Source organism: Curtobacterium sp. MCJR17_055, from assembly GCF_003224335.1.
In the GTDB taxonomy this organism is placed as follows: Bacteria; Actinomycetota; Actinomycetes; order Actinomycetales; family Microbacteriaceae; genus Curtobacterium.
The window spans coordinates 1-229105 of record NZ_QKLF01000001.1 but is presented as its reverse complement, the minus strand read 5'-3'; the positions used below and the strand labels follow the sequence as shown (position 1 = coordinate 229105).

The 229105-nt window shown below is 72.1% G+C and carries 216 protein-coding genes, 6 tRNA genes and 1 riboswitch (1 of these 223 cut by a window edge); of the genes, 137 read left to right on the top strand and 85 right to left on the bottom strand.

The window, feature by feature from the left end:
* Positions 1-2419 carry the 5' portion of a malto-oligosyltrehalose synthase gene (treY, locus tag DEJ16_RS01105; RefSeq protein ID WP_110823749.1) on the bottom strand. Its footprint begins 56 nt before the window's first position, so only the first 2419 of its 2475 coding nucleotides appear in the window; it begins with the start codon at positions 2417-2419; its stop codon lies off the left edge, out of view.
* Positions 2416-4788 (bottom strand): glycogen debranching protein GlgX, encoded by a 2373-nt coding sequence (gene glgX / locus DEJ16_RS01100; protein ID WP_110823750.1) that lies wholly within the window; start codon positions 4786-4788, stop codon positions 2416-2418. Before glgX ends, treY begins: the two co-directional genes overlap by 4 nt.
* Before the next feature lie 84 nt (positions 4789-4872).
* Between glgX and DEJ16_RS01095 the strand changes: the two genes are divergently transcribed.
* The 4 genes from DEJ16_RS01095 to DEJ16_RS01080 all read left to right on the top strand — a co-directional run bounded on the left by DEJ16_RS01095 (position 4873) and on the right by DEJ16_RS01080 (position 9131).
* The gene (locus tag DEJ16_RS01095; RefSeq protein WP_110824005.1) at positions 4873-5202 is read left to right on the top strand and encodes a hypothetical protein; all 330 of its coding nucleotides are present in this window, start codon (positions 4873-4875) and stop codon (positions 5200-5202) included.
* 100 nt (positions 5203-5302) lie between these two features.
* A riboswitch (TPP riboswitch) is annotated at positions 5303-5414 on the top strand.
* 6 nt (positions 5415-5420) lie between these two features.
* Entirely contained in the window at positions 5421-6050 is a 630-nt protein-coding gene (locus DEJ16_RS01090) for an ECF transporter S component (RefSeq protein ID WP_110824006.1), read from the top strand.
* On the top strand, positions 6047-8554 hold the full coding sequence (locus DEJ16_RS01085) for an ATP-binding cassette domain-containing protein (RefSeq protein WP_181419399.1): 2508 nt from the start codon (positions 6047-6049) through the stop codon (positions 8552-8554). The genes DEJ16_RS01090 and DEJ16_RS01085 overlap by 4 nt, the downstream gene beginning before the upstream one ends.
* On the top strand, positions 8547-9131 hold the full coding sequence (locus DEJ16_RS01080) for an ATP-binding protein (RefSeq protein ID WP_258365733.1): 585 nt from the start codon (positions 8547-8549) through the stop codon (positions 9129-9131). Before DEJ16_RS01085 ends, DEJ16_RS01080 begins: the two co-directional genes overlap by 8 nt.
* A gap of 18 nt (positions 9132-9149) precedes the next feature.
* Here the strand turns inward: DEJ16_RS01080 and DEJ16_RS01075 are convergent, their stop codons facing one another.
* The 5 genes from DEJ16_RS01075 to DEJ16_RS01055 all read right to left on the bottom strand — a co-directional run bounded on the left by DEJ16_RS01075 (position 9150) and on the right by DEJ16_RS01055 (position 12150).
* Positions 9150-9494, bottom strand: coding sequence for a metallopeptidase family protein (locus DEJ16_RS01075; RefSeq protein WP_110823752.1), 345 nt, complete (start codon positions 9492-9494; stop codon positions 9150-9152).
* 147 nt (positions 9495-9641) lie between these two features.
* Positions 9642-9717: transfer RNA gene (locus tag DEJ16_RS01070), tRNA-His, on the bottom strand.
* 73 nt (positions 9718-9790) lie between these two features.
* Positions 9791-10441: an oligoribonuclease gene (gene orn / locus DEJ16_RS01065; protein WP_110823753.1), complete on the bottom strand. Its 651-nt coding sequence runs from the start codon at positions 10439-10441 to the stop codon at positions 9791-9793.
* Positions 10442-10477: 36 nt separating this feature from the next.
* Complete coding sequence (locus DEJ16_RS01060) at positions 10478-11719, bottom strand: MFS transporter (RefSeq protein ID WP_110823754.1); 1242 nt, start codon at positions 11717-11719, stop codon at positions 10478-10480.
* Positions 11716-12150 carry a MarR family winged helix-turn-helix transcriptional regulator gene (locus DEJ16_RS01055; protein WP_110823755.1) on the bottom strand — a complete coding sequence of 145 codons (435 nt, stop codon included), beginning with the start codon at positions 12148-12150 and terminating at the stop codon, positions 11716-11718. Before DEJ16_RS01055 ends, DEJ16_RS01060 begins: the two co-directional genes overlap by 4 nt.
* Before the next feature lie 84 nt (positions 12151-12234).
* Here DEJ16_RS01055 and DEJ16_RS01050 point away from each other — a divergent pair, with 84 nt between their 5' ends.
* Both DEJ16_RS01050 and DEJ16_RS01045 read left to right on the top strand, forming a co-directional pair.
* Positions 12235-12525: a hypothetical protein gene (locus DEJ16_RS01050; RefSeq protein WP_110823756.1), complete on the top strand. Its 291-nt coding sequence runs from the start codon at positions 12235-12237 to the stop codon at positions 12523-12525.
* 164 nt (positions 12526-12689) lie between these two features.
* Positions 12690-12953, top strand: a complete 264-nt coding sequence (locus DEJ16_RS01045) for a thioredoxin family protein (RefSeq protein ID WP_110824008.1) — start codon at positions 12690-12692, stop codon at positions 12951-12953.
* Here the strand turns inward: DEJ16_RS01045 and DEJ16_RS01040 are convergent.
* Genes DEJ16_RS01040 through DEJ16_RS01030 form a run of 3 tightly spaced genes read right to left on the bottom strand, consistent with a single transcriptional unit; the run spans position 12894 to position 16026 of the window.
* Positions 12894-14306 carry a DUF6716 putative glycosyltransferase gene (locus DEJ16_RS01040; RefSeq protein WP_110823757.1) on the bottom strand — a complete coding sequence of 471 codons (1413 nt, stop codon included), beginning with the start codon at positions 14304-14306 and terminating at the stop codon, positions 12894-12896. The two genes, DEJ16_RS01045 and DEJ16_RS01040, sit on opposite strands and share 60 nt — an antisense overlap.
* Positions 14303-15181, bottom strand: a complete 879-nt coding sequence (locus DEJ16_RS01035; RefSeq protein ID WP_110823758.1) for an N-acetylneuraminate synthase family protein — start codon at positions 15179-15181, stop codon at positions 14303-14305. The genes DEJ16_RS01040 and DEJ16_RS01035 overlap by 4 nt, the downstream gene beginning before the upstream one ends.
* Complete coding sequence (locus DEJ16_RS01030; protein WP_110823759.1) at positions 15178-16026, bottom strand: cytidylyltransferase domain-containing protein; 849 nt, start codon at positions 16024-16026, stop codon at positions 15178-15180. Before DEJ16_RS01030 ends, DEJ16_RS01035 begins: the two co-directional genes overlap by 4 nt.
* Positions 16027-16162: 136 nt before the next feature.
* On the opposite strand from DEJ16_RS01030, the gene DEJ16_RS01025 reads away from it, so the two are divergent.
* Both DEJ16_RS01025 and DEJ16_RS01020 read left to right on the top strand, forming a co-directional pair.
* Positions 16163-16747, top strand: a complete 585-nt coding sequence (locus tag DEJ16_RS01025) for an AAA family ATPase (RefSeq protein ID WP_110823760.1) — start codon at positions 16163-16165, stop codon at positions 16745-16747.
* Positions 16738-16810, top strand: a tRNA-Arg gene (locus tag DEJ16_RS01020). The genes DEJ16_RS01025 and DEJ16_RS01020 overlap by 10 nt, the downstream gene beginning before the upstream one ends.
* A 58-nt stretch (positions 16811-16868) precedes the next feature.
* On the opposite strand, the gene DEJ16_RS01015 is transcribed toward DEJ16_RS01020, so the two are convergent.
* Complete coding sequence (locus tag DEJ16_RS01015) at positions 16869-17975, bottom strand: hypothetical protein (protein WP_110823761.1); 1107 nt, start codon at positions 17973-17975, stop codon at positions 16869-16871.
* Between the two features lie 92 nt (positions 17976-18067).
* Complete coding sequence (locus DEJ16_RS01010; protein ID WP_110823762.1) at positions 18068-18334, bottom strand: hypothetical protein; 267 nt, start codon at positions 18332-18334, stop codon at positions 18068-18070.
* A 154-nt stretch (positions 18335-18488) separates the two neighbouring features.
* On the opposite strand from DEJ16_RS01010, the gene msrA reads away from it, so the two are divergent.
* From msrA to DEJ16_RS00985, 5 genes are all read left to right on the top strand, one after another.
* The gene (msrA, locus tag DEJ16_RS01005) at positions 18489-19016 is read left to right on the top strand and encodes a peptide-methionine (S)-S-oxide reductase MsrA (RefSeq protein WP_110823763.1); all 528 of its coding nucleotides are present in this window, start codon (positions 18489-18491) and stop codon (positions 19014-19016) included.
* A gap of 37 nt (positions 19017-19053) precedes the next feature.
* On the top strand, positions 19054-19275 hold the full coding sequence (locus tag DEJ16_RS01000) for a methyltransferase (protein ID WP_258365732.1): 222 nt from the start codon (positions 19054-19056) through the stop codon (positions 19273-19275).
* A 136-nt stretch (positions 19276-19411) separates the two neighbouring features.
* Positions 19412-20062, top strand: a complete 651-nt coding sequence (locus tag DEJ16_RS00995; RefSeq protein WP_110823764.1) for a single-stranded DNA-binding protein — start codon at positions 19412-19414, stop codon at positions 20060-20062.
* A 114-nt stretch (positions 20063-20176) separates the two neighbouring features.
* Positions 20177-21862 (top strand): energy-dependent translational throttle protein EttA, encoded by a 1686-nt coding sequence (ettA, locus tag DEJ16_RS00990; protein WP_110823765.1) that lies wholly within the window; start codon positions 20177-20179, stop codon positions 21860-21862.
* A gap of 5 nt (positions 21863-21867) precedes the next feature.
* Positions 21868-22350 carry a thioesterase family protein gene (locus DEJ16_RS00985; protein ID WP_110823766.1) on the top strand — a complete coding sequence of 161 codons (483 nt, stop codon included), beginning with the start codon at positions 21868-21870 and terminating at the stop codon, positions 22348-22350.
* Positions 22351-22415: 65 nt separating this feature from the next.
* Here the strand turns inward: DEJ16_RS00985 and DEJ16_RS00980 are convergent, their stop codons facing one another.
* The 3 genes from DEJ16_RS00980 to DEJ16_RS00970 form a co-directional block, all read right to left on the bottom strand.
* Positions 22416-23276: an acyl-CoA thioesterase II gene (locus DEJ16_RS00980; RefSeq protein WP_110823767.1), complete on the bottom strand. Its 861-nt coding sequence runs from the start codon at positions 23274-23276 to the stop codon at positions 22416-22418.
* On the bottom strand, positions 23273-23680 hold the full coding sequence (locus DEJ16_RS00975; RefSeq protein WP_110823768.1) for a hypothetical protein: 408 nt from the start codon (positions 23678-23680) through the stop codon (positions 23273-23275). The genes DEJ16_RS00980 and DEJ16_RS00975 overlap by 4 nt, the downstream gene beginning before the upstream one ends.
* Before the next feature lie 121 nt (positions 23681-23801).
* Positions 23802-24269 carry an Hsp20/alpha crystallin family protein gene (locus DEJ16_RS00970; RefSeq protein WP_110823769.1) on the bottom strand — a complete coding sequence of 156 codons (468 nt, stop codon included), beginning with the start codon at positions 24267-24269 and terminating at the stop codon, positions 23802-23804.
* A gap of 162 nt (positions 24270-24431) precedes the next feature.
* On the opposite strand from DEJ16_RS00970, the gene DEJ16_RS00965 reads away from it, so the two are divergent.
* Positions 24432-25133 (top strand): hypothetical protein, encoded by a 702-nt coding sequence (locus tag DEJ16_RS00965; RefSeq protein ID WP_110823770.1) that lies wholly within the window; start codon positions 24432-24434, stop codon positions 25131-25133.
* 80 nt (positions 25134-25213) lie between these two features.
* On the opposite strand, the gene DEJ16_RS00960 is transcribed toward DEJ16_RS00965, so the two are convergent.
* From DEJ16_RS00960 to pepN, 3 genes are all read right to left on the bottom strand, one after another.
* Positions 25214-25693 carry a globin gene (locus tag DEJ16_RS00960; protein WP_110823771.1) on the bottom strand — a complete coding sequence of 160 codons (480 nt, stop codon included), beginning with the start codon at positions 25691-25693 and terminating at the stop codon, positions 25214-25216.
* Positions 25690-26760, bottom strand: a complete 1071-nt coding sequence (locus DEJ16_RS00955) for a mechanosensitive ion channel family protein (protein WP_110823772.1) — start codon at positions 26758-26760, stop codon at positions 25690-25692. The genes DEJ16_RS00960 and DEJ16_RS00955 overlap by 4 nt, the downstream gene beginning before the upstream one ends.
* A 76-nt stretch (positions 26761-26836) precedes the next feature.
* A complete protein-coding gene (gene pepN, locus DEJ16_RS00950; protein WP_110823773.1) occupies positions 26837-29416 on the bottom strand; it encodes an aminopeptidase N in 2580 nt (859 codons plus the stop codon).
* 122 nt (positions 29417-29538) lie between these two features.
* On the opposite strand from pepN, the gene DEJ16_RS00945 reads away from it, so the two are divergent.
* Positions 29539-30189, top strand: a complete 651-nt coding sequence (locus tag DEJ16_RS00945) for a DsbA family protein (protein ID WP_309146401.1) — start codon at positions 29539-29541, stop codon at positions 30187-30189.
* Between the two features lie 86 nt (positions 30190-30275).
* Here DEJ16_RS00945 and DEJ16_RS00940 read toward each other — a convergent pair whose 3' ends face one another.
* Entirely contained in the window at positions 30276-30794 is a 519-nt protein-coding gene (locus DEJ16_RS00940) for a GNAT family N-acetyltransferase (protein WP_110823775.1), read from the bottom strand.
* Between DEJ16_RS00940 and DEJ16_RS00935 the strand changes: the two genes are divergently transcribed.
* The 3 genes from DEJ16_RS00935 to DEJ16_RS00925 all read left to right on the top strand — a co-directional run bounded on the left by DEJ16_RS00935 (position 30793) and on the right by DEJ16_RS00925 (position 33053).
* A complete protein-coding gene (locus DEJ16_RS00935; RefSeq protein WP_258365731.1) occupies positions 30793-31464 on the top strand; it encodes an XRE family transcriptional regulator in 672 nt (223 codons plus the stop codon). The two genes, DEJ16_RS00940 and DEJ16_RS00935, sit on opposite strands and share 2 nt — an antisense overlap.
* 67 nt (positions 31465-31531) lie before the next feature.
* The gene (locus DEJ16_RS00930) at positions 31532-32020 is read left to right on the top strand and encodes a ribose-5-phosphate isomerase (protein ID WP_110823777.1); all 489 of its coding nucleotides are present in this window, start codon (positions 31532-31534) and stop codon (positions 32018-32020) included.
* 19 nt (positions 32021-32039) lie between these two features.
* Positions 32040-33053, top strand: a complete 1014-nt coding sequence (locus tag DEJ16_RS00925) for an Fpg/Nei family DNA glycosylase (protein ID WP_110823778.1) — start codon at positions 32040-32042, stop codon at positions 33051-33053.
* Positions 33054-33062: 9 nt separating this feature from the next.
* On the opposite strand, the gene DEJ16_RS00920 is transcribed toward DEJ16_RS00925, so the two are convergent.
* Positions 33063-34517, bottom strand: coding sequence for an amidohydrolase (locus tag DEJ16_RS00920; protein ID WP_258365730.1), 1455 nt, complete (start codon positions 34515-34517; stop codon positions 33063-33065).
* A gap of 32 nt (positions 34518-34549) precedes the next feature.
* On the bottom strand, positions 34550-35194 hold the full coding sequence (locus DEJ16_RS00915; RefSeq protein ID WP_110823780.1) for an FMN-binding negative transcriptional regulator: 645 nt from the start codon (positions 35192-35194) through the stop codon (positions 34550-34552).
* A 33-nt stretch (positions 35195-35227) separates the two neighbouring features.
* Here DEJ16_RS00915 and DEJ16_RS00910 point away from each other — a divergent pair, with 33 nt between their 5' ends.
* On the top strand, positions 35228-36634 hold the full coding sequence (locus DEJ16_RS00910) for a serine hydrolase (RefSeq protein WP_110823781.1): 1407 nt from the start codon (positions 35228-35230) through the stop codon (positions 36632-36634).
* A gap of 110 nt (positions 36635-36744) precedes the next feature.
* Here DEJ16_RS00910 and DEJ16_RS00905 read toward each other — a convergent pair whose 3' ends face one another.
* The gene (locus tag DEJ16_RS00905; protein ID WP_110823782.1) at positions 36745-37329 is read right to left on the bottom strand and encodes a hypothetical protein; all 585 of its coding nucleotides are present in this window, start codon (positions 37327-37329) and stop codon (positions 36745-36747) included.
* A 152-nt stretch (positions 37330-37481) separates the two neighbouring features.
* On the opposite strand from DEJ16_RS00905, the gene DEJ16_RS00900 reads away from it, so the two are divergent.
* The 3 genes from DEJ16_RS00900 to DEJ16_RS00890 are packed head-to-tail and all read left to right on the top strand — an operon-like array spanning position 37482 to position 40714.
* The gene (locus tag DEJ16_RS00900; RefSeq protein WP_110823783.1) at positions 37482-39173 is read left to right on the top strand and encodes a sensor histidine kinase; all 1692 of its coding nucleotides are present in this window, start codon (positions 37482-37484) and stop codon (positions 39171-39173) included.
* A gap of 30 nt (positions 39174-39203) precedes the next feature.
* Positions 39204-39866: a response regulator transcription factor gene (locus DEJ16_RS00895; RefSeq protein ID WP_110823784.1), complete on the top strand. Its 663-nt coding sequence runs from the start codon at positions 39204-39206 to the stop codon at positions 39864-39866.
* Positions 39863-40714: a DMT family transporter gene (locus DEJ16_RS00890; protein WP_110823785.1), complete on the top strand. Its 852-nt coding sequence runs from the start codon at positions 39863-39865 to the stop codon at positions 40712-40714. Before DEJ16_RS00895 ends, DEJ16_RS00890 begins: the two co-directional genes overlap by 4 nt.
* A 120-nt stretch (positions 40715-40834) precedes the next feature.
* Here the strand turns inward: DEJ16_RS00890 and DEJ16_RS15615 are convergent, their stop codons facing one another.
* Together DEJ16_RS15615 and DEJ16_RS00885 are read right to left on the bottom strand one after the other, a co-directional pair.
* Complete coding sequence (locus DEJ16_RS15615; RefSeq protein WP_181419398.1) at positions 40835-40987, bottom strand: hypothetical protein; 153 nt, start codon at positions 40985-40987, stop codon at positions 40835-40837.
* A gap of 112 nt (positions 40988-41099) precedes the next feature.
* Entirely contained in the window at positions 41100-41471 is a 372-nt protein-coding gene (locus DEJ16_RS00885) for a hypothetical protein (protein WP_110823786.1), read from the bottom strand.
* A 423-nt stretch (positions 41472-41894) separates the two neighbouring features.
* Here DEJ16_RS00885 and DEJ16_RS15415 point away from each other — a divergent pair, with 423 nt between their 5' ends.
* Positions 41895-42074, top strand: coding sequence for a hypothetical protein (locus tag DEJ16_RS15415; protein ID WP_146232771.1), 180 nt, complete (start codon positions 41895-41897; stop codon positions 42072-42074).
* A gap of 84 nt (positions 42075-42158) precedes the next feature.
* Here DEJ16_RS15415 and DEJ16_RS00875 read toward each other — a convergent pair whose 3' ends face one another.
* Complete coding sequence (locus DEJ16_RS00875; protein WP_110823788.1) at positions 42159-42656, bottom strand: GNAT family N-acetyltransferase; 498 nt, start codon at positions 42654-42656, stop codon at positions 42159-42161.
* A 123-nt stretch (positions 42657-42779) separates the two neighbouring features.
* Between DEJ16_RS00875 and DEJ16_RS00870 the strand changes: the two genes are divergently transcribed.
* A complete protein-coding gene (locus DEJ16_RS00870) occupies positions 42780-43139 on the top strand; it encodes a hypothetical protein (protein WP_110823789.1) in 360 nt (119 codons plus the stop codon).
* A 22-nt stretch (positions 43140-43161) separates the two neighbouring features.
* Here the strand turns inward: DEJ16_RS00870 and DEJ16_RS00865 are convergent, their stop codons facing one another.
* Complete coding sequence (locus DEJ16_RS00865) at positions 43162-44205, bottom strand: LacI family DNA-binding transcriptional regulator (protein ID WP_110823790.1); 1044 nt, start codon at positions 44203-44205, stop codon at positions 43162-43164.
* A gap of 102 nt (positions 44206-44307) precedes the next feature.
* Between DEJ16_RS00865 and DEJ16_RS00860 the strand changes: the two genes are divergently transcribed.
* The 15 genes from DEJ16_RS00860 (at position 44308) to DEJ16_RS00790 (ending at position 60913) form a co-directional block, all read left to right on the top strand.
* Positions 44308-45606: a sugar ABC transporter substrate-binding protein gene (locus tag DEJ16_RS00860; RefSeq protein ID WP_110823791.1), complete on the top strand. Its 1299-nt coding sequence runs from the start codon at positions 44308-44310 to the stop codon at positions 45604-45606.
* A 36-nt stretch (positions 45607-45642) separates the two neighbouring features.
* Complete coding sequence (locus tag DEJ16_RS00855; RefSeq protein WP_110823792.1) at positions 45643-46521, top strand: carbohydrate ABC transporter permease; 879 nt, start codon at positions 45643-45645, stop codon at positions 46519-46521.
* Entirely contained in the window at positions 46518-47495 is a 978-nt protein-coding gene (locus tag DEJ16_RS00850) for a carbohydrate ABC transporter permease (RefSeq protein ID WP_220032699.1), read from the top strand. Before DEJ16_RS00855 ends, DEJ16_RS00850 begins: the two co-directional genes overlap by 4 nt.
* The gene (locus DEJ16_RS00845; RefSeq protein WP_110823793.1) at positions 47495-48850 is read left to right on the top strand and encodes a glycosyl hydrolase; all 1356 of its coding nucleotides are present in this window, start codon (positions 47495-47497) and stop codon (positions 48848-48850) included. Before DEJ16_RS00850 ends, DEJ16_RS00845 begins: the two co-directional genes overlap by 1 nt.
* An 88-nt stretch (positions 48851-48938) precedes the next feature.
* Positions 48939-51974, top strand: coding sequence for a glycoside hydrolase family 38 C-terminal domain-containing protein (locus DEJ16_RS00840; protein WP_110823794.1), 3036 nt, complete (start codon positions 48939-48941; stop codon positions 51972-51974).
* A 124-nt stretch (positions 51975-52098) separates the two neighbouring features.
* Positions 52099-53070: an endo-beta-N-acetylglucosaminidase H gene (locus tag DEJ16_RS00835; RefSeq protein ID WP_110823795.1), complete on the top strand. Its 972-nt coding sequence runs from the start codon at positions 52099-52101 to the stop codon at positions 53068-53070.
* A gap of 15 nt (positions 53071-53085) precedes the next feature.
* Complete coding sequence (locus DEJ16_RS00830) at positions 53086-56376, top strand: GH92 family glycosyl hydrolase (protein ID WP_110823796.1); 3291 nt, start codon at positions 53086-53088, stop codon at positions 56374-56376.
* 67 nt (positions 56377-56443) lie between these two features.
* A complete protein-coding gene (locus DEJ16_RS00825) occupies positions 56444-57304 on the top strand; it encodes an alpha/beta fold hydrolase (RefSeq protein WP_110823797.1) in 861 nt (286 codons plus the stop codon).
* Positions 57297-57866, top strand: a complete 570-nt coding sequence (locus DEJ16_RS00820; protein WP_110823798.1) for a TetR/AcrR family transcriptional regulator — start codon at positions 57297-57299, stop codon at positions 57864-57866. Before DEJ16_RS00825 ends, DEJ16_RS00820 begins: the two co-directional genes overlap by 8 nt.
* Positions 57863-58246 (top strand): hypothetical protein, encoded by a 384-nt coding sequence (locus DEJ16_RS00815; RefSeq protein WP_110823799.1) that lies wholly within the window; start codon positions 57863-57865, stop codon positions 58244-58246. The genes DEJ16_RS00820 and DEJ16_RS00815 overlap by 4 nt, the downstream gene beginning before the upstream one ends.
* 92 nt (positions 58247-58338) lie before the next feature.
* Positions 58339-58956, top strand: coding sequence for a hypothetical protein (locus DEJ16_RS00810; RefSeq protein ID WP_110823800.1), 618 nt, complete (start codon positions 58339-58341; stop codon positions 58954-58956).
* Between the two features lie 60 nt (positions 58957-59016).
* Positions 59017-59559 (top strand): GNAT family N-acetyltransferase, encoded by a 543-nt coding sequence (locus DEJ16_RS00805; RefSeq protein ID WP_110823801.1) that lies wholly within the window; start codon positions 59017-59019, stop codon positions 59557-59559.
* The gene (locus DEJ16_RS00800; RefSeq protein ID WP_110823802.1) at positions 59556-60095 is read left to right on the top strand and encodes a GNAT family N-acetyltransferase; all 540 of its coding nucleotides are present in this window, start codon (positions 59556-59558) and stop codon (positions 60093-60095) included. Before DEJ16_RS00805 ends, DEJ16_RS00800 begins: the two co-directional genes overlap by 4 nt.
* Before the next feature lie 33 nt (positions 60096-60128).
* Complete coding sequence (locus DEJ16_RS00795) at positions 60129-60599, top strand: hypothetical protein (RefSeq protein WP_110823803.1); 471 nt, start codon at positions 60129-60131, stop codon at positions 60597-60599.
* On the top strand, positions 60599-60913 hold the full coding sequence (locus DEJ16_RS00790) for a transcriptional regulator (protein ID WP_110823804.1): 315 nt from the start codon (positions 60599-60601) through the stop codon (positions 60911-60913). The genes DEJ16_RS00795 and DEJ16_RS00790 overlap by 1 nt, the downstream gene beginning before the upstream one ends.
* 18 nt (positions 60914-60931) lie before the next feature.
* Here DEJ16_RS00790 and DEJ16_RS00785 read toward each other — a convergent pair whose 3' ends face one another.
* Together DEJ16_RS00785 and DEJ16_RS00780 are read right to left on the bottom strand one after the other, a co-directional pair.
* Positions 60932-62053: a HAMP domain-containing sensor histidine kinase gene (locus tag DEJ16_RS00785; protein ID WP_110823805.1), complete on the bottom strand. Its 1122-nt coding sequence runs from the start codon at positions 62051-62053 to the stop codon at positions 60932-60934.
* Positions 62050-62736, bottom strand: a complete 687-nt coding sequence (locus tag DEJ16_RS00780) for a response regulator transcription factor (protein WP_110823806.1) — start codon at positions 62734-62736, stop codon at positions 62050-62052. The genes DEJ16_RS00785 and DEJ16_RS00780 overlap by 4 nt, the downstream gene beginning before the upstream one ends.
* A gap of 87 nt (positions 62737-62823) precedes the next feature.
* On the opposite strand from DEJ16_RS00780, the gene DEJ16_RS00775 reads away from it, so the two are divergent.
* The 3 genes from DEJ16_RS00775 to DEJ16_RS00765 are packed head-to-tail and all read left to right on the top strand — an operon-like array spanning position 62824 to position 65598.
* On the top strand, positions 62824-63471 hold the full coding sequence (locus tag DEJ16_RS00775; protein WP_110824011.1) for a M15 family metallopeptidase: 648 nt from the start codon (positions 62824-62826) through the stop codon (positions 63469-63471).
* Positions 63468-64610, top strand: coding sequence for an alanine racemase (gene alr / locus DEJ16_RS00770; RefSeq protein ID WP_110823807.1), 1143 nt, complete (start codon positions 63468-63470; stop codon positions 64608-64610). The genes DEJ16_RS00775 and alr overlap by 4 nt, the downstream gene beginning before the upstream one ends.
* Positions 64603-65598, top strand: coding sequence for a D-alanine--D-alanine ligase (locus DEJ16_RS00765; RefSeq protein WP_110823808.1), 996 nt, complete (start codon positions 64603-64605; stop codon positions 65596-65598). Before alr ends, DEJ16_RS00765 begins: the two co-directional genes overlap by 8 nt.
* A 7-nt stretch (positions 65599-65605) precedes the next feature.
* On the opposite strand, the gene DEJ16_RS00760 is transcribed toward DEJ16_RS00765, so the two are convergent.
* Both DEJ16_RS00760 and DEJ16_RS00755 read right to left on the bottom strand, forming a co-directional pair.
* The gene (locus tag DEJ16_RS00760; protein WP_110823809.1) at positions 65606-66331 is read right to left on the bottom strand and encodes a GDSL-type esterase/lipase family protein; all 726 of its coding nucleotides are present in this window, start codon (positions 66329-66331) and stop codon (positions 65606-65608) included.
* A 124-nt stretch (positions 66332-66455) separates the two neighbouring features.
* Positions 66456-66529 (bottom strand) — tRNA-Gly (locus DEJ16_RS00755).
* Between the two features lie 53 nt (positions 66530-66582).
* Here DEJ16_RS00755 and DEJ16_RS00750 point away from each other — a divergent pair.
* The 5 genes from DEJ16_RS00750 to DEJ16_RS00730 all read left to right on the top strand — a co-directional run bounded on the left by DEJ16_RS00750 (position 66583) and on the right by DEJ16_RS00730 (position 69927).
* Positions 66583-66846 (top strand): hypothetical protein, encoded by a 264-nt coding sequence (locus DEJ16_RS00750; protein WP_110823810.1) that lies wholly within the window; start codon positions 66583-66585, stop codon positions 66844-66846.
* A 128-nt stretch (positions 66847-66974) separates the two neighbouring features.
* Positions 66975-67051, top strand: a tRNA-Pro gene (locus tag DEJ16_RS00745).
* 36 nt (positions 67052-67087) lie between these two features.
* Positions 67088-68431 carry a trigger factor gene (gene tig / locus DEJ16_RS00740; RefSeq protein WP_110823811.1) on the top strand — a complete coding sequence of 448 codons (1344 nt, stop codon included), beginning with the start codon at positions 67088-67090 and terminating at the stop codon, positions 68429-68431.
* Between the two features lie 180 nt (positions 68432-68611).
* The gene (locus tag DEJ16_RS00735; RefSeq protein ID WP_110823812.1) at positions 68612-69241 is read left to right on the top strand and encodes an ATP-dependent Clp protease proteolytic subunit; all 630 of its coding nucleotides are present in this window, start codon (positions 68612-68614) and stop codon (positions 69239-69241) included.
* 26 nt (positions 69242-69267) lie between these two features.
* Complete coding sequence (locus DEJ16_RS00730) at positions 69268-69927, top strand: ATP-dependent Clp protease proteolytic subunit (RefSeq protein ID WP_110823813.1); 660 nt, start codon at positions 69268-69270, stop codon at positions 69925-69927.
* Between the two features lie 66 nt (positions 69928-69993).
* Here DEJ16_RS00730 and DEJ16_RS00725 read toward each other — a convergent pair whose 3' ends face one another.
* Positions 69994-70605: a copper resistance CopC family protein gene (locus DEJ16_RS00725; protein WP_258365727.1), complete on the bottom strand. Its 612-nt coding sequence runs from the start codon at positions 70603-70605 to the stop codon at positions 69994-69996.
* 59 nt (positions 70606-70664) lie between these two features.
* Complete coding sequence (locus DEJ16_RS00720) at positions 70665-71417, bottom strand: YcnI family protein (protein WP_110823814.1); 753 nt, start codon at positions 71415-71417, stop codon at positions 70665-70667.
* Between the two features lie 185 nt (positions 71418-71602).
* Here DEJ16_RS00720 and clpX point away from each other — a divergent pair, with 185 nt between their 5' ends.
* The gene (gene clpX / locus DEJ16_RS00715; protein WP_110823815.1) at positions 71603-72883 is read left to right on the top strand and encodes an ATP-dependent Clp protease ATP-binding subunit ClpX; all 1281 of its coding nucleotides are present in this window, start codon (positions 71603-71605) and stop codon (positions 72881-72883) included.
* A 63-nt stretch (positions 72884-72946) separates the two neighbouring features.
* Here clpX and DEJ16_RS00710 read toward each other — a convergent pair whose 3' ends face one another.
* From DEJ16_RS00710 to valS, 4 genes are all read right to left on the bottom strand, one after another.
* On the bottom strand, positions 72947-74974 hold the full coding sequence (locus DEJ16_RS00710; RefSeq protein ID WP_110823816.1) for a M3 family metallopeptidase: 2028 nt from the start codon (positions 74972-74974) through the stop codon (positions 72947-72949).
* Positions 74975-75000: 26 nt separating this feature from the next.
* Positions 75001-75582 carry a TetR/AcrR family transcriptional regulator gene (locus DEJ16_RS00705; RefSeq protein ID WP_110823817.1) on the bottom strand — a complete coding sequence of 194 codons (582 nt, stop codon included), beginning with the start codon at positions 75580-75582 and terminating at the stop codon, positions 75001-75003.
* 102 nt (positions 75583-75684) lie between these two features.
* Positions 75685-75936 (bottom strand): hypothetical protein, encoded by a 252-nt coding sequence (locus DEJ16_RS00700; RefSeq protein WP_110823818.1) that lies wholly within the window; start codon positions 75934-75936, stop codon positions 75685-75687.
* A gap of 103 nt (positions 75937-76039) precedes the next feature.
* Positions 76040-78637: a valine--tRNA ligase gene (gene valS, locus DEJ16_RS00695; RefSeq protein WP_258365726.1), complete on the bottom strand. Its 2598-nt coding sequence runs from the start codon at positions 78635-78637 to the stop codon at positions 76040-76042.
* A 217-nt stretch (positions 78638-78854) separates the two neighbouring features.
* On the opposite strand from valS, the gene proP reads away from it, so the two are divergent.
* Positions 78855-80441: a glycine betaine/L-proline transporter ProP gene (gene proP, locus DEJ16_RS00690; protein WP_258365725.1), complete on the top strand. Its 1587-nt coding sequence runs from the start codon at positions 78855-78857 to the stop codon at positions 80439-80441.
* A gap of 115 nt (positions 80442-80556) precedes the next feature.
* Here proP and DEJ16_RS00685 read toward each other — a convergent pair whose 3' ends face one another.
* From DEJ16_RS00685 to DEJ16_RS00670, 4 genes are all read right to left on the bottom strand, one after another.
* Positions 80557-82224 (bottom strand): ABC transporter ATP-binding protein, encoded by a 1668-nt coding sequence (locus DEJ16_RS00685; RefSeq protein WP_181419397.1) that lies wholly within the window; start codon positions 82222-82224, stop codon positions 80557-80559.
* Entirely contained in the window at positions 82221-83177 is a 957-nt protein-coding gene (locus DEJ16_RS00680; RefSeq protein ID WP_258365724.1) for an ABC transporter permease, read from the bottom strand. Before DEJ16_RS00680 ends, DEJ16_RS00685 begins: the two co-directional genes overlap by 4 nt.
* Positions 83174-84094, bottom strand: a complete 921-nt coding sequence (locus tag DEJ16_RS00675) for an ABC transporter permease (RefSeq protein ID WP_258365723.1) — start codon at positions 84092-84094, stop codon at positions 83174-83176. The genes DEJ16_RS00680 and DEJ16_RS00675 overlap by 4 nt, the downstream gene beginning before the upstream one ends.
* Positions 84095-84231: 137 nt before the next feature.
* Positions 84232-85884 (bottom strand): ABC transporter substrate-binding protein, encoded by a 1653-nt coding sequence (locus DEJ16_RS00670; protein WP_110823822.1) that lies wholly within the window; start codon positions 85882-85884, stop codon positions 84232-84234.
* Between the two features lie 31 nt (positions 85885-85915).
* Here DEJ16_RS00670 and DEJ16_RS15610 point away from each other — a divergent pair, with 31 nt between their 5' ends.
* Both DEJ16_RS15610 and DEJ16_RS00660 read left to right on the top strand, forming a co-directional pair.
* Positions 85916-86515, top strand: coding sequence for a TetR/AcrR family transcriptional regulator (locus tag DEJ16_RS15610; RefSeq protein WP_181419396.1), 600 nt, complete (start codon positions 85916-85918; stop codon positions 86513-86515).
* Between the two features lie 248 nt (positions 86516-86763).
* Positions 86764-87489, top strand: coding sequence for a hypothetical protein (locus DEJ16_RS00660; protein WP_110823823.1), 726 nt, complete (start codon positions 86764-86766; stop codon positions 87487-87489).
* A 12-nt stretch (positions 87490-87501) separates the two neighbouring features.
* Here DEJ16_RS00660 and DEJ16_RS00655 read toward each other — a convergent pair whose 3' ends face one another.
* Entirely contained in the window at positions 87502-88569 is a 1068-nt protein-coding gene (locus DEJ16_RS00655; protein WP_110823824.1) for a cation diffusion facilitator family transporter, read from the bottom strand.
* 251 nt (positions 88570-88820) lie between these two features.
* Here DEJ16_RS00655 and ileS point away from each other — a divergent pair, with 251 nt between their 5' ends.
* The 4 genes from ileS to ndk are packed head-to-tail and all read left to right on the top strand — an operon-like array spanning position 88821 to position 94398.
* On the top strand, positions 88821-92078 hold the full coding sequence (gene ileS / locus DEJ16_RS00650) for an isoleucine--tRNA ligase (protein ID WP_110823825.1): 3258 nt from the start codon (positions 88821-88823) through the stop codon (positions 92076-92078).
* Entirely contained in the window at positions 92075-93532 is a 1458-nt protein-coding gene (locus DEJ16_RS00645; RefSeq protein ID WP_110823826.1) for a folylpolyglutamate synthase/dihydrofolate synthase family protein, read from the top strand. Before ileS ends, DEJ16_RS00645 begins: the two co-directional genes overlap by 4 nt.
* Positions 93529-93945, top strand: coding sequence for a DUF4233 domain-containing protein (locus DEJ16_RS00640; RefSeq protein ID WP_110823827.1), 417 nt, complete (start codon positions 93529-93531; stop codon positions 93943-93945). The genes DEJ16_RS00645 and DEJ16_RS00640 overlap by 4 nt, the downstream gene beginning before the upstream one ends.
* A 33-nt stretch (positions 93946-93978) precedes the next feature.
* Positions 93979-94398 (top strand): nucleoside-diphosphate kinase, encoded by a 420-nt coding sequence (gene ndk / locus DEJ16_RS00635; RefSeq protein ID WP_110823828.1) that lies wholly within the window; start codon positions 93979-93981, stop codon positions 94396-94398.
* A 98-nt stretch (positions 94399-94496) separates the two neighbouring features.
* Here ndk and DEJ16_RS00630 read toward each other — a convergent pair whose 3' ends face one another.
* Positions 94497-95363: a thioredoxin domain-containing protein gene (locus tag DEJ16_RS00630; protein ID WP_110823829.1), complete on the bottom strand. Its 867-nt coding sequence runs from the start codon at positions 95361-95363 to the stop codon at positions 94497-94499.
* A 100-nt stretch (positions 95364-95463) separates the two neighbouring features.
* On the bottom strand, positions 95464-96069 hold the full coding sequence (locus DEJ16_RS00625) for a vitamin K epoxide reductase family protein (protein WP_110823830.1): 606 nt from the start codon (positions 96067-96069) through the stop codon (positions 95464-95466).
* A gap of 324 nt (positions 96070-96393) precedes the next feature.
* On the opposite strand from DEJ16_RS00625, the gene DEJ16_RS00620 reads away from it, so the two are divergent.
* The gene (locus DEJ16_RS00620; protein ID WP_110823831.1) at positions 96394-99567 is read left to right on the top strand and encodes an Rne/Rng family ribonuclease; all 3174 of its coding nucleotides are present in this window, start codon (positions 96394-96396) and stop codon (positions 99565-99567) included.
* 1 nt (position 99568) lies between these two features.
* Positions 99569-100219, top strand: coding sequence for a hypothetical protein (locus tag DEJ16_RS00615; RefSeq protein ID WP_110823832.1), 651 nt, complete (start codon positions 99569-99571; stop codon positions 100217-100219).
* 65 nt (positions 100220-100284) lie between these two features.
* Here the strand turns inward: DEJ16_RS00615 and DEJ16_RS00610 are convergent, their stop codons facing one another.
* Positions 100285-100554 carry a DUF4031 domain-containing protein gene (locus DEJ16_RS00610; RefSeq protein ID WP_110823833.1) on the bottom strand — a complete coding sequence of 90 codons (270 nt, stop codon included), beginning with the start codon at positions 100552-100554 and terminating at the stop codon, positions 100285-100287.
* A gap of 209 nt (positions 100555-100763) precedes the next feature.
* Between DEJ16_RS00610 and rplU the strand changes: the two genes are divergently transcribed.
* The 15 genes from rplU to DEJ16_RS00530 all read left to right on the top strand — a co-directional run bounded on the left by rplU (position 100764) and on the right by DEJ16_RS00530 (position 116977).
* Positions 100764-101072, top strand: coding sequence for a 50S ribosomal protein L21 (rplU, locus tag DEJ16_RS00605; RefSeq protein WP_110823834.1), 309 nt, complete (start codon positions 100764-100766; stop codon positions 101070-101072).
* Between the two features lie 15 nt (positions 101073-101087).
* Complete coding sequence (gene rpmA, locus DEJ16_RS00600) at positions 101088-101339, top strand: 50S ribosomal protein L27 (protein WP_071257351.1); 252 nt, start codon at positions 101088-101090, stop codon at positions 101337-101339.
* Between the two features lie 86 nt (positions 101340-101425).
* Complete coding sequence (gene obgE, locus DEJ16_RS00595; RefSeq protein WP_110823835.1) at positions 101426-102991, top strand: GTPase ObgE; 1566 nt, start codon at positions 101426-101428, stop codon at positions 102989-102991.
* Between the two features lie 13 nt (positions 102992-103004).
* On the top strand, positions 103005-103820 hold the full coding sequence (proB, locus tag DEJ16_RS00590; protein WP_110823836.1) for a glutamate 5-kinase: 816 nt from the start codon (positions 103005-103007) through the stop codon (positions 103818-103820).
* A gap of 88 nt (positions 103821-103908) precedes the next feature.
* Positions 103909-105174, top strand: a complete 1266-nt coding sequence (locus DEJ16_RS00585; RefSeq protein WP_110823837.1) for a glutamate-5-semialdehyde dehydrogenase — start codon at positions 103909-103911, stop codon at positions 105172-105174.
* A 41-nt stretch (positions 105175-105215) separates the two neighbouring features.
* Positions 105216-105416 carry a hypothetical protein gene (locus DEJ16_RS00580; protein ID WP_110823838.1) on the top strand — a complete coding sequence of 67 codons (201 nt, stop codon included), beginning with the start codon at positions 105216-105218 and terminating at the stop codon, positions 105414-105416.
* An 11-nt stretch (positions 105417-105427) separates the two neighbouring features.
* Positions 105428-106027 (top strand): nicotinate-nucleotide adenylyltransferase, encoded by a 600-nt coding sequence (gene nadD / locus DEJ16_RS00575; protein WP_110823839.1) that lies wholly within the window; start codon positions 105428-105430, stop codon positions 106025-106027.
* Positions 106024-107565 (top strand): hypothetical protein, encoded by a 1542-nt coding sequence (locus DEJ16_RS00565; RefSeq protein WP_110823840.1) that lies wholly within the window; start codon positions 106024-106026, stop codon positions 107563-107565. Before nadD ends, DEJ16_RS00565 begins: the two co-directional genes overlap by 4 nt.
* Before the next feature lie 130 nt (positions 107566-107695).
* The gene (rsfS, locus tag DEJ16_RS00560; RefSeq protein ID WP_110823841.1) at positions 107696-108088 is read left to right on the top strand and encodes a ribosome silencing factor; all 393 of its coding nucleotides are present in this window, start codon (positions 107696-107698) and stop codon (positions 108086-108088) included.
* Positions 108089-108202: 114 nt separating this feature from the next.
* A tRNA-Ala gene (locus DEJ16_RS00555) sits at positions 108203-108278 on the top strand.
* A gap of 89 nt (positions 108279-108367) precedes the next feature.
* Positions 108368-109306 (top strand): aldose 1-epimerase family protein, encoded by a 939-nt coding sequence (locus tag DEJ16_RS00550; protein ID WP_181419395.1) that lies wholly within the window; start codon positions 108368-108370, stop codon positions 109304-109306.
* Positions 109285-110910, top strand: a complete 1626-nt coding sequence (locus DEJ16_RS00545; protein WP_110823843.1) for an anthranilate synthase component I family protein — start codon at positions 109285-109287, stop codon at positions 110908-110910. The genes DEJ16_RS00550 and DEJ16_RS00545 overlap by 22 nt, the downstream gene beginning before the upstream one ends.
* Before the next feature lie 64 nt (positions 110911-110974).
* Entirely contained in the window at positions 110975-111832 is an 858-nt protein-coding gene (locus tag DEJ16_RS00540; protein WP_181419394.1) for a hypothetical protein, read from the top strand.
* 89 nt (positions 111833-111921) lie between these two features.
* A complete protein-coding gene (locus DEJ16_RS00535) occupies positions 111922-113550 on the top strand; it encodes a DNA polymerase Y family protein (RefSeq protein WP_110824015.1) in 1629 nt (542 codons plus the stop codon).
* Between the two features lie 13 nt (positions 113551-113563).
* Entirely contained in the window at positions 113564-116977 is a 3414-nt protein-coding gene (locus tag DEJ16_RS00530) for an error-prone DNA polymerase (protein ID WP_110823844.1), read from the top strand.
* Between the two features lie 84 nt (positions 116978-117061).
* On the opposite strand, the gene DEJ16_RS00525 is transcribed toward DEJ16_RS00530, so the two are convergent.
* A complete protein-coding gene (locus DEJ16_RS00525) occupies positions 117062-118564 on the bottom strand; it encodes a cell wall metabolism sensor histidine kinase WalK (protein WP_110824016.1) in 1503 nt (500 codons plus the stop codon).
* A 28-nt stretch (positions 118565-118592) separates the two neighbouring features.
* Positions 118593-119270 (bottom strand): response regulator transcription factor, encoded by a 678-nt coding sequence (locus DEJ16_RS00520; protein ID WP_110823845.1) that lies wholly within the window; start codon positions 119268-119270, stop codon positions 118593-118595.
* 205 nt (positions 119271-119475) lie between these two features.
* On the opposite strand from DEJ16_RS00520, the gene DEJ16_RS00515 reads away from it, so the two are divergent.
* Positions 119476-119793 (top strand): hypothetical protein, encoded by a 318-nt coding sequence (locus DEJ16_RS00515; protein ID WP_110823846.1) that lies wholly within the window; start codon positions 119476-119478, stop codon positions 119791-119793.
* A gap of 14 nt (positions 119794-119807) precedes the next feature.
* On the opposite strand, the gene DEJ16_RS00510 is transcribed toward DEJ16_RS00515, so the two are convergent.
* Positions 119808-120869 carry an aromatic acid exporter family protein gene (locus DEJ16_RS00510; protein ID WP_258365722.1) on the bottom strand — a complete coding sequence of 354 codons (1062 nt, stop codon included), beginning with the start codon at positions 120867-120869 and terminating at the stop codon, positions 119808-119810.
* 79 nt (positions 120870-120948) lie between these two features.
* On the opposite strand from DEJ16_RS00510, the gene DEJ16_RS00505 reads away from it, so the two are divergent.
* Together DEJ16_RS00505 and DEJ16_RS00500 are read left to right on the top strand one after the other, a co-directional pair.
* Positions 120949-122190: an aminoglycoside phosphotransferase family protein gene (locus DEJ16_RS00505; RefSeq protein WP_146232770.1), complete on the top strand. Its 1242-nt coding sequence runs from the start codon at positions 120949-120951 to the stop codon at positions 122188-122190.
* Positions 122191-122712: 522 nt separating this feature from the next.
* Complete coding sequence (locus DEJ16_RS00500; RefSeq protein ID WP_110823848.1) at positions 122713-124839, top strand: DEAD/DEAH box helicase; 2127 nt, start codon at positions 122713-122715, stop codon at positions 124837-124839.
* Between the two features lie 158 nt (positions 124840-124997).
* Here DEJ16_RS00500 and DEJ16_RS00495 read toward each other — a convergent pair whose 3' ends face one another.
* On the bottom strand, positions 124998-125270 hold the full coding sequence (locus DEJ16_RS00495; protein WP_110824018.1) for a mycoredoxin: 273 nt from the start codon (positions 125268-125270) through the stop codon (positions 124998-125000).
* A 126-nt stretch (positions 125271-125396) separates the two neighbouring features.
* Here DEJ16_RS00495 and DEJ16_RS00490 point away from each other — a divergent pair, with 126 nt between their 5' ends.
* Positions 125397-126926: a CYTH domain-containing protein gene (locus tag DEJ16_RS00490; RefSeq protein ID WP_110823849.1), complete on the top strand. Its 1530-nt coding sequence runs from the start codon at positions 125397-125399 to the stop codon at positions 126924-126926.
* A gap of 70 nt (positions 126927-126996) precedes the next feature.
* Here DEJ16_RS00490 and DEJ16_RS00485 read toward each other — a convergent pair whose 3' ends face one another.
* Both DEJ16_RS00485 and DEJ16_RS00480 read right to left on the bottom strand, forming a co-directional pair.
* Positions 126997-129168, bottom strand: coding sequence for a S9 family peptidase (locus tag DEJ16_RS00485; RefSeq protein ID WP_110824019.1), 2172 nt, complete (start codon positions 129166-129168; stop codon positions 126997-126999).
* 53 nt (positions 129169-129221) lie between these two features.
* The gene (locus DEJ16_RS00480; protein ID WP_181419393.1) at positions 129222-130313 is read right to left on the bottom strand and encodes a Fic family protein; all 1092 of its coding nucleotides are present in this window, start codon (positions 130311-130313) and stop codon (positions 129222-129224) included.
* Positions 130314-130696: 383 nt separating this feature from the next.
* On the opposite strand from DEJ16_RS00480, the gene DEJ16_RS00475 reads away from it, so the two are divergent.
* Positions 130697-131899 carry an amidohydrolase gene (locus tag DEJ16_RS00475; protein WP_110823851.1) on the top strand — a complete coding sequence of 401 codons (1203 nt, stop codon included), beginning with the start codon at positions 130697-130699 and terminating at the stop codon, positions 131897-131899.
* A gap of 64 nt (positions 131900-131963) precedes the next feature.
* Here the strand turns inward: DEJ16_RS00475 and DEJ16_RS00470 are convergent, their stop codons facing one another.
* Both DEJ16_RS00470 and DEJ16_RS00465 read right to left on the bottom strand, forming a co-directional pair.
* A complete protein-coding gene (locus DEJ16_RS00470; protein WP_110824020.1) occupies positions 131964-132854 on the bottom strand; it encodes an aminodeoxychorismate lyase in 891 nt (296 codons plus the stop codon).
* Between the two features lie 20 nt (positions 132855-132874).
* On the bottom strand, positions 132875-133225 hold the full coding sequence (locus DEJ16_RS00465) for a tryptophan synthase subunit alpha (protein ID WP_110823852.1): 351 nt from the start codon (positions 133223-133225) through the stop codon (positions 132875-132877).
* Between the two features lie 65 nt (positions 133226-133290).
* Here DEJ16_RS00465 and DEJ16_RS00460 point away from each other — a divergent pair, with 65 nt between their 5' ends.
* Positions 133291-133809, top strand: a complete 519-nt coding sequence (locus tag DEJ16_RS00460; RefSeq protein ID WP_110823853.1) for an 8-oxo-dGTP diphosphatase — start codon at positions 133291-133293, stop codon at positions 133807-133809.
* Positions 133810-133860: 51 nt separating this feature from the next.
* Here the strand turns inward: DEJ16_RS00460 and DEJ16_RS00455 are convergent, their stop codons facing one another.
* The 3 genes from DEJ16_RS00455 to DEJ16_RS00445 form a co-directional block, all read right to left on the bottom strand.
* Complete coding sequence (locus DEJ16_RS00455) at positions 133861-134145, bottom strand: hypothetical protein (RefSeq protein WP_146232769.1); 285 nt, start codon at positions 134143-134145, stop codon at positions 133861-133863.
* Positions 134146-134175: 30 nt separating this feature from the next.
* Positions 134176-135504, bottom strand: coding sequence for an ABC transporter permease (locus DEJ16_RS00450; RefSeq protein WP_110823855.1), 1329 nt, complete (start codon positions 135502-135504; stop codon positions 134176-134178).
* Between the two features lie 82 nt (positions 135505-135586).
* Positions 135587-137275: a sodium:proton antiporter gene (locus tag DEJ16_RS00445; RefSeq protein ID WP_110824021.1), complete on the bottom strand. Its 1689-nt coding sequence runs from the start codon at positions 137273-137275 to the stop codon at positions 135587-135589.
* Between the two features lie 116 nt (positions 137276-137391).
* Between DEJ16_RS00445 and DEJ16_RS00440 the strand changes: the two genes are divergently transcribed.
* The 3 genes from DEJ16_RS00440 to DEJ16_RS00430 all read left to right on the top strand — a co-directional run bounded on the left by DEJ16_RS00440 (position 137392) and on the right by DEJ16_RS00430 (position 140542).
* The gene (locus tag DEJ16_RS00440; RefSeq protein ID WP_110823856.1) at positions 137392-138648 is read left to right on the top strand and encodes an inorganic phosphate transporter; all 1257 of its coding nucleotides are present in this window, start codon (positions 137392-137394) and stop codon (positions 138646-138648) included.
* A gap of 40 nt (positions 138649-138688) precedes the next feature.
* A complete protein-coding gene (locus tag DEJ16_RS00435) occupies positions 138689-138985 on the top strand; it encodes a hypothetical protein (RefSeq protein ID WP_110823857.1) in 297 nt (98 codons plus the stop codon).
* A gap of 75 nt (positions 138986-139060) precedes the next feature.
* The gene (locus DEJ16_RS00430; protein WP_110823858.1) at positions 139061-140542 is read left to right on the top strand and encodes an aspartate ammonia-lyase; all 1482 of its coding nucleotides are present in this window, start codon (positions 139061-139063) and stop codon (positions 140540-140542) included.
* An 84-nt stretch (positions 140543-140626) separates the two neighbouring features.
* On the opposite strand, the gene DEJ16_RS00425 is transcribed toward DEJ16_RS00430, so the two are convergent.
* Entirely contained in the window at positions 140627-141946 is a 1320-nt protein-coding gene (locus tag DEJ16_RS00425) for an MFS transporter (RefSeq protein WP_110823859.1), read from the bottom strand.
* A gap of 69 nt (positions 141947-142015) precedes the next feature.
* Here DEJ16_RS00425 and DEJ16_RS00420 point away from each other — a divergent pair, with 69 nt between their 5' ends.
* From DEJ16_RS00420 to DEJ16_RS00410, 3 genes are all read left to right on the top strand, one after another.
* Positions 142016-142387, top strand: coding sequence for an FKBP-type peptidyl-prolyl cis-trans isomerase (locus DEJ16_RS00420; protein WP_110823860.1), 372 nt, complete (start codon positions 142016-142018; stop codon positions 142385-142387).
* Positions 142387-143229 (top strand): aldo/keto reductase, encoded by an 843-nt coding sequence (locus DEJ16_RS00415; RefSeq protein WP_110823861.1) that lies wholly within the window; start codon positions 142387-142389, stop codon positions 143227-143229. Before DEJ16_RS00420 ends, DEJ16_RS00415 begins: the two co-directional genes overlap by 1 nt.
* Positions 143230-143300: 71 nt before the next feature.
* A complete protein-coding gene (locus DEJ16_RS00410) occupies positions 143301-145559 on the top strand; it encodes an ATP-binding domain-containing protein (RefSeq protein WP_110823862.1) in 2259 nt (752 codons plus the stop codon).
* A 70-nt stretch (positions 145560-145629) separates the two neighbouring features.
* On the opposite strand, the gene DEJ16_RS00405 is transcribed toward DEJ16_RS00410, so the two are convergent.
* The 3 genes from DEJ16_RS00405 to DEJ16_RS00395 all read right to left on the bottom strand — a co-directional run bounded on the left by DEJ16_RS00405 (position 145630) and on the right by DEJ16_RS00395 (position 148155).
* Positions 145630-145947, bottom strand: a complete 318-nt coding sequence (locus DEJ16_RS00405) for a protealysin inhibitor emfourin (RefSeq protein WP_110823863.1) — start codon at positions 145945-145947, stop codon at positions 145630-145632.
* A 63-nt stretch (positions 145948-146010) separates the two neighbouring features.
* Entirely contained in the window at positions 146011-147063 is a 1053-nt protein-coding gene (locus tag DEJ16_RS00400; protein ID WP_110823864.1) for a M4 family metallopeptidase, read from the bottom strand.
* Positions 147064-147132: 69 nt separating this feature from the next.
* Positions 147133-148155, bottom strand: coding sequence for a glycoside hydrolase family 6 protein (locus DEJ16_RS00395; protein WP_110823865.1), 1023 nt, complete (start codon positions 148153-148155; stop codon positions 147133-147135).
* Positions 148156-148285: 130 nt separating this feature from the next.
* Between DEJ16_RS00395 and DEJ16_RS00390 the strand changes: the two genes are divergently transcribed.
* From DEJ16_RS00390 to DEJ16_RS00380, 3 genes are all read left to right on the top strand, one after another.
* Positions 148286-148735, top strand: coding sequence for a VanZ family protein (locus DEJ16_RS00390; protein ID WP_181419392.1), 450 nt, complete (start codon positions 148286-148288; stop codon positions 148733-148735).
* A 141-nt stretch (positions 148736-148876) separates the two neighbouring features.
* On the top strand, positions 148877-149146 hold the full coding sequence (rpsO, locus tag DEJ16_RS00385; RefSeq protein ID WP_110823867.1) for a 30S ribosomal protein S15: 270 nt from the start codon (positions 148877-148879) through the stop codon (positions 149144-149146).
* Between the two features lie 184 nt (positions 149147-149330).
* Positions 149331-149951, top strand: coding sequence for a CE1759 family FMN reductase (locus DEJ16_RS00380; RefSeq protein ID WP_110823868.1), 621 nt, complete (start codon positions 149331-149333; stop codon positions 149949-149951).
* A gap of 22 nt (positions 149952-149973) precedes the next feature.
* Here DEJ16_RS00380 and DEJ16_RS00375 read toward each other — a convergent pair whose 3' ends face one another.
* Positions 149974-151227, bottom strand: a complete 1254-nt coding sequence (locus tag DEJ16_RS00375; RefSeq protein ID WP_146232768.1) for a hypothetical protein — start codon at positions 151225-151227, stop codon at positions 149974-149976.
* Positions 151228-151505: 278 nt separating this feature from the next.
* On the opposite strand from DEJ16_RS00375, the gene DEJ16_RS00370 reads away from it, so the two are divergent.
* On the top strand, positions 151506-153794 hold the full coding sequence (locus tag DEJ16_RS00370) for a polyribonucleotide nucleotidyltransferase (protein ID WP_110823870.1): 2289 nt from the start codon (positions 151506-151508) through the stop codon (positions 153792-153794).
* Positions 153795-153909: 115 nt separating this feature from the next.
* Here DEJ16_RS00370 and DEJ16_RS00365 read toward each other — a convergent pair whose 3' ends face one another.
* Positions 153910-154437: a YbhB/YbcL family Raf kinase inhibitor-like protein gene (locus DEJ16_RS00365; RefSeq protein WP_110823871.1), complete on the bottom strand. Its 528-nt coding sequence runs from the start codon at positions 154435-154437 to the stop codon at positions 153910-153912.
* 55 nt (positions 154438-154492) lie between these two features.
* Positions 154493-155164: a TetR/AcrR family transcriptional regulator gene (locus DEJ16_RS00360; protein ID WP_110823872.1), complete on the bottom strand. Its 672-nt coding sequence runs from the start codon at positions 155162-155164 to the stop codon at positions 154493-154495.
* A gap of 246 nt (positions 155165-155410) precedes the next feature.
* On the opposite strand from DEJ16_RS00360, the gene DEJ16_RS00355 reads away from it, so the two are divergent.
* Both DEJ16_RS00355 and DEJ16_RS00350 read left to right on the top strand, forming a co-directional pair.
* A complete protein-coding gene (locus DEJ16_RS00355) occupies positions 155411-156745 on the top strand; it encodes a pitrilysin family protein (RefSeq protein ID WP_110824022.1) in 1335 nt (444 codons plus the stop codon).
* Between the two features lie 8 nt (positions 156746-156753).
* The gene (locus DEJ16_RS00350; RefSeq protein ID WP_110823873.1) at positions 156754-157356 is read left to right on the top strand and encodes a histidine phosphatase family protein; all 603 of its coding nucleotides are present in this window, start codon (positions 156754-156756) and stop codon (positions 157354-157356) included.
* Here the strand turns inward: DEJ16_RS00350 and DEJ16_RS00345 are convergent.
* Complete coding sequence (locus DEJ16_RS00345; protein WP_110823874.1) at positions 157353-157850, bottom strand: GNAT family N-acetyltransferase; 498 nt, start codon at positions 157848-157850, stop codon at positions 157353-157355. The two genes, DEJ16_RS00350 and DEJ16_RS00345, sit on opposite strands and share 4 nt — an antisense overlap.
* 22 nt (positions 157851-157872) lie before the next feature.
* Between DEJ16_RS00345 and DEJ16_RS00340 the strand changes: the two genes are divergently transcribed.
* Complete coding sequence (locus DEJ16_RS00340; protein WP_110823875.1) at positions 157873-158619, top strand: 4-hydroxy-tetrahydrodipicolinate reductase; 747 nt, start codon at positions 157873-157875, stop codon at positions 158617-158619.
* 48 nt (positions 158620-158667) lie between these two features.
* Entirely contained in the window at positions 158668-159075 is a 408-nt protein-coding gene (locus tag DEJ16_RS00335) for a tetratricopeptide repeat protein (RefSeq protein ID WP_110823876.1), read from the top strand.
* A gap of 16 nt (positions 159076-159091) precedes the next feature.
* Here the strand turns inward: DEJ16_RS00335 and DEJ16_RS00330 are convergent, their stop codons facing one another.
* Complete coding sequence (locus DEJ16_RS00330; protein WP_110824023.1) at positions 159092-159994, bottom strand: TIGR01777 family oxidoreductase; 903 nt, start codon at positions 159992-159994, stop codon at positions 159092-159094.
* A gap of 112 nt (positions 159995-160106) precedes the next feature.
* Between DEJ16_RS00330 and DEJ16_RS00325 the strand changes: the two genes are divergently transcribed.
* From DEJ16_RS00325 to dapF, 14 genes are all read left to right on the top strand, one after another.
* Positions 160107-160910, top strand: coding sequence for a thymidylate synthase (locus tag DEJ16_RS00325; protein WP_220032700.1), 804 nt, complete (start codon positions 160107-160109; stop codon positions 160908-160910).
* An 83-nt stretch (positions 160911-160993) separates the two neighbouring features.
* Positions 160994-161494 (top strand): dihydrofolate reductase, encoded by a 501-nt coding sequence (locus DEJ16_RS00320; RefSeq protein WP_309146399.1) that lies wholly within the window; start codon positions 160994-160996, stop codon positions 161492-161494.
* 91 nt (positions 161495-161585) lie between these two features.
* Positions 161586-162563, top strand: a complete 978-nt coding sequence (dapA, locus tag DEJ16_RS00315) for a 4-hydroxy-tetrahydrodipicolinate synthase (protein ID WP_110823877.1) — start codon at positions 161586-161588, stop codon at positions 162561-162563.
* 48 nt (positions 162564-162611) lie between these two features.
* On the top strand, positions 162612-164288 hold the full coding sequence (locus DEJ16_RS00310; RefSeq protein WP_110823878.1) for a ribonuclease J: 1677 nt from the start codon (positions 162612-162614) through the stop codon (positions 164286-164288).
* 100 nt (positions 164289-164388) lie between these two features.
* Positions 164389-167340: a DNA translocase FtsK gene (locus DEJ16_RS00305; protein WP_110823879.1), complete on the top strand. Its 2952-nt coding sequence runs from the start codon at positions 164389-164391 to the stop codon at positions 167338-167340.
* A gap of 4 nt (positions 167341-167344) precedes the next feature.
* Positions 167345-167977, top strand: coding sequence for a CDP-diacylglycerol--glycerol-3-phosphate 3-phosphatidyltransferase (gene pgsA, locus DEJ16_RS00300; protein ID WP_110823880.1), 633 nt, complete (start codon positions 167345-167347; stop codon positions 167975-167977).
* Positions 167974-168480: a CinA family protein gene (locus DEJ16_RS00295; protein WP_110823881.1), complete on the top strand. Its 507-nt coding sequence runs from the start codon at positions 167974-167976 to the stop codon at positions 168478-168480. The genes pgsA and DEJ16_RS00295 overlap by 4 nt, the downstream gene beginning before the upstream one ends.
* Positions 168481-168634: 154 nt before the next feature.
* Positions 168635-168943 (top strand): helix-turn-helix domain-containing protein, encoded by a 309-nt coding sequence (locus DEJ16_RS00290; RefSeq protein WP_110823882.1) that lies wholly within the window; start codon positions 168635-168637, stop codon positions 168941-168943.
* A gap of 66 nt (positions 168944-169009) precedes the next feature.
* The gene (locus DEJ16_RS00285; RefSeq protein ID WP_110823883.1) at positions 169010-169234 is read left to right on the top strand and encodes a DUF3046 domain-containing protein; all 225 of its coding nucleotides are present in this window, start codon (positions 169010-169012) and stop codon (positions 169232-169234) included.
* Between the two features lie 261 nt (positions 169235-169495).
* A complete protein-coding gene (gene recA, locus DEJ16_RS00280) occupies positions 169496-170554 on the top strand; it encodes a recombinase RecA (protein WP_110823884.1) in 1059 nt (352 codons plus the stop codon).
* A complete protein-coding gene (locus tag DEJ16_RS00275; protein WP_110823885.1) occupies positions 170551-171492 on the top strand; it encodes a regulatory protein RecX in 942 nt (313 codons plus the stop codon). Before recA ends, DEJ16_RS00275 begins: the two co-directional genes overlap by 4 nt.
* A 62-nt stretch (positions 171493-171554) precedes the next feature.
* Positions 171555-173048, top strand: coding sequence for a tRNA (N6-isopentenyl adenosine(37)-C2)-methylthiotransferase MiaB (gene miaB / locus DEJ16_RS00270; RefSeq protein WP_110823886.1), 1494 nt, complete (start codon positions 171555-171557; stop codon positions 173046-173048).
* A 106-nt stretch (positions 173049-173154) separates the two neighbouring features.
* The gene (gene miaA, locus DEJ16_RS00265; protein ID WP_110824026.1) at positions 173155-174099 is read left to right on the top strand and encodes a tRNA (adenosine(37)-N6)-dimethylallyltransferase MiaA; all 945 of its coding nucleotides are present in this window, start codon (positions 173155-173157) and stop codon (positions 174097-174099) included.
* Positions 174096-174986, top strand: coding sequence for a diaminopimelate epimerase (dapF, locus tag DEJ16_RS00260; protein WP_110823887.1), 891 nt, complete (start codon positions 174096-174098; stop codon positions 174984-174986). The genes miaA and dapF overlap by 4 nt, the downstream gene beginning before the upstream one ends.
* A gap of 126 nt (positions 174987-175112) precedes the next feature.
* Here dapF and DEJ16_RS00255 read toward each other — a convergent pair whose 3' ends face one another.
* Positions 175113-175724 (bottom strand): class I SAM-dependent methyltransferase, encoded by a 612-nt coding sequence (locus DEJ16_RS00255; RefSeq protein WP_110823888.1) that lies wholly within the window; start codon positions 175722-175724, stop codon positions 175113-175115.
* Positions 175725-175785: 61 nt separating this feature from the next.
* Here DEJ16_RS00255 and hflX point away from each other — a divergent pair, with 61 nt between their 5' ends.
* Positions 175786-177330 carry a GTPase HflX gene (gene hflX, locus DEJ16_RS00250; protein ID WP_110824027.1) on the top strand — a complete coding sequence of 515 codons (1545 nt, stop codon included), beginning with the start codon at positions 175786-175788 and terminating at the stop codon, positions 177328-177330.
* Between the two features lie 142 nt (positions 177331-177472).
* Here the strand turns inward: hflX and lexA are convergent, their stop codons facing one another.
* A complete protein-coding gene (gene lexA / locus DEJ16_RS00245) occupies positions 177473-178117 on the bottom strand; it encodes a transcriptional repressor LexA (RefSeq protein ID WP_110823889.1) in 645 nt (214 codons plus the stop codon).
* Between the two features lie 256 nt (positions 178118-178373).
* Between lexA and DEJ16_RS00240 the strand changes: the two genes are divergently transcribed.
* The 17 genes from DEJ16_RS00240 (at position 178374) to DEJ16_RS00165 (ending at position 193628) form a co-directional block, all read left to right on the top strand.
* On the top strand, positions 178374-178736 hold the full coding sequence (locus DEJ16_RS00240) for a LysM peptidoglycan-binding domain-containing protein (RefSeq protein ID WP_110824028.1): 363 nt from the start codon (positions 178374-178376) through the stop codon (positions 178734-178736).
* Between the two features lie 95 nt (positions 178737-178831).
* Entirely contained in the window at positions 178832-179938 is a 1107-nt protein-coding gene (locus tag DEJ16_RS00235; protein ID WP_110823890.1) for a histidinol-phosphate transaminase, read from the top strand.
* Positions 179935-180537: an imidazoleglycerol-phosphate dehydratase HisB gene (gene hisB, locus DEJ16_RS00230; RefSeq protein ID WP_110823891.1), complete on the top strand. Its 603-nt coding sequence runs from the start codon at positions 179935-179937 to the stop codon at positions 180535-180537. Before DEJ16_RS00235 ends, hisB begins: the two co-directional genes overlap by 4 nt.
* A complete protein-coding gene (hisH, locus tag DEJ16_RS00225; RefSeq protein WP_110823892.1) occupies positions 180534-181172 on the top strand; it encodes an imidazole glycerol phosphate synthase subunit HisH in 639 nt (212 codons plus the stop codon). The genes hisB and hisH overlap by 4 nt, the downstream gene beginning before the upstream one ends.
* Before the next feature lie 20 nt (positions 181173-181192).
* The gene (gene priA / locus DEJ16_RS00220) at positions 181193-181939 is read left to right on the top strand and encodes a bifunctional 1-(5-phosphoribosyl)-5-((5-phosphoribosylamino)methylideneamino)imidazole-4-carboxamide isomerase/phosphoribosylanthranilate isomerase PriA (protein ID WP_110823893.1); all 747 of its coding nucleotides are present in this window, start codon (positions 181193-181195) and stop codon (positions 181937-181939) included.
* 3 nt (positions 181940-181942) lie between these two features.
* Complete coding sequence (locus tag DEJ16_RS00215; RefSeq protein WP_110823894.1) at positions 181943-182773, top strand: SseB family protein; 831 nt, start codon at positions 181943-181945, stop codon at positions 182771-182773.
* A gap of 106 nt (positions 182774-182879) precedes the next feature.
* Complete coding sequence (locus tag DEJ16_RS00210) at positions 182880-183758, top strand: ParA family protein (RefSeq protein ID WP_110824029.1); 879 nt, start codon at positions 182880-182882, stop codon at positions 183756-183758.
* The gene (locus DEJ16_RS00205) at positions 183742-184635 is read left to right on the top strand and encodes a segregation and condensation protein A (protein ID WP_375232119.1); all 894 of its coding nucleotides are present in this window, start codon (positions 183742-183744) and stop codon (positions 184633-184635) included. The genes DEJ16_RS00210 and DEJ16_RS00205 overlap by 17 nt, the downstream gene beginning before the upstream one ends.
* Complete coding sequence (scpB, locus tag DEJ16_RS00200; protein WP_110823895.1) at positions 184625-185359, top strand: SMC-Scp complex subunit ScpB; 735 nt, start codon at positions 184625-184627, stop codon at positions 185357-185359. Before DEJ16_RS00205 ends, scpB begins: the two co-directional genes overlap by 11 nt.
* Positions 185356-186258 (top strand): hypothetical protein, encoded by a 903-nt coding sequence (locus tag DEJ16_RS15885; RefSeq protein ID WP_258365717.1) that lies wholly within the window; start codon positions 185356-185358, stop codon positions 186256-186258. The genes scpB and DEJ16_RS15885 overlap by 4 nt, the downstream gene beginning before the upstream one ends.
* 521 nt (positions 186259-186779) lie before the next feature.
* A complete protein-coding gene (locus tag DEJ16_RS15880; protein WP_258365797.1) occupies positions 186780-187532 on the top strand; it encodes a pseudouridine synthase in 753 nt (250 codons plus the stop codon).
* 94 nt (positions 187533-187626) lie between these two features.
* Entirely contained in the window at positions 187627-188766 is a 1140-nt protein-coding gene (locus DEJ16_RS00190) for a prephenate dehydrogenase (RefSeq protein ID WP_375232120.1), read from the top strand.
* Between the two features lie 161 nt (positions 188767-188927).
* Positions 188928-189623 carry a (d)CMP kinase gene (gene cmk, locus DEJ16_RS00185; RefSeq protein WP_110824031.1) on the top strand — a complete coding sequence of 232 codons (696 nt, stop codon included), beginning with the start codon at positions 188928-188930 and terminating at the stop codon, positions 189621-189623.
* A 72-nt stretch (positions 189624-189695) separates the two neighbouring features.
* Entirely contained in the window at positions 189696-191216 is a 1521-nt protein-coding gene (gene der / locus DEJ16_RS00180) for a ribosome biogenesis GTPase Der (RefSeq protein ID WP_110823898.1), read from the top strand.
* Between the two features lie 177 nt (positions 191217-191393).
* A complete protein-coding gene (locus DEJ16_RS00175; protein ID WP_146232767.1) occupies positions 191394-191945 on the top strand; it encodes a hypothetical protein in 552 nt (183 codons plus the stop codon).
* A gap of 198 nt (positions 191946-192143) precedes the next feature.
* Positions 192144-192674 carry a hypothetical protein gene (locus tag DEJ16_RS00170; protein ID WP_258365716.1) on the top strand — a complete coding sequence of 177 codons (531 nt, stop codon included), beginning with the start codon at positions 192144-192146 and terminating at the stop codon, positions 192672-192674.
* 78 nt (positions 192675-192752) lie between these two features.
* Positions 192753-193628, top strand: a complete 876-nt coding sequence (locus DEJ16_RS00165; RefSeq protein ID WP_110823901.1) for an oxidoreductase — start codon at positions 192753-192755, stop codon at positions 193626-193628.
* A 70-nt stretch (positions 193629-193698) separates the two neighbouring features.
* Here DEJ16_RS00165 and DEJ16_RS00160 read toward each other — a convergent pair whose 3' ends face one another.
* Together DEJ16_RS00160 and DEJ16_RS00155 are read right to left on the bottom strand one after the other, a co-directional pair.
* Positions 193699-195894 (bottom strand): ATP-dependent DNA helicase RecQ, encoded by a 2196-nt coding sequence (locus tag DEJ16_RS00160; RefSeq protein WP_258365715.1) that lies wholly within the window; start codon positions 195892-195894, stop codon positions 193699-193701.
* Between the two features lie 71 nt (positions 195895-195965).
* Complete coding sequence (locus DEJ16_RS00155) at positions 195966-197429, bottom strand: hypothetical protein (RefSeq protein ID WP_110823902.1); 1464 nt, start codon at positions 197427-197429, stop codon at positions 195966-195968.
* A 69-nt stretch (positions 197430-197498) separates the two neighbouring features.
* On the opposite strand from DEJ16_RS00155, the gene DEJ16_RS00150 reads away from it, so the two are divergent.
* The 7 genes from DEJ16_RS00150 (at position 197499) to DEJ16_RS00120 (ending at position 201420) form a co-directional block, all read left to right on the top strand.
* A complete protein-coding gene (locus DEJ16_RS00150; protein WP_110823903.1) occupies positions 197499-198335 on the top strand; it encodes an endonuclease/exonuclease/phosphatase family protein in 837 nt (278 codons plus the stop codon).
* Entirely contained in the window at positions 198332-198982 is a 651-nt protein-coding gene (locus tag DEJ16_RS00145; RefSeq protein WP_110823904.1) for a hypothetical protein, read from the top strand. Before DEJ16_RS00150 ends, DEJ16_RS00145 begins: the two co-directional genes overlap by 4 nt.
* A 138-nt stretch (positions 198983-199120) precedes the next feature.
* Positions 199121-199194, top strand: a tRNA-Pro gene (locus tag DEJ16_RS00140).
* Positions 199195-199260: 66 nt separating this feature from the next.
* Positions 199261-199494: a hypothetical protein gene (locus DEJ16_RS00135; RefSeq protein WP_258365712.1), complete on the top strand. Its 234-nt coding sequence runs from the start codon at positions 199261-199263 to the stop codon at positions 199492-199494.
* An 84-nt stretch (positions 199495-199578) separates the two neighbouring features.
* Positions 199579-200139: an MOSC domain-containing protein gene (locus tag DEJ16_RS00130; RefSeq protein ID WP_110823905.1), complete on the top strand. Its 561-nt coding sequence runs from the start codon at positions 199579-199581 to the stop codon at positions 200137-200139.
* A gap of 94 nt (positions 200140-200233) precedes the next feature.
* Positions 200234-200788, top strand: coding sequence for a GNAT family N-acetyltransferase (locus DEJ16_RS00125; protein ID WP_110823906.1), 555 nt, complete (start codon positions 200234-200236; stop codon positions 200786-200788).
* A gap of 122 nt (positions 200789-200910) precedes the next feature.
* The gene (locus tag DEJ16_RS00120) at positions 200911-201420 is read left to right on the top strand and encodes a DUF3592 domain-containing protein (protein ID WP_181419390.1); all 510 of its coding nucleotides are present in this window, start codon (positions 200911-200913) and stop codon (positions 201418-201420) included.
* A 17-nt stretch (positions 201421-201437) separates the two neighbouring features.
* Here DEJ16_RS00120 and rbsD read toward each other — a convergent pair whose 3' ends face one another.
* From rbsD to DEJ16_RS00090, 6 genes are all read right to left on the bottom strand, one after another.
* Entirely contained in the window at positions 201438-201821 is a 384-nt protein-coding gene (gene rbsD / locus DEJ16_RS00115) for a D-ribose pyranase (RefSeq protein WP_110823908.1), read from the bottom strand.
* The gene (locus tag DEJ16_RS00110; protein WP_220032701.1) at positions 201818-202798 is read right to left on the bottom strand and encodes a ribokinase; all 981 of its coding nucleotides are present in this window, start codon (positions 202796-202798) and stop codon (positions 201818-201820) included. The genes rbsD and DEJ16_RS00110 overlap by 4 nt, the downstream gene beginning before the upstream one ends.
* A complete protein-coding gene (locus DEJ16_RS00105) occupies positions 202795-203748 on the bottom strand; it encodes a substrate-binding domain-containing protein (RefSeq protein WP_110823909.1) in 954 nt (317 codons plus the stop codon). Before DEJ16_RS00105 ends, DEJ16_RS00110 begins: the two co-directional genes overlap by 4 nt.
* A 50-nt stretch (positions 203749-203798) precedes the next feature.
* A complete protein-coding gene (locus DEJ16_RS00100) occupies positions 203799-204770 on the bottom strand; it encodes an ABC transporter permease (protein ID WP_110823910.1) in 972 nt (323 codons plus the stop codon).
* Positions 204771-204865: 95 nt separating this feature from the next.
* Entirely contained in the window at positions 204866-206407 is a 1542-nt protein-coding gene (locus DEJ16_RS00095; protein ID WP_220032702.1) for a sugar ABC transporter ATP-binding protein, read from the bottom strand.
* Between the two features lie 16 nt (positions 206408-206423).
* A complete protein-coding gene (locus DEJ16_RS00090; RefSeq protein ID WP_110823912.1) occupies positions 206424-207527 on the bottom strand; it encodes a LacI family DNA-binding transcriptional regulator in 1104 nt (367 codons plus the stop codon).
* Positions 207528-207704: 177 nt separating this feature from the next.
* Here DEJ16_RS00090 and DEJ16_RS00085 point away from each other — a divergent pair, with 177 nt between their 5' ends.
* Positions 207705-208484: a hypothetical protein gene (locus DEJ16_RS00085; protein ID WP_258365710.1), complete on the top strand. Its 780-nt coding sequence runs from the start codon at positions 207705-207707 to the stop codon at positions 208482-208484.
* 28 nt (positions 208485-208512) lie between these two features.
* Here the strand turns inward: DEJ16_RS00085 and DEJ16_RS00080 are convergent, their stop codons facing one another.
* From DEJ16_RS00080 to DEJ16_RS00035, 10 genes are all read right to left on the bottom strand, one after another.
* Positions 208513-209733 (bottom strand): MFS transporter, encoded by a 1221-nt coding sequence (locus tag DEJ16_RS00080; RefSeq protein WP_110823913.1) that lies wholly within the window; start codon positions 209731-209733, stop codon positions 208513-208515.
* A 78-nt stretch (positions 209734-209811) separates the two neighbouring features.
* Positions 209812-210276 carry a MarR family winged helix-turn-helix transcriptional regulator gene (locus DEJ16_RS00075; RefSeq protein WP_110823914.1) on the bottom strand — a complete coding sequence of 155 codons (465 nt, stop codon included), beginning with the start codon at positions 210274-210276 and terminating at the stop codon, positions 209812-209814.
* Between the two features lie 94 nt (positions 210277-210370).
* Positions 210371-212026, bottom strand: a complete 1656-nt coding sequence (locus DEJ16_RS00070) for a catalase (protein ID WP_110823915.1) — start codon at positions 212024-212026, stop codon at positions 210371-210373.
* A 196-nt stretch (positions 212027-212222) separates the two neighbouring features.
* On the bottom strand, positions 212223-214628 hold the full coding sequence (locus tag DEJ16_RS00065) for a polysaccharide lyase 8 family protein (protein WP_110823916.1): 2406 nt from the start codon (positions 214626-214628) through the stop codon (positions 212223-212225).
* An 11-nt stretch (positions 214629-214639) separates the two neighbouring features.
* A complete protein-coding gene (locus DEJ16_RS00060; RefSeq protein WP_110823917.1) occupies positions 214640-215953 on the bottom strand; it encodes a transporter in 1314 nt (437 codons plus the stop codon).
* Between the two features lie 2 nt (positions 215954-215955).
* The gene (locus DEJ16_RS00055; protein ID WP_220032703.1) at positions 215956-216624 is read right to left on the bottom strand and encodes a hypothetical protein; all 669 of its coding nucleotides are present in this window, start codon (positions 216622-216624) and stop codon (positions 215956-215958) included.
* Positions 216621-218762 carry a hydantoinase/oxoprolinase family protein gene (locus tag DEJ16_RS00050; RefSeq protein ID WP_110823918.1) on the bottom strand — a complete coding sequence of 714 codons (2142 nt, stop codon included), beginning with the start codon at positions 218760-218762 and terminating at the stop codon, positions 216621-216623. Before DEJ16_RS00050 ends, DEJ16_RS00055 begins: the two co-directional genes overlap by 4 nt.
* Positions 218763-218863: 101 nt before the next feature.
* Complete coding sequence (locus DEJ16_RS00045) at positions 218864-220528, bottom strand: FAD-dependent oxidoreductase (RefSeq protein WP_110823919.1); 1665 nt, start codon at positions 220526-220528, stop codon at positions 218864-218866.
* 37 nt (positions 220529-220565) lie between these two features.
* Positions 220566-221627 (bottom strand): LacI family DNA-binding transcriptional regulator, encoded by a 1062-nt coding sequence (locus tag DEJ16_RS00040; RefSeq protein ID WP_220032704.1) that lies wholly within the window; start codon positions 221625-221627, stop codon positions 220566-220568.
* A gap of 128 nt (positions 221628-221755) precedes the next feature.
* Positions 221756-222256 carry a RimK/LysX family protein gene (locus DEJ16_RS00035; RefSeq protein WP_110823920.1) on the bottom strand — a complete coding sequence of 167 codons (501 nt, stop codon included), beginning with the start codon at positions 222254-222256 and terminating at the stop codon, positions 221756-221758.
* Between the two features lie 18 nt (positions 222257-222274).
* Here DEJ16_RS00035 and rimK point away from each other — a divergent pair, with 18 nt between their 5' ends.
* Together rimK and DEJ16_RS15605 are read left to right on the top strand one after the other, a co-directional pair.
* Positions 222275-223465 (top strand): 30S ribosomal protein S6--L-glutamate ligase, encoded by a 1191-nt coding sequence (gene rimK, locus DEJ16_RS00030; RefSeq protein ID WP_110823921.1) that lies wholly within the window; start codon positions 222275-222277, stop codon positions 223463-223465.
* Between the two features lie 247 nt (positions 223466-223712).
* Positions 223713-223886 carry a hypothetical protein gene (locus tag DEJ16_RS15605; protein WP_181419389.1) on the top strand — a complete coding sequence of 58 codons (174 nt, stop codon included), beginning with the start codon at positions 223713-223715 and terminating at the stop codon, positions 223884-223886.
* A 51-nt stretch (positions 223887-223937) separates the two neighbouring features.
* Here DEJ16_RS15605 and DEJ16_RS00020 read toward each other — a convergent pair whose 3' ends face one another.
* Positions 223938-225746, bottom strand: a complete 1809-nt coding sequence (locus tag DEJ16_RS00020) for a PLP-dependent aminotransferase family protein (protein WP_110858019.1) — start codon at positions 225744-225746, stop codon at positions 223938-223940.
* On the opposite strand from DEJ16_RS00020, the gene DEJ16_RS15875 reads away from it, so the two are divergent.
* The 3 genes from DEJ16_RS15875 to rlmN all read left to right on the top strand — a co-directional run bounded on the left by DEJ16_RS15875 (position 225745) and on the right by rlmN (position 228828).
* Positions 225745-226245 (top strand): pyridoxamine 5'-phosphate oxidase family protein, encoded by a 501-nt coding sequence (locus tag DEJ16_RS15875; protein ID WP_258365795.1) that lies wholly within the window; start codon positions 225745-225747, stop codon positions 226243-226245. The two genes, DEJ16_RS00020 and DEJ16_RS15875, sit on opposite strands and share 2 nt — an antisense overlap.
* A gap of 146 nt (positions 226246-226391) precedes the next feature.
* On the top strand, positions 226392-227504 hold the full coding sequence (locus DEJ16_RS00010; RefSeq protein ID WP_181419387.1) for a C40 family peptidase: 1113 nt from the start codon (positions 226392-226394) through the stop codon (positions 227502-227504).
* Positions 227505-227586: 82 nt separating this feature from the next.
* The gene (rlmN, locus tag DEJ16_RS00005) at positions 227587-228828 is read left to right on the top strand and encodes a 23S rRNA (adenine(2503)-C(2))-methyltransferase RlmN (protein WP_110823926.1); all 1242 of its coding nucleotides are present in this window, start codon (positions 227587-227589) and stop codon (positions 228826-228828) included.
* Positions 228829-229105: the final 277 nt, after the last annotated feature.

Here is a 229105-nt window from a genome sequence, read left to right as displayed (position 1 = left end):
CGGTGGTGGTGTTCGTGTTCGCGGTGTCCGTGGCGTCGTGTCCGGCGCCGTCGACGACGTCGGCCGGCACGAGGAGCGCGACCGGGAAGTCCGCGAGCAGCTCGCCGAGCAGCAGGTCGCGGTCCGCCGGGAACCGGCGACCGGTCAAGAGGTCGACGCGCTCGACGGGGACGACGTGCAGCAGCGTGTCCGCCCAACCGCCCACGGCCTCCAGACCGAGCGGCAGCCGGGTGGCGATCGTCACGGCGCCGCCACGGTCGAACGCGACCACGTGGTCGGCGGCCGGACCGGTCGCGTCGAGCGGGACGTACCGGCTGAAGAGCTCCGGGTGGTCCCGGCGGGCGCGGAGGGCACGGCTCGTGACGAGCGTCTTGGCAGCGGCGTCGAGGTCGATCGCCGGGAGCGCGTCGGGCCCGTCGTCGTCCGCCCCGTCGAGCGTCGCGAGGACCCGGCGGCGCTCGGCGTAGTCGACCGGACGACGGTTGTCGGGGTCGACGAGCGAGCGGTCCCAGGCCTCCGTGCCCTGGTAGACGTCGGGGACGCCGGGCGCGGTGAGGTGCAGGATCTTCGCGCCGAGGCCGTTCGACCAGCCCGCCGCGGTGATCCGCTCGTCGAGGGCGTCGAGCTCGGCGACCACGGCGGGGTCGTCGAACGACGCGTCGACGAGGGCGTGCATCTGCTGCTCGAACGCCTCGTCCGGCTCGGTCCACGTCGTGCTGTCGCCGGCTTCGCGCGAGGCCTTCTCGGCGTAGGCGTGCAGCCGCTCGCGGGAGGCCGGGCGGGCGCCGACGATCGCCTGCCAGAGCAGGTTCGCGAACACTCCGTCCGCGAGCGGGGCGAGGGCGTTCAGCCGGTCGAACGTCGCCGTCCACTCCTCGCCGAGCTCGGCGAGGACCGCGATGCGGGCGCGGGTGTCCTCGCTGCGCTTCGTGTCGTGCGTGGTGAGCGTGGTCATCGCGAGCGGCCAGCTGGCGAGGCGCTCCCGCTGGGCGGCGTGGAACTCGTCGAGGGTGACCGAGAAGATGCTCGGGTCGCCGCCGACCTCGCTCAGCGAGGACAGTCGGGAGGTCCGGTAGAACGCGGTGTCCTCGACGCCCTTCGCCATCACCATGCCGCTGGTCTGCTGCAGGCGGATCGCTGCGGCGTCGTCCCCGTCGCACAGCGCCGGAGCGATGCGGTCGATGACGTCGGCGAGGTCCGGTCGGGACTCCGCCGCGACCTCGAGGGCCTCGACGAGGTGGTGGATGCCCTCGGGCAGGTAGGTCCGGTAGACCTCGAAGCTCGCGACGACCTCGGCGACGGCGTCGACGATGCGGTCCTCGGCGAGGGGCGCACCGTCGGCCTGCACGACCGGGTCGACGACGAGCAGGCGGGCGAGACGACGCACCTCGCTGTTGAGGATGCCGTCGGCGATGCCTCGACGGGTGCCACGGGTCAGGTCCTGCCAGGCGACGTGCTCGCCGCGCAGGCGGTCCTCGAGCGCGGTGAGGGGTGCCTCGCCCGCGGGGTCGACGAACACGCGGTCGATGAAGCCGAGCGCGTCGTAGCCGGTCGTGCCGTCGACGGGCCACGACGACGGCAGGAGTTCGCCGGGCTCCAGGATCTTCTCGACGAGCGTGTAGGCGCCGCCGGTCAGGTCGGCGAGGTCGTCGAGGTAGCCGGCCGGGTCGGTCAGGCCGTCCGGGTGGTCGATGCGCAGCCCGTCGACGAGCCCGTCGCGGAACCACGAGCCGATGACCCCGTGCGAGGCGGCGAACACCTCGGGCTCCTCGACGCGGATCGCCGCGAGGGTGTTCACCGCGAAGAACCGGCGGTAGTTCAGCTCCGAGTCGGCGCGCTTCCAGTGCACGAACTCGTAGTGCTGCCGCGCGTGCACGGTCGCGACGTCGTCGCCGTCGTGCACGGTGCCAGGAGCGGTCGGGTACGCGGTCTCCCCGACGAGCAGGCGCGGCGCGTCGTCGGCGCTGCCGGTGTCGAGCGTGACACTGTCGAGCAGCCGGTCGTCGAGGACCGGGATGCGGATGCGTCCGCCGCCGGCCGCCCAGTCGACGTCGAACGCCCAGGCCATCGGTGACTCCTGGCCGTGCTCGAGCAGCGACCACCACCACGGGTTCACGGCCGGCGTGGCCACGCCGACGTGGTTCGGCACGACGTCGACGAGGACGCCGAGCCCGGCCGCGTGCGCGGCCTCGGCCAGTGCCCGGAGGGCGTCGTCGCCACCGCGGTCGGTGTCGACGTGGCTGTGGTCGACGACGTCGTACCCGTGGCCGGAGCCGGGCTCCGCCTGCAGGACGGGGGAGAGGTACAGCCAGTCGGCGCCGAGGTCACGGACGTAGTCCACGACGTCGCGCGCGGCGTCGAGGTCGAAGTCGGCGGTGACCTGGAGGCGGTACGTGGAGGTCGGGTTGCGGCGGGTCATGCGGCACTTCCAGGGGTGTCGGATCCGGCGGCGGGAGCGTCGCGCTCGGACGCAGCGTCGTCGGAGGGGGGTGTGGCGGGGGTCTCGGTGCCGGTCGTCGGCGTCCCGGCGGTGTCCGCTGCCGGTGCCGGGGCGACGCCGGCGGCGCCGGCCGTCCCCGCCGCGCTCGGTGTCGCGGACGCTGCGGGGTTCGCGGGGGTGGCGGTCGGGTGCTCCGGCTCGCTCTGCTCCGCGGTGTCGACGGGCGTGCGCTGGATCTCGTGCTCCGGCTCGGCACGCAGCACGATCATCGACCGCGCGGGCACGTCGAGCGCGTCGCCGGCCTCGAGCACTTCGTCGCGGGCCCCCGGCTCGGCGGTGTCGATGCGGACGGTCCAGCCGGGGGAGTACTCCTCCGGCGGGAGGGTGAACGTGACGACACCGTCGTGCGCGTTGAAGTAGGTCAGGAAGGCGACGTCGGTGACCCGCTCGCCGCGGGCGTCACGCCCGCGGATGCCCTCGCCGTTCAGGTACATGCCGACGCTCTTGCCGAAGCCGGAGTCCCACTCCTCGGGCTGCATGGCGTCGCCGGCGGGCGTCAGCCACACCACGTCGGGCAGCGGCTCGCCCTCGCCCCGACGCACCGGACGGCCGTTGAAGTACCGGGTGCGGCGGAAGGTCGGGTGGTCGTGCCGGAGCTTCACGACGTCGGCGGTGAACTGGATGAGTTCGTCGTCCGCCGTGGACCAGTCGATCCAGCTCAGCTCGGAGTCCTGCGCGTAGACGTTGTTGTTGCCCTGCTGGGTGCGACCGAGTTCGTCGCCGTGCGCGATCATCGGCACGCCCTGGCTGAGCAGCAGCGTCGCGAGGAAGTTCCGCTGCCGCTGGAGTCGGAGCGCGTTCACGTCCGGGTCCTCCGTCGGCCCCTCCACGCCCGAGTTCCAGGACCGGTTGTGGCTCTCGCCGTCGTTGTTGTCCTCGCCGTTCGCCTCGTTGTGCTTCTCGTTGTAGGAGACCAGGTCGTACAGCGTGAAGCCGTCGTGCGCGGTGATGAAGTTGATGCTCGCCTTGGGCGTGCGGCCGTCGTGCTCGTACAGGTCGGCGGAGCCGGAGATGCGGGACGCGAACTCACCGAGGGTCGACGGCTCGCCGCGCCAGAAGTCACGGACGGTGTCGCGGTACTTGCCGTTCCACTCCGACCACTGCGGCGGGAAGTTGCCGACCTGGTAGCCGCCGGGGCCGACGTCCCACGGCTCGGCGATGAGCTTCACCTGCGACACGATCGGGTCCTGCTGGACGAGCTCGAAGAAGGCCGCGAGCCGGTCGACTTCGTAGAACTCACGGGCCAGGGCGGCGGCGAGGTCGAAGCGGAAGCCGTCGACGTGCATCTCGGTGACCCAGTAGCGGAGCGAGTCCATGATCAGCTGCAGCGAGTGCGGGTGCCCGACGTTGAGCGAGTTCCCGGTGCCCGTGACGTCCATGTAGTACCGCTTGTCGTCGTCGACGAGGCGGTAGTACGCCGCGTTGTCGATGCCGCGGAACGACAGGGTCGGTCCGAGGTGGTTGCCCTCGGCGGTGTGGTTGTACACGACGTCGAGGACGACCTCGATGCCGGCGCGGTGCAGCTCGCGGACCATCGTCTTGAACTCCTGCACCTGCTGGCCACCGTCGCCCGAGGACGAGTAGTGCGCGTGCGGCGCGAAGAACCCGATGGTGTTGTAGCCCCAGTAGTTCGACAGCCCCTTGTCCTGCAGGGTCGAGTCGTTCACGAACTGGTGCACCGGCATGAGCTCGAGCGTCGTGACGCCGAGTCGCTTGAGGTGCTCGATGACGGCCGGGTGCGAGACGCCCGCGTAGGTGCCGCGCTGCTCCTCGGGCACGTCGGGGTGCGTCTCGGTGAGGCCCTTGACGTGCGCCTCGTAGATGACCGTCTCGCCGTAGGGGATGCGCGGCGGGCGGTCGCCCTGCCAGTCGAAGAACGGGTTGATGACCACGCCCTTCACCATGTGCGACGCGGAGTCCTCGTCGTTCGTGGAGTCCGGGTCGCCGAACGTGTACGAGAACAGGGACTGGTCCCAGTCGATGTCACCGCTGGTGGCCTTGGCGTACGGGTCCAGGAGGAGCTTCGCCGGGTTCGAGCGCAGCCCGTTCGCCGGGTCGTACGGGGCGTGCACACGGAAGCCGTACTGCTGGCCCGGGCCGACGGTCGGCAGGTACGCGTGCCAGACGTGGGCGTCGACCTCGACGAGGCGGACGCGCTCCTCGGTGCCGTCGGCGTCGAACAGGCAGAGCTCGACCCCTTCGGCGACCTCGCTGAACACGGCGAAGTTCGTGCCGCTGCCGTCGTAGGTCGCGCCGAGGGGGTAGGGGTTGCCGGGCCAGGTGTGCAAACGTGCCTCCAGAAGGGGTGAACCCGGCCAACGTATCGAGGGACCCCTGTGATGTCCGCGGCCCCGCCGAGTAGCGTCACCGCCATGACCAACATCGTCACGCAGATCGCAGACAAGGTGCGGCCCGTCGGCGTCGCCTCGAACTACGGCGACCCGGTGGACGTCGGGGACAGCACGCTGATCCCCGTCTCCGTCAATTGGTACGGCTTCGGCGGCGGGTCCGACGCCGACGAGGACGGCGCCGGTGGCGGTGGCGGCGGTGCCGTCTCGCTCCCCGTCGGCGCGTACGTCCGCCGTCCCGGCCAGGACCTCGCGTTCGAGCCGAACCTCATCTCGCTCCTCACCGTGAGCATCCCGGTCATCTGGGTCACGGGCAAGGTGCTCGCGAAGCTCATCCGCGCGCTGAAGAAGTGACGGACTGACCGGACGACGGACGGGAGGCACGGTGCGGACCCGCACCGTGCCTCCCGTCCGTCGCGGGTCGCGTCCCGCGTCCACATCGCCACTACACTGGCGGGACACACACGGGAGTCCGGGTCCACCGGGCTGAGAGGGAGCGAACGGCGCTCCGACCGTCGAACCTGATCCGGATCATGCCGGCGCAGGGAGGAGTCCAGGTCATGCCTGCTGTCATGCAGTCTGCTGTCCCGTCCACCACGCCCACCCGCTCGCTGCGGTGGCGGGTCGTGGACATCGTCGTCGCGAGCGTCCTCGCCGTCGCGATCGGCGTCGTCTTCAAGCTGTGGGAGTTCGGCTACGAGCCGATCAGCGCCGCCAGTGCGCTCGTGCTCCCCGGCACCCAGTCGCTCTTCGGCGGCGTCTGGCTGCTCGCCGGTCCGATCGTCGCGATCGTCGTGCGGAAGCCCGGCGCGGCTCTGTACGCCGAGATGGTCGCGGCGTCGGTCGAGGCCCTGCTCGGCACGCAGTGGGGGTGGCTCACGCTCGAGGCCGGGCTCGTGCAGGGCCTCGGCGCCGAGCTCGTCCTCGCGCTCTTCCTGTACCGCGTGTACCGGCTGCCGGTCGTCGTCCTCGCCGGGGCCGCTGCGGGACTCGCGCTCGGCGTCAACGACTCGTTGCTCTGGTACGCGGGGCTCGACGCCGGCTTCAAGGTCGTCTACGTGATCTGCGCCGTCATCTCCGGTGCCGTCATCGCCGGACTCGGCTCGTGGCTCATCGTCCGCGCCCTCGCCGCCACCGGCGTGCTCTCGTCGTTCGCCGCGGGCCGCGAGCACACCAAGCGTGCGGCTCGCGCCTCGGCGTGACGTCCGCACCGTCCGCCGCCGCCGGGCCCCTGTCCGACACCACGGCGTCCGCGGCACGGATCACCTTCCGCGACTGGGGGTGGCGGTACGCGTCCCGTGAGCGGTGGGCCGTGCGCGGGGTGGACCTGACCGTCGAGCCCGGCGAACGCGTCGCGGTCGTCGGGCCCTCCGGTGCCGGCAAGTCCACCCTGCTCCGGGCCGTCGCGGCCGTGCTGCCCGACGAACCCGACCCGGACGACGACACCGCCGCCGCGGTCCAGGGCGAGGTGCTCGTCGACGGGGTGGCCCCGGGCAGCGCCCGCGGCCGGGTCGGCCTGGTCATGCAGGACCCCGAGGTGCACACCGTGATGTCCCGGATCGGGGACGACGTGGCCTTCGGGTGTGAGAACACCGGGGTGCCGCCGGAGGAGATCTGGCCGCGGGTCCGCGCTGCGCTCGACGTCGTGGGACTCGACCTGCCGCTCGACCGGTCCACCGCGGCGATGTCCGGCGGGCAGCGGCAGCGGTTGGCGCTCGCCGGGGTGCTCGCGATGCGCCCGGGTGCCCTGGTGCTCGACGAACCGTGCGCGAACCTCGACCCGGACGGGGTCGCGCAGGTGCACGACGCCGTCCGCGCCGTGCTCGACGAGACCGGCGCCACGCTCCTGGTCGTCGAACACCGGATCGGCACCTGGCTCGACCTCGTCGACCGCCTGGTGCTGCTCGAACCGGCCGGCGGCGTGGTGGCCGACGGGCCCCCGGCCGAGGTGCTCGCCGCACACGGACCGGCGCTCACCGCGGCCGGCGTCTGGGTGCCGGGCAGCGAACCCGCACCCGGCTCCGCACGACACGGTGCGACCCGGAGCGTCACCGCGGACCGGCAGGGAGGCACGGATCGCCTCGTCGCATCGGCCCTCGGCACGGCGCGGGGCCGGGGACCCCGCATCGGCAGCGGGATCGACCTCTCCGTGCGCGCCGGGCAGGTCATCGCGGTCACCGGACCGAACGGCGTGGGCAAGTCCACGCTCGGACTGACCCTCGGTGGGCTCCTCCGACCCGCCGCGGGCTCCGTGCACGCGACCGCGGCACTGCGGGGCGACGCGGCCGAGGACCCGTCGGCGTGGTCGAGCCGCGAGCTCGCCGCCCGGATCGGCACCGTCTTCCAGGACCCCGAACACCAGTTCATCGCGCGGACCGTCCGTGAGGAACTCGCCGCCGGTCCGCGTGCCGTCGGCCGGTCGGACGTGGACGCCCGGGTCGACCGGGTGCTCGCCGACTTCGACTTGGCGCACCTCGCCGACCAGCACCCGTTCACGCTGTCCGGTGGCGAGCAGCGCCGGCTCGCGATCGGGGCCGTCATCGCCGCCGAGCCGCCCGTGCTCGTGCTCGACGAACCGACCTCGGGGCAGGACCGGGCGACGTGGCAGGCCGTGGTCGACCGGCTCGGCGAACTGGCGGACGGCGGGACCGCGGTCGTCGCCGTGACGCACGACCGCGACCTCGTGCGGGCGCTCGACGCGGACGAGGTCGTCCTCGGGTCCGACGGCGTGCGCGCTGCGGTGGCGGACGAGCACGACGGTCCGCCGCACGTGGCGCCGGCAGCGTCGGCCGCGACCGGATCGGCCGGCACCGGATCGGCCGCCCGGACCGACGCGGTCACGTCGACCGCGTCGACCCGCTCGGCGGACGAGCACAGCAGCACGGGCCGCGAGCGCACCCGCGCGACGACCGCCGGGGCCGCGGCCGGACCGCCCGTGCGGGCCGAGCCTCCCGTCCGGCCCCGCGGGATCCGCGGTGTGCAGCCGGTGGCGTCGCTGCTCGGCGTCCTGGCGCTCGGCCTGTGCCTCGTGCTCAGCCTGGACGTCGTGTCCGCCGCGGTCGCGCTCGGACTCGAGGTGCTCCTGCTCCCGCTCCTGCGGATCCCGCCGCGGACGTTCCTGCTGCGGACCGCACCGCTGCTCGCGGCGGTGCCACTGACAGCCGTGAGCATCGCCCTGTACGGCCGGCCGTCCGGGCGCGAATGGTTCGACGTCGGCTTCGCGCACGTGACCGACGGATCGCTGACCCTCGCACTGGCGACCGCGCTGCGCGTGCTCGCGGTGGGGCTGCCGGCGATCGCGCTGTTCGTGCGGGTGGACCCGACCGACCTCGCCGACGGGCTCGCCCAGCTGCTCCGGTTGCCCGCGCGCTTCGTGCTCGGCGCGCTCGCGGCGATCCGGATGACGACCCTGCTCGGCGATGACTGGCGGCAGCTCGGCAACGCACGGCGGGCCCGGGGCGTGGCCGACACCGGGCGGCTGCGGCGCGGTGCGTCCATGGCGTTCGCGCTGCTCGTGCTGGCGCTCCGGCGGGCGACGACGCTCGCGGTGGCGATGGAGTCGCGCGGGTTCGGTGCGCCCGGACGGCGGACGTGGGCGCGGAGCGTCCGGTTCGCCGGACCGGAGTGGGCGATGGTCGGGGTGCTCGTCGGCATCGGCGCCGTCGCGGTCGCCGTGGCGGTGGCGGCGGGGACGTGGCGTGTCTGACGAGCTGACCGGTCACACGACCGACCCCGCGGGGGTCGTCGCCGACGTGGTGGCACGCGTCCGCGCCGCGGTGGCGGGCGCGGTCGGTGGTGGTGCGGGTGCCGGTCGCCCTGGGCGGGTGGTGGTGCTCGTCGACGGGCGGTCGGGCACGGGCAAGACCACGCTCGGCAATGCCCTCGCGGTCGCACTCGGAGCGCAGGTGGTGCACCTCGACGACGTCTACCCCGGGTGGGACGGTCTGCGTGCCGCCGCGGACGCCGTCGTGACGGACGTGCTCGGCGCGCCGTCCGGGTACCGCTCGTGGGACTGGCAGGCGGACCGACCGGCCGCGTGGCGCACGGTCGACCCCGATGCACCACTCGTCATCGAGGGGTGCGGGGCGCTCTCCCGCGCATCCGCTCCGCTGGCCACCGTGCGGGTGTGGCTCGAGGCCGACGACGCCGTGCGGTGGGATCGGGCGATCGGTCGCGACGGAGCGACGTTCGAACGCGAGTGGGCGCGGTGGGCAGCCCAGGAGGACGCGTTCATCCGGGCGGAGCAGCCGGCAGCGCTCGCGGACGTGGTACTGCGGACCTGACCGCAGGTCGGCGGGGAACTACGCCCAACCGAGCTCGTGCAGGCGCTCGTCGTCGATGCCGTGGAAGTGGCCGATCTCGTGCACGAGCGTGGTGTGCACCTCGTCCTTGAGCTCGTCGAGGGTGTCGCACTCCGCCAGGTGCTGCTTCCGGAAGACGACGATCCGGTCGGGCAGCTCGCCGAAGCCGTACTGCCCGCGCTCGGTCGCCGCGACGCCGTCGTACACGCCGAACAGGTCGGAGCCGTCCTCGGGTTCGTCCTCGACCACGAAGACGACGTTGTCCAGGCCGTCGACCATTTCGTCCGGCAGCTGGTCGAGCTCGTCGGTCACGAGCTGCTCGAAGTCCTCGGGCGACATCTCCATCACGGGAGCGATGGTGACACACGAGGCCGGGGGAGAGCTGGTCGCCCGGTCCTTCGACCCCTCGGGACCGGGAGACGTGCAGAAGGCCCCCGTCCACCGGACGGGGGCCTTCGTGACGCGTTCCGCTCGACGGAGCGTGTGCGCTGTTGGGGTGAGTAACGGGGCTTGAACCCGCGACCTCCTGGACCACAACCAGGCGCTCTACCAGCTGAGCTATACCCACCATGTGTCGGTCCGGCGAGCCGGAGCAACCACTCGATTGTAGTACATCCGAGCGCCTGCCCGGACCACGATCGCTACTCGGCGGGTGCCGGGCTCGGCTGCAGGGTCAGGCGCGGCTCCCACTTCGCCACGACCTCGGCCGCGATGGCCTTCACGTCGTCGCTTGCCGGCCCGGGTTCCGGTGTGAAGCCGGCACGGCGGTAGTACTCGAGCTCGCGGATCGACTCGAGGATGTCCGCGAGGGCACGGTGCCCGCCGTGCTTCGCCGGGGAGTTGAAGTACACGCGCGGGAACCAGCGACGGCAGAGCTCCTTGATGCTCGACACGTCCACGCTCCGGTAGTGCAGGTGGCTGTCGATGCGGGGCATGTACTTCGCCAGGAACGCGCGGTCGGTGCCGATCGTGTTGCCGGCCAGGGGCGCGGTGCCCTCGGCGGGGACGTGGGCGAGGATGTACTCGAGCACCTGGTACTCGGCGTCGGCCAGGGACACTCCGTTCGGGATCTCCTCGATCAGGCCCGACGTCGTGTGCATGTTCGTCACGAACTCGTTCATGTTGTCCAGGGCGGACTGGTCCGGCTTGATCACGATGTCGAACCCGGGGTGCACCGGGTTGAGGTCGAAGTCCGTGACGACGACCGCGACCTCGACGAGTTCGTCGACGGCGACGTCGAGTCCCGTCATCTCACAGTCGATCCAGACGAGACGGTCATTCCCTGCAGACATGCCCCGATCCTACTTCCGCGCTCCGACGCCCCGGGACTAGGCCATCTCGCCGGCCGAGATCGCCTCGGCTTCGACGCGCTCGGGCTCGGCCCCGTCGTCCACGCGGCGCAGCACCTTCGTGGTGAGCACGACGACCAGGAACGCGATCGCCACGGACACGCCGGCGAAGACGTAGGCGGCACTCGGCGAGTACGCGTCGGCGAGCAGCGTCGCGACGGGCGGTGCGATCGCGCCGCCGATGAAGCGGACGGCGGAGTACGCGCTGGATGCGACGGAGCGGGGCAGATCGGTCGCCTCCATGACGCACTCCGTCAGGACGGTGTTGAGGACACCGAGGACGAGCCCGCCGATCACGACGCAGACGATGAGCCCGGCCTGCGACCGCACGAGGACGGCCGCGGCGAACAGGTCGAGCGCGAGCAGCGGCAGCGCGAGCTTGAGGACGCTCGTGCGGCGCATGCGCGCCGTGAGCATCGGGGCGACCCACACCGAGGTGATCGCGAGCCCGACACCCCAGCCGAAGAACGTGAACCCGATGCCGAGCGCCCCGAACCCGAGGGGGAACGGCGTGTAGGCGAGGAGCACGAAGAAGCCGATGTTGTAGAACAGCGCGGTCGCGGCGAGGGCTGCGAGCGCGGGGCGGCCGAGGGCGCGGAACGGCGCGGAGAGCTTCGTCGGGGTCGGCTTCTCGAGCATCCCGGGCTTCAGCAGCACGAGGATGGCGATGAACGCGACGGCCATCAGCGTGGTCACGCCGAAGAACGGTCCGCGCCAGCTGACCGACCCGAGCAGGCCGCCGACGAGCGGGCCGACCGCGATGCCGAGACCGAGCGCGGCCTCGTACAGGATGATCGCGGAGGCGGTACCACCGGCGGCGGCGCCGACGATCGTGGCGAGCGCGGTGGAGATGAACAGGGCGTTCCCGAGGCCCCATCCGGCGCGGAAGCCGATGATCGTCCAGACGTCGTTCGACACGGCGGCGAGCACCGAGAAGAGCACGATGAGGGCGAGCCCGGTCATCAGGGTCTTCTTCGCCCCGATCCGGCTCGACACCCAGCTGGTGAAGAACATCGCGACGCCGGTCACGGCGAGGTAGCTCGTGAAGAGCAACTCGGTCTGCGCGGGGGTGGCGCGCAGGGACTCGGCGATCGCGGGGAGGATCGGGTCGACGAGGCCGATGCCCATGAAGGCGACGACGCACGCGAAGGCGATGGCCCACACCGCCGAGGACTGCTTGAGGATCGAGCCGGACTGCCCGGCGGGAGCGTGCGCGTTCACGCGGTGGTCTCCGTTCTGGCCCTCGCTGCGATGAGGGCCGATGCGTGGTGCAGGACGTCCCAGTCGTCGTCGCCCAGGTCCTCGAAGAGGGGGCCGACGGTGCTGGTGAGGGCGGCTCGCCAGGCGACGAGTCGCTCGCGGCCGGCGTCGGTGATCTGGATGAGCTGCCCGCGGGAGTCGTCGGGGTCGACGGTCCGAGCGATCAGCCCATCGGCGGTCATGCCGGCGACCAGGCGGGTCATGGTCGGCTGGGACACCCGCGACGCCGTGGCCAGTTCGCCGAGCCGGAGGGTTTCCTCGGTCTCGAGGATGCCGAGCGTCCGCCAGACGGCGGTGGACGTGGTGTGACCCGTGGCCTGGAGTGCCGACCGGATGAGCCGGTTGACCGAGACGAGGAGCGTCTCGAGCGTCTCGTCCCGATTTGGTTCCATGATGAAACTGTATAGCAGAGCTATGGATCAGGCAACCGCGCGGGTGCTGGACCGTGCCACCTCCGGCGCTGGTAGAAGGGATGCATGAGCGACATCACGATCCACGAGGGCGACGAGTTCACCGCCATCTTCCACGGGGGCCCGTTCGACGGGACCACGGACACCCGCACGGCCACGAGCGACGCGCTGGACGACGAGGTGACGGTGTTCGCGGACGTCGAGGGCCTCCAGACCGCCTTCACCTACAAGTCGACGGGCTCGCGCCAGGTGCTCGACCAGATCTCGGTCGACTACACCTTCGCGCCCGACGAGTCGGACCCGGTCGACGACCTGCAGGACCGCGGCGACCGCAGCGGCGAGTTCGACCGCGAGTAGCGGCCGTCCGCAGCCCCGGTCGTCGGCGACGGCCGGGGCTGGATGCTGCCGGGGCCCGACGCGGTACGCCCGCCGGTCGCGGTCGCGGTCGCCGTCGCGGTCCCGGTCCCGGTCCGACCGGTCGATCGGGAGTGCACCGGAGCCGTCACGCGTTGGAGGACGTCATGCAGGTCGATCTCTGGACGTCCGCGTTCTGCGCGCCGTGCGCCGCCGCCCGACGCGTGGTCGGCGACGCCGCCCGACTCGTGCCGGGGCTCGCCGTCACCGAACGGGACGCCGCTGCCGAGCCCGACGTCGTCGAGGAGCTCGGCATCCGCTCCACGCCCACCGTGGTCGTCCGACGGGACGACGGTACCGAGGTCTTCCGGTCAGCGGGCGTCCCGACCCGCGACCAGTTCCTCGTCGCGGTGGCGAAGGCGCTCGACTGACACCGGCCGCACCTCGGTGACGACCGGCTCCACCGGGCGCCGCAGCGCCCGGAGCGCCCGCCGTCGGAGCCGTCTCACCGCGCGGATGGGTGTCCCAATCGACATCGCCACGCGGCCGATCGCCGACCGGTCGTGGTCGCCCAGGGCGTTCCGCCGCTCCCACGCCCGACGGAGCACACCACCGCGACTGCGCCGTGCGGCGGGACGGTCGACCAGGGCTCCGGCATCCCGCAGCGCCATCAACGCCTCGGCGCGGGCAGCCCAGTCGTCGTCCTGCGGCGCATGGAAGTAGTTGTCCGTCATCCACTCCGGCCGCACCGTGCCGAAGCGCCCGTGGACGAGGTCGTCCGCGTTCCCCTCGAGCCCGCTGTCCACGAAGACCTCGTTGATGAGCGCCCGCGACGTGCCGAAGTCCGTCAGGGTCAGCGCCGGCACGCCCCGTGCCGCCGCCTCGAGCACGGCGGTGGAACTGATCGTCACGAGCGCCACGGCTCGGTCGAGATGGGCCGACATCGGTCCGGCCTCCACCACGAGGTTCGGCGGGGCGTCCGGCGGCACGAGGTCGGCGTACGGGTACCTCTCCCGGTGGGTCTGGTGCTCGCCCGCCGCCGCCCGGGTCTTCACGACGACGCGCCACTCCGGGTGTGCCCGGGCGGTCTCGACGAGCCAGCTCACGACGCGGCGGCGCTCGTCCTCCTCCTTCGGGACGCTCGGTTGGGCGGCGAACACGACCGAGTCCCGCACGACGTCCGTCCGCGACGGAGTCGACGGCCGGGCGAACGGCAGCGTCGCGAGGGCGAACGACGGCTCGACACCGCCCTCCGTCGCCATCGCGGTGTACTCGCGGACCTCGCGGTGGCTGTGCAGCACGAACAGGTCCGCGCGGGCGCGGAGGAACACGCCCTTCCACTTGGCGGGGAACGAGATGCCGGGGAGACCGCTCAGCAGCACCGGTCGGCGTGCGACCGAGCGGCTGACCTGGTCGATGAGGACCTCCGTCACCGGCCCGATGCAGGACACCAACACCGCGTCCGGCGGCTCGGCCTGGAGGCGCGCCACCACGTCGTCCACGCTCATCGGCTCGGGAGGGGCGAGGTCGATCGGGCCGAGACGTGCGTCGACGTCGCGGAAGGCCGCCCGCAGTTGCGCAGTGCTCGCGGACCGCGGCGTCGCCACGGTCAGCAGTTCCAGCGACCAGTGCGGTGGAGCGGCCGAGAGCAGGTGTGCGCCCCACTTCGCGAACGAGTCCGTGTCGACGAGGCCGACCACGCGCCGGCGGCGCGGCCGCGGATCGGACGGGAGGCGGGCCTCCTGTCCGTCACCGGCGTCGCGGTCGTTCCCCGTAGCGCTCACGCACCCACCCGGCGGAGCTTGGCGAGGGGCGCCTCCTCGCCGGGGAAGATGCGCTTGACCCCGTCGCCCATCGCGGTCTCGATGATCCGGACGTCGCGGACCAGGGTGCGGAGGCCGTGCGGCTCGAGCGAGGCCGCGTGGTCGGAGCCCCACATCGTGCGGTCGAGCGTGATGTGTCGTTCCACGGCGGTGGCGCCGAGGGCGACGGCCGCGAGGGAGATCTGCAGGCCCGGCTCGTGCCCGGAGTAGCCGACCGGGACCCCCGCGTAGGCGTACCGGGTGGCGAGGGTGTCGATCATGCGGAGGTTGGCCTCCTCCGGCGGGAGCGGGTACGTCGAGGTGGCGTGCATGAGCACGAGCCGCTCCGTCCCGAGGGTCGACACCGCGCGGTCGATCTGGTCGAGCGTCGACATGCCCGTCGACAGGATCACCGGCTTGCCGGTCGCGGCGACGGCGTTGAGCATCCCGAGGTCGGTGACCGACGCCGAGGCGATCTTGTACGCGACGACGTTGAGGTCCTCGAGGAACGCGACCGACGGTTCGTCCCACGGCGAGGCGAACCAGTCCAGGCCGCGGAGCGTCGCGTGGTCACCGATCTCGATGTACTGGTCGCGGTCGAACTCGACGCGGTACCGGTAGTCCAGGTAGGTCATCTCGCCCCACGGCGTGCTGCGCGGCATCGTCTTCATGTGCTCGGGCGTGGAGATCTCGGGCGTGCGCTTCTGGAACTTGACGGCCTGCATCCCGGCGTCGGCCGCGACGTCGATGAGCTGCTTGGCGATCTCGACGTCTCCGTTGTGGTTGAGGCCGATCTCGCCGATCAGGTAGGCGGGGTTCCCGGCGCCGATGGTGGACATGCCGATGCGGACGCTCATGGTGCTCCGTTCTCCGCAGCGGCGGTCCGCGCGGGGTGGGGGTCGGTGGGGTCGTGCTCTGTGCGGGCGTGCTCGGTGTGGTCGGGGTGCGGCGCGGTGCTCCGGAGCTCGGTGCGGTCGTGTGCGGTGACGGGCTCCACCAGTGGCGCGAGCGCCGCCGCGAGGTCCAGGTCGTGGACGTCGTCGATGTCGATCGCGGTCCGCGCCGGGACCACCGCCAGTTCGACCCGACCGAAGAACCGGTGTCGTGCCGCCCGGAAGCCGTCGACGCGCAGCGCGTAGAAGGCGCCGGTCTCCCGGTACTCGGGCTCCCGGTCCTGCCGGCGTGGGCGGGTGGCGGCGTCGTGGTTCACGGCGACCGCCGACCCGTCCGCCGCGGTGCGCCAGAGGAACGCGTGCGACGGTGCCGCGGCGAGCACCGCGTCGGCGGAACCGGTGAGCACCCGCTCGACCGCGCGGTCGACGGCGACCGGGTCGGTGAAGGGGGAGGTGGCCTGCAGGAAGACGAGGACCTCCGGGGTACCGACGTCGGTACCGACGCCGGTGCCGACGCCGGTACTGAGCGCCTCCAGGGCGTGCAGGAGGGCGGACTCCGACGAGGCCTCGTCCTCGGCGAGTTCGACCGGCCGGCGGACCACACGGGCGCCGGCCGCGACCGCCTCGGCCGCGATGGCGTCGCCGTCGGTGCTGACGACGACCGCGTCGACCGTCCGGGCGGCCCGGGCGACCGCGATCGACCGCGCGACGAGCGACCGGCCGGCGACCTCGCGGAGGTTCTTGCCGGGGATGCCCTTCGATCCCGCCCGTGCCGGGATCACCGCGATGACGCGGGCGGAGGAGCTCATGCTCGGAAACGTAGGGAGCGGTGGTGACGCTCAGGGGAACGACAGGGGGACGGGTGACGAACCGTTCCCGAAGCAGGTCGAGGCCGGCACCGCTCACCGCCGGAGCCGGGCGCGACACCTCGTCTATCGTCGAGGGATGCTCGGTGCCGACGACGTCCTCGACCCGCCGCCTCGACGCGTCCTCGTGGCGGGGACCGCAGGCGTCGGCAAGACCACCACCGCCCGACGCATCGCGCAGGCCGTCGGTGCGCCGCACACCGAGATCGACGCGCTGTACCACGGGCCCGGGTGGACGGTGCGGTCGACCTTCGCGCAGGACGTCGACGCGTTCACGGCCGCACCGGCATGGGTCACCGAGTGGCAGTACCGGTCGGTGCGGGCGCTCCTCGTCGACCGAGCGGACACCCTGGTGTGGCTGGACCTCCCGAAGCCGGTGGCGTTCTGGCGACTGCTCCGCAGGACCGTCCGACGACGGCTCCGGCGCATCGAGCTGTGGAACGGGAACGTCGAGCCGCCGTTGTGGACCGTCGTCACCCGGCGCGAGCACATCCTCCGGTGGGGGATCGCGACCCGGAACGAGACCCGCAAGCGGGTGGCGGCGCTCGCCGACTCGACTCCACACCTCCGCGTCGTGCGGCTGCGCTCACAGCGGGACGTCGAGCGGTTCGTCCACCGCCTGCTGGCCGGCACCGAATATGATCGTCGGCGTCCGCCTCCGTAGCTCAGTGGATAGAGCAGGTGGTTTCTACCCACCGTGCCGCGGGTTCGATTCCTGCCGGGGGCACCGACGACGAAGGCCGCCACCCCGTCCGGGTGGCGGCCTCCGTCATGCTGTCGTCGGGTCAGTCCTCGTCGGTGTCCGCGCGTCGACGCAGTTCGCTCGCACTGACCGGGTTCGCGTACGACGCCCCCGGCCCGGCGTCCGCACGGTCGCCCTGGGTACCAGCACCCTGGTCCTCACGATCGCCGGCCGGGGTGCGGTCGTCGCGAGCGGCGGGCAGGTCGTTTCGTGCCGGCTGCTCGTCCCGCAGGGCGGGGGAGCGGTCGGCGGACCCGGGGCGGCCCGCGGTGTCGATGCGGACGTCGTCGACCGCGTCGTCGTTGTCCGCATCGCGGGAAGCCGACCACCCGGGCGTCGTGGCGGCCGGTGCCGGGGTGGCGGCCGGTGCCGGGGTGGCGGCCCGGAACGCGGGGGAGCCGAGCGCCGGGCGGATCGGGGTCGTCTCGCCGTCGGAGTAGGGCCGGGTGACGTTGTCCGAGATCGGCACGGTCGCGTCCTGGCCGTTCGCCGGGGCGGAGGTGGAGGCGGCGAGGGCCGACGGGGTCACGCTGGGCTGTGCCGGGCGGAGGGACGTCGTCGTCGGCGTGGGTGCCGGCTCGGGAGCCCGGGAGGAGTCGACCTTGTCCGCGTTCCACTCCTGCTGCCGCTTGATGAGGTCGGCGTCCGGGTCAGGTGCGTCGAACTTCCACCGCTCCAGGTCGCTCTTGAAGAGCTTGCGTGTCCGGTTGGGGCGGGCCTGCCACTCGAGCATCCGGTCGCGGAACTCGGCGAGGGCGTTGTCCGCGTGCGAGGTGAAGGTCGAGGAGTTCTTCTTGATGTCGGCGATCTCGTGCTTCGCCCAGTCCGCGGCGACCGGTGCGCCGGCGATCGGGAGCAAGCGCAGGCGGATGTCGGCGTCCTCGGCCAGGTGGTCCGCGTAGGCGCGCTCGTCGTGACCGAGCGACCCCCAGCTGGCTGCCTTCCGCGCCGCCGAGACGAGGCCGGCGACGGCCGCGTTCCTGGCCTCGCGCTCCTGGTGGGCCACGACGCGCTTGGCGGCTCCGCGGCCGATCAGCGCCGCGATGACGCCCGCCACGATGATCGCGACGAAGGGGATGACCGCCCCCGACAGCACGCGCCAGCCCGTGTCGGACGAGGTCCAGTCGATCAGGTCGTTCCACCACTGCATGCGCGTACCGTACTTCCGGATCGGTCAGGTCCCGGGGACGACAGGCGGACGGGGCGGACATCCGCTCCACCCGGTGCCGCCGTGCGCGACCGTCACCAGCGGAGGGTGTCGACCGCGTCCTCGGCGTTCCACACGTTCGGGAGCTCGACGAACCGTCGCTCGGCAGCCACGTAGCGACGTGCGCGGTAGGCGGTGCCACCGGCCACGTCGACGCGGTCGACGTAGCCCACGATCTCCCCGTTCGCCCGCGTGACGCGGCTCAGGTCGTCACGGACGTCGAGGATGCGGAGGTCGCCTCGCGACCGCGCCGTCGGGCGGGGCGAGTGGATGCTGAGCCGGGCGTCCGTCGTGGACTGCATGTGGGCCTCCTGGTCGTGTGATCTGGGACGACCGTACGACCGACCACCGACACGCCGGAGGCGCCGGAACAGGGTGGGGAACACCGCCGAGCGCCGCCGTGTTGTGGAGGACAGTCCAGTACCGCGCTCTCCGGAGCCAGGAAGGTAGGTCCCCATGACCACGTTCGTCCTCGCCGGTGGTTGCTTCTGGTGTCTCGACGCCGTCTACCGCACGCTCCAGGGCGTGCAGGACGTCGTGTCCGGGTACACCGGCGGCAGCGACCCGCACCCGACCTACGAGCAGGTGTGCACCGGCACCACCGGCCACGCCGAGGCGGTCGCCGTCACCTTCGACGAGTCGGTCCTCCCGGCGGACGTCGTCCTCGACGTCTTCTTCACCCTCCACGACCCGCGGCAGCTGAACCGTCAGGGAGCCGACGTCGGCACGCAGTACCGCTCCGCGATGTTCCCGGCGGACGACGAGCAGCGTGCGCTGTTCGAGCGGGCGATCGAACGCGCGTCCGACATCTGGGACGGCGGGGTCGTCACGACGCTCGAGCCGCTCGGGGCGTTCCACCGCGCCGAGGAGTACCACCAGGACTTCTTCGCGAAGAACCCGGGTCAGGGCTACTGCCTCGCCGTCGCGCTGCCCAAGGTGAACAAGGTGCGCAAGGCGTACGGTCAGTACATCCTGGCGTCCTGACGGAGGGGCGCCGGGGCCACGAGGAGGTGGTCGGACGATGACGAACGACACGATGCCGGACACGACGACGGAGACCTGGGTGGCCGTCGGCCCGGCCGGTGCGGTGGGCACGATCCACCGGGCGGCGGACGGGTTCCGGGTCGAGCTCTACGGACGACGTGGTCCGGGTGGGACGTACCCGTCGCTCCAGTCGGCCAAGGGCGCGGTCCACAAGGCGATGGGTCCGCTCGCGGACCGGCCCGAGTTCCACGCGCACTGACCGAGGGGCCGCTGACGCGGCTCCCGAACGGGAGGCCCGGATCACCTTCCCTCCACAGGGACCGTGATCCGGGCTTTGCGTCCACAGTTCGACGACGCGCCGCGGTCGGAGCGGCGCCCCGATCGACGATCGGTGCATGAACGACACGATCACGGTCTGCGGCATCATCGCCACCGAACCCCGACACCTCGTCACCGAGACGGGTGTCGCCATCACGAGCATGCGTCTCGCCTCGCCGTCGCGGCGCTGGGACCGCAGGACGTCCAGCTGGGTCAACGGCCCCACGAACTGGTACACGGTCACGGCGTTCCGGTCGCTCGCGGCCAACGTGCACAAGTCCGTGAAGAAGGGCGACCGCATCGTCGTCACCGGACGCGTCCGGATCCGGAACTGGGAGCGCGACGGGCGGGGCGGCACCTCCGTCGAGATCGACGCCGACGCGCTCGGCCACGACCTCGCCTGGGGCATCAGCAACTGGATCCGCGTCCCGCGCCACGTCGGCGATGTGCAGACCACCACCGCACCGGGCCCGGACGTCGACCCCCGGACCGGCGAGGTCGGCCCGGACGACCCCGACGCGGACCTGCACGACGACGGCCCGGTCGCGCACGCGACCGAGTCCGTCGAGCACGTGCGCGGACACGGCGACCACGGTGACGACGTGCTCGCCGGACCCCTCGAGGACGCGTCGTACGACGCCGGAGCGGTCGGCGTGCACGACACCGTGGCGCGCGGCGACGGCCCCGTGTCTCCCGACGAACTGTTCCCGGGGCAGGAGCCCGGATGACGCCGCGACCGTCGCCACGGCGTCCCGGGCACCACCGACCGCGACGACACCGACCGCGACGACACCGCGAGCGGGGCAGCGCTGGCCGCGTCGGATCGGTAGACTCGCTCCGATATGGCTGAGTACATCTACCAGATGGTCCGCGCCCGCAAGGCGGTCGGCGACAAGCTGATCCTCGACGACGTCACGATGTCGTTCCTCCCCGGCGCCAAGATCGGCGTCGTCGGACCGAACGGTGCGGGCAAGTCGACGATCCTGAAGATCATGGCGGGGCTCGACCAGCCGTCCAACGGCGAGGCGAAGCTGACCCCGGGCTTCACCGTCGGCATCCTCATGCAGGAGCCCGAACTCGACGAGACCAAGACGGTGCTCGAGAACGTGCAGGAGGGTGTCGGGGAGATCCACGGCAAGCTCGCGCGCTTCAACGAGATCTCGGCCGCGATGGCCGAGCCCGACGCGGACTTCGACGCGCTCCTCGCCGAGATGGGGACGCTGCAGGAGGAGATCGACGCGGCCGACGCGTGGGACCTCGACTCGCAGCTCGAGCAGGCGATGGCCGCGCTCCAGTGCCCCCCGGGGGACGAGCTCGTCACGCACCTGTCCGGTGGTGAGAAGCGCCGTGTCGCGCTCTGCAAGCTCCTGCTCCAGAAGCCCGACCTGCTCCTGCTCGACGAGCCCACCAACCACCTCGACGCCGAGAGCGTGCAGTGGCTCGAGCAGCACCTGCAGCAGTACCACGGTGCGGTCCTCGCCGTGACCCACGACCGGTACTTCCTCGACCACGTCGCGCAGTGGATCGCCGAGGTCGACCGCGGCCGGCTCTACCCGTACGAGGGCAACTACTCGACCTACCTCGAGAAGAAGCGCGCCCGTCTCGAGGTCCAGGGCAAGAAGGACGCCAAGCTCGCCAAGCGCCTGTCGTCCGAGCTCGACTGGGTCCGCAGCAACGCGAAGGGCCGCCAGGCGAAGTCCAAGGCGCGTCTGGCCCGCTACGAGGAGATGGTCAACGAGGCCGAGCGCACGCGCAAGCTCGACTTCGAGGAGATCGTGATCCCCGTCGGTCCGCGCCTCGGGTCGCAGGTCATCGACGCCGAGCACCTCCACAAGCAGTTCGGTGAGCGCGTCATCATCGGCGACCTGTCGTTCACGCTGCCGCGGAACGGCATCGTCGGGGTCATCGGCCCGAACGGCGTCGGCAAGACCACGCTGTTCAAGACGATCGTCGGGCTCGAGCCCCTCGACGGCGGCCAGCTCAAGATCGGCGAGACGGTCGACATCTCCTACGTCGACCAGAGCCGCGGTGGCATCGACCCGAACAAGAACCTGTGGGAGGTCGTGTCCGACGGCCTCGACTACATCCAGGTCGGCAAGACCGAGATCCCGTCGCGTGCCTACGTGTCGCAGTTCGGGTTCAAGGGCCCGGACCAGCAGAAGCGTGCGGGCATCCTGTCCGGCGGTGAGCGCAACCGTCTGAACCTCGCGCTGACGCTCAAGCAGGGCGGCAACCTGCTGCTCCTCGACGAGCCCACGAACGACCTGGACGTCGAGACCCTCGGCAGCCTCGAGAACGCCCTCCTCGAGTACCCCGGTTGTGCCGTGGTCATCACGCACGACCGGTGGTTCCTCGACCGCATCGCGACGCACATCCTCGCGTGGGAGGGCCTGAACGAGGACGGCACGCCGATCTGGTACTGGTTCGAGGGCAACTTCGAGGCCTACGAGGAGAACAAGGTCGAGCGCCTCGGGGCCGACGCCGCGAAGCCCGGCCGCGCGACGTACCGCAAGCTCACGCGGGACTAGTCCCCGTGGCGAGACTGCACGCGCCGGTCCGCATCCGCTGGAGCGACATCGACGCCTACGGGCACGTCAACAACTCGGCGATGCTCCGGCTGCTCGAGGAAGCGCGCGAGCTGGCGTTCTGGGCGCCGGACCCCGACGAGGTCGACGAGTCGGGGTCCGCGTCGGAACCCGTGATCGACGGGCGGCCGGGCTCCGGGACGATGACGGTCATCGCGGCGCAGCGGCTCGAGTACCTCGCGTCGACGCCGTACTTCCGTCGGCCGCTCGACATCCAGCTGTGGATCGGGCGGATCGGCGGGGCCAGCCTGGACATCTCGTACGAGGTCTGGTCGCCCGTCGGACACGAGCCGGCGGAGCTGTACACGCGCGCCACCACGGCGCTCGTCCTCGTGGACGCGACGACCAACCGACCGCGACGGCTCACCGAAGCCGAGCGGGCGGCGTGTCAGCCGTACATCGAGCCGGCCGTGCGGTTCTCCCGGCCGTGACCCCGGTCCGGCGCTGACCGCTCCGCCGCACCGGAACAGGCCCCGCTCGTCGAGCGGGGCCTGTCTCACGCGATGGGGAGGCGCATCATGCCCTCCTGCGCGACGGTCGCCAGCAGCCGGCCGTCGCGGGAGAACATGCGACCGAGCGCCAGCCCCCGACCGCCCTGGGCGCTCGGCGACTCCTGCGCGTAGAGGACCCAGTCGTCCGCCCGGCCGTCGCGGTGCCACCACATCGCGTGGTCGAGGCTCGCGAGCTTCACGCCCGGGGTGCCCCACGCGACGCCGTGCCGACGCATGATCGGTTCGAGGAGGGACAGGTCGCTCGCGTAGGCCAGGACCGCGCGGTGCAGAGCGGGGTCGTCGGGTAGGTCGCCCTCGACCCGGAACCAGACCGCCTGGTGCGCGACGCGGGCGCCCTGCACGTCGAAGTAGACCGGACCGTCGACGTGCCGCAGGTCGATCGACCGCTCCGCCCAGGCCTGCGCCGTGGGGTGGTCGACCGCGCCCAGCACCGACGCCGCCGACGGGAGCGACTCCGGGTCGGGGACGTCCACCGGGAACGGGTCCTGGTGCTCCGCTCCGGCGTCCGGCACCTGGAAGGACGCGATCATCGAGAAGATCGGGAGACCGTTCTGGTACGCCTGCGCCCGTCGGGTCGCGAACGAGCGGCCGTCGTGGATGCGCTCCACACCGAAGGTGATCGGGACGTCGATCGCACCGGGGCGCAGGAAGTAGCCGTGGACGGAGTGGATGTCACGGCCCTCGATGGTGGCCTGCGCCGCGACGATGCACTGCGCCAGCACCTGGCCGCCGAAGACCCGTCCTCCGGGGGACCAGTGGCTGGCACCGGTCAGGATCGTCTCGCGGGTGCTCGCTCCGGTGTCCTCGAGTCGCAGGGTCGTGAGGAAGTCGGGTTCGCGGATCACGCCGCCAGTCTACGAACGGGTCCCGGTGTGGCCGAGGAGGGCGCGGGCGCACCCATCGCGGCGCCGCGGTCGACGACGCCCGACGGGGCCGGGTCCTCCTGCTCGATGGCGTCGTCCGCGACGTCCGCGGAGACCGTTCCCTGCGGGTCGACGAGACCCGCCGCCGTCGGGGACGTCCGGAGCAGACTCCACGCCGCCACCGCGACGAGCGCTCCACCCACGCTGGCCACCCACGGGGTGAGCGCACGGGACCAGAGGTCGGGTGCGACGAGCCAGACGAGGTGGTTGGCGACGACCGAACCCGTTCCGCCCAGGAACAGGGCGAGACGAGGACGGAGGCTCGGGCCGGCCAGCAGCCCGGTGACGACGAGGACCGAGAGCAGTGCGTTGACGAGGTGTGGCATGGGCGGGACAGGAGGAAACGAGACGGGACGAGATGGGTGGGGACGACGGCTGTGCCATCGGGAGGCGGGGCGACGGGCCGACCCGCTGCGGGTCGGCCCGTCGCCCTCGGGGTGCGTCGGCTCAGCTGCCGGAGCCACCCTGACCGACCGCGAGCGGCTGCGCGCCGGCCGCGGAACCGGTGTCGGCACCGCTCGTGCTGACGGCGATCTTCCGGGGCTTCGACGACTCCTGCACGGGGATCGTGACGCTCAGCACGCCGTTGTCGTAGTGCGCGGCGATCCGCTCGACGTCGAGGCCGTCGCCGAGGGTGAGCTGACGGACGAACGAGCCGGGCTGGCGTTCCCGCGTGAGCCACTGCGCGCCGTCGGGAGCCCCGAGGGTGCGCTCGGCCCGGATGGTGAGGACCGATCCGTCGACGTCGATGTCGACCGATCCCGGATCGACTCCGGGCAGGTCGACGTCCATGACGTAGTGGTCGCCGGCGCGGTAGAGGTCCATCGGCATCGAGCGGGGCCCGGCTGCTGCTCCGCTGAGGAGGGATCCGGCGAGACGGTCCAGCTCGCGGAACGGATCGAAGGTCATGGCCATCTGAATCAACTCCTTCACTGAGTGCTTCGCGGTTGAGTCGCCGTGACTCAACTGCCATCCGTTCTAGCACTCGAACCCGAAGAGTGCCAAGAGTGGGCTCAGAGCTCGCTGAGGGCCGGACCAGGGAGCGTCAGGACGGTCGCGGCTAGGATCGACGGTGACATGAGCAGCTCGTTCACCCTTCCCGACGCCGCCTCGCTCGGTGACCTCCGCACCTACCTCGGACGAGCCGCTCGGATCGAGGACGGGTCCGTCCGCCTCATCGCCGACTCCGGTGTCCTGGCCGTCTACACGGCGATCCTCTACCCGCTCGGGCTGCTCGACGAACTGCCCACCGTGCTCGGTCTGCGCACGTTCGCCCTCACCCAGCCGGAGCACATCGACGTCGTGGTGCCGCTCCGCTCGTTCCAGGAGCGCCTGCGTCTGCTCGCGGAGGCGAACGACGTGGAGCACGCCGACGCAGCCGACCCGACCCGGGCGACCCCGATCGAGGTCGAGCTGCCGCTCGAGGTGCACACCGTGACCTGGGCTGCGATCTCCCCGCCCCGCGGCGGCTGGGTGCCGCTGCCCGACGTGTCGGCGGAACTGCTGCACCGTGCTGCGCGCCAGGGGATCGACGAGGTCGCCGCCTCCGTGCCGACGAGCTCGGGGGAGTCCATCGTCCGCCGCGTCCGTTCCGAGGTCTGGGGTCGGCCGATCCCGGGCGTCGAGCACCTGCCGGCCGGCGCGGGCTTCGCCGCCGAGAGCCTCGGCTTCCTCGGGACCGAACCGGTCCGGCTGTTCGAGACGGGGCCGTGGAGCCGGCTGACGACCTCCAGGGGGCACGTGCTCGTGAAGCGGCGGGCCTGGACGCTCAGTTCCTGACGGACGGACCGGAGGCCCGTGGCGGGGTCGCCACGGGCCTCCCGTCCGTCGTTCCGCCGCGGCGGCGGCCGCCGCTCCCGTCAGTCGAACGCGTTCGTCATCGCGTGTGCCGCGCGGTCGAGGTACGCCCACAGTTCGGCCTCGTCGAGGGGCGCGAGGTCGAGTGACTCGACCGCGTCCTGCATGTGCTGGAGCCAGTGCTCGCGTGCCTCGGGGGTGATGCGGAACGGGTGGTGCCGCATCCGGAGCCGGGGATGGCCGCGCTGCTCGCTGTAGGTCGACGGGCCGCCCCAGTACTGCTGGAGGAACTGCGAGAGCCGCCAGACCGCGCCGTCGAGGTCGTCTGCCGGGTACATCGGCCAGATCACCTCGTCCTGCTGCACGCCCTCGTAGAAGCGGCGGACCAGGCGGTCGAAGGTCGGGGCGCCGCCGATGCGGTCGAACAGGGAACCGCTCGCCGCAGCCCCGCCGAGTCCGACCCGGAGCGTGACGGGCTGCGCGGGGACGCCCGGGGCCGGCTCACCCGTGGGGGGACCGAGGGGGATGGCGGGTCCGGTCATGGGGTGTCCTCAGGGTCATTGTCGTCGCCGGTCCGGATCGCCCGGCCCAGGATGTTCATCCGGCCGCGGCGGGCCCGCGGCGCGGGGGTGGGCACCGGCGCGGTGCGGACGGGACGGAGGCCGTTCACCGACGTGGCGTTCTCCCACCCCTCCGGCATGATCATGGCCATCGCCGGCAGGGTGACCCCGAGTTCGTCCACGCCGCGCTTGAGCCGCACGCGGAGTTCCCGTCCGACGACGTCGAGCTCCGACGCGCGGGTCTTCACGACCAGGCGGAACACCATGCCGGTGTCGGTGATCGACTGCAGGCCCCAGATCTCCGGTTTCTCGACGATGCGCTGCCGCCAGCGGGCCTCCTGGGACATGGTGACCGCGGCGTGCAGCAGGGCGTCCTGCACGGCGTCGATGTCGGTGTCGTACGGCACGGTGATGTCGACGAGGACACGGGACCAGCCCTGGGAGAGGTTGCCGACGCGGAGGATCTGTCCGTTCGGCACGAACCAGAGGATGCCGTTCACGTCGCGGATCTGCATGACCCGGAGACCGACGGACTCCACGACCCCGGTGGCCTGGCCGGTGTCGACGACGTCACCGACGCCGGCCTGGTCCTCGAGGATCATGAAGATGCCGGACAGGATGTCGCGGACGATGCTCTGCGCGCCCACTGCGAGGCCGGCGGCGACCACGGAGGCGCCACCGACGATGCCGACCGCCGCGGTCGGGAACACGGTCGAGATGATGATGGCGAAGGCGATCACGGCGACCACGACGGTCGCGAGGTTCTCGAGCACGCTGCCGAGCGTCCGGGTGCGCTGCACGACGCGGGCGGTCTGCAGCGGGGAGGCCACCAGGGCCTGGGTGTCCGCAGCGCCCTGCCGCTTCTTGACGCCGTTGACGATGCGGTCGACGACCTGCTTGATGGTCCGGCGGAGCACGAGGCGGATGATGACCGCCGCGAGCAGGACGATCAGGATCGTGATCGGGACGTGCCAGGTGTCGACGAACTGGGTGAACGTGTTCGACGCCCACTTCGAGACGTCGTCGGTGGTGTCTGCTGCCGAGGTCATGTCCGGACGATGCTAAACGGCGAGGCTCCGACGCCCCTGGAGGAACGCCGGAGCCTCGCCGCTGCTCACATCGGGATCAGGCGTCGGCCGCCTGGACGCGGAGCGCACGCTCGGTGCCCGCGAGGTTCTCGCTGACGATCCGACGCAGTGCCGGGGTCTCCGGGTGCGCGTCGAGCCAGGCCCGGGCAGCGTCACGCAGTTCCGTCGACGCCAGCGGTGCCGGGTACAGGCCCGTCACGATCGTGTCGGCGATGTGGTAGCTGCGCTCGTCCCAGATCCGCGTGATGACCTCGAAGTAGCGCTGCACGAGACCCTCGAGCACGACCGGGGAGTTCACGTGCTGGAACCCGACGGTCGTCTGCCGCACGATGGCGTTCGGCGCGTCGTCCGTGTCGACGAGCGACGAGAACGCCGCGAGCTTGCCCTCGGCGGTGGGGATCGTCGCGCGAGCGCGGGCCGCGGCCTGCTCGCCCGAGGCGGTCCGGTCGGCGGCGAGCTCGGCGTCGATCTCGTCGTTGCCCGCGGCACCCGCGAGGACGAGGCCCTCGAGCAGCTCCCAGCGCAGGTCCGTGTCCACGACGAGCCCCTGCAGTGTGACCGATCCGTCACGCAGTCCCTGCAGCGTCGCCACGTGCTCGGGCGTCGACGGGATCTGCGCGAAGAACTTCACGAACTGGAACTGCGCGTCCGATCCGGACTCGGCCGACGAGGCCAGCTGCCACAGCGTGTCGCCGACGGTGCGCACGGTGGCGTCCGACTTCGACGGTGCGACGTAGTTGCGCGCCGCCAGGAGCAGCTGCGACAGCGTGGTGCGGATCGTCGTCGACTCGGTCTCGGTCGCGATGTTGCCGAGCACGAGGGTGACGTAGTCGCTGGCGGGGGACTCGGCGTCACGCGTGGCGTCCCAGACGGCACCCCAGACGATCGACCGGGCGAGCGGGTCCGCGATCGACGCCAGGTGCTCGATCGCCGTGCGCCGCGACTGCTCGTCGAGGCGGATCTTGGCGTACGCCAGGTCGTCGTCGTTGAGGAGCACGAGGTCGCCGCGGTGCACGCCGACCAGCTCGGGGACCTCGGTGCGGGCGCCGTCGACGTCGATCTCGACGCGGTGGACGCGGTCGAGCTTGCCGCCGGACGAGGCCGTGTCCGCGCCGAAGGGGGCCGACGGGTCGTTCGTGAAGGCGTACACGCCGATGGCCAGGCGGTGCGGTCGCAGCGTCGGGTGGTCCGACGGCGCCTCCTGCAAGACGGCGAACGAGGTGATGACGCCCTCGGCGTCGGTCTCGATCTCCGGGCGCAGGGTGTTCACGCCCGCCGTCTCCAGCCAGAGCTGCGACCACTCGGACAGGTCGCGGCCGCTGGTGGCCTCGAGCTCGACGAGCAGGTCCTTCAGCTCGGTGTTGGAGTGGTGGTGCTTCCGGAAGTACGCCGCGACGCCCGCGAAGAACGCGTCGATGCCGACCCACGCGACGAGCTGCTTGAGGACCGAACCGCCCTTCGCGTAGGTGATGCCGTCGAAGTTGACCTGGACGTCCTCGAGGTCGTTGATCGTCGCGACGATCGGGTGCGTCGAGGGGAGCTGGTCCTGGCGGTAGGCCCAGGACTTCTCCATCGCCTGGAACGTCGTCCATGCGCCGGTCCACTCGGTGGCCTCGGCGGTCGCGATGGTGGAGGCCCACTCGGCGAACGACTCGTTCAGCCAGAGGTCGTTCCACCACTTCATCGTGACGAGGTCGCCGAACCACATGTGCGCGAGCTCGTGCAGGATCGTGACGACCCGGCGCTCCTTGATGGCGTCGGTGACCTTCGAGCGGAAGACGTAGGTCTCGGTGAAGGTGACCGCGCCCGCGTTCTCCATCGCGCCGGCGTTGAACTCCGGCACGAAGAGCTGGTCGTACTTCTCGAACGGGTACGCGTAGTCGAACTTCTCCTCGAAGTACGCGAACCCCTTCCGGGTGGTCTCGAACACGTAGTCCGGGTCGAGGTACTCGGCCAGCGACCTGCGCGCGAAGACGCCGAGCGGGATGGTCCGACCGTCGCGGCTGGTCAGCTCGCTGCGCACGACCTCGTACGGGCCGGCGATGAGCGCGGTGATGTAGCTCGAGATGCGCGCGGTGGGCGGGAAGGTCCACGTGGCGTGGTCGCCGTCGACGTGCGGCTCCGGCGTCGGGGCGTTCGAGACGACCTGCCAGCGCGCCGGCGCGGTCACGGTGAAGGAGAACTCGGCCTTGAGGTCGGGCTGCTCGAACACGGCGAACATCCGGCGGCTGTCCGGCACCTCGAACTGCGAGTACAGGTAGACCTCGTCGTCGACCGGGTCGACGAAGCGGTGCAGGCCTTCTCCGGTGTTCGTGTACAGCGCGTCGGCGACGACGACGAGTTCGTTCTGCTCCTGCAGGTCGGCGAGCTGGATGCGGACGCCGTCGTTCACCGCGTCGACGTCGAGCGCGGTGCCGTTCAACGTGACCGAGTGCACGGTCTTCGTGATGGCGTCGATGAACGTGCTGGCACCGGGGGTGGCACTGAAGCGCACGCGGGTGGTGCTGCCGAAGGTCTCGGCTCCGCGGGTCAGGTCGAGCTCGACGTCGTACGTCTGCACGCTGACGATGCCGGCGCGTTCCTGGGCTTCGATTCGGGTGAGGTTCTCTCCGGGCACGGACGCTCCATCTTCGCTGCGGACGCGGACGATCGATGTCCGCGTGTCGGGGCCCCGGCCGGCGTCGTGCACCGGTGGGACGGCTCGGGACCAGCCTAGCGAGCGGGCGTACGCTGCGATCCGTGACCGACACGACTGTGGAGACGACCCCTGCGACCCGGACTGCTGTGGAGTTCTGGTTCGACCCGACCTGCCCCTGGGCATGGATGACGAGCCGCTGGGTGGGGGAGGTCGAGCGGCACCGCGACCTCGACGTCACCTGGAACGTGATGAGCCTGTTCGTCCTCAACGAGCACAACGAGGACATGCCCGCCGAGTACCGCGAGGCCCTCGAGCGGAACCAGGTGTACGCGCGCCTGGTGACCGCCGCGAAGACCCGGCACGGCCAGGACGTCGTCAAGCCGCTCTACGACGCGCTGGGCGAGCAGATCCACCACCGCCAGCAGAAGGACCCCGCGCAGGTCGTGCCGGCCGTGCTCGAGCAGCTCGACCTCGAGGCCGACCTCGCCGACGCGGCCTGGACGGACGAGACCGACACCGCGATGCGGGAGAGCCACCGGGACGGCATCGAGCGCGTCGGCCAGGACGTCGGCACGCCCGTCATCGCCGTCGACGGCGTCGCGTTCTTCGGGCCGGTCATCTCCCCGGCGCCGAAGGGGCAGGAGGCGCTCGACCTCTGGGACGGTGTCGTCGCCGCAGCCCGCTACCCGGGCTTCTTCGAGCTCAAGCGCTCCCGCACGACCGGCCCGGTCTTCGACACCGTCGAGGACTGACCGCCCGGCCCGACGACCCGACGGGAGGCGCGGTGCGGGTCCGCACCGCGCCTCCTGTCCGTCGTCCCCCTGCGGGCATCGCCCGCTCAGGCCAGCGGCAACCGCATCAGGGTCAGGTCGAGCCAGCGGCCGGCCTTCCGGCCGACCTCGGGCACGACGGCCACGGTCTCGAACCCGAGCCGCTCGTGCAGGGCGATCGACCCGGCGTTCGTGCTGCAGATGCCGGCGATCATGACGTGCCGACCCTCCGCGGTCGCACGGGCCACCAGGGCGTGCATGAGCGTCGACGCGACCCCCCGGCCGCGGAACCCCTCGACGACGTAGACGCTGTGCTCGACGGTGTGCCGGTAGCCCTGGTGCGGCCGCCACTGCGAGTACGAGGCGTACCCGGCGACGACGCCGTCGACCTCGGCGACCACGACCGGCCACCCGTCGCCCTGCCGTTCCGCGAGCCAGGTGTCGAACCACGCCCGGGGATGCGGTTCCTCCTGCCAGATCGCGGTGGAGTGCAGGACGGCGTCGACGTGGAGGGCGTGCACGACGTCGAGGTCGGCGGGGGTGCAGTCGCGGATGACCACCGCGTTCGTCGCATATGCTGTCGCCATGTCTCACATCGTAGACGAGCAGGAGGGCGTCATCGCGCCACCGGACGTCATGGGCGCCGAGGAGCCCGATGACGCCGAGGACCCCGACGACGCCGACCAGCGCCGCCTCGGGGAACGGCTGCAGCGCCTCCGCACCGAACGTCGATGGAGCCTCACCGAGCTCGCGGAGGAGTCCGGCGTCTCCCGCGCGATGATCAACCGCGTCGAGCGGGGCGTCTCCAGTCCCACCGCGACCATCCTCGGTCGTCTGTCCGGAGCGTTCGGCCTGACGGTCTCGCAGCTCCTCGACGAGGCCCTCGAGCACGAGGTCCCGCGCTCCGATGACCCGGACGAGGCCCGCGGCGTCCAGCGCGCCGCGTCCGCGGACTCCTGGACCGACCCGGAGACCGGGTACCGCCGTCGACCGCTGTCCAGCGCCGACTTCCCGGCGGACGTGACCGAGGTGCGCCTGCCGGCCGGCCGCGAGGTCGCCTACCCCGCGAGCGCCTACGCCTTCCTCCGGCACTGCATCTGGGTCGTCGACGGGACCCTCGACCTGCAGGCCGGTGACACGACGACCCGACTCGGCGCCGGGGACCGCATCGAGCTCGGCGAACCCGCTGACGTCGTCTACCGGAACCCCGGCGACGAGCCGTGTCGGTACGTCGTGGTCGTCGTGCGGCACCGCTGACGGGAGGCCCCACCGCCGTCCGCCGGACGGGTCCCGTCCGGCGTGTGCCCGGGAATAGGATCGGTCCATGCGCATCCACCTCGGAACGGACCACGCCGGCCTCGAGTTCACCAAGACCCTCAGCGTCCACCTGACCGAAGCCGGCCACGAGGTCGTGGACCACGGACCGACCGAGTACGAGCCGCTCGACGACTACCCCTCGTTCTGCATCAACGCCGCGCACGCCGTCGTGCAGGACCAGCGCGCGGGCGTCCAGGCCCTCGGCGTCGTCTTCGGTGGTTCGGGCAACGGTGAGCAGATCGCCGCGAACAAGGTCGAGGGCATCCGCGCGGCCCTGGTGTGGAACGAGTCGACCGCGCTGCTCGCCCGCCAGCACAACGACGCGAACGTCATCTCGATCGGCGCGCGCCAGCACACCGAGGCAGAGGCGATCCGCTTCGTCGACCTCTTCATCGCCGAGCCGTTCTCGGGCGAGGAGCGCCACGCCCGCCGCATCGCGCAGCTCGCCGAGTACGAGACCACGGGGCACATCGCCGGCAAGCAGATCGACCAGTAGGGCCGAGTAGACAAGAGCAATGCCCGAGGGTCACTCCGTCCACCGCATCGCCCGCCAGTTCGAGCTGCACTTCGTCGGCCGGGTCTGCGAGGTGTCGAGCCCGCAGGGTCGGTTCGCCGCCGGAGCCGCGCAGCTCGACGGCCGGAAGATGATCGCCGCACGAGCCGTGGCGAAGCAGATGTTCCTGGAGTTCGAGGGCGACCTGTTCCTCCGCGTGCACCTCGGCCTGTACGGCGCGTGGGACTTCGCGGGTGAGATCTCGACCGACGCGACGATGCGGAGCGCGAAGGGGCGGATCGGCCAGACGAACCAGCGCGGCACGGTCACCGAGGACGGAGACGCGGGCGACGACGCCGACCACGTTCCCGACGACGACGGCGAGGACTCCCTCCGCTCCATCGGTGCCCCGCGGCGCTCCCGCTACCGGATGGCCGAGCAGGAGAAGGTCGAGGACCCGATCGAGGCCTTCCCGCCGGACCCGGTCGGGCAGGTGCGCGTGCGGATCCTCACCGAGACCGCCGTGGCGGACCTCCGCGGACCGACGGCCTGCGTGGTCGAGGACCCGGCCGGGGTGCAGCGTGCGCTCGACAAGCTCGGCCCGGACCCGATGAACGACGACGGGCCCGAGGCCGAGAAGGCGTTCGTGGACAACGTCCGGAAGCGCAACGTCGCGATCGGTCAGCTGCTCATGGACCAGTCCGTCGTGAGCGGCATCGGCAACGTGTACCGGGCGGAGCTGTTGTTCCGGCAGCGCATCGACCCGTACAAGCCCGGGAAGGAGATCACCGTCAGGCAGGCGAAGGCGCTGTGGCAGGACTGGTCGAAGCTCCTGCACGACGGGGTCCGCATCGGGCAGATGATGACGATGGACGGCCTGACCGACGCCGAGTACCGGAAGGCGATGCGCTCCCGGGCCGACCGACACTGGGTGTACCACCGCGCGGGGGAGCCGTGCCGGGTGTGCGGCACCGAGATCCGCGTCGCCGACATGGCCGGCCGCAAGCTCTACTGGTGCCCGGAGGACCAGAAGTAGCCCCGCCGGTCAGAGGTCGCGGTGGGTCCAGCGGCCGGCGATCGCGGTGCCGAGGACCGGCATCGCCCGGAGCGTCGCCGACGACGCGGTGAGCGGATCGGTCGGCACGAGGACGAGGTCCGCGACGTCGCCGACCGTGACCGACACCCGTCCGTCCGTCGACCCCCGCCACGCGGCGAGCGCCGACATCCGCTGTTCCGGGTGCCACGGCTCGCGGCCGTCGCGGTCCCGTCCGACGGCGGCGGCCATCGACACCCACGGGTCGAGCGGCGCGACCGGGGCGTCCGAGCCGAGCACCATCGCGGCGCCCGCACGTTCGAGCGCGGCGAACGGGAAGGCCCGGTCCGTGCGTCCCGCCCAGTGGTGGTCCGCGATGTCCCGGTCGTCCATGGCGTGCTCGGGCTGCACGGACGCGACGACGCCGAGCCGGGCGAACCGCTCGACGTCGGGCACGGCGAGGAGCTGCGCGTGCTCGATCGAGCCGCGGCTCCCGACGGTCTCGAGCGCGTCGAGCGCGAGCGTGACCGCGCGGTCGCCGATCGCGTGCACGGCGGGGACGAGCCCGGCGTCCACCGCCCGACGCAGCAGCGGGACGAGGTCCTCCGGCGCCCAGGTGAGGACGCCCTCGCCGTCGGCGGTCGCGGCGGTCCGGGTGCCGAGCGACCCGTCGGTGATCACCTTGAACGGCCCGACGGTGAGCAGGCCCCGCGTCCCGTCGACGACGTCGCCCGTCCGCAGTCCGCGGCGGACCGCCTCGTCGAGCCGTGCCGGGTACACCCCGGAGGCGATGCGCAGGCCGTCCGTCCCGGCGTGGATCCGTCGCACCCACCGGTCGATGTCGGCGTCCATCTCGAGGTCGACGACCCCGGTGACACCCCGGGCCGCGGCCGCCTCGACGGCGTCCGCGACGGAGGCGTCGAGCTGGTCGTCCGGCACCCGGGACAGCGCGCCGGTCACGTCGAACGCGTCCTGCTCGCGGAGCACACCGTCGGTACCGGCCGGGAGCGCCCGGCCGAGCACGGCACCGAAGTGCGCCAGGGCGACCTCGTTGCACCAGACGGCGTGCAGGTCGGCGCTCACGACGACGACCGGGAGGCCCGGTGCGGCCTGGTCGAGCAGCTCCCGTCGAGCGGGGCGGGGCCAGAGTCCGTCCCGGTAGCCGTGCCCGACGAGCACCCGGTCCGGGCGGCCGGTCCGGGCTGCGGCGGCGAGGCGGTCCGCGGTCTCCTCGGCGGAGCCGCAGTCCGTCACGTCGATCCGTCGGCGCATGAGTGCCCACTGGTCGAGGTGCACGTGGTGGTCGCGGAGACCGGGCCCGAGCCAGGCGCCCTCGGCCTCGACGACCTCGGTGTCGGTGCCGGTGTGGGTGTCGGTGTCGAGCGGGTCGAGCGTGCCGGCCGGCGCGATCGCGGACACCCGCCCGTCGACGACCAGGACGTCGCTGGGGGCGCCGAAGGCGCCCACCCGCCGGACGGTACGGAGCAGGGTCGCCGACATCACGCCTCCAGGCCGGTCGTCGTGGTCCCCTGGACGCGCGCCATCTCGTCGGCGAGCGCGGGGGAGGCGTAGGGGCCGTCGGTCCGCAGGCCGGCGATGATCCGGTCGACCACCTCGGGTGCCTTGTTCTGGCTGAGCTTCGCGCGGGCGTCGAAGCGGGTGACGCGGATGCGGATGCCGACCGTGCCGCGGGCGATCCGGCGGGCGGCGTCCGCGTCGACGTCGAGCGACACCGGCGACGGCATCGCGGCCTCGAAGTGGTCCACGAGGTCACCGAGGACACGGAAGTTCTCCTCGTCCGACAGGATCTCCGGCGTCCCCCACAGGTGCGCGGTGGTGTGGTTCCAGGTCGGGATGAACTGTTCCGGCGGGTACCAGGCGGGGGAGACGTACCCGTGCGGGCCCTGCACGACGACCAGGACCTCGTGCTGCCCGAGTTCGTGCGCCACCTCGTCCGGCCGGCCGACGTGCGACACGAGGACGATGTCGTCGCTGCCGTCGGGCTGCTCCTCGAGCAGGAACGGGTAGTGCGACGCGACGAGCCCCTCCGCGGTGGAGGACACGATCGTCGCCCAGGGGTTGCCGCGGACGAGTCGTCGGACCTCGTCGACCTCGGTCATCAGGAAGGAGGGTGTGTGCCGCATGCGACGAGCGTGGCACATGCCAGGCTGGTCGGCATGGAGAAGCGCGCAGCCTACGAGTCCGTCCTGCCCTACGTCCGAGAGTGGGTCGCCTACAAGGTGTGGCAGCTGCGGCTCCCCGGCGTGCAGGTCGCGATCGGCTTCGAGGACGAGGAACTGTTCGCCGACGCCTGGGGGTACGCCGACGTGGCAGCCGGACGGCGACTGACGACGACGGACCTGTTCCGGATCGCCTCGCACTCGAAGACCTTCACCGCCACCGCGCTGCTCCAGCTGGCCGACCAGGGCGCGCTGCGGCTCGACGACACGGTCGGCTCGTTCGTCCCCGCGCTGGTCGAGGCGGGTTCCCCGATCGCCGACGCCACCGTCCGCGAGCTCATGGAGATGGGTGCCGGGGTCGTCCGTGACGGCGCCGACGGTGACCACTGGGCGCTCGCGCACCCCTTCCCGGACGCGCAGCAGCTCGTCGACCTCGTCGTCGCGGGCGGCGCGAAGGTCCCGGTCGGCTCGGCGTTCAACTACTCGAACCTCGGCTACGGGCTGCTCGGGCTCGTCATCGAGGCCGTGACGGGCACGTCGTACGCCGAGCACGTCCGCACCGCGATCACCGAGCCGCTCGGGCTCCGCCACACCGGTGCGGAGTTCGACCCCGCTCGCGAGGACGAGTTCGTCGTCGGCTACACCGGCCTCCACACGGCGCGCACCCGGCAGCCGGTCCCGCACGTGACGACCGGGGCGCTCGCCGCGGCGACCGGCTTCCACGGCACGGCCTCGGACCTGGTCCGCTACTTCTCGGCGCACGTGCCGGGCCGCGGGACGCTGCTCTCCGACCACGCCAAGCGCCTCGCGCAGCGGAAGGCGTGGAGTGCGCTCGACTCCGACCCGGCCGCCCGCGGCTACGGCGCCGGGTTCATCGTGGACCGGATCAACGGCCGGGAGGTCCGGGGCCACTCCGGCGGGTTCCCCGGACAGATCACGCAGTCCGTGTTCGACCCCGCGTCCTCACTGGTCGTGTCCGTCCTGACGAGCAGCGCCACCGGTCCGGCGACGATGCTGGCGTACGGCATCGTGCACCTGCTCGACGCGGCCGCCGACGAGCACGCGGCCGGTCCGGTGATCCCCGCCGACGTCGACGCCGCACGGTACACGGGGCGCTTCGCGACCTTCGAGGGGATCACCGACATCGCGAGGGTGGGTGACCGCCTGCTCGCGATCGACCCGACGCAGCCGGTGCCGACCGAGTCGCCGGTCCGGCTCGAGGTCGTCGACGCCGACACGCTCCGCATGGCATCCGGCAACCGGTTCGGGTCCGTCGACGAGGACATCGTGTACACCCGGGACGACTCCGGCGCGGTCGTGTCCGTCCGCGGGGACAGCGGCATGACGCAGCGGCCGTGGTCGGTGCCGGACGAGACGCCGGAGGTCGCGGCCGCCCTCGTGTGACGCCCTGCTGGCCGGGCCCGGCGGTGCTGGCCGGGCACGGTCTGCTCGGCCGATCCCGATCCCGATCCCGACCACGGTGCCGCGCGGCCCGGCCCTGCGCACCGGCGGCGTCAGCGCACGTCGGCGGTGTCCCAGAGTCGGCGGACGCCCGCGCCGACCGGGCGGACGAGCGGTGGGACGAACACGAGCGCAGCCGCGGCGAATCCGACGATCTCGCCGACCTGCGGCACGGTGAAGAGGGGTAGGAGTGCTTCCTGCGGCGGGATCCAGACGCGGAACAGCACGTTCATCACGGCCTCGGACAGCAGCCAGACGCCGGCTCCGACCGTGACGAACCAGCCCGCGGTGCGGCGCGACCCGGACGACCGCACCACGAGCACGACGCCGAACACCAGGAGCAGGACGCGCGCGAGGAGCAGCAGCACGGTCGCGACGGGGTGCAGCGCGGTGGGCAGCAGTACCCCGAGCGGGAGGGCGACGGCTGCGAGCCCGAAGCCGAGCGTCGCACGGTCCCCGCGTCGGGCGGCGAGGACGGCCGCGACGGCTCCCGCCACCAGCCCGACGACGCCGAGCCCCGACGACGTCGGCCACGCGGCCATCCGGTCCAGCCACCCGATGACGACCGTGACGGCCGGGACGAGCGCGGCCACCACGGCGGCCAGCGCGGACAGTCGTTCGTACCGGGTCTGGTCCACGGTTCCCCCTCGTGACGCGATGCAGTACCGGCACCCTACACATCACCGGACGACGAACGCGAGGACCACCGTGTCGGGGTGGGGACAACCCCACCCCTGGTCCGGGAGACGGCAGGATGGGACCGGGCCCTCGTCTCCGCGAGGCTCGATGCATGACCGACACCGACCGGCTCGACCTGGCCCGCACCGTCCCCCTGGACGAGGCGGTGGCCTCGCCCGACCACGCCGAGACCGTTCCGCTCCACGACGTGACGGCAGCACCCGACCACGCCGAGACCGTTCCGCTCCACGACGTGACGGCGACCGACCGGGACACCACACCCGGCCGGGACACCACCGCCGACCGGGACACGACGCCCGACCGCGACAGCGCCCCTGACCGACCGACACCGGAAGCCACCACCCCGATGCCCTCCCAGCCCGCCCCGAGCGACGGCACCCACCCGAGCTGGGACGCGACACCGCCCCTGTCCGCCCAGGGCAGCGCCACGCGGGGGCCGTCGAGCCCGGTCCGTGGCGGGGGCGGCGGCATGACGGCCGGTGCCTTCTACCGGGAGGCCTGGCGTCGGTCGCCGCGGGACTTCGGCTACATGGCACTCACGGCGGTGCTCCTCTGCACGCTGTACTTCGCGTTCCCCGCCGTCCTGGGCATCGGCGGGTTCGGCTCGCGGGACGTCCTCAACCCGTTCACGCTGCTGCTGTTCTTCGTCGCGCTGTTCGTCGCCCGGTGGCTGGGGCAGTTCGAGAAGCTCCGGATGAGCTGGGCGGACCCGCGACCGATCCGTCCGGTGGACTGGACGCCCCGCTGGCAGCAGAACTGGTGGACGCGCACCGGGTCTGCGGTCGCGAACCCGCACTACTGGCTGTACCTGCTGCACGCGGTGGTCGTCTACCCGATGGCCGCGGTGGTCACCGTCGGTGCCGGGCTCCTCCTGGCGGTCGGGTTCCTCTGGCCGGTCGTCGCGGTCCTCGCCTACGTCGTCGCCGGGACGTACCTGGTCGACCCGAACGGGATCGGGTCGATCGCCGGGCTCGGCACCCTCGCGCTGCTCTCGATGGCCGCGAGCGTCCTGCTGTTCCCGCTGTGGCTGCGCGGCTCCGTGCTCGCCCACTACTGGATCGACCACGGCCTGCTCGGCGGGTTCCGGGCCGAGGTCCTCGAGCAGCGCGTGGCGGGCCTCCAGGCGTCCCGCGCCGGTGCCGTCACCGCGGAGGGGCAGGCGCTCCGCCAGATCGAGCGCGACCTGCACGACGGCCCGCAGCAGCGACTCGTCCGACTCCGCATGGACCTGGCCTCGGCCGAGCGGTCGTTCGAGAAGGACCCGGAGCGCGCCAAGCAGCTCATCGCCGAGGCCTCGGGACACGCCCAGGACGCGCTCGACGAACTCCGGGCGCTGTCCCGCGGGTTCGCGCCGCCGATCCTGCTCGACCGCGGTCTCGTCGCGGCCCTCGAAGCACTGTGCGCGCGGTCGCCGATCCCCGTCGGGCTCGACGTCCGTCTGCCGGACGGGCTCGAGCTCGCGTCCGAGATCCAGCGGAACGTGTACTTCACCGTGAGCGAGCTCCTGACGAACACGGCGAAGCACGCCGGCGCCTCCGCCGCGGGGGTCTACCTCGGGCTGCTCGTCGACGCGTCCGGTACCTGGTTCCTCACCGTCAGCGTCACCGACGACGGCCGCGGCGGTGCCAGCCCGCGCGAGGGGCACGGCATCCAGGGGCTGATGGGCCGGATGCGCGCCCTCGACGGGGAGTTGACGGTCTCCAGCCCCGCCGGCGGCCCGACCGAGGCGACCGCGCGGATCCCGCTCGGCGCGCTGAACGGCGTCCCCACGCACCGCGCGTGACCGGCGTCCGGTCGCCACTAGGCTGACCGCATGACCGACGGCCAGGATGCAGCGCGCATCCGGGCCGTCGTCGTCGACGACGCCGTCCTGCTGCGCGAGGGGCTGGCCCGCGTGCTCGACGAAGCCGGCATCGACGTCGTCGGGCAGTTCGGCGACCCGGCCTCGTTCCTGGCGGCGCTCCCCGCACTCGCGCCCGACGTCGTGGTCATGGACGTCCGGATGCCGCCGACGTTCACCGACGAGGGCGTCCGCGCCGCCGTCCAGGCCCGTCGGATCGCACCCCGGACCGGGATCCTGCTGCTCTCGCAGTACGTCGAGGCCACCTACGCCGAGGACGTCCTCGCCGCGGGCAGCTCGGGCGTGGGGTACCTGCTGAAGGACCGTGTGACCCGCCTCGACGAGATCGACGACGCCGTGCGCCGCGTGGCCTCCGGCGGCACCGTGCTCGACCCCGAGGTCGTCACGCAGCTCATGAGCCGCCGGCGCGACCCGCTCGCCGCCCTGACCCCGCGCGAGCGTGAGGTCCTCGGGCTGATGGCCGAGGGCCGCACGAACGCCGCCATCGCCCGCGCCCTGGTGATCGGGACCGGCGCGGTCGAGAAGCACGTCTCGAGCATCTTCGCCAAGCTCGCACTCGAGGACACCGGCGAGGACCACCGCCGTGTCCTGGCCGTCCTGGCGTACCTCGGATGACCCGCGTCCCGGCACCACTGCTGGCGCTCGCCGCGATGGTGTCGGTCCAGATCGGGGCCGCGGTCGCGAAGACCCGCTTCGAGGAGGTCGGCTCGCTCGGCGCGGTCATGCTCCGCCTGGTCATCGGTGCGCTCGTCCTGGCGCTGCTCGTCCGTCCGCGGGTGCGGCACTGGACCCGCGTGCAGTGGCGAGGAGCCGTCGTGCTCGGCCTCGCCCTCGGCGGCATGAACGTCTTCATCTACCTCGCGTTCGCGACGATCCCGATCGGCGTCGCCGTGACGATCGAGTTCCTCGGTCCGCTGGCACTGTCCCTCGTGCACACCCGCCGGTGGCGTGATGCCGTCTGGGCAGCCCTGGCGCTCGCCGGCGTGGTGCTCCTCGGCGTCGGGCCGTCCGCGGTGGGTGACCTCGGGGGAGTCGCCGCGGCGGTGCTCGCAGCAGGGTGCTGGGCGGCGTACATCGTCATGAACCGACGCGTCGGTGCGGCGATCCCGGGCACCGACGGCCTGAGCGTCTCGATGCTCGTCGCGATGGTCGTCGCACTGCCGTTCGGGCTCCGGCCCGCGGCCGAGGGCGTCGTCGCGGACCCGGTGCTCCTGCTGGTCTTCGGCGCCGTGGCGGTCCTGTCGAGCGTGTTGCCCTACTCGCTCGAGATGACGGCCCTCCGGCGCATGCCGACCCGGGTGTTCGGCGTGCTGCAGAGTCTCGGGCCGGCACTCGCGGCGCTCGCCGGGCTCGTCGTCCTCCGCGAGGCACTGTCTCCCGTCGAGGTCGTCGCCCTCGCGTGTGTCACGGCGGCGAGCGCCGGGGTGACGCTCACGGCGCGCCGCAGCGCGGCGCCGCTCTGACCGACGGCGGACACGACCACCGTCGGGGGTGTGCGGGACGTGGGGTGGGCCTCCCGGCCGGCCGGGAGGCCCGTGCCACGTCGGCGACGCGACCGTCATCGGTCGCGCACCACGATCCGTCTACTCGCCGCGGAGGAAGTCCGCGTACGTGGGTTCCGCCTGCACGTCCGACAAGAGCGACGGGTCGTTGACCCGTTGGTCGACGTAGGCCTCGATGACCTCGGGTGGGGTGAGCAGGTGGGCGACCCAGGACGGCACCTCGGTCTTCTTCATGGTGCCTCCTTCCGATCTCCGGTCCGGACGGATGTCTCGAATCTCGAGCATCTTCGCGAACCGGTGTGTCGGGAACGATCCTCGCGCTCGTCCGCGAAGTCAACGCAGTGCGTCATACGGACTCCGCTGAGCGCTGTCGCACCGGTCGGGGATCAGAACGCGCCCCGTTCGTCGGTGCGTGCCCGGTCCGTGGGTCGGCGGCTCGGAGGGTCCGGTGCTTGACGGCCGAACGCCAGATCCAGGCGTCGGCCTGCTGCCCGAACTGCGCCCATTCGACGAGCACCGCGTCGCGCGTCCAGCTGCGGGCGAACGCCTTGACCCGTACGTGGAACGTCGGGAACTGCACCCATGCCCAGACCGGCATCGGGGTGACCGCGTGGCAGACGTCACCACCGCGTGCCTCCTCGGACAGGGAGAAGGCGCGCGGGCGTTCGACCTCCGGGTGTTCCGGGGGCTGCCACCGGTTCTCGCGACGCCGTCCCACTCCCGTATTCGAACGTGTGTTCGAACACTCCGTCAAGTCGCGGACGCGCTCCGGCGTGTCCCGGGGATCGGTGCGGTGGCCATGTAGCACGCCGAGGGCTCCTCGTCCACCCCCATGACGCGGGCCGGTTCCGCTCGTAGCCTGGCGTGACTGGCCCAGACCCTGCCAGCCGCGTCGCGCACTCCCGGATCTGACTCCGGTCCGACGTGGACACCGCCTCAGGAAGGCAACCATGCAGCACGTCACCGCCGCCCCCCGACTCCGCACCGGAACGTCGACCCGATCGCAGCACCTCCTGCAGCGTCCCGTTCGTCTCCACCTCCACTGTGTCGCTCCCGCACTCACCTCAGCGGCACTCAGTCAGGACCTCGGCGGGTCGTGGGTGCCAGGGGCCGACAAGTGGGGCCTCCCGACGATCGGTGAGTGGGCGTAGCCGTGGGCGAGAACGCGATCAGTGCCCGGTTCACCGGGGCGCAGTGGTTGTTGTCGGTCGGCCGGACCCCGTTGCTCCGCGTCGACACGCGTGCAGAAGCCGAAGCCTCCGGGCGCCAGCTCGCCACCGTCCTCGGCCTGCGCTTCGAGACGCCCTGCGTCATCGGCTGACGGCCTGCGGAGGAACGGCTCACGCGTCCAGGTCGGCTGCCGAGGCGATCCGTACCCGACCGGGCAGCCCGTGGAACCGTGTGGTCATCGAGCGCTGAGCGACCGCGAGCCGCGGCGCACGTCGAGTCTCCAGGTCACGAAGGGCCTCCCGGCGACACCAGCCCGGGTGCGGGTCGTCGGTCGCCAGCCTCGGTCCGCGTAGAAGCGCTTGGCCCGATCGTTCCCGTCCCACACCTCGAGCTCAGCGGTACCCGACGGGACGACCTCGATGAACCGGGTGTGCAACGCAGTGCCGATGCCCGACCCGAACCGATCGGGGTCGACGTAGAGGCTCGACAGCTCAGCAGGTGAACCGCGGTCCGCCAAGTGCGCCGCGATGAAGCCGGCCACGTGCCCGTCCTGCTCGGCGACGAGGCACCAGGTGCCGGGACGGGTCAGGGTGGCGAGCCACATCGGGTACCGGTCCTGAGCCGCGTCGCGGCGGTCGAGCGCGTCCCCGTAGTACGCCTCCCGAGACCGCTGGTGCACCCGCGTGACCTGCGCGGCATCAGCAGGAGTCGCGTCGCGAACCTCGAACGTCATCGGACCAGTCAACGCCTCACCACAGCAGTCTCGCCACCCCGACCGTGACGACGAGCGCGGAGCCGGAGGTCGACGCCGTGCAGGCGGCGGACGTCGCGCCGGCAGAGCACCTACCCTGGACTGGTGCTCTCCCGACGTGACGCCGCCATCCGGCTCGACATCCCCCTCGAGATGGCGACCCACCACGGGATCCCGTCCCGCCTCAGCGAGGCCGAACTCACCGCGATCGAGCAGGACCCGCCCGCGTGGCTCGTGCAGTCGCGGGCGAACCGCACGGGCAAGAAGGTGTGGGTGCACCTGGAGTGCGTCGTGTGCGGGTACGCGGAAGAGGCCCGGCCGAAGAAGTGGTGGCCGGACTGGGACCACCTGATGTGCGACTACCACGCGCCGTACCAGGCGCCGGAAGCCCCGGCGGGCTTCACACGGCGCGAGGTCGAGGGCGTCGGCAGCCGCTTCGTCGCCCTCGTCGACGAGCGGTCGTAGTCCGCGTCGTCAGTCGGCGTCGTCAGTCGGCGACGCGGGCCGTGGACTCGCGCACGCTCAGCGTCAACTCCGGCCCCGGCCGTGACGGCAGGGGAGCGTCGGCCTCGATCTGCTCGCGGAGCAGGACCGCCGCCCGCTGGCCGAGTTCGACGGTGTCGCGCGTCAGCGAGGTGATCGCGGGGCGGACGAGCCGGATCATCGCGGAGTCGTCGAACGACACGATGGAGACGTCCTGCGGCACGCGGACGCCCATCTCGCTCGCGACGCCGAGTCCCGCGACGGCGAGCACGTCGTTGTCGAACACGATCGCGGTGGGTCGTCGGGCGCCGGACAGCAGGCGTCGGGTGGCTGCGGACCCGGCCTCGGCGGAGTAGTCGGTGGGGATGGACTCCGTGCGGTCGTCCTCGGTGGCGTCCGGCAACGTACCCGCGAACGCCCGGACGCGTTCGATGCGCAGTGCGGTGTGCTCGAACTCCGGCGGCCCGGACACGTGGGCGATGCGGCGGTGCCCGAGTGCGCGGAGGTACCGGAGGACGGTGTCGGTCGCGTCCGAGTCGTCGATCCAGACGCTCGGGGCCGACCCGGCGGGGGTGGGGTGCGAGCCGACGACGACGGACGGCATCCCGAGCTGGGCGAGCAGACGGAGGCGGTCGTCGTCCCGGCGCGGGTCGATCACGATGACGCCGTCGACCCGGTGCCCGCGCCACCAGTCGCGGTAGGTCTCGAGTTCCTCGTCGGCATCACGGGCGACGAGCAGGGTCATGCCGATGTGGGTGCCGGTCAGGCCGAGCTGGATCCCCGAGATGAGGTCGCCGAAGAACGACTCGGTGCCGAGCGTGCGCGCCGGGCGGTTCAGCACGAAGCCGATCGACCCGGCCTTCGCGCCCCCGAGGGCCCGGGCCGCGGTGTGCGGCTGCCAGTCGAGTTCGCGCGCCGCCTGTCGCACTCGTTCTCGTGTCGCCTCGGACACGCCGGGGCGCCCGTTGAGGGCGAAGGAGACGGCGCTGATCGACACGCCCGCCCGCGCTGCGATGTCGGCGATCGTCGTCCGCCGTCCTGTGGCCACGGGCTTGACTATAGCGCTTTAGTCAGGCATCGTCACCGTCACGCAGCGGTTCGGCGCAGAAGGCTGAACCGGTTCAGTAGCTCGACGAAGGAGTCAGCAACGATGAGAACCACCCCACGCACGACGTCGGGCCGAGTGGCCGCGATCCTCGCTGGCGCTGCCGCCGCAGCGCTCGTCCTCACCGGTTGCTCGAGCGGCAGCGGGGCGGCCACCGGTGGCGGTGGCGACGGAGAGGTCAGCGGGTCGATCACCCTGCAGACCTGGGCACTCACGCCGACGTACACGGACTACCTCAACGGCGTCGTGAAGGCGTTCGAGAAGAAGTACCCCGACGCGGAGGTCAAGCTCGTCGACCAGCCCGGCGACGGCTACGCCGAGAAGGTGCTCAGCCAGGCGTCGTCGAACTCCCTGCCCGACGTCGTCAACCTGCCGCCGGACATCGCCCTGCCCCTCGCGAAGCGCGGGTTCCTGCAGGACGTCGCGAAGGACGACTCCACGCTCGGGAAGACCTACGTCGAGGGCGCACTCGCGGCCTACCGGTACAAGGGCGTCGACGGAACGTTCGGGTACCCCTGGTACCTCAACACCGACATCGACTACTGGAACAAGACGATGTTCGAGCAGTGCGGCCTCGACCCGGAGAACCCGCCGGCGACCACGGACGAGCTCTTCGACCAGGCCGCGACCATGCACGAGCAGTGCCCGGACGACTACCTCATGAGCCGCAAGCCCGGCCTGTCCGACTTCTCGCTGGCCGGCGTGAAGATCCTCAACGCGGACGGCACGAAGTTCACGTTCGCGGACTCCTCGAAGGCCGCCGACCTGATCAGCAAGTACGCGAAGGCCTACCAGGACGGGCTCATGCCGTCGTCGGTCCTCAACACCGACTACCTCGGCAACTCGACCCTGTTCACGCAGGGCAAGGTCGCCTGGACCACCGGCGGTGCGACCGCGATCAGCGACTTCGAGAAGAACAACCCGTCGCTCAAGGGCAAGATCATCGTCTCGCCGGCGCTGGACAACCCGCCGCTGTACGTGCAGGGCCTCAGCGTCTCGGCCAAGAGCAAGCACCTCGCCACCGCCGAAGCGCTCGCCGCGTTCATGACGAACGCCGAGAACCAGGAGGAGTTCGCCCACCTGGTGAACATCTTCCCGTCGACGAAGTCCTCGCAGTCCGACCCGTTCTTCTCGGAGGACGACGGCACCGTGCACGCGAAGGCCCGCGTCCTCGCGAACGACGCCCTGAAGACCGCGAAGAACCTCAACCCGGTTGAGGCGAACTCGGCGATGACGGACTTCCTCGACCAGCAGATCGCGCTGGCGATGAAGGGCGGGACGACGCCCGAGAAGGCGCTGCAGACCGCCCAGACCAAGATGAACACCCTGCTCGCCAACGGCTGATCCGGCCCGGTACCCGAAGGAAGAGGGAGGATCGTCATGCGTGCGAACCGCTGGTTCACGCCCTGGCTGCTGGTGCTGCCCGCACTGGTCTGGCTGCTCGCGTTCAGTCTCTGGCCGTCGATCAACACCGTGCGGCTGTCGTTCACGAACGCCAGCCCGCTCGGTGGGGTCAGTGCATGGGTGGGGACGGCGAACTTCCGGACCCTGCTCGCGGACCCGCAGGTGTGGGAGGCGCTGCTCAACAGCGTCATCTACATGGTGGTGTGCCTGCCGCTGCTGACGGTCCTCCCGCTCCTCATGGCCGTGCTCGTGCAGCACAAGATGCCCGGGATCGCGTTCTTCCGGACCGCGTACTACACGCCGGTGATCGCGAGCGCGGTCGTGGTCGGGCTCATCTGGAACTGGATCCTCGACGACCGCGGCGTCGTCAACGAGATGGCGCAGTCGCTCGGCGTCGTGCAGGGCGCGATCCCGTTCCTGTCCGACCGGTGGCTGCTGCTGTTCAGCGCGATCAGCCTGACCGTGTGGAAGGGCCTCGGCTACTACATGATCATCTTCCTGGCTGCCCTCGGGAACGTCGGCAAGGACCTGCACGAGGCCGCCGCTCTCGACGGCGCCGGGGCGGTGCGCCGGTTCTGGTCGGTCACCATGCCCGGCGTCCGGGGCACCATGACGCTCGTCGGCATCCTGGTGTGCGTCAGCGCCCTCCGGGTCTTCAGCGAGCTCTACATCCTGACGAACGGGACGGGTGGCCCCGGCGGCCAGGACAACTCCCTCGTCATGCTCATCCAGCAGTACGCCCGCGGCTTCACCGGCAACCTCGGCTACGCGTCCGCCCTGAGCCTCCTGCTCTTCGCCGTGACGTTGATCCCGATGCTCGCCCTCGCCCGGATGAACAGCAAGGCGGACAAGTGACGAACACCACCAGCACCAGCGAACCGGTCATCGGCGGCAACGCCGGCGTGGCCGCACCGACACCGGACGTCACCGGCGCGACGGACGTGGGCCGGGCCTCCCGGCAGTCCCCGCCCGGCGGACGCGGGCGCCGTCGCGCGGTGTGGGGCGTCATGTCCACCCGCGAGAAGGTGCTCCGCTACGTCCTGCTCGTCGTGGTGCTGTTCATCACGATCGGTCCGTTCCTCTGGCAGCTCTCGACCTCGCTCAAGGGCACCGGCGAGGACATCTACACCGCGAACCCGTCGTTCATCCCCGCGCAGCCGACGTTCGGCAACTACCTCCGCGTGGGCGACGCCATCCCGGTCTTCGGCTACATCGGGAACTCGCTCATCGTCGCCGCGATCGACGTCATCGGGAACATCGTGTTCGCCACGCTCGCCGGGTTCGCGATCGCCCGCCTGCAGTGGAAGGGCCGCAAGGTCGTCCTCGGCCTGTTCCTCGCCACCCTCGTGCTGCCCGGCGAGGCGACGATCATCTCCCAGTTCGTCACGGTCAAGGACCTCGGCCTCGCCGACTCCCTGGTCGGTGTCGCCCTGCCGGGCATGATCGCCGCGCTCAACGTGCTGCTCATGTACAACGCCTTCCGCCAGGTGCCCGAGGAGATCGACCAGGCGGCCGTGATGGACGGCGCCAACGCGATGCAGCGCCTCCGCTACATCTCGCTGCCCGCCGTGCAGGGGACGATCGCCGTGATCGCGATCTTCTCGTTCATCGGTGCCTGGGACGACTTCCTCTGGCCGCTCATCGTGCTGCAGTCCCCGGACAAGCTCACGCTGACGGTCGGGTTGCAGTACCTGCAGGGCACCTTCGCCACCGACCAGCGGATGATCGCCGCCGGGACGATGATCGCGTTCATCCCGATCGCCGTGATCTTCGCCGTCCTGCAGCGCTTCTTCTTCAAGGGCGTGGAAGAGGGCGGGGTGAAGGGCTGATGCGCTTCGGCGTCAACCACACACCGTCGAACGGCTGGTTCCACTCCTGGCTCGACTTCTCGCCGTCGGACACCGCGCGGGACCTCGAGGCGATCGCCGGGCTCGGCGCCGACCACGTCCGGGTCTTCCCGCTCTGGCCGATCGTGCAGCCGAACCGGACGCTCATCCGGCAACAGGCGCTCGACGACGTGGCGACCGTGGTGGACATCGCCGGCTCGTTCGGACTCGACGTCACGGTCGACGCGCTGCAGGGGCACCTGTCGAGCTTCGACTTCCTGCCGTCCTGGCTCGACTCGTGGCACCGCCGGAACATGTTCACCGACCCCGACGTCGTCGCCTCGACCGCCGCGTACGTCCGGGCACTCGCCGCCGCCGTCGGGGACCGGCCGAACCTGCTCGGCGTCACGGTCGGCAACGAGGTCAACCAGTTCGCGCACGCCCCGCACCCGTCGCCGTTCGCGACGACGCCCGAGCAGGGGCACGCGTGGGCGGCGGCGATGGTCGCCGCGGCGCGCGAGGGGCTCGCCGGTCCGGCGGTTCAACCCGGCTCCGGCACCCGGCCCGCCCCCGCCGTCGGCGAGCGTCCGGCCCCCCTCGTGACGCTCGCCCAGTACGACGCGGCCTGGTACGACGACGCGCAACCGTTCGGCCCGGAGCACGCGGCCGACCACGGGGACGCGACCATCACGCACTCGTGGGTCTTCAACGGGTCGGCACGCCTGCACGGTGCCCTCGGCCCGGGATCGGTCCGACACGGCGAGTACCTGCTGCAGCTCGCGGCCGCGTGGAACACCCGCGCGGACCGGCCGAACTGGTTGCAGGAGGTCGGCGCACCGACCAACGTGGTGGACGTGGCCGACGCCCCGACGTTCACCGAGCAGACCATCCGGCACGCCCTCGACGTGCAGGGGCTGTTCGGCATCACGTGGTGGTGTTCGCACGACGTGTCCCGCTCGCTCGCCGACTTCCCGGAGCTCGAGTACGACCTCGGCCTGCTCACGAACGACGGCCGCGTGAAGCCGACCGGGGAGCGGTTCCGTGAGATGGCCCTGGCGTTCGGTGACGGCCGGTACCAGGCCCCGACCCCGCCGACGACCGCGCTCGTGCTCGACGACGTCGCCCCGGACGGGACGCCGCTCGGTGGGACTCGAGCCGACTCGGCGCCGGGCGGCCGGTTCGCCGCGGCCTGGCTCGCGATCGCCGAGCAGGACGGCCGCGGCCCGCAGGTCGTGCTGCGCTCCCGCCTCGGGGATCCCGCGCTCCTGGCCGCGCGCGGGATCACCACCTGCGTCGACGTCCCGAACGACACCGCGTCCGCCACCGTGTCCGTCGCACACCCCGCGACGATGCCCTGACCCCGATCAGCACCTCCGCACGACCAGCACCACGCCCCACGCCCCACGCCCCGACGACCCGGACGGACACCGCCGTCCCGGAGGACCCATGCACGACGACATCCCGCTCACCATCGGCCGCGCACGCCGTGTCCTCGACGAGCGCATCCTGCCCGAGGTGCACGCCACCGCCGTCCCGCTCGACACCGCCTGGCACGAGCTGCCCGGTGAGCCGATCGCCCCCGCGGAGGGCCTGACGCTCGACTTCGAACCGTACGAGGTAGGCACTCCGTGGGGTGCCGCGTGGGGGACCACCTGGTTCCGCCTGTCGGGCACCGTCCCCGCGGAGTGGGCCGGCCAGCGGGTCGAGGCGCTCGTCGACCTCGGCTTCGACAAGAACATGCCCGGCTTCCAGTGCGAGGGGCTCGTCTACCTGTCCGACGGCACCCCGGTGAAGTCGCTCAACCCCCGCAACCAGTGGGTGCTCATCACGGAATCAGCCGTCGGCGGCGAGACCGTCGAGTTCTTCGTCGAGGCAGCGTCCAACCCGGTGCTGCTCGACTACCACCCCTTCCTCGTCACGCAGGAGGGCGACGTCCGGACGTCGTCCCCGAAGCGGCTGTACACGAGCCGCCGGATGGACCTCGCCGTGTTCGCCGCCGAGGTGCACGAGCTCGCGCTCGACATCGACGTCCTGCTCGAACTGCAGGAGGAGCTGCCGCAGGGCCCCCGGCGCATGCGGATCCTCCAGGCGCTCGACGACGCCCTCGACACCCTCGACCTGCAGCACATCCCGGAGACCGCCCCCGACGCCCGTGCGGCGCTCGCCGAGGTGCTCGCCGCACCCGCCGAGGCCTCCGCGCACCGGATCTCCGCCGTCGGCCACGCCCACATCGACTCCGCCTGGCTCTGGCCGGTGCGCGAGACGATCCGCAAGGTCGCCCGCACCACGTCGAGCATGACCGAGCTCATCGGCCAGACGGACGACTTCCTCTACGGCATGTCGAGCGCGCAGCAGTACGCCTGGATCAAGGAGCACCGGCCCGAGGTCTACGCGAAGGTCAAGGACGCCGTCGCCGCCGGCCGGTTCCTGCCCCTCGGCGGGATGTGGGTCGAGTCCGACACGGTGATGCCGACGGGCGAGAGCATCGTCCGGCAGTTCTCCCAGGGCCAGCGGTTCTTCGAGCGCGAGTTCGGCATCCGACCGAAGGGCGTCTGGCTGCCGGACAGCTTCGGCTACTCGCCGGCGCTCCCGCAGCTCATGCGTCGCGCGGGCTTCGAGTGGTTCTTCACGCAGAAGATCTCGTGGAACCAGGTGAACAAGTTCCCGCACCACACGTTCCTGTGGGAGGGCATCGACGGGTCGCGGGTGTTCTCGCACTTCCCGTCGATGGACACGTACAACTCGCGGCTGTCCGGCTCCGAGGTCGCGAAGGCCGCCCGGCAGTTCCGGGAGAACCGGCTCGCCTCCGGGTCGATCGCGCCGGTCGGCTGGGGTGACGGCGGCGGCGGCACCACCCGCGAGATGACCGGCGTGGCGGCACGTCTGGCGGACCTCGAGGGCAGCGCCCGCGTCACGTGGGAGCACCCGGACGCGTTCTTCGACCGGGCCAAGAGCGAGCTGGGGAACCCGCCCGTGTGGGTCGGCGAGCTCTACCTCGAGCTGCACCGCGCCACGCTGACGAGCCAGCACCAGACGAAGCAGGGCAACCGGCGGAGCGAGCACCTGCTCGTCGAGGCCGAGCTGTGGTGCGCCACGGCCGCTGCCCGCACCGACTTCGCCTACCCGTACGACGAGCTCGACGCGCTCTGGCAGCAGGTCCTCCTCCAGCAGTTCCACGACATCCTGCCGGGCACCTCGATCGCGTGGGTGCACCGTGAGGCCGTCGAGCGGTACGCGGAGATCGCGGCCCGCCTGGAGGCCCTCATCGCCGCCGCCCTGTCGGCGCTCGCCGGCGACGGGGACGCGACGGTCGTCGTCAACCCGGCCCCGAGCCTCCACGGCGGCGCCCTCGCGCAGAGCGCGATCCTGACGACCGACCTGGAGGCGACCACCCCGGTCCGCCTCGAGGAGGCCGACGGCGGCTTCGTGCTCACGAACGACCTGGTCCGCGTCGTCGTCGACGGCCGCGGACTCGTCACGAGCGCCGTCGACCTGGCCACCGGTCGCGACGCGATCGCACCGGGCCAGGTCGCGAACCTGCTCCAGCTGCACCAGGACTTCCCGAACATGTGGGACGCGTGGGACGTCGACCGGTACTACCGGAACCGCGTCGACGACCTGGTCGACGTGACCGCCCTGCGCGGCTCGGTCGACGAGGACGGGACCGCCCGCGTCTCGGTGTCGCGCTCGTTCAGCGAGTCGACGCTCACGCAGGAGATCACGCTCGCGCCCGGCACCCGGACGCTCGAGTTCGACCAGGTCACGGACTGGCACGAGACCGAGAAGTTCCTCAAGGTCGCGTTCCCGCTCGACGTCCGTGCCGAGCACACCATCGCGGAGACGCAGTTCGGCGCGCAGAAGCGGGTGACACACACGAACACCTCGTGGGAGGCCGCGAAGTTCGAGACGTCCATGCACCGGTACGTGCTCGTCGAGGAGCCCGGGTTCGGCGTGGCGCTCGTCAACGACTCGATCCACGGGTTCGACGTCACGCGCGACGCGGTCGACGGGCACGTCACGACGACGGTCCGGCTCTCGCTGCTCCGCGCACCGCGGTTCCCCGACCCCGAGACGGACCAGGGCGTGCAGACGCACCGGTACGGCCTGGTGATCGGGACCGACGTCGTCGGGGCGACCGCTGCGGGCACGGTCATGAACACGTCCGTCCGACGGATCGCCGGCGCGCACGGCTTCGACTCGCTCGTCCAGGCCTCCGGTGGCGTCGTGGTCTCGGCCGTCAAGCTCGCCGACGACCGCTCGGGTGACCTGGTCGTCCGCGTGTACGAGCCGGCGGGCCGACGCGGGACCGGGGGCCTGGCGGTCGACGGGCCGTTCGGCGAGCCGGTCGAGGTCACGCTGCTCGAGGAGACGGACCCGGCGCTGCCCGGCGTCGCCGCGGTCACCGACGGGGTGGCGGCCTTCGCGGTCGACGCCTTCGAGGTCCGCACCTTCCGCTTCCCGCGCACGAGCGAGGAGCGCTGACGGCGGCCCACTGAGACCCCCGCCGCCGGGACTTCGGGTGTCCCGGCGGCGGGTCCCACGGCCGGACCGGTCGTGGACCACGGCGGCACCTCGTCGCCGCGGACACCACTCGAAGAGGAGTGTCATGCAGAAGACCATGAAGATCGGGATCGTGGCGGCGTTGGTCGCCATGGTGGCGGCGCCGATGGTGCCCGCCGCCGCGTCGGCAGCACCGGGCGGGCCGGCAGCGGCAGCACACGGCCACGGCCAGGGACACGGCCACGGCCACGGCCACGGCCGCCCGGGGCACACCGCCCCGACGAAGTCCGGGCCGACGAGCATCGCCTACGTCGAGGTGAACAACGACGAGCTCCGGAACGTCGGCCGGTACACGCTCGAGAACGGCGCCAACGCGTTCGACGTGGCGATCATCTTCGCGGCGAACATCAACCGTGACGCGGACGGCGACGCGGTCCTGTACGCCAACGAGAACGTGCAGCGCACGCTCGACCAGGCGGCGACCCAGATCCGCCCGCTGCAGGCCAAGGGCATCAAGGTCACGCTCTCGGTGCTCGGCAACCACCAGGGCACGGGCCTGGCCAACTTCACGTCGAAGGCGGACGCGCGGGACTTCGCGGCGCAGGTGTCGGCGACCGTCGAGAAGTACGGGCTGGACGGCGTCGACCTCGACGACGAGTACTCGGACTACGGCGTGGACGGCACCCCGCAGCCGAACGACCAGTCGATCGGCTGGCTCATCTCGGCGCTCCGAGCGGACATGCCCGGCAAGATCATCTCGTTCTACGACATCGGCCCGTCGTCGACGTCGCTGCAGCACGAGAAGCCGTCGATCGGCAAGAAGCTCGACTACGCCTGGAACCCCTACTACGGCACCTACACGGCGCCGAGCATCCCCGGCGTGCCGAAGTCGAAGCTCTCGGCCGCGGCGATCGACATCCAGAACACCCCGGTGGACCTGGCCGTCACGCTCGCCGAGCGCACCAAGGCAGACGGGTACGGCGTCTTCATGACCTACAACCTGCCGGACGGTGACGTCAGCCCCTACGTGTCGCAGTTCACGCAGGTGCTCTACGGTCAGTCCGCCGTCTACCAGTAGGGGAACGACCGATCCATGAGTGACGAGCGCCGTGGCGGCCCGACCACCGACAGCCCGACGAACACCGGTCCCGTGACCGCGGTCGCGGCCCGGAACGGAGTCGGGTTGGTCGCCCAGCAGGCGACCCTGATCGAACAGACCGACCCGAGGGGGACCGTGCAGGTCGTCCCCGGGTTCGCCGGACGGGAGGTCGGGCCCACCGACGTCCTGACCTGGGTCTGGTTCCCGGAGCGGTCGCTGCCCGAGGGGCAGACCGAACCGGGGGTCTCGGACCTCGACCGGTTCTGGGCCGCCACGGCGTTCGCACTCGACGTCGTCTTCACCGACGGCACCCGGCTCAGTGACGGCGTCGGTGACGCTCTCGCCCGCGACCAGTACGGGGACGCCGTCACACCGGAGGCGCAGGACGACGCCCGCAAGCAGTGGGTCGACCAGTGGAACCGGCGGAGAGTCGACCTGTCGGCGGTCGCCGGCAAGGTCGTGGACCGCCTGGAGGCCCGACTCGGCCGTGCAGACGGGCTCCCGTCCGGTGACGGGCCGGATCCGGCGGTGGACAGGGCGGTCCGGGCCGACGCCGGGCCGGCCGCAGACGCGGCGTCGGCCGCATCCGGCCGCACCGTGCGCGGTTGGCTCGACGACGTCCGGATCGAGCCGGCCGGCCCCGGGACCGGTGCCGTGCCTCCCGGCGGTCGCCCGCTCGACTCCGTCCGCACCACCCGGGGCACGCACTCGTCGGGCACGTTCTCGCGCGGGAACAACGCCCCGCTCGTCGGACTCCCGCACGGCGGGGTGTTCGGCCTGCCGATGACGAACGCGTCCGACAGCCGGTGGCCGTACGCCTACCAGGAGCACAACCGCCCGAGCGACAACCGCCCGGCGATCCAGGCGTTCGCGACGAGCCACCTGCCCTCGCCGTGGATGGCCGACCGCGGGGTGTTCCAGGTCATGCCCTCCCCGCTCGCCGAGCCCGACGTCGACCGGACCGCCCGCGCGCTCGGGTTCGACCACGTCGACGAGCTCGACGGACCACACCGGTACCGGGTCGGCCTCGACGAGGGCGTCACCGCGGAGATGACCGCGGGGGAGTTCGCCCTGGCCTGGCGGTTCACCGGTGTCCGCAGCGTCGTGCTCGACCATCACGGGGTGCTCCGCTCGTGTTCGGTCCGGCTCGAGGACGGTGCGGTGGTCGTCGACGCCCTGCTCGACGACCGCCCCGAGACCCCGCCGCACCACGTCCACGTCCGGATCATCAACGCGGTCGCCGAGCACACCACCGTCGTCGACGGGGAGCTCCGCGGGTGGGTCGAGGTCACCGGGGACACCGACGTGCTGCTCGGCATCTCCACCGTCTCCGCCGAGGACGCCGTCGCGAACCTGCGTGCAGCGGGCGACTTCACCGCGATGCGCGAGCAGGCCGAGGACCGGTGGGTCGCCGAACTCGACGTGCTCCAGGTCGAGGGTGCCACCGACGACCAGCTCGTCTCGCTGTACTCCGGGCTGTACCGGGTGTTCCTCTACCCGACGCTCGCGGGGGAGACCGCCCTGGACGGGACACCGCGCCACCGTTCCCCGTACGGCGACGTCCTGTCCGAGCCGATCCGGGACGAGCCCGGTCCCGAGGTCGTCGACGGGCCGCTCACCACGACGAACGGGTTCTGGGACACCTACCGCACTGCCTGGCCGCTGCTCGCGCTCCTCACCCCGGACACGGCGGCCGACCTCGCCGATGGCGTCGTCGGACACTTCACCGACGGCGGCTGGACCCCGCGCTGGAGTGCCCCCGGCGCCGAGGACGTCATGACCGGCACCACGAGCGACACGGTCTTCGCCGACCTCGTGGCCAAGGGCGTCGACGGGTTCGACGTCGAGCAGGCCTACCGGTCGGCGGTGCGGAACGCGACCGTCCCCGCGCGCGACCGACGGGTCGGACGGAAGGGGAGCCTCCCGGGCCTGTTCCGCGGGTACGTCGACACGGCGACCGGCGAGGGGATGTCGTGGACGCTCGACGCGGCCATCAACGACTGGGGTGTCGCCGTCCTGGCGCGGGTGATGGCGGAGCGTGCCGCGGCTGCCGGAGACGCGGCCGGAGAAGCACGGTACCGGGCCGAGCACGAGTGGTTCGCCCGTCGGTCGCTGCAGTACCAGAACGTCTTCGACCGGGAGCGCGGGTTCTTCATCGGTCGCGCACCGGACGGTTCGTGGCGGGACGACTCCGACCCCGACGGCGGCTTCGACCCCGACGTGTGGGGGAGCGACTACACCGAGACGAACGCGTGGGGCACGATGTTCACCGCCCCGCACGACGGTGCCGGCATCGTCGACCTGCACGGCGGCCCGACGGCGTTCGACGAGGCGTTCGCCCGCTTCTCCGAGCGCCGCGAGACGGGCGGCACCGATCGCTCCGGCTCGTACGGGTTCGCGATCCACGAGATGACCGAGGCCCGCGACATCCGCATGGGCATGCTCGGACTGTCGAACCAGCCCGCGCACCACATCCCGTTCTTCCCCATGTTCACCGGCCGGCACGACGACGCACACCGCATCGTCCGCGAGTGCCTCGACCGGCTGTTCGTCGGCTCCGACCTCGGCCAGGGGTACCCCGGCGACGAGGACAACGGCGAGATGAGCGCCTGGTACGTGTTCGCGACGATCGGGCTGTACCCGTTGGCGCCGTCGACCGGCACCTACGTGCTCGTGCCGCCGTCGGTCCGGCGGACGGTGCTGCGTCCGCCGGGGAGTGGTTCGCCCACCGTCATCGAGACCACCGGTACCGGCCGGTTCATCGGCGCCGTCACGGTCGACGACGAGCCGTGGGGGTCCATCAGCATCCCGCACGCGGTGGTGGTCGGGGCGTCGCGGATCGTCGTCGCGCTGTCGGAGACGCCGGTCGGGTGGGCTGCGGACACGCGCCCGACCTCGGCGTCCGAGCAGCACGGGTACCGGGACACCCCGGACGACGTCCTGCCGGTCGGGGCCTCACCGCTCACGGACGACACCGGGCTGACCCAGGTGGCACTCGCCGCGGGGGAGAGCGTCGTGGTGCCGGTCACGGTCGCGGCGGCATCGCTCGTCACGGTGACCGCGGCCGCGGCGGGGACGGCATCGTGGCGGATCGTGCTGCGGGACGCCGACGAGCGCGTGGTCCATCAGCTCGACGCGCAGGACGAGGAGTTCGTGTGGGCCGGGCAGACACGGGTGTTCCCGTTCGCCGGCGGGGTCAGCGCGGGGACGCTCTCGTTCGAGGCCGTGACGCCCGTCACGCTGACGCAGCTGCAGTGCATCGCCGCCGACGGGAGTCCGTCCTGACCGGGTGTTGACACGTCCTGGCTACGGGGATTAGCTTATGGCTAACACTCGTAGCCAGGAGGCGCTCATGCTCGAACACATCGAACTCGACGGCGGCACCATCGCCGTCGACGTCAGCGGCACCGGTCCGCTCGTCGTCCTCGCACACGGCATGGGTGACAGCCGCCACTCGTACCGGTTCCTCGTCCCGGAGCTCGTCGCCGCCGGCTACCGGGTCGCGAACGTCGACATCCGCGGCTGCGGGGACTCGAGCACCGGCTGGTCCGGCTACGAGCGCGCCGACATCGCCGCGGACCTCGTGGCCGTCGTGCGGCACCTCGGCGGCCCCGCCGTCATCGTCGGGCAGTCGATCAGCGGCGGTGCCGCGACCATCGCGGCCGCGGACGCACCCGACGTCGTCGCCGGCATCGTCGAGCTGGCTCCCTTCACCCGCGCACAGTCGTTCGACCTCGGCGGGTTCCTCCGCAACCGCAACCAGCACCGTGCCGGGACGTTCCGACTCCTCACGGTCATGACGACCGGCAGCCTGCCGGGTTGGCTCGCCTACCTCGACATCGCCGTGCCCACCAAGCCCGCCGACTGGACGGACGAGCGTCGCCGTATCGAGGACACGCTCCGGCAGCCCGAGCGCATGGCCGTCCTCCGCGCCATGACGAAGACCTCGCCGACCGACGCCGGCGCCCGGCTCGCCGACGTCCGCTGCCCGGTCCTCGTCATCGAGGGCAGCGCCGACCCGGACTGGGCCGACCCCGCCGCCGAGGGACGCCGGGTCCTCGCCGACCTGCCGTCCGGTCTCGGCGAGCTCGCCGTGATCGAGGGAGCCGGGCACTACCCGCACACCGAGACCCCGGCCGAGGTCCTGGCGCTCCTGCTCCCGTTTCTCGGCCGCACCCTCGCCGCGCTGCCGATCGGGGGCGATCGTGCCTAGGGCCGGACTCGACGCGACGGTCGTCACCGAGGCCGCCGCCGCGCTCGCCGACGAGAACGGGCTCGCGCAGGTGAGCATGAGCACCGTCGCAGAACGGCTCGGCGTCAAGGCGCCGTCGCTCTACAAGCACGTCGACGGTCTCACCGACCTCACCCGACGGATCGCGGTCGTCGCGGTCGCGGAACTCAGCGAAGCGCTGCGGGACGCGACGCAGGGGCGGGCCGGGAGGGACGCCCTGGCCGCCGCCGCCGGTGCGGTCCGCCGGTACGTGCGTGAGCACCCCGGTCGCTACGCGGCCACGACCGGTGCCCGTCCCGCGGACGCTGACGACCCGCTCACCCTCGCACTCGACCGGACGCTGTCGTCGTTCTCCGCCGTCCTCCGCGACTACGGCCTCGACCCGGCGGACGAGGTCCACGCGCTCCGGATGCTCCGCAGCGTGCTGCACGGCTTCGCGACGCTCGAGGTCTCCGACGGATTCCAGATGGGGACCGACGTCGACGAGAGCTTCGCCTGGATGATCGACTTCCTCGACCGCGGCCTGCGCGCCGGCCCACGATGAGCGTCGGACACGACCCCGTCCGCGGCGGCCTCCGCGCCGGCGCGGAACTCGTCGCCTGGGTGGCCGTACCGTGGGTACTCTGGCCGCACTCGATCCCGCTCGCGATCGGGGCCGTGCTCCTGCTGCTCGTCCCGCCCGCCGTGTTCTCGACGCCCGGTGACAGGCCGGGAGGCGATGCACCGATCGCGTCGCACGGCATCGTCACGATCGTGTCGGTCCTGGCGCACCTCGTCGGCGCGACCGTCGCCGCGTGGGTGATCTGGCCGTCCTGGCTGGCCGTCGTCGTCACCGCACTGTGCGGAACCGTCGTGGTCACCGAAGTGCCCCGGTGGCGGTCGCTGCTGGCGTGGCGGCGGACGCCGCGGCCTGCGGTCTCCTGACCCTCCTCCATGAATGGGCCGGCTGGCGGAGGCCCCTCGTTGGGCCACCGGACTTCCGCACGCCCGGTGACGAGTGATGGGACGCTGGGTCTGTGATCGACCCACGCTCGCCCGGCTCGGGCGTCTTCGTCGCTCCCGACGGGGAGGTGTACGTGGACCGCGACGGCCCCGGTGTCACGACGTTGCGGCGGTGGCGGGAGCGGTACGACCCCGTTGCCGTGCGCCGACGAGCACGACGAGCGGTGTGGAGACGGACGCTGCTCGCAGTCGCGACCGTCGCACTGGCGGCGGCGGTGGGTCTCGGGATCGGCGTCCTGGTGGCGGGCCCGTCCCTCCGCGCGACGACGTTCGGAGCGGGTGGGGCGATCATCGGGGTCTGGGTCTGCATCGGGACCGCGTTCGTGGTCACCTCGGGCGGACCGCGGAGCGCCGCCAGGGCTGTCGTGCCCGTCCCGGCCGTGGTGCTCGCCGCAGCGCCGGCGGACGCCAGCCCAGCCGACGTGTGGCGGTGGAGCGTCGCCGTCACGACCGAGGCCGACCGACGTCGGACGATCGGGTACGAGACGTACGTCGAGCGCCCCTTCATGCAGGAGCAGGCTGATCGGGCACGGGAGCGGTACGCGGCGGTCTACCGGGCGTACGTCAAGACCGCGCGGGAGTTGGGCCTACCGCTCCGCGAGCCGGAGATCCCCCTCGACGTCACCGACTGAAGCGGCGCGCGCGCAACGAGCGGCTCGTGAGGTGGCGGCGGCACCGGTACCGTCGCTCGCATGGGCACCGCGTTCACCATCCGCCGGACCGTCGAGGACGACTGGCCACTGGTCCGCGAGCTCCGGATCGAGAACGCGACCGACAACCCGATCTCGTACGGGGCGACCCTCGAGACGACCCGCGGCATGACGGAGGACGACTGGCGTCTCCGCGCTCGGCGCGGCCAGGGGATCGACACGACCAGCATCGCCGCGGTCGACGACCTGTCCGGCCGGTGGATCGGGATGATGAGCGCCCAGATCGGGGACGAGGACGGTTCCGACCCGGTCCTGACCGGCGTCTTCGTGTCGCCGGCGTTCCGCGGCCGGACGCACGGCGTCGCCGACGCCCTGCTCGGGGGCATCGTGGACTGGGCGGGCCGCCGCGCGGACCACCTCAGGTCGTACGTGTACGAGCACGGGACGCCGGCGCGGCGCTTCTACTCCCGCCACGGGTTCGTCGAGACGGGCCGGACTCGACCGGTGGGCTTCACCGACGGCGTGACGCTGGAGATGGTCCGAGCACTCGGACAGGTCGGCCGTCCGGGAAGCAGCCCCCGTTGAGCCCGATCCGCCTGGTCACGTCGGAGGACAGCCCGGCGCTGGCTGACCTGCTCGTCCGCAACCGGGAGTTCCTGGCACCGTGGAGCCCGCTCCGGGCCGACGGCCACGAAACCGTCGAGGGCCAGCGCTCGGACATCGCGCTCGTGCTCGACCGACATCAGCGGGGCGAAGCCGCTCCGTTCGTGATCCTCGATGACGACGGCGGGGTCGCTGGCCGGCTGACGTTGAGCGGCATCGTGCGGGGACCCTTCCGGTCGTGCGCGATGGGGTACTGGCTGTCGGAGGACCGAACCGGACGCGGGCTGGCCACCCGGGCTGTGGCGGCGGCGCTCGGCCACGCGTTCGACGAGCTCGCCCTCCACCGGGTCCAGGCCGAGACACTGGTCCACAACACCGCCTCGCAGCGGGTCCTGGCCCGCAACGGCTTCCTGCAGTACGGCCTGGCGCCGCGGTACCTCGAGATCGCAGGCCGGTGGCAGGACCACCTCATGTTCCAACGCCTCCGCGATGATCCGCCAGTGGCGCCGATCCGTTGACTTTCCAAGCTGGCAAATGATTGACTTGCCGACATGGAAAACGAGCACGACCTGGCCCGAGCCCGTGAAGCGCTCGCTGCCGTCGAAGCCACCCGCGCCTCCGTCGCCGACCGCCTCGTGACGCCCTGGTGGTACCACCCGACGCTCGGGCTGCTGACCGCCGCCTACCTCGTCGGCTACACGCTCGGCGGCACAGTCGTCCGGATGAGCGTCCTCATCGCCTTCTTCGTCGGACTCGGCGCCCTCGTCTCCGTCTACCGTCGCCGGACCGGTGTCTGGGTCTCCGGACACCGGGCAGGCGCCGCTACCCGATGGGCGGTGGCGATGGGGGTGTCGGCCGTCGTCGTGGTGGTGACCGCCATGGTCGTCCATGCCGCCACGGGCCTCCTCTGGCCGGTGTGGGCGGGTGCCGCGGTCCTGTTCGTCCTGATCGTCGCTCTCGGGCGGCGGTTCGACGCGCGCTTGCGGTCGGAGTTGCGCAGCGGCCACGTGGTGGCGTCCTGATGGCCTCCCCGCTCGACGAGCCGGCGAGCGGCGCCTCTCCGACCTTCGACGAGGTCGTGCATGCCCCGAACCGTCTGCAGATCTGCGCCTTCCTCGACCCGCTGGACGAAGCCGAGTTCTCGGTCGTCCGTGACGCACTCGGTGTGAGTGACTCGGTGACGAGCAAACAGGTGAAGGTGCTGCAGTCGGCCGGCTACGTCACGGTGAGCAAACCCACCGGCAACGGCCGTGTCAAGACGTGGCTCGCCCTCACCCCGGAGGGTCGGCGCGCGTACCGGGCGCACGTCGCCGCCCTGCGGTTGCTGCTGGGCTGAGTCGGGCCCGTCCCGCGCCTACCGGGTCGGGGGAGTCCCCGCGCCCGGCAGTCGAACGGTGACGACGAGCCCGCCGCCCTCGCGCGGGTCCAGGCGGAGCGACCCCTCGTGGGCGCGGACGACGGCGTCCACGATCGCCAGACCGAGCCCGGCGCCGGCCTGGTCCTGGTGCACCCGGGCGGTCCCGCGTTGGAACGGCTCGGTCAGGGTCGCGACGATCGCAGGCGCGAGCACCGGCCCGGTGTTCTCCACCACGAGGGTCGCCACCGAGCCACCGGCGAGGACCTCGGTCGCCGTAGCCACACGGACGAGACGGGGTTCTCCGGCTGCCGTCGGTTCGACGTTGTGCACGATCGCGTTGTGGACCAGGTTCGTGACGAGTTGCAGCAGGAGGGCCGGGACCCCGAGCGCGTGGGCGGTCGTGCCCGTCACCTCGAGGACGATGCCACGTGCCTCGGCGAGCGGGAGCAGCGTCTCGGTGGCTTCCTCGGCCGCGAGGGACAGGTCGACCGGTTCCCGGGCGGACGGCCGTCGTCCGGATTGGCCGAGGACGAGCAACGCCTCGGTCAGGTCCACCGCGCGGGCGTTCACCGACAGCAGTTTGGCGACGAGTGCCCGATGGTCGTGATCGGGATCGTCCCCGGCCACTTCGAGCACGGTCCGCGTGATCGCCAGCGGCGTGCGGAGTTCGTGCGAGGCGTTCGCCGCGAAGCGTTCCTGCGCCTCGACGTGCGCCTCGAGGCGGTCGAGCATCGTGTCGAACGCGTCCGCCAGCTGCCGGAACTCGTCGTCGCGGCCGGGCAGGCGGACCCGGTGTGCGAAGGACCCGGTCCCGACGAGCCTGGCGGCGGTCCGCAACCGGGTGAGCGGCGCGAGCACCCGACCGGCGAGCACCCACCCGCCCAGGAGGCCCGCCACGAGCAGGACGACGAGCGCGGTGAGCGCGCGCGGGACGAAGGCGCGCACGAGGTCGGTCCGGTTCGGGACGGAGCCCGACTGCAGGGAGATCTGCTCGGCGGGGACGTAGCGCAGCAGGAACAGCCAGACGATGCCGAGCAGGACGACGCCGGTCACGACGACGACCGCCGCGTAGCTGAGCGTGAGCCGCACGCGCACGCTCGTGCCGGCGGGTCTCGTCACGATGGGCGGGCCTCCTCGGCCGCGGAGGCGGCGATCCGGTACCCGACGCCGGGGACCGTCACGATGACCTCCGGCTCGCCGAGCCGCTTCCGCAGCGTGGACACGGTGATGCGGACGGCGTTCGTGAAGGGGTCGGCGTTCTCGTCCCACGCGCGTTCGAGCAGGTCCTCAGCGCTGACGACGCCGCCCGCGGCGGCGACCAGGACCTCGAGCACCGCGAACTGCTTCCGGGTGAGCGCGACGAAGTGACCGTCCCTGACCACCTCGCGACGGAACGGGTCGATGCGCAGGCCGCCGAACTCCAGGACCGGCGGACGATGAGGTGTGCGACGGCGGGCCAGCGCACGAATTCGCAGCACGAGTTCGCGGAGGTCGAACGGCTTCGTCAGGTAGTCGTCCGCGCCGACCGCGAACCCGGATGCCTTGTCGTCGAACCGGTCGGCGGCGGTCAGCATGAGGATCGGCGTGCCGCTGCCGGAGGCCACCAGGTGCGCGGCGACCTCGTCCCCGGACGGCCCGGGCACGTCCCGGTCGAGCACCGCGACGTCGTACGTGTTGAGGCCGAGCAGTTCGAGTGCCGTGTCACCGTCACCCGCCACGTCGCTCGCGATCGCCTCGAGCCGGAGCCCGTCGCGGACCGCCTCGGCCAGCAACGGCTCGTCCTCGAGGATCAACACGCGCACGGGTCGATCGTACGAGCACGGGGGTATCGGGAGCGTATGCGGGAACGCATACGCGGTGGCAACACGGAGCGCTCGAGCATCGTCCACATGTCCTTCCCCGTCAGCCGCCCCCGTCCACCGCGTCCCGAGCGCCCGGTCCGTCGTCGCCGTCCGGTCCTCGCGCCGGGGCTCACCCTCGTCGTCCTGCTCGTGCTCACCGTGCTTCTGGCGGGCTGCGCGGTCCGGTCGACGGCCTCCGCGAGCCCGGGCGCCGGGAACGGCGTGTCCGTTTCGTCGGCGACGGGCCGGGCCGGTGGCGAGACGCCGTCCGACGCCTCGGTGTTCGACGACACGCTCCCCGCCGTGACCCGGCTCGACCCCGCGCTCCTCGCCGCCGTCCGGGACGCGGCACGGGACGCCGCCGGCGACGACGTCACCTTCGTCCTCAACAGCGGTTGGCGTTCGGCCGCGTACCAGGAGAAGCTCCTGCGGGACGCGGTCGACGAGTACGGCTCGATCGGTGAGGCAGCCCGCTGGGTGGCGACCCCGACCACGTCGGCGCACGTCCGGGGCGACGCGGTGGACATCGGCTCGTGGGACGCGGCGACGTGGCTGTCCGACCACGGGGCTGCCCACGGCTTGTGCCAGATCTACGCCAACGAGGGCTGGCACTTCGAGCTCCGACCGGAGGCACCCGCATCGGGGTGCCCGCAGATGTTCGTCGACCCGACGCAGGACCCGCGGATGCAGCCATGACCGGCCGTCCCGTGTCGGAGCTCGTCGTCCACAAGGACGCCGTCCGCGCGAACACCGCGTTCTTCGCCGAACGGACCGGCGGGCGACTCATGGCCGTGCTCAAGGCCGACGCCTTCGGGCACGGTCCCGTCGCCCGGGCCGTGGTCGGAGCCGGGGCACGGTCCATCGGGGTGACCTCGATGGCCGAGGCACTCGCCGTCCGGAGCGAGGGCGTCGACGTCCCCGTGCTCAGCTGGCTCAACCCCGTCGACGCCGACTTCGCCACGGCGGTGCTCGCGGACGTCGACCTCGCCGTGGCAGACGCTGCCGTGCTGCACGCCGTCGCCCGCGCCGCGCACGCCGTCGGTCGCCGTGCCCGCGTGCACCTGTACGTCGACGTCGGCATGGCCCGCGACGGGTGTCCGCCCGCCGACTGGCCCGCACTGTGCGCCCTCGCCCGCGAGGCCGAGGGAGTCGGCGACGTCCGAGTGGTCGGCGTCATGGGCCACATGTCCTGCGCCGATCGCCCCGACGACCCGCAGAACGTCCGCGAGCGCCTGGTGTTCGCGTCTGCGCTCCGGACCGCACGGCGTCGCGCGCTCAGTCCCGCGGTTGCACACCTCGCCGCGACGGCCGCGACCCTCACCGGGGTCGGCGACGGGTACGGCGTCTCCCGGATCGGCGCCGGACTGTTCGGCATCGACCCGTCCGGGACCACCGACGTCCTCCGACCCGCGCTCACGCTGCGGACCCGGGTCGTCGCCACCCGCGCGGTCCGGGCCGGATCCGGCGTCGGCTACGGCCACGAGTACGCCGCGCCCCGCGACACCACCCTCGCGCTCCTCCCGCTCGGCTACGGCGACGGTCTGCCCCGCGCGGCCGGCCACCGCGCCGAGGTCCTGCTCGCCGGTCGTCGACGCCCCGTCGTCGGCCGGTTCTCGATGGACATGCTCGTCGTCGACACCGGCGGCGAGGACGTCCCGCCCGGCGCGGTGGCGACCGTGTTCGGTCCTGGGGAGGACGGCGAGCCGACGGTTGCGGAGTGGGCCGGCTGGGCCTCGACCATCCCGCACGAGATCGTGACGAACATCGGCAGCCGTGTCGCGCGGGTCCAGCGGACCACGCGCGTCGGCACGACACCGGAGGAACAGCATGCGTGAGCCCGCCAGGAGACGGATCGCGGTCATCGGCGGCGGTCGCAGCGACGAGCACGAGGTCTCACTCGCGTCCGCCGCCGCCGCGGTCCGCGCGGTCCGCGCGAACGGCGACGAGGTCGTCGCCCTGACCATCAGCCGGGACGGCCGTTGGCACGGCATCGGACGGGAGGCCCTGCCCACCTCCGACGCGGTCCGTCACCTCACGGGGTGCGACGTCGCCCTGCCGCTGCTGCACGGTGTCGACGGGGAGGACGGCGCCGTCGCGGGCCTGCTCAGGATGCTCGGTGTTCCCTTCGTCGGCTCACCGGTCCGGGCCGGCGCCCTCGCGATGGACAAGTGGGCGACCAAGTTGCTCGCGGAGGCCGCGGGCGTCACCACCGCCCCCGCGGTCCTCGTCCGGCCCGGCGACGCCGTGGGGGAGTCTCCGCTCGAGCCGCCACTCGTGGTGAAACCCACGACAGGAGGGTCGAGCAACGGCGTGACCCGGGTCGCGACCGGCGCGGAGTACCGTGCCGCGGTCGAGGCCGCCCGGGCAGCGGGGGAGGAGGTGCTCGTCGAGTCCTTCGTCACCGGGCGCGAGGTCGACATCGCCCTGTTCCGCGACCGCGACGGGCTGCTGCGCGCGGGGGCGACGCTCGAGATCGGTGTGGCCGAGGACGGGGTGTTCGACCGCGACCGCAAGTACGACGGCACCGCGGAGTTCACCGTCCCGGCACGGGTCACACCGGCCGAGCACGCCGCTGTCGACCGGGCGGCACGGGTCCTCTACGCGGCGCTCGGGTGTTCCGGGGTGGCGCGGTTCGACTTCTTCGTCACGGCGGACGGCATCGTGCTGAACGAGGTGAACACCACCCCGGGGTTCACCGAGCAGTCGCAGGTGCCGCGCATGTACGCCGCGGTCGGCCTGTCGTACCAGGACCTCGTCGCGGAGCTCGTCGACGCCGCGCTGACCGGGGACGCCGCGGGGAGGGGCGCCGCACCGGTGACGTGACGGAGCGTCAGGCGTGGTCGGCCAGGTGCGCGCCCCACACGTCGTAGGTGTCCCGGTAGCGGTGTTCCTCCGCTTCCGGGCGCCAGACCGACCGTGTCAGTTCCTCGGGGAAGTCCACCACGTCGACCCGTGCGTGGTCCGCCGCCACCGCGCACGACCGGCGGTTGAGCTCCCGCCCGTGCGCTCCTGCGGCGATCCGAGCGGGCCGGGACAGGCTCCCCGCGTTGTCGAGGGGCGGGATCGCTCCGACGAGGACCCGGGCTCCGGGCGGGAGCGCGTCGAGGAGCGCGGTGAGGGTGTCGCTGAGGTGCCGTTCCCAGGTGAGCGGCGACATCACCCGGAGGGCGTCCGTGATGCCGACCATGACGACGACGAGCTCACAGCCACGCAGGTGCTCGCGGTGTCCGTCCACCACGGTCGGCAGGTCCCGCACGCTCGACGACGGGGCGCTCGCGATGGACCACGACGTCCCGCGGCCACGCCGTGCGGTGCTGTGCCGGGCGAAGAACGCCGGCAGGGACAGCTCGTGGGTGCGCACGCCGAGGGAGAGCTCCCCGCGCTCGCCGAGGAACAGGACCCGTGTGACGTCCGATCCGACGACCGTTCCCTCCGCGGGGTCGTCCGGGTACACGTCCCACGCTGCGTCGGAACGACGGAAGAGGAACTCGCTGAACCGGCCGACGCGTGCCGGCAGCGTGACGGCGGATCGGACGGCCGTGCGGACTCGTGACATGGGTGCGCCGCCGTCGATCCCTGCGGCAGCGGGTGCGCCGCGCGTCGACGTCCTTCCGGCCAGCACCACGCTAGTCCTCGGGAATGTGGACCATCGGGGTACAGCGCCGCGCGACACGGTTCTGTGGAGGGGATGACGGGAATCGAACCCGCGTAGCCAGTTTGGAAGACTGGGGCTCTACCATTGAGCTACATCCCCGCGATCGCGCACGAGTCGCGACCCCACCACCATACCGGACGAACGACACCGCCATGATCCTGCCGCCGCCGGACGAGTCGTCGCAGCGCACGATCAAGCGCTCCCGGGTGCTCTCGTACGTGCTCGTCGCGGTCGCCGCGGTGGTGCTGTCCCTGCGCCCGGAACTGCTCGGCGACCCGCAGGCGCAGCCGTGGCACGCGCTGCTGCACGTGTGGCGGATCGTGGTCGGTCTGCTGCTCGGGGTCGCCGCGCTGGCCGTCCAGGTCATCGTCGGGGTGCGCTGGCGGCAGGGCCTCCGGAAGTCCGCGGACGACTGACTTCCCCACAACCGAGGGTCCTGCCGGGGATCGCGCATCGCGAGCCCGCTAGACTCATCGAGGTCGTGGGGCCGGACTCGTCCTGCCCGCGCGTCAACAGGCGCACACGACGATCCTGGCCCTCGTACCGGGGCGTAGCTCAGCTTGGTAGAGCGCCCGCTTTGGGAGCGGGAGGTCGCAGGTTCAAATCCTGTCGCCCCGACCAGGTCACATCGAACGTCAACCAACAGGAGAACATCCCTTGGCCACCAGCACCGTCGACAAGGTGAGCGACACCCGCGTCAAGCTCACCGTGAACGTGACGCCGGAAGATCTCAAGCCGAGCATCGACCACGCGTACAAGCACATCGCCGAGCAGATCAACATCCCCGGCTTCCGCAAGGGCAAGGTCCCGCCGGCGATCGTCGACCAGCGTGTCGGCCGCGGCGAGGTCCTGAACCACGCCGTCGGTGACGCCATCGACACCTTCTACCGCCAGGCGGTGGACGAGCAGGAGCTGCGCATCCTCGGCCGTGCCGAGGCCGACGTCGCCGAGCTCCCGAACGTCAAGGACTTCTCCGGCGACCTCGTCCTCACCTTCGAGGTGGACGTGCGTCCCGAGTTCGACCTGCCCGACTACGGCTCCATGGAGATCGAGGTCGACGCGGTCGAGGTCTCTGACGAGGAGATCGACGAGGAACTGCAGAACCTCCGCACGCGCTTCGGCACGCTCGTGACCGTGGACCGTCCGGCCAAGGTCGGCGACTTCGCGCAGCTCGATCTCACCGCCACCATCGGTGACGACGAGGTCGACTCGGCCACCGGCGTCTCCTACGAGATCGGCTCGGGCGACCTGCTCGAGGGCATCGACGAGGCGCTCGAGTCGCTCACCGCCGGCGAGTCCACCACCTTCGAGTCGAAGCTCGTCGGTGGCGACCGCGAGGGCGAGACCGCCCAGATCGCCGTGACCGTCACCGCCGTCAAGGAGCGCGAGCTCCCCGAGGCTGACGACGAGTTCGCCCAGATCGCCAGCCAGTTCGACACGCTCGACGAGCTCAAGGTCGACCTCAAGGAGCAGATCGCCAAGTCGAAGACCTTCGGCCAGGGCGCTGCCGCTCGCGACAAGCTCGTCGAGCAGCTCCTCGAGTCGGTCGAGATCCCGATCTCGGAGAAGCTCATCGAGGACGAGGTGCACCGTCACCTCGAGCAGGAGAACCGTCTCGAGGACGACGAGCACCGCAAGGAGGTCGCCGAGTCCAGCGAGAAGGCGTTCCGCTCGCAGATCCTGCTCGACTCCATCGCCGAGAAGGAGCAGATCCAGGTCTCGCAGGAGGAGCTCACGCAGTACCTCATCCAGGCCGCTGCCCAGTACGGCATGGAGCCCGCCGAGTTCATCAAGGTGATCGACCAGAACGGTCAGATCCCCGGCATGGTCGGCGAGGTCGCCCGCTCGAAGGCCGTCGCGACGGTCCTGTCGAAGGTCACCGTGAAGGACACGGCCGGCAACCCGGTCGACCTCTCCGCGTTCACCGCGGGTGTCGCCCAGGGCGACGACGTCGACGCGGACGAGACCGACGACGAGTCGGCCGAGGCCGACGCGAAGTAGTCGCGACCATCCTCACGAACGGGAGGCACGGTGCCAGCTGGCACCGTGCCTCCCGTTCGTGTTCCCGCACGTTCCGACCGTGTTCCCGGTCTGCCTGACCGCCGACAGCGAACACACGAGACCACGTGCGTTGCAACCGATAAGTTCGACAACAAGCGACAACTGAACGGGAGCTTTTCCATGGCCGAAGCAACACTGAACCCCAGTGTTTTTGACCGCCTTCTGAGAGACCGGATCGTGTGGCTCGGCTCCGAGGTCCGCGACGACAACTCGAACGAGATCGCAGCCAAGCTGCTGCTCCTCGCCGCCGAGGACCCTGAGAAGGACATCTACCTCTACATCAACTCGCCCGGTGGCTCGATCACCGCCGGCATGGCGATCTACGACACGATGCAGTTCGTGCCGAACGACATCGTCACGGTGGGCATCGGTCTCGCCGCGTCGATGGGGCAGTTCCTGCTCTCGTCCGGCACGCCCGGCAAGCGCTACATCACGCCGAACGCGCGCGTGCTCCTGCACCAGCCGTCCGGTGGCTTCGGTGGTACCGCCGCCGACATCCAGACGCAGGCGAAGGTCATCCTCGACATGAAGCAGCGGATGGCCGAGCTCACGGCTGAGCAGACCGGCAAGTCCATCGAGCAGATCCTCAAGGACAACGACCGCGACAACTGGTTCTCGGCACAGGAAGCCCTCGAGTACGGCTTCGTCGACCACCTGCGCGCCTCGTCCGCCGAGGTCGTCGGTGGTGGTGGCACCGTCAGCGACGGCGAGACCCCCACGCCGGCCGCCGAGCCCGACGCCCAGTCCTGATCCCCACCGAAGAAAAGGAAACGAGAATGCATCTCCCCATGCTCGGTGGCGCGCAGAACGTCCCGGCTCCCACCGACCGGTACATCCTCCCGAGCTTCGAAGAGCGCACGGCCTACGGCTACAAGCGGCAGGACCCGTACGCGAAGCTGTTCGAGGACCGCATCGTGTTCCTCGGCGTGCAGGTCGACGACGCGTCGGCTGACGACGTCATGGCCCAGCTGCTCGTGCTCGAGTCGATGGACCCGGACCGCGACATCGTGATGTACATCAACTCGCCCGGTGGCTCGTTCACCGCGATGACGGCGATCTACGACACGATGCAGTACATCCGCCCGCAGATCCAGACGGTCTGCCTCGGTCAGGCCGCATCGGCCGCGTCGGTGCTCCTCGCCGGCGGGACCCCGGGCAAGCGCCTGGCGCTCCCGAACGCCCGCGTGCTCATCCACCAGCCCGCTGTCCAGCAGGGTGGCGGCCAGGCGTCCGACATCGAGATCCAGGCGGCGGAGATCCTCCGCATGCGCACCTGGCTCGAGGAGACGCTGTCGAAGCACTCCAACAAGACGCCGGAGCAGATCAACCACGACATCGAGCGCGACAAGATCATGTCCGCGCAGGAAGCGGTGGAGTACGGCCTGATCGACCAGGTCCTCACCAGCCGCAAGAACCTGCCGGCGCTCGTCAAGTAGCGCGACACGACGACGGCCCCGTACCGGATCGGTACGGGGCCGTCGTCGTGTCCGGGGTGGTCCGGGTCAGCCCTCGTCGGGGTCGTCGGCGGCAGGCGCCGGGCGACGACGGACGAGCAGGAGCACGGCGACCGCCGCAGCCACGACGACGAGGCCGCCCGCGCCGATCCACAGGGCGTCGGACGCGGTGGACGACGTCGTGCCGGACTCGGTGCCCGTCGTGCTCGCGGCCGCTGACGACCCGCCCGCGTCCGCGGCACACGTCGGCGGTTCCGTGGAGCCCGCTGCGGGGGAGAACCCGGCGGGCGCGTCCCACGTGAAGTCGTACGAGTCCGAGACCGTGTGCCCGTCCGCGGAGATGATCTGCCACTCGACGGTGTACTCCCCGGAGTCGCCGAGTGCGGCGGCGGTGGTCATCGTCGGACCGTCCACGTCGACGCAGCCGTCCTCGAAGTACTCCCCGTCCGGGCCGACCACGCGGAAGGCGAACCCGGAGTCGGTGTCGCCGATGTCGAGCAGGCGGTCGTTCGTGGTGATCGCGAACGACTCTGGCAGCTCGGTCAGGGTGCTGTCGGCCGCCGGGGTGGCGGAGACGAGGTAGTTGTGCGCGCTGGCGGGGGCAGCGAGCCCGAGGACCGCGCTGCCCGCGATCGCGAGCGCCGCGGCGGACGCGGCCACGAGCCTCCCGGCCCGACCGCGCACGTCCGCCGGGCGCGAGGCCGTCTGCGTGCCCGACGTCACTTCGTGCTGCCGCGACGGCGTGACGCGGCGACCGAGACGACGAGCGCGACGGCGCCGAGGAGCAGGCCACCGAGGCCGAGGAACCGGCCGACCAGGTCGGGGTCCGCCGGAGCGGTGGAGGACGCAGTGGAGGCGGTGGTCGCCGCCGACTCGCCGGACTCGGTGGACTCCGTGGCGCCGTGGGCGTGCTCGTCCTCTGCGGTGTCCGCCGCGGTCAGCGTGATCGTGGGCGCCGGGTGATCGGGCTCGGCCTTGCCGGCCTCGGTCGTCTGGTCCCACTCGGTGGAGCCCTCCTCGCAGGTCTGCGAGACGGGCATCGCGACGGTGTCGCCGGCCTTGCCGTCCGGCAGGGCGAAGGAGAGCGCGAAGGTGTCGCGCTCGTCGGCGGGGAGCGGGGTCTTCGCGGTGTAGGTGACGCTCGTGACCCGCTCGGCCGCGGCTTCCGACTCGTCCTCGTCCGCCGCGGCACTGGGCGCCGTGTACGGCTCGGTCTCCTTCGTGATCGTCCAGTTCGGGTTGACCGTGGGCGTGACCTCGATGACGGACTCGGGGACGTGGAACCGGAGCTTCGTCGTGGGGGAACCGTCGCAGCCGTGCGGGACGGAGAACGTCACCGTGGTGTACGAGTTCGCCGCCGTCGAGGTGGCTTCCGCGCCGACGTGTGCGCTGGCAGCGGCCGCGGAGCCGAGGACGATCGCGGCGGCGACACCGAGGGTGGCGACGCCGCCGGTGGCGAGGCGCTTGTGCATGGTTCCTCCAGGAGCCGTTCTCTACAACTTGTAGAGCAACGGCGACCACGCTACCAGGCCGCCGACGCCGTGGGCGAACGCGGCCGGGGGTCCCGCGCTGTGTCGGCGGATGCGGTTAGGCTCGGTCCCACGACGACCTCGTGCACCGCACTGGCGGCGCGCGTCGACCAGGGAAGGCCGAGAGCATGGCACGCATCGGAGAGAGCGCCGACCTCCTGAAGTGCTCCTTCTGTGGGAAGAGCCAGAAGCAGGTACAGCAGTTGATCGCCGGCCCCGGCGTCTACATCTGTGACGAATGCGTCGAACTCTGCAACGAGATCATCGAGGAACGCCTCGCCGAAGCGGGGGAGGACACCGGCAGCGGCGAGTTCGACCTGCCGAAGCCCCGCGAGATCTTCGACTTCCTGCAGGAGTACGTCATCGGGCAGGACCCGGCCAAGCGTGCCCTCGCGGTGGCCGTCTACAACCACTACAAGCGCGTCCGTGCGCAGGGGCAGATCACCGCCGCCGAGGACCGCGACGACGTCGAGATCGCCAAGTCGAACATCCTGCTCATCGGTCCGACCGGCTGCGGCAAGACCTACCTGGCGCAGACCCTCGCGAAGCGCCTCAACGTGCCGTTCGCCGTCGCGGACGCCACCGCTCTGACCGAGGCCGGCTACGTGGGCGAGGACGTCGAGAACATCCTCCTCAAGCTCATCCAGGCCGCCGACTACGACGTCAAGCGCGCCGAGACCGGCATCATCTACATCGACGAGGTCGACAAGATCGCGCGGAAGGCCGAGAACCCCTCGATCACGCGCGACGTCTCCGGCGAGGGCGTCCAGCAGGCGCTCCTCAAGATCCTCGAGGGCACGGTCGCCTCCGTCCCGCCGCAGGGCGGCCGGAAGCACCCGCACCAGGAGTTCATCCAGATCGACACGACGAACGTCCTGTTCATCGTGGCCGGGGCGTTCGCCGGGCTCGAGGAGATCGTGTCCTCGCGCGTCGGCAAGCACGGCATCGGCTTCGGCGCGCAGCTGCACAGCCCGCTCGACCAGCAGGACCTGTACGCCGACGTCCTGCCGGAGGACCTGCACAAGTTCGGGCTCATCCCGGAGTTCATCGGTCGCCTGCCCGTCGTCACGACGGTGTCGAAGCTCGACCAGGCCGCGCTCATGCAGATCCTGACCGAGCCGAAGAACGCCCTCGTCCGGCAGTACCAGCGCATGTTCCAGATCGACGGCGTCGAGCTCGAGTTCGACCAGGGTGCGCTCGAGGCCATCGCGGACCTCGCCGTCCTGCGGCAGACGGGTGCTCGCGGCCTCCGGGCGATCATGGAAGAGGTCCTCGGGCCGATCATGTTCGACATCCCGTCGGACGACGACGTCGCTCGCGTGGTCATCAACCGGGCCACCGTGCTCGAGAACGCCGCGCCGACGATCGTCCCGCGGTCGCAGCCGAAGCGCGTCGAGAAGTCCGCGTAGCGGCGGCGACGGCAGCGGCGCACCGCCGTCGCCGCCGTCGCGCGGCCTACTCGAGCCCGCGGCCTACTCGAGCCCGCGGCGTCGCAGGAGCGGCCCGACCTCGGCGTCGCGGCCGCGGAAGGCGCGGTACGCCTCGAGCGGGTCCTTCGCCCCGCCGACGCCGAGCAGGAGACGGGCGAACCGCTCGCCGGCCTCGCGCGAGAGCCCGCCGTTGTCGCGGAACCACTCCACGGTGTCGGCGTCGAGCACCTCGCTCCAGATGTAGCCGTAGTACCCGGCGTCGTACCCGCCCGAGAACGTGTGCGCGAAGTACGTCGACGAGTAGCGGGGCGGGACGGCCGGGGCGTCGACGCCGGCGTCGGCCAGGGCCTGCCGTTCGAATGCCTCGACGTCGGTGACCGCGGCCGCTTCGGCAGCGGTGAGCCGGTGCCAGGCCTGGTCGAGCAGTGCGGCCGCCAGGTACTCGGTCGTGCCGAAGCCCTCGTTGAACCCCTCCGAGTCGCTGAGCCCGAGGACGAGTTCGGGCGGCATCGGCTCGCCGGTCTCGTGGTGCTTCGCGTAGTTCGCCAACACCGAGGGCCAGGTCACCCACATCTCGTTGACCTGCGACGGGAACTCGACGAAGTCACGCTCGACGTTCGTGCCGGAGAACCGCGGGTAGGTCGTGCGGGCGATCAACCCGTGCAGCGCGTGTCCGAACTCGTGGAACAGCGTCTCCACCTCGTCCTGCGTCAGGAGCGTGGCCGAACCCGCGGCGGGCTTCGGCACGTTGAGGTTGTTCACGACGACGGGGAGCGTGCCGAGCAGGTGCGACTGCTCCACGACGGGGTTCATCCACGCGCCGCCCCGCTTGCCGTCCCGCGTGTGCAGGTCGAGCAGGTACAGCCCCACGGGCTCGTCCTGCTCGTCGGTGACCTCGAACACGCGGACCTCGTCGTTGTAGCCACGGAGGTCGGGTCGTTCGGTGAACCGCAGGCCGTACAGGGCGGTGGCCGCGTGGAAGACGCCGTCGACCAGGACCCGGTCGGCTTCCAGGTAGGGGCGGAGCGTTCCGCTGTCGGCGGCGAACTGCTCACCGCGCAGGACCTCGGTGGCGTACGCCCAGTCCCACGACTCGACCTCGTACCCGACGGCCCGCGACCGCACCGCCCGCTCGTCGCGTGCGTTGGCGGTGGCGGCCGGCACGAGCGACGACAGCAGCCCGGCGACGGCGTCGGGGTCGCCGGCGGTCTCGTCGGCCGTGACGACCGAGGCGTGGTCGCGGAACCCGAGCAGCTCCGCGCGCTCGGCACGGAGGCGCACGATCCGCAGCAGGACGTCGCGGTTGTCGAAGGCGTTGCCGCGTCGTCCGCGGGAGAGCGACGCCTCCATGATCCGCTGTCGGAGCCCGCGGTCGGTGAGCGTGGCGAGCCAGGGGTGCCCGGTGTAGAGCGGCAGGGTGACGAGCCAGCCGTCCAGGCCGCGGTCGGCCGCTGCGGCGGCGGCCGCGGACAGTGCGCCGTCGTCGAGTCCGGCGAGCTCGGACTCGTCGGTGACGTGCACGGCCGCGTCGTTCGTGTCCTCGAGCAGGTTCCGCTCGAAGGTCGTCGTCAACGAGGAGAGCTCCTGGTTGACGGCGGTCAGTCGTTCCTTGCCGGCGTCGTCGAGTCCGGCGCCGGCGAGCGTCATCTCGGTCAGGGTGCGGTCGACGAGGCGTCGGTCCTCGTCCGACAGACCGGCAGCGTCCTCGAGGTCGTCGTGCACGGCCCGCACGCGCGCGTACAGGCGGGCGTCCAGCACGACGGCGTCACGGTGAGCGGCCAGGAGCGGGGACAGTTCGGCCTCGAGGTCGCGGAGCGCGTCGGTCGAGTCGGCCGAGGTGACGGTGGAGAAGACCATCTCGACCCGCTGCAGCAGCTGTCCGGACCGTTCGAGCGCGACGAGGGTGTTCTCGAACGTCGGCGGGTGCGGGTCGGTGGCGATCGCCTCCACCTCGGCGCGGTGCTCGGCCATCCCGGCGTCGAACGCCGGTCGGTAGTGCTCCGTCCGGACGTCGTCGAACGGCGGGAGGGCGTAGGGGAGAGTGCTCGGTTCGTCGAACGGAGTGGCCATCCCCACAACCTATCCACCGGCCCGTGTCAGGGCGTGGCGGCGTCGATGAGGACCGCGGCTGCGCGCCGGGCGTGGACGGCAGCGTCGGGGGTGCCGGCGATCGCGGCGGTCGTCTGTGCCCCTTCGGCGAGGAGTGCGAGCTGCGCGGCGAGCTCCTCGGCGCGCTCGACGTCGGAGACGGCCTGCACGGCGAGTTCGCTGACGAAGCGCTGGAACGACTCCTTGTGCTCCCGGGCGATGGCCGCGACGGCCGGCGAGGTCGCACCGAGCTCACCGAACGCGTTGATGAACCCGCACCCGCGGAACGTGTCGTCGCCGAACCACGACTCGAGGAAGTCGTAGACGGCGAGCATCTTCGCGCGCGGGCCCTCTGCGGAGTCGACGGCCGCGCGGATGCCCCGCTCCCAGAGCCCGTGCCGCCCGGTCAGGACGGCGGCGACGAGCTGGTCCTTGCCGGGGAAGGCGGCGTAGAGCTTCTTGAGCGAGACCCCGGCGGTCGTCCGGATCTCGTCCATGCCGACGGACTGGATGCCGCGCGCGTAGAACAGCGCATCGGCGGTGTCGACAATCCGTGCCGTCGTCTCCGGCTCGACCGTGCTCGTGGCCATGGGCACTCCGTCCGTCCACTGTCCGCCGGCCGGGGCCCGCGCCGGGAACGCTGGTTCTCCACTGTACGCCGCGGACGGTTCCCCCTGGGCTCCGCGTTCCCGTCAGTCTTCCGACCCCGCGTCGTCCGGGTCCGTCACCTGCGCGTGACCGAGCGGGTCGAGGTGGATCGACGTCCCGTCGTCCAGCTCGACCACGGGCTTGCCCTCCAGGAAGGTGAGCGTCCAGCGCCACGTCGACGCGTCGACCGATTGCGCCGCCAGGTCCTCCTCGACGCTGCGGACCGCGACGATCATCGTCTCGGGCAGCCGCGCGGGCGGCTCCGCACCGACGCTCCATCTCGTGCCCAACTGCATGTGTGCCTCCAGTCCGTGGGTGACGGGGACGCAGGACGCCCCGCCCGTGTCTCCACGGTAACGGGGCGTCCTCGGTGTCCGGGTCGCGGCCCGGGTGCTCCGACTAGGCCGAGGGCTGCTCGGCCAGCTCGATCTCGGTGACCGCGAACTCGTCGCCGTCCACGAAGGCGAGGTCCTGGATGCGGCCGACGGCCGCCAGGTCCACGGCCGCGCGCTCCACCAGTTCGCGGAGGTCCGCGGGCGCCTGCACGACGGCCCGGATGACGGGCGTCTTCTGGGACGCCTTCGCGGCCGTCTTCGCACCGCGGATGCCGATGAGCGCCTGCCCGACGGCGGCGAGCAGACCGGTCTCGGCCTGGTCGACCGGCAGGTCGGCACGCGTCGGCCAGGAGGCCCGGTGCACGCTGGTCTCGTGGGTCCAGGCCCAGACCTCCTCCGTCGCGTACGGGAGGAACGGGGCGAGCAGACGGAGCAGGACGTCGATCGCGCCGCGGAGCGCGAGCACCGCGCTCGCCTGGGTCTCGTGGGTCGCGTCCGCAGCGGTGCCGTACGCACGCTCCTTGACGAGCTCGAGGTAGTCGTCGCAGAAGGTCCAGAAGAACCGCTCGGTGATCTCGAGCGCACGGGCGTGGTCGTACCCGTCGAACGCCGCGGTGGCCTGGTCGACGACGGTGCCGAGTGCGGCGAGCATGTCGACGTCGAGGGCCTCGGTGACCTGGTGTGCGCCGGTCGGCAGCTCGAAGCCGTAGACGAACTTCGCGGCGTTGAGGACCTTGATCGCCAGACGACGGCCGACCTTGATCTGCTTCGGGTTCTGCGGATCGAAGGCCGCGTCGGTCCCGAGCTTCGACGAGGCCGCCCAGTACCGGACCGCGTCCGCACCGTGCTGCTCGAGGATCGACAGCGGCGTGACGACGTTGCCCTTCGACTTCGACATCTTCTTGCGGTCGGGGTCGACGATGAAGCCGGAGATCGAGGCGTTCGTCCACGGAACCACGTCGGCCTCGAGCTGGCTGCGGAGCACGGTCGTGAACAGCCAGGTCCGGATGATGTCCTGCGCCTGCGGGCGGACGTCGTACGGGTACACCAGGCCGTAGAGCTCGGGGTCGGTCTCCCACTTGCCGGCGAGCTGCGGGGTGAGGGACGAGGTCGCCCAGGTGTCCATCACGTCGAGCTCGCCCTGGAAGCCGCCGGGGACACCGCGCTGCGACTCGTCGTACCCGGGAGCCGGGTCGGACGACGGGTCCACGGGCAGCTGCGCCTCGGTCGGGACGATCGGCTGGTCGAAGACCGGGTTGCCGTCGGCGTCGAGCGGGTACCAGACCGGGATCGGCACGCCGAAGAAACGCTGGCGCGAGATGAGCCAGTCGCCGGACAGGCCACCGACCCAGTTCTCGTACCGGACCTTCATGAAGTCGGGGTGGAACGCGATCTGGTTCCCCCGTTCGAGCAGGGTCGCCTTGAGCTGCTCGTCGCGGGCCCCGTTGACGATGTACCACTGGCGGGTGGAGACGATCTCGAGCGGCTTGTCGCCCTTCTCGAAGAACTTGACCGGGTGGTTGATCGTCTTCACGTCGCCGACGAGCTCGCCGGACGCGGTGAGGGCGTCCACGACGACCTTCTTGGCGGAGAACACCGTCTTGCCGGCCATCTCGGCGTAGAGCGCCCGGCCCTCGGCGGACTCGATCCACGCCGGCTCCTCGGAGCGGATACGGCCGTCGAACCCGATCACGGAGCGGTTCGGCAGCTGCAGCTCGCGCCACCACACGACGTCGGTGGTGTCGCCGAACGTGCAGATCATCGCGATGCCGGCGCCCTTGTCCTTCTGCGCGAGGTGGTGCGCGAGCACCGGGACCTCGACGTCGAACAGCGGGGAGCGCACGGTCGTGCCGAACAGGTCCTGGAACCGCTCGTCGTCCGGGTGCGCGACGAGGGCGACACACGCCGGCAGGAGCTCGGGGCGCGTGGTCTGGATGACGACGTCACCGCTGCCGTCGGACTTGTGGAAGGCGAGGCCGTGGTACGCGCCCGGCATCTCCTTGTCCTCGAGCTCCGCCTGGGCGACCGCGGTGCGGAACGTCACGTCCCACAGGGTCGGGGCGTCGGCCTGGTAGGCCTCGCCGCGCTCGAGGTTGCGGAGGAAGGCGCGCTGGGCGCTGGCACGCGAGGTCGCGTCGATCGTGCGGTACGACTGCGTCCAGTCGACGGAGAGCCCGAGGGTGCGGAAGAGCTCCTCGAACTGCTGCTCGTCCTGGACGGTCAGCTGGTCGCAGAGCTCGATGAAGTTGCGACGCGAGATCGGCAGCTGGTCGGCGGCCTTGCTCGACTTGCCGTCGCCGCCCTCGAACGGCGGCGTGAAATCGGGGTCGTAGGGGAGCGACGGGTCGCACCGGACGCCGTAGTAGTTCTGCACGCGACGCTCGGTGGGGAGCCCGTTGTCGTCCCAGCCCATCGGGTAGAACACGTGCTTGCCCCGCATGCGCTCGTACCGGGCCTTGAGGTCGGTGTGCGTGTACGAGAACACGTGCCCGATGTGCAGCGAACCCGAAGCGGTCGGCGGCGGGGTGTCGATCGAGTAGACGGCGGACCGGTCACCGGCGGCGGCGCGGTCGAACCGGTAGGTGCCGTCCTGCTCCCACTGCGGTCCCCAGACCTGCTCGAGTCCGTCCACCGATGGCTTGTCGGGCATGGGCTTGGTCATGGCTGCGCCTTCCGTTCGTATGTGCGGCACCGAGTCCGTGATGAGGTGCCTGAGTGTCCCCGCGCTCGACGGGGTCCCTCCAGCGTAGTGGTCGCCCCGTCGCCACGAGCCCGACTGGTAGGCTTCCGGGGTTTGTCCGGCGAGCGCGGCTCGCAGGTCGCCAGTGTCGCCGCCTCGTCGGACGCCCGAAGGACGCACAGCACACCGGAGGAACGACTTGCCAGCGAACGATACATCGACGCAGCCGCACGGGGACCGCCCGTTGCGGACGAAGGGCGCCGCCAAGCGCGCCCGGCGGAAGCTCACCGAGGACGACGTCACCGTCGTCGAGGAGTCGCTGCTCAAGCGTGCCGTCGCCGCAGCAGCGCTCGGCAATGCCATGGAGTGGTTCGACTTCGGCATCTTCGCCTACCTGACCGTCACCATCTCGAAGGTGTTCCTGCCGGCGGGCGACCCGACCTCGAACCTGGTCGCCACGTTCGGCTTCTTCGCCGCCGCGTTCATCGTCCGCCCGATCGGTGGCGCGGTGTTCGGCCCGATCGGCGACAAGATCGGCCGGCAGAAGGTCCTCGCGCTGACGATGATCCTGATGGCCGCGGGCACGCTGATGATCGGCCTGATCCCGTCCTACGACACGATCGGCTTCTGGGCGCCGGTGCTGCTGCTCGTCGCGCGGTTCGTGCAGGGCTTCTCGACGGGTGGTGAGTACGGCGGTGCCGCGACGTTCATCGCGGAGTACTCGCCCGACAAGCGCCGCGGTTTCATGGGCTCGTGGCTCGAGTTCGGCACGCTCGCCGGCTACGTGCTCGGCGCCTCGATCGTCACGGTCCTGCAGTACGCGATGCCCGAGGACGCCCTGCTGAGCTGGGGCTGGCGCATCCCGTTCATCGTGGCCGGGCCGCTCGGCCTCATCGGGCTGTACCTGCGGCTCAAGCTGGAGGAGACCCCGGCATTCCAGAAGCAGCAGGAGCAGGCTGCCGAGCGCGAGTCGCAGAAGACCCCGTTCCTCAAGCTCTTCGCCGAGAACTGGCGCTCGCTCATCGTCTGCATCGGCCTCGTCCTGGTCTTCAACGTGACCGACTACATGCTCCTGTCGTACATGCCGACCTACCTCGAGACGAACCTCGGGCAGAACGCCACGTTCGGCCTCATCCTCATCGTCATCGTGATGATCCTCATGATGGTCGTCATCACGTTCGGCGGACGGCTGTCGGACCGGTTCGGTCGTCGCCCCGTGCTCGCCGCGGGATGCATCGGGTTCATCCTGCTGTCCTGGCCGGCGCTGAAGCTCGTGCAGACCGGCACCGGCCCCGGCGTCTTCGCCGGCCTGCTCATCCTCGGTCTGGTCCTGGTGACGTTCACGTCGACCATGCCGTCGACGCTCCCGGCGCTGTTCCCGACGATCATCCGCTACGGCGCGCTGGCCATCGCGTTCAACGTGTCGGTCTCCCTCTTCGGTGGCACGACGCCGCTGGCGACGCAGGCGCTCATCGCCGGGGCGAAGGACGCCGGCTTCGGCTGGGCCGAGGACATCCCGGCCTTCTACCTCATGCTCGCCGCCCTGATCGGGCTGGTCGCCGTGTACTTCACGAAGGAGACGGCGAGCTCACCGCTCATGGGCTCCGGCCCGACGGTTGCCCACGAGGACGAGGTCGCCGACGTCATCGCGGAGTACGACGACCCGACCTCGGAGCTCGCGCAGTCCGACTGGGCGAAGGACTTCTCGACGAGCCAGTTCCCGGTCGTCCCTGAGGACGGCAGCGCCCCAGGATCGCGCCAGGAGCAGGCACCCGCCGGTTCCTGACCCGCCGACCACCCGGCCGGGAGGCCCGTCCTGCGTCCGCAGGGCGGGCCTCCCTCGCGGATCGTCCTCTGCCCCTGACGAGTCGGGGCGGTCCCGGCCGCTCCGGGAGCCCGGGTCAGGCGGGCTCGGTGGGGCCGGCGGTGAGCCGTTCGGCGGCGCGGACGAGTCTCTCGGTGACCGGATGGGTCGGACGGGCGAGGACCTCGTCGGCGGGACCGGACTCGACAACAGTGCCGTCGTGCACGACGAGCACGTCGTCGGCCAGGCGACGGACGGCCCGGAGGTCGTGCGACACGAACACCATCGCGACACCGGTCTCGTCCCGGAGCCGTTCGAGCAGTGTCAGCACGGCGTCCTGCACGGTCGCGTCGAGGGCGGTGACGGGCTCGTCGAGCACCATCACCTCGGGCTCGGTCGCGAGGGCCCGGGCGATCGCGAGCCGCTGCCGCTGCCCGCCGGACAGGGTGCGCGGGGAGCGACGCCGGAGCGCGGGGTCGAGCCCGACCTGCCGGAGCGCCGTCGCCACCCGGTCGCCGAGGGGTCCGGTCGCGCGCCGAGCCCGGCCGCCGGTGAGCGCGTCCGCGAGGACCCGGTCGACGTCCCACCGTTCGTCGAACGTCGCGCCGGGGTCCTGTACGACCGCGGCGATCCGCGGGCGACGATGGCGGCGGTCCCGTTCGGGCAGCGGCGCCCAGGGCTCGCCGCCGAGGTCGACCGCGCCGTCGTCGGGCGTCTCGAGCCCGAGGAGCATCCGCGCCACGGTCGTCTTGCCGGAACCCGAGGCCCCGACGATGCCGAGCACCCGACCACGGTCGACCCGGAGCGACACCTCGCGGACCGCCGGGACCCCGGCGTAGGTCCGGCGGAGTGCATGCGCCGCGAGCACGGGGGTCTCGACGGGACGGCCGGCAGCTGCGGCATCGGCGATCACGACGCCTGCGGCCCGGACGTCGCCACCGCGGACGCCGGCGGTCGGACCGCCGCGCAGGGGGCCGTCAGCCGTCCGCGCCGCCCGGACGAGTGCGCGCGTCGCCTCGTGCCGGGGTGAACCGAGCACGTCCGCGGTCCGCCCGTCCTCGACGACCCGTCCGCCGTGCATCACGACGACCCGGTCGGCCCACCCCGCGACGAGCCCGAGGTCGTGCGTCACGACGAGCACCCCGGTGCCGCGCAGCTGCGCCGCGCGGAGCTGCTCCATCACGGTGAGGGCGATGCCGGCGTCGAGCGCGGTCGTCGGCTCGTCGGCGACGAGCAGCCCGGGGTCCGCGATCGTGGCCGCGGCGATGAGCGCACGCTGCCGCATCCCGCCGGACAGTGTCCCGGCTGTGCGCCCCTCCGTGGCGAGCGCGGGGTCGAGTCCGACCGCCTCGAGCGCCGCTCCCACGGCGTCGACACGCTCGCGAGCGGTCAGGTCGGTGTGCAGCCGGAGTGCGTCGGCGACCTCCCGCCCGACGGGACGGAGCGGGTCCAGGGCGCCGAGGGCCTCCTGGCCGACGTAGCCGACGAGGCGTCCCCGGACGTCGCGCCACCGCCGATCGGACAACGCTCGGACATCGCGCCCGGCGAGCACGAGCCGGCGGGCGCCGATGCGGACGCCGTCCGCGGAGAGCCCGAGCGCAGCCCGGACGGTGACCGACTTGCCGGAACCGGAGGCGCCGACCAGGGCGACCAGCTCACCCGGGGCGACGTGGAGGTCGACGTCCTCGACGAGCGTCGTCGTCCCGACGGTGGCAGCGAGCCCCGCGACGTCGAGGACGGGCTCGGCGGTCCCGGCGCTGCTCACCGAGCATCCCCACGTCGGCGGAGCGCCCGACCGAGCACCGTCACCGCGGTCGCGAGGACGACGATCGCGAGGCCCGGGAACGTGCTCATCCACGGGGCCGTCTGCAGGTAGGTGCGGCCGTCGGCGAGCATGGCGCCCCACTCCGGCGCGGGTGGCGGTGTCCCGACGCCGAGGTAGCTCAGGGCCGATGCCCACACCACCGCCTGACCGATGCCGAGCGTGCCGACGGCGATGATCGGCCAGAGGGCGGCGGGCAGCACGTGGCGGAACACGATCGCGGCGGGGGAGCGGCCGAGGAGCACGGCGGTCTCGACCACCTGCGACGCCCGCGCGGTCCGGACCAGCCCCCGCACGATCCGGGCGTACCCCGGCGCGGTCGCGAACCCGACGGCGAGCATGGCCGGCACCGGACCCGGGCCGGTCACCGCGATGACGACGAGCGCGACGAGCAGCAGCGGCAGCGCGAAGGCGACCTCGGTCACCCGACCGACGACTGCGTCGACCACCCGTCCACCGAGCCCGGCCAGGACGCCGAGCAGCACGCCGGTCACGCCGCCGACGAGCGTGGCGACGACGCCGACCAGGAGCGACGCCCGCGTCCCCGCGACGACCCGCGCCAGGACGTCCCGCCCCGACTCGTCGGTGCCGAACGGACGACCCGGGCCTGGTGGCAAGAGGGCCTCGGCCGGGGAGACCGCCAGCGGGTGCGCGCCGCCGAGCAGCGCCGGCCACAGGGCGGCGACCACCGCGACCGCCACCACGGCGGCCGCGATGGTGCCTGCCGGCCCGAGCGTCCCCCCACGGAATCGCTCGGACCGGCGTCCGGCGCGTGCGCCGAACGTCTCGGACGGCCTGGTCGGCGTGCCGCCGGACCTGCCGTCGGGGTCGGTGCCGGGTCCGGGAGCGACCGGCTCGGTGCCGGACGGGAGGCCCGGGTCGAGGATGCCGCTCACCGTGCCTCCGCCTCGCCGCCGCGCGGGTCGACTGCGCGCTCGACGAGGTCGGCCACGGCGAGCACGACGACGTACGCCGCCGCCGACACGAGCGCGATCCCTGCGACGAGCGGCATGTCCCGCTGCGTCACCGCGGTCACGAGTGCCCGGCCTATCCCGGGGAGCGCGAACACCGACTCGACGACGACGGCCCCGGACACGAGCGACCCGAAGGCCCAGGCGGACAGGGCGATCCCGGGGAGTGCGGCGTGCCGGAGCAGGTGCCGACCGAACAGTCCGGCACGGGACTCGCCCCGACCCCGGGCGGCCAGCGCGAAGGCGGACCGCTGCGCGTCCACCACGCCGTCGCGGATCGTCTCGGCCAGGTACCCGGCGACCGGCACCGCGACGACGAGCACTGGCAGGACCCAGCCGCGCAGCGTGCCGTCGCTCACGGCGGGCACCCACCCCAGGGAGCTGGCGAACACCACGATGAGCACGCTGCCGAGCCAGAAGTGCGGCATCACGCTGGCGGTGACGGCCAGGCCGGTGGTCAGCAACGCCGCTGTCCGGCCTCGTTGCGTCGACCACCACGCGGCCACGACCGCCAGCAGCCAGGCGACCCCGAGCCCGGCGACCGCGAGGGTCAGCGTCACGGGCAGTTCCTGCGCGAGGAGCGTCGACACCGGCGTCCGGAAGGCGTACGAGTCCCCGAGCTGCCCCGCCGCCAGACGGCCGAGGAACACCAGGTACTGCACGAGGACGGGCTGGTCGAGCCCGTACTCGGACCGCACCTGGGCCACCGCCTCGGCCGACGCCTGGGACCCCGGCCCGCCGAGGATCGCGAGGGCGGGGTCCCCCGGGATGAGACGGATCGCGACGAACACGATCGTGGCGACGGCCCAGAGCACCCCGATGCCGCCGAGGACGCGGCGCACCGTCCAGCGCACCCAGCCCGCACGGGCGGGCTGGCGTGCCGGCCGGGCACCGGACCCCTCCCCACCGGCACGGCCTGTCGGCCGCTGGCGCGTCCGCCGGGAACCGGCGGCGTGGGCCCAAATGCGACGCAAGGAGATCAGCGCGCGATCCACGCCGTGCCGAACCACGGCGTCGAGACCGACGTGGTCGAGATGCCGTGGACGGCCGAGCGGTACAGGAAGTGGTTCTGCTGGTCGTAGAGCGGCAGGACCGTCCGGCTCTCGAGGATCGTCCGTTGTGCCTGCTCGACCAGCTCCGCTCGCTCGTTCGCGTCCGAGGTCTGCGACGCCTTCTCGAGCAGTTCGTCGAGGGCCGGGTCGTCGAGCTGCGCCAGGTTCGCGAAGTAGCCCGACGGTGCCGGGGTGATCGAGGCGGAGTCGTACAGGATGCGGAGGACGTCCGGGCCGACCTTCGTGTACGGGGCGCTGACGACGTCGTACTGGTTCTCCGCGAGTGCCGCGTACCAGCTCGACAGGTCGAGTTCTTGCAGCCGGACCTCGATGCCGACCTCGGCTTCGGACGCCTGGATCTGCTGGAACAGGCTGCGCTCGGCGGGGACGGACTGGTTCGTCGACACCGGGAACGTGACGGTCAGGGTCTTCCCGTCCTTCTCGCGGACGCCGTCGCTGTTGGTCTTCCAGCCGGCCTCGTCGAGCAGACGCTTCGCCTCGGCCGGGTCGTACGCGAACAACGACTCGTCCGAGTACGACGTCGGCTCGACGCTCGACAGCACGGAGTACGAGCGCTTCGCGGTGCCGAGGAAGAGCGACCGCAGGCCCGGGTCGATCTCGGCAGCCGCGATGAACGCCTCGCGGACAGACTCGTCGCGGAAGACGCCGTGGCCCGAGTTCAACTCGAGACGGTTCGACGCACCCGGGCGGGGAGCGTCGAGGTCGCGGATGCTGCCCTTCGCCGAGGCTGCCTTGAGCTGGTCGGGCTGGGCGTTGTCGATGACGTCGACCTGGCCGGACTGCAGGGCCGCGTACCGCGAGGTCGAGTCGGGCAGGAACCGCCAGGTGAGTCCGTCCAGGCGCGGCTCGGTGGACGACCCGGCGAGCGGCGTGTACGCCGTGTTCCGTTCGAGCGTGACGCGGTCGCCGTGCTTCCACCCGGTGACCGCGAAGGGGCCGGTGCCGACAGGGGACTCGCAGTTCGTCGCCTGCTTCCGCTGGAGCGCCTTCGGGGACTCCATACCGACCCACGGCTGCGAGAACGACTCGAGCAGTGCGGCGTCGGGACGGCTGAGGGACAGCGTCACCGTGTGGTCGTCGGTGGCGGTCGCCTTCTCGATCGACTGCAGGGCGAGGTACCCGGTGCTCGAGGCCGTGGCCGGGTCCTGCACGTGCTCGATGTTCGCGACCACAGCCGCGGCGTCGAAGGGGGTGCCGTCGGTGAAGGTGACGTCGTCGCGGAGCGTGAACGTGAGGACCTTCCCGTCGTCGCTCGTCGTCCACTTCTCGGCGAGCTCGGGCGTCGGCCGCCCGTCGTCGTCGAGCCCGACCAGTTCCTCGATGTACTGCGTCGCCAGCAGCGCCTGGGGGTAGTTGCCGCCGACGTGCGGGTCCAGGCAGGTCGGCTCGGCGTCGCCGGAGGCGTAGGTGAGCGTGCCGCCGCTGACGGGCGTGCTGCTGTCCCCGGCGGCACCGTCGCCGGAGCACGCGGTGACGGCCAGGAGGATCGTGGCCGCGCCGGCGACGCCGGTCACGATGCGCCGCAGCGCCGGGCTTTTCTGTACTGGGTCCAAGATCATGGCTGGCCGAGTCTAGCGCTTTACTGGAGGCATGGACGAACCGATCCGCCGCGGTGGGCGACCGCGCCGCTCGAGCGCCGAGGTGCTCGCGGACGCCGCCGCCGAGCTCTTCCTGGAGCAGGGCTACGGACGGACCACGGTGGACCAGATCGCCGCCCGTGCCGGGGTGAGTCGGGCCACCTTCTTCAACTACTTCACCGCCAAGTCCGACGTCATGTGGCTCGACCTCGACGCAGCGGTCGCTGACCTGCCGCGGCACCTGGCGTCCTCGACCGAGTCGAGCGCCGTCCGTGCCGTCGAGGAGGCCCTGCTCGCCGCCGCCCGGGCGCACGACCCGGAGCGCGTGCCCTGGGCGATCGCGCAGGCCGAGGTGATGGACGTCGGCGACGGACTCGTCGCGAGCGTCGCCACCCGGGTGACCGCGCAGCACCAGGCGGTCGCGTCCTTCGTCGCCGGTCGGACCGGGGAGCACGCGGGGTCGCTGTGGCCGCAGACCGTGGCGGGCGCGATGCTCGGTGCCGCCGCCGCGGCGTTCGGGGTGTGGGTGCGGGACGGCGTCGCGCGACGGCCGCTCGTCGAGTACGTCGCCGCCGCGCTGACGCCCGTGGTCGCGGGGCTCGACGCGCGCTGACGGCACCGGTCTGGCCGCACCGGTCCGCTGTCGCCGGTCCGGCCGTGCCGGAACGAGGTGCCGGTCCGGCACGGCCGGGTCGAGGCCGCAGGCGGCAGACGGCAGACGGCAGACGGCAGGCGGTAGGCGGTAGGCGGTAGGCCGACCCTGTCCGGGCCGCGCCGGAGCACCGGTCTGCCCGCCCCGGTCCGCTGGTAGGTTCGGGATGCGCCGTCCGAGGGGGACGGCCACCGACATCAGGGGGACCCGTGTCCGACACACCCGATCAGCAGCAGCTGTCGTCGTCCGGACCGGGTCCGGATCCGGACCACACCGGAGGGCCGGACGGTCTGTCGGACCGCGGGCAGGGCCTCCCGGCCGACCAGGGCCAGGTGCCCCCGGCACCGCAGTGGACCGGCGGGCGGGACGCGCGCACCGGGGTTCCGCAGGATCCGGCGCCCCCGGCGCCGCAGGTCCCCGGGCAGCAGTACCCGGGCGGCCCGCAGCAGCCCTGGCAGGGTCCGGGCGCCCCGGTCGCGCAGCCCGGCGGTGCCGCGGCGTTCGGGACCCAGCCCCCGCAGCAGTCCCGTGGTCGCCGAGCGCTCGTCACCATCGCGGGCATCCTGGCGTTCGTCGTCGCCGCCGCGCTGGTCCGCTGGGGCTTCGCCTCGTTCGGTGGTCCGTCCAAGCAGGAGCTCGTCGACGAGGGTGTCGCCAAGATCTCCGAGCAGACCACGTTCCCGCGGCAGGTCGACGAGATCACGACGTGGACCGGGGTCGAGGCCGAGGACGAGGCCATCCACTACCGCTACCGGGTGGACGCCGACCCGGCCGCCGTCTCCGAACGCACGATCCGTGACTCGGTGCTGTCGAACCTCTGCTCGACGGACGCGACCCGCGACATCCTCGAGGAGGACATCGCGATGCGGTACTCCTACGTCTTCACCGGCTCTGACCAGACCGTCGACCTGGAGTTCACGAACGACGACTGCTGACCGTCCCGGGGGTCAGGCGCGGAGCGTGCCGGCGCCGCCGGACGCCACGTCCTCGACCGTGCCGTCCCGGACCACGTCCGGGATGTCGTCGCTCGTCGGCCGCAGGACCGGGGCGCCCGGCACGGACAGCGTGAGCACCGCCTCCTCGACGTACTGGCTCTGCTCCAGCGAGTCCTCGATCCGGCGGAGCCGAGCGGCCACGTGCTCCTCGGTGTCGTTGCCGACGAGGTCGACCGCGGCGACGAGGTAGACGCGGGACGGCCCGACGAACTCGAGGTGCAGGTAGCTCACGCTCTCCACCTGCTCCCGGGCGAGCAGCTCGACGAGCACGGCGTTCTCGAGCTCCGGGGACGTGCTCTCCCCGAGCAGGAACCGGCGGTTGCGGTCGATGAGGACGATCGCGACGACCCCGAGCAGCAGCCCGACGGCGATGGACCCGATCGCGTCGAACACGGCGAGCCCGGTGACCTGGTGCAGGAAGACCCCGAGGAACGCGATGACCAGGCCGACCAGGGCGGCGGCGTCCTCGGCGAACACGGCCCGGAGCGTCGGGTTCGAGGACTGCAGCACGTGGCGGAGGACCGGGACCCGGCGCTTCGTCGCGGCGCCGCGGGCCTGCCGGAACGCCTGCAGGAAGCTCGTGCCCTCGAGACAGAACGACACCGCGAGCACGATGTAGTTGAGGGTGACGTCCTCGGCCGGGCCGGTGTCCCCGAGCTCGCCGATGCCGTGCGTGATGGAGACGATCGCGCCCGCGGTGAAGAGCCCGAACGCGGCGAACATCGACCAGATGTACGTCTCGCGGCCGTACCCGAGCGGGTGTCTCGCGTCGCGCTTCCGGGCACCCCGCCGTTCCGCGACGAGCAGGAACACCTCGTTGCCGGTGTCCGCCCACGAGTGCGCGGCTTCGGCGACCATCGACGCCGAGCCCGACACGAGGGCGGCGACCGACTTCGCGATCGCGACGAGCAGGTTCGCCCCGAAGGCGATGAGGACGGTGAGCAGCGACTCGGGCTTCTGCTGCGAGGACGAGGCGTCCGGAGCGGTCTCCGGGGCCTCGGGGGACGACGACGAGGGCATCGCTCCAGCATGCTCCCGTCCGGTAGAGTCGGTCCCACAGGCATCGATCCGGCCATCACCGGGGAGCCTCCCGGAAGAACACGGCACCGACGGGGTCGTCACTAGAACCGGGCGGGTTCGGGACCGACACCACCCCGACGCAGAGTGGTCACGAGCAGGCGTTGCGCGCCGGTCCGTGGCAAGCGAGGTGGTACCGCGGAGCGCAGGCTCCGTCCTCGTGGTCCAGTTCCACCGACCTCCAGGAGCCTCCCGTGCGGTACCCGCTGAACTCCGAACCCGACGGCGTGACCCCGTCCCCGTCCTTCCCCTCGGTCGAGGACGGCATCCTCGCCTTCTGGAAGGGCGACGACACCTTCCGTGCCTCCATCGCCCAGCGCGAGGGCTGCGACGAGTGGACCTTCTACGACGGCCCGCCGTTCGCCAACGGCCTGCCGCACTACGGCCACCTGCTGACCGGGTACGCGAAGGACGTCTTCCCGCGCTACCAGACCATGCGTGGCAAGCAGGTGCACCGCCGCTTCGGGTGGGACACCCACGGTCTGCCCGCCGAGCTCGAGGCGATGCGGCAGCTCGGCATCACCGAGAAGCACGAGATCGACGCCATGGGCATCGACGTCTTCAACGCAGCCGCCAAGCGATCCGTCCTGCAGTACACCGACGAGTGGCAGCAGTACGTGACTCGTCAGGCGCGCTGGGTCGACTTCGAGGACGACTACAAGACGCTCGACGTCACGTACATGGAGAGCGTCCTCTGGGCATGGAAGACGCTGTGGGACAAGGACCTGGCGTACGAGGGCTTCCGGGTCCTGCCGTACTGCTGGAACGACCAGACCCCGCTGTCGAACCACGAGCTCCGCATGGACGACGACGTCTACAAGATGCGTCAGGACCAGTCCGTCACGGTCGCGTTCCCGCTGACCGGTGCGCGTGCGGAGGAGCTCGGGCTGACCGGCGTCCGCGCCCTCGCCTGGACGACCACCCCCTGGACGCTGCCGACCAACGCCGCGCTCGCGGTCGGTCCGGCGATCGCGTACGCGGTCCTGCCGGCCGGGCCGGGAGGCGCGGCTGACGGTGGCGCCGCCGGTTCCGCGACGTACCTGCTCGCGTCCGACACGGTCGCCGCGCACGCGAAGGACCTCGGCTACGCCTCGGCCGAGGAGGCCGTCGACGCCGTCAGCCGGACGATCGAGGGCCGGGAGCTCGACGGCGTCACCTACGAGCGCCTGTTCGACTTCCTGTCGGAGACCGAGGGCATGGAGAACGGCTGGAAGGTCCTCGTCGCCGAGTACGTCGAGACGGGCGAGGGCACCGGCATCGTGCACCAGGCCCCGGCCTACGGTGCCGACGACCAGGAGGTCTGCGCGGCCGCGGGCATCCCCGTGGTGCTCTCCCTCGACGAGGGCGGCCTGTTCACGTCGCAGTTCGGCGAGGTCGCCGGGATGCTCTGGTCCGACGCGAACAAGCCCCTGACGAAGGCCGTCCGTGACGCCGGCCGGCTCCTCCGCCAGGCGTCGTACGAGCACAGCTACCCGCACTGCTGGCGCTGCCGCAAGCCGCTCATCTACAAGGCCGTCTCGTCGTGGTTCGTCCGCGTCACCGAGTTCCGCGACCGCATGGGCGAGCTGAACCAGGACATCACCTGGGTGCCGGACAACGTGAAGGACGGCCAGTTCGGCAAGTGGGTCGGCAACGCCATCGACTGGTCGGTCTCCCGCAACCGCTACTTCGGCACGCCCATCCCGGTGTGGGTGTCCGACGACCCGGAGTACCCGCGTCAGGACGTCTACGGCTCGCTCGAGGAGATCGAGCGCGACTTCGGCCGCCTGCCCCGCAACGCCGAGGGCGAGGTCGACCTGCACCGGCCGTTCATCGACGAGCTGACACGGCCGAACCCGGACGACCCCACGGGGCGGTCGACGATGCGACGGATCACCGACGTGTTCGACGTCTGGTTCGACTCCGGCTCGATGCCGTACGCCCAGGTGCACTACCCGTTCGAGAACCGGGAGTGGTTCGACACCCACAGCCCGGCCGACTTCATCGTCGAGTACATCGGGCAGACCCGCGGCTGGTTCTACGTCATGCACGCGCTCTCGACCGCGCTGTTCGACCGTCCGGCGTTCACGAACGTGATCAGCCACGGCATCGTGCTTGGGTCCGACGGGCAGAAGATGTCGAAGAGCCTGCGGAACTACCCGGACGTGTCCGAGGTGTTCCACCGCGACGGCGCCGACGCGATGCGCTGGTTCCTCATGTCGTCGTCGGTGATCCGCGGCGGCAACCTCGTCGTCACCGAGGAGGGCATCCGACAGGGCGTCCGCGAGTTCCTCCTGCCGCTGTGGTCGACGTACTACTTCTTCACCCTCTACGCGAACGCCTCCGGCGATCAGGGGTACCGAGCCACCCGCAGCACCGCGAGCACCGACGTGCTCGACCGGTACCTCCTCGCGAAGACCCGCGTGCTCGTCGCCGATGTCACGACGCACCTCGACGCGCTCGACACCCCGCTGGCCGCGCAGGCGATCCGCGACTTCGCCGACGTGCTCACCAACTGGTACGTCCGGCGGTCGCGGGACAAGTTCTGGGCCGGCGCCGAGTCCTCCCCGGAGGCCCGTGCCGCGTTCGACACGCTGTTCACGGTCCTCGAGACGCTCGCCCGGGTGGCGGCGCCGCTGGCACCGCTCGTCACCGAGGAGGTCTGGAAGGGCCTGACCGGTGACCGCAGCGTGCACCTGACCGACTGGCCGTCGGCCGACGAGTTCCCCGCGGACGACGCCCTCGTCGCGGCGATGGACCGCGTGCGGGACGTCGCGTCGAAGGGCCTCGCGCTCCGCAAGGCGACCGGCAAGCGCGTCCGTCTGCCCCTCGCCACCCTGACGCTCGTCGTGCCGGACACCGCGGCCGTCGAGCCGTTCGCGGACATCCTCCGCGACGAGCTCAACGTCAAGCGCGTCGTGCTCGAGCAGCAAGCCGAGGAGTCCCTGGCGCAGTACGGCATCGAGCGGAAGCTCACCGTCAACGCTCGCGCTGCCGGCCCCCGCATCGGCAAGGCCGTGCAGCAGGTCATCCCGGCCGCCAAGCGGGGCGACTGGACCGCGACCGAGACCGGCGTGACCGTCGGCGGCGTCGACCTCGTCGAGGGCGAGTTCACGCTCGACCTCACCGTGGCCGACACGTCCAAGGCCGTGGCGTTCCTCGACGGCGGCGGGTTCGTCGTCCTCGACACCGTCACCACGCCGGAGCTCGAAGCCGAGGGCATCGCCCGCGACGTCGTCCGTGCCGTGCAGCAGGCCCGACGCGACGCCGGTCTCGACGTCGGTGACCGCATCGTCCTGACGCTCCGTGCGGACGAGACGGCAGCAGCCGCGATCGGCGTGCACGAGACGCTCATCGCGAACGAGACCCTCGCCGGCGGAGTACAGGTCGTGCCCACGACGTTCGGTCAGGACGAGGACACCGTCGCGGTCGGCGACGAAGCGAAGGTGACCGTGGAGGTCCAGCGCGCATGAGCGACAGCAACGAGTACGAGGTCCCCGCGGAGGACGCGGACGGGATCGAGATCCCCGTCGGTCCGGCGGGCGACACCGCTCCCGGCGAGGAACTGCCGTACGGCGGGGACGACGACGAGGTCCGGCGGGTCGAAGCGGCGCTCATGGCCCGGATCGGGGAGCAGGCACCCGAACGGCGTCTGACCGCGACCCGTCGTGCCGTCGAGCTCCTGGGCGACCCGCACCTGGCGTACCCGGTCATCCACATCACCGGGACGAACGGCAAGACGTCGACCGCCCGGATGACCGAGAGCATCGTCCGCGCCCACGGGCTCCGCACCGGACTCATGACGAGCCCGCACCTGGTGTCGATCCGGGAGCGCATCGTCATCGACGGCGAACCGATCGAGCCGAGCCGGTTCGTCGAGAACTGGGACGACATCACCCCGATCCTCGAGATGACCGACGCCGAGCTCACCGCGAAGGGTGAGCAGCCGCTGACGTTCTTCGAGGCGCTGACCGTGCTGGCGCTCGCGTGCTTCGCCGAGGCACCCGTCGACGTGGCCGTGATCGAGGTCGGCATGGGCGGCGAGTGGGACTCCACCAACGTCGTGCAGAGCCAGGTGCAGGTGTTCACCCCGATCGCCATCGACCACGCGAAGCAGCTCGGCAGCACCGTCGCCGAGATCGCCCGGACGAAGTCGGGCATCGTCAAGCCGTCCTCGTCCGTGGTCACGAGCGCGCAGACGCCCGAGGCCCTCGCGGAGCTCGAGCGCGCGGCCGAACTCACCGAGTCGGCCCTCGCGGTGGAGGGGTCGGCGTTCCGGGTCACGAGCGACACCCCGGCCGTCGGCGGGCAGCTCGTCAGCGTGCAGGGCATCGCGGGCGCGTACGACGACCTGTTCGTGCCGCTGTTCGGCGCGCACCAGGCGCACAACGCGGCCGTCGCGATCGCCGCGGTCGAGTCGTTCCTCGGCCGCGGCAGCCAGGCCCTCGACGAGGACGTCCTCAGCGAGGGCCTCGCGAACGCGACGAGCCCGGGCCGCCTGCAGCCGATCGCGACCGGGCCGACCGTCGTGGTCGACGCCGCGCACAACCCGCACGGTGCCAAAGCCCTCGCCGACGCGCTGCCGGTGGCGTTCCCGTCGGAGCACGTCGTCGGCGTCGTCGGGATCCTCCGCGACAAGGACGCCCGCGGGTTCGTCCGTGCGCTCAAGGACACCGTCGCGACCTTCGTCGTGACGCAGCCGCCGGGGGAGCGTGCACTGGACGCGGACGAGTTCGCCCGGGTCGTCGTCGACGAGGTCGGCAACGACCGGGTCGTCGTCGAGCCGTCGCTCGCCGGCGCCCTGCAGGAGGCCCGTGACCTGGCCGACGACGCGGACGCCGAGGACGCCATGGTCCTCGTCGCCGGGTCGATCGTCATGGTGGGCGCGGTCATGGACCTGGTGCACCGGGAAGGCGGGACGAAGTGACGGACGCAGGGCGTGCCTCCCGGCCGCCGCGTGCACCCCGGGTCCGACGCCCGCGTCGTGACCGTGGTGCCCGCGAGAGCCTGCTCTCGATCACGCTGGGCCTCGAGGCGTTCATGTTCTTCTTCCCGATGCTCGTCGTCTACGGCAAGCACACGCTGCCGGCCGCCGTCGCCTTCGGCGGGGGCATCGCGGCGATCATCGTGCTCCTCCTCGCGTCCCGGATGACCGGTTCCCGGGCCGGTGTAGGGTTCGGATGGCTGCTGCAGGCGGCCATCCTCGCCACCGGGTTCATCGAGCCCTTCATGGTCGTGGTGGGCCTGGTGTTCCTGGCGTTGTGGGTCTTCTGCTTCGTCAAGGGCGGTCAGCTCGACCGGCAGAACGCCGCCCGTCGCGCCGCACTCGGCGAGGACTGATCCATCCCACCTCGAACCGCAGGGAGTCCCGCTGTGTCCGAACTCGAAGAGACCCTCGTCCTCGTCAAGCCCGACGGCGTCGCCCGCCAGCTCACCGGTGAGATCCTCCGCCGGATCGAGGCGAAGGGCTACGAGATCGTCGACCTGAAGATGCTGACCGCGCCGCGCGAGCTGCTCGACAGCCACTACGAGGAGCACCAGGGCAAGCCGTTCTTCGAACCGCTCGTGGAGTTCATGCAGTCCGGCCCGCTCGTCGCCGTGCGCGTCGCGGGCAACGGCGTCATCGCCGGTTTCCGCTCGCTCGCCGGCACCACCGACCCGACCTCGGCCGCCCCCGGCACCATCCGCGGTGACCTCGGTCGCGACTGGGGTCTCAAGGTCCAGCAGAACCTCGTGCACGGCTCCGACTCGGCCGAGTCCGCCGCCCGCGAGCTCGGGCTCTGGTTCGCCTGATCCGACTGACCTGTCCCGGTCCGACGGTGTCCGACCGGGACGACGACGGCCCCCGCACTCCTCGGAGTGCGGGGGCCGTCCTCGTACCGGCGCTCGGGTTACTTCGCGGACGCGCCGTTCGCCTCGACGAAGGCGGCGAACGCCTGGGCGTCGGCCCACGAGTTCGTGCCCTGGCCGTTGTACTGCTTGCCGTTGACGATGACGGTCGGGGTGCCCGTCAGCTTCGGCAGGTCGGAGTTCGGCAGCGGCTCGGTGAGCGCGCGGTTCGTGGCGTCGGCGACCCAGCCCGCGAACTCCTGGTCGGTGATGCAGGACTGCACCTTCTCGTTCGTCGCGCCGGCCTGCTTCGCGATGTCGGCCAGCTTGTCGTTGCTCAGCCCGCGGGTGTTCTCCGACGGCTGGTTCTCGTAGAACGCGCTGTTGACGTCGAGGAAGGCCTCCGGGTCGTAGTTCGCGACGCAGGCCGCGGCGGCGGCGGAGCGGGTCGAGTACTTCGAACCGAGCGAGGCGCGGTCGAGCAGGTTGAACGGGTGCACCTCGAGCGTGGCCGTGCCGTCCTGGACCCACTGCTTGATCTGGTCCATGTTCCCGGTCTCGAACTGGTTGCAGATCGGGCACATGTAGTCCTCGTACACGGTGATGTTCGTGACCGAGTCGTCCTGCTTCGTCGGCGTCGGCTCCCCGCCCTCGGGGATGGCCTTCGTCTCGACGGGCACGATCTTGCCGCTCTCGCCGGTGAGGACGATGCCGTCGCTCGCCATGTTCTTCGGCCCCGGGCCGACGGGCTGGATCGAGTTCGCGATCACGAGCACGACGACCGCGACGACCGCGAGCGACCCGACGATGATCGCGCTGATCGTCAGCGTCTTGTTCCGACGCCGGCGGGCCTGCTCCTTCTGGCGGGCCTCGCGGGCACGCTCGCGCGCAGCGTTCCGGCGCGCCTTCTTGCTCTCGTTGTCGCTCATCGGGAACGAGCGTAATGCCAGCGGGCGTCGGGACCGGGCCCTGGCGCTGGGAAGCACCCCGGAATCCGGTGACACGTCATCTCTTCGACCGCTGCGGGCGTCAGAGCGTCGTCAGCACCGTCGGGAACTTCACGAGGATCACCACGACGATGAACAGGTAGTTCGCCAGCGGGAACGCCCAGCAGAAGGGCAGCAGCGCGCGTCCGACGCGACGGGCCCCGTCACCGAAGGGCAGGTTCCCCTTCGCGAGGTTCCAGATCGTCAACACCCAGAACATCGGGATCGTCATGGCCCAGACGAGCATGCACCAGGGGCAGAGATAGCCGATGAACCAGACGGTCTGCGTGAACAGCCAGGTGACGAAGACCCAGGCCAGGAACACGCCCGCGTTGAAGACCGTCCAGAACCACCTCGTCCCGCGGAAGCCCGCGAGGAGCACCACGCCGACGGCGATCGGGGCGACGAAGCCCATGAGCCCGAGCAGCGGGTTCGGGAACCCGAACAGGTGTCCCTGCGCGCTGGCCATGACGTTCGAGCAGTTCACGAACGGGCTGACGTCGCAGGACAGGACGGCCTTCGGGTTCTCGTACTTCTCGAACTCGTCCAGGACCAGTCGGAACGCCGCGTACAGCCCGACCACGCCGGTGACGAGCAGCAGGATCGCGACGGCGACGGGGCGGCGGGGAGCGACAGGCGTGGAACTCACGGCGTCATCTTCGCACGGGGCTCCCGGCGTTCTCCGTGACCGCGTGCGATGATGGGGGAGTCACCCGGCCGATCCGGGCGACGACGAGAACTTGCCGGGCCACCGCCCGGACGTGATGGTGCTGTGAGAGAGCACCGTGACCGGACGACGCGTCACCTCCGACGCCGAGCCGCCGTGAGCCGGGTGCCCACGACGACGGACGCGGAGAAGACGGACCGGTCACGCAACAGCAGCGAGCGCGGGGGCGGAGTCGCCGCCCGCACCGAAACGAGAGAATTCCCGCCACCCACCGGGTGCGTGCGGGGTCGAGGAGTGCACCAGTCCATGGTGGATCAGAACGAGAACCAGAACCAGAACCAGAACACCGACGACGCGCCGAAGCGCCGGACCCGCCTCTTCGGCGGCCGTCGCGCCCGGTCGGGCGGCCTGGAGGCCCACGAGCCGTCCGACGTCGCAGCGGACGCCGTCGACACGGACGGTCCCGACGCCGCGGCTGACGACGTCGGGGAGACGGCCGACATCGCCGAGGCGGTCGACGTTGCCGAGACGGTCGACGTCGTCGACGGCGCGGACGTCATCGACACCGCCGACGTGACGGACACGGCCGAGGCGGACGTCGAGCAGACGTCAGAGGCCGACGAGCTCGTGCTCGACACCGCCACCGGTCCCGTGCCCGTCGCGGTCGACACGTCCTCGGGTGCGGGCACCGCGCCCGACGACGTCAGCACCCTCACCGGGGACGCCACCGTCGCGGACACAGCCGGCACCGCCGCGCAGGACGAGACGGCTGCGCAGGACGAAACGGCTGCGCAGGACGAGACCGCCGGCCAGGACGACACGGTGGCCGGTCCGGACGGGACCGGTTCCGCACCGACCGCCGGCGCGGCGGACGCGGGCGACGAGGCGGACGCGGAGCGGGCCTCCCGTCCGGACCGGACCGGCGAGACGGCCGAGCCGACGCCCGCCGAGCCGTTCGTCCCGAAGGCCACGAGCACGCTCAGCCTGATCTTCCACGCCCCGGTGTTGCCCGACCTGCCGGCCCGCCCCGAGCGCGACCGCTCGGGCCGCGACCGGTACGAGCGCAGTGAGCGTCCGGAGCGCGGCCGCGGTGACCGCCACGACCGCGCGGACCGTTTCGACCGCGACGACCGGGACGACCGCCCCGAGCGGACGGAACGTCCGGACCGGAGCGACCGCTGGGACGACGAGGACCGTGACGAGCAGGGTGGCGGCCGTCGTCGCACCCGCCGACGGGGGAGCAGCAGCGACCGCGAGCAGGCCGAACCCCGCCGCCGCGAGCCGGAGCTCATCACCGAGCCGCAGCGCATCAAGGGCTCGACCCGCCTCGAGGCGAAGAAGCAGCGTCGTCGCGACGGCCGTGACGCCGGGCGCCGTCGCCAGGTCGTGACCGAGGACGAGTTCCTCGCCCGTCGCGAGAGCGTCGACCGGCAGATGATCGTCCGGTCGAGCTCCTCCACGATCGAGATCGGCGTGCTCGAGGACAACGTCCTCGCGGAGCACTACGTCACGAAGTCGCAGAACGTCTCGCTCATCGGGAACGTCTATCTCGGCAAGGTGCAGAACGTCCTGCCGTCGATGGAGGCCGCCTTCGTCGACATCGGCCGCGGCCGCAACGCCGTGCTCTACGCCGGCGAGGTCGACTGGAACTCGGTCGACACCAGCCACGGTCGTCGCATCGAGGCCGCCCTCAAGCCGGGCGACAAGGTCCTCGTGCAGGTGACGAAGGACCCGGTCGGCCACAAGGGCGCCCGCCTCACCAGCCAGGTGTCGCTGCCGGGCCGCTACCTGGTCTACGTACCGAACGGCTCGATGAACGGGATCTCCCGCAAGCTGCCGGACACCGAGCGTGCCCGTCTCAAGAAGATCCTCAAGGAGGTCCTGCCCGAGCACGCCGGCGTCATCGTGCGCACCGCCGCCGAGGGTGCGACCGAAGACCAGCTGACCCGCGACGTGCAGCGCCTCACCAGCCAGTGGGAGGCCATCGAGAAGAAGGTGCAGAACGGGCAGGCCCCGGTCATGCTGCACTCCGAGCCCGACCTGCTCGTCAAGATCGTGCGCGACGTCTTCAACGAGGACTTCACGAAGCTCATCATCGACGGCGAGTCCGCCCGCCAGACGATCGACGAGTACCTCACCGCCGTGGCGCCGGACCTCAAGGACCGCGTCGAGCTCTACGACGGGCCGGACTCGTTCGAGGAGTACCGGCTCAACGAGCAGATCGAGAAGGCGCTGGACCGCAAGGTCTGGCTGCCCTCCGGTGGGTCGCTCGTGATCGACCGCACCGAGGCCATGACGGTCGTGGACGTCAACACGGGCAAGTTCGTCGGCTCCGGGGGCAACCTCGAGGAGACGGTCACGAAGAACAACCTCGAGGCCGCCGAGGAGATCGTCCGTCAGCTCCGCCTGCGCGACATCGGCGGGATCATCGTCGTGGACTTCATCGACATGGTGCTCGAGGAGAACCGCGACCTGGTCCTCCGTCGCCTCGTCGAGTGCCTGAGCCGCGACCGGACGAAGCACCAGGTGGCTGAGGTCACCTCGCTCGGCCTCGTGCAGATGACCCGCAAGAAGATCGGCGTGGGCCTGCGCGAGTCGCTCGACGAGGTGAACGCGAAGGTCAACGACAACAACGCCGACCCCGGTCCGACCAAGGGTCGCCGCAAGGCGCGCAGCGGCAACGGCAACGGCAACGGGTCGAACGGCGGCAACGCCACGACCGAGCAGAAGTCGTCGACACACCAGATCACCGACGACGTGAAGCACGCGCTGTCCCGGATCGCGGCGTCCACCATCACGCACGACGAGTCCGGTGCGCCGCTGACCGGCATCGCCGCGACGGTGTCGCCGGCGTCCCCGGTGTCGGTCGCGTCGCCGACCTCGCCGGTCGCCCCCGCGGCGGAGACGCCGGCCGAGTCGACGGGCGGGTCGAAGCGGCGCCGTCGTCGCGGGAGCCGAGCCGGGGATCTGCAGCAGGCACCGGCGCAGCAGGCTCCGGTCGCCGAGCAGGCGTCGACGCTGGAGACGCCCGCGCCCGAGGCCGTCCTGCCCGGCACGACGGCCGGCGCCGACACGACCGACACGCAGCCGGAGGTCCCGGCCCCCGCGGAGCAGCCCGTCGCGCCGGCACCGGTTGCGCAGCAGCCCGCCGTGTCCGAGCCGGCTCCCCAGGCCGCACCGAAGGAACGCCCCGCGGGTCGTCGTCGGGTCAGCTCGTCGGCTGCGATCACGCCGGCCGACACCACGGTCGCTATCCTCGACATCCCGGTCGGGGTCGCCAAGCGCGAGCCGCGACGGGTGAGCGAGGAGGCCGCCGAGTCGCTGCTCGACTCGGTGCTGCAGGCGCTCCCGGAGCCGAAGCAGCCCGGTCAGGGTCGTTCCCGCTCGCGTCGCGTGTCCTCGGGCAGCATCAGCGCACCGGCCAGCCCCGCCGGGACCGACGGCACCGAGGACGACGGCACCGTCATCGTCGGACGGTGAGGTGACCGACGAGCAGCCGACGGCTGGTCGCGGCCCGGTCCCGGGTCACGACCAGCCCGGTCCGGGCTGGGGTGCGGTCCCGCCGCCGGGGTCGCACGTCGGCCCGCCTCCGGCCGCCCCGGTCCGCGCCGCCGTCGTCCCACCGGGCGCGTCTCCGCTCGCGACGACCGGGGCCGCCCTGACGGTGGTCAGCGTCGTCCTGGTGGAGTTCGTCGCGGGTCTGGTGGGCCTGGTCGGCACGAGCACGATCGTCGGGCCCTTCCGGAGCCACGGCGGGACGAGCCTGGTGGAGGCGTTCGTGCAGAGCGTCTTCGTCACCCGGTTCCCGTTCCACCTGGCGGCGTTCCTCGTGCTCGCCTTCCTCGTGCCCGTCGTGCCGCGGGCGCCGCTCCCCGTGGTCCTGCTCCGCGTCCTGCTCGCCGGTGCGGGCGGGACCCTCGCCCTCGCACTCGTGGGCCTCGTCCACGGGATGGCCGAGGCCGCCGGGCAGGGGACCGTCGGGCAGGCCCTCGGGCGCCTGCTCGTCGACTCCGTCACCACGCCGGTGCAGATCGGGCTGCCGCTCGCGCTGATGTTGCTCGGCTCGTCGACGGTGGCGTGGCTGTGGCTCGGACGTGCACGTCGCCGTCCGGAGGGAGCCCCGCGGGCCTGACGACCCGTCCGGAGGCCCACTGGCCGCGTGCCGGCACCCGCGGTCGTCGGCAGCAGACGGTCGTGTCAGCGGCGCTTGTCGCGCTGCGGCACCCGCAACCCGCTCGCGATGAGCCGCAGCACCAGCTCGCGGCCGGTCACGGGGGAGGCCCCGGACGCGACGAGTTCGTCGTACCGGGCCTGCGGCACGTCGTAGTGGTCGTGGTCGAACGCCCGTCGCGGGACGCCCGCGCGGTCGGCGAAGGCATGCAGCTCGTCGTAGGATGAGTCACTGACCAGGTGTGACCAGAGCGTGTCGTGCGCGGGCCAGGCCGGGGGATCGATCAGCACGGTCATCCCGCCATGGTACGTGTGTCGGCGTTTGACCCACCTGGTCGGATCGAGTATTCTCGATCCCTGGTGTCAGCGGGCCGTTCTGCCTGCGTCGCCGATCGACTCGGGGCGACCTGGGACCCGGGTGAACCGGGATCCGGGGCAAGCCGGATGGATCGCGCAGAAGTGGGCACCCGAGACTTCCCTCAAGCAGAGTTACGTAAGGAATCCACGTGGTTTACGCAGTAGTGCGCGCCGGCGGCCGTCAGGAGAAGGTCGAGGTCGGCTCGATCATCACCATCGACCGCATCAAGGCCGACGACAATGGCAACATCGACCTCGCGCCGGTGCTCCTCGTGGACGGGGACAAGATCACCTCCGCCGCGGCCGAGCTCGCGAACGTGACGGTCACCGCCGAGGTCCTCGCCGACCTCCGCGGCCCGAAGGTCATCATCCAGAAGTTCAAGAACAAGACCGGTTACAAGAAGCGCCAGGGCTTCCGCGCGGATCTCACGCGCGTCAAGGTCACCAAGATCGCGTAAGGCGGAGGTAGAGACATGGCACACAAGAAGGGTGCGAGTTCCACTCGCAACGGTCGCGACTCGAACGCACAGCGCCTCGGCGTGAAGCGCTTCGGTGGCGAGGTCGTCAACGCCGGTGAGATCATCATCCGCCAGCGCGGCACGCACTTCCACCCCGGCGCGAACGTCGGCCGCGGTGGCGACGACACGCTGTTCGCCCTCTCGGCCGGTTCGGTCGAGTTCGGCACCAAGGGTGGCCGCAAGGTCATCAACATCGTCAACGCGTAGTCACCGACGATCAGTTCAGCGGGAGGGGCAGGCCGTGTGCCTGCCCCTCCCGCTGTTTTCCCCGTATGACAACCAGGAGTGAACCCATGGCGACGTTCGTCGACCGCGTGACCCTGCACCTGACGGCAGGCAACGGTGGCAACGGCTGTGTGTCCGTCCGTCGTGAGAAGTTCAAGCCCCTCGCGGGCCCCGACGGCGGCAACGGCGGTGACGGCGGCGACATCGTGCTCGTCTCCGACCCGCAGGTCACGACCCTCCTGGGCTACCACCGCTCGCCCCACCGCTCCAGCCGCAACGGCCAGCCGGGCATGGGCGACCACCGGAGCGGTGTCAGTGGCGAGACGCTCGAGCTCCCCGTCCCCGTCGGCACGGTCGTGTACGACGAGGACGGCGAGGTGCTCGCGGACCTCACCGAACCGGGCATCCGCGTCGTCGTGGCCCCCGGCGGCCAGGGCGGGCTCGGCAACGCCGCACTGGCGACCACGAAGCGCAAGGCCCCCGGGTTCGCGCTGCTCGGCACCGACGGCTGGAGCGGGGACGTCAGCCTCGAGCTGAAGACCATCGCCGACGTGGCCCTGGTCGGGTTCCCGAGTGCGGGGAAGTCCTCGCTCATCGCCGCGGTCTCGGCAGCGAAGCCGAAGATCGCCGACTACCCGTTCACCACCCTCACGCCGAACCTCGGCGTCGTCGAGTCCGGCACGACCCGGTTCACCGTCGCGGACGTCCCCGGCCTGATCGAGGGCGCGTCGGAGGGCAAGGGCCTCGGGCTCGAGTTCCTCCGCCACGTGGAGCGCTGCGAGGCCCTCCTGCACGTGATCGACTGCGCGACGCTCGACGCCGGCCGCGACCCGGTGAGCGACCTCGACGTCATCCTCCGCGAGCTCGAGCAGTACCCGGTCCCCGAGGGACAGGTTCCGCTCCGCGAGCGCCCGCAGCTCATCGCGTTGAACAAGATCGACGTGCCGGACGCCGCGGAGCTCGCGGCCTTCGTGACCGCGGAGTTCGAGTCGCGCGGCTACCGGGTCTTCCCGATCTCGACCGCGTCGCACAAGGGCCTGCGCGAACTCACCTTCGCCCTGGCCGACGTCGTCGAGCAGGCGCGGGCCGAGCGTGCCGCCGAGCCCGAGGTCGAGCGCATCGTCATCCGCCCGAAGGCCGTCGACGAGAAGCCCTTCACGGTCCGGGCCGAGGGCGGCGAGGAGCACCGCTTCTACCGCGTCCGCGGCGCGAAGCCGGAGCGCTGGGTCCAGCAGACCGACTTCACCAACGAGGAGGCGATCGGCTACCTCGCCGACCGGCTCGCGAAGCTCGGTGTCGAGGACGGCCTCTTCAAGGCCGGAGCCGTCGCCGGGTCCACCGTCGTGATCGGTGGCGACGGCGGGATGGTCTTCGACTGGGAGCCCACCCTCACCTCCACCGCCGAGCTCATCACGAGTGCACGCGGCACCGACGCCCGACTCGACCTCAACGCGCGCCCCACTCGCAACGAGCGTCGTGCCGACTACTTCGAGCGGATGGACGCGAAGGCGGCCGCCCGCGCGGAGCTCGAGCAGGAGCGCCGCGCCGGGCTGTGGCAGGACGACGACGCCACCGACGCGGGCGTGCCCGACACCGCCGCGTCCGTCGAGCAGGCAGCAGCCGAGCGGGACTGACCCGGGAGCGACGATGACCGACACGACCGAGCGCACCGCCGGACCCGTCACCGAGCGGGCCGACATCCCGCGCGCGCGACGGATCGTCGTGAAGGTCGGGTCCTCCTCGGTCAGCGGGGACAACGCCGGGCAGATCGGCCCCCTGGTCGACGCGTTGGTCGGTGCGTACCGGCGTGGGACCGAGGTCGTGCTCGTGTCCTCGGGTGCGATCGCGACGGGCTTCCCCTTCCTCGGCCTGGACGGCCGGCCGGACGACCTCGCGACCCAGCAGGCGGCCGCCGCGACCGGGCAGGCCGTCCTCGTGTTCCGGTACCAGAAGGAACTCGACCGCCACGGCGTCACCGCGGCCCAGGTGCTGCTCACCGCCGGCGACCTGCAGAACCCGACGCACCGCGTGAACGCCCGCCGTGCGATGAACCGGCTGCTCGAACTCCGGGTGCTCCCGATCGTCAACGAGAACGACACGGTCGCCACCCACGAGATCCGGTTCGGTGACAACGACCGGCTCGCGGCACTGGTCGCCCGGCAGCTCGAGGCCGACGCCCTCGTGCTCCTGTCCGACGTCGAGGCCCTGTACACGAAGCCGCCGGAGCAGCCCGGCGCCACCCGCATCGACGAGGTCCGGTTCGGCGACGAGCTCGCCGGCGTCACCTTCGGCTCGATCGGTGCCGCCGGGGTCGGCACCGGGGGAGCCGGCACGAAGGTCGCGGCCGCGCGACTCGCCGCCGAGGCCGGCACCGCGGTCCTCGTCACGGCCACCGCGCTCGTCGAGCGAGCCCTCGGCGGCGAGCACGTCGGCACCTGGTTCCGGGCCGCACCACGCGCCTGAGCGCGGGTCGTCGACGGCCTGGAGGCGCGCCTCCCGTCCGTGTGCACAGGTCGCGTCACGCGGGTGGTCGCCGGTCTACGATCGGTCCATGTCCCGCACCGCCCCCGCTCTGACCCTGGTCGACGTCCTGACCGCCGCACGCTCCGCGTCGACGGCGCTCGCGACCGCGACGACCGCCGTCAAGGACGCCGCCCTCCGCGCGATCGCGCTCGAGCTGCGTGCGGGCACGGCCGAGATCGTGACGGCGAACCACGAGGACCTCGTCGCGGGGGAGGACGCCGGCCTGTCGTCGGGTCTGCTCGACCGACTGCGGCTCGACGTGGCCCGGGTCGATGCCCTCGCGGACGCCGTCGAGCACGTCGTCGGCCTGACCGACCCGGTCGGCCAGCACGTCCGGGGATCGGTCCTGCCGAACGGCCTGCAACTCACGCAGGTCCGCGTGCCGTTCGGGGTCGTCGGCGCGATCTACGAAGCACGACCGAACGTGACCGTCGACATCGCCTCCCTGGCCCTGAAGTCCGGCAACGCGGTCGTCCTGCGCGGCGGGTCGGCGGCGCAGCGGACGAACGCGGTCCTGGTCGCACGGATCCAGGACGCCGTCGCCTCGGTCGGACTCCCGCGGGAACTGGTCCAGACCATCGACGAGTTCGGCCGGCAGGGCGCGACCGAGCTCATGCGTGCCCGTGGGCTCGTCGACGTGCTCATCCCGCGGGGGAGCGCCTCCCTGATCCAGACCGTCGTGACCGAGTCCCAGGTGCCGGTGATCGAGACCGGGGCCGGGGTCGTGCACGTGTTCCTCGACGAGTCCGCGCCGCTCGACCGGGCCGTGGACATCGTCCTGAACAGCAAGGTGCAGCGGCCGAGCGTGTGCAACGCCCTCGAGACCCTGCTGGTGCACGAGCGGGCCGCGGAACGGCTGTTGCCCGTGCTCGCCGACCGGCTCCGTGGCGCCGGGGTGACCCTCCGTGGCGACGACGCCACGCGGACGATCGTGCCCGGGGTCCTGCGCGCGACCGAGGCCGACTGGGCGACCGAGTCGATGGACCTCGACCTGTCGATCCGGGTCGTGCCGGACGTGGACGCGGCCATGGCGCACATCGCCCGGTGGTCGACGCACCACACCGAGTCGATCGTGACGAACGACGTCGACACGGCGGAGCACTTCCTGGCCGGGGTCGACTCCGCCGTCGTCATGGTGAACGCCTCGACCCGGTTCACCGACGGGGGCGAGTTCGGTTTCGGGGCCGAGGTCGGGATCTCGACGCAGAAGTTGCACGCCAGGGGGCCGATGGGGCTCCCGGAGCTCACGAGTACCAAGTGGCTCGTGCGCGGGCAGGGACACATCCGCGGCTAGGATGGTCCGGAGTCTTCCTCGACCGATCGGAGCACTGCCAGATGTCACTCCTCGCTGAGGCCGCCGAGCACGCGGCCGGCGTCCCCGCGATCGTCTACCCGATCGTCGCCGCCTGCTTCTTCACCTTCCTGGGCTTCGTCACGTGGAGCTTCCGCGACGTCGCCTACCGCCACTCGCACAAGTTCCAGGCCACCCGGCAGCACGAGACCGGCGTGGACGAGTTCGGCCACTCGAAGATCTGACCAGCCCCCCGATGCTCGAGAGCACGGGTCGGCCGCGCATCGGGGTGATGGGCGGGACGTTCGACCCGATCCACCACGGTCACCTCGTGGCGGCGTCCGAGGTCGCGAAGCACTTCGACCTCGACGAGGTCGTGTTCGTCCCGACCGGTCAGCCGTACATGAAGGCGGACGTCACCGACGCCGAACACCGGTACCTGATGACGGTCATCGCGACGGCGTCGAACCCGATGTTCACGGTCAGCCGGGTGGACATCGACCGCCCGGGTCCGACCTACACGGTGGACACCCTCCGCGACCTCCGCGAGCAGCGCCCCGACGCGCAGCTCGTGTTCATCTCCGGAGCGGACGCGGTCCAGCAGATCCTGGACTGGAAGGACCACGACGGCCTCTGGGACCTGGCGCACTTCGTCGCCGTGACCCGACCGGGACACGCGTTGAGCATCACCGGACTCCCAGAACGGGACGTTAGTGTCCTCGAGGTCCCCGCGCTGGCGATATCCTCGACCGACTGCCGCGATCGGGTGAGAGGCGGGTCCCCCGTCTGGTACCTCGTACCGGACGGCGTCGTCCAGTACATCTCGAAGCACCATCTGTATCGGAGCGTTGCATGAGTCCGTCCGACGCGCAGCCGCCCCTGTCGCGGCGTCAGATGCGCGAGCGTGAGCGCGCCGCGTCCGGCGGTGCCCAGCCCGTGACCCCACCGCCGACCGTCGCCGCGACCAGCGCGCCGGAGGCCCGTCGTCGTCCCGGTTCGCACGTCGCGCCCGGCTCCGCGGCGCCCGCCCAGTCGGCCGTCCCGCGGTCCGCCAGCGCACCCTCGGGTGTCCCGGACCAGCCGCCGGCGTCCGCGACGGAGATCGTGCCCGGCACCGGCGGGATGTCCCGCCGACAGCTGCGGCTCCTCCGCGAGGCACAGGAGCAGGGCGGCCGTCCGGTCCCGCTGCAGAACCCCACCCCGCACTCCTCGGACCGCACGGTGCAGGACGTGCTCGGCACCCTGTCCGGTCCGGCCGCCGTCCCGGCCCCGGACGCACAGGTGCCGTCCCTCCCGACGCCCGCCGAGACGGCCGCGTCGAGCGTCGACCCCGAGCGGGCGCCGCTGGTGCCCTTCGGGTTCGCCGGCCCCGCCGACACCGCCGACACCGCAGACCGGTCGGACGACGACGCCGGTCAGGACACCCGCGCTGAGGACGACGGCGGCGAGACCTCGCACTGGCAGGAGCCGAACCCCGAGGTGTCCCACCTCGACCCGGCAGCCGTCGAGCAGGCCACGGCCGCCGACGGATCGCCCGACGCGATCGAGCCCCTCGAGGCGGCGGCCGCGCACGCGGAGGAGCCGCGCCTGCACCGCACCACCTGGGCACCGCACGACGCGGACCCGGACGACCTCGCGGTCACCGACGAGCCGGGTACGACGGCGGGGACCGGTGTCGACGACGTCGTCCCGGCCCCGACCTCCGCCCCGGCTGCAGCGGCTCCCGGCGTGTTCCCGCTCGACCTGGACGACGACGACACGAACGAGGTCCCGCTGCCCGTCGTGCCCGCCGACGCCCAGGTGTCCGGACCGACCTCCGCCGTCCGCCCCGGCTCGGCGTCGGCGCCCGGCTCGGCATCCCGTCCGGCGTCGTCCGATGCCGCCCGCGAGCCGAAGCCGGTCACCACGGCCTTCGAGGCGCCGAGCGGCCACTGGTCCACCTTCGCGCACGACTCGAACGACGCCGAGGTCCACGACGAGGAGACCGGCACCCGCCGCGTCACCGAGGCGCGGTCGAACGCCATCATCCTGCCGAACTCGGCCCTGGCGGACCCGACCGGTGCGCTGAACGCCACCGGCGAGGTCATCCTCACCGGGTCGATCGACCTGCCGTCCTCGCTGTCCTCGACCGGGTCGCACCGGCCGATCGACGGCGCCGAGGTCGACCGGCTGCTCGACCAGCAGGACGAGCAGCCCGACACCGACGCCAGCCCGGTGCGCGCGAGCCGTGCGGTGTCGAGCCACACCTCGACGCGGCAGGTCGTCCTGGCCGCGGCGAAGCCCAAGGACTCGAAGACGCCCGTGGTCCTGGCGGTCGCGGCCAGCGCGGTCGGGGTCGTCGCGGCGGGCGTGATCGTCGTCGCCCTGGTGGCCACCAACTTCTTCGGCTCGTAGCCGATCACCGGGTCGTCGGTCCGGGCTCACCGTCCTCGTCGGCGTGGCCGTCGTCGGCGGTCTGACCTATGATCGACACCCATCATGAACATCGCGACGCCTCCGTCGGGATGACCACCGGAAGGAATCCGTGACCGCCTCCGCTCGCGCACTCGAACTCGTGCAGATCGCCGCCCAAGCGGCCGACTCCAAGCAGGCCGAGGACCTCGTCGCCCTCGACGTCACCCGACCGCTCCAGCTCACCGACGTCTTCCTGCTCGCCACCGGCCGCAACGAGCGCAACGTGCTCGCCATCGCCGACGAGATCGAGGACCGCATGCTCGAGGCCGGTTCGAAGCCGCTGCGTCGTGAAGGCCGCAGTGAAGGCCGATGGGCGCTGATCGACTTCGGGGACATCGTCGTGCACGTCTTCCACGAGGAAGAGCGCCAGTACTACTCCCTCGAGCGACTCTGGTCGGACTGCCCGGTCATCCCGCTCGACCTCCCGGTCGACCAGACGCAGGCGGCCGAACAGTCCGCGTAGCGGCGACGCGCCCGGGAGGCGACGGCGATTTCGTTCCCCCGTCTCCGCGTGGTGTACGCTGTACTGGTGCCTCCGGGGAACCGGAGGGACACCGACAGGCCGCTTGCGGCCGACGGGTCTGTGGCGCAGCTGGTAGCGCACCTGCATGGCATGCAGGGGGTCAGGGGTTCGAGTCCCCTCAGATCCACCACCGAAGCCCCGTTGCTCCCCGAGCAACGGGGCTTCTCCCGTTCCCGCCCCGGCGCCCGCCCGGGTCCCCGCGGCCGATACGCTGACCGCATGAGCAGCGCAGCCCCCCGGTCCGGGTCCCAGACGTCGATCGCATCCTCCGGCTACACCGCCGACATCGCGAGCGTCGGCGCGACCCTGCGGGCACTCCGCCACGACGGCCGCGACCTCGTCACCACCTTCGACGCGGACGAGGTACGACCGGTCTTCCGTGGGGCGGTCCTCGCCCCGTGGCCGAACCGAGTGGTGGACGGCCGGTACACCTTCGGCGGGACCGAGCACGAACTCGCCCTGACCGAGCCGAAGCGCTCCCACGCCCTGCACGGACTGGTCGCCTGGACGGAGTTCGCCGTGCTGGAACACGACGTCGACCGTGTGGTGCTCGCCACGACCGTGCAGCCGCAGGAGGGGTACCCGTACCGGGTCGAGGTCCGCGTGGAGTACCGCCTCGACGCCGACGGCCTGCACACCACCGTCACCGGCACGAACACCGGCGACGACCGGGCACCGTGGGGGACCGGCCCGCACCCGTACCTCCTCGCCGGCGCGGGCACGGTCGACGACTGGACGCTGACGCTCCCGGCCGCCGAGGTCCTCGAGGTCACCGAGGACCGGCTCATCCCGACCGACCTGGTCCCGGTGCACGACGAGTTCGACCTCCGGACGCCGACGCACATCGGACCGCGGTTCATCGACCACGCCTTCACCGGCTTCGACCGCGACACCGACGGCATCGCGGCGATCACCGTCACGGCAGCGGACGGACACGGCGTCCGGGTCGCCTTCGGCCCTGAGTGCGGGTGGGCGCAGGTGCACACCGCCGACCACGTGGTCCCCGGGTACCACCGTGCCGGGCTGGCCGTCGAGCCGATGACCTGCGCGCCGAACGCCTTCAACGGGGACGCCTTCGCCGCCGACGTGGACGCCGGCCTCGTCGTGCTCGAGCCGGGCACCGCCCACGCCGCCGCATGGACGATCTCCGCGGTCTGACGGCCGAGGCGGTTCCCACCCCGTCCGTCGAGGGAGGCGCCGGCCCGCGGCTCGAGACCCGCAGGCTCGACGGCCCGGTCGACCTCGCCGTGCTCGCCAGGAGGACCACGACCGACCTGGTCTGGTTCGACTCCGCACTGCCGGAGGGGGCCCCACCGTCGGCGGGGCTCCGTGCCGCGTGGTCGGTGCTCGCCCTCACGGACGGGCCGTTCGCCGCGCGGTTCCGTCACCAGGACCGTGTCGCCCGGCTCGACGTGTCGCCTGCCGCGGGGTCGTGGTTCGGGTCGTCCCGGGTCGAGGACCGAGCCGCGTTCGCCGTCCTCGACGACCTCCTGCAGCGCACACCGACGCTGGACGCACCGGTGGACGGCTGTGCGTTCGCGCTCGGGTGGGTCGGCTTCCTCGGGTACGAGCTCGGGCGTGAGGTCGACGGGCCCGACCGGACCGCGGACGGACACGCGGACGCCGACCTCCGGTTCGTGGACCGTGCGGTCCTCGTGCGGGGGGACGGAGCCGCCTGGGCGCTGACCCTCGTGGACGACGACGAGCCGGACGCGTCCGCGGCGAACCGCGCCTGGTCGGCCGGGCTGTGCGGCGCGGACCCGGACGACCGGGGGCTGGCCGCTCCGGAGCCGCACGACGACCTGGCGGACCGGGCCACGGGCCTCCCGGACGGTGGTCGGGAGCCCGACCGGTCCCTCCTGGAGGCGTGTGGTCGCGTCGACCGCGCGGCCTACGAGCGTGCGGTGGACACGTGCCGTGACGAGATCCGCGAGGGCAACGCGTTCCAGGTGTGCTTGACGACGGCGTTCGCCGTCCCGGACGTACCGGACGCACCAGACGCACCGGACGCCCTGGACCGCCCCGGGGCCGCCGGTGACCGCCACCTGGCGGAGTACCTGCGGATCCGCCGGAGCGATCCGGTGCCGTTCGGCGCGTACCTGCGGACCGGTGACCTGCGGATCGCCAGCCGGTCCCCGGAGCGGTTCCTGCGCATCGACGCCGACGGCGGTGTGCTGGCCGAGCCGATCAAGGGCACCAGACCGCGTCACGTCGACCCGGTCGAGGACGCCGTGGTGCGCGCCGACCTGTCGACCAGCGCCAAGGACCGGGCCGAGAACGTGATGATCGTGGACCTGCTGCGGAACGACCTGCAGCGGACGGCGCGCCCGGGGTCGGTGCGCGTCGAACGGCTCTGCGACGTCGAGACGTACGCGAGCGTCCACCAGATGGTGTCGACGATCGCCGGTGTCCTGGCACCCGGGGCCTCCCGGGCCGCGGTCGTGCGGGCGGCCTTCCCGCCGGGGTCGATGACGGGAGCGCCGAAGCGCAGTGCGACGGCGATCGCGGACCGGCTGGAGGGTGCCCCGCGCGGGGTGTACGCCGGGGCGATCGGGTACTTCTCGGCCAGCGGTGCGGTCGATCTGTCGGTGGCCATCCGGACACTGGTGACGGTCCTCCACCCGGACGGGTCCGTGCGGCGCAGGACGCTCGGGGCGGGCGGCGCGGTGACGTGGTCGTCCTCGCCGGAGGACGAGGCCGACGAGGTCGAGGCGAAGACGGTGTCGGTGCTCCGCGGGGTGGGCGCGGCGGCGCACTGGTGACCATCGAACGGGTGTTCGAACCGCTGTCCACCGGATGTCGGTGCCGGTTGACATCATCGAACACATGTTCGAACATGAGGGCATGCAGACGGCGACGGCACTCCGGTCGTCCGACGAGCGCAGCGACCGCGGACGCGGGGACCGCGAGCACGTCGGGCGGAACGGTGCTGCTCGCGGGGGCGCGGACGGGGCTCGCGGGGCCGACCACGTCGGAGCAGCGCGGGCGGCACTCGACCGGATCACCTCGCTGCGGTCGCGGGTGGCCGACATGGAGTCCACCCGGGTGGACACCGACGGGCTGCCCACCGCGGACGCCCTCGCCCCGCTGCTGCCGGGCGGTGCGATCCGCGCGGGTGGCACCTACGCCGTGCCGGAGTCGGTGCTGCTCGCCCAGACGATGCTGCAGGCGGCATCGGCGGCCGGCGCGTGGTGCGCAGTGGTCGGCGTGCCCTCGTTCGGTGTGGAGGCGGCGGCCGCGGCGGGGATCGACCTGGAACGGCTCGTGCTGGTGCCGGACCCGGGCGACCAGTGGCTCGCGGTGACCGCGGCCCTCGCCGACGTCGCGCAGATCGTCCTCACCCGTCCCCTCGGGCGCGTGGTGCCCGGTGACGTCGCCCGGCTCTCCGCGCGTCTCCGGCAGCGCGGGGCCGCACTCGTCGCGCTCGGGTCCTGGCCCGGGGCGGACGTCACCCTGCGCGTCACCGAGTCCCGGTGGAGCGGGATCGGCCACGGTCACGGGTACCTCACCGAGCGACGGGTGACCGTCACCGCGTCGGGGCGCGCCGGTGCGGTCCGACCGACGAGCGCCGAACTGCTGCTGCCCGCTGCGGACGGCTCGGTCCGCGCGGCCGTCCCGACGACCGCGGTCGCCGCGGTGCCGGTCGACGAGCGGGTCCTGCGTCCCGTCGCGGTGGCGTCGTGAGCCCCCGCGGGCGCCGAGCGCTGGTGGGCACGCCGACGGGCGGGGGAGCAGGCGCTGCACTGTCGGGCGTCGGGATGCCCGGTGTCGGGATGCCCGGTGCGGGAGCCGTCCGTGCGGACGCGCTCAGCCGGGGAGCGGGGCTGCCGGAACCCCCGCCGACCCGCACGATCGTCCTCTGGTGCCCGGACTGGCCCGTCATCGCGGCCGCCCGGGCAGCCGGATCGCCCCCGGAACAACCGTTCGCCCTCATCGCCAAGGGCCTGGTCTTCGCCAGCTCCGCCTCGGCCCGGCAGGTCGGGGTGGTCCGAGGGCTGCGGGTGCGGGAAGCACAGGCACGCTGCACCGACCTCGTCACCCAGCCGTACGACGACGCGCTCGACCACCGTGCGTTCGAGCCGGTCATCCGCGCCATCGAGGAAGCAGCACCCGGGGTGGAGGTCCTGCGCCCCGGGACGATCGCGCTGCGGGCCCGCGGTCCGGCGCGCTACCACGGTGGAGAACGGGCCGCGGCGACCGTCCTGGCGGGCATCGCGGCCGACCACGGCGCACCGGGTGTCCGGGCCGGGGTGGCCGACACCCCGTTCGCCGCCGAGCAGGCCGCACGGGCACGACCGCGGCGGCCCGGGGAGCGCGTCCGGATGGTGCCGGTCGGCGGGTCGGCGGAGTTCCTCGCCCCGCTGCCGCTCGGCGTGCTCGGCGACCCGGACCTCGCGATGGTCCTCGGCCGACTCGGGATCGCGACGCTCGGGGACTTCGCCGCGCTCACCGACGAACAGGTGCGCGACCGGTTCGGCGTCCCGGGGGCGTTCCTGCACCGCCTGGCCGGCGGGCGCGACCCGCGGGAGGTCTCCGCGCGCGAGGTGCCGCCCGACCTCGAGGTCCAGGCGTCCTTCGAACCGCCCCTCGACCGCGCCGACCAGATCGCCTTCGCGTTCCGCCGCTCCGCCGACGACTTCGCCGCGAAGCTCCGTGCAGCCGGTCTCGTGGCGACGACGATCCGGGTCGGCATCGTCGACGAGCGGGACGTCCTGCTCGAACGGGTGTGGGCGCACCCGCGGTGGTTCGACGCGGCCGACGTGGTGGACCGGGTGCGGTGGCAGCTCGCCGGCGGGGTCGACCCGACCGGGCTCGAGGCGCCGGTCACCTCGGTCGTGCTCGAACCCGTCGCGGTGGACGACCTCGCGAACCACGAGCGCGGACTCTGGGGCTCCGGACCCGACGAGCGGGTGCACCACGGCCTGGCCCGCGTACAGGGCATGGTCGGGCACGACGGTGTCGTCACGCCCCGGATCGGTGGCGGCCGCACGCTGGCGGAACGAATCGTGCTCGTGCCGTGGGGGGACGCACCGGCCGGGGGCGAGCGCGCCCTCGCGGTGGTCCGGGACCGCCCGTGGCCGGGCAAGCTGCCCGGGCCGCCGCCGGCGACGGTCCTCGAGCGGCCGCGTCCGGTGGACGTCGTCACGGCGGACGGCGGTCCGGTGGACGTCGACGACCGGGGCACCCTGACCGGCGAACCCGGACGCTTCCGGTCGGACGGCGACCGCGGCGGACGGTTCGCACCCGTCACGGCGTGGGCGGGGCCGTGGCCGCTCGTCGTGCGGTGGTGGGAGTCGGGCGGACGACGACTGCACCGCCTGCAGCTCGTCGACGCCGAGGGGCGGGCGTGGTACCTGGTCCTCGCCGACCACCGCTGGTGGGCAGAGGCGATCGCGACGTGAAGGACGGACACTGATGGGGTACAACAACCCGCCGATCCCGTGGTCGCAGTTCGAGCGCGCCCTCTCCGACAAGCGGAGCCCGGGGACGACCCCCGAGGGCGACGGCGGCGACAGCCCGGCCTGGTCGCGGAAGCGTGCGCCGTACCGTCCGGCGGACGTCGCCTCGCCGGACGCGCCGCCCGCGGTGCCGTACGCGGAACTCCACGCGCACTCGACCTTCAGCTTCCTGGACGGGGCGAGCCCGCCCGAGCACCTGCTCGAGGAGGCCGCGCGACTCGGCCTGCACGGACTGGCGATCACCGACCACGACGGCTTCTACGGTGCCGCGCGGATGGCCGAGGTCGCCGAGACGTACCCGAGCGTCACCACCGTCTACGGCGCCGAGCTGTCCCTCGGACTGACCGGACCGCAGAACGGCGTACCCGACCCGGAGGGCTCGCACCTGCTGCTCCTCGCCGACGGGCAGGACGGGTACCACCGGCTGGCCGGCGCGGTGACGGCCGCGCACCTCGCCGCGGGCTCCGAGAAGGGGCGTCCCCGGTACGACCTCGACGACCTCGCCGAGCGGTCGGGCGGACGGTGGCGGGTGCTCACCGGCTGTCGGAAGGGCACCGTCCGCCAGGCCCTCGAACGCGGCGGCGAGAGCGCTGCCGACCAGGCGCTGCGGGCGCTGCTCGACCGGTTCGGGACGGGCTCCGTCGTCGTGGAGCTCTCCGACCACGGGGACCCGCTCGACAGCGCCCGGAACGACGTCCTCGCCGCGCTCGCCGCCCGGCACGCGCTGCCCGTCGTGGCGACCGGGAACGTGCACTACGCCACCCCGGACCGGTTCCCGGTGGCGACCGCCCTGGCCGCCGTCCGCGCCCGGCGCAGCCTGGACGAGATCGACGGGTGGCTGCCCGCCGCCGACACCGCGCACCTCCGGTCCGGCGCCGAGATGGCCAGGCGGTTCGCCCGGTGGCCGGGTGCCGTCGAACGGAGCGTGGTGCTCGCCGACGAACTCGGCTTCCAGCTGAAGACCGCGAAGCCCGGGCTGCCCGACCTCGACGTGCCGGACGGCCACACGGCGATGACCTGGCTGCGCGAACTCACCTGGCGTGGGGCCCGCCGGTTCTACCCCGGGGACGCGGACGGCGTCGACGCGCACAAGCGGGAGCGCATCGAACGCGAGCTGTCGGTCATCGAGGACAAGGGCTTCCCCGGGTACTTCCTCATCGTGCGTGACATGGTGCAGTTCGCCCGCGAGCGGGGGATCCTCTGCCAGGGGCGGGGTTCGGCCGCGAACTCGGCGGTCTGCTACCTGCTCGAGATCACCGCCGTCGACTCGATCCGGTACGGCCTGCCGTTCGAGCGGTTCCTGTCGGCCATGCGCGACGAGGAACCGGACATCGACGTGGACTTCGACTCCGACCGGCGCGAAGAGGTCATCCAGTACGTCTACGACAAGTACGGCCGGTTCAACGCCGCGCAGGTCGCGAACGTCATCACCTACCGGCCGAAGGGTGCGGTGCGGGACATGGCGAAGGCACTCGGACACAGCCCCGGACAGCAGGACGCCTGGTCGAAGCAGGTCGAACGGTGGGGTTCGGTCACCGAGAGCCAGGACCACGACATCCCGGAGCCGGTGGTCGACCTGGCCCAGCAGGTCCTCGGGTTCCCGCGGCACCTCGGCATCCACTCCGGCGGGATGGTCCTGACCGACCGGCCGGTGGGCGAGGTCGTGCCGATCGAGCACGCCCGGATGGACGGTCGGACCGTGCTGCAGTGGGACAAGGACGACTGCGCGTACATGGGGCTCGTGAAGTTCGACATGCTCGGACTCGGCATGCTCGCCGCGCTGCAGTACTCGTTCGACCTGGCCGCCGACCACTGCGGGGAGCGGTGGGACATGCACTCCATCCCGAAGGAGGAGCAGGGCGTCTACGACCAGCTCTGTCGCGCGGACACGATCGGCGTGTTCCAGGTGGAGTCCCGTGCGCAGATGGGCACGCTGCCCCGGTTGCTGCCGCGTCGGTTCTACGACCTCGTGATCGAGGTCGCCCTCGTGCGCCCCGGGCCGATCCAGGGCGGGGCGGTGCACCCGTACATCCGCCGGCGCACGGGTGAGGAACCGGTGACCTACATCCACCCCGCGCTCGAACCGGTGCTGGAACGGACGCTCGGGGTCCCGCTGTTCCAGGAGCAGCTCATGCAGATGGCCATCGCGGTCGGCAACTGCTCCGGGGACGACGCCGACCTGCTCCGTCGGGCGATGGGGTCGAAGCGCGGCCTCGAGAAGATCGACCGGCTCCGGGACAAGCTCTACCGGGGCATGGCGGAGAACGACATCCACGGCGAGGACGCCGACGCCATCTACGCCAAGATCCAGGCGTTCGCGAACTTCGGCTTCGCGGAGAGCCACTCGATCAGCTTCGCGCTCATCGTCTACGCGAGCGCGTGGATGCGGCTGCACTACCCGGGGGCGTTCCTGGCGGCGCTGCTCCGTGCACAGCCGATGGGGTTCTACTCGCCGCAGACCCTCGTAGCCGACGCCCGCCGGCACGGGGTCCGCGTGCTCCGGCCGGACATCCTGCGGTCCGAGGTCGACGCGACGCTCGAACCGATCGAGGGTCTGACGGACGCGGTCGGGGACGACGCCTGTCTGGCCACCGAGCAGCCGCCGGTGTTGCCGTTCGATCGGGACGCCCCCGACGACACCGCCGCACACCGTCGTGACGGTGCCTCCGCCGTGCGGCTCGGCCTCGCCGAGGTCGCGTCGCTCGGCCGCCGGAGCGCCGAGCGGATCGTCGCCGAGCGGCGGGCGAACGGACCGTTCACGGACATGTCCGACCTCGCACGCCGGGTCGGCCTCACCACCGCGCAGCTCGAGGCGCTCGCCGCCGCGGACGCGTTCGAGTCGCTCGGGGTCGATCGTCGTGGTGGCATGTGGTCGGCGGCGCAGGCGGCGGCGGAGCGCCCCGACCAGCTGCCGGACACCCAGGTCGTCGTGCAGCCGCCGCTGTTCGGGCAGATGACGAGCGGGGACGTCCTCATCGCGGACATGTGGTCGACGGGGATGTCCACGGACGACCACCCCGTCGGGCACCTCCGCGAGCGGTTGTCGGCGCGCGGGGTGCTCAGCGTCGAGGACACCAGGACGGCGGAGACCGGCCGGCGCGTGGAGGTCGGCGGGATCGTGACGCACCGGCAGCGCCCGGCGACGGCGTCGGGGATCACGTTCCTCAACGTCGAGGACGAGTCCGGCCTGGTGAACGTCATCTGCAGCGTCGGGGTGTGGGGCCGGTACCGCCGGGTGGCACGGGAGTCCCCTGCGGTCATCGTGCGGGGGATCCTCGAGCGGTCACCGGACGGGGTGGTCAACCTCGTCGCGGACCGCATCGAGCACCTCCCGCTCGCCGTCCGGACACGGTCGCGGGACTTCCAGTGACCGCCGCTCCCGTCCCCGGGACGCACCGCTGGTGACGACACACCGGGAGCCTGTGACGCGCACCGACCGCCGCTTCCGTCCGGGTCAGTGCGCTGCGCGCACCGCCGGAGCGTCCCGCACCTCGGGCACCCGCACGGTCACCTCGAGCCCACCCGTCGGCAGGTTGCGGAGGGCCGCCGTGCCGCCCGCCCGCTCCGCCACCGCCCGCACGATCGCGAGCCCGAGGCCGGACCCGCCCGGCATCGGGACCCCGCCGGTGGTCGGGTCCGGGTCGCGGCGGGACGTGCGGGCCTCGTCGGGTCGGGTGAAGCGGTCGAACGCGACCGGCACGAACGACTCCGGGACGCCGGGGCCGTCGTCCGTGACCTGCAGCACCCCCTCGCCGGAGGCGGCCCGCCAGCTGACGAGCACGGTGCCTCCGCGGGGGAGCGCCGCGACGGCGTTGCCGGCGGTGTTCGTGACGAGCTGTGCCATGCCCCCGGTGTCGAGCCGGTACCGCGGCTCGTCGGAACCGTCGGAACCGTCGGCCACGGTCGGCGGTTCGAGTTCGAAGTCGACGGTGACGTCCTTCGCGCTCGCGATGAGCCGCACCCGGTCGACGGCGGCCATCACCTCGTCACCGAGGTCCGACCAGGTCGTGGCGGACTGCGGGGCACCGTCGGCCGCGCGGCGCTCCGACTCCTCGATCCGCGAGAGCGTGAGCAGGTCGTTGGCCAGTCGTGAGAGCCGGGCGACGCTGTTCTTCGCCCGCTCGATGTGCGCGGCGAGTGCGCGGGCGTCGTCCCGGTCGAGCGCGGCGAGGTCGAGCTGCGTGGTGAGGATCGCCAGCGGTGTGCGGAGCTCGTGGCTCGCGTCCGAGACCATCTGTCGTTCGCGTTCGGTGGCCTGTCGCGTCCGCGCCAGGAAGGCGTTGAGGGTCGTCGCGAGCGAGGCGAGTTCGTCCTGCGCCGGGCCGACCGGCAACTCGGCACGTTCGGGGGCGACGGACAGCCGCTCGGCTTCGCGACGCATCCGGTTGACCGGACGGAGTGCGGTGGTGGCCAGCACCCACGACGCGACGCCGAAGGCCAGGAGGATCGCCAGACCGGTGAAGGACAGCGTCGTGGTGAGTTCGTCGACGACGATCGCCTCGGCCTGCGAGTTGCGGGCAGCGACGACGGTCCAGCGACCGGCCTGGTTCACCGGGTGTTCGACGACCACGCGGTACTGGGACCCGCCGAGCTCGACGACCGAGGTGCCGGCCGGCGTCGTCCGCAGACTGCCGAGCGACTGCTCGAGGCGGCGCGGCATCGAGGACAGGGTGATCTCACCGGTGGGGGAGACCACGGCGACGAACTGGGCGTTGCCGGGTGGTGAGAGGTTCGGGTCGCTGTCGACCTCGAGCGTCGCGACGTACGGGTCCGTGTCGGCGTCGAGCAGGGTCTCGGTGGCGCTCGCCACGACGTTGACCACCTGCAGGCGCATCACGAGCACGAGCAGGGCGATGACGACGGCGGCGATGACGGTCGACCCGATCGTGATCCGGGCGCGCAACGACAGCGACCGCAGCCGGGACGGCCGGCGCCCCGGCACCCGCCCCGCGGTCACGCCGCCGTCCGACCGCACCACGCGGTCGTCAGGCCGTGACGAGGTCGAGTCGGTAGCCCCGACCGCGCACGGTGCTGATGGCCACGGTGGCCTCCTGCGCGACGAGCTTCTTCCGCAGGTAGGAGATGTACTGCTCGACGACGTTCGGGTCCACGTGCTGCGACCCGTCCCAGACCTCCTCGAGGATCTTCGGCCGGTCGACGACGGTGCCGACCGAGCGCGCGAGGAGGCGCAGCAGGGCGAACTCGGTGGGGCTCATCGCGACCCGCTGCCCCTTGACGGACACGCGACGGGCCTCCGAGTCGATGGAGACGTCCCCGACCTCGATGGTGCGCGGGGCGCCGGTCGGCTCGCGACGCCCCAGGGCCCGCAGACGTGCGGTGAGCTCGGCGAAGGCGAAGGGCTTGGTGAGGTAGTCGTCCGCGCCCGCGTCGAGCCCGAACACACGGTCGTCGACGGCGTCCCGCGCGGTCACGAGCAGGATCCGGACCGGGTCCTCGCGCTCGCGGACGCGCCGCGCCAACTCGAAGCCGGACATGCCGGGCATCATCACGTCGACCACGGCGATGTCGTAGGGCTGCTCGCCCAGGGCGATGAGTGCCTCCACACCGTTCTCGACCGCGGTGACGCGGTACCCCTCGGCGGCGAGCCCGCGCTCCATGAGCGCGCGCATCTCGTCGTCGTCCTCGACCACCAACAAGCGCATCTGGACCTCCTGCGACCATCGTGGCACCGAACGCGGACCGCGTGGGCGGTTCCGTCGTCACGACGCCTGAGCAGCGACACAGCCGACCGGTGCGGGCTGCGGTCAGTGGACACCCGAGACTGACGGGTACTGACGGTACCCCCTTCGTTGCTATGCTCCGCCTCGGACGCTGCACCCGACAGACCGTCCTGTACTTGGGGGAAGCATGCACGACCCGGACCTTCCGGAGATCGTCCGCCTGCGCGCCGAGCTCGACTCCGCCTGGAAGGGCGTCGTCGGCCTCGGAGCGCTCGACGGACCACACCGCGACCGCGTGGTCGCCGACCTGCGCACGGCCGTGCCGGACAGCGCCGGTCGCGCAGCACGGGCGGTCGGACCGGAGGCGGTGGTCGCCGAGATCGGCCGGTTCGCCGACGTGGAGATGGGCACCTCGGACCCGACGTGGCCCGCAGCCGACGTCTGGCGCGAGGTGCTGTCCACCGCCACCGAGGCCGCACGGGCAGCGGGCGAGCGGGTCTGCTGAACCGGGGGCCGGCGTCAGTCGTCCTCGCCGAGGAGTTCCTCGCGCACGCGTCGGACGTCCTCGAGCAGGGCCCCGATGAGCACCCAGTGCCGGGAGTTCGGCCGGACCACCGCGAGCGGGGCCGTCAGGGCGTGCTCGAGCCTGGCGTCCTCCGGGCCGTCGTCGAGTTCACCCGGCGTCAGCCGCGCTGACTCCACCTGTGCACCGAGGCGTCGGACGTCGGCGCCGATCCGGGCGACCTCGGTGGCGATCCGACCGACCATCGGGTCGGCCCGCAGGTCGGGGGCGGTGTTGTCCCGGACGGCACGGGTCATGCCGGTCACGCGCGTGACGAGGACCCGGAGGTGTTCGGCGACCGCGACGTCGCGCTCGAGGATCGTGCGGTGCCGGCCGCCACGCGGGTTCATCGTGAGGGAGTCGCGCGCCGACGTCAGCGCCGCCTCGGTCCTGCCGTGCTGCTGGCGGAGTGCGCGGGCCTGGCGGAGTGCCTCGTCCCACCGTCCGGCGTCCCACCCCTCGGTCAGTCCGACGGCGATCCGCTCGAAGGCGGCGGCCGTGTCCCGGGCGAGCCGCGCGACCGCCAGGTGCGCGGGTTCGATGAGCACCGGCGGGACGATGACGGCGTTCACCGCGAGGGCGACGACCGCGCCGACCACGGTCTCGAGGATCCGGTCGGCCGAGTAGTTCGGCGTGACGACACCCGCGGTGAGCACGAGCATGCCGCTGATGCCGACCTGCGTCGCGGAGGTCGGTGTGAGCCGCAGTGCCCAGGCGAGCAGGATCGCGAGGACGACGACGAGCAGGACGACCGCGACGGCGTCGCCGAGGAGCAGGTGCACCCCGGTGGCGAGCACCACGCCGAGCAGCACGCCCGCGCTCCGCTCGAGGCCCTTGACGAACGACTGGTTGATGCTCGGCTGGACGACGAGCAGGGCGGCGATCGCGGCGAAGGTCGGGAAGGGCCCGCGGATGAGCAGTTCGCACAGGAGCACCGCCGCGACCACCGCCACCGCGGTCTTCACGACCTGCAGGAAGGGTGTGCGACTCGAGCTGCGGAGGGGCGCGACCGGGTTCACGCTCCCACGGTAGCCACGAGCCGCACGCCGAGCCGGGCACGAACGCGACGGATCCCCGGTGACACGGTTGACTGTGGGCGTGTGGCCGAACCATGAGCGAGTCATCCCCGAGGCCTTCGCGGGGTCCGGGACGACGGTCGTCGCCGCGCGCGCGCACTCGGTCGAGCCGTCCGGCAACGGCTACCTGTACGGCTACGAGGTGGACACCGTCGACCGGGCAGGCCAGCGCGCCACCGTCCTGACCTACGTCGACACCGGTGGCACCCACGACCAGAACAGCGCCATCGTCACCGACCCGACGACCGGCGACCCGGTGTCGGTGTGGGCCTACCCGAACGACCCGGGCCTCCCGGTCCTGCCGCAGGTGACGTACCGCGACGCCGTCGCGGAGCTCCTCACCACGCTCGGGCTGCCGGTGACGAACCCGACGCTGACGGTCGCCGCGTACCGACCGGGGAAGCGCGCCGTCGTCCGGGTGGACGCCCCGGAACGGACTATGTTCATCAAGATCGTCCGTCCGCACCGGGTCGCCCCGATCGTCCGGACCCACGAGCAGTTCGCAGCCGCCGGCCTGCCCGTGCCGCGGGTGCTGGCGAGCCGCGGCGACGGACTGCTCGTCCTCGAACTCGTCCGCGGCGTGCCCGCCGGCAGCCGCATCACCGACATCGCCGACGACCCGCGGTTCGTGGCGTCCCTCGCCGCGCTCACCGGGCGGATCGCCACGGTGCCGATGACGCAGCAGGCCCGGGCCGACGCGATGGACCACGCCGACTGGCACCGTCGGACGCTGACGACCGCGCTCCCCGGCGACGCCGAGGAGATCGACCGGCTGTACGACGCCATCGGCCGCCGCTCCATCGGGTGGGCCGCGGGCCAGAAGCAGGTCGTGCACGGGGACCTGCACCTCGAGCAGGTGTTCGTCGACGAGGACGAGCCCTGGCGCATCTCCGGCCTGCTCGACATCGACACCGCCGGGTGGGGACACCCGGTGCGCGACATCGGCGCCGTGGTCGCGCACCTCGTCGTCACCGGGCTCTGGCACCGGTCGCGCGGGGACGCCGAGCGTGGGGCCGCCGCCGAGCGTCTCGCCGACGCCGTCGCCCGCGACTGGGTCGCCCGCAACCCGCAGGAGGCCGAGCGCATCGGACCCGCCATCGGCGCGCAGCTCCTCGCCCACGCCGGCGGCCAGGCCACCACCGGGTCGGCGAACGGCATCGCGACGGCGGAGCAGCTGCTCGCCGCGACGCGGGCCGCCCTGGCGGAGCCGGCCCCGAGCCTCCCGTCCGGTTCCGGCCGTCCGCGGTCCGCGCCGCGCGTCTGACCAGCGGTCCCGACGAGGACGGTTCCGGCTGCGGTCCAGGAGGCAGCGCCGCCGTACGTCGACGGCGACCGGCCGGGAGGCCCGCCACGCGCGGCGGGTGGGGAGTCGCCTCCGACGTCGGCTGGGGAGTAAACTGACCGCGCACGCACCGCGTGCTCGTATGTCGCGTCGATTCCTGCCGCGACGACCGGTCGCCTGACCGGTGCGGGTGCCGGATCCGCGTCGTCCGGGTTCGGACCTCCTGGGGTGGGCCTCTCATCGAGGCGTGGCCCTCCGGAGGGCGGAGCTCTCCGGGGGCACAGTTCCGGGACGACGCGTGCGTGCGACGGCGCCGGACCTCCCGCGCAGGCCGTTCCATCGACCACCGGTCCTCACCCTGGGCCGTGCGATGCGGTCAGCCGGACGATCCGGTGCGCTCCGGGCCACGGCGGCCCGGGGAGGACCCGGGTGCGACGGACGCACCGACACGACTTCCGCCCGTACCGGGTGGCTCGCCCCGACGAGGGCGGAACAGGAGGAGCCTTGGCTCGATCAGGTACCCGCCGCGCTGCCGGTGGCACGCGGACGGCGTCGCGCCGGACCCGGCCGCTCGACAACGACGGCCTCATCCCCGTCCTCGCCCGTGCCGTCCGCGAGGTCGAGGCCGCCGCGCAGCGCGGAGCCCTCAAGGCCACGAACCGCACGAAGTTCCAGGCAGTGGCGCTGCTCATGCGTGAGGAGCGTGCCCGCGTGAAGGCGGACACGACGCTCACCGACGCACAGCGTGCCGAGCAGCTCAAGCGCCTGGACGGCGTCGCGACGATCCTGGCGAAGACCGCCGCCCGGGACACCAGCGTCATCCAGCTCCTGACCGAGGAGGCCGCGGTCTCCGAGGCCACCCGCACCGTGAAGCGCGACATGATGATCGCCGCCGGCATGGAGCTCCAGCCCGAGGACCTCGTCATCGCGGCCGAACCCACCGCGGCGGTGGAGACCCCCGAGCGTGCCGTCGTGCCGCAGGCGGTCGTGCAGCGCCAGCTCGCCAACCCGTTCCTGCCGCCGGACTTCGCGCTCGCCGACCAGCCCGTCGCCCATCCCCGCCGGCTGGCGAACTGGGAGCTCTTCGGTCCGCTGTTCAAGTCGTTCGAGTACGGCGCCGGCGGGGGAGCAGCGTCCATGCCGCTGCCCGAGCCCGCGTCGCTGCACACACCCTCCGGTGTGACGCTGATGAAGCACCAGGCCGAGCTCGTCACCTCCGCCGCGCAGGGACACCGCACCTTCCTGCTCGCCGACGAACCGGGTCTCGGCAAGACCGCGCAGTCGCTCCTCGCGGCGGACGCGGCCAAGGCCTTCCCGCTGCTCGTCGTCGTCCCGAACGTCGTCAAGACGAACTGGGCGCGCGAGGCCGAGCGCTGGGTGCCGAACCACCGCGCGACCGTCATCCACGGTGACGGGCAGGACCTCGACGGCTTCGCCGACATCCTCATCGTCAACTACGAGATCCTCGACCGGCACGTCGGCTGGCTCGGCACGTTCGGCTTCAAGGGCATGGTCGTCGACGAGGCACACTTCATCAAGAACAAGGAGTCGCAGCGCTCGAAGTACGTGCTGCAGCTCGCCGAGAAGATCCGGGAGCGGACGGCGAACCCGCTGCTCATGGCCCTGACCGGTACCCCGCTCATCAACTCCGTCGAGGACTTCCGCACCATCTGGGAGTTCCTCGGCTGGATCGACGACAAGAAGCCCCGCGCGCAGCTCATGAACGAGCTCGAGGAGATCGGGCTCACCCCGGCCGACCAGGGCTTCTTCACCGAAGCGCGGAAGGCCGTGATCGACCTCGGCATCGTCCGACGGCGCAAGGTCGACGTCGCGGCGGACATCCCCGCCCGCCGGATCGCCGACATCCCCGTCGAGCTCGACGGCGACGAGGGCCGCTCCATCCGCGACGCCGAGCGCGAGCTCACCGCGAAGCTCGTCAAGCGGTACCACCAGGCGCTCGCCGCCCGGACCGGCCAGGACCCGGTCGTCGGCATCGACGAGAAGCTCGTCCGCCAGGTCGCCCGCTGGGAGCTCGAGGACCAGGACGCCTCGTCCACCGGCGAGAACGTGTTCTCCATGGTGCGGCGCATCGGCCGGGCCAAGGCGCAGCTCGCGGCGGACTACGCGGCGCAGCTCGCCTCGAACGTCGGCAAGGTCGTCTTCTTCGCGAAGCACCTCGACGTGATGGACCAGGCCGAGGAGGTCTTCGCCCGTCGGCACCTGCGCACGGCGACGATCCGCGGCGACCAGACGCCGGCGCAGCGCACGGCCGAGATCGACTCGTTCGTGAACGACCCGGACGTGGCCGTCATCGTCTGCTCGCTCACCGCGGCGGGTGTCGGGCTCAACCTGCAGGTGGCGTCCAACGTCGTCCTCGCCGAGCTGTCCTGGACGAGCGCCGAGCAGACCCAGGCGATCGACCGCGTGCACCGCATCGGGCAGGAGGAGCCGGTCACCGCGTGGCGCATCATCGCCGCGCAGACGATCGACACGAAGATCGCCGAGCTCATCGACAGCAAGGCCGGACTCGCGGCCCGGGCGCTCGACGGCTCCGACGAGGAGGTCGTCGACTCCGGCGACATCCAGCTCGACGCCATGGCCGCGCTGCTCATGGACGCGCTCAGCCGCTAGCGCTCGGCGGCGGCCCGACGCCGAGCCCGGGCGGGCCCCAGCCCGGCGCCGTTCGGCACCGCACAACGAGAACCCGCTCGAACCACGGACGTCCGTGGTTCGAGCGGGTTCTCGTTGTGCTGGGCCAGCTCGCGCCGGGCCGCGCCGGGCGGTGCGCTTCAGACGCGCGACTGGACCTCCGCCAGGGACGGGTTCGTCGCGGTGCTGCCGTCCGGGAACACCAGGGTCGGCACGGTCTGGTTGCCGCCGTTGACCTCGGCGACCAGCTCGGCGGTGCCCGGCGTCTGCTCGATGTCGACCTCGCGGAAGGGCACACCGGCCTTCGTCATCTGGTTCTTCAGCCGGGCACAGTAGCCGCACCAGCTCGTGGTGAACATGGTGACGCCGCCGGCCTGGGGCACGAACGCGTCACGGGTGATCGTCTCGCTCATGTCCTCATTCTCGTCCTGCTCCCCGGGAGGCTCGTGACCGTCGTCGAGCCCCGGCGGCACCTGCCGGGGCGGTCGCGGCCGACCGCGTGACGAGGCGACCCCTCCCACCCTGGTAGACAGGACCGCGTGAGCGACACCCACCTCGAGATCGAGCGCACCTACGACCTGCCCGACGGAGCCCCGCTCCCCGACCTGATCGGCGTCGGCGGCATCATGCGGGCTGACCACCAGGAGCCGTTCGAGCTCGACGCCACCTACTGGGACACGCAGCGGTACGACCTGGTCGCCGCGCACGTCACCGTCCGCCGTCGCACCGGGGGACACGACGCCGGCTGGCACATCAAGCGCGCCGAGTCCGACACCGTCCGGCACGAGCAGCACTTCCCGCTCACCGAGGACCCGGACACCGTGCCCGACGAGGTCCTCGCCGCCCTGTTCACCGAGCGCCGGGGCCGCGGACTGCACCCGGTCGTCCGCATCACCACCACCCGCACCGTCACCCGCCTGCTCGACGAGGACGGCGACCAGATCGCCGAACTCGCGGACGACCGGGTCGTCGCCGAACGGCTCGACGACGACGCTCCGGCCGACCCGCGCACCTGGCGGGAGGTCGAGGTCGAGACCGTCGGCGGTGTGGACGAACAGGTCGCTCACGAGCTCTTCGCCGCGCTCGACGGTCGGTTCGCGGCCGTCGGCGCCGGCCCCGCCGCCGTCGCGTCCAAGCTGGCACGCGGGCTCGCCGGAGCACCGGCACCGCGCCTCCAGACCGTCGACCGTCCCGAGAAGGGGACGACCGCGCGCATCCTCACGAAGCGTCTCGGGAAGCTGCGCTCCGCGCTGCTCGACCAGGAGGCCCGGCTGCGCTCCGGCGAGAACGCTGAGCTCCGCGACGTGGCCGCGACGACGCTGGAGATCGCAGCGATCCTGCAGACCTACCGACCCGCGTTCGCCGCCGGTGACGCCGTCGACCGCGCCGTCGCCGGCGCCGACGCCCTCGCCGACGTGGCCGCCCGTGCCGCGCTCGCCGAGTACCTGGTCGAGCGGCTGCCGCGGGCGTCGACGCCGGCGCAGGACGCCCTCGTCGACGCCATGACCCGCGAACGCATCCTCGCCGCCACGCGCGAGCGACGCGACTCCGCGGTGCGGGACGTCGTCGCGGCGCTGCACGGGAAGCCGTTCCTGGAGCTCCTCGACGCCCTCGACGACGCCGTCGAGCGGCCCGCCCCGACGGCGTGGGCGCTCCGGTCGCCGAAGAAGGTCGCCCAGGACGTCACCGCAACGGTGAAGCCCCACGTCCGGGAGCTCGTGCGCGACGCCGTGGCCGACGACACCTCCGACACGGCGGCCGCACGCGAAGCAGCCGACCGGGCTGCGACCGAACTGGCCTGGCAGGGGACGATGCGCGCACGACTCGCGATGGACGTGCTCGGGGACGACGCCTTCCCGCACGCACTGTGGAAGCGCATCGGGACCGCCGCCGACGTCCTCACCGAGCGGGTGCGGTCGCTGTACGCACTCGACGCGCTCCGCACGCACTCCGGGATCGCCGATCGCGGAGGCGAAGGGACGTTCGGGTACGGCGTGCTCGCCGGCGACCGGGTCCGGATGGCGGAGGAGTCCTACGACGAGGCGGTGCACGCGCTCAACCGCGTGTGACCGTCGGACACGACGACGGCGCGCACCCGGGCCGGGTGCGCGCCGTCGTCGTGTCGGTCGCGGGGTCCGCTCAGCCGGCCGCGATCGGGTTCGCCGTCGCGGCCGCAGGGGAGACGTCGGCCAGACCGAGGACGTCGAGCAACCAGGCCAGTTCGAACGCCCGCTCCTTCCACGAGTCGTACCGTCCGCTGACGCCACCGTGGCCGGCGGCCATCTCCGTCTTCAGCAGGACGGGGGCCCCGACCTCGCGGAGCTTCGCAGTCCACTTCGCCGGCTCGACGTACAGCACGCGGGTGTCGTTGATCGAGGTCACGGCGAGGATGCGCGGGTACTGCACGTCGTCACGGACGTTCTCGTACGGCGTGTACTCGCTCATGTAGCGGTAGACCTCGGCATCGTGCAGCGGGTCGCCCCACTCGTCCCATTCGATCACCGTGAGCGGCAGGTCCGGGTCGAGGATGCTCGTCAGCGCGTCGACGAACGGCACCGCGGCGAGGATGCCCGCGAACCGCTCGGGGGCCAGGTTCGCCACCGCGCCCATCAGGAGCCCACCGGCGCTGCCGCCCTCGGCCACGAGCTGGTCGGCGCTCGTCCGACCGCTGTCGATCAGGTGCTCGGCGACGGCGACGAAGTCCGTGAAGGTGTTCTTCTTGGTCAGGGTCTTGCCGTCCTCGTACCAGTGCCGGCCCATCTCGCCACCACCGCGGACATGCGCGACCGCGAAGACCACCCCGCGGTCGAGCATCGACAGGCGCATGACGCTGAAGCCGGGGTCGATCGAGTGCTCGTACGACCCGTAGCCGTACAGGTGCAGCGGCGCCGGGGCGTCCGCGTCGACGGCGTCCTTGCGCCACACCAGCGAGATCGGGACGCGGGTGCCGTCGGCAGCGGTCGCCCAGTCGCGCTCCTGCACGTAGTCGGCCGGGTCGTACCCGCCCAGCACCGGCTGCCGCTTCAGGACGGTCACCTGTCCGGTCGCCAGGTCGAGGTCGCTCACCTCGGACGGGGTCACGAAGGACGTGTACCCGAGGCGGAGGGTCGGCTGGTCCCACTCGGGGTTGCCGCCGAGTCCGGCCGAGAACAGTGCCTCGTCGAAGGGGACCTCGTGGGGTTCGCCGTAGCCGTCGCCCTCGATCGGGATGACGGCGATCCGGGGGAGCGCCTCGGACCGGTACTCGAGCGCGAGGTGCCCGGCGAAGGCGTCCACCGACTCGATGCGCCGCTGCTCGTGGTGCGGGACGACCACGCGGCGGTCGGCGGTCGAGGTCGGGTCGTCCGCGGGCACGTCGACCAGCTCGAAGTTCTCCGCGCCGTCGTTGTGCAGGACGAGCAGACGGTCGCTGCCCCCGACGATCGCGTGCTCGATCTCGTACTCCACGCCCTCGCGACGCGGCCACACCACACGGAACGCGCCCGTGGGGTCGGACGCGTCGAGGACGAGCGCCTCGGAGGTGATCTTCGATCCGAGCTCGATGACGATGTACTGCGACGAACGGGTGACCCCGACGCCGACCCAGTACCGGTCGTCCGGTTCCTCGAACACGACCACGTCGGTGTCCGCCGCGGTGCCGACCTCGTGCCGCCAGATGCGGTCCGGGCGCCAGGACTCGTCCACCGTCGGGTAGAAGACGTACCGCCCGGAGGGGTCGAACGTCGCGCCGGCTCCGGTGTTCGGGATGGTGTCGGGCAGGTCCTGCCCGGTCTCGAGGTCGCGGACGGCGAGCGTGTACCGCTCGTCGCCCTCGACGTCGACGCCGTACACGAGGCGGCTGCCGTCGTCGCTGATGTCGTACGTGCCGAGCGAGAAGAAGTCGTGTCCGTCGGCGAGGGCGTTGCCGTCGAGGACGACCTCCTCGCCCGGGAGGGTGGCTGAGCCCTCGTCGAGGGACGGCGGCGTCCAGTCGTCCGGCCCGCTGATCGGGGCGCGGCACTGCACGCCGTACTGGCTGCCCTCGCTCGTGCGGGTGAAGTACCACCACTGGCCCATCCGCACCGGCACCGAGAGGTCGGTCTCCTGCACGCGGCTCTTCACCTCGTCGAACAGGCGGTCCCGCAGCGCACCGAGGTGCTCGGTCTGCGCTTCGGTGTACCGGTTCTCGGCCTCGAGGTACGCGACGGTGTCCGGGGACTCCTTGTCACGGAGCCATTCGTAGTCGTCGACGAAGTCGATGCCGTGGTGGGTCCGCGTCACGGGCCGCTTGGCGGCGGTCGGCGGGGTGGTCACGTCGTGCTCGCTGGTCACCCGGCCCACCCTATGCGTTCGGGATGGAGGCCCGACCCGGCTCCGTCTCCCCGTCACGCTGCCGCTGGGGTCAGACCGGAGGAGCCCGGTGCCGCTGCCGCCCGGATCCGCTCGGCGAGTGCGTCGAGTTCGGCCAGGACGTCCGACGCCACCCAGGCCCGGTCGCGTCGACGTTCCGTGACGGGGCGGAGCACGCCGGCGCCCACGAGCTCGTCGATCACCGCGTCGGTCCACGGCAAGTCCGCTGGGAGCGCTGCGCTCACCGCGGCCTCGGTCAGCACAGGATCGGCCAGCAGGACGCGGAGGAGGTCCGGGCGGTGCGCCACGCGTGGCCCGTGGCCCGTCGGCCGGACCATGTTCCGGTCGTGCTCGATCTCGTCGAGTCGGAGCGCGGCGAACTCGACCTCGTCGCAGACGACGCCGACCGCCCGCGCCGTCAGGGCGACGATCCCGTCGACGTGGCCGTCCCGGTAGTGTTCGAGCTCGGCGAAGTAGCCCGCTCGATCGGCGACCAGAGCAGCGGCCACGGGCACGACGAGCGCGGTCGTGACGCCACGCCGCCGCAGGACCGCGTTGACCAGCGCTCGACCGATCCGCCCGTTGCCGTCGGTGAACGGGTGGACGGACTCGAAGTGGGCATGGGCGATCGCGGCCTGCGCCAACGCGTCGACGTCGTCCCGCGCGAGGAACGCGAAGAGGTCGGCCATCGCGGCGGGGACGTCGTCCGCGGGCGGCGGCACGTACGCGGCGTCCCGGGGAGACACCCCGCCGCCGATCCAGTTCTGCACCCGACGCCACTGCCCGGCGGCGGGGCCGTCCACCGGGTCGTCCCGCATGAGCACCGCGTGGGCGTCGAGCACGGACCGCTCGGTGATGCTGCCCCGACCGGCGGCCGTGATCATCCCGCGCAGGGCGGCGGTCGCCCCGACCATCGCCGTGGCACTGCCGTTCGCGCGGATGCCGACGAGCGCCCGGGCGTAGTCGTCGAGCGTGGCGTGCTCCTCCTCGATCCGCGACGACGAGACCGCCTCGGTCCGGGCGAGCAGCAGGTCGAACGCGGCCGTGCGGTCACCGAGCCGGCGGTCGAGGTCCACCAGGCGGTCGGTCGCGCGTGTCAGCAGAGCGGCGAGGTCGGGCGGCGCCACGTACGTCTGCTCCGCGATCGCGGGCGGCAACGCACACCGCACCGAGTGTGTCATCCGGTCGGCGCGCGGCAGCCGCCGGTTGCTCCGCCACGGACGCGTGGTCGAGCCGTGGCGTGGCCAAGCCCCCGCGGCACGCCCGCTCCCGGTCGCCGCGCGTGGTGCACCCGACGCCCCGGGACGGAGCGCCCAGTCCGCGCCGATCGTGACTGTCCTGTCGGCCGTGTCCGTGGTGCCCGTCATGCCGCCTCCCGTTCCTCGCACCGGCCGACGGTAGTGGCGGTGCGGCCCGATCAGGGAAGAACCCGGATGTCGTATGCACGAGCCGGGCCGGCACGGTCGGCCCGGCCCGTCCCGGTACGGGCACCGATCGGTACCGTTGTGGAATGACTGACAACACGTTCGTGATCACCGGTGCCCACGTCGTCCCCGTCGAGGGTGACGAGTTCGACGGCGGGGCGGTCGTCGTGCAGGACGGCCGGATCACCGCCGTCGGACCGGACGTCACCCCGCCGGACGGGCTGCCGGTCGTCGACGCCGCCGGTGCCTGGCTCCTGCCGGGCTTCGTCGAGGCGCACGGGCACGTGGGCATCCACGAGGAGGCGAACGGGCCCGCCGGGAACGACACGAACGAGATGACCGGCCCGAACATGGCGGCGGTCCAGGCGATCGACGCGGTCGACATCGAGGACGAGGGCTTCCGCGACGCCCTGTCCGGCGGCATCACGAGCATCGTCGTCAAGCCCGGCTCCGGCAACCCGATCGGAGGGCAGACGGTCGCGATCAAGACCTGGGGCGGCCGCACCATCGACGAACAGCTCATCTCGGACAGCGTCAGCGTGAAGAGCGCCCTCGGCGAGAACCCGAAGCGGGTCTACGGCGAGAAGGGCCAGACGCCGTCGACCCGCCTCGGCGTCGCGAAGGTCATCCGCGAGGCCTTCCTGGCCGCCGACCACTACCGCGCTGCCCGCGACGCCGCTGCGCGCAAGGACGAGCCGTTCGAGCGTGACCTCACGAAGGAGACCCTCGCGCGCGTGCTCGACGGGGAGCTCGCCTGGGACCAGCACACCCACCGTCACGACGACATCGCGACGGCGATCCGCCTCGCCGAGGAGTTCGGCTACCGCCTGGTCGTGAACCACGGCACCGAGGCCCACAAGATCGCCGACCTGCTCGCTGAGAAGGGCATCCCGGTGGTCTACGGCCCGCTGTTCACGAGCCGGTCGAAGGTGGAGCTCCGTGACCGCGGCATCCCGAACCTCGCCACGATCGCGGCGGCCGGGGTCCGGGTCGCGATCACGACGGACGCCCCGGTCGTCCCGATCAACATGCTCGTGACCCAGGCCACGATGGCCGTCCGCGACGGGCTGCCCCGGCAGACCGCGCTCGAGGCGATCACCTCCGCCCCCGCGGACATCCTCGGTTTCGGCGACCGTGTCGGCCGCATCGCCGCGGGGTACGACGCCGACCTCGTCCTCTGGGACGGCGACCCGCTCGACGCGACCAGCCGCGCGCAGCGCGTCTGGATCGAGGGCCGCCAGGTCTTCGCCTACGTCGACGGTCAGGGCGTCACGACACCGCGCTGGTGACACCGTGTCGGACGGGAGGCACGGGGCGCGGCGCACCCCCGCCCCGTGCCTCCCGTCCGACGCGTCAGTCCTCGCGCGCCAGCAGGAAGTCGTTGATGCGCTCCGTCATGCCGAGGTCCATCTCGATCCGCACCCCGTTGACGGTGTGGATCGGTGCCGCCTGCCGGATGCTGGAGACCAGCCACAGCGCGTCGGCGGCCCGCAGGTCGTCGAGCGTGACGAGCTCGTAGGCGGTCTCGATGCCCTCCTGCTCGGCGAAGCGGAAGACGTCGGCCTGCGTGGTGCCGTCGAGGATGCCGATGTCGGTGCGGGGCGTCACGAAGCGGCCGCCCACGGACATGATGAGGTTCGCGCGGGTGCCCTCGAGCACGTACCCGTCCGTCGAGACGAACAGCGCGTCGTCGGCTCCGCGGCGGACGGCTTCCCGGAGTGCCGCCATGTTCACCGCGTACGAGAGCGTCTTCGCGCCCTGCAGCAGCCACGGGGAGGTCCGCTCGACGTCGTGCCGGTAGCCGCGGTCGAGCGTGACGACGCCGATGCCCTCGGTGCGGTCACGCGTCTGGTCGGCCGACTGCGCCGCGTACACCCACCCGGTCGGACGCCCGAGGCCCTCGACGCCCCGGGTGAGCACGGTCTTCGCGTACGCCTCGCGCACCGGGTCGAGCCGGGCGCAGACGGCCTCGATCGCCCGCCGCCACGCGTCGACGTCCGGTTCCGGCAGGTCGAGCTTGGCGGCGGAGCGGACGAAGCGGGCAAGGTGCGCCTCGAGCGCCTGCGGTCGGCCGTCGATGACCGTGATCGTCTCGAAGACGCCGTCCCCGCGGGTGAGCCCGAGGTCCATCACCTGGACGTGCTCCTCGAGCGGCTTCTCCCACGTGAAGGCGTCCGACTCCGGGTCGTGCGGGGCTGCGGACCGCGAGGGCTGGTTCAGGACGGCGAGGACGGTGTCGGTCATGCCACCCATCCAACCCCAGGTCAGCGACCGCCGGGCAGCGCGTCCATGAGTTTCCAGACCGCCTGCGTCAGCTCGGGGTGCTGGAGCGCGATGCGCCGGAGACGGTGGTACTCCTCGCCGTGTTCGGTGCCGTGACCGGAGGCCGGGTGCGCCGACCACTGGGAGCTCCGGCGGCCGATCCGGACGTCGACGTCCATGGCCTCGGCGCGGAGGATGAGCACGACCTGCTCGTCCACGGTCGGCAGCGTGTGCATGAAGTCCCACGGGTCGTCGCCCTGCCGGCAGCGGTGTTCGACGATGACCGAGATCTCCTCGGCGGCTTCGGCGCGCAGCACCTCGAGGCTGCGCCCCGCCCTCCGGGACTCAGCCATGACGCCCCCAGAGCACGCCTGCCATGCAACGAGCGTACGTCATCGGATCGGCCACACTGGACCACATGACCGAGCGCGACGAGAGCAAGTCCCAGCACCCGGCCGTGGTCGTCGTGTACCTGCTGCGGGACGGTGCGGACGGGCCGGAGGTCCTGCTCGGCGAGAAGCGACGCGGGCTCGGCACGGGCCGCGTGGTCGGTCCGGGCGGCAAGCGCGAGGGCGACGAGACGGCGGTCGAGACCGCCGTCCGCGAGGTCGCCGAGGAGGTCGGTCTCCGCGTCGACGCTGCCGACCTGGAGGCCCGTGGCACGTTGGACTACCGGTTCCCGTTCCGCCCGTCCTGGTCCCAGGTCTCGGACGTCTTCGTCTGCCGCCGCTGGCAGGGGGAGCCGTCGGGCGGCGACGAGTTGGAGCCGAGGTGGGTGCCGGTCGACGCCGTCCCCTACGACGCGATGTGGGACGACGCGCGCTACTGGCTGCCCGGTGTGCTCGCGGGCGGTCGGGTCGAGGCGCGGGTCGTGTTCGCCGAGGACGACGCGACGGTCGCCGGGTTCACCGGGACGGGCATCGGGGAACCGGCCTGAGCGCCGGGGACGCCGGACGGTGAGGCCTGCGGGCCCGACGTCGACCGACGGTCAGCGCGACCGCTGTGTCCGCGTGCTGCCGGTCCGGGCCTCCTCGGCCGCGGCCATCACGTCCGCGTCCCCGCTCTGTCCGCCGAGCGGACGCACGAAGAAGTCCACGACCCCGAAGGCGATCGCGGCCACGAGCGAGAACATCGCCCAGCCGTCCCAGAGCCCGGCGACGCTGCGGCCGCCGCTCGGCGCGAGGACGATGCTCGTGACGTACGACATCGCCGCGAGCACGAGGAAGACGACGACGATCGTGACGAGGAGGCGGTGCCAGGCGATGCGGGACATGGTCACCCCAGGATACCGACGCCGGGAGCGCTACCGACCGCGGTCCAGCGGATCGTTCTCGAGCCCGTCGCGGCCACCGGTGAACACGTCGCCGCCGGCGCGGTCGTCCTCCCACCGGTCGTCGCGCACCACCTGCAGCGTGCCGGTCGCGGTCGAGGTCAGGCCGTGCCGCTCGAGCTCGGCGTCGCGTTCACGACCGAGGAACTCGCGGTTCGCGGTGTTCGCGTCCTGGAACATCGTGGTGCGGCCGGTGAGGATCGCCCGGATGCGACGGCGCTCCCACCACTGCTTGCCGAAGTACATGAGCACGAGCCCGGCGGCCGCGTAGCAGGCCATGGTGATCAGCCCGCGGGCCGGACCGGGGCCGACGCCGTAGACCTCGTGCTTGATCATGTCGACCATGCTCGAGCCGACCACGACGTGGTTCAGCCACGCGAACGGCTCCGGCATGAACCACTTCGGGTAGGCCCCGCCGGAGGACGGCATCGACAGGAACACGAAGCAGATCATCGCGGGGGCGGCGATGAAGCGACCGACGAAGTAGCTCAGCCCGTTGACCGCGAGTCCGATGGCCACGATCCACCCCCAGGCGATGAGCACGAGCGGCACGAAGTGCCCGGAGATCGCACCGACGACCGGACCCGCGAGGGTGTTCGTGATGACGGAGATGACGAGACCGCCGACGACGATCACGGTCATGCGGGTGCGGTGCCGCAGGGGACCGCCCATGATGCCGATGAACATCGCGACCATGTAGCCGCCGATGCACCACGCGAGCATGACGTACATCGGGACGGTGCCGTACTCGTCCCGCGCCGGCAGCGCGGCGAGCTCGGTGACCTGCGGCGTCGCGACCCCGATGCCGGTCGACACGGCCGTCAGCGTCGCCGGGACGAGGTTCGCGACCTGGAACTGGTGCGCGCTGGCCTTGAAGAAGGTGTTGGTCGAGGGGTCGTACGCGACCGCCATCGACCCGGCGAGGACGTCCCGCTTCGCGGCCGCGAGCGAGTCGTAGGTGTGGAAGACGAACTCACCCGGCAGGGCCTTCTGCACGGCCGCGACGAACGACGGGTCACTGCCGACGAGCGCCACCGGGACGTCGTGCGGATGCGGCGCGTGGAAGGCGAAGACGTAGCAGAGGCAGAAGCCGACGATGAAGAACAGCGGCATCCAGAGCTGCAGCCCGATGAGCTGGAGGGACGGGTGCAGGGTCGAGTACCAGCGCCGGTAGCGCCCGATCTGCTGCTTCGGCGGCGCGCTGGAGCGGGCGGCGGCGGGTGGACCGGCGGCCGTCCGCGCACCACCTGCCCGTTCCGGCAGGTCGTTCTTCCTCGGTCGGTCGTTCCGCGGCGTGCTCACTCGGCGCTGCGCTCCTGTCCTGTCGTCTGGCGCTCCACGATACGCCGCGGCAGCAGGGGTGCCTCCGGGGTGGGCGACGGGATCAGGAGCGGCTGCGGGAGGCCTGCGCGGAGTCCATCGCGAGCTCCTCGGCATCGAGCGTCACGAGTACGCGGCGCATGACCTCCTCGTCGAGGTTGCCCTTCTCGCGCTCCTCGAGGACGATCTCGCGGCGACGGTCGAGCAGCTCGCGTCGGATGTCCTGGATCTGTGCGCCACGGAGGCGCATCGGGGCGTTGCGCTCCTCGTCCTCTTCTTCCTCGGCATCGCGGCGGAGGGTCTCGGCCTGCCGCTCGAGCCGGGCCTTCAGGCGGTTCACGACGCTGTCGACGGCCTGGTGTCCGTACTGCTCCGCCCAGGCCGGACGTCGGCGCTCGAGCAGGGCGATCGCCGCTTCGGTCGTGCGCTGGTTGAGGCGCATCTCGCTGCGGACGTCCTCCTCGCTCTCCCCGGGGTCCTGCACCTGCAACGCGCGGATCACGAACGGCAACGTCAGCCCCTGCAGCAGGAGTGTGCCGACCGTCACGACGAACGCGATGATGAAGATGGTGTCCTGCGCCTTGACCTGGACGGGGTCGGAGACGACGGCGACGGCTGCTGCGAGCGTGACGACGCCCCGCATGCCGGTCCACGAGATGACCGTGAGCTCCCGCCAGTTCAGCTTCGGCTCCGCCGTGCCGCGCAACCACCGCAGGGAACGGTGCCCGCGGGACAACCGGACGCGCAGCGGTCTCAGCCACCTGCCGTTGATCCGGTTGCGCGCGTAGGACTCGAAGACGAAGAGCGGACGGACGAGGACCACGACGACGAGCACGACGGCCGCCGCGGTGAGGGTCTGGGCCAGGCTGCGGTTGCTCTCGAGCAGGTCCTGCACGACCGTCTTCAGCTGCAGCCCGATCAGGGCGAACACGAACCCCTCGAGGATGACGTCGATGCTCGTCCAGAGCGGGCGCTCCTGCAGTCGCGTCGCGTACCCCTCCTTCGGCGAGTTGTACCCGATGTACAGGCCGGCGGTGACGACCGCGATGACGCCGGAGCCGGACAGGTGCTCGGCGAGGACGTACGCGACGAAGGGCAACAGGATGCTCATGATCGTCTCGACCACGGGGTCGTTGATGCGCATCCGGATCCAGTGCACCGCGACGCCGAGGACGATGCCGACCGCGAAGCCGACGCCGATCGCCAGGCCGAAGATGCCGAGGTCCTGCCAGATGGTGAGCGACGTGCCCGCGGCGATGAGCGTGAACACCCGGACCAGGGTCAGCGACGCCGCGTCGTTGATGAGGCTCTCGCCGGACAGCACCGTCATCACACGGCGGGGGAGTCCGAGCTTCCGGCCGATCGCGGCGGCGGACACGGCGTCCGGCGGAGCGACCACGGCGCCGAGCAGGATCGCCGCCGGCCAGTCCATGTCGGGGATGATCAGGTACGCGGCGAGTCCCACCGCGAGCGCCGTGACGATGACGAGGACGATGCCGAGTCGCCGGATCTGCTTGATCGACTGCCGGAAGCTCTGCCACGACACGTCGAGTGCCGCCGAGTACAGCAGCGGCGGCAGGATCACCGTGAGGATCACCTCGGAGTCGATCTCGATCTCCGGCAGGCCGGGCAGGAACGAGACGGCGAGCGCGACGGCCGTGACGAGCAGCGGGGCGGGCAGCCCCTTGGCACGGGCGAAGCCGGTCACCGCGAGCGAACCGATCAACAGGATGAGGAGTTCCGCGGTGCCCATGAGGCCCATCCTCCCATCCGGATGGTTCGCAGGCTGAACGGTTCCGCAGCCCCGGTGAACGGCCGGTGGACGACAGGGTTTGCTCCGGAGCCGCCGGGCTGCGACACTTGCCCGCGGTGGACATCACACTCATAGTCGTCCTGGTCATCGCGTTGGCCCTCTTCTTCGACTTCACAAACGGATTCCATGACACCGCCAACGCGATGGCGACACCGATCGCCACCGGTGCCATGAAGCCGAAGGTGGCCGTGACGGTCGCCGCGGTGCTCAACCTCGTCGGTGCGTTCCTCAGCACCGCCGTGGCGACGTCGATCTCGCACGGGCTCATCAACGAGGGCCCCGGTGGCGTCGCCATCAGCCCCGAGATGATCTTCGCGGGCCTGATCGGCGCGGTCGTGTGGAACATGATCACGTGGTTGCGCGGCTTGCCCTCGTCGTCCTCGCACGCGCTCTTCGGCGGGCTCATCGGCGCCGCGATCGTCGGCGCCGGCTTCGACTCGGTGAACTACGCGGCACTGCTGACGGTCGTGATCATCCCGGCCTTCCTGTCGCCGGTGATCGCCGCGCTCGTGTCGCTCCTCGCCACGCGCATCGCCTACCGCGTGACCCGTCGTCCGGTGTTCCCGAACGAGCGCGGGGGCTTCCGCATCGGACAGGTGTTCACGAGCTCGATGGTGTCGCTCGCCCACGGCACGAACGACGCGCAGAAGACGATGGGTGTCATCACGCTGACGCTCATCGCCTCGGGCGCGCAGTCGAGTGACCAGGGCGTGCAGTTCTGGGTCGTCGTGGCCTGTGCCCTGGCGATCGCCCTCGGCACCTACACGGGCGGGTGGCGCATCATCCGGACGCTCGGCTCGGGCATCACCGAGATCCGCGCGACGCAGGGCTTCGCAGCCGAGGCGTCCACCGCCGCCACGATCCTCGCGTCGAGCCACCTCGGCTTCGCACTGTCGACGACGCAGGTGTCGTCGGGCTCGATCATCGGCGCGGGCCTCGGCCGCCGCGGTTCGAAGATCCAGTGGTCGACGGCCGGCAAGATCGTCATCGCGTGGTTCATCACGCTGCCCGCCGCCGCGGCGGTCGGGGCGATCGCCTCGGGCATCGCCCACTTCGGCGTCATCGGTCTCGTGCTCGACGCGGTCATCGGTGGTGCCGTGATCCTCGGCCTGTACCTGTGGTCGCTGCGCAAGCCGCACGAGCACGCCGCGGCCATCGAGGTCGACGTCGCCGCGAACGCCGTGCTGACCCGCAAGGAGCGGCGCGACCTGCAGCGCGCCAAGCGTGCCGAGGCCGTCGCCGCGCGTCGCGCCGAACTGAGCCGCGAGCGGACCCTCCGCCGCATGGCCGGACGCAAGGGAGGCCGTCGCTGATGGGTATCGCCATGGACGGACGCTGCGGAGGGACCTGCTGATGGGTATCGACTGGGCGGCGTTCCTGCTCGTCGCACTGGTGGCCGTCGTGTCGGCGTGCTTCGTCGTCACCGTCTACTCCGTGGGCCTCCGCCTCTGGAGCGCCGCCGACGCCCGCGCGGGCAAGTACACGGTGAAGGACGACGGCACCGTCGGCCCGGCCACCGCCGGCTTCCCCGACCCGACCGCGGCCTCCACCGCGATCCGTGCGTTCCGGGCGCTCGCCGTGGTCTGCTTCGCCGCCTGCGGTGCCGCGGTGCTGTACGGCGTCTACCTCATCGTCCCTGCCTTCCACTGACCTCCTGGCCGGCCGCACCGGCTGGACGGTCGCGGGCTAGCCTCGGGAGGTGACCGCGACGGAGAGGACCACGACGTGACGAGCGCTGCCACCCGCACCGAGACCGATTCCCTGGGCTCGAGGGAGGTGCCGGTCGACTCCTACTGGGGGATCAACACCCTCCGGGCGATGGAGAACTTCCCGATCGCCTCGGTGCCGATCGCGGTCTACCCGGACCTCGTCGCGGCCCTCGTGACCGTGAAGCAGGCGGCTGCCCGGGCGAACAAGGCGATCGGTGTCCTCGACGCCGAGCGGGCCGACGCGATCGACCGTGCCGCGCAGGAGGTCCGCGACGGGGCACTGCGGGACCAGTTCGTCGTAGACGTGGTCCAGGGCGGCGCCGGGACGAGCACGAACATGAACACGAACGAGGTCCTGGCGAACCGGGCCCTCGAGCTGCTCGGCCGGGAGCGCGGCGACTACGCGCACCTGCACCCGATCGACCACGTGAACCGCAGCCAGTCGACGAACGACACGTACCCGACGAGCATCAAGATCGCGATGATCACCGGTGTGCGCCGGCTCGCCGACCAGCTCGAGCAGCTGTCGGCAGCGTTCGCGGAGCGGGGGGAGGCGTTCGCCGACGTCCTCAAGGTCGGCCGCACGCAATTGCAGGACGCGGTCCCGATGACGCTCGGCCAGGAGTTCACCGGCTTCGCCCACACCATCGCCGAGGACGTCGTCCAGCTCCGCCGGGTGGTGCCGCTCCTCGGCGAGATGAACCTCGGCGCGACCGCGATCGGGACGGGCATCACCGCCGACCCGCTGTACCGCGACGAGGTGCGGCGGCAGCTGCAGGAGGCGAGCGGCATCGACGTCGTCACGGCCCCGGACCTCATCGAGGCGACGAGTGACGCCGGCGCGTTCATGACCCTGTCCGGCACGGTCAAGCGCAGCGCGATGAAGCTGTCGAAGATCTGCAACGACCTGCGGCTCCTGGCGTCCGGCCCGCAGGCGGGCCTCGGGGAGATCACGCTGCCGCCGCGGCAGGCCGGTTCGTCGATCATGCCCGGCAAGGTGAACCCGGTCATCCCGGAGGTCGTCAACCAGATCGCCTTCGCGGTCGCCGGCGCGGACACCACGGTGACGATGGCGGCCGAGGGTGGTCAGCTCCAGCTCAACGCGTTCGAGCCGATCATCGCGCACTCGATCCTGCAGTCCCTGCAGTGGATGACCCGCGGGTGCGCGACGCTCCGCGAGCACTGCGTGACCGGCATCCGGGCGAACGAGCTACGGCTCGCCGCCCAGGTGGACACGAACGTCGGCGTCGTCACCGCGCTGACGCCGTACATCGGCTACGCAGCGGCGGCGTCCATCGCGCACACCGCCCTGACGACGTCGACCCCGATCTCGACCCTGGTGATCGCCGCGGGTCTCATGGACGCGGACCAGGTGCACCGGGTGCTCAGCCCCGCCCGGTTGTCCGGCATCGAGCTGGCGACCGGTGCCATCCCGGTCGTGACCGAGGAGATGCTCGACGAGGCCGCCCGGGACGCCGAGGCCCGTCGCCGGTCCTGACCGCTGCCGGACGGGAGGCACGCCCCGGGTCCGGCGCGCAGCCTCCCGTCCGCACCGTGCGTGCGACGGGCGCGCCCCGGCGCGTCAGTTCGCGTTCGGGTGCAGCGCGTCGTACCGGCGGAACGACGGGACGAGCCGGAGCAGCAGCGCGACGAGCGCGATGATGAGGACGCCGCCGATGAGCGGCGGCCAGGCGAAGCCCGCGGCGACGACCAGACCGGCGTACAGGTCACCCACGCGCGGCCCACCGGTGACCACGACGATGAAGATGCCCTGCAGTCGGCCGCGCATGCCGTCGGGCGCGGCGGCCTGGAGGATCGTCCCGCGGAACACGCTGCTCACGTTGTCCGCGCCGCCGGCCACCGCGAGGGCCAGCGCGCAGAGCGCCAGTGCCGGCAGGATCCCCGTCGAGAACGTCTCCGACGCCCGTCCGCCGAGGAGGTGCGCGGCCGCGACGACGACGCCGAACGCGGCGATCGCGCCGCCGTAGACCGTGATCGCCCAGCCGACCGCCTCGCCCTGTCGGCGGACGTGCCCGAGCGGGCCGGAGAAGACACCGGACAGCAGCGCACCGACCGCGTAGGCGGCTGAGAGGGCGCCGACCGTGATCGACCCGCCGCCGACGACCAGGGCACCGATCGCGGGGAACAGCACCCGAGGCTGCCCGAACGTCATGGCGATGATGTCGAGCACGAAGGTCATCGTGATGTTCCGGGAGCGGCGGAGGAACCGCGCACCCTCGACGAGCGACGACAGGCCCGGACGGAGGGCGTCGTGCTCGGGAGCCATCCGTGGCAGCGTCACCACGCCGAGGAACGCGGCGCTGAAGAGCACGACGTCCACCGTGTAGGTCGGGGCGAAGCCGAACGCGGCGACGAGCACACCGCCGACCGCCGGCCCGACCGTCACGGAGAACCCGGCGCTGATGCTGTTGAGGGCGCTCGCCGCGGGGAGCAGGTCGTTGCCCACCAGCCGCGGGACGATCGCCGCCCGGGACGCGCCGATCACGGTGCCCGCGACGGCGTTGACGGTCACGAGCACGTAGAGCAGCACGACGCTGTCGAGCCCGAGCCAGGCGTGCGCGGCGATCATCGCGGTCGACACCCAGGCCATGACGGCGGAGACCAGGGCCACCGTGCGGCGGTCGAAGGCGTCCGCGAGCATGCCGCCGTACAGCCCGGCGAGGATCATCGGCACGAGCGAGATGACGCCGACGAGCGACACCATGAACGTCGAGCGCGTGATCTCGTACACCTCGAGCCCGACCGTGACGCTCGTCATCATGGTGCCGATGCCGGCGATCGAGCTGCCGATCCAGAGCCGCGCGAACGCGGGGGAGCGGCGGAGCGGGGTGAGGTCGGCGAGCAGGGAGCGGTGGGGCTTCGCGGGGGCGTCTGGTGTCACAGTGGAACCATTCTGTGGCCTGGAGGGCTCCTGCGGGGCACGTGCACGTCCTCTGGTTGACTGTCGGGCATGACTGACCTGAACAGCAAGCCCGAGTTCGACGCCCCCGAGGGCCCCGCCCCCACCGACCTCGTGGTCACCGACATCGTCGTGGGCGACGGCGACGTCGCCGAGGCGAGCTCGACCGTCAAGGTCCACTACGCCGGCGTCGAGTACGAGTCCGGCGAGGAGTTCGACAGCTCCTGGGGCCGTGGCGAGCCGATCGACTTCCCGCTCGCGGCGCTCGTCCGCGGCTGGCAGGAGGGCATCCCCGGCATGAAGGTCGGCGGTCGCCGCAAGCTCGTCGTCCCGCCGGAGCTCGCCTACGGCCCGGCCGGCGGCGGACACTTCCTCTCCGGCAAGACGCTCATCTTCGTCATCGACCTGCTCGGCGTCCGCTGATGGCGGGCGTCCCGGAGGTCCCGACCCTCGAACTGAACGACGGACACCGCATCCCGGCGCTCGGCCTCGGCACGTACTCGCTCGACGGAGACGAGGGGGTCGCGGCGGTCGGTGCGGCGATCACGAGCGGGTACCGCCTGCTCGACACCGCGCTGAACTACGGCAACGAGGACGCGGTGGGCCGTGCGGTCCGCGAGTCCGACGTGCCGCGCGACGAGTTCGTCGTGACGTCGAAGCTCCCGGGACGCCACCACGGCTACGACGAGGCACACCGCTCGGTGGACGAGACCCTGGCGAACCTGGGGCTCGACCACCTCGACCTGTACCTCATCCACTGGCCGAACCCGTCCGTCGGGAAGTTCGTCGAGACCTGGAAGGCGTTCGTCGACCTCCGGGACAGCGGCAAGGTCCGCTCGATCGGTGTCTCGAACTTCACCCCCGAGCACCTCGACCGCATCCTCGACGCCACCGGGGTCGCCCCGGCGGTGAACCAGGTCGAGCTGCACCCGTACTTCCCGCAGGCCGACCTCCGCGCCGTGCACCAGCGTCTCGGCATCGTCACCGAGAGTTGGAGCCCGCTGGCGAAGCAGTCCGAGCTCCTCACCGAGGGACCCGTGACCGCCGCGGCCGCAGCGCACGGTGTCTCGGCCGGCCAGGTCGTGCTCCGCTGGCACGTCCAGCTCGGCGCCGTGCCGGTCCCGAAGTCGGGCGACCCGGACCGCCAGCGCGAGAACCTCGACGTGTTCGGCTTCTCGCTGACCGACGACGAGGTCCAGGCCATCTCCGCCCTCGAGCGCGGGCGGCTCTGGGACGGCGACCCGGACACGCACGAGGAGATGTAGGCGGGCGCTCGCGTTCGGACCCGACCGGGGCAGGGGGATATCATCGGTACCCCTGTCCCGAAGGGTTGCGAGTGTCCGAACCGCGTGTTTCCGAACCGACCGAGATCGACCGTGAACGCGGCTACGTCGACGGTCTGTTCCACCGACTCGACGAACTGACCACCGAGGCCGAGCAGCGGCTCGTCGAGACCCGCCGGCAGGCAGTCGGTGGCAACCACCAGAGCCGGACCGAGCGCGACGCCTTCGCCCGGCTCTACGAGGACACCGTCGCCACCCTGCGGCGCGTGGGCGACCGCCTGGTGTTCGGGCGGCTCGAGGTCCAGGACCCGCCCGCTGACGAGGACGCCTTCCGGTACATCGGGCGCGTCGGGCTGCGGGACGCCGACCACCGGCCGCTGCTGCTCGACTGGCGCGTGCCGGGCGCGAGTGCGTTCTACCAGGCCACCGCGGCGCATCCCATGGGCATGCGGGCCCGACGCCACCTGACGCTCGAGGGCCGCACGGTCGTCGGCGTCGAGGACGAGGTGTTCGACGCCACGCTCTACGACGACGAGCGCACGCACCTGCAGGGCGAGGGAGCCCTGCTCGCGGCCGTCACCGCCGAGCGCACCGGGCGGATGACCGACATCGTCGCGACGATCCAGGGCGAGCAGGACCGGATCATCCGCTCCCCGCTCGAGGGCGTCCTCATCGTGCAGGGCGGGCCGGGCACCGGCAAGACGGCCGTCGCACTGCACCGTGCGGCGTACCTGCTCTACTCCTACCGGGAGCGTCTGCGCGGTTCCGGTGTGCTCGTCGTCGGGCCGTCCCCGGCGTTCCTGACGTACATCGAGCAGGTGCTGCCGTCCCTCGGTGAGACCGGTGTCGTGATGGCGTCCCTCGGGTCGCTCCACCCGGGGCTCCACACCACCGTGCACGACCGTCGGGACGTCGCCGCCGTGAAGGGGTCCGGGGAGATGGCCGACCTGCTCCGCCGCGCGGTCCGGTCGCGGCAGGTCGTCCCGACCGAGTCCGTCACGCTCGACATCGAGGGCGAACGGCTCGTCGTCCCGCCGCAGCTGGTCGCCGACGCCATGCGCCGTGCCCAGGACCGCGGCAAGCCGCACAACGTCGCCCGCGTCACGTTCAACAAGAACGCGCTCGACGCCATGACGCGACTGCTCGCCGACCAGCTGCGGCACCGCGGGACGACGGTGGACGAGGCCGACGAGAAGGTGCTGCGCGAGGACATCCGCAGCTCGTACGACGCCCGGGTCCTGCTCAACACGGCGTGGCTGCCGCTGCCGGCCGAGAAGCTCCTCGAGGACCTGTACGCCCGGCCGAACTGGCTCGCGTCCCTCACACCGAACTGGTCGCCCGAGCGACGTGCCCTGCTGCGGCGCGAGCGCGGGGCCGGCTTCACGGTCGAGGACGTGCCGCTCCTGGACGAGGCGGCTGAGCTGCTCGGGGTGTTCGACCCGACCGGTGGTGCGGCGAAGCGGCAGGCGAAGGCCACCCGGAACCGGGACATCGAGAACGCCCGGCAGGCCATCGAGAACATGGGCGTCGAGGGCATCGTCAGCGCCGAGCAGGTCGCCGGTGCCTTCGCGGAGGGCGGGGACCCGCGCTCCACCGCCGAGCGTGCCGCCGAGGACCGCGAGTGGACCTACGGGCACATCGTGGTCGACGAGGCACAGGAGCTGTCACCGATGCAGTGGCGGGTCCTGGCACGCCGCAACCCGCTGCGGTCCTTCACGATCGTCGGAGACATGGCGCAGGGCTCGTCGCCGGGTGCCGCCCGCACGTGGGACGACGTCCGCGGTGCGCTCGCCCGTCGTCGTCGTGGTCGTGCCCCGGAGGTGCCGCTGGACTCCCGCCTCGAGGAGCTCACCGTCAACTACCGCACCCCGCGCTCGATCGTCCAGGCGGCCGGGGCCTTCGCCGCGGCGGCCGGTCTCACGGTGACCGCGAACGAGGCGGTCCGTGACGGCGACCCCGTCGAGCGCTTGCGCGTCGACCGGGCGGACCTGCTCGACACGGTCGCGGACCGGGTCGACGGCGAGCGCGACCTGATCGGCTCCGGGACGATCGGCGTCATCGTGCCGGAGGCCGACGTGGCCGCCGTCCGCGAGCGCCTGGCCCGGACCGAGGCCGACGTCCGCGGGCTCGGGTCACCCCGGCCGGGGTCGGTCACGGTGCTCACCGGCGCGGACGCGAAGGGCCTGGAGTTCGACGGCGTGCTGCTCGTCGACCCGGACCGGGTCGGCTCCGACGCCGCTCGGGCCGCGGCGGCCGTCTACGTCGCGATGACCCGTCCCACCCGCCGGCTCACGGTCATCGAGGTCGCCTGACCGTCCTGCCGGTCGGGCCGGTGCCTCCTGCGGTCCGTCCGACCCGCCGGGAGGCTCGGGAGCGACCCCGTCAGGCGGGCTCGCCCTGGTCGCGTACCTGCTCCACGAGGGCCGCCCACGGGCCGTCCAGGCGACGACCCGGGATCGTCACCGTGGTCCGGGCGACGGTCACCGTCCACACGTAGTCGTCGCGGACGGCGCTGTCGTCACGATCGGCATCCTCCCCACCCGCACCCTCCGGAGCCGCCCCGGGTGCCACGGAACCTTCGCCGGGGAGTGCCCCGACGAGTTCCGTCCACCGGTCGGCGTCCGGACGGGCATCGGTGTCGACCCGCCATGCCCGCGGGAGGCCGGCGAACCCACCACTGCGGCGCACGACGATCTGCATGCCCCGGAACCTACGCCCTCCGCATCCGCTCCGGAGTGCCCGGTCGAGCAGCGCTGCTGCGGCTCAGACCGTCACCCCGACGCGCTGCCAGGCACCGGCGACGGCGGTGTGCTCGCGCGAGCCCGCTCCGAACCGCGCCGCCGCTGCTCGGACCGTGACGGCCGCGAAGCCGGCGAAGTCGATGGACGCCGACACCTCGGCCGAGGTGAGGGCGTCCCACCACACCTGTCCCGCGCCGACCCAGGCCGGTCCGCCGATCGTGGTCGCGGCGAGGAAGAACGCGTGGTTCGGGATGCCGGAGTTCAGGTGCACGCCGCCCTGGTCCTCGGCGGTCTCCACGTAGCCGGCCATGGTCGCGGGCTGTGGGTCCGCCCCGAGCACCGGGTCGTCGTAGGCCGTGCCCGGCGCACGCATCGAGCGGAGGGCGACCCCGTGCACGGCGTCCGTGAACAGCCCTTCGCCGATCAGCCAGGACGCCTGTTCCGCGGTCTGCCGGGCGGCGTACTGGGCGACGAGCACGCCGAAGACGTCGCTCATCGACTCGTTGAGCGCTCCGGACTGCCCCTGGTAGACGAGGTCCGCGGTGTACTGCGTGACGCCGTGGGCCAGCTCGTGCCCGATGACGTCGACCGCGACGGTGAACCGCCGGAAGACCTCGCCGTCTCCGTCGCCGAACACCATCCGCTGCCCGTCCCAGTAGGCGTTGTCGTACTCCCGCCCGTAGTGCACGGTGGCGTCGAGGGGGAGTCCGGCGCCGTCGATCGACGCCCGTCCGAACACCTCGAGCCAGAACGCGTGCGTCGCGCCGAGGCCCGCGTACGCCTCGTCGACCGCGGGGTCCCCGGTGTCGCCGTCACCCTCCCGCCGCACGACCCTGCCCGGCAGCGTCGTCGTGCCGGCGGCGTCCGCGATCGTGCGCCGCGGAGCGACGTCCGGCGCCTCGGCGGTCCTGGCCGCGCGGAGGCCGGTCACGTGCTTCGGCTCCTGGACGCGGTCCATCGAGGCGAGGGCGGTCCGGGCTGCGGCGGCAGCGCGCGGGAACCGGTCCTCCGGTGCGTCGGCGACGGCGCGGAGGAGGTACGGCGGGACGACGGAGCGCGGCGAGCGGCTGGTCATGGCGACATGCAACCACCGGGGGCCGACAGCCGGTTCGGCGACCGGGCCTCCCGGCTGTCGGTCCCGCCGTCAGTCGCGCTTGCGGTTCGCGACCAGGGCGAGTGCGTACGCCTCCCACCACCGGCCCGCGGCCGGTCCGCCGTTGCACGCGCCGTCGCTCAGCCCGGGCGTCTTCACCCACAGCAGCGCGTCGAGCCGGGTGGTGCCGCGCGTGACGTGCGGGGTCTGGCCGAGGCCGGCACCGTCGGGGTTGCACCAGTCGCCCCGCCACCCCTGCCCGTTCCGCGAGACGTCGATGACGAAGTGTGGGTCGCCCCCGATCGCGTCGGCGAGCTCGTCGGCGTAGGCGCGCTCCTGGTCCACGCGGTAGAAGTTCGACACGTTCGTGGCGAAGCCCTGCACGCGGTCGACGCCCGCCCGGCGGAGCCACCCGGCCATCGTGTCCACCGGGACCCGGTTCTCGTTCCCGCCGTCCAGGTACACCGTCAGGCCGTGCCCGGTCAGGGCCCCGACCGCCCTCCGGAGGAGCGGCAGCCGGGTGTCCTGCAGCCGCTCGCACACGGCGATCTGCGCGATCGAGTCCGGCTCGACCAGGACCACCGCGTGCGAGCCCGCGAGCGCACGCACGACCGCGCGGACCCACGGCAGGTAGTCGTCCTCGGCGGTGCCGCCGCGCGACCAGTGGCCGCAGTCACGGTCCGGGATCGCGTAGAGCACGAACACCGGGGTCGCCTGCTGCGACCGGGCCGCGGCGAGGACGCTCCGGGCGGTGTCGACGGTCTCCGGGACGGACGGGTCGGTGAGCCACGTCGCGAGGGGCCGGTCGGCGATCACGGCGAGGCGTTCGGCCGTGGTCACCCGGCCCGCGTCCCGCGCCGCGGTCACGTGCCAGCGTGGCTGGTTCGCGCTCGCCGGTTGACGGGCGAGGCCACCCGACCACGCCTCGGCGACGCTCTTGCGATGCACGACCTGGCGGTCGCCGGTGCCCGGGAGGACCACCGTGACCGCGACGACGACGGCCGTGACGAGCGCGGCGACGACCCCGATCCACACCCACTGTCGGCGGGTCGAGGCGCGTTGCGCTCCCGGCATGGGCCGTCCTCCCGCTCGGGCGCCGCCCCCGTTCGGCGTCGCTCTCGCCCGCCATGTTCCCACCCGATCGGCACCGGATGCCAGGGTGCCGCCCAGGGCCCGGCCAGCAGGGGTGCCCCAGACTGGCCCGATGCTGCGGAAACTGCTCCTCCTCGCCCTGACGGCGGGCTACGCCTGGGTGATCTGGCGCATGACGCTCACCCCGCACGTCTTCACCGAGGCCGAGAACTCCTTCGTGCTCCGCGCCGTCGCCTGGGTCCAGCAGCTGCCGCACGGGGCGTGGTTCACCTACGACCGGACCGAGTTCCTGGCGAACGTCGCCATGTTCGTGCCGGTCGGGCTGATCGCGGCGCTGTGGTTGCCCCGGCGCTGGTGGGTCCTCGGTGCCGTGGTGGCCGTCGCGCTCTCGGTCGGCATCGAGTTCGCGCAGGCCGTGTACCTGCCCTACCGGGTCGCCGACCCCCGCGACGTGCTGTCGAACGGCATGGGTGGTCTGCTCGGTGCGACGTTCGTCGGCTTCGTCCGGAGCCTGCTGCCGGAGCGCCGACGGCGCCGTCCCCTGCGGGCCCGGACCGTCTGACCGCCGCTCGTCGAGCGGGACGCGCTCTGGTATGCTCGTTCGGTTGCCGTCGAACGGCCGCGGATCAAGAGCGCTCACACAGCAGGTGTGGGCACCGCGCAACGGACACGCTCTCACGCAGAGCAGGAAAGGGGATCCTCCATGGCACTTGACGCGAAGATCAAGCAGGAGATCATCGAAGAGTACGCGACCCACCCGGGCGACACCGGATCCCCCGAGGTCCAGGTCGCCGTTCTGACGCGTCGTATCAACGACCTGAACGAGCACCTCAAGGAGCACAAGCACGACCACCACTCGCGTCGTGGTCTGCTGCTCATGGTCGGTCAGCGTCGCCGTCTCCTCGGCTACCTCTCCGACGTCGACATCGCCCGCTACCGTGCGCTCATCGAGCGCCTCGGCCTGCGCCGCTAGTCATCGTCAGGGTGCTGCCGCGTCGCAGCCCTGCTGGTCCGGAGCCCCGTCCCTCCTCGTGAGGGACGGGGCTCCTGTCGTTCCCCGGCGGGTGCGTCGGCGTCCGGCGCGGACGGGAATGCCTCCCCGTCCGCCGCGGTTCCGTGTACTGTTCATGCAAACGCATTGAAAGTCGGGAGTCTCCATGAACACCATCGCCGTCGTCTCCGCCGGGCTCTCCGAGCCCAGCTCGACCCGCCTCCTCGCCGACCGACTCGCAGCCGCAGCCGGTGCCGCGCTCGCGGGGGAGTCAGCGGGCCCCGTCGAGGTCCGGAACGTCGACCTCCGCCCGCTCGCCCACGAGATCACCGACGCGATGCTGACCCGCTTCTCCGCTCCGGCACTCGCGGCGGCGACGGCCACGGTCGTCGAGGCGGACGCGGTCGTGTTCGTCACGCCGGTCTTCACGGCGGGCATGAGCGGCCTGGCGAAGTCCTTCCTCGACGTGCTGGACAAGGACGCCCTCACCGACATGCCGGTGCTGCTCGGCGCGACGGGCGGGACCGCACGGCACTCGCTCGCCCTCGAGCACGGCATCCGACCGGTGTTCGCCTACCTCCGGGCCGCCGTCGTCCCCACCGCGGTCTTCGCCGCCACGGACGACTGGGGGAGCGACGACGCGGGCGTGCTCGACGCGCGCATCCGCCGGGGTGGAGCCGACCTTGCCTGGGCGGTCCGGGCCTCCCGGCGGCAGCCGCAGCAGGCGGACGCGCTCCCGGCGGTCACCGACTTCGCGTCGTTGCTCGGCGGGCTGCAGCACCGGTGACACCGGTGTCGCGCCCGCCGGGTCAGTACCAGTGCGGGTCGACGCTCATCTCGTGGTCCCACGCGCCGCACGGCGATCCGTAGCGGTCCGCGATGTACGCCAGACCCCAGTCGATCTGCGTCGCGGCGTTCGTCCGCCAGTCCGCGCCCGCGGCGGCGAGCTTCGACGCCGGCAGGGCCTGCGGGATGCCGTACGCGCCACTCGACGCGTTGAGCGCGTTCGCCCGCCACCCGGACTCCTGCGTCCACAGCGAGACGAGGCAGCCGAACTGGTCGTCGCCCCAGCCGTGGGCACCCATGGCGCTGCGCGCGTAGGCCTGCGCGGCCGCCGGGTCGACGGGGACGCCCTCGGTGCTCGGGTAGGCGTTGTCCGCCGAGCTGGCAGCACCGCCGGCGGCACGCGCGGTCTCGGCCGCGGCCCGTGCGGCGGCCGCCTGCGCCGCCGCCTGCGCCGCGACGGCCTGGCCCACCTCGTAGCGACGCTGCGTCTCGGCGGTGGAGTCCCGGAGCGCGGCGAGCTGCGCGTAGAGCTCGTCGCTGTGCGACTCGGTCTCCGCGACCGCCGCGTCCGCCCGTCGCTGTGCCGCGCGGGCGGCGGTGGCGGTCGCCTCGGCCTGGTCCGCCAGCGACGCCCGCTCGTCCTCGGCCCGCTCCGCCTGGTCGTGCAGCGACGCCGCCGTCCTGGCGGCGACCGCGGCCTCGTCCATGACGCCGTCCCACGTCGTCGACAGCTGGTCGAGCGCGCCGAGCTGGTAGAGCAGCTGGTCGGGGTCGTCCGCCGTCGCGATCCGGGTGGTCATCTGGTCGGTCGAGCCGTCCCGGTACAGGTCGGCCGCGAGGCGCCCGGCCCGGGTCCGCGCGCGCTCGGCCGTCGCGGACGCCTCGTCGGCGTGGGCCTGGAGGCTCGTGGCGGTACGGGTGGCCTCGGCCAGGTCCGCCTCGGCGGCGGCTGCCGCGGCGGCGGTGTCGAGGGCGACCTGCGACTTCTCCGCGGCCTCGGCCTGCACCGACCGGAGCGCGGCCCGGACCTCCGCCACCTCGGCCTGCTTCGCCTGTTCGTCGCCCTCCGCCCGCTGGACGTCCTGCCACGTCGGGTAGTCGGTCGCCGAGGACGGGGTCGCCGAGGACGGGGCCGCCGTCACCGCGGGGACCACGAGGGCGCCGACCAGCACCCCGACGGTGAGGAGGGTGCTCCGGGCACGACCCCGCCGAGGTGCCCGCCGTGGTGCTGCTGCGACCCGTGGTCCGGCCGTCCGTCGTGCTGCTTCCCCGCGCATGGGAGCAGGCTACCGAGGACACGCCCGTTCGCCACGGGCACCGCCGTCGGTCCACCTCGGAATGCTAAGGTCGGCTGGTCTGGGGACCGTTCCCCGCGACGACACACAACACCGCACGCAGACCGGCACGAAGCTGGTCATCGGTGGTGGCATCCGGGCCGAACCGCATCCCGAGTGCTCCCACTGCTGGCCAGACATGCGTTCCGCGTCGTGGAGCGCACGTGCACGCGTGTGCCCGAGGCCGGGTCTGCTGCTCACACACGCAAGGAGGCATCCTCTTGGAGGGTCCCGAGATCAAGTTCGCTGAAGCGACCATCGACAACGGTCGCTTCGGCACCAGGACGGTCCGGTTCGAGACCGGTCGTCTCGCGCAGCAGGCACAGGGTGCCGTCGCCGCGTACCTGGACGAAGAGACCATGCTGCTGTCGGCCACCAGCGCCGGCAAGCACCCGCGCGAGGGCTTCGACTTCTTCCCCCTGACGGTCGACGTCGAGGAGCGCTCGTACGCCGCCGGCAAGATCCCCGGCTCGTTCTTCCGTCGTGAGGGCCGCCCCTCGACCGAGGCGATCCTCGTCTGCCGCCTCATCGACCGGCCGCTGCGCCCGTCGTTCGTCGACGGCCTCCGCAACGAGGTCCAGATCGTCATCACCGTCCTGAGCATCGCGCCGGACGAGTTCTACGACGCGCTGGCCATCAACGCCGCATCCGCGTCGACGCAGATCTCCGGTCTGCCGTTCTCCGGCCCGATCGCCGGTGTGCGCCTCGCGCTCATCCCCGGCGCGAACGGCACCGACCAGTGGGTCGCGTTCCCGAAGGCGTCGCAGCTCGCCGACGCCGTCTTCGACCTCACCGTCGCCGGCCGCGTCGTCACCGACGAGGCGGGCAACGAGGACGTCGCGATCATGATGGTCGAGGCCGAGGCCACCGAGCACGCCTGGAACCTCATCGAGGGCGGCGCGACCAAGCCCGACGAGGCCATCGTCGCGCAGGGCCTCGAGGCGGCCAAGCCGTTCCTCAAGTCCCTCGTCGAGGCGCAGGCGAAGCTCGCCGCGCAGTCGGCCAAGGAGATCCAGGACTACCCGGTCTTCCCGCCGTACGCCGACGAGGTCTACGCCGCCGTCGAGTCCCTCGCCCTCTCCGAGCTCGGGGACGTGTACCAGATCGCCGGCAAGGCGGAGCGTCAGGACGCCGACGACGCGCTCAAGTCGCGCGTCAAGGCGGCCATCGCCGAGCAGGTCGCCGCGGGCACGCTGCCCGAGGTCGCCACCAGCCAGGTCAGCGCCGCGTACAAGTCGGTCACGAAGAAGGTCGTCCGCGGCCGCATCCTGACCGAGCAGGTCCGCATGGATGGTCGCGGCCTCGCCGACATCCGTCCGCTCGACGCCGAGGTCGCCGTGATCCCGCGTGTCCACGGCTCCGCGGTCTTCCAGCGCGGCGAGACGCAGATCCTCGGCGTCACCACGCTGAACATGCTCAAGATGGAGCAGCAGATCGACTCGCTGTCGCCCGTTACCAAGAAGCGCTACCTGCACCACTACAACTTCCCGCCGTACTCGACCGGTGAGACCGGCCGCGTGGGGTCGCCGAAGCGTCGCGAGATCGGGCACGGCTTCCTCGCCGAGCGCGCCCTCGTGCCGGTGCTGCCGTCGCGCGAGGAGTTCCCGTACGCCATCCGTCAGGTCTCCGAGGCGCTGAGCTCCAACGGCTCGACCTCGATGGGCTCGGTCTGCGCGTCGACCCTGTCGCTCCTCAACGCCGGTGTGCCGCTGCGCGCCCCGGTCGCGGGCATCGCGATGGGCCTCGTCTCCGACACCGTCGACGGCCAGACCCGTTACGCGGCGCTGACCGACATCCTCGGTGCCGAGGACGCCCTCGGCGACATGGACTTCAAGGTCGCCGGTACCTCGGACTTCGTCACGGCCATCCAGCTCGACACGAAGCTCGACGGCATCCCGTCGTCCGTCCTCGACGCCGCGCTGAAGCAGGCCAAGGAGGCCCGCTCGGCCATCCTCGGTGTGCTGAACGAGGCCATCGACGGTCCGGACGAGATGGCCGACACCGCGCCGCGCGTGATCTCGGTGAACATCCCGGTCGACAAGATCGGCGAGCTGATCGGCCCGAAGGGCAAGACGATCAACGGGATCCAGGACGAGACCGGCGCCGACATCTCCATCGAGGACGACGGCACGGTCTACATCGGCGCCGTCGACGGTCCGTCCGCCGAGGCCGCGCGTGCGCAGGTCAACGCGATCGCGAACCCGACGAACCCGGAGATCGGGGACCAGTTCCTCGGCACCGTCGTGAAGATCGCCACGTTCGGCGCCTTCGTGTCGCTGCTCCCGGGCCGTGACGGTCTGCTGCACGTCTCCGAGGTGCGCAAGCTCGCCGGTGGCAAGCGCGTGGAGAACGTCGAGGACGTCCTCGGCGTCGGTCAGAAGATCCTGGTCGAGGTCACCAAGGTGGACGACCGCGGCAAGCTGTCGCTCGCGCCGGTCGTGGCCGACGACGTGGACACCGAGGGTCGCGACGACCACGGCACCCACGCCGAGATGCCCGCCGAGGGCTGATCGACCCGCGTCCCGACGCACGGACGGCCGCCGACCCCGACGGGGTCGGCGGCCGTTCGCCGTCGCGGGCAACGCCGTCCGTCGGGACCGGGCTCGACGCGCGGTCCTGCCCGGGTCAGGAGGCGGGCGTCTCCTGGATGCCGACGAGCTGCGCGCGACCGAGCAGGTGCTCGCGGAGCATGAAACCGACGACGGCCGGCGTCGCGCCGGCGGGGACGTCGAGCGACGGGACGTCGAGCGCGCTCACGGTGAAGAAGTACCGGTGCGGACCGTGGCCCGCGGGCGGAGCGGCCCCGAGGAACGTGTCGGTGCCGAACTCGTTGCGGCGGCGGGTGGCGCCGTCGGGCAGGAGCGAGTCGTCCGTGCCGGCGCCCTGCGGCAGCGACGTCACCGATGCCGGGATGTCGGAGACGGCCCAGTGCCAGAAGCCGGAACCGGTGGGGGCGTCCGGGTCGTAGGCCGTGAGCACGTAGCTCTGCGTGCCCTCGGGGGCACCGGACCACGTCAGGGCCGGGGAACGGTCCTCGCCACCGGCGTCGGAGCCGCGGGCCCAGTCGGGCAGCTGGCCGCCGTCCGTGAAGTCGGGGCTGGACAGGTCGAAGGAGGGGACGTCGGGCAGGTTCCAGTTCGGGTGGTTCGTCATGCTCCGAGCCAACACCCGTGCGCCCGGTGGATCCCGGGAGCGCTCCGGTCGGCGCTCAGGCGGCGAGGACCCGCTCGGCGACCCGGTTGAGTGCTGCCGTCGCCGCGATCGCGTCACCGGCGTAGGCACCGGACATCGCGCCGTCGCGGGCGAGCATGAGTTCGTCGGCACCGTCCCCGGGGAGCGGGTGTCCAGCGGCCTGCAGCAGGTCACCGAGGCGTTCCGTGTACCAGTCGCGGTGCACGGCGACGACCTGGCGCACCGGGTCCCGCGGGTCGTGGTACTCGGCGGCCGCGTTGAGGAACGCGCAGCCGCGGAAGTCCGGACGGTTCACGTCGGCGGCGAGGGCGTCGACCCACGCGCGGACGGCGGCCTGTGGGGACTCGGCGTCGCCGACGACGGACTCCATCCAGGCCTGCACGCGGGTGTGCTGCTCACGCACGTAGGCGAGGATCAGGTTGTCCTTCGAGCCGTAGTGCTTGTAGAACGTCGCCTTCGTGACGCTCGCCTCGGAGATGAGGCGGTCGACGCCGACACCGTGGATGCCCTCTTCGTAGAACAGGCGGGTGGCCGTCTCGAGGATGCGGACCTTCGCGCCGCCGGAGCGGGGAGCCGGGGGGACGCTCGACCCGTCCGGCGACGCGAGGTTCTGGTTGCTCGGGGCCCGTCCTTGCAGACGCTGACCCAGGAGACGCTGGACGGTCGGTTGGGGGGAATCGACCGTCACAGCGTGGCTCTCCTTGGGTCATCGGCTCCGCGGCGGAGCGGGGGGACTCGTGCCGCGCAGGACTGATGTCCCGAGCCACCGGATCGAGATCTAGGGGGGCTCCCGATCCGGTGACACCACTGTAGCACGATGAGGACAGACAGACGAGTCCGTCTGTCCTTCTTTTTTGTACCCCTCTTCGGGTGGCCTCTCCCGACGGCGGTCTGCCTGGGCGATCCCGGCCCGGCCTTCAGTAGAGTCATGACGATGAACCGCCCAGTGCCGCTGCCGCTCGAGGCTCCGGAAACGTCCTTCGTGACGTCCGGTGGAGCCCTCGTCCGGCGCACCGTTCTCGCCTCGGGCGTCCGTGTGCTCACCGAGTCCGTCCCCTCCGTCCACTCCACGAGCATCGGGTTCTGGGTGGGGGTCGGCTCCCGCGACGAACGTGCCGGGCAGTACGGCTCCACGCACTTCCTCGAGCACCTCCTGTTCAAGGGCACCGCGGAGCGCACCGCGCTCGACATCGCGGTGGCGTTCGACTCCGTCGGCGGTGAGCACAACGCCGCGACCGCGAAGGAGTACACCTGCTACTACGCCCGCGTCCGGGACACCGACGTCCCGATGGCGGTCGGCGTGATCGGCGACATGGTGACGAACTCGACCCTCGAGCCGGCCGCGTTCGACGTCGAGCGCGGGGTCATCCTCGAGGAACTCGCGATGGCGGCCGACGACCCGGCGGACGTGGCGGGGGAGGCGTTCTTCGCCGCGACCTTCGACGGGCACGCCCTCGGCCGCCCGATCGGTGGGACCCCGGAGTCCATCCGCGAGGTCCAGCGGGACGAGGTGATGGCGCACTACGCCGAGCACTACGAGCCGAACGGCATCGTCGTCACCGCTGCGGGGGCCGTCGACCACGACCGGTTCTGTGCGCTCGTCGAGGCCGTCTTCGCGGACGCCGGAGCCGCCGTGCCGCTCGCCCGTCGCACCGCGCAGCCCGTCGCCGACCCCGTTGAGTCCGCCGTGCGGGTCGTCCACCGTCCGACCGAGCAGGTCAGCATGCTCCGCGGGTCCCAGGGGCTCGACCTCCGCGACGACCGCCGCCCGGTGCTGAGCATCCTCAACGCCGTGCTCGGCGGGGGCATGAGCTCCCGGCTCTTCCAGGAGGTCCGCGAACGCCGGGGCCTCGCGTACGCCGTGTCCTCGTTCGCACCCGCCTACCTCGACAACGGGGCGTTCGGTGTCTACGCCGGCTGCGCCCCCGACAACGTCGCCGGGGTCGTCGACATCATCGACGGGGAGTTCCGCCGCATGGTCGACCACGGCATCACCGAGGACGAGCTCCGTCGCGCCAAGGGGCAGATCGAGGGCGCGCTGACGCTCTCGCTCGAGGACTCCGACGCCCGGATGACCCGCCTCGGCCGTGCCGAGCTCGGGACCGGCGAGTTCACCGACCTCGCGACCGCCCTCGAGCGTGTCGACCGCGTCACCGCCGCCGACGTGCTCGACCTGTCCCGCGACCTCCTGACCCGACCGACGGTGACCGCCGTGGTCGGGGACGTGCAGCGCGACCGGCTGGCGGCCGCCCTCGGGATCGACGGTTGACCTCCACGATGTCGCACTACCTCTACCTCGTCCGGCACGGCGAACACCAGGACGCCGAGCACGGTCTGCGGGACGGCAAGCTCTCGGAACGCGGCAAGCGCCAGGCGATGCTCATCGCCGACCGTCTGGGCGGCGTGCCGTTCGACGGCGTGTGGCACTCCCCGCTCGACGCCCCGAGCGAGACCGCGTCCTTCCTGCAGCAGCGCCTCCCGGCCATCCAGCCCGAGCCGTCGACCCTGCTCTTCGACTGCATCCCCTCCGGACCGACACCCGACATGCCGCACGCCTACAAGGGCTGGTACGGGGGCGTCACGGAAGAGGAGATCGTCGCGGGACAGGCGCAGATGGAGGACGCCGTCGCGGAGTGGTTCACGCCCGCGATGGAGGACCGCCACGACCTGCTCATCACGCACAACGCCGTCATCGGCTGGTTCGTCCGCGAGGTCTTCCAGGCCCCGGAGTGGCGCTGGATGGGGACGAACGTGGCGCACAGTTCGCTGACGATCATCCGGATCCGGTCCGCGAAGCCCGCCGAGCTCGTCACCCTGAACGACCTCGCGCACCTGCCGGTCGAGCTCCGCACCGGGCTGCCCGTCCCGCAGCCGCTCTAGGGTCGGCGCACGGGCTTGCGGTACCAGGCGGTCGCGTTCGGGTTGTCGTTGAAGGCCGGCACCCGCTCGTAGCCCCGACCGCGGTACATCGCGCCCGCGGCGACGAGCGAGTCGTTCGTGTCGAGGACGATGCTCGTCGCGCCCAAGTCGACGGCGGCGGCCTCGAGGACGTCCATCATCGCGGTCGCGACGCCGCGGCCCCGACCCTCCGGCGTCACGAACACGTGCTTGACCTCGAAGCGGACGTCGTCGCCGTCGTCGGCGATGCGGCGCAGGCCACCACAGCCGACCGCGACGGCCCCGTCGGTCGCGACCACGAAGACGCCGTTCGGCGGCACGAACTCGGCGGCCGGTGTCCGCTTCCGCGAGTAGCTGCCCTGCGCGCTCGGGAACGTGGCCTCGCGCTCGTCCAGGTACCGGTCGAGCAGGGCGTCGACCTCGGGGAGGTCGGCGGGGACGACGCGGACGCTGACCTGGCTGCGATCGTCGGACATGCTCCGATCCTAGGATGGGGACATGGTCACTCCCGTCGCCGTCGTCGGCGCCTCCGGTCGGCTCGGGGGCCTCGTGGCCGCCGTCGTCGAGGAACTGCCCGAGTTCGAGCTCGTCGCGCGGTTGTCCTCGCGGGACAGCGCGCACGACGCCCCCGGCTCGGTGTTCGCGGGTGCGGAGCTCGTCGTCGACGTCACGGTGCCCGCGCTCAGCCCCGCCATCGTCGAGAACGCCCTGGCCAGCGGCGCGAACGTCCTGGTCGGTACCTCGGGGTGGTCCGGGGAGCGACTCGGGAGACTGCGGGCGTCGCTCGTCGACCGGCCCGAGCAGGGCGCCTTCGTCGTGCCGAACTTCTCGATCGGGTCGGTGATCGGCACGCACCTCGCGACGATCGCCGCCCCGTGGTTCCCCTCCGTCGAGATCGTCGAGAGCCACCACGCCGGGAAGATCGACTCACCGTCCGGGACCGCCGTCCGCACCGCCGAGCTCATCGCCGAGGCCCGGCGCGACGTCGGTCCGGTCGAGGCCCCGCACGTCGACCAGCGTGCGCGCGGGCAGCAGGTCGCGAGCGTGCCGATCCACTCGCTCCGGCTGCCCGGGGTGAAGGCCGTGCAGGACGTGGTGCTGAGCGGTCCCGGCGAGACCCTCACCATCCGCCACGACACCGGGGACGACGCCGCCTACCTGCCGGGCATCCGCGCCGCGCTGCAGGCGGTCGGGTCGATGCGCGGGTTGACGGTCGGCCTCGGGTCCGTGCTCGGCATCGGGTAGGCGACGCTCGTGCGAGGCCTGCGGTCACCGTTCTGGGGCGTCCTGCTCATGACCGTCCTGCTCGTGGTGTACATCGTGCTCGTCGGGCAGCGGGCGGTGGCGTTCATCGCGACCGGCCTCCCGGTCGGCATCGGCATCGGCGTCGCGCTGGTCGTCGTGGCCCTGGTGGGGGCACTGCTCCTCGTGCTGGAACTCCGCTTCGGACTGCGCATCACGCGCCTCGGCGCCCGGCTCGAACGGGACGGCGGCGCACCGTCGGACGTCGTCCCGGTGCGCCCCTCCGGGCGTCCGGACCGGGGCGCCGCCGACGAGCTGTTCCCGCGCTACCGCGCCGCGGTCGAGGCCGCCCCGGACGACTGGCGTGCCTGGTACCGCCTCGGGGTCGTCTACGACGCGGCGGGGGACCGGAAGCGCGCCCGCGCCGCGATGCGGACCGCCCTCGCGCACGCACGGTGACGGTGCGGGGACGGGGTCAGAACGCCGCGTCGACCGCGTCCTCGGCCCGCGTGTACCGGAACGTGTAGCCCGAGTCGAGCAGCTTCGCCGGGACCATCCGCTGGTTGGACAGGAGCATCTCGTCCGCCGCGTCCCCGAGCAGCCTGCGGAGCGCGAAGGCCGGGACGCGGAACAGGTACGGGCGGTGCAGGTCCTCGGCGACGCGCTTGGTGATGCGGTCGGCCACGGCCGGCTCCGGGCCCGACAGGTTGACCGGACCGGACACGTCGTCGGCGGTCACCAGGTGCACGATCGCGCCGACCTCGTCCTCGAGGGCGATCCACGGCCACCACTGGCCACCGGTGCCGAGACGACCGCCGCCACCCGCCTTCGTCAGCGGGACGAGTGGGGCGAGCGCGCCACCGCCCTGACCGATGACGATGCCGGTGCGCAGCAGCACGACGCGCACGCCGTCGGGCGCGCGGCGGGCCTCTGCCTCCCAGGCGGTGCAGACGTCGGCGAGGAACCCGCTGCCGGACGACGCGTCGTCGTCGAGGACGTCGGCCGGCCGGTCGCCGTAGACCCCCGAGGCGGACCCGGACAGGAAGACGCGGGGCGGTGTCGTGGCGGCACGCATCGCGTCGACCAGGGTCGTCGTGGCGTCGACCCGGGAGGACCGGATCGCGTGTCGGTAGGAGTCCGTCCAGGGCAGCTTGCCGAGGTTCGCGCCGGACAGGTTGACGACGACGTCGGCGCCGTCCAGGACGGCCGGGTCGAGCGGACGCTCCCCGGGCGCCCACCGGAACTCGGTCGGCGTCCGCGGCTCGCGCCGAACCAGCGTCGAGACGTGGTGCCCCGCTTCGCGCAGGGCACGGACGAGTGGCGTGCCGATGAAGCCGGATGCGCCGGCCACCAGGACCGAGAGGGGCTGTGACGTCATGCCGCCACGGTACTCACGCACCTGACGGCCCGCCGCGGCGCTGCCGGGAGGCCCGACACCCCGCCGGTCGCCCGGCTCGCCTCCACCGCGGTGCACGCTTAGGCTCGACGTCGTGACCGAGATCCCCACGCCGTACGAAGACCTGCTGCGCCGAGTGCTCGAGGAGGGCTCCCCGAAGGGCGACCGGACCGGCACCGGTACTCGCAGCCTGTTCGGTGCGCAGCTGCGCTACGACCTGTCGCAGGGGTTCCCGCTCGTCACCACGAAGCGCGTGCACATGAAGTCGATCGCGTACGAGCTGCTGTGGTTCCTCCGCGGGGACTCGAACGTCGGCTGGCTGCAGGAGCACGGCGTCCGGATCTGGAACGAGTGGGCGGGCGAGGACGGCGACCTCGGGCCGGTGTACGGCGTGCAGTGGCGCTCCTGGCCGACCCCGTCCGGCGAGCACGTCGACCAGATCGCCCAGGTCATCGAGCAGATCCGGTCGAACCCCGATTCGCGTCGGCTCATCGTGTCGGCGTGGAACGTGGCGGACATCCCGAGCATGGCGCTCGCCCCGTGCCACGCGTTCTTCCAGTTCCACGTCAACGACGGCAAGCTCTCGTGCCAGCTGTACCAGCGGAGCGCGGACATGTTCCTCGGCGTCCCCTTCAACATCGCCTCGTACGCCCTGCTGACGCACATGGTCGCGGCACAGACCGGACTCGAGGTCGGCGACTTCATCTGGACGGGTGGTGACTGCCACGTCTACGACAACCACGTCGAGCAGGTGCAGGAGCAGCTGACCCGGACGCCGTACCCGCTGCCGACGCTCGAGCTCGCCCCCCGCGACTCGATCGACGACTACGAGTACGAGGACATCACCGTCGTCGGCTACGAGCACCACCCGGCGATCTCCGGCAAGGTCGCGGTCTGATGACGGACGACCGGGCGGGGTCGTGGACGGAGCCCGGGCCCACGCCGCCGGTTCCGGATCGACGCGCCAGCGGCGAGCCGGCCGTGCCGGTGGGGATCACCGGCGTCGGGCTCGTCTGGGCCCGGTCGTCGAACGGCGTCATCGGCGCGGACGGGGGCATCCCCTGGCACGTGCCGGAGGACCTCGCGCACTTCCGCGAGGTCACCGGCAGTGCGACCGTCGTGATGGGGCGTCGCACCTGGGACTCCCTGCCCGAGCGCTTCCGCCCGCTGCCCGGTCGCCGGAACGTCGTGCTGACGCGGGACACCGCGTGGTCCGCCGAGGGTGCCGTGGTCGTGCACGACCTGGCCAGCGCGCTCGACACCGACGACGACGTCTGGGTGATCGGCGGCGGCGCGGTCTACGCGGACGCCCTGTCCTCGGCCGACCGCGTCGCGGAGACCGTCGTCGACGTCGAGGTGGACGGGGACACCTCGGCACCGACGCTCGGCGAGGACTGGACCCTCGTCGACGAGGGCCCCTGGCAGGTGTCCCGCGTCGACGGCACGCGCTACCGCTTCCTCGACTGGCGCCGCCGCGCCTGAACGCACCTGCCGGAGGTGATCCGGGCCTCCCGGCGGGGCACCGTCCGGGCGGACGGACGCACGGTCCGTCGCGCCCGGTACGCTGGACTCCGTGTCCACGCGTGAGAATCCCTTCGGCCAGGTCCTCGTCGCGCTCGTGACCCCGTTCACCGCCGACGGCGAGGTGGACTGGCCGGGCGTCGAGCAGCACATCGACGACTGCATCACGGCGGGTGCCGACGGCATCGTCGTGACCGGCACCACCGGCGAGACGTCGACCCTCACCGACCCGGAGAAACTCCGGCTGGTCGAGGTCGGCAAGTCCGTCGCCGCGGGTCGCGCGAAGATCATCACCGGCGGTGGCTCCAACGAGACCGCGCACGCCATGCAGCTCTACAAGCAGAGCGAGCGCGCCGGTGCCGACGGGGTCATGATCGTCACGCCGTACTACAACAAGCCGACCCAGGCCGGTGTCCTCACGCACTTCCGGATGATCGCCGACGCGACCGACCTGCCGGTGATCCTGTACGACATCCCGGGCCGCACCGGCATCCCGATCACGTACGACACCATCCTGCGCGCGTCGAAGCACCCGAACATCCTCGCGGTGAAGGACGCCAAGGGCGACTTCGCCGAGGTCTCGCGGGTGCTCAACAACACGGACCTCATGTACTTCTCGGGCGACGACACGAACGTGCTCCCGCACCTGTCGATCGGTGCCACGGGCCTCATCGGTGTCACGGCGAACATCACGAGCACGCCGTACCGCACGATCGTCGACGCCGTGAACCGCGGCGACCTGGCCACCGCGACGGCCGAGCACAAGCGCCTCGAGCCCCTCGTCCGCGCGGTCATGACCCACGTGCCCGGCACCGTCGCCGCGAAGTACGTCCTGCACGGGCTCGGCCGCATCGGCAGCCCGCGTGTCCGCCTGCCCCTCGTCGGGCCCGAGGACTCCGAGGCGTACGCCATCGAGACCTCGCTCGAGGCCGTCCGGGACGTCCCCGGCGCCGACTTCTCCAACTTCCGTCCCGATCGCAACGCAGCGGCCGGCGGCGCACTACCGAAGGTGCCAGGCACCACCCGCTAGACGAACACCGCGGCGCACGACGTGCGTCGCCCGAATCCGTAGGACCGAATGCCCACACAGATCTCCACACCGCAGCCGCTCGAACCCGGAACGCTCCGAGTCATCCCCGTCGGGGGACTCGGCGAGATCGGTCGCAACATGACCGTCTACGAGTTCGAGGGCAAGATCCTCATCGTCGACGCCGGCGTCCTCTTCCCGGAGGAGCACCAGCCTGGCGTCGACCTGATCCTGCCGGACTTCTCGCCGATCCGGGACCGCCTCGACGACGTCCTCGGTGTCGTGCTCACGCACGGGCACGAGGACCACATCGGCGCCGTCCCGTACCTGCTGAAGCTCCGCGGCGACATCCCGCTCATCGGCTCCACGCTGACCCTCGCACTCGTCGAGGCGAAGCTCAAGGAACACCGGATCAAGCCGTACACGCTCAACGTGGCCGAGGACCAGACCGAGCAGCTCGGTCCGTTCCACCTCGAGTTCGTCGCCGTGAACCACTCGATCCCGGACGCCCTCGCCGTCGCCATCACCACCCCGGCCGGCCGCGTGCTGCACACCGGTGACTTCAAGATGGACCAGCTGCCGCTCGACGACCGGATCACCGACCTCCGTGCGTTCGCGCGTCTCGGCGAGCAGGGCGTCGACCTGTTCCTGCCGGACTCCACGAACGCCGACGTGCCGGGCTTCACCGCCCCGGAGCGCGACATCGGCCCCGTGCTCGAGAACATCATCACGCGCGCCCGCAAGAAGGTCGTCGTCGCGAGCTTCTCGTCCCACGTGCACCGCGTGCAGCAGGTCCTCGACGCCGCCGCAGCCGCGAACCGCAAGGTCGCGTTCATGGGCCGCTCGATGATCCGCAACATGACGATCGCCGCCGAGCTCGGGTACCTGCGGGTTCCGGAGAACGTGCTCATCGACACGAAGAAGGCGAAGAACGTCCCCGACGACCAGATCGTCTACATGTCGACCGGGTCCCAGGGCGAGCCGATGGCCGTCCTCGCCCGCATGGCGAACCTCGAGCACCAGATCGAGATCGGCGAGGGCGACACCGTCATCCTCGCGTCGTCGCTCATCCCGGGCAACGAGAACGCCGTCTACCGCGTGATCGACGGGCTGACCAAGCTCGGCGCGAAGGTCGTGCACAAGGGCAACGCGAAGGTGCACGTCTCCGGGCACGCGTCCGCCGGCGAGCTGCTCTACTGCTACAACATCCTCCGGCCGCGCAACGTCATGCCCGTGCACGGCGAGCACCGTCACCTGTACGCGAACGCCGACCTGGCGATCCAGACCGGCGTCCCGCCGCGCAACGTGGTCCTGGGGGAGGACGGCACGGTCGTCGACCTCAAGGACGGCGTCGTGACCATCGCCGGTCAGCTCGACATCGGGTACGTCTACGTGGACGGGTCCACCGTCGGTGAGATCACCGACGCCGACCTGAAGGACCGCCGCGTGCTGGCCGAGGAGGGCTTCATCTCGGTCTTCTGCGCCGTCGACTTCACCACGGGCCAGTGCGTCATCGGTCCGGAGATCCAGTCCCGCGGATTCGCCGAGGACGACTCCGTCTTCGACGACGTCCGTCCGCAGATCGCGAAGGCCCTGGCGGACGCCGCCGGCAACGGCACGCGCGACCAGCACGCGTTCACGCAGGTCGTCCGGCGCACGGTCGGCCGCTGGGTGAACACGAAGCACCGCCGTCGCCCGATGATCGTGCCGGTCGTCATCGAGGCATAGGGGCTCCGCCCCACCGCACCGGGAGGCCCGCTGCACGTCCGCTCCGGACGTTGCGGCGGGCCTCCCGTCGTTGTCCCCGGGAACGATTAGGGTTCTGCCCATGGCCGGAGGCACCAAGTCGACCACGCGCTCGCGCGCGTCCTCGTCGTCGACCCGTGGAAGCGGGGCGCGCGGGACGACGCGCACCCAGGCGACGACGAAGAAGCTGCCGCAGGCTGCACCCACGCCGGTGTTCCGTGAGCAGAACCCGCTCGTGACCGCGTGGATGGGCGTGGCGCACGGCGTCGGCGCCGGTTTCCGGCTGCTCGGCAAGGAGTCGCTCGAGAAGGACCAGCGGCGCGACGGGTTCCCGTTCCTGCTGTTCGTCCTCGCGGTCCTCGGCGCCGTGGTGGAGTGGCTCAACCCCACGAACCCGGTGTCGATCGGGCTCGACGCCTACACGTTCGGTGGCCTGTTCGGGCGCCTGGCGTTCGCGCTGCCCGTCATCATGGTCGTGTTCGCCGGCTGGCTGTTCCGGCACCCGGCGTCCGTGCACGACAACACCCGGATCGGGATCGGCCTCGGGCTGATGCTCGTGTCGATAGCTTCGCTCTGCCACGTGTTCGGCGGACAGCCGAGTGCCGCGGACGGCATGCCCGCCCTGGCCGCGGCCGGCGGCGTGCTCGGATGGGTCGTCATCGGCTGGCTCGTCGCCGTCGCGACCGCGTGGGTCGCGGTCCCCGTGGCGGTGGTCCTGCTCGCGCTCTCGCTCTTCATCATCACCAAGACCCCGCCGAACAAGCTCGGCCGGCGGCTGCACGAGCTGTACGCGTACCTGTTCGGCGCTCCCGGCCCGGCCGCCGAGGCACCCGTCGCCGAGGACGACACCGCGCCGGCGACGAAGCCGACCCGCAAGCGGAGCCCGAAGGGGCAGTCGCAGGACTTCCCGCTGTTCGAGGACCTCGGGTTCGACGAGGACGGCACCCCCGTCGAGGACGGCGCCGACGGGCACCTGCCGTGGTGGCGCCGCAACAAGTCCGGACGCGAAGAGGACCCGGCGTACGACAGCCCCGTCATCCCGCCGACCGGTGTCGCGCCCGCAGCCGTCCCGGCCCCGGGTGCCGCGGCCGGTCTCCGCGACCTGACGCCCGCCGAGCCGGTCTCGGTCAACCTGAACGACTCGGTCGAGCAGGACGTCGCCGACGACCTCGACCGCGCGGAGCAGGCACTGCGCGACTTCGGGTCGCCGGCGCCGGCGTCCCCGACGGAGGCGTTCCGTCCGGACCGTGACGTGGCCGCTGCCGTCGCCACGGGCCTCCCGACCGGACCGGCGCCCGTCGCTCCGGCGAGCGTCCCCGTCGTGTCGGCGGAGTCGGACCTCGGCGACGTCGGCGTGGACGACGAGCCCGAGGGTCTGCCGCCGGTCGCGACCGAGGAGGACCCGGCGCACCCGTACCGGCTGCCGGCGGCGACGACACTGAGCCCCGGCACCCCCTCGGTCGCCCGCAGCCAGGCGAACGACGAGATCGTCGCCGCCATCACCGGCGTCCTGACCGAGTTCAAGGTCGACGCGAAGGTCACCGGGTTCTCCCGCGGCCCGACGGTCACGCGGTACGAGATCGAGCTCGGCCCGGGCGTCAAGGTGGAGCGCGTCACGGCCCTGTCGAAGAACCTGTCCTACGCGGTCGCCTCGAACGAGGTCCGCATCCTCTCGCCGATCCCGGGCAAGAGCGCGATCGGCGTCGAGATCCCGAACACCGACCGCGAGATCGTCTCCCTCGGTGACGTCCTCCGGTCGAGCGCGGCCACGAAGTCGAAGCACCCGATGACCATCGGTGTCGGCAAGGACGTCGAGGGCGGCTTCGTCGTGGCGAACCTGGCGAAGATGCCGCACCTGCTCGTCGCGGGCTCCACTGGCTCCGGCAAGTCGGTCTTCATCAACTCGATGATCACGTCGCTGCTCATGCGCGCGAAGCCGTCCGAGGTCCGCATGGTCCTCGTCGACCCGAAGCGCGTGGAGCTGTCGATCTACGCCGGCGTCCCGCACCTCATCACCCCCATCATCACGAACCCGAAGAAGGCGGCCGAGGCGCTGCAGTGGGTCGTGAAGGAGATGGACATGCGGTACGACGACCTGGCGTCGTTCGGCTTCCGGCACGTCGACGACTTCAACAAGGCGGTCCAGAACGAGGAGATCGTGCTGCCGGCCGGCAGTGAGCGGAAGCTCAAGCCGTACCCGTACCTGCTCGTCGTCGTGGACGAGCTCGCCGACCTCATGCTCGTCGCCCCGCGCGACGTCGAGGAGTCGATCGTCCGCATCACCCAGCTCGCCCGCGCCGCCGGCATCCACCTGGTGCTCGCGACGCAGCGCCCGTCGGTGGACGTCATCACGGGCCTCATCAAGGCGAACGTGCCGTCGCGCATCGCCTTCGCCGTCACGAGCGTCACGGACTCCCGCGTCATCCTCGACCAGCCCGGCGCCGACAAGCTCATCGGCCAGGGCGACGGCCTGTTCCTGCCCATGGGGTCGTCCAAGGCGGTCCGCGTGCAGGGCGCCTGGGTGCAGGAGACCGAGGTCGCCGAGGTCGTCCAGCACGTCACGCGACAGGCCCAGCCCGAGTACCGGCAGGACGTCGCGGCCGTGGTCGAGCGCAAGGAGATCGACGCCGACATCGGCGACGACCTCGAGCTGCTGTTGGCGGCCGTCGAACAGGTCGTCTCGACGCAGTTCGGTTCGACGTCGATGCTGCAGCGCAAGCTCCGGGTCGGCTTCGCGAAGGCCGGGCGGCTCATGGACCTCATGGAGTCCCGCGACATCGTCGGGCCGTCCGAGGGGTCCAAGGCACGTGACGTCCTCGTGACGGGGGACCAGCTGCCCGCGGTGCTCGCGAAGCTCCGGGGCGAGGAGCCGCCGGCAGCGCCCGCCGCCCCCGCCGCGGCTGGGTCCACGCACCCGGCGGAGGGGTCCGACGACCGGTACGGGGACGACCCGGTGGCCGGCATGACACGTGGGTACGATGAGGTGGACGGCGACACCGACGAGGACGCCTGGGGCCTGACGGGCAGGGAGTGAGACCATGACCGCCTCCGACGGTACGACCAACCGGTTCCCGTGGCGCGGCCGGATCCTGCGGAAGGGTCCCGGCCCCGCGTCGACCGCGAACGTCGCGAACATCATCACCGTGGTGCGCATCCTCATGGCGCCGCTGTTCTTCGTGCTGCTCCTGGCGGATGCCGGTGCGGACGGGCCGGTGCGCATCTGGGCCGCGGTGCTCTTCGTCGTGGCGATCGTCACCGACAGCGCCGACGGCATCATCGCGCGACGCCAGGACCTGGTCACCGACTTCGGGAAGCTCGTCGACCCGATCGCCGACAAGGTCCTCATCGGCGGCGCCCTCGTGGCCCTCTCGATCCTCGGAGAACTGCCCTGGTACGTGACGGTGCTCATCATGGTCCGTGAGATCGGCATCACCGTCTTCCGGTTCGCCGTGCTGTCCGACCGGGTCATCCCGGCCAGCCGCGGCGGCAAGGTCAAGACCGTGCTGCAGGCCGTCGCGCTCACCCTCGCGCTGTTCCCGTGGTGGCACCTGGTCGGCGACCTCGCGCACTGGGTGAACGGCGTCTTCATGGCGGCCGCCCTCGTGGCGACCGTGGCGAGCGGTGTCGACTACCTGGTGCAGGCGTGGAAGCACAACCGGACCCCGGCGTGACCGACGCCGACTCCGGCGGTCACGCAGCGGCACTCGTGGCGGCCCTGACCGCACGCGGCGAGACCGTGGCGGTCGCGGAGTCGTTGACCGGCGGACTCGTCGTGTCGGAGCTGGTCGGCGTCCCCGGGGCGTCGGCCGTCGTGCGCGGCGGTGTCGTCGCCTACGCAACGCCCGTGAAGGCGACCGTGCTCGGTGTCGATGCCGACCTGCTCGCCGAGCACGGCGCCGTGGACCCCGAGGTGGCCCGCCAGATGGCCGCGGGTGTCCGGATCGCGCTGGCCGTGGACGGCGTCCCCGCGACCTGGGGGATCAGCACGACCGGCGTCGCCGGACCGGATCCGCAGGACGGCAAACCGGTCGGCACCGTGTTCATCGGGATCGCGAGCGCCGAGCGCGCCGCAGCGGTCGAACTCCACCTGGACGGGGACCGCGGGGCAATCCGCGCGGCGGTCGTCTCCGAACTCCTGGCACGTCTGCGATCCAGACTCCAGGGCGTGGAATAGCGGGCGTGACCGTCAGGTTACATCTCACGCAATCTCCAGCAGGACGGCAGCCGCACTGGCTACCATGCTGCAACCGGCAACCTCAGGGTCGCCGGACCCGAGCTCGGTCATCCGGATCGAGCGGGCGCGGAGATGACAGGAAGGAGGAGTTCTCATGGTTCTCGTTCGTCAGGAGATCGGCGACGTGCTGCGGGACTTCCGCTTGCAGAAGGGCCGGACCCTCCGTCAGGTCGCGTCCAAGGCCAGTGTTGCCCTCGGGTACCTCAGCGAAGTGGAGCGCGGTCAGAAAGAGGCCAGCTCCGAGATCCTCGCTTCTGTGGCGGACGCCCTCGACACCCCGATCTCGACGATCATGCGCGAGGTGGGCGACCGCCTCGCAGTGGTCGAGGGACTCACGCGTGTCCCGGACACGCTCCCGGACGAGCTCGTCGCCGAGTTCGACAACGACCTCGCGGTGCGCTGACCCGTACCGCTCGAACGCCCCCGTCGGTCCGCCGACGGGGGCGTTCCCCGTTGTTACGCTGGTCCGATGCGGGTGAGTGAGTTCTGGCGAGCCGTCGACCAGGTGTTCGGGGACGCGTACGGAGCGGTCGTGTCCCGGGACGTCGTGCTCGAACAGCTCGGAGGCCGGTCGGCCGCCGACGCGCTCGCAGCGGGCGTCGACGCGCGTGCCGTGTGGGACGCCCTCTGCGACTCGCAGGACGTCCCGCTCGAGCGTCGGCACGGCAAGGGACTGCAGGAGCCGCGCGACTGAGTCCGCGGAGGATGGGAACGTGTGTTCGGCGTGTCGCTCGAACACGTGTTCGGTGGGTGCTACGTTCCTCCACAGCGACGTCGACCGGGTGTCCCATCCACGACCTCCGCTCCTGACGGCAGGGATGTCGGTGGGCGGCCGTAGGTTCGAGGACATCGGAACACGTCCGAAGCCTTGTCGCAGAACGAGTGGCCTTGCACCATCGGCCGGTCCGGACGCGACAGCCTACAGGCGGCCGTCATCAGCACGAAGGAGCACCCCATGCCATCACCAGTAGACCGCGAGAAGGCCCTCGAGACTGCTCTCGCCCAGATCGACCGTCAGTTCGGCAAGGGTGCCGTGATGCGCCTCGGGACGGATGAGCGTGCCCCGGTGGCCGTCATCCCCACCGGTTCCGTCGCGCTGGACGTCGCGCTCGGGATCGGTGGGCTCCCGCGCGGACGCATCATCGAGATCTACGGGCCGGAGTCCTCCGGCAAGACCACGCTGACGATCCACGCCATCGCGAACGCGCAGCGCAACGGCGGCATCGCGGCGTTCATCGACGCCGAGCACGCGCTCGACCCGGAGTACGCCAAGAAGCTCGGGGTCGACATCGACGCGCTGCTCGTCTCGCAGCCGGACACCGCCGAGCAGGCGCTCGAGATCGCGGACATGCTCGTCCGGTCGGGTTCCATCGACCTCATCGTCATCGACTCCGTCGCGGCACTCGTGCCCCGCGCGGAGATCGAGGGTGAGATGGGTGACTCGCACGTCGGTCTGCAGGCCCGCCTCATGTCGCAGGCACTCCGCAAGCTCGCCGGTGGGCTGAACCAGACGCAGACCACGATGATCTTCATCAACCAGCTGCGCGAGAAGATCGGTGTGTTCTTCGGATCGCCCGAGACGACCTCCGGCGGTAAGGCGCTCAAGTTCTACGCGTCGGTCCGCCTCGACATCCGTCGCATCGAGACGCTGAAGAGCGGGACGGACGCCGTCGGCAACCGCACCCGGGTCAAGGTCGTCAAGAACAAGATGGCGCCGCCCTTCAAGCAGGCCGAGTTCGACATCCTGTACGGGGTGGGCATCTCGCGCGAGGGTTCGCTGCTGGACTTCGGCGTCGACCACGGGATCGTGAAGAAGTCCGGTGCTTGGTACACCTACGACGGCGACCAGCTCGGGCAGGGCAAGGAGAACTCGCGCTCCTTCCTCATCCAGAACCCCGAGATCGCCGCTGAGATCGAGGGCAAGATCCTCGCCAAGCTCGGCGTCGGCGGTGCGAAGGAAGCGGCGCCGGTCGACTCGATCGCGCCGAAGCTCGCGGAGCGCAAGGGCGCGTGACCGACCACGACGGCGAGGACCTCGCGCCGGTCACCGACCTGTTCGGTGCGAGGTCCCGCCGGCGCTCCGGCGGTGCCCGGCCCGGTGCCGGCGACGCTGGTGGCGCGGGTGTGGCTCCAGCGGACGCCCCCAGCCGGGCGGATGTCGGCAGCGATGATCCGGGTGCCGGTGCCGGTGCCGGTGCCGGTTCCGGACGGGAGCGTGTGCCTGCGGCTCCGCCGTCCGACGCCGACGCCCCGGTGCCGCTGCCCGTCCGCGGTGCGCAGGCGGCTTGGCTGTCCCCGGTCGTCGGCGACGGCTCGGGCCGGAGTGCTCGCGCTGAGCAGGACGGGTACGGCGACGAGGAAGCCGACGCGCAGACAGCGTCGGTCTTCTCGATCACCGGCGATGAGTTGGACCCGGCGGACGCCCCGCGGCCGCTCGACGAGCAGCGCGCCGACGCCGAGCGCATCAGCATGCGCGCGCTCAGCCGCCGCGGCGTGAGCACGTCCGAGCTCCGGGCGATGCTCAGCAAGCAGGACGCGTTCGACCCCGACGTGATCGAGCAGGAGATCGAACGGCTCACCCGCGTCGGGCTGCTCGACGACGTCGCCCTGGCCACCGACCTGGTGGACCGGATGCACTCGCGCAAGGGCCTGGGCCGGCAGGCGATCGTGGCGGACCTCCGTCGCCGCGGCATCGACCAGGCCGCGATCGACGCAGCACTCGACGCGGCCGCGGACGACGAGGACGACGAGTTCATCCGGGCGATCGAGCTCGCCACGAAGCGTGCGGGCCAGATGCGTGGTCTCGACCGTGCGACCGCCGAGCGGCGGCTGTCCGGGTTCCTCATGCGCAAGGGCTACAACGGCGGTGTCGTGCGGATCGCGGTCGAGCGTGCGCTCGACGGACCGCGGCGTCCGCCGACCGGAGGCCGCGGCACCGTCCGGTTCGAGTAGAGCGGCTCCGGTCCGGATCCGGCCGCTTTCCGGGGGGCGCCCGGTTCTACACTGGGACGATCATGGAGACCGTCGCCGCGCGCCCGCGTACCTACGAAGTGCGCACCTACGGGTGCCAGATGAACGTGCACGACTCCGAGCGGCTCAGCGGGTCGCTCCGAGCCGCCGGGTACGTCGCCGCGGAGGACGAGCAGGCCGACGTCGTCGTCATCAACACCTGCGCCGTGCGCGAGAACGCGGACAAGCGCCTGTACGGCAACCTCGGCCGGCTCGCGGCCGTCAAGCGCGAGCGCCCCGGCATGCAGATCGCCGTCGGCGGCTGCCTGGCGCAGAAGGACAAGGACGTCATCCTCGAGAAGGCGCCGTGGGTGGACGTCGTGTTCGGCACGCACAACATGGGCTCCCTGCCGACCCTGCTCGAGCGGGCCCGGCACAACGACGAGGCACAGCTCGAGATCCTCGAGTCCCTCGACGTCTTCCCCTCGACATTGCCGACCAAGCGGGAGTCGACCTCGAGCGGCTGGGTGTCGATCTCCGTCGGCTGCAACAACACGTGCACGTTCTGCATCGTGCCGTCCCTCCGCGGCAAGGAGCGGGACCGCCGGCCGGGTGACGTGCTCGCCGAGATCCAGGCCCTCGTCGACGACGGTGCGATCGAGGTCACGCTGCTCGGGCAGAACGTCAACTCCTACGGCGTCGAGTTCGGCGACCGTCAGGCGTTCGGCAAGCTCCTCCGCGCCACCGGGCAGATCGACGGCCTGGAACGCGTGCGCTTCACCAGTCCGCACCCCGCAGCGTTCACCGACGACGTCATCAGCGCGATGGCGGAGACGCCGAACGTCATGCCGCAGCTGCACATGCCGCTGCAGTCCGGCTCGGACCGGGTGCTCAAGGCCATGCGGCGCAGCTACCGGAGCGAACGCTTCCTCGGCATCCTCGACCGGGTGCGCGCCGCGATCCCGCACGCTGCGATCTCGACCGACATCATCGTCGGCTTCCCGGGCGAGACGGACGAGGACTTCGCGGACACCATGCGCGTCGTCGAGCAGGCCCGGTTCGCCACGGCCTTCACGTTCCAGTACTCGATCCGCCCCGGTACCCCGGCTGCGACGATGGACGGTCAACTGCCGAAGGAGGTCGTGCAGGAGCGGTACGAGCGACTCATCGCCCTGCAGGAGCGGATCACCGCAGAGGAGAACAGCGCACAGCTCGGGCGCACCGTCGAGGTCCTCGTGGCCACGGGGGAGGGCAAGAAGGACGACAGCACGCACCGCCTCTCCGGCCGCGCCGAGGACGCCCGCCTCGTGCACTTCGCGGTGCCGGCCCGGTCCGACGTGCCACGACCCGGCGACGTCGTCTCCGTCGAGGTGACCCGGGCCGCGCCGCACTTCCTCATCGCGGATTCGGACGCCCCCCTCCGCATCCGCCGCACCCGAGCGGGCGACGCGTGGGACCGCGCGCAGGCCGAGTCGTGCGGCGTCCCCACCCCTGCCGTCCCCGGTGCCGGACCACGTCCGGTGTCGCTCGGTCTCCCCACGCTCCGTGTCGGACGCTGACGGGCGCTCGGCGGACCCCGGGTCCCGGAGCGGTGCGGCGATCGACGGACCCGCCGGGCCGGGCGTCGGTCCGGGTGTCGGGAGCGACCAGGGCGCACCACTCGACCTGGTCGCCGGCGCGGACGTCGTCGCGGTGGTCGGGGCGACCGGCACCGGCAAGTCCGAGCTCGCCCTGGCCCTCGCCGAACGGCACCGTGCGCATGGCCGACGGGCGGAGATCGTCAACGCCGATGCCATGCAGCTCTACCGCGGTATGGACATCGGCACCGCGAAGGTCCCGGAGTCCGGACGTCGCGAGATCCCGCACCACCAGCTCGACGTGCTCGACGTCACGGACGAGGCGAGCGTCGCGGCGTACCAGCGTGACGCCCGCGCGGCGATCACGGAGATCACGGCGGACGGCGGTGTCGCCGTGCTCGTCGGCGGCAGCGGCCTCTACGTGTCGGCCGTGCTGTTCGACCTCGACTTCCCGGGGACCGATCCCGTGCTCCGCGAGCAGCTCGAGCGGGAGCACCGGGAGCTCGGGCCGACCGTCCTGCTCGACCGACTGCGAGCGCTCGACCCGGCCGCGGCGGCCGAGATCGACGCCCGCAACCCGCGGCGGTTGATCCGGGCCGTCGAGATCGCGAGCCGGTCGGACCGCGTCACCCCGAGCCTCCCGTCCGCGCCGCGCCCGTGGCGACCGGCGCACGTCCTGCACCTGCGGCGCGACCGCGAGCAGCTCGTGGCGGGCCTCCGCACCCGGGCCGAGCGCATGTTCGCCACCGGGCTCGTGGACGAGGTCGCGACCCTGCGGGACCGGGGACTCGAACAGGGCCGCACGGCGCCTGCCGCCATCGGGTACGCGCAGGCACTCCAGGTCCTCCGCGGGGAGGCGACGGTCGACCAGGCCGTGGAGGCGACGAGCATCGCGACGCGCAAGTACGCGCGACGACAGGTCTCGTGGTTCAAGCGGTACGCCGACGCCGGGACGACCCGGGTGAGCGCGGTGGACGTCACCGGCGCCGGGGCCGCGGAGCTGTCGGGACTGGCCCGTAGGATCATCCCGTGACCGAGCTGCACTTCACCAAGGGCCACGGGACCGGCAACGACTTCGTCCTGTTCGCCGACCCCGACGCGACGGTCGACCTGACCCCGGACCGGATCCGTGCGATCGCAGACCGGCGGTTCGGCGTCGGCGCCGACGGCGTCATCCGGGCGGTGCGGTCCGACGCGATCCCCGAGGGCCGAGCGGTCCTCGCCGAGGACCCGGACGCCACCTGGTTCATGGACTACCACAACGCCGACGGCTCGGTGGCCGAGATGTGTGGCAACGGGATCCGCGTCTTCGCCCGGTACCTGACCGAGGCGGGACTCGTCGACCTCGCCCCGGGACAGACCCTGACCGTGGGCAGCCGGAAGGGCCTCGTCGACATCCAACGGTCGTCGACGGGCTTCGCTGCCGACCTCGGCCGGTGGCGTCTCGGCATCGACGGTGGCGGGTCGGACGACGTCCTCGTCCGCGCGAAGGAGCTCGACCGCGCACGGCCCGGCCTCGGCATCGACGTGGGCAACCCGCACGTCGTCGTGGCGGTCGCCAGCGAGGAGGAGCTCGCCGGCATCGACCTGACCTACGTGCCGGTGCTCGACCCGGCTCCCGCTTCGGGCGCGAACGTCGAGTTCGTGCTCCCCGGCGACCCACTCGTCACGGACGGTGTCGGCGAGATCACGATGCGCGTGCACGAGCGTGGGAGTGGCGAGACGCTGTCGTGCGGGACGGGTGCGATCGCCGCGGCCCTCGCGACCCGGTACTGGGCGGGCTCGGCAGCGCCCGACACCTGGCGCGTCCGCGTTCCGGGCGGCGTGCTCACCGTGCGCATGTTCGCCGCGGAGGACGGCGAGCACGTCTCGCTCGCCGGTCCGGCGGAACTCGTCTTCTCGGGGGACCTCGCGGTCTGAGGCGGCCTGAGCCCGTCTGGGTCCGTCCGAGCTGGTCTGGGTCCGTCCGAGCTGGGCCGGGCCCGCCCGAGCTGATCCGGGCCCGCCCGAGCTGAGCTGGGCCGGGCAGGCCTCACCCGGCCCCGGTCACGCCGTCCGGTGCACCCGGATGACGCGGAAGCCCTTGTCGGTCGTCGCCCGCGTGACGGTGAAGCCCTCCGCCAGCGTCTGCTGCAACCAGCGCTGCAGGGAGTCCCCGCCGAGGTCCTTCGACACCACGAGCCAGGCGTCCCCGCCGACGGCGAGCCGGGGGATCCACGTGCGGAGGATGTCGTGCAGTTCGTCCTTGCCGACCCGGATCGGCGGGTTCGACCAGATCGTCCGGAACGTCGCGTCGGACGGGATGTCGGCGGGCAGACCCACCGTCACGTTGTCCGCTCCGGCAGTGGCGGCGTTGGTGCGCGCCAGGTCGAGGACGCGCTCGTTGACGTCGACGCCCCACACGTGGGCGTCGGGGGACTGCAGCGCCATGGTGATCGCCAACGGACCCCACCCGCATCCGACGTCGAGCAGGTCCCCGGTGGGCGCGGGCGCGGGGACGGTGCGCAGCAGCACGCTCGTGCCGCGGTCGATGCCGTCCGGGCTGAAGACGCCGGCGGCGGTGGTGAGGTCGAGCGTCCGACCGGCGAGCGTCACGCGGATCTGCCGCGGCCGCGCCGGGCTCTCCGGAGTGGCAGAGAAGTAGTGGTCGTTCGCCATGGAAGAACCGTACCGGGAACCCCGTGTGTCCAGAGGGCTCCGGAGGTACCCTGTGGACAGCATGACGGAATCCCATCAGCAGGACGAACAGACCATCCACGACGACAGCGCAGACGGTGTCGTCGAGCGGGTGCTGCGCAACGCCGACCGGCGCGCAGCATCCTCCATCTTCGCGCCGGCGCAGGCGATCCAGACCCGCTCGGTGGACGAGCAGGGCTGGGACGGCGACGGCGAACAGTACGACCGTGAGGACCGTGCGGCGCTGCGCCGCGTCGGCGGCCTCTCCACCGAGCTCGAGGACGTCACCGAGGTCGAGTACCGGCAGCTCCGGCTCGAGCGGGTCGTCCTCATCGGCGTGTACGCGCAGGGCGACGCCTCCGACGCCGAGAACTCCCTCCGCGAACTGTCGGCCCTCGCCGAGACCGCCGGTGCCGTGGTGCTCGACGGCCTCCTGCAGCGCCGACCGAACCCGGACCCGGCGACGTACCTCGGCAAGGGCAAGGCCCAGGAACTCGCGACGGTGGTCAAGGCCACCGGTGCCGACACGGTCATCGCCGACACCGAACTCGCACCCTCGCAGCGGCGCGCGCTCGAGGACGTCGTGAAGGTCAAGGTGATCGACCGGACGGCCGTGATCCTGGACATCTTCAGTCAGCACGCCACCACCCGCGAGGGCAAGGCGCAGGTCGAGCTCGCACAGCTCGAGTACCTGCTGCCGCGTCTGCGCGGTTGGGGTGAATCGATGTCCCGACAGGCCGGTGGTCAGGTCTCCGGCGGTGCAGGTATGGGCTCCCGTGGTCCCGGTGAGACGAAGATCGAGCTCGACCGACGCCGCATCCACACCCGGATGGCGAAGTTGCGCCGTCAGATCGCGTCCTTCACACCCGCCCGCGAGGCCAAGCGTGCCGACCGCGACCGCAACGACGTCCCGAGCGTCGCGATCGCCGGGTACACGAACGCCGGCAAGTCCTCGCTGCTCAACCGACTGACGAGCGCAGGCGTCCTGGTGCAGAACCAGCTGTTCGCCACCCTCGACTCGACGGTCCGGCGCACGGAGACGTCGAAGGGTCGCGAGTTCACCTTCACGGACACCGTGGGCTTCGTCCGGAACCTCCCGCACCAGTTGGTCGAGGCGTTCCGTTCGACGCTCGAGGAGGTCGGGAACGCGGATGTCATCGTGCACGTCGTGGACGGCTCCCACCCGGACCCGGCGGCGCAGCTCGCGACCGTCCGCGACGTGATCGGCGACGTCGGCGCGCGCGACATCCCGGAGGTCGTCGTGTTCAACAAGGCCGACCTGATCGACGACACCCAGCGCATGGCCCTCGTGGCGCTCGCGCCGGACGCCGTCTTCGTGTCGGCGCGGACCGGTGCCGGCATCCCGGACCTGCTCGCGGCGATCGAGGCTCGCCTGCCGGAGCCCGACGTCGAACTGACCGTCGTCCTGCCGTTCTCCCGCGGCGACCTGGTCTCGCAGCTGCACGACGCCGGCGCGGTCGAGTCCCTCGACTACGTGGCGGAGGGGACGCGCCTCCGGGTGCGGGTCTTCCAGCGGGAGGTCGCCGAACTCGACCCGTACGTGGTCGCGCCGGTCGCGTCCGTCTGACGCTGGTCCGCCGGACGGGAGGCGCGGTGCACGCTCGCACCGCGCCTCCCGTCCGGCGTCCCGCGGGACCGGGACGAGGGCGGCTGCCCGCACCGCCTTCGCGATGCGTGCGGCCGCCCTCGTCGTGTGTCGGGGAGTGGTGTCAGAGGGAGCGGAGGACCGCGACGACCTTGCCGAGGACCGTCGCGGCGTCGCCGAGGATCGGCTCGAACGCGGAGTTGCGGGGCAGCAGCCACGTGTGCCCGTCGCGCTGACGGAAGACCTTGACGGTCGCTTCCTCGTCGAGCATGGCGGCGACGACGTCACCGTTCTCGGCGGTCTGCTGTGCACGGACGACCACCCAGTCGCCGTCGCAGATCGCGGCGTCGATCATCGACTCGCCCACGACCTTGAGCATGAAGAGGTCGCCCGTCCCGACCAGCTGACGGGGGAGCGGGATGATCTCGTCGACGTGCTGCTCCGCGGTGATCGGGACACCGGCCGCGATGCGCCCGACCAGCGGCACGAGGGTGGTGGCGTCCACGTCCGGCCCGTCGGTGCCGGGCGCCGGCTCGTCGACGAGGACCTCGAGCGCGCGCGGGCGGTTCGGGTCACGACGGATCCACCCGCCGAGCTCGAGCTGTCCGAGCTGGTGCGAGACGCTCGAGAGTGACGAGAGGCCGGCGGCGTCGCCGATCTCGCGCATGCTCGGCGGGTAGCCCCGGCTGGCGATCGACGCGCGGATGGCGTCGAGGATCGACTGCTGCTTCGCGGTCAGCGGTTTCTGTCCGCGCAGTTCGTCCGTCACGTCTCGCCCTTCGTCGCGGTGGAACGGTGTCCGCGGGAATGTCGGTGGTGGCCGCGAGACTCGTTCCAGTCGCTCGAAACAGTATCCGGTCGGCGCACCCGGGCCAAACACCTGTTCGAGCGTGTCGCAGGAAATCCCCCCACAGATCCCTCCACGGGACTTGTGCATCCACCCAATCGAACGTATGTTCGGTACACGGCTTCGGTCGGCCCATCCGGACCGGTCGGACTCCGACGGCAAGCAGGAAGGCAACGACATGAGCACCAACGCCATCGTGGACACGCAGCACACCGCAGCACACGCAGTGCGGACGCGTCTCCGTCTCACCCGCCGCGGGCGGGTCGTCTTCACGACCCTCGCCGCCCTTCCCGTGCTGTTCTGCGTCGGGATCGCGATGCTCAACGGCGGTCAGGCATCTGCCGGTGACCGGGCGGCCGACGTGCACTTCGACACCGTCACGGTCCAGCCGGGCGAGACCCTGTGGCAGCTGGCCGAGCAGACCGCGCCCGACTCCGACCCGCGCGACTTCGTCCAGGACGTCGTGAGCCTCAACGCACTCGACGGCTCGGGTGTGCAGGCCGGCCAGGAGATCGCCATCCCGGCCCAGTACGGCAACTGACCGTCCGACCGCTGGGCGCCCGGCGCGACCACCGATCACGCGGCACCGTCCGGACGGGCGGCGAGCCCCGAGGCGACGCGGCCTACGATGGATCGGTGGCAACCACGCTCGAAGACCTCCCCATCCGAGACGACCTGCGCGGGCAGAGCCCCTACGGCGCCCCGCAGAAGCACGTCCGCGTGCAGCTCAACGTCAACGAGAACACGCATCCCGTCCCGGAGGACGTCGCGGAGGACATCGTCGCCTCGATCCGCCGAGCGCTGACGACCGTCAACCGCTACCCGGACCGCGAGTTCACCGAGCTGCGGGAGTCACTCGCCGGGTACCTCGGGCACGGACTCGGACCGGAGTCGATCTGGGCGGCGAACGGCTCGAACGAGGTCATCCAACAGCTCCTCCAGGCCTTCGGTGGCCCGGGGCGGAGCGTGCTCGGGTTCCCGCCCACCTACTCGATGCACTCGATCATCGCGTCGGGGACCGGCACCGCTTGGATCCCCGCCGAGCGTGACGATGCATTCCGGATCTCGCCGGAGACGGCCGTGGCCGCGGTCACCGCCCACCGGCCGGACCTCGTCTTCCTCTGCGGGCCGAACAACCCGACCGGGACGCCACTCGAGCTCGCCACGATCGAGGCCGTGTACGACGCGACCGACGGCATCGTGATGGTCGACGAGGCGTACGCCGAGTTCATGCCCGTCGGGCAGCCGACCGCGCTCACCCTCCTGCCCGGTCGGGAGCGCCTGGTCGTGTCCCGCACCATGAGCAAGGCCTTCGCCTTCGCCGGCGCCCGGGTCGGCTACCTCGCCGCGGACCCCGCCGTCATCGACGCGCTCCGCCTCGTGCGCTTGCCGTACCACCTGTCCGCCCTGACCCAGGCCGCGGCCGTCGCCGCCCTCCGGCACGCCCCGGAGATGCTGCGCATGGTCGACGACATCCGCGGGCAGCGCGACCGCATGGTGACGGAACTGCGCGCGATGGGGTACCAGCCGCACGAGACCTGGTCGAACTTCGTGCTGTTCGGCGGGGTCGCCGACCCGCGGGCAGCGTTCGAGTCGCTGCTCGAGCGCGACGTGATCGTGCGCGACCTCGGCATCCCGAACCACCTCCGCGTGAGCGCCGGGACGGCGGAGGAGACGACCGCTTTCCTCGACGCCATGCGCGCGGTCGCCGCCGAGCAGCCGCCCGTTAGGGTTGCAGCATGACCGCGCGCACCGCCGAGATCACCCGCTCGACGAGCGAGTCGACCGTGTCCCTGTCGCTCGACCTCGACGGCACCGGGAAGTCCGAGATCGCGACGAGCGTGCCGTTCTTCGACCACATGCTGACGGCGTTCAGCAAGCACTCCCTGATCGACCTGCGCGTGCAGAGCTCCGGCGACACGGACATCGACGTGCACCACACGGTCGAGGACACCGGCATCGTGCTGGGGCAGGCGCTCCGGCAGGCGCTCGGCGACCGCGCGGGCATCGGCCGCTACGGCGACGCCCTCGTCCCGCTCGACGAAGCCCTGGCGCAGGCGGTCGTCGACGTGTCCGGTCGTCCGTACCTCGTCCACACCGGAGAGCCCGCCGGCTTCGAGTTCCACCGCATCGGCGGACACTTCACCGGGTCCATGGTCCGGCACGTGTTCGAGGCGATCACGATGAACGCCGGCATCACGGTCCACGTCCGCGTCCTCGACGGCCGCGACCCCCACCACATCGCGGAGGCCGAGTTCAAGGCCTTCGCCCGGGCCATGCGCCGCGCCGTCGAACTCGACCCGCGCGTCGACGGCATCCCGTCCACGAAGGGCACGCTGTGAGCACCACCCGGCCGAACGTCGTCGTCCTGGACTACGGCTCCGGCAACGTCCACTCCGCCGCGAAGGCGCTCGAGCGCGCCGGCGCCGACGTGACGCTCTCGAACGACAAGCAGGCCGCGCTCAAGGCCGACGGACTCCTGGTCCCCGGTGTCGGTGCGTTCGCCGCGGTCGTCGACCAGCTCGAGGGGGTGCGCGGCGGCGAGATCGTCGACCACCGCCTGGCCGGTGGGCGCCCCGTGCTCGGGATCTGCGTCGGCATGCAGGTCCTGTTCGAGCGCGGCGTCGAGCGCGGTGCCGACGTCGAGGGCCTCGGGCAGTGGCCGGGCGTCGTCGAACCGATCGAGGCCGAGGTCCTGCCGCACATGGGCTGGAACACGGTCGAGGCCCCGGAGGACTCCGTGCTGTTCGACGGCCTCCGCGACGAGCGCTTCTACTTCGTGCACTCCTACGGCGTCACCGACTTCCCGCTCGAGGCGTACGGGCCGTTCCGTGCGCCGAAGCTCACCTGGGCCGAGCACGGGGAACGGTTCATCGCCGCGGTCGAGAACGGCCCACTGAGCGCCACGCAGTTCCACCCGGAGAAGTCCGGCGAGCCGGGCATCCGCCTCCTCCGCAACTGGGTCTCGTCGCTGTGACCCCCGATCCCGACGGGACCATGACCGAGCTCTCCACCACCCAGCCCCTCGTCCTGCTGCCGGCCGTCGACGTCGTCGACGGTCAGGCCGTGCGCCTCACCCAGGGCGAAGCCGGCAGCGAGACCGGGTACGGCGACCCCGTCGTCGCGGCCCGCACCTGGCGTGACCAGGGGGCGGAGTGGATCCACCTCGTGGACCTCGACGCGGCGTTCGGTCGTGGCGACAACCGCAGGGTGATCGCGCACGCCGTCCGCGAGGTCGAGGGCGTCTCCGTCGAGCTCTCCGGCGGCATCCGCGACGACGCCTCGCTCGAGGCCGCCCTCGCCACCGGTGCCGCCCGGGTCAACCTCGGCACGGCCGCCCTCGAGAACCCCGACTGGGCCGCGCGGGTCATCGGGCAGTACGGCGAGCAGATCGCCGTGGGGCTCGACGTCCGCGGCACCACCCTCGCCAGCCGGGGATGGACCGAGGACGCGGGCGACCTCTGGGAGGTGCTCGACCGGCTCGAGGACGCCGGCTGCGCCCGGTACGTCGTCACCGACGTCACGAAGGACGGCACGCTGCAGGGCCCGAACGTCGACCTGCTGCGCCAGGTGTGCGACCGGACCGACCAGCCCGTGGTGGCCTCGGGCGGTATCTCGACGCTCGACGACCTGCGTGCGCTCCGCGAACTCGTGCCGCACGGTCTCGAGGGCGCGATCATCGGCAAGGCGCTGTACTCGGGGGCGTTCACGCTCCCGGCCGCGCTCGACATCGCCTCGGAGTAGTCCGTGGCGGGGATCTCGAATGGCCGCGGCACGGGTCCGGAACCCGACGACCGGACCGCCGAGGAGCACGCGGCGCACGACCACACCGCCGACTCCGCGGGGAACCCCTGGGCCGGTCGCACGTTCGACGCACACGACACGACGTTCGCCGAGGACGACGGGCTGGCCGACCCGGACCTCGTCGCCGCGATCACCGCGGTCGCCTCGGGAGGCCCGCACGGCGCCGTCGTGGACGCCCTCCGCTCGGCACGTCTGCTCATCCCGCTCGTCGCCGAAGCGGGCGACGTCGGGGAGACCCTGGACGGGCGCACCGTCGACAAGACCCAGGAACTGTCGATCGTGACCGTGGCCGGCCCGGACGGCCGAGCCGTCATGCCCGCCTTCACCTCGGTCGAGGCGATGCGCGCCTGGGACGCCGATGCCCGTCCGATCCCGGTCGAGTCCCGCCGGGTGGCGATGGCCGCGGCGAGCGATGACACGCAACTCGTCGTGCTCGACCCCACGGCAGCGACCGAGTTCGTCCTGCGGCGGCCCGCGGTGTGGGCGCTCGGGCAGGACCTGCCCTGGACGCCGTGCTCCGAGGACCCCGAGGTCGCGCGGGCCTTCGCCGGCACGATCGAGACCGAACCGGCCGTGGTCCGGGTCGAGCTGTCACCGGGGGACCCGCTCTCCCGGTTCGCCGGGCCCGAGCTCACGGTCGGCCTGCGACTCATCGCCGGGCTCGACCGCGAGCAGGTGACGGAACTGGTCGGGCGCCTGCAGCAGCGGTGGGCCACCGATCCGGTGATCGCGGAACGCGTCGACAGCATGCGCGTCGCCCTCCGCGCCGCCTGATCACGGCCCTCCGACGACCGGGAGGCCCGTGTCCGGTCCGACCCGCGGGTCCACCCGCTCGGCGGTGCGGCCCGGTGAGCCGCGGGTGCGCCGGTACGATGGCCGGGTGAGCAGCATCCCGACGACAGCCTCCGGTACCGGCGACATCGTCACGGGTCCGACCGGTCGGCCCGTGCGGGCGTTCCCCGTGCCGGACGAGCTGGACGGCCACGGTCCGGCGCGCATCATCTCCCTGTGCAACCAGAAGGGCGGGGTCGGCAAGACCACCACCGCCATCAACCTCGGTGCCGCGCTGGCCGAGTACGGGCGGAAGGTCCTGGCGGTCGACTTCGACCCGCAGGGTGCCCTCTCCGCCGGCCTCGGCGTCCGGACGCACGACATCCCCACCGTCTACGACCTGCTCATGGGCGCCGTGAAGGACCCGAACCAGGTCATCCAGCCGACGAACGTGCCGTTGCTCGACGTCATCCCGGCGAACATCGACCTGTCTGCGGCTGAGGTGCACCTGGTCAACGAGGTCGCCCGGGAGCAGATCCTCGCGAGCGTGCTGCGGAAGGTGTCGAACGACTACGACGTCATCCTCATCGACTGCCAGCCCTCGCTCGGCCTCCTGACCGTGAACGCCCTGACGGCCGCGCACGGTGTGCTCATCCCGCTCGAGTGCGAGTTCTTCGCCCTCCGCGGTGTCGCGCTGCTCATCGAGACCATCGACAAGGTGCGCGACCGGCTCAACCCGGCCCTGACGCTCGACGGCATCCTCCCGACCATGTACGACGCACGGACGCTGCACTCGCGGGAGGTCATGGAGCGGGTCGTCGAGACCTTCGGTGACCGGGTCCTCGACACGGTCATCGGCCGCACGATCAAGTTCCCCGACGCCACTGTCTCCGCGCGTCCGATCACGCAGACGGCTCCGGACCACGCCGCGGCGCACGCCTACCGGTCGCTGGCACGAGAGCTCGTCCAGCGTGGCGCCGTCGCCTGAGGAATCGGCCACGAGCCTCCCGTCCGGCGCGCCCGGACCCGTCGACGACGAGCGCGACGCGCCGGTCGGCACCACGACGGCACCCGGGTTCCGGGTGCGTCTCAGCAACTTCGACGGACCGTTCGACCTGCTGCTCTCGCTCATCACGAAGCACGAGCTCGACATCACCGAGGTCGCCCTCAGCGCGGTCACGGGGGAGTTCATCGCGTACGTGCGACAGGCCGAGTCGAGCGACGAACTCGACGAGGCGAGTGAGTTCCTCGTCGTCGCGGCGACGCTCCTCGACCTGAAGATCGTCGGACTGCTGCCGCAGGGCGAACTCGTGGACGCCGAGGACGTGGCACTCCTCGAGGCCCGCGACCTGCTCTTCGCACGGCTGCTGCAGTACCGGGCGTTCAAGCAGGCCGCGGACTGGTTTGGCGACCGCTGGGCGACCGAGTCCCGACGGCACGTCCGGAGCGTCCGGCTCGAGGAACGGTTCCGCGCCCGGACCCCGGAGCTGGTGTGGACGCTCTCCGTGCAGGACTTCGCGGCGCTGGCGGCACTGGCGTTCGCCCCGCGGGAGATCCCGACCGTCGGGCTCGACCACCTGCACGCCCCCGCCGTGAGCATCCGGGAGCAGGCCGCCATCGTCGTGTCCCTCCTGCGCACCCGCGCCGACGAGGGGTCGCCGGACGTGACGTTCCGTGAGGTGATCGCGGGCGTCGACCAGGCGGGTATCGTGGTGGCTCGTTTCCTCGCGATCCTGGAGTTGTACCGGAACGCCTCCATCTCGTTCGAGCAACTCGAACCACTCGGGGAACTGATCCTCCGGTGGACCGCGCTCGACTGGACGGACGAGAGCCTCGCGAACCTGGGAGCCGACTATGACGGATGACGTGCACGCTCGCGGTGCTCGCGCCCGCGCCGGTGGGTCCGCCGAGCCGGGTGGCTCGGACGAGATCGAGGATGCCCGAGCCCTGGAAGCCGAGCTCCGTGCTGCCGCAGCGGCACGAGCCGACGCGCCCGCTCACGCCGCGCCTCCCGTCGAGGCGTCGGTCGACCGTCAACTCGAAGCGATCCTGATGATCGCGGACCAGCCGCAGTCGCTCGTGGCACTCGCCGCCGCCGTCGGGGAACCGGTGGCCGTCGTCCGGCAGGCGGTCGACCGCCTGGTGGCCGACTTCGACGGCGTCGACGGCACGGTCCGCCGCGGGTTCGAGCTCCGCGAGGTCGGCGGCGGCTGGCGCTTCTACGTCCGCTCGGAACTCGACGCCGTCGTCGAGCAGTTCGTCGAGGCCGAGCGTCCGGCACGGCTGTCCCAGGCAGCCCTCGAGACCCTGGCCGTGGTCGCCTACAAGCAGCCGATCACCCGTTCCCAGATCGCCGCGATCCGGGCCGTCAACGTCGACGGCGTGGTCCGGACCCTCGTCGCGCGCGGCCTCATCGAGGAGTCGTTCACCGACTCCGAGACCGGCGCCATCAACTACGTCACCTCCGAGTTGCTGCTCCAGCAGCTCGGCATCAACTCGCTCGACGAGCTTCCGCTCATCTCGCCCCTCCTGGAGGACGGCGCGGACGGCTTCGGGCAGACCGAAGGGATCCCCGATGGCCGGGTTTGACCAGAACGACAGACCACGACGAGACGACGACCGCCGCGGCGGCCCCGGACGCGCTGGCGGTGGCCGGCCGGGAGGCGCGGGCCGCCGTGACGACGCACCCCGCGGACGCGACGGGGCCGGTTCCGGCGGGTACCGCGGGCGGGACGACCGTGGTGCGGGTGCGGGTGACCGCGGTGGCTACCGCGGGCGCGACGACCGTGGTGCGGGTGCCGGTGACCGCGGTGGCTACCGCGGGCGCGACGACCGTGCTGGTGGCGACCGTGGTGGGTACCGCGGCGGCGACGACCGGGGTGCCGGTGGGTACCGCGGGCGCGACGACCGTGCCGGTGGGGACCGCTCGACGGGCGGGTACCGCGGGCGCGACGACCGCGGCTCCTCGGACCGCGGTGGGTACCGCGGTCGCGACGAGCGTGGTGCCGGCGACCGGGGCGGGTACCGCGGGAGCGACGACCGCGGGGCCGGTGGGTACCGTGGGCGGGACGACCGTGGCGGCGACCGCGGGGCCGGTGGGTTCCGCGGGCGGGATGACCGCGGCTCCTCGGACCGCGGTGGGTACCGCGGGCGCGACGACCGGGGCGGCGACCGCTCGGCCGGTGGGTTCCGTGGGCGGGACGACCGTGGCGGCGACCGTCCGACCGGTGGGTACCGCGGGCGGGACGACCGAGGCGGCGACCGTCCGACCGGTGGGTACCGCGGGCGGGACGACCGGGGCGGCGACCGTCCGACCGGTGGGTACCGCGGCGGTGACGACCGGTCCTCCGGTGGCTTCCGAGGGCGTGACGACCGTTCCGGCGGGTACCGCGGCGGTGACGACCGGTCTTCCGGTGGCTTCCGCGGACGTCCGGACCGTGACGCGCGCAGCTCCGACCGTCGCTCGGACGACCGTGGCGGCTTCGTGAGTCGGGACGATGACGGCGGCCGATTCGTGCGCCGCGACGACTCCGACCGTCGGCCCGGCGCTGGCGCCCGTGACGACCAGCGCGGTGGGTACCGCGGTGGTGACCGGCCGCGCGACGACCGTGGCGCGGAGCGTGGCGGACACCAGGGACGTGACTTCCGCGGCGGCGGCCGCGATGACCAGCGCGGTGGGTACCGCGGCCGTGACGACCGCGGGGCCACCCGTCGGTCGGACGACCGGGGTGCCGAGCGTGGCGGCGACGCGCGCCGCGACGACCGCCGGAGCCCGGACGGCGCCCCGAGCAGCGTCTGGCACAACGGCCGCCGCTACGTCGGTGGCACGACCAGCCCGCGCAACGACCCCGCACGCAAGCGCACGACGCCCCTGCCCGCCGGGGAACGCGACGACGAGGGTCGTCCCGCCGAGGGCACACCCGAACGCCCGATCATCCCGGACTGGGACCCGGCGGACGGGACGACGACCGACGGAGGCGAGCCGGACCTCCAGGAGGGCGGTGAGCGTCTGCAGAAGGTGATCGCCGCTGCCGGCGTCGCCAGCCGTCGTGTCGCGGAGAACCTCATCGCCGAAGGGCGCGTGACGGTGAACGGCGAGGTGGCGGACATGCTCGGTCGCCGCGTCGACCCGGACACCGACGAGGTCGCCGTCGACGGTGTGCCGGTGCAGACCGACACCTCGCGGCGGTACGTCGTCCTCAACAAGCCGACCGGCGTGGTCTCGAGCATGCAGGACGAGCACGACCGCCCGGACCTGTCCCAGTTCGTCGACCGGTTCGAGGAGCGCCTGTTCAACGTCGGCCGCCTCGACTACGACACGGCCGGCCTGATCATCCTGACGAACGACGGAGCACTCGCGCACGTGCTGGCCCACCCGTCGTTCGGCGTGACGAAGACCTACGTCGCGAAGGTCGACGGCACGATGACGCCCTCCACGCTGCAGCTGCTGCTCGACGGCATCGACCTGGAGGACGGACCGATCGCCGCCGACAAGGCGCGCCTGCTCGAGTCGTCGCGCGGGGAGTCCCTGGTCGAGATCACCCTGCACTCCGGCCGCAACCGCATCGTCCGGCGGATGCTCGAGGCGATCGGGCACCCGGTCCTCGAACTCGTCCGACGGTCCTTCGGACCGCTCCAGCTCGGCAGCCTCGCGCCGGGCCAGGTGCGGGAACTCACCACCGTCGAGCTCGGCAAGCTGCTCGGCATCGCGCGGACCGCGGGGACCCGCACGGGTGACGACGAGGCGGAAAGCACGGACTGACCGGCTCACGGACGGCGCCGGCGCAGGTGGGGGAGTTCCCCACAGGCCCGGCGCCGTCCCGTTCCCGGGCCGCACCGCTCGCTAGGCTTGCGGCGTGACCGAAGCCACTCCGCCCGCCCTCCCCGACGACCGAGTGTCGTCGGGGATCGACCGGCGACTCCGCGGGCCGGTGCGGATCGTCGGGACCGGCCTGCTGGGCGCGTCGATCGGCCTCGCCCTGCGGGACAAGGGAGTGGACGTCATCCTGGACGACGTGTCCCCGGCCGCGTTGGCGCTCGCCGTGGACTACGGCGCCGGACGCCGTCCTGCACCGGGTGACGCGCCGGAGCTCGTCGTCGTCGCGGTGCCGCCGGACGTCACGGCCAGCGTCGTGGAACGCGAACTCGCCGCCTTCCCGGACGCCGTCGTGACCGACGTCGCGAGCGTGAAGTCCGGGCCACTCGAACGACTCCGTGCCGTCGGTGCCGACGTCTCGCGCTACATCGGCTCGCACCCGATGGCCGGCCGCGAACGCAGCGGGCCGACCGCCGCTCGGGCCGACCTGTTCATCGGCCGTCCGTGGGTGATCGCCGGACACGACGACATCACCCACCAGCGAGCTGCCCCGGTGGAGCACCTGGCGCTCGACCTCGGCGCGACCGTCGTCCCGATGGACCCCGCAGCCCACGACCAGGCGGTCGCCGTCGTCTCCCACGTCCCGCAACTGGTGTCGACGCTCATGGCCTCCCGACTCCGGGACGCTCCGGGCGAGGCCCTCGGGCTCGCCGGCGGCGGGGTGCGCGACGTCACGCGCATCGCCGCGAGCGACCCGGGTCTGTGGGTGCAGATCATCGGCGCGAACGCCGCACACATCCGACCGGTGCTGACCGACCTGCGGGACGAGCTCGACCGGGTGATCGACGCGCTCACCGACCCCGCGGCCCCCGGGTCGCCCCGCAGCCTGGCCGAGACCATCGCGTCCGGCAACCGGGGTGTCGAGCGGTTGCCCGGCAAGCACGGCTCCACCGCCCGGTTCGCCCGTGTCGTCGTCCTCATCGACGACCGTCCCGGACAGTTCGCCGCGCTCCTCACCACCATCGGGGAGCTCGGCATCAACCTCGAGGACCTGCACCTCGAGCACTCGCCACGGGCGCAGATCGGCATCGTCGAGGTGTCGGTCGTCCCCGAGCACGAACAGCGACTCGTCGAGGAACTCGAGGGTCGCGGATGGAGGATCGCAGCAGCATGGGCCTGAACGAGCACGACACCGCACTCGAGTCCGGTGTGACCGGGGGCCCGGACGGCCCCGACGCCGGACTGCCGACCCCTGTCGACCAGCCCGGACCCCTCGGCGGCGACGTCACCGGTGGTCCGGACGGCCAGGGCGCCGGTGAACTCGGCTCCACGCGTGACCCGATGCCCGCAGGGCTGCCCGCCGGCGCGTTCGTCGCGAAGTTCGTCATCGCCGTGGACGGTCCCGCCGGCAGCGGCAAGTCGAGCGTGTCCCGCGCCGCTGCCCGCGTGCTCGGCTTCGGGTACCAGGACACCGGCGCCGCCTACCGTGCACTCGCCTGGCACGCCCTGCAGCTCGGCGTCGACCTCGACGACCCGGCGGCGGTCCTGGCCAGCTGGGACCAATTCGACTACGAGATCGGCACCGACCCCGACCACTACTTCGTGCGCGTCGGCGGTGTCGACGTCACGGACGCCATCCGGACGCCCGAGGTCACGGCGGCGGTCGCGCACATCGCGAAGCTGCCCGACGTGCGCGCGAAGCTCGTCGCGCTCTTCCGGCAGGTCATGCGGAAGGCGGACGGACAGGGCATCATCACCGAGGGCCGTGACATCACGACGGTCGTCGCACCGGACGCCGAAGTCCGGATCCTGTTGACCGCCGACGAATCCGTTAGGATGGCACGTCGGTCGGCAGAGGTCACGACCCAGTCGGCCGAAGAGACCTCGGCCGCCCTCGCCCGTCGGGACGCTGCCGATGCGAAGGTCGTCGACTTCATGAACGCCGCCGACGGCGTCACCACCCTCGACTCCACCGACCTCGACTTCGACCAGACCGTGCAGGCGGTGGTCGACCTGGCCCGCTCGGCCACGAACTGACGACGAGGCGGCCACACGGCCGCACGTGAACCACGAACACGCGGCCGACCGGCCGCCGGCAAGGAAACCACCATGGCGCAGCTGGACGACCGAAGCGACGACGACTTCCCCGAGTACGACGACTCCCTCGGCGAGCGGCTCGCCGACATCGACGAGGCCGAAGCGGACCAGCGTGCGAGCGCGCTCCGTGCCGGGCTCGAGGACTACGACCTCGACGAGGAGGACATCGCGCTCCTCGAAGCCGGCAAGCTCGGCGTCGACGGCGTCGCGTACCTGCCGGCGCTGCCGGTGCTCGCGATCGTCGGGCGTCCGAACGTCGGCAAGTCGCAGCTCGTGAACCGCATCCTCGGGCGGCGTGAAGCCGTCGTGCAGGACACCCCGGGTGTCACGCGTGACCGCGTCAGCTACAAGGCCGAGTGGAACGACAAGCGGTTCACCATCGTCGACACCGGCGGGTGGGAGCCCGACGCGAAGGGCATCAACGCCTCCGTCGCCGCCCAGGCCGAGGTCGCGATCGACCTCGCCGACGCGGTGCTCTTCGTCGTGGACGTCACGGTCGGCATCACCGCGACCGACGAGCACGTCGTGAAGATGCTGCGCGGCACCGACCGTCCGGTCATCGTCGTCGCGAACAAGTCCGACGACGAGCGCCGCGACCTCGAGGCCCACGCGCTGTGGAACCTCGGCCTCGGCGAGCCGCACCCGGTCTCGGCCCTGCACGGTCGCGGTGTCGCGGACCTCCTCGACCTCATCATCGCGACGCTGCCCGACGTGTCCGCGGTCGCGAAGCAGGAGATCGGTGGCCCGCGTCGCGTGGCGATCCTCGGCCGCCCGAACGTCGGCAAGAGCTCGCTGCTCAACAAGGCCGCCGGCGAGGAGCGCGTGGTCGTCAACGAGCTCGCGGGGACGACCCGTGACCCGGTGGACGAGCAGGTCGAACTCGGTGGCAAGACCTGGCGCTTCGTCGACACCGCCGGCATCCGGAAGCGCGTGCACATGCAGCAGGGTGCCGACTTCTACGCCTCGCTCCGCACGACCGCCGCCCTCGAGAAGGCCGAGGTCGCCGTCGTCGTCCTCGACGTGACCGAACCGGTGTCGGTGCAGGACCTCCGCATCATCGACCTCGTGCTCGAGTCCGGGCGCGCACTCGTCCTGGCCTACAACAAGTGGGACCTGCTCGACGACGAGCGCCGCCGTTACCTGGAGCGTGAGATCGAGCAGGACCTGGCGCACGTCACCTGGGCTCCGCGAGTGAACATCTCCGCCCGCACCGGACGCCACCTCGAGAAGCTCGTGCCGGCGCTCGAGACCGCACTCGAGTCGTGGGACACCCGCATCCCGACCGGCAAGGTCAACGCCTTCGTCGCCGAACTCGTCCAGGAGCACCCGCACCCGGTCCGCGGTGGCAAGCAGCCGCGCATCCTGTTCGCCACGCAGGCGTCGACCCAGCCGCCGACCTTCGTGCTGTTCACGTCGGCGTTCCTCGACCCGCAGTACCGCCGGTTCATCACACGGCGCCTCCGCGAGGTCTGGGGCTTCGACGGCACCCCGATCATCGTCAACATGCGCGTCCGCGAGCGCCGGAAGCGCTGACCGGTCATGGCCGCGCCGCGAGGGGAGCGATCGACGTCACCGCGTCGGTCGCCCCTCGTGGCGGGGCTGGTCCTGCTCGTCGCGGTCGGCGTCGGCGCGGTCGCGCTGCGGTCCGCTCCGGATGACCGGACGTCGGCGTCCACGCCGTCGCCGTCCCCGAGCACGGACGGACCCCGGATGGCCATCGGCCACGGCTTCATCCCGGACGAGCCGACGTCCGACGCGACGGTCGTCCCGTCCGGCGCTGGCGCGGGCGCCGGTGCTGCTCCCAGCGGTGACACGACCGTGGTCGACGCCGCGACCGGACTGCCCGTCGACGACGGGCAGGCGTCGGCTCCCTGGTGGCGACGGGCTCTGCCGATCGCGGGCGACCTCGTTCCGATCCGAGGTGACGTCCGGGGCACCGTCCGCCTCGAGGTCGTCGGGGAACAGGTCGTCCAGATCACCCTCACCGGTGTCCGGGTCGATGCGGGGTCCGGGGCGACCGGGTCGCACGTCGGTGCCGTGCGGGTCCAGCTGTCCTCGGGTGACGTCGTGGGGACCGACCGAGCACGGTGGACCGGTGACGACGTTCCGGCCGACTTCGGCTCGTTCACGCCGGACGGCGAACACCCCGTGCTGGTCATCGTCGACCCGCAGGACCTGCCGTCGGTGGTGCACTCCGTCCTGCTCGTCGACGCCGGCACCGGTGCCGTGCTCGGCGGAGCGGAATTGCTGCCCGTCTCCTGACCGGGGCAGCCGTGCGCGCTGTGGTGCGCGCGGGATCGGTGGCAGCGCCCGACCGCTCGTCCGAAGGAGGATTGGTGGCCGCGTCGCGGACCCCCTCCCGTGGCCCCGCCGCGAACACGCTGGCCCCGCCGCAGATCCGCTGGCCCCGTCACGGATCCGGTTGCCCCGCGACGTAGCCGGATGGGGCACCATGGGACGGTGACGCCGCCCCCGCCCGCCCTCTCCGCGCGAGCGGACCGCGCGTGGACGCGACTGCGGCTCGACCGCCTCGCAGGCGGACGGCAGGGCGGCTACGTCATCCGGGAGGACATGCTCGCCCACCCGGACATCGTCCGGTCGTTCCGCTGGATCCGCTGGCTGCTCGTCGCCGAGACCGTCGTCGGACTGACCGCGGTCCTCGTCGCCGTGCTCCTGACCCGGGCCGGCCAGGACGTCCCGTGGGCGGTCTGGTTCCGCGCGACGGTCGTGCTGCTCATCACCCTGACGCTGTACGTGTTCGCGTGGCGGGCGCAGCTCGGGTACTACTGGGCGTACCAGCGGCTGCGGCTGTTCAGCCGGGTCTTCCCGATCGTGACGCTGGTGATCGCGGCGATCCCCGGGTTGTACCCGTTCTGGATGGTCATCGAGCAGATCGTCTTCTCGGTCCTCATGGTCGGGATCGGGGACGTGCTGACGAGCGACCACATGCGGCGCACCTTCCCGAAGCCGGCCCGCCGCGACGCACGGTAGCCGGGGCGGACCCGACCGCGTACCCCAGGACCACCGAGGATGCGCGTCGCCCGGACCACGAGGAGCATCGTGGGTCGTATGACCACCACCTCCCTCCCCGGCGGCACTTACCGCATCGCTGACGACCTCGACCTGACACGCGTCGGGTACGGCGCCATGCAGCTGGCTGGGCCGCACGTGTTCGGACCGCCTGCCGACCACGACGAGGCCGTCCGGGTGCTCCGGACCGTCGTCGACCTCGGCATCACGCACATCGACACCGCCGAGTTCTACGGCCCGCACGTCACGAACGAGCTCATCCGCGAAGCACTCGCGCCGTACCCGGAGGACGTCCACATCGTGACGAAGGTCGGGTCGGTCCGAGACGCGAAGGGCAACTGGGTGCCGACCCGAGAGCCCGACGACCTCGTCGCGCAGGTGCACGAGAACCTCCGCACCCTCGGACTCGACCGGCTCGACGTCGTGAACATCCGCATGGGCGGGTTCGACGCCCCGGAGCCGGGTTCGATCGCCCCGCAGGTCGAGGCACTCGCCCGCCTGCAGGAGGAGGGGCTCGTCCGGCACATCGGTCTGTCGACCGTCAGCGCGGAGCAGCTCGCGGAGGCGCAGAGCTACGTGCCGATCGTCTGCGTGCAGAACATGTACAACGTGGCCCGCCGACAGGACGACGCCCTCGTCGACCTCACCGCGTCGCAGGGCATCGCGTACGTGCCGTACTTCCCGCTCGGTGGGTTCTCGCCGATCCAGTCCGGGGCACTCGACCGGGTCGCGGCGCGCCTGGAGGTGTCGCGGCTCACGGTCGCCCTGGCATGGCTGCTCCAGCGGTCGCCGAACATGCTGCTCATCCCGGGGACCTCGTCGGTCGCGCACCTCCGGGACAACGTCGCGTCCGCCGGGTTCGTGCTGCCGGACGACGCCGTGGCGGAACTCGACGCGATCGGGACGGTCGCGTAGCGGCCGGACGGACGGGAGGCGCGTGACGACCCCGCCACGCCCCTCCCGGCCGTTCGTCAGTGGCGGTCGGTCAGGCGACGGTGGCGAGCGCGAACGGCAGCACGGCGGACGCTCCGGCCCGGCGGAGTTCGCGACCCGCGACCGTCATCGTCCACCGGCTGTCGACCAGGTCGTCCACGAGCAGCACCGGCCCCTCGTCTGCCTGCAGTGCGGCGGCCAGCTCCGGGCCGACGACGAAGGTGTCCCAGACGCCGGACAACCGGTAGGCGCTGTTCGTCGCGCCGTCGCCGCGCGGGACGCCGCCGTCGCGGTCCAGGGTGCCGAGGTGCTGCAGTCGCCCGATCGAGGACAGGGCCTGCGCGAGCGAGCCGACGAGCTGCGGGCGGGAGCGCGAGGACAGCGCCACCACGCCGGTCGGTCGGACCTCCCACGGCCAGTCCTTCAGCGCTCGGACGCAGCCCTCGACGAGTTCGCGGGACACCGGGCCGTCCGGGGTGCCGGTCGCGAACAGCGCCCGGAGCGGCCCGCCCCACCCGAGGTCGGTGAGTCGCGCGACCGCCCGGCCCGGGGCCACGAGTTCCCCGGCCGGGATCTTGCCCTTCACCGCGACCCCGAGGGACGCCATGCCCGAGGGCCACTGCGCACGCGGGGCGATCTCGACGCCGACCTGGTCGAGCGCGGTGGCGGCACCGGAGCGGTCCGCGTCGGAGACGTCCGTCGGGTACCAGGCGCCGGCGCAGTTGTCGCACCGGCCGCACGGCTCGGCCGTTGGGTCGTCGAGGTCCTGCTGGAGCAGCTGCATCCGGCACGCGCTGGTCGACTCGTACGCCAGCATCGACCCGGCCTCGGCGGCACGGGCAGCGGCGACGCGCTCGTAGCGGGCGGCGTCGTACTCCCACGGGCGGCCGGTCGTGACCCAGCCGCCGCCGACACGACGGACGGCGCCGTCGACGTCGAGCACCTTGAGCAGGAGTTCGAGCGTCGACCGCTTGATGTCGACGAGCCCTTCGAGTGCGACGGTCGACATGGCGCTGTCGGGGGAGAGTGCACCGAGCACGGCCGAGGCGCGCGACTCGGTCGGCATGGACGCGCTCGCGAAGTACTGCCAGATCTCCTGGTCCTCGCGTCCGGGCAGCAGCAGCACGTCGGCGTTGTCCGTCGCGCGGCCCGCACGACCGATCTGCTGGTAGTAGGCGACCGGCGAGGACGGCGCGCCGATGTGCACGACGAAACCGAGGTCGGGCTTGTCGAACCCCATGCCGAGCGCACTCGTCGCGACCAGGGCCTTCAGCTCGTTGCCCTTCAACTGCCCTTCGAGCTGTTCGCGTTCCTCGTTGTCGGTCCGGCCGGTGTACGCGCGGACGGCGTACCCGGACTCGCGCAGCAGGCGGGCGATGTCCTCGGCCGCCGAGACCGTGAGCGTGTAGATGATGCCGCTGCCGGGCAGGTCGCCGAGGTGCGCGAGCAACCAGCCGAGCCGGGCGCGGGCGTCGGGCAGTGTGAGCACGCCGAGCCGCAGCGAGGCCCGGGCGAGCGACCCACGGATGGTGAACACCGGGTCCTCGGGGCCGGCGGTGAGCTGCTCGGCGACGTCCTCGACGACGCGCTCGTTCGCGGTCGCCGTCGTCGCGAGCACCGGGACACCGTGCGGCAGGGAGCGGATCAGCTCGGCCAGGCGCCGGTAGTCGGGTCGGAAGTCGTGCCCCCAGTCGGAGATGCAGTGCGCTTCGTCGACGACGAGCATCCCCATCCGCCCGATGAGCGCCGGCAGCTGTTCGTCGCGGAACTTCGGGTTGTTGAGCCGCTCGGGGGAGACGAGGAGCACGTCGACCTCGTCACGGGCGAGGGCGGCCTGCGTCTCGGTCCACTCGTGCGCGTTCGCCGAGTTGATGGACACCGCTCGCACCCCGGCCCGCGCGGCCGCTGCGACCTGGTCCCGCATGAGCGCGAGCAGCGGCGACACGAGCACGGTCGGCCCGCCGCCCCGGCGCCGGAGCAACAGGGTGGCGAGGAAGTAGACGGCCGACTTGCCCCACCCGGTGCGCTGCACGACGAGGGCGCGCTGCCGGTGCTCGACGAGCGCGGAGATCGCCTCGAGTTGCCCCGGGTGGAAGACGGCGTCGACCCGACCGGTCAGGGCCTGCAGGGCCTCCTGCGCCTCGGCGGCGATCGCAGCGGACGGTGCCGGACCGGCCGACGGTGCCGGGCCGGCCGACGACGCGACCCCCGCAGCAGGCGGGACGGAGGAGGCAGCAGGTGAACGCATGCCCCCATGCTGTCAGGACCGACCGACGAACCCGGCCACGAGCCACAAGGCTGTGGAGGACCCGCGACCACTCACTGGTAGGTGACCAGCGACGGGGTCGGCTCCACCTCGGCCATCGTCTGCTCCGGCGTCAGCATCGGCGAGTCCTCGTCGTGGAAGTTCTTCCACCCCCAGTGCAGCCCCTCCGGACCGCCCTCGTGCAGCGCCTTCCAAGTCGCCTGCTTGTCCGGCTGCGCGCCCTGCCCGTCGACGTGCACGAGCAGGTCGAGCTCCGGGTGCGAGGTGAGCGAGCCGCGGTCGGCGATCATCGACGACCGGAACTGGTGCAACACGAGTGCCTTCGGCGGCAGCCCCTGCCGGCGGACGAGCTCCGCGAGCCACGCCGACACCTCGTCCACCTCCCGCGCACCGACCGAGCCGATCTGCTCGAGCGGGACCTGGTCGGGCCCGAGTCGCCACTCCGGGTCGAGCGCCAACCACACGTCCGGCCGCCGCAGCAGCGACTCGTACCGTTGCGCCTGGGAGAGGAAGTCGCTCCGCCCGGGCTGCAGGTCGATGATCGTCGGCATGCCGGCCTCGTGGGCCGCGTCGACGTACGGCTCGAGGGTGGACACGGGCAGCTCGCGTGAGTAGTCGCCGTCCGCTCCGGCCTCGCCGGCGGCGACGGTCGCGATCACTTCGAACGCGGGCGTCACGGGCACGTCGGAGATCCCGCGGTACTCCCGCGCGAGGGCCTTGGCCCGCCGCACGCTCGCCGCCGGGTCCTGTTCGCCGAGCACCCCGAGCACGGGCGCGCCCGGAGCGCCGTACAGGGCCGTGTACCGGTGTCCGTCGAAGGGCCGCTGGCCGCCGTCGCCGATCCGGTACCCGGTCTGCGCCGCCCGGACGACCCACTCGGGGTCGCGGAGGTCCGCGAAGGCGGCGCCGAGCAGCAGCGTCGGCCGACCCTCCGCAGCGTGCAGCGCGCGCACGACGTCGCCCGACGCGGCAGGGTCCGACACGCCCGAGGGCATCTCCACCAGCTGGGCACCGGCAGCCCGCGCGGTCGCCACGGCCGCGGCGTCCGAGGACCGGTCCGCCACGAGCACCGTCTGCCGGGAGGCCCGCTCCGCCTCCGCCCGCTGGCCTCCTTCCGGCGCGTCCCGCTCGGCGACGTCCGTGTCGAGCGAGACCCTGCCGACCGCCTGGTACCAGGACGCGTCGAGCCGCTCGAGCTCGGCGTCGACCGCCTCCGGTCCCGCGCCCACGAGGAGCGCGGGGACGTGCGCGCGCACCGCGGCGCTCGCCGCCCGCCGCACCGCGTCGGCGTCGTCCGCCGGCGCCACGACCGCACCGGGAGCCGACCGGAACAACCCCCGACTCGTCCGGACCGACCGCTCGGCGGCGGAGTCCTGCGCGACGACCGTGACAGCGTCGGACGCCGCACGGGCCAGGGTCGGCCGCGGGTCCGGCGCGGCACCGGAACAGGCGGTGACACCGAGGACGAGGCCGGTCACCGCGAGCGCGAGCAGAGGACGAACGGGTCGGGAACGCATCGAGCCACCATAGGAGCCGGACGACGGCCAGCCTGGGAACCGGGTCAGTCCGGTCGGTAGAACGGGAGCATGCTCCGACAGGCCGACGACCGACCGACCATCGGGCCGGTGTCGCCTCCCGATCTGCACTGCATGACCCTCAACCTTCGCCGCCAGGTGCCTCGCCCTGCCGGGCACCCGGACGCGTGGGAGCACCGACGGGACGCCGTCGTCGCGCTCGTCGCCTCCGAGCAGCCGACCGTGCTCGCCGTCCAGGAGGCCCTGCGCCCGCAGGCGGTCGACCTCGCCACCGGCATCGGCGAACGGTGGGAAGCCGTCCTCCTCGGGCGGGACCGCCACGGCGACGGCGAGGCCGTCGGGGTCCTCGTCGACACCGAGCGCTGCACCGTCGTCGAACGCCGCTCGTGGGCGCTCTCCCGCCGACCGCTCCGCCCCGGCAGCCGCGCCTGGGCCACCGCCTTCCCCCGCCACGCGGTCGGCGTGGTCCTCGACGACCACGCCACCGGCGGACGCTTCCTCGCCCTGGCGACGCACCTCGACGTCGTCTCGCCGTGGGCGCGGCTCCGGTCTGCGCAACTCCTCGGCAGGATCGTGGCCGAGTCCGCGCTGCCGGCCGTCGTGATGGCCGACTTCAACAGTGCGGCAGGATCCGCGCCGTGGCGTGCGCTGGCGGACGCAAGTGTCCCCGACACCTGGGGGCGGGCCTCCCGTCCGGAAACGCCGGAGGTCGGGACGTACGCCGCGTACCGGGAGCCCCGCGCCGACCGGCCACGCATCGACGGCGTGCTCGCGACCGAGACGGCCGTCGTGTCCCGCGTCGCCGTGTCCACCAGGCGGCCCGGGGGAGTGTGGCCCTCGGACCACCTCGCCGTGCACGCCGTCCTGTCGTTCGGAGCGAGCGCGTGATCGCCACCCTCGGGCTGACGTTCCTCCGCCGACCGCACGGCGCCGTCTGGGCCGCCGACGTGCTCCGGATCGTGACGCTCGTCAGCGTGCCCGTCGCCGCCGTGGGATGGGGCGCGGTGGCGTTCGCCGTGATGGCGCTCGCACTCCTCGGCGCCGTCGTCCCGCGCATGCTCGGACTCCGCCCGACGTTCGACGCAGCGGTGGTCCTGCTGAGCCTGGTCGCCGCATGGAGCAGCATGCTCGACTGGTACACGACCGTGTTCCTGTGGGACAAGGTCGTGCACGTCATCCTGGTCGGCCTGCTCGCCGGGCTGCTCTACGTCATCGCCTCGGACGTCGGGGTCATCGCCTCGGCCCCGCGTGCCGGGGTGCTGCTCTCCGCCCTCGTGGCGCTCGCCGCGGGGATGGCGATCGGCTCCGTGTGGGAGATCGGCGAGTGGCTCGGGCACAACTTCGTCGACGACACGATCGTCGTCGGCTACGACGACACCATCGGCGACCTGGCCGCGGACGGGGCCGGCGCGTTGCTCGCCGGGTTCGCACTGCCGTGGTTGTCGCGGGAGCGGCGGGTCGTCCGACCTGGTCACGCTGCCCAGGGTGTCGGCGCTCGCCGCGAGGGCACGTCGGCGCTGCACACGCAGGGTTGACGCGCGCGGGCTGCGGGCCGTGGCGCGGTGGGGCTCGCGCTTCCGCTATGCTGGTTGGGCTGCTCCGCGCTCGGTCGGGTGGGGAGCAGGGCCTGCAGTGTCCTTCGTGGACACGGGGTCTGGGTCCGTACGGACTCACGGGCTGTGGCGCAGCTTGGTAGCGCACTTGACTGGGGGTCAAGGGGTCGCAGGTTCAAATCCTGTCAGCCCGACCGACAGCCCCGACGGAACCGAGTTCCGTCGGGGCTTCTTCGTTCTCCTGACGCGATTCTCGTTCGGTGACGGGTGCGAACTCGGCCGCGTCCGGGTGGCACTTCCGCCACGGCGGGAGGTACGACGTGACGCTGGTCGCCGACGCCCACACGACGACAGACGCCGAGCACGACGGAGTGGCCATCACCGGCGAGCAGATAGTGGCCCACACGAACATGTACTTCGCCGGACTGCGCTACCCCGGCCGACAGTTCGCCGCCTTGTCGCACGACGCCGTCGCCCTCTCGTCCGCGCGGTAGGCGACCATCCATCGCGGGGCCGGCCTCCGCGTCACCCGGGTCGCGGTGTTGCCGTCGCTCGCACGCCTGGGGCAGGATCACCACATGACGGGGGAACGCGGAGACCGAGCACGGGTGGTCGCGGTGAGCAGGGACAGCAGCCACGACTTCAGCAAACCCGTCGTGGACGAGGTGACGCTCGTCGAGGGCCTGGGCGTCGAGGGTGACGCACATGCGGGACGCACGGTGCAGCACCGATCGCGTGTGGCTCGGGACCCGCTGCAGCCGAACCTGCGCCAAGTGCACCTGATCCACGCCGAGCTCTTCGACGAGGTGGCTGAGGTCGGCTTCGCGGTCGCGCCGGGCGAGATGGGCGAGAACATCACGACGCGGGGGATCGACCTCCTCGGACTGTCGACCGGTGCACTGCTCCACCTCGGAGCCGACGCCTGCGTCCGCGTGACCGGGTTGCGGAACCCGTGCCAGCAGATCAACGACTTCGAGCCCGGTCTCCTCCGCGAGGTGTTGGGTCGCGCCGAAGACGGCTCGGTGCGACGCAGAGGCGGCGTCATGGCAGTCGTCGTCTCGGGCGGAACGGTCCGGGCCGGTGATCCCATCCGCGTGGAGAACCCGGCGGGCGACCACCAGCCGCTCGGCCCGGTGTGACCGCGGCCCGCAGGGACCGGCGCTGGGTCGCTGGTTCGTGTCCTGTCGATCGCGTCACCGAGGACTGCACCGTCGGCCCTGCGAGAATCGACGCGTGATCCTGCACGGGGCGCTGGCGACGCTCGAACCCATCACGCCGGAACTCGCGGCTCGTGTCGTCGCGCGTGACGAGCGTCCCGGTGATGACTGGCACGCCGAGTACCCCTTCGCGGATGAGCTCGACCCACTGCGGTCGTTGGCGACCGCGTCGGAGGTGGACCCCGACTTCACGATGTACCTCGTCAGGCGAACGTCGGATGGTCTCGCCGTCGGCGGGTTCGGCTTCTTCGGCCCGCCGGATGCATCGGGGACGGTCGAGTTCGGGTACGGCCTGGTCCCGTCGGCTCGGGGCGCCGGTCTGGCGACGGAGGCAGTGGGACTGGCTCTCGACCGCGCGGCCGTCTGCGGCGCGCGGGTCGCGGTGGCGGACACGGACGTGACGAACACCGCGTCGCAGCGTGTCCTCGAGTCGAACGGCCTGGCGGAGGTCGACCGCCGTCGGTCACTCGTGTTCTACCGGCGCGACCTTCCCACCCGCCGTGCCCACGGTGACCAGCGCGCCGCCAGCGACCACCACGGTGCTCGCGCCACTGACCCAGCGGGGAGGTAGCCGTGCCGAAGCCGAGGAAGCGGCGCCGCCGCCCACGTCGACCGCGGCAGCCGATGACCTGGGCCCGGTTCTGGCGCGGAACCGGGGAGAGCGTCCGCGTGGGTTGGCCACGCTGGCTGGTGGTGATCGGATTCCTCGCGGTCCTGCCGGTCGTGTTCACCCTGCCCGGGGACATCGCGACGCTGCGGCAGAACACGGACCTGCACGAGCGTGGAAGGACGGTGTCCGCAGTCGTCGTCGCGGTCGAGGAACAGCACCACACCGGTCACCGCGGTGGGAGCTGGACCGAGTACTGGCCCGTCACCCGGCAGACGATCGACGGCGTCACGTCCACGACTCCGCTGCGTGGGTACGCGAGCACGGCGCGCGAGCGCTACCAGCGTGGGCAGCGTCTGACCGTGTTGATCGACCCCGACGACCGTCGCACCATCGCCCTGGCGGGTGCGGGCGCTCGCGCGAGCCTGCAACGACAGGTCCGGATCGGTGCCGTCGTCGGTGCAACGGGAGCGGTGTTCCTCGCGATCGGCGTGCCGGTCGCCGTCCGGCGGGCTCACGCGCACCGTCGCCGGACGGCCCTCGCGAAGCCGCTCGGGACAGCGCGGGAGTGGTGGCGGTCCCGGCCGAGGGGATGACCCGGCCGGGACCCCGGTCAGAACGGGACGCCGCAGACGAGGACGGCGTTCGCGAAGGCCGTGGCTTCGCCGGTGCGAACGAACAGGCGGGCGTCCGCGGACATCGTCTTGAGCTCCTCGTGCGACACCGCACGTCGCTCCGGGAACCGGTCGGTGAGCCACCGGTCGGCCTCGGTCCCGGCGGCCTCGGTCGCGGCGATGCACTCCTGGAAGACGGCGTCCCCGAGCAGGGCGTCGAGGACGTCCACGAACCGGGGCACCCCGTGCACGAGCGCGAGGTCGACGACCGGCACGCCGGGCGGGATCGGCAGGCCGCAGTCCGCGACGACGACCAGGTCACCGTGGCCGAGCCGGCTGAGACCGGCGTTCAGCTCGGCGTTGAGGATGCCGCCCTTCTTCACGACGCACCCCCGGCCGGAGCAGCCGGAGCAGCCGGAGCAGCCGACCCGTCTTGCAGGTCGACCGAGGGCAGCACGTTGTCCAGCGTCGGGTAGGACGGCTGCGTCCCCACGCCCTGCACCGCGAACGCCCCGACCCGGACGGCCTGCCGCGCGGCGTCGAGCAGGGAGTCCCCGGCTGCGAGCCCGGCAGCGAGGGCACCGACGAACGCGTCGCCCGCACCCGACGAGTCGACCGCGGTCACCCGCGGGGACGGGACCGCGACGAGGTCGTCCGTCCCGTCCGCCACGAGTGCACCCCGCGCGCCGAGCGTCACGACGACACTCCGCACACCGAGTGCACGCAGCGCGGCGACCAGTGCGGGTTCGTCCGTCGGCACGTGCGCACCGGGGTCGAGCTGCGCGAGGACGAGTGCCGCCTCGTGCTCGTTCACCACGAGCGGGTCGGCCGCGAGCACGACCTCCCGGTCGACGGGCACGACGGGCGCCAGGTTGAGGAGCACCCGTCCGGTCGCGAGTTCCGCGGCGGCGGCGATGCCGTCTGCCGGGATCTCGCCCTGCAGGACGACCACCGCGGCCGACGCGACGACCGGGGCGGCGGTGAGGAGGGCCTCCCGGTCGGTGGCACGGTTGGCGCCCGGGACGACGACGATCGTGTTCTCGCCGCTCCGGTCGACGGTGACGGTCGCGAGCCCGGTGGGGGCGTCGACGGCACGGACGTGCGTGACGTCGACCCCGCTGTCGGCCAGGAGGCTCGTGGCGACCTGCGCCGAGCCGTCCCGTCCGACGCTCCCCACCATGGCGGTGGGAGCACCGCGACGGGCGGCGGCGACGGCCTGGTTGGCGCCCTTGCCGCCGGGCAGCAGGGACATGGAGGTCGCGACGAGGGTCTCGCCGGGCGACGGGTGCCGCTCGACGGTCACGACCTGGTCGACGTTGAGCGAACCCACGACGACCACGGTTCCGGTGGAGCGGCTCACTTGGTGAAGTCTCCGACGTTGCTCTTGGTCACCGACACGACCGGGACCTGGACGGTCTTCTCCGCCTTGCCCGAGGCGGCCTTGATCGCCTGGTCGACCGCGAGGGCGCCGAGCTTCGCCGGCTGCTGCGCGACGGTGCTGCTGAGCGTGCCGTCCTCGATGGCGCTGAGACCGTCGGCCTCGCCGTCGAACCCGGCGACCTTGACGTCCTTGCCGGCCTTCGCGCCGAGCGCCTTGATCGCGCCGAGGGCCATCTCGTCGTTCTCGGCGAAGACGCCGACGACGTCGGGGTGTGCCTGCAGCAGGTTGGTCGTGACGTCGAGCGCGGTGGCGCGGTCGAAGTTCGCGGTCTGCTTGCCGACGACCGTGATGTCCGGGTACTCCTTGATGCCCTCGGCGAAGCCCTTGCCGCGGTCACGGCTGGCGGAGGTACCGGCCTGGCCCTGCAGGACGAGGATCTCGCCCTTCTCGCCGATGGCCTTCGCCAGGTCGTCGGCGGCCTGCTTGCCCCCGGCGACGTTGTCGCTCGCGATGAAGGAGTCGACGTCGGCGCCGTTGACGGTGCGGTCCACGGCGATGACGGGGATGTCGGCCTTGTTGAGCGCGGTCACGCTCGGGCCGGCGGCGTCGGAGTCGACCGGGTTGACGATGACGGCGTCGGTGCTGCCGCTCGAGGCGGTCTGCAGCTGGTTCGCCTGCTGGGCGGAGTCGTTCTGGGCGTCGACGACGTCGAGCGTGACGCCCTGCTTCTTCGCCTCGGCCTTCGCGCCGTCGCGGACCTCGACGAAGAACGGGTTGTTGAGCGTGGAGAGGGCGAGCGTCACCTTGGTGTCGCTGCCGCCGCCGGCCGCGCCGCTGGTGCTCGTGCGGTTGCACCCGGCGGTGCCGAGGACGACCAGGCCGGCGACGACGCCGACGGTGGCGACCTTCTGGAAGGAGGAGAACTTCATCGTTGGTTCCTTTGTGCTGGTGGTGTGGGGGAGGGAGGAGGAGTGGGAGGTCAGCTGCTGCGCGTCTTGCGGCGCAGGACGTCGAAGCCGACGGCGATCGCGATGACCAGGCCGATGACGACCTGCTGCCAGAACGAGCTGACGTTGAGCAGGTTCAGGCCGTTGCGGATGACGACGAGGACGAGTGCACCGATGAACGTGCCGGAGATCCGACCGACACCACCGGCGAGCGAGGCGCCACCGATGACGACCGAGGCGATCGCGTCGAGTTCGTACCCGCTGGCGGCCTGCGGCTGCGCGGAGTCGAGTCGGCCGGCGAGCAGGAGACCGGCGAGTGCGGCGAACAGGCCGGACAGGGCGAAGACGACGACGACGATGCGCTTGACCGGCAGGCCGGACAGGCGTGCGGCCTCGGCGTTGCCGCCGACGGCGTACATGCTGCGGCCGATGACGGTGCGGTTCAGGATGAACGAGGCGACGAGTGCGGCGAGCACCAGGACGATGATCGGCACCGGGACCGGGCCGATGTCACTGCCGAGGAACGACACCTGGGGGGACGTGGGGACCGGCTTGCCGTCGGAGAGCACGAGGGTCAGGCCGCGGGCGACGCTGAGCATGGCGAGGGTCGCGATGAACGACGGCAGCTTGCCGTAGGCGCTCGCGAGGCCGTTCACGACGCCGGTGGCGAGTCCCGCGACGAGCCCGCCGACGAGGGCGAGCCACCCTGGCAGCCCTGCGGTGGCGAAGAACCAGCCGGAGACCATCGCGGACAGGGCGGCGACCGACCCGACGGACAGGTCGATGCCGCCGGCGACGATGACGAACGTCACGCCGAACGCGAGCACCGCCACGGTCGACACCTGGATGCCGATGTTGAGGAGGTTCCGGCCGGTGAGGAAGTCGGGCGTCGCGATGAAGAGCGCGATGCAGAGCACGACGAGGCCGACGAGGGCGCCGTTGTTCGCGAGGAACTTCGTGAACGAGGAGGACCGCGACGGGGCCTTCACTGTGGTCGATGACATGCGGGTGCTTTCTGGGAGGTACTGCGCTGTACGCGGGGGAGGGGACGGCGGCGGGAGGTCCGGTGGGGGTGCGCCGTGCGGAGTGGGGTGCCGGGTCAGGCGGCGTCGGCCTGCCCGTTCTCGGGCTCGGTGACGTCCCGGGCGGCGAGGGTCATGACGGCGTCCTCGGTCGCGTCGGCGCCGTCGAGCTCACCGGTGATCCGGCCGTCGCGCATCACGAGGATGCGGTCGCTCATGCCGAGGACCTCGGGGAGCTCGCTCGACACCATGACCACGGCACCACCGGCCTCGGTGATGGCGTTGACGAGTTCGTAGATCTCGACCTTCGCGCCGACGTCGACACCGCGGGTCGGCTCGTCCAACAGCAGGACGCTCGAGCCAGCGAGGATCCAGCGCCCGAAGACGGCCTTCTGTTGGTTGCCGCCGGACAGGGAGCCGATCGGCTGGTCGATGTCGTGCATCCGGATCCGCAGGCGGGCAGCGACCTGCTCGGCGCGCTGCTTCTGCCCGGCGAAGTCGACGAGACCGCCACGCGCGCTGGACGCGAGCGTGGCGTAGCCGAGGTTGTCGTTGACCGACGCGCCGAGCACGAGGCCCTGGCCCTTGCGGTCCTCGGGCACGTGTCCGATGCCGGCCTTGATCGCGCCGGCGACGCTGCCCTTGCCGAGTGCGCGGCCGCGGACGGTCACGGTGCCGCTGTCGTAGCCGTCGGCGCCGGCGATCGCGCGGACCAGTTCGGTGCGTCCGGCGCCGACGAGGCCGGAGATGCCGACGATCTCGCCGGCGTGCACGTCGAAGGACACGTCCGTGAAACGACCGGCGGCGGTGAGGTGTTCGACCCGCAGCACGGGGTCGGCCCGGTCGACCACGGCGGCACCCGTCGGGTACTGCTCCTCGATGCTCCGCCCGACCATGAGCCGGACGAGCTCGTCCTCGGGCGTCGAGGCCGGCACCTCGGCCACGAAGTGACCGTCGCGGAGCACGGCGACCGTGTCACCGATCTCGGCGATCTCGTCGAGGTGGTGGCTGATGAAGAGCATGCCGACGCCCCGGGCACGCAGGTCCGCGACGACCCGGAAGAGCGCCTCGGTTTCGTGGCGGGTGAGGGCCGCGGTCGGTTCGTCGAGGATGAGGATCCGCGCGTCGACGCTGAGCGCCTTCGCGATCTCGACGAGTTGCTGCCGGGCGATGCCGAGGTCACCGACCGGGGTGTCGACGTCGACGTCGAGTCCGATGGTCGCGAGCGCCGCCTCCGCCTGGCGGCGGAGCGTCTTCCGGTCGACCATGCCGAAGCGGGTCGGGATCCGACCCATCATCACGTTCTCGGCGACGCTGAGCGAGCCGACCAGGTTGAGCTCCTGGTGGATGGTCGCGATGCCGAGCCGCTCCGCGGCCGAGACGGTCGGGAGGCTCACCTCGGCTCCGTCGACGAGGATCCGCCCGCCGTCGGGCTGGTGGATGCCGGACATCATCTTGATGAGCGTCGACTTCCCGGCGCCGTTCTCGCCGAGGAGGACCTGCACCTTCCCGGCGTGCACGTCGACGGTGACGTCGGTGATCACCTGGACGGGGCCGAACGACTTGCTCACCCGGTCGAGGGTGAGGAGTGGGTGCTGCTGCAGGGGTGTCTGCGGCATCGGTGTCTCTTCCATGTCAGTGCTCCGGGTGCTGCTGGTCAGCGTGTTGCTGGTCGGCGTGCTGCTGGTCGGCGTGCTGCTGGTCGGTCGGGCGCGGCGGTGCGGCCGGTCGACGGGGACGGATGGCGGTGGCCGAGGAGGCTCGGACGATGAGCTCGCTCGGCAGGCGGACGGACTGCGGGGTGCCGCCGTCGATGACGTCGCGGAGCAGGTCGACCGCGACACGGCCCATGTCCTCGACGCTGTGTGCGACGACGGAGAGGGCGGGCTCGAGGAGCGAGAACCACTCGATGTCGTCGAAGGCGACCAGGGCGATGTCCTCGCCGACCCGGAGACCGAGCCGGTTGAGGATCGCGATCGCGCCGACGGCCATCAGGCTGTCCGCGGCGAAGATCGCCGTCGGCGGGTCGTCGAGACCGAGCAGGGTCGTGACGCCGGTCGAGCCGGACGCGGCCTGGAAGTCGCCGAACACGACGAGGTCGGGGTCCCCGCTGAGGCCCGCGGCGGCGATCGCGTCCTGGTACGCCGTGAAGCGCTCGCGGCCGGTGGAGACGCTCTGTGGGCCGGCGATGTACCCGATGCGGGTGTGTCCGAGTGCGGCGAGGTGCTCGACGGTCTGCCGGATGCCGGTGCTGCTGTCGGTGGTGACGCTCGGCACGTCGATGCCCGGGATCACGCGGTCGACGAACACCGTGGGGATCTCGCGGTCGACGAGTTGCTGGACCGTCCCGGTGTCGTTGCCCTGCGGTGCGACGATCACGCCGTCGACCCGGCGGGCGATGAGCGTGTCGAGGTACCGGTTCTGCTGGTCGGCACGCTCGTTCGCGTTGCCGAGCAGCGTGACGTAGCCCTCGGCCAGCGCGGCCTGCTCGATCGTGTGGGCGAGGTCGGCGAAGAACGGGTTGCGGACGTCCGAGACGAGCAGGCCGATCGTGTCCGACCGGGTCGACCGCAGCGCACGGGCCTGCAGGTTCGGGCGGAAGTCGAGGTCCTTCGCGGCCTGCTCGACGGCCCGGCGCGAGTCTTTGCTCGTCGCGGCGTTGCCGGAGAGGACGCGCGATGCCGTCGCTGCCGAGACGCCGGCGCGGGCGGCGACGTCCTTGATGGTGACGGCGTTCATCGTTGAGCACTCCGTTGGGCGAGTCGTGGAATCGATTCCATGGAATCGATTCCACGACCATAGGCACCGCGAGCGGGCATGTCAAGCAGCGGACAGTGCCACGGCCCGCGACGGCTCGCGGTGACCGAGGACGGCGACGCACCGGCAGCCCGAGACGTCTGCGTCGTACCCTGTCGCATGCCCTCCTCGACCCGCGAACTCCCACCGCCCCCGGACCGGACACCGGACCTCGACGACCAGTTCGAGGGCGATCTCCGTCCCGAGTGGTGGGTGCCCGCCTACCTCCCGCACTGGACGACGCCGGACCGGGCACGTGCCCGCCACCGGTTCGTCCCGGACGGGATCGAGCTGCGGATCGAGGACGACCAACCCGACTGGCGACCGGAGGACGCGCCGCTCCGGGTGTCGAACCTGCAGACCGGAGTGTTCTCCGGACCGCTCGGGTCGGAGCGCGGGACACATCGTCATCGCGCGGACGGCCTCGTCGTGCGCACCGAGACACCGCAGTCGCTGCTGTTCGCGCCGTCGAGCGGGCGGGTCGAGGTCACCCTCAGCGCCAGCCCGGACCCGCGGTGCATGACCGCGGTGTGGCTGGTGGGCACCGAGCACCGCTCACCCCGGGAGTCCGGGGAGATCTGCGTCGCCGAGGTCGACGGCGCAGCGATCGGCGGGACGACCCGGGTGCGGAGCGGCATCAAGGCACACGGCGAACCCGGGCTGACGACGGACATGACCGAGGTCGACCTGCCGGTTGACGCCGCGCAGCGGCAGACCTGGACCGTCGTCTGGGGCGACGGTGCGACCGTGATCGGGTGTGGCGACCGCGTCGTGCGACGGCTGGACCAGGCGCCGGACCACCCGCTCTTCCTCATGGTCGACCTGTTCGAGATCGGCGCCCGCGGCGGCCGCTACCCGAAGGCGGCCACCGTGCACCGGGTCCGCGCCTGGGCAGGGTGAGCCCGCGGGTCGAGCCCCTGGGGGCCGATCAGTCCGCCGAGGCCGGGACCGGCGAGGGGGCCGTCGGGGCATCCGCCCGTGGGATCGCACTCGACCGGCGCAGCCCCAGCGTCAGCAGCACGACGGCGCCCACCACGGCGACCGCGCCGGAGAACCAGAAGTCCGCCGACAGCCCGAACGACGTCACGGCCGCACCGCCCAGGACCGACCCCGCGGCGATCGCGAGCTGGATCGTCGTGACGAACAACGCCAGCCCGCTCTCCGCCCCCGCCGGTGAGGCCGTCGACATCCAGGTCTGCGTGCCGAGCGGCAGGGCGCCCCAGACGAAGCCCCACACCACGAGCAGCGCGAACACGCCGACGACGGAGTGCGCCGCGAACGGCAGCAGGACGACGGCCGCGGCGAGGACGATCTTCGCGACGCCGATGGTGCCGATGACGTTCCGGCTCAGGGTGACGCCGGCGACGAAGTTCCCCGCGATGCCGGCGACGCCGAACACGAGCAGCGCCAGGGTGACCGTGTCCGGCCCGACCCGCACGAGTTCCTCCAGGTAGGGCGCCACGTACGTGTAGGCGGCGAACTGTGCGACGAAGAGGAACGCGGCCGCGATGAGGCCGACGCGGGCACGCTGCACCCGGAGCAGACCCGCGAGCGTCGCGAACCGCACCCGCTGCGAGGAGGGGATGCTCGGCAGCATCGCGATCTGGAGCACCAGCGCGACCAGGCCGAGCGCGCCACCGATCACGAAGGCGAGGCGCCAGCTCGCGAGCGACGAGACGAACGCACCGAGCGGCAGGCTCACCACCGTGGCGACGGAGACGCCCGCGGTGATGAAGGAGGTCGCACGGATCACGGCGGACGGTTCCACGAGCCTCCCGGCGATACCCGCACCGATGGCCCAGAAGCCGCCGATGCCGACACCGAGGAGCATCCGGGCGACGAGCAGCACACCGAAGGTGGGCGCGATCGCCGCGAGGGCGTCCGCCACGACCAGCAGGACGGTCAGGGCGAGCAGCACCGTCCGGCGGTCGAGGCGCGAGGTGGCGACCGTCACGACCGGGGCGGCCACGGCGCCGGTGAGACCCGTGAACACCACCATCAGGCCGGCGGTCCCGATGTCGACGTGCAGGTCGCGCGCGATGGACGGCAGCAGGCCGATCGGCAGGAACTCCGAGAGCACGAGGACGAACGAGCCGAGGGCGACCGACAGGACGCTCAGCCAGCCGCGGCGGGTGGAGGTGGTGGTCATGGACGCCACAAGCGCGGGCGGCCGTCGGTCATTCCTCCGTGACGGCGAACGGCCGGGAGCGCCGACCGGAGCGGGCGCTCAGCCGCCGAACGCCGAGATCTCCTCCGGCAGCGGTTCGTGCATCGCCCGCCGCAGCGCCGCGGCCCCCGCGACGACGCTCGCACGCTCGTCCTCCGGCACGGCGTCGAGGAGCCCGACGATCTCCACCCGTCGCCGGTCCATCACGTCGGCGACCAGTGCTCGTCCTCGCTCGGTCGCGCCGACGAGGACCTCGCGGCGGCTCTCGGTGCTCGGCAACCGCTCGACCCACCCGTCCTCGACGAGCCGGTCGACGATCCGGGTCAGGGTCGACGGACCGACCGCGAGTCGCTCGGCGAGGTCACCCGATCGTGTGGGTCCGAGGGTCGTCACGAGGACGACGAGCCGGAACTGCGGGACGGTGACGTGCTCGAGCGCGGGGGCGAGTGACCGGGCGACGACCCCGAGCAGTCCGCGCGAGGCCGCGAGCAGCTCGTCGATGCCCTCTGATGGTGCGTGTGGCATGCGCCCATCCTGCCGGACGGACGCCGCCCGGCCGTGCAGACGGGAGGCCCGGTGCCAGCTGGCACCGGGCCTCCCGGCCGACCGAGGTCGCGTCTCAGACGCGGACGGCGCGCTCGTCCGGTACGCAGTGCGTCATCATGAGGCCGTCGACGTCCCGGGGCCCGTTGTGGCCGAGGTTCGCGAGGCGCGCGAGTTCGGCCTCGTCGAGGGTCTGGGACTGCAGCGGCGGCAGGTCCTTGACCTCGTCGAGCGTGATGCCGAGGCCCTCGCCGACGCGGCGGCCGAGGTCGTCCTCGACCATGTAGAAGTGCCAGAGCATGCGCTCCTGCACGGGCCGGGCCGCCTGCGAGATGAGGTCGACGAAGTTCGCGACCAGGTCGTCACGCTCCCAGTCCTCGAGGAGCAGGTAGCGCTGACCAGCCTGCGTGTAGTCGTTCGTCCGCGGGATGCGCTTGCGGGTGAGACGACCGACGATCTCGGGCCCCTGGTCGTCGTGCGTCGGGTACTCGGCCTCGCGCAACCCACCGGTGATCGACGGCTCGTAGTTGACGTGCGGGTTCTCGCCACCGTGGTCCTGGTGGTAGGCCATCTGCCCGTCGCGCTGGTTCGTGGCGACGTTCCCGTTCTTCGGCGCGTTCACCGGCAGCTGCAGGTAGTTCGGGCCGACGCGGTACCGCTGCGTGTCCGAGTAGGAGAACGTGCGGCCGACGAGCATCTTGTCGTCGGAGAAGTCGAGGCCGTCCACCAGCACGCCGGTGCCGAACGAGAGCTGCTCGTTCTCGGCGAAGTGGTTCGTGACGTTCCGGTTCAGGACCATCTTGCCGACGACCTTCGGCGGGAACTCGTTCTCGGGCCAGACCTTCGTGTCGTCGAGCGGGTCGAAGTCGAGCTCGGGGTGGTCGTGGTCGTCCATGAGCTGCACGCGGAGTTCCCACTCCGGGTACTCACCGCGCTCGATCGCCTCGTACAGGTCCTTCGACGCGTGGCCGAGGTCGCCGCCCTGCACGACGGCTGCGTCGGCCTCGGTCATCGAGCTGACGCCGACCGACGGGATCCAGTGGTACTTGACGAGCTTCGTGTCGCCGTCGCCGTTCACCCACTTGTAGGTGTTCACGCCGAAGCCCTGCTGCGTCCGGTAGTTCGCGGGGATGCCGCGCGGGCTGAACAGGTTGACGAGCATGTGCATCGACTCGGGCGTCTGGGACATGAAGTCGAAGATGCGCGCGGGCTCCTGGCGGAACGTGACGGGGTCCGGCTTGAGGGAGTGGATGACGTCCGGGAACTTGATGGCGTCGCGGATGAAGAACACCCCGAGGTTGTTGCCGACGAGGTCCCAGTTGCCGTCCTCGGTGTAGAACTTCACGGCGAAGCCGCGGGGGTCGCGGGCGGCCTCGGACGAGTCGCGTCCACCGATCACGGTCGAGAACCGGATGGCGACGTCGGTGCGCTTGCCGGCCTCCTGGAAGAGCTTCGCGCGGGTGTACTGCGCGATCGGCTCGTCACCCCAGGTGCCGGTGGCCTCGAAGTACCCGAAGGCGACCGCACCGCGGGCGTGCACGACCCGCTCCGGGATCCGCTCGCGGTCGAAGTGGCTGATCTTCTCGAGGAACTGGTAGTTCTCGAGCGTCGCCGGGCCGCGGGCTCCGACCGTGCGCTGGTTCTGGTTGTCGTAGACGGGGTGACCCTGCCGGTTGGTGAGCACCCGGCGGTCGTCACCCTCGGCGGGTGGCTGGCTGGAGACGTCGGTCATGGCGTCGTCCTCTCTGCGTTCTGGTCACGGACTCGGGTTCACGCCCGAGTGTGGCCTGCAGGCCGCACGGCTGTTCCCAGCGCTCAGGGGGTCGTCAGGTCGGTGGCGATCGATGGTGCCTCGCCCCTGCGATGTCGGACACGAGGCTCGTGGCGCTGCGGCCACGAGCCTCCTGCCCGCTCGGACACCCATCCCGTCAAGCGGCGTCGAACCGAGCCGTCGCGGTCCTGCCGGCAGCACCGGACACGTCGACCGTCAGCACGAGGTCAGGGCTGGTCGACCGCACCGTGATGCGCGGGTCGACGGACCGCAGCGCACCGGCAGGGCCGTCGACGGTGATGGTGACCACTCCCGTCAACCGCTGTGTCGGCTCGCTCACCGACACCACGACACCGTCGCCGTCCCGGCGCACGACCACGCACCCCGTGCGGTCGATGCGTGACCCACCGATCGCGGGGGTCCCGCTGGACCAGGCGGTGAGTGCGGTCACGCCGGTACTGATCTGCCGAGCGGCCTGGAGGCTCGCGGTGTTCGCGAGCACCACCACGTCGTCCGACGCGGCAGCCGCCGACACCTGCGCCTGCGTCGCACCCGGCAGTTGAAGCCAGGAGTAGGTCGCGTCCGTCGGGTCGACTCCGTGGTCGAGCCAGAGTGTCACGAAGCGGCGAGTATGGGTGGTGTCGTCCTCGTAGGTGCCGCGGTGGTCCATGTCGGTCCAGCGACCGGAGCGGTCCTCGCGGAGTGCGCGGACCGCGGTGCCCGCCGGGAAGACGTAGCCGCCGGTGCCGGGGACGTGCACCCACCGCGGGGTGAGCGTCGTCGCCGTGCTGCTCGGCGTGGTGAGTGCTGCGCGTCCGTCGACCACCGGGACCGTCTGGCCGTCCGGACCGGTGTTCCGCTGTTCGACGACGGTCTCGACGCGGACGCCGTCCGAGCTGGTGATGCCCGCGCCGAGGTGCAGCACGACGTCACCGAAGCCGAACCACGACTTGCGGGCCCGCAGCGTCTGCTTGGCGAACGACAGCCCCATGCCGACGACGGAGACGTCGTCCTGCACGACGCCGCCGGTCCACGTGTTCGTCGACCCCCGACCGGCGCCGAGGGCGAGCGGCTTGACCTGCACGGTGGTGCCGGGGATCCGGTACTTGTCGGCGGTCGGCCAGTACTGGTTCGCCCAGTGGCCGGGCTTCCCCGGCAGGTACAGGTAGGTGGCACCCTCGCCGGTGTACCAGCCCTGCAGGTTCTCGTCGTTGGCGGTCTCGTACGGCTTGATGGTCGTGCTGTCCATCGCGATGCCGAGGGCGAAGCCCGGGCGGCGATGGACTGCGCGGGCCATCGACGTCGCCACGACCGACCGGGTCGACTCGGCCGCGGTCGTCACCGCCGCGTCGGCGACGAGCGCGCGGCCCCGGACGATCGACGGGATCCGGACCTGCTCGATCGGGACATCGTCGTAGGCGAAGTACGGCTGGGTGGTGTCCGCGGCGATCCACCCCTTGCACACCGACCGCAGGGCGGCCGCGTCCGAGGTCGGCAGCACGTCGGCGAGCTGCACCAGCGTCGCCACCGTGAGGTGCCCGAGGCGGTGGTCGGTCTGGTAGAACCGCGACAGCGCCCGTCCCCGGGTCATGTCCATGAACGCCCCGGCGTGGATCCACGGGCGGAAGTTGTCCTCGACCCAGTCCACGACCCGGTCGAGCCGCGCCGCGGTGAACGCCCACTGCGTCCCCCGGACCGCGAGCATGCTGTAGGTCAGGTACTGCAGCAGCGAGAGGCCGTAACTGCCGTTGTACGGGTGGTACTCGTGCTGGACGAAGCCGCCGTCGGGGTAGAAGCCGTCGCCGCTGGTGGCGTAGTCGAACACGGGGGCGTACGCGTTCTTCGCGTCGGCGATCACCGCGCCGTCCTCGCTCAGCGCCCCGCGGACGATGGCGATCGAGCACGCCCAGTTGCGGTTCGCACCGGTCGACGTCATCTCTGCCGTCACCCTGGGATCCGGCGCGTACTTCCGGATCGCCGTCATCGCGGTGTCGATCTGCGCGGCCGACAGCTGGTCGTGCAGCAGCAGGCAGACGTCGTTGAGGGCGAGCGGGATGCCGATCTGGAAGTCCCACCAGTTGTCGTACCGGCGCACACCGCCGCCGTACTTGTTCGCGAGGAACCAGTCGAACGCCGACACGAGGTCTGCCGCGAGCGTCGCGTCGCCGGTGAGGGCGCTGCCGGGGGTCTTCAGCGCGAGCGCGAGGGTCCGGAGACGGCCGATCGCGGTCGTCTGCAGCGCCGACGTCGAACTGCTGTCGAGGTCGGCCCAGAGGTACGTGCGGCCGGCGCCGGTGTCGAGGGCGTCCCAGACCGGTGCCGCCGCGGCGGCGAGATCGGCCACGTACCGCGCGACGACCGGGTCGCCGAGGTCGACGTCACCGATGAGGGTGGCGAGCCACTGCGACCGGACGGTCGCGAAGGGGGAGACCGCGGCGGTGCCGACGGCCCGGGCGGCGGTGCCCGGCACGAGCGACCCGGTGCCGGCGAGGGCGGCGACGGCCGCTGCCCCGACGAGGACGGTGCGTCGGGAGGGGCCGGAGGGCTGTGCTGACTCGGTCATGACGGTGCCTCTCAGAGGTAACGGACGGCGGACAGGACGATGCCGGCGATGGCGACCACCCAGACGTAGGGGAGGACGCGCACCATCACCTGCTGCGGGGTCACGCCCGAGTACTGCGCGGCCCACACGGTCTGGGTGCTCGTCGGGTCGGCCACGCCGAACACCTGGTTGTACGACGTCATCAGGCCGAGGACGGCCATCGGCGAGTAGAAGCCGATCGCGGTCATCGCGCCGGCGATCCCGGCACCGAGCCCGAAGATGTTCAGTGGGCCGCGGTACAGGCACAGCGGGACGAGCACCGAGAACACGACCACGTAGAGCACGACGTTCGTCGGGGCGACGGCCTCGACGATCGGCCGCAGCGCGGAGACCGCACCGGGAAGCCCGACCGCCGCGAGCAGCATGCCGATCGCGATGAAGAGGGCGATCGGCGGCGCGGCCACCTGGAACGCGTCGTACAGCGAGCGGAGCATGCGGGTGGCGATGAGCCGCGGCGGGGTCGTGGTGAGGACGGCGAACAGCACACCGGCCAGGAGCGACGGGATGATCGGGACCTGCAGGACGAGGGCGAGCACGATCGGCACGAGCGGCGTGAGCAGGGCGAACCAGGGTGCGTCGCCGAGGCGCTGCCGCCGGCTGCGCGTGTCGGCGGCGGGAGCGCCGCCGCTCGCGTCCGCGTCGGACATGGACGCGAGGGTCCACTGGTGCACGCTCCCGCGCCGCCGTGTCTCGACCAGTACGTAGACGACCGCCGCGGCGGCGGCGAACGGGAACAGCAGCACCATGAAGGAGCGCACGTCGGCGACCGGCAGGTCGAGCGCGGTCGAGAAGAACTGCCACACCGGCAGCTCGAACGGTACGCCGGCCCCGATGCCCATCAGGATGGTGCCGGCGGCCGTGACCTTCGGCACGCCGACGGCGATCATCGCGGGGATGCCGATGACACCGGCGAGCAGGGCGGCGGGCGCGGACCCGGTCACCGCACCGCACAGCGCCGAGATCACGAGGACCCCGAGCGCGACGACGACGGGACGGTCGCCGCCGAACTCGACGGTCTTCCGCACCAGCGTGCTGGCGATCGCGGTGTCGCGCATGAGCGACCCGAGCCACGACCCGAGCAGGATCGCGATCATGGTGGACGCGAGCCGGATGGCGCCGTCCTGCAGCACGGTGCTGAGGACGCTGTTCTCGGCGCCGACGAACGGTGCGCCGGACACGAGGGCGATCGCGACGGCGAGCAGCACGAGCGCGAACGCGGTGGGGACCTTGCCGGTCAGGATCAGCGCGACGCCGATGGCCATGACGACGATGATGGCGATGCCCATGGTCAGTTCTCCCTGGTGGTCGGAGCGCGACGCGCGCCGGTGCGCGTCGCGAGGGCGGCCTGCGCGGCCGCGGTGAGGAGGAGCGGGGAGCGGCCCAGACCGACGCTGCGGGCCGCGAAGGCGTGCGCCGCGACCTCGTCGGCACCGGCGACGGTGCCGAAGCGGCGCAACCGGCCGATGCGGAGGACCTGCAGCCCGAGCGCGGCACGGAGGTCCCGCGACCGGTCCGCGGTCACGAGGTGGTGCGCGCGCTCGTGTTCCACGGCAGCCGCGCGGACGCTGCCGGACGGGAACCACCGGCGCCAGTCGAGGTCGTCCACGAGGCGCTCGCAGAAGTCGACGGTGTCGGTGAACAGCTCGACGCGGTGGTCACGGGAGCCGTACCGGGCGAGCAGCCCGCCCTGGGCCAGGCCGCCGCCGCGTTCCACGACGCGGATCGCCCCCGAGGACCCGTCCGCCGACCCGCCGGAGGACGGTGCGCTGGTCCGATCGGCCAGCGCGACGCCGAACGCTGCGGCTCGACGGCTGAACTCCGCGAGCTGCTCCTCCGACCTGGTCTCGTTCGTCGGCGTCCCCCGGAGCAGCATGACCCCGAGAGCGTCGTCCGAACGGTCCGCGAGCGCGCCGATCCGCCGACGGTCGGCCGGGAGGACCGCTGCGAGGGTGCTCACGACCGCACCTCGAGGACGGCGACGAGTGCTTCGGACCGGTCCTGCCCCTCGACCTCGGTGCGGGCCAGGGAGATCAGCTGGGACTCGTCGAGCACCCCGGACAGGTCGGCGATGCGTGGGCCGATGAGCAGCTGCAGTGCGGGTGCCCGCGACCCGCCGTCCCCGTACGCGGTGTGCTCGGCGATGAGCTCCGGGAGCGATCCGGCGCCGGCGCCGACGGTGCTCTGCTGCACCCGGGCGTCCGCCGAGGCGAACCGGACCACCCCGTCCCGGTCGAGGACCCGCACCGGGTGGGTCGGCTTCCGGAGGAACCGGCGGCGCTCCGGCCCACCGAACACGACGTGGTTGTCGGTGGCGGCGAGGACACGGACCGCGGCGGCGTCGACCTGGAGGCCCTCCGCGGCGATCGCGCGCAGCTCGCCGTCCGTGCGGCGCTGGGTCCGGTCCTGCGTCCGCAGTTCGGTCGCCCCGGTCGCGACCGCACGCACCGTGTTCGACTGCGGGTCGACCGTGACGTCCACCGACACCTCGGCGGGCGCGGCCCCCTGCGCGATGACGGCCTGCTCGGCCTCCCGGCGCACCGCGAGGATCTGGTCGTCGGTCGCGCCGGGGATCACCCGCTCGACCTGCTCGCGGATGAGCGCCAGGGCGACGCCGATCGGGCTGATGACCTCGCTGTGGTCGGCGATGCGCCACGCGGCCCCGTGCCGGGCCCCGGCGTGCGGGGTGACCGACGCCGCCCCGCCGCCGCCACCGACCAGTAGCACGTCGTCCTTCGCGATGCCGTAGTCGTCGACCATCTTCTCGACGACCTCGAGCACCGGGGCGACGCCGGCGTCGAGGACGGCGCGCGCGGCTCCCGGGACGTCCGTGCCGAGCGCGGCGGCGAGTGGTGCCAGTGCGGCGCGGGCCGACTCCGCCGGCGCGTGCGCGTAGTCGTCCTCGGGCACGAGCCCGAGCGCGTTCGCCGCGCAGGTCATCGTGATCGCGAGCCGGCCGGTGTCCGTGTCGAGCACCGCGTAGTCGGCCGGGTCGCCGTTGAGTGGTGCGACGGTGGCCAGCCGGGCACCCCGCAGCTGCTCGACCGGCGCGAAGCAGGCGTAGGGGAGTCCGGCGATGTGGGCGCTGCGCGGGCCGACGTGCGTGATGTGGGCCGACCCGGACGTCCGGATGCGCACCATCGACCCGCCGCCGACGCCGACGGTGCGGACGTCGAGCGCGGACAGGTACGTGGAGCTGCCGCCGAACTCGGTGTACTGCACGGCGACCTTGCCGCGGCGGATCACCGAGATGTCGGTCGAGGTGCCGCCGGTCTCCAGGAAGAGCCCGTCGCTCAGCTTCTCCTGCATGAGCGCCCCAGCGACGCCGGCCGCGGGACCCGACAGCACGGTGAGCAGCGGGCGTCGGCGCATCTCGTCGAGGGACATCACACCGCCGTCGCACCGCATCACCATGAGCGGCGCGGTGATCCCCGCGGCGTCGATGCTCGCCTGGACCAGGTCGGCCGTGGCGAACATCCGCGGCAGGATCACCGCGTTGAGGACGGCCGTGCGGGTGCGCTTGCTCAGCCCGTACAGCGACGTGATCTCGTGCGTCGCGGTGACGAGGAAGCCACGCTGGCGGGCGGCGGCGGCGACGCGCTCCTCGCCGATCGCGTCGTCGACCGAGAACGGCTCGGTGACCACGACGGACTCGATGCCCGCGGCCTGGAACCGGTCGAGGACGCCCGCGAGCGCTGCGTCGTCGTCCGCCTGTCGGAGGTGCTCGTACGACACCGGGAGGCGCTTGCCGTCGGCGATCTCGATCCGGCCGAGTCGGCGCAGCCGCTTCGCGAAGAAGCCGGCGGGGCCCCGCCCGATGCCGATCATCCCGACCGGCGCGACGTCGCCCTCGAGCAGCGCGTTCGTCGCCTGGGTGGTGCCGTGCGCCAGGAACACGACGTCGCCCGGCGACCGGCCGATCGTCGCGAGCAGTTCGTGGAGCGCGGTGACGATGCCGTGCGCGACACCGTCGGGGTGGTCGTGGCTCGTCGGTGTCTTGGCCTGGCCGATGAGCCGGAGCGTGGCGGCGTCGATGGCGACGGCGTCGGTGAACGTGCCACCGACGTCGATGCCGATGCGCAGTGCGTTGTATTCCACGTCGTCGTGACCTTCCTGCGGGGTGGGATCGGGGGAGTACTTCGGGAGGGAGGAGTGGGTGCCGGGGAGCAGGGGCGTCGCGCGCTCCCGCTCCGGTCGGCTCAGTAGCCCTGGACCTCGGGCCAGCGCCGCTCGACACCGGCGCGGTCGAGCTCGGCGGCGAACACGGCGAACCGCTCGTCGTCCGCCTGGACGTCCTGCGGGTCGAGGTCGTGCTCGATGCAGTGCACCGCCAGGGCACCGGCGACCTCGCCGACGTTCCACTCGACGGGGTGCAGCCGGTAGCAGCCGTTCGTGATGTGCGTGGTGCCGAGGTCCTTGCCGGCCGGCAGCACGTTCCGGACGCGCTGCGGCACGAGGGCACCGAGCGGGATCTCGAACGGCACGCTCGGGACGTCGACGTAGTTGTCACCGCCGGTCGACGGGTGCAGGTCGAGCCGGTAGCTGCCGACGCCCACCGAGTCCCGGTAGCGGGTGCGGCCGGTGACGCCGACGATCTCGGCCGCGACGTCCTGCTCGCGGATCGTGGTGACGGCCCGGATGCGCCGGGACTCGCGGACGTACGGTGCCTTCGCGAGCCCGTCGGCACCGCCGGTGACGTCGCCGCGGAGCCTGAGCCCCGGGAACCCGGTGCCGCCGTCGGCGCGGGGTGCCTCGGTCTGCAGCCAGTACAGGACGGAGAGCGAGAGCTGGCGCGCCTCGTGCACGGCCTGCTCCGCGGTCGCGTCGTCGGCGGCGAGGTCCTCGCCCGCGCCGATGAGCGGCTTGAGCCAGTAGTCGTTGAGCGGCCAGTTCACCAGGCAGATGTCGGAGTCGAAGGCGCCCTCGGTGAACAGCTTGCGGGCGAGGATCCGGCGGAAGCCCCACAGCTCCTTGTCGCCGGCGTCCGCGCTCTGGTCGGCGCTCACCGCGAGCGGGTCGGTGTCCGGGTTCGGTTCGAACGTCCGCGGGTGCGCCTCGAGCGTGCGCGGGTCGGGCGCCAGGAACCCGAGGAGCGGCGCCGGCCAGAAGTCCGGCTGGTAGGAGCGCCAGAAGTCGTACATCGCCGGACGCTCGATGGTGTGGTCTTCGCCCTCGTGGTGCGACACGGCGAAGCAGAACGTGATGCCCTGCTGGTTGCCGGGCTCGGCCGTCTCGGGCGCGTGGGGTTCGTCGTGCTCGCTGCGGGCCTCCGCGCCGACCACGTGCTCCACGCCCGCCAGCGGCAGGACCTCGCCCGTCTCGGTCGCGTCGAGGACGAACGCGCCCTCGAGCCGCGTGCGGCGGCCGTCCGCGCCCACGACCGTCACGTCCGTGCACCGGTCGCCGTCGCTACCGGCCGCAACCGGCCGCTGCTCGAGCAGGACCGTCAGCCGACCCGCGCTCCGGTACGGCTGCAGGAGCTCGTCGATGACCGCGACCGCGACGCGGGGCTCGTGGCACAGCTTGCTGACCCGGCCGGCACCCGGGTTGAGGTCGGGCAGTGCCGCGGCCTCCTGCCGGAGCGGGTAGACGCGGCGGTAGTGGTCGCGGATGCCGTCCCGCAGCGCGCGGTAGCTCGCGGTGACGCCGAACTGCTCGACCCACGGGTGCTCGTCCGGCGGCACCGCCTGGCTGGTGAGCTGGCCGCCCAACCAGTCGGTCTCCTCGGTGAGCACCGCGGTGCGACCGGAGCGGCAGACGGCGATCGCTGCGGCGACGCCACCGAGGCCGCCGCCGACGATCACGACGTCGGCGCGGAGCGTCGCGACGGTCTCGGACGGGCGGTCGGGGGTGGTGTTGGACATGGTGCTCCTGGGTGGTCGAGGGTGTGGTCGGGAGGCGTCAGACCGCGGGCGCGACGAGAGTGGCGCCGCGCACGAGGCTGCAGTCGAGGAGTTCCTGGACCGGCGGTCCGGCGGACGTGCTCGGTGCAGGGGCCGCGCGGCGCGCCTCCAGGACGTCGGTGAGCGCCCGGACCGCGCGTGCGCCGAGTTCGGTGCGGGGAGCGCGCAGGCGTGTGAAGTCGGCGGGGCCGTCGGCGGCTCGGTTGTGCTCGCCGAGCACGACCACCGACAGGTCCTCGGGGACGGCGACGCCGTCCGCGGCGAGCCGGGCGTGCAGCTCGTGCGCGTCGGCCGGGTCCTCGACGAACACGACGCTCGGCCGGGAGGACCGGATCGACGCCCAGGCGTCTGTCACGGTCCGGTTCGGGGTCACCTCGGCCTCGGCGACGGTGGCGCTACCCGCGGCGGCGGCTGCGACGATGCCTGCCCGGCGGTCACGGCTGGACTCGGCGGTCTGCGGCAGCCGGAGGAGGCCGAAGCGCCGGTGCCCGAGCTCGAGTGCGCGGACGGCGAGGGCGTGCGTCGCGCTGACGTAGTCGACGCCGACGTAGGGCACGCGGCCGTCTGCGGCCTCGCGTCGCCCGATCGCGACGAACGGGTACGTGGAGTCGAGCAGCCGTTCGAGTTCGTCCGGGTCCATCTCCCGACCGAGCAGGATGCAGCCGTCCGCGAGCCGGAGGCGGTTCGACTCGTGGAAGAGACGGCGGCGACCGTCGACGACGGGGGTGCTCGTGAAGAGCAGCAGATCGGCTCCGACGCCCTCGGCGGCGCTCTCGATTCCCGTGAGCAACGGCGTGTAGAAGTCGGACGAGCGGTTGGGGAACGCCGGCTCGTAGGTGAAGACCCCGATCAGTCCGGTGGCTGCTCCGACGAGGCTGCGGGCGACCGGGTTCGCGACGTAGGTGGTCTCACGGATGACCTCGAGCACGCGGTCCCGGGTGGCGGCGGGGATCCGGCGGGCCTCGTCGGCCTTGCCGTTGAGCACGAGCGAAACGGTGGACTGGCTGACGCCGGCCATGTCGGCGATCATCCGCTGGGTGACGCGCGTGGTCGTGCTCATGCGGTCTGCGCTCCGATCGGTCTCGTCGTCGAGGTGGTGCGTACGACCGTAGGACAGAAAAAGAGCTCATACGTATGAGCAGTGGAAAAAGGATCAATCGCGGTCAGTCCGCGACGGCTGAAGGGTCGTCAGGTCCGTCCGCGGTTCCGCCGCCGCACGGCCTTCGGCGCCCGTCCGGCCATGAACGACCGCGCCGGGTCGACGACGAACCCCTGCCGCAGCGCCTCGCGCCCGACGAGCATCCGGAAGCCCATCTGGTCGCGGTTGCTCAGCGTCGTCTCCGACAGGACGGTCCGCCCGGCGAGCTCGATCGACATGAGCACGACGATGCGCTCCTGGGTGTGGCCGCTCGAGCTGCGGATCACCCGGCGGTCGTGGACGTCGCACTCGACCGTCTGGGGATCCGCGTCGGAGTCCTGCCACGGGTGCACCGAGAACCGGACCCGTCCGCCGGGCAGCTCCTCGATGTCGAAGGCGTGCAGTGCCGAACTCCGGGCCCCGGTGTCGAGCTTGACCTTGATCCACCGGACGCCGATGTCGGGCAGGGCCGCCCACTCGCGCCACCCCGCGACGATCGGCACGCGGGACGCCGCCCGGGCGCTGTCGGAGCGCTTCGCGGAGTCGGCCATGCCCCTATCTTGGCAGTGATGAAACTCGCCATCCTGTCGCGCGCTCCGCACGCGTACTCGACGCAGCGCCTCCGCACCGCCGCCGCCGAGCGCGGGCACACCGTCAAGGTGTTGAACACCCTCCGCTTCGCGATCGACCTGACCGGCGAGCAGCCCGACCTGCAGTACCGCGGCAAGCTGCTGTCCGACTACGACGCCGTCCTCCCGCGGATCGGCAACTCGATCACGTACTACGGCACCGCGGTGGTGCGGCAGTTCGAGCAGATGGACGTGTACACGCCGAACACGGCGAACGGCATCACGAACTCGCGTGACAAACTCCGGGCGAACCAGATCCTGTCCCGCCACGACATCGGCATGCCGGCGACGACGTTCGTCAACAGCCGGGCGGACGTCCGCGGCGCGATCGAGCGGGTCGGGGGCGCCCCGGTCGTCATCAAGCTGCTCGAGGGCACGCAGGGCATCGGCGTCATCCTCGCGCCCGAGGCCAAGGTCGCGGAGTCGATCGTCGAGACCCTGCACTCGACGAAGCAGAACGTCCTCATCCAGCGCTTCATCGCCGAGAGCCGCGGGAAGGACATCCGCGCCCTCGTCGTCGGTGACCGCGTCGTCGCCGCCATGCGCCGGAGCGCGTCCGGGGACGAGTTCCGGTCGAACGTGCACCGCGGCGGCACCGTCGAACAGGTCACGCTGACGCCCGAGTACGAGGAGGCCGCGGTCCGCTCCGCCCAGATCATGGGCTTGCGGATCGCGGGCGTGGACATGCTCGAGGGCAACGACGGCCCGCTCGTCATGGAGGTCAACTCCTCCCCGGGCCTCGAGGGCATCGAGCGTGCCACCGGGCTCGACGTCGCCGGTGCGGTCATCGACTACATCGCGAACCAGGTGGCGTTCCCGGAGATCGACGTCCGCCAGCGCCTCAGCGTCTCAACCGGGTACGGCGTCGCCGAGCTGCTCGTGCACACGAACGCGGACCTCGTCGGCAAGACGATCAAGGACTCGGGCCTGTGGGACCGCGACATCACGGTGCTCACGCTGCACCGTGGCACCGCGGTGATCCCGAACCCGCGGAGCGGCGTCGTCCTCGAACCCGGTGACCGGCTGCTGTGCTTCGGCAAGCTCGAGGAGATGCGGTCGATGGTCCCGGACCGTCGCCGCCGTCGCACGAAGCTGCGGAAGCTCCCGAAGGACGCCCTGTCCGACGGGTGACCGCCCCACCCGCCGGGAGGCCCGGATCACCACCGCAGGACGGCCTCCTCCGCTGCTCCCCGCGCCGGATCGTTCACCCGTGGGCCCTCGTCCGGATGACGCGGGCACCCCGCAGGGGCGGTCCCGGGGCGAGCGGCGCCGCGTAGCGTCCGGACGGAAGAGAGCATTCGTCTCGTGACCCGCGATCCGTGATCCGTCCGGGAGGACGGCCGACCGGATGGTGGGCACCGTGAACAGGGAGCACGCCATGACGAAGTACGAATCGAACCGTGACGTCGAGCCGATCCACGTCACCACCTACCGATCTGCCCGCAAGGCCGCCCGGCGTGGCTGGGCGGTCCCGGCCGACGTGCCAGTGCCGTCGATCGACGACGTCTGGCGCAACGGACGGACCCCGGCGGACCGAGCCCGACAGCGCTGACGGCACCGGGACGGCAGCCGGGCGCGGCGTCGGGCACACCACGTCCGGACGTCAGCCGGGGTCGGCCCTCGTCGCCCGGACCGCCGCGAGCACGACGTCGAGTGCCCGGTCCAGTTCCGGCAGCGTCACGGCGCCGTACCCGAGCACGACCCCGTTCCCGGACCGTCCCCGCACCGTCTCGTAGTCGGCGAGGTCGGCCACCAGGACGCCGTCCGCGGCAGCGCGGGCGAGCACGGCAGCGCCGGTCGCCGGACCCGGCCACGTCAGCACCGCGTGCAGACCGCCGGTGAGGGCCCGTGCCTCCAGGCCGGGGACCCCGCTGGTGGCGAGTCGGACCGCGATCCGTTCGCGCCGGTGCGTGTAGTCCCGCCGGACCCGACCGAGGTGCCGACGGAATGCGCCGGTGCGCAGCAGGTGTGCGAGCGCGACCTGAACCGGCTCGGCGACCACTGCGCCCCGGGCCGTGCGGGCGGCGAGGACCGCCGCGCCCACCGCTCCGGACGGGACGACGACGTAGGCGCAGCGGAGCCGTGGGTCGAGGGTCTTCGAGAACCCGCCCAGGTGCACGACCACGCCGTCGGTGTCGAGCGCGGCGAGGGCCGGGACCGGACTGCCCCGGTGCCGGAACTCCGAGTCGTAGTCGTCCTCGAGCACGACCGTCCCCGTCGCCGCCGCGTGCGCGAGCAGCGCTCGCCGCTGTCCGACCGGCATGACCGAACCGAGCGGGTACTGGTGGGTGGGGGAGACGAGGACCGCGTCCACGGGAGTCCGGGCGAGCACGGTCAGGTCGATGCCGTCCGCTCCGACGGGCACGGGAACGACCTCCGCGCCGGCGCTCGTCAGGGCGCGGTGGCCGGAACGGTAGCCGGGGTCCTCGACGGCGATGCGCGGAGCGCGGCCGAGGCGTGCCCGCAGCGCCTCGGCGACGAGTGACAGCGCCTCGGACGTCCCGGCGGCGACGATGACCTGCGCGACCGACGGGGTGAAGCCGCGCGCCAGCCCGAGTTGCGCGACGAGTTGCTCGCGGAGCGCGGTGAGGCCCGCGGGGTCGGACAGCGCATTGCGGAGCGGTGTGTCCGCCGCCGCACGCCAGGCCGCCCGCCAGTCCCGGTCACTGATCGCGGTGACGGCGGGGATGCCCGGGCGGCAGTCGACGACGGCCCGGTCGCCGGGGTCGCCGGAGTTGCCGGGGGCGCCGGGGTCGGAAGGGTCGCCGGGGCGGGAAGGGTCGGCGAGACCGACGGGGTCGTTTGTGTCCCCGGGGACCACGGCGTGCAGGTGCACCGGCGCTCGTCCGGTCGACGGTCCGGGGACTCCGGATCCCGCGAGGACCCGCGCTGCCGCACCCGGCCGGGTCCGGATGTAGCCCTCGCCGTCGAGTTGGTCGTAGGCCGCGACGACCGTGCCCCGGGCGACCCCGAGTTCGGCGGCCAGCGCCCGCGTCGACGGCAGCGGGTCCCCGGCCCGGAGGGTCCCGTCGTGCACCAGGGACCGCACCCGTGCGACGACCACCGACACCTTGCTCGACTGGTCCATCCCGAACACCCCGATCTGGTCTACTCGCTGGTCCAGTCCTGACCCTAGCGTCGGGGCATGCCCGCTCCCGACGCCATGCCCTCGCTCACCGTCCGCCGTCTCCGCGACCGGCAGCAGACCGACCCCGCCGTGCTCTCCGCGGTCCTCGCCGAGGGGTTCGTCGCCCACGTCGGCCTGGTCCGCGACGGCTTCCCGATCGTGCTGCCCTACCTGTACGGCGTCGGCGACCTCGGCGCCGGCCCGGTCCTGCTCCTGCACGGCTCTACGGGCGGCGGACTGTTCCTCGACGCCGGGGAGGAGGGGCGTCCCCGTCTCGGCGACCATCACGCACCTGGACGGCATCGTCTTCGCCCGCTCGACCTTCGACAGCTCGGCGAACTACCGCAGCGCGATGGTCGTCGGACGCGCGACCCTGGTCCCGACCGAGCTGCGGGCCGAGGCGCTCCGACAGGTCGCCGACCACCTCATGCCCGGCCGCCGCGCCGAGGTGCGCGAGATGACCGCGAAGGAGGTCCGGCAGACCCAGGTCCTACAGCTCCCGCTCGACGCCGCGAGCGTCAAGGTCCGGGCGGCCGGCGTCGGCGAGGCGCCGGACGACGGCGAGGACCACCGCGTCTGGGCGGGCGTCCTGCCGGTCGCCCTCCGGGCCGGAGTGCCGGTCCCGGGATCGCTCGCCGCCGCCGCGGCCACCGCGCCCGACCCGTCCGTGGTCGCGCTCGCCGCGCGGCTCGCGCGAGCCGCCGACGGCCGGGAGGCCCGACTCGCTTCCGCCCCGTCGCCCGCCTCCGCCCCGTCGCCCGCCTCTGGCACCGACCGGGGTTGACGCTCGGGAGCGGCCGGGACGGGTACCGCGTGTCTGTGACGGACCGCAGGAACTCCCCGAGGTTCTCCAGCCGGGATCAGGTTCGTGACCAATACGTTATCTCCCCGGGTCGTCGCACGAGGGGCGGTCCAGACCCGGAAGGAACCATGGGACGCCACGCACTGCCCGCACGGGACGACGACCGCCGGTCCGGACCTGCCGCCGCACCCAGCGTCCCCGCTCCGAGCGCCCGCGCCGCCGGTGCCACCGCTCCTGTTGCTCCGGCGTCCAACGCCCCCGTCTCCCGCGCCACCGCTCCCGTTGCTCCCGCGTCGAGGGTCGCGGGGCCGAGCGCCTCCGCCCCGATGAGTCGGGCACGCGGCCGCCGTGCCGCGGCCGGCCCCGTCGTCGCCCGCAGCACGTTCGTCGCGCACGAGCGACCGGCCCGCGTCGTGGCCCTCGGGCCGTCCAGCACCGCCCGCGCCGCCGTCGCCCCGCTGGCTGAGGCCGCGTCGGCCGACACCGCGGCGGCCGGCACCGCGACGGTGGGTACTGCGACGGCGGGTACCGCGCGCTCGCGGTCGGCAGCGCTCCGCGCCGAACGCGCGGCGGACCCGCGCCACGTCCGTCGTGCCGCGACCGCCAAGCGTGCCGCCCTGCTGATCGCGCCGGCCCTGGCGATCACCTCGACCCTGTCCCTGTCGATCCCGGCCGACACCGCGACGGCGGCACCGGCACCGACCGCCACGACGACGACGTCCCAGGACCTGCAGACCTACACCGTCGCCCACGACGTCGAGGTCCCGATCATCTCCTCCGACGGCGTGACGACGACGTCGGTCGTGTCGTACCCGACCCTGGTCCTCCGCTTCGGCGTCACCGAGGCGCAAGCGCAGGCCGCCCTGTCCGCGGCGCTCTCGCCGGGTGGAGACCGCTCGACGGTGCTGCAGACGGCGCTGCAGTACCTCGGCGACCCGTACCTCGAGGGTGGGGCCAGCCACGCGGGCATCGACTGCTCGGGCCTGACGATGGTGGCGTACCAGGCGGTCGGCATCCAGCTCGCGCACTACGTCCCCACGCAGGACGCCGTCGCGACGACCGTCCCGGAGTCCGAGGCAGCACCGGGGGACATGGTGGTCTTCGACAACGAGGACCACGTCGGCCTGTACCTCGGGCAGGGACTCGTGCTCCAGGCACCGCACCCGGGCGAGGTCGTCGACATCGTCCCCATGTACTCGATGCCGCACCACTTCGCTCGGCTGCTGCCCGCCGGGTCCTGACCACCAGGGTCGGTACAACGGTGCCGCAGGAGACGGGTGGGCGGACTCGCGAAGGGTTGCGGGCCTCCCGTAAGCTGGAGTGATGGCCACCGACACCCGCACACCGTTCGAGGAGCAGAGCGCAGCACGCTCCGTCCGCCCGCAGGTGCGCCCGCGCACCGAGGGCTGGAAGCAGGCGACGGGGTCCGACGGCCGACCCCTGCTGCAGTTCGCGTCTCCGAAGCGGGGCAAGCCGCCCGTGCACCTGGCCGACATGACGGTCGAGGAGCGCGAGGCGAAGGTGAAGGAGCTCGGCCTGCCCGGGTTCCGCGCCAAGCAGCTCGCGACCCACTACTTCACGCACTACACGTCCGACCCGGCGAAGATGACCGACCTGCCGGCTGCCCAGCGCGAGGAACTCGTCGCCGGGATGCTCCCGCCCCTGCTCACCGAGACCCGTCGTCTCGAGACGGACAAGGGCGACACGATCAAGTTCCTCTGGAAGCTGCACGACGGGGCCCTGGTGGAGTCGGTGCTCATGCGGTACCCGGGCCGGATCACGCTCTGTGTCTCGTCGCAGGCCGGCTGCGGGATGAACTGCCCGTTCTGCGCGACCGGCCAGGCGGGCCTGACGCGGAACATGTCGACGGCCGAGATCATCGAGCAGATCGTCCGGGCGAACGAGGCCATCGCGGCCGGTGAACTCGGTGGCGACCCCCGCAAGGGCGGGAAGGACCGCGTCGACGCCGAGCGCGTGACGAACATCGTGTTCATGGGCATGGGGGAGCCGCTCGCGAACTACAAGCGGGTGATGGACGCCGTGCGCATCATGGTCGCGCCGCAGCCGAACGGCCTCGGCATGAGCGCGCGCGGCATCACGATCTCGACCGTGGGGTTGGTGCCGGCGATCCTGAAGCTCGCGGAGGAGGACATCCCCGTGACCTTCGCGCTCTCGCTGCACGCGCCCGACGACGAACTCCGCGACGAGCTCATCCCGGTGAACTCGAAGTGGAAGGCCGACGAAGCGATCGACGCCGCCCACAACTACTACGTGAAGACCGGTCGTCGGGTCTCGATCGAGTACGCGCTCATCAAGGACATGAACGACCACGCGTGGCGTGCCGACCTGTTGGCGGAGAAGCTCAACAAGCGCGGCAAGGGCTGGGTGCATGTCAACCCGATCCCGCTCAACCCGACGCCCGGGTCCGTGTGGACCTCGTCCGAGGTGCACGTGCAGGACGAGTTCGTCCGCCGACTCAACGCCGCCGGGATCCCGACCACCCTCCGCGACACCCGCGGCAAGGAGATCGACGGTGCCTGCGGCCAGTTGGCCGCCGCTGACTGACGGTCGGTCGACGGCCACGGCAGCTGGACGACGGCTCTGACAGGAGGCGCGGTGCGAGTACGCACCGCGCCTTCCGTCGTTCTCAGGGACGGTCGGTGGTCGCGACCGCGCACGGCGCCCGTGGCCCGGCACAGCGGGGGAGCAGACGCGACACGCCCGGGCGTCGAGCTGGCTTGGCGCTGCCGTTCACCCGTGCGTAAAGTAATCACTCGTTGCCGCTGAGGCGGAGAACGGATCGGCCGAGACGCTGACGGAGTTCGACTCCGGGAGATGCAGT

Coding starts and splice junctions, on each gene's coding strand:
- DEJ16_RS00925 (WP_110823778.1), top strand. CDS start 32,040: ATGCCCGAGGGTCACTCCGTCCACCGCATCGCCCGCCAGTTCGAGCTG.
- DEJ16_RS00075 (WP_110823914.1), bottom strand. CDS start 210,276: ATGCCACACGCACCATCAGAGGGCATCGACGAGCTGCTCGCGGCCTCG.
- DEJ16_RS00405 (WP_110823863.1), bottom strand. CDS start 145,947: ATGCAGATCGTCGTGCGCCGCAGTGGTGGGTTCGCCGGCCTCCCGCGG.
- priA (WP_110823893.1), top strand. CDS start 181,193: ATGACCGAGCTCTCCACCACCCAGCCCCTCGTCCTGCTGCCGGCCGTC.
- DEJ16_RS00380 (WP_110823868.1), top strand. CDS start 149,331: ATGAACACCATCGCCGTCGTCTCCGCCGGGCTCTCCGAGCCCAGCTCG.
- DEJ16_RS00540 (WP_181419394.1), top strand. CDS start 110,975: ATGTTCGAACATGAGGGCATGCAGACGGCGACGGCACTCCGGTCGTCC.
- DEJ16_RS00465 (WP_110823852.1), bottom strand. CDS start 133,225: ATGGCTGAGTCCCGGAGGGCGGGGCGCAGCCTCGAGGTGCTGCGCGCC.
- DEJ16_RS01010 (WP_110823762.1), bottom strand. CDS start 18,334: ATGCAGTCCACGACGGACGCCCGGCTCAGCATCCACTCGCCCCGCCCG.
- DEJ16_RS00545 (WP_110823843.1), top strand. CDS start 109,285: ATGGACGATCTCCGCGGTCTGACGGCCGAGGCGGTTCCCACCCCGTCC.
- miaB (WP_110823886.1), top strand. CDS start 171,555: ATGGAGACCGTCGCCGCGCGCCCGCGTACCTACGAAGTGCGCACCTAC.
- DEJ16_RS00790 (WP_110823804.1), top strand. CDS start 60,599: ATGGCCTCCCCGCTCGACGAGCCGGCGAGCGGCGCCTCTCCGACCTTC.
- DEJ16_RS15615 (WP_181419398.1), bottom strand. CDS start 40,987: ATGAAGAAGACCGAGGTGCCGTCCTGGGTCGCCCACCTGCTCACCCCA.
- DEJ16_RS01075 (WP_110823752.1), bottom strand. CDS start 9,494: ATGGAGATGTCGCCCGAGGACTTCGAGCAGCTCGTGACCGACGAGCTC.
- rpmA (WP_071257351.1), top strand. CDS start 101,088: ATGGCACACAAGAAGGGTGCGAGTTCCACTCGCAACGGTCGCGACTCG.
- DEJ16_RS00550 (WP_181419395.1), top strand. CDS start 108,368: ATGAGCAGCGCAGCCCCCCGGTCCGGGTCCCAGACGTCGATCGCATCC.
- DEJ16_RS00305 (WP_110823879.1), top strand. CDS start 164,389: ATGGCCGGAGGCACCAAGTCGACCACGCGCTCGCGCGCGTCCTCGTCG.
- clpX (WP_110823815.1), top strand. CDS start 71,603: ATGGCACGCATCGGAGAGAGCGCCGACCTCCTGAAGTGCTCCTTCTGT.
- DEJ16_RS01045 (WP_110824008.1), top strand. CDS start 12,690: ATGCAGGTCGATCTCTGGACGTCCGCGTTCTGCGCGCCGTGCGCCGCC.
- DEJ16_RS00130 (WP_110823905.1), top strand. CDS start 199,579: ATGACGGGGGAACGCGGAGACCGAGCACGGGTGGTCGCGGTGAGCAGG.
- DEJ16_RS00515 (WP_110823846.1), top strand. CDS start 119,476: ATGCACGACCCGGACCTTCCGGAGATCGTCCGCCTGCGCGCCGAGCTC.
- DEJ16_RS00095 (WP_220032702.1), bottom strand. CDS start 206,407: ATGCCGCAGACACCCCTGCAGCAGCACCCACTCCTCACCCTCGACCGG.
- DEJ16_RS00760 (WP_110823809.1), bottom strand. CDS start 66,331: ATGTCACGAGTCCGCACGGCCGTCCGATCCGCCGTCACGCTGCCGGCA.
- DEJ16_RS00350 (WP_110823873.1), top strand. CDS start 156,754: ATGTCGCACTACCTCTACCTCGTCCGGCACGGCGAACACCAGGACGCC.
- DEJ16_RS00700 (WP_110823818.1), bottom strand. CDS start 75,936: ATGCAGTTGGGCACGAGATGGAGCGTCGGTGCGGAGCCGCCCGCGCGG.
- DEJ16_RS00150 (WP_110823903.1), top strand. CDS start 197,499: ATGCTCCGACAGGCCGACGACCGACCGACCATCGGGCCGGTGTCGCCT.
- msrA (WP_110823763.1), top strand. CDS start 18,489: ATGACCACGTTCGTCCTCGCCGGTGGTTGCTTCTGGTGTCTCGACGCC.
- DEJ16_RS00535 (WP_110824015.1), top strand. CDS start 111,922: ATGCCCGGTGCGGGAGCCGTCCGTGCGGACGCGCTCAGCCGGGGAGCG.
- DEJ16_RS00965 (WP_110823770.1), top strand. CDS start 24,432: ATGAGCAGCTCGTTCACCCTTCCCGACGCCGCCTCGCTCGGTGACCTC.
- DEJ16_RS00495 (WP_110824018.1), bottom strand. CDS start 125,270: ATGAGCGAGACGATCACCCGTGACGCGTTCGTGCCCCAGGCCGGCGGC.
- DEJ16_RS01035 (WP_110823758.1), bottom strand. CDS start 15,181: ATGAGCGTCCGCATCGGCATGTCCACCATCGGCGCCGGGAACCCCGCC.
- DEJ16_RS00160 (WP_258365715.1), bottom strand. CDS start 195,894: ATGCGTTCACCTGCTGCCTCCTCCGTCCCGCCTGCTGCGGGGGTCGCG.
- DEJ16_RS15610 (WP_181419396.1), top strand. CDS start 85,916: ATGGACGAACCGATCCGCCGCGGTGGGCGACCGCGCCGCTCGAGCGCC.
- DEJ16_RS00960 (WP_110823771.1), bottom strand. CDS start 25,693: ATGACCGGACCCGCCATCCCCCTCGGTCCCCCCACGGGTGAGCCGGCC.
- scpB (WP_110823895.1), top strand. CDS start 184,625: ATGACGGATGACGTGCACGCTCGCGGTGCTCGCGCCCGCGCCGGTGGG.
- DEJ16_RS01095 (WP_110824005.1), top strand. CDS start 4,873: ATGACCAACATCGTCACGCAGATCGCAGACAAGGTGCGGCCCGTCGGC.
- DEJ16_RS00775 (WP_110824011.1), top strand. CDS start 62,824: ATGTCCTTCCCCGTCAGCCGCCCCCGTCCACCGCGTCCCGAGCGCCCG.
- DEJ16_RS00310 (WP_110823878.1), top strand. CDS start 162,612: ATGCCCACACAGATCTCCACACCGCAGCCGCTCGAACCCGGAACGCTC.
- DEJ16_RS00805 (WP_110823801.1), top strand. CDS start 59,017: ATGGGCACCGCGTTCACCATCCGCCGGACCGTCGAGGACGACTGGCCA.
- DEJ16_RS00330 (WP_110824023.1), bottom strand. CDS start 159,994: ATGACGTCACAGCCCCTCTCGGTCCTGGTGGCCGGCGCATCCGGCTTC.
- DEJ16_RS00845 (WP_110823793.1), top strand. CDS start 47,495: ATGCGCTTCGGCGTCAACCACACACCGTCGAACGGCTGGTTCCACTCC.
- DEJ16_RS00720 (WP_110823814.1), bottom strand. CDS start 71,417: ATGCACAAGCGCCTCGCCACCGGCGGCGTCGCCACCCTCGGTGTCGCC.
- DEJ16_RS00975 (WP_110823768.1), bottom strand. CDS start 23,680: ATGCCACACCTCGTCAACGCACTGCTCTCGGTCCTCGTCGTCACCGGG.
- DEJ16_RS00895 (WP_110823784.1), top strand. CDS start 39,204: ATGACCGACGGCCAGGATGCAGCGCGCATCCGGGCCGTCGTCGTCGAC.
- DEJ16_RS00255 (WP_110823888.1), bottom strand. CDS start 175,724: ATGGCGAACGACCACTACTTCTCTGCCACTCCGGAGAGCCCGGCGCGG.
- DEJ16_RS00390 (WP_181419392.1), top strand. CDS start 148,286: ATGCTGCGGAAACTGCTCCTCCTCGCCCTGACGGCGGGCTACGCCTGG.
- DEJ16_RS00060 (WP_110823917.1), bottom strand. CDS start 215,953: ATGGGCATCGCCATCATCGTCGTCATGGCCATCGGCGTCGCGCTGATC.
- DEJ16_RS00930 (WP_110823777.1), top strand. CDS start 31,532: ATGCGCATCCACCTCGGAACGGACCACGCCGGCCTCGAGTTCACCAAG.
- DEJ16_RS00355 (WP_110824022.1), top strand. CDS start 155,411: ATGAACCGCCCAGTGCCGCTGCCGCTCGAGGCTCCGGAAACGTCCTTC.
- DEJ16_RS00670 (WP_110823822.1), bottom strand. CDS start 85,884: ATGATCTTGGACCCAGTACAGAAAAGCCCGGCGCTGCGGCGCATCGTG.
- DEJ16_RS00400 (WP_110823864.1), bottom strand. CDS start 147,063: ATGACCAGCCGCTCGCCGCGCTCCGTCGTCCCGCCGTACCTCCTCCGC.
- DEJ16_RS00365 (WP_110823871.1), bottom strand. CDS start 154,437: ATGACGAACCACCCGAACTGGAACCTGCCCGACGTCCCCTCCTTCGAC.
- rimK (WP_110823921.1), top strand. CDS start 222,275: ATGAAACTCGCCATCCTGTCGCGCGCTCCGCACGCGTACTCGACGCAG.
- DEJ16_RS00100 (WP_110823910.1), bottom strand. CDS start 204,770: ATGTCATCGACCACAGTGAAGGCCCCGTCGCGGTCCTCCTCGTTCACG.
- DEJ16_RS00040 (WP_220032704.1), bottom strand. CDS start 221,627: ATGAGCACGACCACGCGCGTCACCCAGCGGATGATCGCCGACATGGCC.
- DEJ16_RS00010 (WP_181419387.1), top strand. CDS start 226,392: ATGGGACGCCACGCACTGCCCGCACGGGACGACGACCGCCGGTCCGGA.
- orn (WP_110823753.1), bottom strand. CDS start 10,441: ATGTCTGCAGGGAATGACCGTCTCGTCTGGATCGACTGTGAGATGACG.
- DEJ16_RS00940 (WP_110823775.1), bottom strand. CDS start 30,794: ATGGCGACAGCATATGCGACGAACGCGGTGGTCATCCGCGACTGCACC.
- rpsO (WP_110823867.1), top strand. CDS start 148,877: ATGGCACTTGACGCGAAGATCAAGCAGGAGATCATCGAAGAGTACGCG.
- DEJ16_RS00065 (WP_110823916.1), bottom strand. CDS start 214,628: ATGACCGAGTCAGCACAGCCCTCCGGCCCCTCCCGACGCACCGTCCTC.
- DEJ16_RS00470 (WP_110824020.1), bottom strand. CDS start 132,854: ATGACCGACACCGTCCTCGCCGTCCTGAACCAGCCCTCGCGGTCCGCA.
- proB (WP_110823836.1), top strand. CDS start 103,005: ATGACCGACACGACCGAGCGCACCGCCGGACCCGTCACCGAGCGGGCC.
- DEJ16_RS00910 (WP_110823781.1), top strand. CDS start 35,228: ATGGAGAAGCGCGCAGCCTACGAGTCCGTCCTGCCCTACGTCCGAGAG.
- ettA (WP_110823765.1), top strand. CDS start 20,177: ATGGCTGAGTACATCTACCAGATGGTCCGCGCCCGCAAGGCGGTCGGC.
- DEJ16_RS00970 (WP_110823769.1), bottom strand. CDS start 24,269: ATGGCCATGACCTTCGATCCGTTCCGCGAGCTGGACCGTCTCGCCGGA.
- rlmN (WP_110823926.1), top strand. CDS start 227,587: ATGGCCACCGACACCCGCACACCGTTCGAGGAGCAGAGCGCAGCACGC.
- DEJ16_RS00085 (WP_258365710.1), top strand. CDS start 207,705: ATGCCCTCCTCGACCCGCGAACTCCCACCGCCCCCGGACCGGACACCG.
- DEJ16_RS00835 (WP_110823795.1), top strand. CDS start 52,099: ATGCAGAAGACCATGAAGATCGGGATCGTGGCGGCGTTGGTCGCCATG.
- DEJ16_RS01030 (WP_110823759.1), bottom strand. CDS start 16,026: ATGAGCTCCTCCGCCCGCGTCATCGCGGTGATCCCGGCACGGGCGGGA.
- der (WP_110823898.1), top strand. CDS start 189,696: ATGGCGCAGCTGGACGACCGAAGCGACGACGACTTCCCCGAGTACGAC.
- DEJ16_RS00900 (WP_110823783.1), top strand. CDS start 37,482: ATGACCGACACCGACCGGCTCGACCTGGCCCGCACCGTCCCCCTGGAC.
- DEJ16_RS00105 (WP_110823909.1), bottom strand. CDS start 203,748: ATGAAGTTCTCCTCCTTCCAGAAGGTCGCCACCGTCGGCGTCGTCGCC.
- DEJ16_RS00710 (WP_110823816.1), bottom strand. CDS start 74,974: ATGGCCACTCCGTTCGACGAACCGAGCACTCTCCCCTACGCCCTCCCG.
- DEJ16_RS00875 (WP_110823788.1), bottom strand. CDS start 42,656: ATGACGTTCGAGGTTCGCGACGCGACTCCTGCTGATGCCGCGCAGGTC.
- DEJ16_RS00855 (WP_110823792.1), top strand. CDS start 45,643: ATGCGTGCGAACCGCTGGTTCACGCCCTGGCTGCTGGTGCTGCCCGCA.
- DEJ16_RS00565 (WP_110823840.1), top strand. CDS start 106,024: ATGAGTCCGTCCGACGCGCAGCCGCCCCTGTCGCGGCGTCAGATGCGC.
- DEJ16_RS00955 (WP_110823772.1), bottom strand. CDS start 26,760: ATGACCTCGGCAGCAGACACCACCGACGACGTCTCGAAGTGGGCGTCG.
- obgE (WP_110823835.1), top strand. CDS start 101,426: ATGGCGACGTTCGTCGACCGCGTGACCCTGCACCTGACGGCAGGCAAC.
- DEJ16_RS00530 (WP_110823844.1), top strand. CDS start 113,564: ATGGGGTACAACAACCCGCCGATCCCGTGGTCGCAGTTCGAGCGCGCC.
- DEJ16_RS01050 (WP_110823756.1), top strand. CDS start 12,235: ATGAGCGACATCACGATCCACGAGGGCGACGAGTTCACCGCCATCTTC.
- DEJ16_RS00285 (WP_110823883.1), top strand. CDS start 169,010: ATGCGGGTGAGTGAGTTCTGGCGAGCCGTCGACCAGGTGTTCGGGGAC.
- DEJ16_RS00585 (WP_110823837.1), top strand. CDS start 103,909: ATGTCCCGCACCGCCCCCGCTCTGACCCTGGTCGACGTCCTGACCGCC.
- DEJ16_RS00290 (WP_110823882.1), top strand. CDS start 168,635: ATGGTTCTCGTTCGTCAGGAGATCGGCGACGTGCTGCGGGACTTCCGC.
- DEJ16_RS00620 (WP_110823831.1), top strand. CDS start 96,394: ATGGTGGATCAGAACGAGAACCAGAACCAGAACCAGAACACCGACGAC.
- DEJ16_RS00750 (WP_110823810.1), top strand. CDS start 66,583: ATGATCCTGCCGCCGCCGGACGAGTCGTCGCAGCGCACGATCAAGCGC.
- DEJ16_RS00165 (WP_110823901.1), top strand. CDS start 192,753: ATGACCACCACCTCCCTCCCCGGCGGCACTTACCGCATCGCTGACGAC.
- cmk (WP_110824031.1), top strand. CDS start 188,928: ATGCCCGCAGGGCTGCCCGCCGGCGCGTTCGTCGCGAAGTTCGTCATC.
- DEJ16_RS00340 (WP_110823875.1), top strand. CDS start 157,873: ATGGTCACTCCCGTCGCCGTCGTCGGCGCCTCCGGTCGGCTCGGGGGC.
- DEJ16_RS00435 (WP_110823857.1), top strand. CDS start 138,689: ATGGGTATCGACTGGGCGGCGTTCCTGCTCGTCGCACTGGTGGCCGTC.
- DEJ16_RS00645 (WP_110823826.1), top strand. CDS start 92,075: ATGAGCGACAGCAACGAGTACGAGGTCCCCGCGGAGGACGCGGACGGG.
- DEJ16_RS15605 (WP_181419389.1), top strand. CDS start 223,713: ATGACGAAGTACGAATCGAACCGTGACGTCGAGCCGATCCACGTCACC.
- hisB (WP_110823891.1), top strand. CDS start 179,935: ATGACCGCGCGCACCGCCGAGATCACCCGCTCGACGAGCGAGTCGACC.
- DEJ16_RS00580 (WP_110823838.1), top strand. CDS start 105,216: ATGTCACTCCTCGCTGAGGCCGCCGAGCACGCGGCCGGCGTCCCCGCG.
- DEJ16_RS00830 (WP_110823796.1), top strand. CDS start 53,086: ATGAGTGACGAGCGCCGTGGCGGCCCGACCACCGACAGCCCGACGAAC.
- DEJ16_RS00420 (WP_110823860.1), top strand. CDS start 142,016: ATGACTGACCTGAACAGCAAGCCCGAGTTCGACGCCCCCGAGGGCCCC.
- DEJ16_RS00915 (WP_110823780.1), bottom strand. CDS start 35,194: ATGCGGCACACACCCTCCTTCCTGATGACCGAGGTCGACGAGGTCCGA.
- DEJ16_RS00815 (WP_110823799.1), top strand. CDS start 57,863: ATGAGCGTCGGACACGACCCCGTCCGCGGCGGCCTCCGCGCCGGCGCG.
- DEJ16_RS00475 (WP_110823851.1), top strand. CDS start 130,697: ATGACTGACAACACGTTCGTGATCACCGGTGCCCACGTCGTCCCCGTC.
- DEJ16_RS00070 (WP_110823915.1), bottom strand. CDS start 212,026: ATGACCGACGTCTCCAGCCAGCCACCCGCCGAGGGTGACGACCGCCGG.
- DEJ16_RS00705 (WP_110823817.1), bottom strand. CDS start 75,582: ATGGCCACGAGCACGGTCGAGCCGGAGACGACGGCACGGATTGTCGAC.
- DEJ16_RS00415 (WP_110823861.1), top strand. CDS start 142,387: ATGGCGGGCGTCCCGGAGGTCCCGACCCTCGAACTGAACGACGGACAC.
- DEJ16_RS00445 (WP_110824021.1), bottom strand. CDS start 137,275: ATGGGCACCGCGGAACTCCTCATCCTGTTGATCGGTTCGCTCGCGGTG.
- DEJ16_RS00020 (WP_110858019.1), bottom strand. CDS start 225,746: ATGGTCGCCGAGACGGGGACGCCCCTCCTCCCCGGCGTCGAGGAACAG.
- DEJ16_RS01055 (WP_110823755.1), bottom strand. CDS start 12,150: ATGGAACCAAATCGGGACGAGACGCTCGAGACGCTCCTCGTCTCGGTC.
- DEJ16_RS00890 (WP_110823785.1), top strand. CDS start 39,863: ATGACCCGCGTCCCGGCACCACTGCTGGCGCTCGCCGCGATGGTGTCG.
- DEJ16_RS01000 (WP_258365732.1), top strand. CDS start 19,054: ATGACGAACGACACGATGCCGGACACGACGACGGAGACCTGGGTGGCC.
- DEJ16_RS00610 (WP_110823833.1), bottom strand. CDS start 100,554: ATGACCGTGCTGATCGATCCCCCGGCCTGGCCCGCGCACGACACGCTC.
- DEJ16_RS00395 (WP_110823865.1), bottom strand. CDS start 148,155: ATGCCGGGAGCGCAACGCGCCTCGACCCGCCGACAGTGGGTGTGGATC.
- valS (WP_258365726.1), bottom strand. CDS start 78,637: ATGACCAAGCCCATGCCCGACAAGCCATCGGTGGACGGACTCGAGCAG.
- DEJ16_RS00730 (WP_110823813.1), top strand. CDS start 69,268: ATGCATCTCCCCATGCTCGGTGGCGCGCAGAACGTCCCGGCTCCCACC.
- DEJ16_RS00345 (WP_110823874.1), bottom strand. CDS start 157,850: ATGTCCGACGATCGCAGCCAGGTCAGCGTCCGCGTCGTCCCCGCCGAC.
- DEJ16_RS00460 (WP_110823853.1), top strand. CDS start 133,291: ATGACCGAGCGCGACGAGAGCAAGTCCCAGCACCCGGCCGTGGTCGTC.
- DEJ16_RS00840 (WP_110823794.1), top strand. CDS start 48,939: ATGCACGACGACATCCCGCTCACCATCGGCCGCGCACGCCGTGTCCTC.
- DEJ16_RS00175 (WP_146232767.1), top strand. CDS start 191,394: ATGGCCATCGGCCACGGCTTCATCCCGGACGAGCCGACGTCCGACGCG.
- DEJ16_RS00655 (WP_110823824.1), bottom strand. CDS start 88,569: ATGCCCTCGTCGTCGTCCCCCGAGGCCCCGGAGACCGCTCCGGACGCC.
- DEJ16_RS00735 (WP_110823812.1), top strand. CDS start 68,612: ATGGCCGAAGCAACACTGAACCCCAGTGTTTTTGACCGCCTTCTGAGA.
- DEJ16_RS00935 (WP_258365731.1), top strand. CDS start 30,793: ATGTCTCACATCGTAGACGAGCAGGAGGGCGTCATCGCGCCACCGGAC.
- DEJ16_RS01090 (WP_110824006.1), top strand. CDS start 5,421: ATGCAGTCTGCTGTCCCGTCCACCACGCCCACCCGCTCGCTGCGGTGG.
- DEJ16_RS00765 (WP_110823808.1), top strand. CDS start 64,603: ATGCGTGAGCCCGCCAGGAGACGGATCGCGGTCATCGGCGGCGGTCGC.
- nadD (WP_110823839.1), top strand. CDS start 105,428: ATGCTCGAGAGCACGGGTCGGCCGCGCATCGGGGTGATGGGCGGGACG.
- DEJ16_RS00375 (WP_146232768.1), bottom strand. CDS start 151,227: ATGCGCGGGGAAGCAGCACGACGGACGGCCGGACCACGGGTCGCAGCA.
- DEJ16_RS01015 (WP_110823761.1), bottom strand. CDS start 17,975: ATGCAGTGGTGGAACGACCTGATCGACTGGACCTCGTCCGACACGGGC.
- DEJ16_RS00860 (WP_110823791.1), top strand. CDS start 44,308: ATGAGAACCACCCCACGCACGACGTCGGGCCGAGTGGCCGCGATCCTC.
- DEJ16_RS00335 (WP_110823876.1), top strand. CDS start 158,668: ATGACCGTCCTGCTCGTGGTGTACATCGTGCTCGTCGGGCAGCGGGCG.
- hflX (WP_110824027.1), top strand. CDS start 175,786: ATGACGGAATCCCATCAGCAGGACGAACAGACCATCCACGACGACAGC.
- pgsA (WP_110823880.1), top strand. CDS start 167,345: ATGACCGCCTCCGACGGTACGACCAACCGGTTCCCGTGGCGCGGCCGG.
- DEJ16_RS00155 (WP_110823902.1), bottom strand. CDS start 197,429: ATGCGTTCCCGACCCGTTCGTCCTCTGCTCGCGCTCGCGGTGACCGGC.
- DEJ16_RS00630 (WP_110823829.1), bottom strand. CDS start 95,363: ATGAGCGACAACGAGAGCAAGAAGGCGCGCCGGAACGCTGCGCGCGAG.
- DEJ16_RS00080 (WP_110823913.1), bottom strand. CDS start 209,733: ATGACCACCACCTCCACCCGCCGCGGCTGGCTGAGCGTCCTGTCGGTC.
- DEJ16_RS00825 (WP_110823797.1), top strand. CDS start 56,444: ATGCTCGAACACATCGAACTCGACGGCGGCACCATCGCCGTCGACGTC.
- DEJ16_RS00995 (WP_110823764.1), top strand. CDS start 19,412: ATGAACGACACGATCACGGTCTGCGGCATCATCGCCACCGAACCCCGA.
- alr (WP_110823807.1), top strand. CDS start 63,468: ATGACCGGCCGTCCCGTGTCGGAGCTCGTCGTCCACAAGGACGCCGTC.
- DEJ16_RS01025 (WP_110823760.1), top strand. CDS start 16,163: ATGCTCGGTGCCGACGACGTCCTCGACCCGCCGCCTCGACGCGTCCTC.
- DEJ16_RS00455 (WP_146232769.1), bottom strand. CDS start 134,145: ATGTCCCGCATCGCCTGGCACCGCCTCCTCGTCACGATCGTCGTCGTC.
- DEJ16_RS00045 (WP_110823919.1), bottom strand. CDS start 220,528: ATGTCCAACACCACCCCCGACCGCCCGTCCGAGACCGTCGCGACGCTC.
- DEJ16_RS00520 (WP_110823845.1), bottom strand. CDS start 119,270: ATGCGCTTGTTGGTGGTCGAGGACGACGACGAGATGCGCGCGCTCATG.
- recA (WP_110823884.1), top strand. CDS start 169,496: ATGCCATCACCAGTAGACCGCGAGAAGGCCCTCGAGACTGCTCTCGCC.
- DEJ16_RS00795 (WP_110823803.1), top strand. CDS start 60,129: ATGGAAAACGAGCACGACCTGGCCCGAGCCCGTGAAGCGCTCGCTGCC.
- DEJ16_RS00240 (WP_110824028.1), top strand. CDS start 178,374: ATGAGCACCAACGCCATCGTGGACACGCAGCACACCGCAGCACACGCA.
- DEJ16_RS00035 (WP_110823920.1), bottom strand. CDS start 222,256: ATGGCCGACTCCGCGAAGCGCTCCGACAGCGCCCGGGCGGCGTCCCGC.
- DEJ16_RS00090 (WP_110823912.1), bottom strand. CDS start 207,527: ATGAACGCCGTCACCATCAAGGACGTCGCCGCCCGCGCCGGCGTCTCG.